The 187,587-nt window shown below is 65.2% G+C and carries 181 protein-coding genes, 1 tRNA gene and 2 pseudogenes (1 of these 184 running past the window's edge); 108 read left to right on the top strand and 76 right to left on the bottom strand.

The annotated features are described in order from the left end of the window. From KF871_RS05375 to hemA, 4 genes are all read right to left on the bottom strand, one after another. Positions 1 to 151 (bottom strand): glutaredoxin domain-containing protein (locus tag KF871_RS05375; RefSeq protein ID WP_291139253.1); only part of this gene is annotated, 151 nt, incomplete at its 3' end. Between the two features lie 44 nt (positions 152 to 195). Further along, positions 196 to 1,023: a peptide chain release factor N(5)-glutamine methyltransferase gene (gene prmC, locus KF871_RS05370; protein WP_291139216.1), complete on the bottom strand. Its 828-nt coding sequence runs from the start codon at positions 1,021 to 1,023 to the stop codon at positions 196 to 198. Beyond that, positions 1,020 to 2,105 (bottom strand): peptide chain release factor 1, encoded by a 1,086-nt coding sequence (prfA, locus tag KF871_RS05365; RefSeq protein ID WP_291139214.1) that lies wholly within the window; start codon positions 2,103 to 2,105, stop codon positions 1,020 to 1,022. The genes prmC and prfA overlap by 4 nt, the downstream gene beginning before the upstream one ends. A 58-nt stretch (positions 2,106 to 2,163) precedes the next feature. Further along, the gene (gene hemA / locus KF871_RS05360; protein ID WP_291139211.1) at positions 2,164 to 3,456 is read right to left on the bottom strand and encodes a glutamyl-tRNA reductase; all 1,293 of its coding nucleotides are present in this window, start codon (positions 3,454 to 3,456) and stop codon (positions 2,164 to 2,166) included. A 49-nt stretch (positions 3,457 to 3,505) separates the two neighbouring features. Between hemA and KF871_RS05355 the strand changes: the two genes are divergently transcribed. Beyond that, positions 3,506 to 3,766, top strand: a complete 261-nt coding sequence (locus KF871_RS05355; RefSeq protein WP_291139208.1) for a hypothetical protein — start codon at positions 3,506 to 3,508, stop codon at positions 3,764 to 3,766. A gap of 4 nt (positions 3,767 to 3,770) precedes the next feature. Here KF871_RS05355 and ugpQ read toward each other — a convergent pair whose 3' ends face one another. From ugpQ to ugpB, 5 genes are all read right to left on the bottom strand, one after another. Next, positions 3,771 to 4,517: a glycerophosphodiester phosphodiesterase gene (gene ugpQ / locus KF871_RS05350; protein WP_291139205.1), complete on the bottom strand. Its 747-nt coding sequence runs from the start codon at positions 4,515 to 4,517 to the stop codon at positions 3,771 to 3,773. A 4-nt stretch (positions 4,518 to 4,521) separates the two neighbouring features. Then, a complete protein-coding gene (locus KF871_RS05345; RefSeq protein ID WP_291139202.1) occupies positions 4,522 to 5,532 on the bottom strand; it encodes a sn-glycerol-3-phosphate import ATP-binding protein UgpC in 1,011 nt (336 codons plus the stop codon). Continuing rightward, positions 5,533 to 6,384 (bottom strand): sn-glycerol-3-phosphate ABC transporter permease UgpE, encoded by an 852-nt coding sequence (gene ugpE / locus KF871_RS05340; protein WP_291139199.1) that lies wholly within the window; start codon positions 6,382 to 6,384, stop codon positions 5,533 to 5,535. A gap of 2 nt (positions 6,385 to 6,386) precedes the next feature. Next, positions 6,387 to 7,274 (bottom strand): sn-glycerol-3-phosphate ABC transporter permease UgpA, encoded by an 888-nt coding sequence (gene ugpA / locus KF871_RS05335; protein ID WP_291139195.1) that lies wholly within the window; start codon positions 7,272 to 7,274, stop codon positions 6,387 to 6,389. A 78-nt stretch (positions 7,275 to 7,352) separates the two neighbouring features. Then, positions 7,353 to 8,669, bottom strand: coding sequence for a sn-glycerol-3-phosphate ABC transporter substrate-binding protein UgpB (ugpB, locus tag KF871_RS05330; RefSeq protein ID WP_291139192.1), 1,317 nt, complete (start codon positions 8,667 to 8,669; stop codon positions 7,353 to 7,355). Positions 8,670 to 8,850: 181 nt separating this feature from the next. Here ugpB and KF871_RS05325 point away from each other — a divergent pair, with 181 nt between their 5' ends. The 25 genes from KF871_RS05325 to KF871_RS05205 all read left to right on the top strand — a co-directional run bounded on the left by KF871_RS05325 (position 8,851) and on the right by KF871_RS05205 (position 31,467). Further along, a complete protein-coding gene (locus KF871_RS05325; protein WP_291139189.1) occupies positions 8,851 to 12,720 on the top strand; it encodes an FAD/FMN-binding oxidoreductase in 3,870 nt (1,289 codons plus the stop codon). A gap of 16 nt (positions 12,721 to 12,736) precedes the next feature. Continuing rightward, positions 12,737 to 13,150, top strand: coding sequence for a DUF971 domain-containing protein (locus KF871_RS05320; RefSeq protein ID WP_291139186.1), 414 nt, complete (start codon positions 12,737 to 12,739; stop codon positions 13,148 to 13,150). 14 nt (positions 13,151 to 13,164) lie between these two features. After that, positions 13,165 to 13,896 (top strand): bifunctional demethylmenaquinone methyltransferase/2-methoxy-6-polyprenyl-1,4-benzoquinol methylase UbiE, encoded by a 732-nt coding sequence (gene ubiE / locus KF871_RS05315; RefSeq protein ID WP_291139183.1) that lies wholly within the window; start codon positions 13,165 to 13,167, stop codon positions 13,894 to 13,896. 54 nt (positions 13,897 to 13,950) lie between these two features. Then, positions 13,951 to 14,979, top strand: a complete 1,029-nt coding sequence (locus tag KF871_RS05310; protein WP_291139180.1) for a TIM44-like domain-containing protein — start codon at positions 13,951 to 13,953, stop codon at positions 14,977 to 14,979. A gap of 69 nt (positions 14,980 to 15,048) precedes the next feature. Then, a complete protein-coding gene (locus tag KF871_RS05305) occupies positions 15,049 to 15,627 on the top strand; it encodes a hypothetical protein (protein ID WP_291139177.1) in 579 nt (192 codons plus the stop codon). Further along, positions 15,624 to 17,189: a ubiquinone biosynthesis regulatory protein kinase UbiB gene (gene ubiB, locus KF871_RS05300; protein WP_291139174.1), complete on the top strand. Its 1,566-nt coding sequence runs from the start codon at positions 15,624 to 15,626 to the stop codon at positions 17,187 to 17,189. Before KF871_RS05305 ends, ubiB begins: the two co-directional genes overlap by 4 nt. 229 nt (positions 17,190 to 17,418) lie before the next feature. Then, entirely contained in the window at positions 17,419 to 17,769 is a 351-nt protein-coding gene (locus KF871_RS05295) for an FmdB family zinc ribbon protein (protein WP_291139171.1), read from the top strand. 20 nt (positions 17,770 to 17,789) lie between these two features. After that, on the top strand, positions 17,790 to 18,467 hold the full coding sequence (locus KF871_RS05290) for a DUF502 domain-containing protein (protein ID WP_291139168.1): 678 nt from the start codon (positions 17,790 to 17,792) through the stop codon (positions 18,465 to 18,467). A gap of 15 nt (positions 18,468 to 18,482) precedes the next feature. Then, positions 18,483 to 20,285 (top strand): aspartate--tRNA ligase, encoded by a 1,803-nt coding sequence (gene aspS / locus KF871_RS05285; RefSeq protein WP_291139165.1) that lies wholly within the window; start codon positions 18,483 to 18,485, stop codon positions 20,283 to 20,285. A 135-nt stretch (positions 20,286 to 20,420) separates the two neighbouring features. After that, a complete protein-coding gene (locus KF871_RS05280) occupies positions 20,421 to 20,741 on the top strand; it encodes a YqjD family protein (RefSeq protein WP_291139161.1) in 321 nt (106 codons plus the stop codon). Positions 20,742 to 20,749: 8 nt separating this feature from the next. Further along, a complete protein-coding gene (locus KF871_RS05275; RefSeq protein WP_291139158.1) occupies positions 20,750 to 21,124 on the top strand; it encodes a phage holin family protein in 375 nt (124 codons plus the stop codon). Then, entirely contained in the window at positions 21,121 to 21,423 is a 303-nt protein-coding gene (locus tag KF871_RS05270; RefSeq protein ID WP_291139154.1) for a hypothetical protein, read from the top strand. Before KF871_RS05275 ends, KF871_RS05270 begins: the two co-directional genes overlap by 4 nt. 3 nt (positions 21,424 to 21,426) lie before the next feature. Next, positions 21,427 to 21,909, top strand: coding sequence for a dihydroneopterin triphosphate diphosphatase (gene nudB / locus KF871_RS05265; protein ID WP_291139151.1), 483 nt, complete (start codon positions 21,427 to 21,429; stop codon positions 21,907 to 21,909). A gap of 28 nt (positions 21,910 to 21,937) precedes the next feature. Continuing rightward, positions 21,938 to 22,666 (top strand): endonuclease/exonuclease/phosphatase family protein, encoded by a 729-nt coding sequence (locus KF871_RS05260; RefSeq protein ID WP_291139149.1) that lies wholly within the window; start codon positions 21,938 to 21,940, stop codon positions 22,664 to 22,666. A gap of 5 nt (positions 22,667 to 22,671) precedes the next feature. Beyond that, the gene (clsB, locus tag KF871_RS05255) at positions 22,672 to 23,937 is read left to right on the top strand and encodes a cardiolipin synthase ClsB (protein ID WP_291139146.1); all 1,266 of its coding nucleotides are present in this window, start codon (positions 22,672 to 22,674) and stop codon (positions 23,935 to 23,937) included. Positions 23,938 to 23,947: 10 nt separating this feature from the next. Then, complete coding sequence (locus KF871_RS05250; protein ID WP_291139143.1) at positions 23,948 to 24,967, top strand: ligase-associated DNA damage response exonuclease; 1,020 nt, start codon at positions 23,948 to 23,950, stop codon at positions 24,965 to 24,967. Further along, the gene (locus KF871_RS05245) at positions 24,964 to 26,649 is read left to right on the top strand and encodes an ATP-dependent DNA ligase (RefSeq protein ID WP_291139140.1); all 1,686 of its coding nucleotides are present in this window, start codon (positions 24,964 to 24,966) and stop codon (positions 26,647 to 26,649) included. Before KF871_RS05250 ends, KF871_RS05245 begins: the two co-directional genes overlap by 4 nt. Before the next feature lie 52 nt (positions 26,650 to 26,701). After that, positions 26,702 to 27,427 carry a GTP cyclohydrolase I gene (gene folE / locus KF871_RS05240; RefSeq protein WP_291139137.1) on the top strand — a complete coding sequence of 242 codons (726 nt, stop codon included), beginning with the start codon at positions 26,702 to 26,704 and terminating at the stop codon, positions 27,425 to 27,427. A 26-nt stretch (positions 27,428 to 27,453) separates the two neighbouring features. Then, positions 27,454 to 27,876: a BLUF domain-containing protein gene (locus tag KF871_RS05235; protein WP_291139134.1), complete on the top strand. Its 423-nt coding sequence runs from the start codon at positions 27,454 to 27,456 to the stop codon at positions 27,874 to 27,876. Positions 27,877 to 27,922: 46 nt separating this feature from the next. Beyond that, on the top strand, positions 27,923 to 28,804 hold the full coding sequence (locus tag KF871_RS05230; protein WP_291139131.1) for an EamA family transporter: 882 nt from the start codon (positions 27,923 to 27,925) through the stop codon (positions 28,802 to 28,804). Next, positions 28,801 to 29,646 (top strand): DUF429 domain-containing protein, encoded by an 846-nt coding sequence (locus KF871_RS05225; RefSeq protein ID WP_291139128.1) that lies wholly within the window; start codon positions 28,801 to 28,803, stop codon positions 29,644 to 29,646. Before KF871_RS05230 ends, KF871_RS05225 begins: the two co-directional genes overlap by 4 nt. An 8-nt stretch (positions 29,647 to 29,654) precedes the next feature. Beyond that, positions 29,655 to 30,158 (top strand): 6,7-dimethyl-8-ribityllumazine synthase, encoded by a 504-nt coding sequence (locus tag KF871_RS05220; protein ID WP_291139126.1) that lies wholly within the window; start codon positions 29,655 to 29,657, stop codon positions 30,156 to 30,158. A gap of 51 nt (positions 30,159 to 30,209) precedes the next feature. Then, positions 30,210 to 30,683 (top strand): DM13 domain-containing protein, encoded by a 474-nt coding sequence (locus tag KF871_RS05215; RefSeq protein ID WP_291139123.1) that lies wholly within the window; start codon positions 30,210 to 30,212, stop codon positions 30,681 to 30,683. Between the two features lie 44 nt (positions 30,684 to 30,727). Then, a complete protein-coding gene (locus tag KF871_RS05210; RefSeq protein ID WP_291139120.1) occupies positions 30,728 to 30,949 on the top strand; it encodes a hypothetical protein in 222 nt (73 codons plus the stop codon). 62 nt (positions 30,950 to 31,011) lie between these two features. Continuing rightward, positions 31,012 to 31,467, top strand: coding sequence for a thermonuclease family protein (locus KF871_RS05205; protein WP_291139113.1), 456 nt, complete (start codon positions 31,012 to 31,014; stop codon positions 31,465 to 31,467). Here KF871_RS05205 and KF871_RS05200 read toward each other — a convergent pair. The 3 genes from KF871_RS05200 to gpmA form a co-directional block, all read right to left on the bottom strand. Then, positions 31,456 to 32,208 (bottom strand): HesA/MoeB/ThiF family protein, encoded by a 753-nt coding sequence (locus KF871_RS05200; RefSeq protein ID WP_291139110.1) that lies wholly within the window; start codon positions 32,206 to 32,208, stop codon positions 31,456 to 31,458. The two genes, KF871_RS05205 and KF871_RS05200, sit on opposite strands and share 12 nt — an antisense overlap. Positions 32,209 to 32,253: 45 nt before the next feature. After that, positions 32,254 to 33,732 (bottom strand): S41 family peptidase, encoded by a 1,479-nt coding sequence (locus KF871_RS05195; protein WP_291139107.1) that lies wholly within the window; start codon positions 33,730 to 33,732, stop codon positions 32,254 to 32,256. A gap of 160 nt (positions 33,733 to 33,892) precedes the next feature. After that, a complete protein-coding gene (gpmA, locus tag KF871_RS05190) occupies positions 33,893 to 34,636 on the bottom strand; it encodes a 2,3-diphosphoglycerate-dependent phosphoglycerate mutase (protein WP_291139105.1) in 744 nt (247 codons plus the stop codon). 73 nt (positions 34,637 to 34,709) lie between these two features. Between gpmA and KF871_RS05185 the strand changes: the two genes are divergently transcribed. From KF871_RS05185 to KF871_RS05170, 4 genes are all read left to right on the top strand, one after another. Then, positions 34,710 to 35,120: a rhodanese-like domain-containing protein gene (locus KF871_RS05185; protein ID WP_291139102.1), complete on the top strand. Its 411-nt coding sequence runs from the start codon at positions 34,710 to 34,712 to the stop codon at positions 35,118 to 35,120. A gap of 36 nt (positions 35,121 to 35,156) precedes the next feature. Continuing rightward, positions 35,157 to 35,417, top strand: a complete 261-nt coding sequence (gene grxC / locus KF871_RS05180; RefSeq protein WP_291139099.1) for a glutaredoxin 3 — start codon at positions 35,157 to 35,159, stop codon at positions 35,415 to 35,417. Positions 35,418 to 35,511: 94 nt separating this feature from the next. Continuing rightward, positions 35,512 to 35,967, top strand: coding sequence for a protein-export chaperone SecB (gene secB / locus KF871_RS05175; RefSeq protein WP_291139096.1), 456 nt, complete (start codon positions 35,512 to 35,514; stop codon positions 35,965 to 35,967). Between the two features lie 20 nt (positions 35,968 to 35,987). Then, positions 35,988 to 37,016 carry an NAD(P)H-dependent glycerol-3-phosphate dehydrogenase gene (locus KF871_RS05170; protein ID WP_291139093.1) on the top strand — a complete coding sequence of 343 codons (1,029 nt, stop codon included), beginning with the start codon at positions 35,988 to 35,990 and terminating at the stop codon, positions 37,014 to 37,016. 16 nt (positions 37,017 to 37,032) lie between these two features. Here KF871_RS05170 and panC read toward each other — a convergent pair whose 3' ends face one another. After that, on the bottom strand, positions 37,033 to 37,884 hold the full coding sequence (gene panC / locus KF871_RS05165) for a pantoate--beta-alanine ligase (protein ID WP_291139090.1): 852 nt from the start codon (positions 37,882 to 37,884) through the stop codon (positions 37,033 to 37,035). 83 nt (positions 37,885 to 37,967) lie between these two features. Further along, entirely contained in the window at positions 37,968 to 38,843 is an 876-nt protein-coding gene (gene panB / locus KF871_RS05160; RefSeq protein ID WP_291139088.1) for a 3-methyl-2-oxobutanoate hydroxymethyltransferase, read from the bottom strand. A gap of 108 nt (positions 38,844 to 38,951) precedes the next feature. Here panB and nadC point away from each other — a divergent pair, with 108 nt between their 5' ends. Together nadC and nadA are read left to right on the top strand one after the other, a co-directional pair. Further along, entirely contained in the window at positions 38,952 to 39,818 is an 867-nt protein-coding gene (gene nadC, locus KF871_RS05155; protein WP_291139085.1) for a carboxylating nicotinate-nucleotide diphosphorylase, read from the top strand. Next, positions 39,815 to 40,918: a quinolinate synthase NadA gene (gene nadA, locus KF871_RS05150; protein ID WP_291139082.1), complete on the top strand. Its 1,104-nt coding sequence runs from the start codon at positions 39,815 to 39,817 to the stop codon at positions 40,916 to 40,918. The genes nadC and nadA overlap by 4 nt, the downstream gene beginning before the upstream one ends. A 15-nt stretch (positions 40,919 to 40,933) precedes the next feature. On the opposite strand, the gene nadB is transcribed toward nadA, so the two are convergent. From nadB to KF871_RS05130, 4 genes are read right to left on the bottom strand one after another with little or no spacing between them, the layout of a single operon-like run. Then, complete coding sequence (gene nadB / locus KF871_RS05145) at positions 40,934 to 42,523, bottom strand: L-aspartate oxidase (protein ID WP_291139079.1); 1,590 nt, start codon at positions 42,521 to 42,523, stop codon at positions 40,934 to 40,936. Between the two features lie 40 nt (positions 42,524 to 42,563). After that, a complete protein-coding gene (locus KF871_RS05140) occupies positions 42,564 to 43,418 on the bottom strand; it encodes a ScpA family protein (protein ID WP_291139076.1) in 855 nt (284 codons plus the stop codon). 19 nt (positions 43,419 to 43,437) lie between these two features. After that, a complete protein-coding gene (locus tag KF871_RS05135; RefSeq protein WP_291139073.1) occupies positions 43,438 to 43,650 on the bottom strand; it encodes a DUF3460 family protein in 213 nt (70 codons plus the stop codon). Between the two features lie 36 nt (positions 43,651 to 43,686). Beyond that, positions 43,687 to 45,348 carry a SulP family inorganic anion transporter gene (locus tag KF871_RS05130; RefSeq protein WP_291139070.1) on the bottom strand — a complete coding sequence of 554 codons (1,662 nt, stop codon included), beginning with the start codon at positions 45,346 to 45,348 and terminating at the stop codon, positions 43,687 to 43,689. A gap of 91 nt (positions 45,349 to 45,439) precedes the next feature. On the opposite strand from KF871_RS05130, the gene bamE reads away from it, so the two are divergent. Further along, positions 45,440 to 45,964, top strand: a complete 525-nt coding sequence (gene bamE, locus KF871_RS05125) for an outer membrane protein assembly factor BamE (RefSeq protein WP_291139067.1) — start codon at positions 45,440 to 45,442, stop codon at positions 45,962 to 45,964. Here bamE and metG read toward each other — a convergent pair whose 3' ends face one another. Next, positions 45,965 to 48,019 carry a methionine--tRNA ligase gene (metG, locus tag KF871_RS05120; RefSeq protein ID WP_291139064.1) on the bottom strand — a complete coding sequence of 685 codons (2,055 nt, stop codon included), beginning with the start codon at positions 48,017 to 48,019 and terminating at the stop codon, positions 45,965 to 45,967. A gap of 167 nt (positions 48,020 to 48,186) precedes the next feature. Between metG and apbC the strand changes: the two genes are divergently transcribed. Together apbC and KF871_RS05110 are read left to right on the top strand one after the other, a co-directional pair. Then, positions 48,187 to 49,278, top strand: a complete 1,092-nt coding sequence (apbC, locus tag KF871_RS05115; protein ID WP_291139061.1) for an iron-sulfur cluster carrier protein ApbC — start codon at positions 48,187 to 48,189, stop codon at positions 49,276 to 49,278. A gap of 106 nt (positions 49,279 to 49,384) precedes the next feature. Then, complete coding sequence (locus tag KF871_RS05110) at positions 49,385 to 50,236, top strand: GNAT family N-acetyltransferase (RefSeq protein WP_291139058.1); 852 nt, start codon at positions 49,385 to 49,387, stop codon at positions 50,234 to 50,236. 290 nt (positions 50,237 to 50,526) lie between these two features. On the opposite strand, the gene KF871_RS05105 is transcribed toward KF871_RS05110, so the two are convergent. Then, positions 50,527 to 52,083: a benzoate-CoA ligase family protein gene (locus KF871_RS05105; protein WP_291139055.1), complete on the bottom strand. Its 1,557-nt coding sequence runs from the start codon at positions 52,081 to 52,083 to the stop codon at positions 50,527 to 50,529. A gap of 22 nt (positions 52,084 to 52,105) precedes the next feature. Continuing rightward, positions 52,106 to 53,683, bottom strand: coding sequence for a 3,4-dehydroadipyl-CoA semialdehyde dehydrogenase (locus KF871_RS05100; protein WP_291139052.1), 1,578 nt, complete (start codon positions 53,681 to 53,683; stop codon positions 52,106 to 52,108). A gap of 129 nt (positions 53,684 to 53,812) precedes the next feature. Between KF871_RS05100 and KF871_RS05095 the strand changes: the two genes are divergently transcribed. The 9 genes from KF871_RS05095 (at position 53,813) to KF871_RS05055 (ending at position 63,702) form a co-directional block, all read left to right on the top strand. Further along, positions 53,813 to 54,739, top strand: coding sequence for a helix-turn-helix transcriptional regulator (locus KF871_RS05095; RefSeq protein WP_291139049.1), 927 nt, complete (start codon positions 53,813 to 53,815; stop codon positions 54,737 to 54,739). Positions 54,740 to 54,870: 131 nt separating this feature from the next. Next, positions 54,871 to 56,529 carry a 2,3-epoxybenzoyl-CoA dihydrolase gene (gene boxC / locus KF871_RS05090; RefSeq protein ID WP_291139046.1) on the top strand — a complete coding sequence of 553 codons (1,659 nt, stop codon included), beginning with the start codon at positions 54,871 to 54,873 and terminating at the stop codon, positions 56,527 to 56,529. A gap of 35 nt (positions 56,530 to 56,564) precedes the next feature. After that, complete coding sequence (boxB, locus tag KF871_RS05085; protein ID WP_291139043.1) at positions 56,565 to 57,992, top strand: benzoyl-CoA 2,3-epoxidase subunit BoxB; 1,428 nt, start codon at positions 56,565 to 56,567, stop codon at positions 57,990 to 57,992. A 134-nt stretch (positions 57,993 to 58,126) separates the two neighbouring features. Beyond that, on the top strand, positions 58,127 to 59,401 hold the full coding sequence (gene boxA, locus KF871_RS05080; RefSeq protein WP_291139040.1) for a benzoyl-CoA 2,3-epoxidase subunit BoxA: 1,275 nt from the start codon (positions 58,127 to 58,129) through the stop codon (positions 59,399 to 59,401). An 80-nt stretch (positions 59,402 to 59,481) separates the two neighbouring features. Beyond that, entirely contained in the window at positions 59,482 to 60,111 is a 630-nt protein-coding gene (locus tag KF871_RS05075; RefSeq protein ID WP_291139037.1) for a DUF3305 domain-containing protein, read from the top strand. Position 60,112: 1 nt separating this feature from the next. Next, entirely contained in the window at positions 60,113 to 60,724 is a 612-nt protein-coding gene (locus tag KF871_RS05070; protein ID WP_291139035.1) for a DUF3306 domain-containing protein, read from the top strand. After that, positions 60,651 to 62,753, top strand: a complete 2,103-nt coding sequence (locus KF871_RS05065) for a 4Fe-4S binding protein (protein WP_291139032.1) — start codon at positions 60,651 to 60,653, stop codon at positions 62,751 to 62,753. The genes KF871_RS05070 and KF871_RS05065 overlap by 74 nt, the downstream gene beginning before the upstream one ends. 11 nt (positions 62,754 to 62,764) lie before the next feature. Then, positions 62,765 to 63,382: a molecular chaperone gene (locus KF871_RS05060; protein WP_291139030.1), complete on the top strand. Its 618-nt coding sequence runs from the start codon at positions 62,765 to 62,767 to the stop codon at positions 63,380 to 63,382. A 17-nt stretch (positions 63,383 to 63,399) separates the two neighbouring features. Continuing rightward, complete coding sequence (locus KF871_RS05055) at positions 63,400 to 63,702, top strand: DUF1330 domain-containing protein (RefSeq protein WP_291139028.1); 303 nt, start codon at positions 63,400 to 63,402, stop codon at positions 63,700 to 63,702. 9 nt (positions 63,703 to 63,711) lie between these two features. Here the strand turns inward: KF871_RS05055 and KF871_RS05050 are convergent, their stop codons facing one another. Both KF871_RS05050 and KF871_RS05045 read right to left on the bottom strand, forming a co-directional pair. Then, entirely contained in the window at positions 63,712 to 65,805 is a 2,094-nt protein-coding gene (locus KF871_RS05050) for a cache domain-containing protein (protein WP_367172037.1), read from the bottom strand. Beyond that, positions 65,802 to 67,181: a sigma-54 dependent transcriptional regulator gene (locus KF871_RS05045; RefSeq protein WP_291139026.1), complete on the bottom strand. Its 1,380-nt coding sequence runs from the start codon at positions 67,179 to 67,181 to the stop codon at positions 65,802 to 65,804. Before KF871_RS05045 ends, KF871_RS05050 begins: the two co-directional genes overlap by 4 nt. Before the next feature lie 443 nt (positions 67,182 to 67,624). On the opposite strand from KF871_RS05045, the gene KF871_RS05040 reads away from it, so the two are divergent. The 10 genes from KF871_RS05040 (at position 67,625) to KF871_RS04995 (ending at position 78,122) form a co-directional block, all read left to right on the top strand. Further along, entirely contained in the window at positions 67,625 to 67,852 is a 228-nt protein-coding gene (locus tag KF871_RS05040) for a formate dehydrogenase (RefSeq protein ID WP_291139024.1), read from the top strand. A 94-nt stretch (positions 67,853 to 67,946) separates the two neighbouring features. Next, positions 67,947 to 70,913, top strand: coding sequence for a formate dehydrogenase subunit alpha (locus KF871_RS05035; protein WP_291139022.1), 2,967 nt, complete (start codon positions 67,947 to 67,949; stop codon positions 70,911 to 70,913). Between the two features lie 15 nt (positions 70,914 to 70,928). Further along, positions 70,929 to 71,531, top strand: coding sequence for a formate dehydrogenase FDH3 subunit beta (fdh3B, locus tag KF871_RS05030; protein ID WP_291139020.1), 603 nt, complete (start codon positions 70,929 to 70,931; stop codon positions 71,529 to 71,531). Further along, the gene (locus KF871_RS05025; RefSeq protein ID WP_291139018.1) at positions 71,531 to 71,779 is read left to right on the top strand and encodes a hypothetical protein; all 249 of its coding nucleotides are present in this window, start codon (positions 71,531 to 71,533) and stop codon (positions 71,777 to 71,779) included. The genes fdh3B and KF871_RS05025 overlap by 1 nt, the downstream gene beginning before the upstream one ends. 10 nt (positions 71,780 to 71,789) lie before the next feature. Beyond that, positions 71,790 to 72,989, top strand: a complete 1,200-nt coding sequence (locus tag KF871_RS05020; protein ID WP_291139016.1) for a formate dehydrogenase subunit gamma — start codon at positions 71,790 to 71,792, stop codon at positions 72,987 to 72,989. A gap of 28 nt (positions 72,990 to 73,017) precedes the next feature. Further along, a complete protein-coding gene (locus tag KF871_RS05015) occupies positions 73,018 to 73,311 on the top strand; it encodes a hypothetical protein (RefSeq protein WP_291139015.1) in 294 nt (97 codons plus the stop codon). A gap of 96 nt (positions 73,312 to 73,407) precedes the next feature. Further along, a complete protein-coding gene (locus KF871_RS05010) occupies positions 73,408 to 74,301 on the top strand; it encodes a formate dehydrogenase accessory sulfurtransferase FdhD (protein WP_291139012.1) in 894 nt (297 codons plus the stop codon). 49 nt (positions 74,302 to 74,350) lie between these two features. Further along, entirely contained in the window at positions 74,351 to 74,983 is a 633-nt protein-coding gene (gene upp, locus KF871_RS05005) for a uracil phosphoribosyltransferase (RefSeq protein WP_291139010.1), read from the top strand. A gap of 170 nt (positions 74,984 to 75,153) precedes the next feature. After that, complete coding sequence (locus KF871_RS05000; RefSeq protein ID WP_291139008.1) at positions 75,154 to 77,679, top strand: FtsX-like permease family protein; 2,526 nt, start codon at positions 75,154 to 75,156, stop codon at positions 77,677 to 77,679. Between the two features lie 38 nt (positions 77,680 to 77,717). Further along, positions 77,718 to 78,122, top strand: coding sequence for a group II truncated hemoglobin (locus KF871_RS04995; RefSeq protein WP_291139248.1), 405 nt, complete (start codon positions 77,718 to 77,720; stop codon positions 78,120 to 78,122). A 45-nt stretch (positions 78,123 to 78,167) separates the two neighbouring features. Here the strand turns inward: KF871_RS04995 and KF871_RS04990 are convergent, their stop codons facing one another. From KF871_RS04990 to radC, 3 genes are read right to left on the bottom strand one after another with little or no spacing between them, the layout of a single operon-like run. Beyond that, positions 78,168 to 79,043 (bottom strand): DUF3047 domain-containing protein, encoded by an 876-nt coding sequence (locus tag KF871_RS04990; RefSeq protein WP_291139007.1) that lies wholly within the window; start codon positions 79,041 to 79,043, stop codon positions 78,168 to 78,170. Next, positions 79,040 to 79,675 carry a Smr/MutS family protein gene (locus tag KF871_RS04985; RefSeq protein ID WP_291139005.1) on the bottom strand — a complete coding sequence of 212 codons (636 nt, stop codon included), beginning with the start codon at positions 79,673 to 79,675 and terminating at the stop codon, positions 79,040 to 79,042. Before KF871_RS04985 ends, KF871_RS04990 begins: the two co-directional genes overlap by 4 nt. A 43-nt stretch (positions 79,676 to 79,718) precedes the next feature. Next, positions 79,719 to 80,411: a DNA repair protein RadC gene (gene radC, locus KF871_RS04980; RefSeq protein WP_291139003.1), complete on the bottom strand. Its 693-nt coding sequence runs from the start codon at positions 80,409 to 80,411 to the stop codon at positions 79,719 to 79,721. Between the two features lie 86 nt (positions 80,412 to 80,497). Between radC and KF871_RS04975 the strand changes: the two genes are divergently transcribed. From KF871_RS04975 to serS, 3 genes are read left to right on the top strand one after another with little or no spacing between them, the layout of a single operon-like run. Beyond that, positions 80,498 to 80,944 carry an FKBP-type peptidyl-prolyl cis-trans isomerase gene (locus KF871_RS04975; RefSeq protein WP_291139001.1) on the top strand — a complete coding sequence of 149 codons (447 nt, stop codon included), beginning with the start codon at positions 80,498 to 80,500 and terminating at the stop codon, positions 80,942 to 80,944. Further along, the gene (gene ispH / locus KF871_RS04970; protein WP_291138999.1) at positions 80,944 to 81,882 is read left to right on the top strand and encodes a 4-hydroxy-3-methylbut-2-enyl diphosphate reductase; all 939 of its coding nucleotides are present in this window, start codon (positions 80,944 to 80,946) and stop codon (positions 81,880 to 81,882) included. Before KF871_RS04975 ends, ispH begins: the two co-directional genes overlap by 1 nt. A 32-nt stretch (positions 81,883 to 81,914) precedes the next feature. After that, a complete protein-coding gene (serS, locus tag KF871_RS04965; RefSeq protein ID WP_291138997.1) occupies positions 81,915 to 83,219 on the top strand; it encodes a serine--tRNA ligase in 1,305 nt (434 codons plus the stop codon). Here the strand turns inward: serS and KF871_RS04960 are convergent. Genes KF871_RS04960 through KF871_RS04950 form a run of 3 tightly spaced genes read right to left on the bottom strand, consistent with a single transcriptional unit; the run spans position 83,183 to position 85,928 of the window. Next, positions 83,183 to 83,983, bottom strand: coding sequence for a class II aldolase/adducin family protein (locus KF871_RS04960; protein ID WP_291138995.1), 801 nt, complete (start codon positions 83,981 to 83,983; stop codon positions 83,183 to 83,185). The two genes, serS and KF871_RS04960, sit on opposite strands and share 37 nt — an antisense overlap. After that, positions 83,980 to 84,960 (bottom strand): tripartite tricarboxylate transporter substrate binding protein, encoded by a 981-nt coding sequence (locus KF871_RS04955; RefSeq protein WP_291138993.1) that lies wholly within the window; start codon positions 84,958 to 84,960, stop codon positions 83,980 to 83,982. The genes KF871_RS04960 and KF871_RS04955 overlap by 4 nt, the downstream gene beginning before the upstream one ends. Then, positions 84,957 to 85,928, bottom strand: a complete 972-nt coding sequence (locus tag KF871_RS04950; protein ID WP_291138991.1) for a TauD/TfdA family dioxygenase — start codon at positions 85,926 to 85,928, stop codon at positions 84,957 to 84,959. Before KF871_RS04950 ends, KF871_RS04955 begins: the two co-directional genes overlap by 4 nt. Before the next feature lie 147 nt (positions 85,929 to 86,075). On the opposite strand from KF871_RS04950, the gene KF871_RS04945 reads away from it, so the two are divergent. Next, positions 86,076 to 86,585: a MarR family winged helix-turn-helix transcriptional regulator gene (locus KF871_RS04945; protein ID WP_291138989.1), complete on the top strand. Its 510-nt coding sequence runs from the start codon at positions 86,076 to 86,078 to the stop codon at positions 86,583 to 86,585. Here the strand turns inward: KF871_RS04945 and KF871_RS04940 are convergent. The 6 genes from KF871_RS04940 to KF871_RS04915 form a co-directional block, all read right to left on the bottom strand. Beyond that, positions 86,582 to 87,670 carry a TDP-N-acetylfucosamine:lipid II N-acetylfucosaminyltransferase gene (locus tag KF871_RS04940; RefSeq protein WP_291138987.1) on the bottom strand — a complete coding sequence of 363 codons (1,089 nt, stop codon included), beginning with the start codon at positions 87,668 to 87,670 and terminating at the stop codon, positions 86,582 to 86,584. The genes KF871_RS04945 and KF871_RS04940 overlap by 4 nt on opposite strands. After that, on the bottom strand, positions 87,667 to 89,064 hold the full coding sequence (locus KF871_RS04935; RefSeq protein ID WP_291138985.1) for a glycosyltransferase family A protein: 1,398 nt from the start codon (positions 89,062 to 89,064) through the stop codon (positions 87,667 to 87,669). Before KF871_RS04935 ends, KF871_RS04940 begins: the two co-directional genes overlap by 4 nt. A gap of 138 nt (positions 89,065 to 89,202) precedes the next feature. Next, a complete protein-coding gene (locus KF871_RS04930) occupies positions 89,203 to 91,620 on the bottom strand; it encodes a xanthine dehydrogenase family protein molybdopterin-binding subunit (RefSeq protein WP_291138983.1) in 2,418 nt (805 codons plus the stop codon). Then, entirely contained in the window at positions 91,617 to 92,102 is a 486-nt protein-coding gene (locus tag KF871_RS04925) for a (2Fe-2S)-binding protein (RefSeq protein ID WP_291138980.1), read from the bottom strand. The genes KF871_RS04930 and KF871_RS04925 overlap by 4 nt, the downstream gene beginning before the upstream one ends. A gap of 16 nt (positions 92,103 to 92,118) precedes the next feature. Next, a complete protein-coding gene (locus tag KF871_RS04920; RefSeq protein WP_291138978.1) occupies positions 92,119 to 92,973 on the bottom strand; it encodes a xanthine dehydrogenase family protein subunit M in 855 nt (284 codons plus the stop codon). A 10-nt stretch (positions 92,974 to 92,983) separates the two neighbouring features. After that, positions 92,984 to 93,652: a CoxG family protein gene (locus KF871_RS04915; protein WP_291138976.1), complete on the bottom strand. Its 669-nt coding sequence runs from the start codon at positions 93,650 to 93,652 to the stop codon at positions 92,984 to 92,986. Between the two features lie 87 nt (positions 93,653 to 93,739). Between KF871_RS04915 and KF871_RS04910 the strand changes: the two genes are divergently transcribed. The 5 genes from KF871_RS04910 to KF871_RS04890 all read left to right on the top strand — a co-directional run bounded on the left by KF871_RS04910 (position 93,740) and on the right by KF871_RS04890 (position 98,475). Continuing rightward, a complete protein-coding gene (locus tag KF871_RS04910) occupies positions 93,740 to 94,492 on the top strand; it encodes a TetR/AcrR family transcriptional regulator (RefSeq protein ID WP_291138974.1) in 753 nt (250 codons plus the stop codon). Between the two features lie 87 nt (positions 94,493 to 94,579). Further along, positions 94,580 to 95,650, top strand: coding sequence for a C4-dicarboxylate TRAP transporter substrate-binding protein (locus tag KF871_RS04905; RefSeq protein WP_291138972.1), 1,071 nt, complete (start codon positions 94,580 to 94,582; stop codon positions 95,648 to 95,650). Positions 95,651 to 95,715: 65 nt separating this feature from the next. Further along, positions 95,716 to 96,267, top strand: coding sequence for a TRAP transporter small permease subunit (locus KF871_RS04900; RefSeq protein ID WP_291138970.1), 552 nt, complete (start codon positions 95,716 to 95,718; stop codon positions 96,265 to 96,267). Then, positions 96,264 to 97,592, top strand: a complete 1,329-nt coding sequence (locus KF871_RS04895) for a TRAP transporter large permease (protein WP_291138968.1) — start codon at positions 96,264 to 96,266, stop codon at positions 97,590 to 97,592. Before KF871_RS04900 ends, KF871_RS04895 begins: the two co-directional genes overlap by 4 nt. Before the next feature lie 142 nt (positions 97,593 to 97,734). After that, positions 97,735 to 98,475: a YoaK family protein gene (locus tag KF871_RS04890; RefSeq protein WP_291139245.1), complete on the top strand. Its 741-nt coding sequence runs from the start codon at positions 97,735 to 97,737 to the stop codon at positions 98,473 to 98,475. A 190-nt stretch (positions 98,476 to 98,665) separates the two neighbouring features. On the opposite strand, the gene KF871_RS04885 is transcribed toward KF871_RS04890, so the two are convergent. Genes KF871_RS04885 through KF871_RS04870 form a run of 4 tightly spaced genes read right to left on the bottom strand, consistent with a single transcriptional unit; the run spans position 98,666 to position 102,803 of the window. Beyond that, positions 98,666 to 99,763, bottom strand: a complete 1,098-nt coding sequence (locus KF871_RS04885) for a nitronate monooxygenase (RefSeq protein WP_291138966.1) — start codon at positions 99,761 to 99,763, stop codon at positions 98,666 to 98,668. 8 nt (positions 99,764 to 99,771) lie between these two features. Further along, positions 99,772 to 100,752 carry a tripartite tricarboxylate transporter substrate binding protein gene (locus KF871_RS04880; protein ID WP_291138964.1) on the bottom strand — a complete coding sequence of 327 codons (981 nt, stop codon included), beginning with the start codon at positions 100,750 to 100,752 and terminating at the stop codon, positions 99,772 to 99,774. 21 nt (positions 100,753 to 100,773) lie between these two features. Beyond that, positions 100,774 to 101,934 (bottom strand): acyl-CoA dehydrogenase family protein, encoded by a 1,161-nt coding sequence (locus tag KF871_RS04875; RefSeq protein WP_291138962.1) that lies wholly within the window; start codon positions 101,932 to 101,934, stop codon positions 100,774 to 100,776. 29 nt (positions 101,935 to 101,963) lie between these two features. After that, a complete protein-coding gene (locus KF871_RS04870; RefSeq protein ID WP_291138960.1) occupies positions 101,964 to 102,803 on the bottom strand; it encodes an IclR family transcriptional regulator in 840 nt (279 codons plus the stop codon). Between the two features lie 114 nt (positions 102,804 to 102,917). Between KF871_RS04870 and KF871_RS04865 the strand changes: the two genes are divergently transcribed. The 3 genes from KF871_RS04865 to KF871_RS04855 are packed head-to-tail and all read left to right on the top strand — an operon-like array spanning position 102,918 to position 106,263. After that, on the top strand, positions 102,918 to 104,129 hold the full coding sequence (locus KF871_RS04865) for a CoA transferase (protein ID WP_291138958.1): 1,212 nt from the start codon (positions 102,918 to 102,920) through the stop codon (positions 104,127 to 104,129). 8 nt (positions 104,130 to 104,137) lie between these two features. Beyond that, complete coding sequence (locus KF871_RS04860; protein ID WP_291138956.1) at positions 104,138 to 105,148, top strand: YhdH/YhfP family quinone oxidoreductase; 1,011 nt, start codon at positions 104,138 to 104,140, stop codon at positions 105,146 to 105,148. Continuing rightward, positions 105,145 to 106,263, top strand: a complete 1,119-nt coding sequence (locus KF871_RS04855; protein WP_291138954.1) for a CaiB/BaiF CoA-transferase family protein — start codon at positions 105,145 to 105,147, stop codon at positions 106,261 to 106,263. Before KF871_RS04860 ends, KF871_RS04855 begins: the two co-directional genes overlap by 4 nt. A 524-nt stretch (positions 106,264 to 106,787) precedes the next feature. Here the strand turns inward: KF871_RS04855 and KF871_RS04850 are convergent. Continuing rightward, a complete protein-coding gene (locus KF871_RS04850) occupies positions 106,788 to 107,369 on the bottom strand; it encodes a hypothetical protein (protein WP_291138952.1) in 582 nt (193 codons plus the stop codon). 380 nt (positions 107,370 to 107,749) lie between these two features. On the opposite strand from KF871_RS04850, the gene KF871_RS04845 reads away from it, so the two are divergent. Next, positions 107,750 to 108,649: a hypothetical protein gene (locus tag KF871_RS04845; RefSeq protein WP_291138951.1), complete on the top strand. Its 900-nt coding sequence runs from the start codon at positions 107,750 to 107,752 to the stop codon at positions 108,647 to 108,649. Positions 108,650 to 108,775: 126 nt separating this feature from the next. Here the strand turns inward: KF871_RS04845 and KF871_RS04840 are convergent, their stop codons facing one another. Then, positions 108,776 to 109,681, bottom strand: coding sequence for a DUF4868 domain-containing protein (locus KF871_RS04840; RefSeq protein ID WP_291138949.1), 906 nt, complete (start codon positions 109,679 to 109,681; stop codon positions 108,776 to 108,778). Between the two features lie 44 nt (positions 109,682 to 109,725). Then, positions 109,726 to 110,325 carry a hypothetical protein gene (locus KF871_RS04835; RefSeq protein WP_291138947.1) on the bottom strand — a complete coding sequence of 200 codons (600 nt, stop codon included), beginning with the start codon at positions 110,323 to 110,325 and terminating at the stop codon, positions 109,726 to 109,728. 418 nt (positions 110,326 to 110,743) lie between these two features. Between KF871_RS04835 and KF871_RS04830 the strand changes: the two genes are divergently transcribed. The 9 genes from KF871_RS04830 (at position 110,744) to KF871_RS04790 (ending at position 120,707) form a co-directional block, all read left to right on the top strand. Continuing rightward, the gene (locus KF871_RS04830) at positions 110,744 to 111,949 is read left to right on the top strand and encodes a site-specific integrase (RefSeq protein ID WP_291138945.1); all 1,206 of its coding nucleotides are present in this window, start codon (positions 110,744 to 110,746) and stop codon (positions 111,947 to 111,949) included. A gap of 4 nt (positions 111,950 to 111,953) precedes the next feature. Continuing rightward, positions 111,954 to 112,646: a uracil-DNA glycosylase gene (locus KF871_RS04825; protein WP_291138943.1), complete on the top strand. Its 693-nt coding sequence runs from the start codon at positions 111,954 to 111,956 to the stop codon at positions 112,644 to 112,646. Positions 112,647 to 113,174: 528 nt separating this feature from the next. Then, positions 113,175 to 113,627, top strand: a complete 453-nt coding sequence (locus KF871_RS04820) for a hypothetical protein (RefSeq protein ID WP_291138941.1) — start codon at positions 113,175 to 113,177, stop codon at positions 113,625 to 113,627. Next, positions 113,624 to 113,869: an AlpA family transcriptional regulator gene (locus tag KF871_RS04815; RefSeq protein WP_291138939.1), complete on the top strand. Its 246-nt coding sequence runs from the start codon at positions 113,624 to 113,626 to the stop codon at positions 113,867 to 113,869. Before KF871_RS04820 ends, KF871_RS04815 begins: the two co-directional genes overlap by 4 nt. Next, a complete protein-coding gene (locus tag KF871_RS04810; RefSeq protein WP_291138938.1) occupies positions 113,869 to 115,071 on the top strand; it encodes an AAA family ATPase in 1,203 nt (400 codons plus the stop codon). The genes KF871_RS04815 and KF871_RS04810 overlap by 1 nt, the downstream gene beginning before the upstream one ends. Positions 115,072 to 115,615: 544 nt before the next feature. Then, positions 115,616 to 116,965 carry a hypothetical protein gene (locus tag KF871_RS04805; protein WP_291138936.1) on the top strand — a complete coding sequence of 450 codons (1,350 nt, stop codon included), beginning with the start codon at positions 115,616 to 115,618 and terminating at the stop codon, positions 116,963 to 116,965. A 4-nt stretch (positions 116,966 to 116,969) separates the two neighbouring features. Further along, positions 116,970 to 118,868, top strand: coding sequence for a DEAD/DEAH box helicase (locus KF871_RS04800; protein ID WP_291138933.1), 1,899 nt, complete (start codon positions 116,970 to 116,972; stop codon positions 118,866 to 118,868). A 109-nt stretch (positions 118,869 to 118,977) separates the two neighbouring features. Beyond that, a complete protein-coding gene (locus KF871_RS04795; RefSeq protein WP_291138931.1) occupies positions 118,978 to 119,685 on the top strand; it encodes a DUF3883 domain-containing protein in 708 nt (235 codons plus the stop codon). After that, on the top strand, positions 119,592 to 120,707 hold the full coding sequence (locus KF871_RS04790; RefSeq protein WP_291138929.1) for a site-specific DNA-methyltransferase: 1,116 nt from the start codon (positions 119,592 to 119,594) through the stop codon (positions 120,705 to 120,707). Before KF871_RS04795 ends, KF871_RS04790 begins: the two co-directional genes overlap by 94 nt. A gap of 406 nt (positions 120,708 to 121,113) precedes the next feature. Here the strand turns inward: KF871_RS04790 and KF871_RS04785 are convergent, their stop codons facing one another. Next, positions 121,114 to 121,614 (bottom strand): DUF1643 domain-containing protein, encoded by a 501-nt coding sequence (locus tag KF871_RS04785; protein WP_291138927.1) that lies wholly within the window; start codon positions 121,612 to 121,614, stop codon positions 121,114 to 121,116. Positions 121,615 to 121,628: 14 nt separating this feature from the next. After that, on the bottom strand, positions 121,629 to 122,531 hold the full coding sequence (locus KF871_RS04780; RefSeq protein ID WP_291138925.1) for a lysozyme inhibitor LprI family protein: 903 nt from the start codon (positions 122,529 to 122,531) through the stop codon (positions 121,629 to 121,631). 81 nt (positions 122,532 to 122,612) lie between these two features. Between KF871_RS04780 and KF871_RS04775 the strand changes: the two genes are divergently transcribed. Then, positions 122,613 to 122,855: a helix-turn-helix transcriptional regulator gene (locus tag KF871_RS04775; protein WP_291138923.1), complete on the top strand. Its 243-nt coding sequence runs from the start codon at positions 122,613 to 122,615 to the stop codon at positions 122,853 to 122,855. On the opposite strand, the gene KF871_RS04770 is transcribed toward KF871_RS04775, so the two are convergent. The 3 genes from KF871_RS04770 to KF871_RS04760 all read right to left on the bottom strand — a co-directional run bounded on the left by KF871_RS04770 (position 122,775) and on the right by KF871_RS04760 (position 124,690). Next, entirely contained in the window at positions 122,775 to 123,047 is a 273-nt protein-coding gene (locus KF871_RS04770) for a hypothetical protein (protein ID WP_291139256.1), read from the bottom strand. The two genes, KF871_RS04775 and KF871_RS04770, sit on opposite strands and share 81 nt — an antisense overlap. A 626-nt stretch (positions 123,048 to 123,673) precedes the next feature. Next, positions 123,674 to 124,231, bottom strand: coding sequence for an NUDIX domain-containing protein (locus KF871_RS04765; protein ID WP_291138921.1), 558 nt, complete (start codon positions 124,229 to 124,231; stop codon positions 123,674 to 123,676). Positions 124,232 to 124,342: 111 nt separating this feature from the next. Continuing rightward, the gene (locus tag KF871_RS04760; protein WP_291138919.1) at positions 124,343 to 124,690 is read right to left on the bottom strand and encodes a hypothetical protein; all 348 of its coding nucleotides are present in this window, start codon (positions 124,688 to 124,690) and stop codon (positions 124,343 to 124,345) included. Between the two features lie 387 nt (positions 124,691 to 125,077). Here KF871_RS04760 and KF871_RS04755 point away from each other — a divergent pair, with 387 nt between their 5' ends. From KF871_RS04755 to KF871_RS04740, 4 genes and pseudogenes are all read left to right on the top strand, one after another. Beyond that, positions 125,078 to 125,467 carry a DUF3489 domain-containing protein gene (locus tag KF871_RS04755; RefSeq protein ID WP_291138917.1) on the top strand — a complete coding sequence of 130 codons (390 nt, stop codon included), beginning with the start codon at positions 125,078 to 125,080 and terminating at the stop codon, positions 125,465 to 125,467. After that, on the top strand, positions 125,464 to 125,844 hold the full coding sequence (locus tag KF871_RS04750; protein ID WP_291138915.1) for a DUF2924 domain-containing protein: 381 nt from the start codon (positions 125,464 to 125,466) through the stop codon (positions 125,842 to 125,844). The genes KF871_RS04755 and KF871_RS04750 overlap by 4 nt, the downstream gene beginning before the upstream one ends. After that, on the top strand, positions 125,844 to 127,559 hold the full coding sequence (locus KF871_RS04745) for a recombinase family protein (protein WP_291138913.1): 1,716 nt from the start codon (positions 125,844 to 125,846) through the stop codon (positions 127,557 to 127,559). The genes KF871_RS04750 and KF871_RS04745 overlap by 1 nt, the downstream gene beginning before the upstream one ends. Before the next feature lie 181 nt (positions 127,560 to 127,740). Beyond that, positions 127,741 to 127,985 (top strand): annotated as a pseudogene (locus tag KF871_RS04740) (transposase); the annotation flags it as partial. Between the two features lie 73 nt (positions 127,986 to 128,058). Here the strand turns inward: KF871_RS04740 and KF871_RS04735 are convergent. The 3 genes and pseudogenes from KF871_RS04735 to KF871_RS04725 form a co-directional block, all read right to left on the bottom strand. Further along, positions 128,059 to 128,190, bottom strand: a pseudogene (locus tag KF871_RS04735) (winged helix-turn-helix transcriptional regulator); the annotation flags it as partial. Between the two features lie 378 nt (positions 128,191 to 128,568). Next, the gene (locus KF871_RS04730) at positions 128,569 to 129,375 is read right to left on the bottom strand and encodes a class I SAM-dependent methyltransferase (RefSeq protein ID WP_291138912.1); all 807 of its coding nucleotides are present in this window, start codon (positions 129,373 to 129,375) and stop codon (positions 128,569 to 128,571) included. A 20-nt stretch (positions 129,376 to 129,395) separates the two neighbouring features. Next, positions 129,396 to 129,956 carry a hypothetical protein gene (locus tag KF871_RS04725; RefSeq protein WP_291138911.1) on the bottom strand — a complete coding sequence of 187 codons (561 nt, stop codon included), beginning with the start codon at positions 129,954 to 129,956 and terminating at the stop codon, positions 129,396 to 129,398. A gap of 301 nt (positions 129,957 to 130,257) precedes the next feature. Here KF871_RS04725 and KF871_RS04720 point away from each other — a divergent pair, with 301 nt between their 5' ends. The 3 genes from KF871_RS04720 (at position 130,258) to KF871_RS04710 (ending at position 132,698) form a co-directional block, all read left to right on the top strand. Then, a complete protein-coding gene (locus KF871_RS04720; RefSeq protein ID WP_291138910.1) occupies positions 130,258 to 131,082 on the top strand; it encodes an alpha/beta hydrolase in 825 nt (274 codons plus the stop codon). A 175-nt stretch (positions 131,083 to 131,257) separates the two neighbouring features. Next, a protein-coding gene (locus KF871_RS04715) for an IS3 family transposase (RefSeq protein ID WP_291138907.1) occupies positions 131,258 to 132,393 on the top strand; the annotation gives its coding sequence in 2 pieces (ribosomal slippage) (positions 131,258 to 131,519 and positions 131,519 to 132,393; 1,137 coding nt in all). A gap of 59 nt (positions 132,394 to 132,452) precedes the next feature. Next, complete coding sequence (locus KF871_RS04710) at positions 132,453 to 132,698, top strand: hypothetical protein (protein WP_291138905.1); 246 nt, start codon at positions 132,453 to 132,455, stop codon at positions 132,696 to 132,698. On the opposite strand, the gene KF871_RS04705 is transcribed toward KF871_RS04710, so the two are convergent. After that, positions 132,699 to 134,183 (bottom strand): recombinase family protein, encoded by a 1,485-nt coding sequence (locus tag KF871_RS04705; protein ID WP_291138903.1) that lies wholly within the window; start codon positions 134,181 to 134,183, stop codon positions 132,699 to 132,701. It lies immediately after the preceding gene. A gap of 390 nt (positions 134,184 to 134,573) precedes the next feature. Here KF871_RS04705 and KF871_RS04700 point away from each other — a divergent pair, with 390 nt between their 5' ends. The 3 genes from KF871_RS04700 to KF871_RS04690 all read left to right on the top strand — a co-directional run bounded on the left by KF871_RS04700 (position 134,574) and on the right by KF871_RS04690 (position 138,377). Continuing rightward, positions 134,574 to 135,647 carry a bifunctional nicotinamide-nucleotide adenylyltransferase/Nudix hydroxylase gene (locus KF871_RS04700; protein WP_291138901.1) on the top strand — a complete coding sequence of 358 codons (1,074 nt, stop codon included), beginning with the start codon at positions 134,574 to 134,576 and terminating at the stop codon, positions 135,645 to 135,647. Positions 135,648 to 135,700: 53 nt separating this feature from the next. Beyond that, a complete protein-coding gene (locus KF871_RS04695; protein ID WP_291138899.1) occupies positions 135,701 to 137,122 on the top strand; it encodes a nicotinate phosphoribosyltransferase in 1,422 nt (473 codons plus the stop codon). Between the two features lie 292 nt (positions 137,123 to 137,414). Continuing rightward, entirely contained in the window at positions 137,415 to 138,377 is a 963-nt protein-coding gene (locus KF871_RS04690) for a hypothetical protein (RefSeq protein WP_291138897.1), read from the top strand. A 312-nt stretch (positions 138,378 to 138,689) separates the two neighbouring features. Here the strand turns inward: KF871_RS04690 and KF871_RS04685 are convergent, their stop codons facing one another. Beyond that, a complete protein-coding gene (locus tag KF871_RS04685) occupies positions 138,690 to 139,313 on the bottom strand; it encodes a tyrosine-type recombinase/integrase (RefSeq protein WP_291138894.1) in 624 nt (207 codons plus the stop codon). 199 nt (positions 139,314 to 139,512) lie between these two features. On the opposite strand from KF871_RS04685, the gene KF871_RS04680 reads away from it, so the two are divergent. Continuing rightward, complete coding sequence (locus KF871_RS04680) at positions 139,513 to 139,860, top strand: KTSC domain-containing protein (protein ID WP_291138892.1); 348 nt, start codon at positions 139,513 to 139,515, stop codon at positions 139,858 to 139,860. Between the two features lie 1,479 nt (positions 139,861 to 141,339). On the opposite strand, the gene KF871_RS04675 is transcribed toward KF871_RS04680, so the two are convergent. Continuing rightward, positions 141,340 to 142,110 (bottom strand): hypothetical protein, encoded by a 771-nt coding sequence (locus KF871_RS04675; RefSeq protein WP_291138890.1) that lies wholly within the window; start codon positions 142,108 to 142,110, stop codon positions 141,340 to 141,342. 379 nt (positions 142,111 to 142,489) lie between these two features. On the opposite strand from KF871_RS04675, the gene KF871_RS04670 reads away from it, so the two are divergent. Beyond that, a complete protein-coding gene (locus KF871_RS04670) occupies positions 142,490 to 142,672 on the top strand; it encodes a hypothetical protein (protein WP_291138888.1) in 183 nt (60 codons plus the stop codon). An 87-nt stretch (positions 142,673 to 142,759) separates the two neighbouring features. On the opposite strand, the gene KF871_RS04665 is transcribed toward KF871_RS04670, so the two are convergent. After that, positions 142,760 to 143,260, bottom strand: a complete 501-nt coding sequence (locus KF871_RS04665) for a hypothetical protein (RefSeq protein WP_291138886.1) — start codon at positions 143,258 to 143,260, stop codon at positions 142,760 to 142,762. A gap of 1,421 nt (positions 143,261 to 144,681) precedes the next feature. Here KF871_RS04665 and KF871_RS04660 point away from each other — a divergent pair. The 3 genes from KF871_RS04660 to greB all read left to right on the top strand — a co-directional run bounded on the left by KF871_RS04660 (position 144,682) and on the right by greB (position 148,323). Further along, entirely contained in the window at positions 144,682 to 146,526 is a 1,845-nt protein-coding gene (locus KF871_RS04660; RefSeq protein ID WP_291138884.1) for an AAA family ATPase, read from the top strand. A gap of 226 nt (positions 146,527 to 146,752) precedes the next feature. Then, complete coding sequence (locus KF871_RS04655) at positions 146,753 to 147,235, top strand: hypothetical protein (protein WP_291138882.1); 483 nt, start codon at positions 146,753 to 146,755, stop codon at positions 147,233 to 147,235. 533 nt (positions 147,236 to 147,768) lie between these two features. Beyond that, the gene (greB, locus tag KF871_RS04650) at positions 147,769 to 148,323 is read left to right on the top strand and encodes a transcription elongation factor GreB (protein ID WP_291138880.1); all 555 of its coding nucleotides are present in this window, start codon (positions 147,769 to 147,771) and stop codon (positions 148,321 to 148,323) included. On the opposite strand, the gene KF871_RS04645 is transcribed toward greB, so the two are convergent. The 4 genes from KF871_RS04645 to KF871_RS04630 form a co-directional block, all read right to left on the bottom strand. Further along, entirely contained in the window at positions 148,324 to 150,582 is a 2,259-nt protein-coding gene (locus KF871_RS04645) for a bifunctional (p)ppGpp synthetase/guanosine-3',5'-bis(diphosphate) 3'-pyrophosphohydrolase (RefSeq protein WP_291138878.1), read from the bottom strand. Positions 150,583 to 150,721: 139 nt separating this feature from the next. After that, complete coding sequence (gene rpoZ / locus KF871_RS04640) at positions 150,722 to 150,925, bottom strand: DNA-directed RNA polymerase subunit omega (RefSeq protein ID WP_291138876.1); 204 nt, start codon at positions 150,923 to 150,925, stop codon at positions 150,722 to 150,724. Between the two features lie 21 nt (positions 150,926 to 150,946). Continuing rightward, a complete protein-coding gene (gene gmk, locus KF871_RS04635; RefSeq protein ID WP_291138874.1) occupies positions 150,947 to 151,567 on the bottom strand; it encodes a guanylate kinase in 621 nt (206 codons plus the stop codon). A 7-nt stretch (positions 151,568 to 151,574) separates the two neighbouring features. Further along, positions 151,575 to 152,486: a YicC/YloC family endoribonuclease gene (locus KF871_RS04630; RefSeq protein WP_291138871.1), complete on the bottom strand. Its 912-nt coding sequence runs from the start codon at positions 152,484 to 152,486 to the stop codon at positions 151,575 to 151,577. 59 nt (positions 152,487 to 152,545) lie between these two features. On the opposite strand from KF871_RS04630, the gene KF871_RS04625 reads away from it, so the two are divergent. The 5 genes from KF871_RS04625 to hemW are packed head-to-tail and all read left to right on the top strand — an operon-like array spanning position 152,546 to position 157,030. Then, positions 152,546 to 153,556 carry a serine/threonine-protein kinase gene (locus KF871_RS04625; RefSeq protein WP_251710515.1) on the top strand — a complete coding sequence of 337 codons (1,011 nt, stop codon included), beginning with the start codon at positions 152,546 to 152,548 and terminating at the stop codon, positions 153,554 to 153,556. Further along, positions 153,553 to 154,455, top strand: a complete 903-nt coding sequence (locus KF871_RS04620) for a PP2C family serine/threonine-protein phosphatase (protein WP_291138868.1) — start codon at positions 153,553 to 153,555, stop codon at positions 154,453 to 154,455. The genes KF871_RS04625 and KF871_RS04620 overlap by 4 nt, the downstream gene beginning before the upstream one ends. Before the next feature lie 24 nt (positions 154,456 to 154,479). Next, on the top strand, positions 154,480 to 155,208 hold the full coding sequence (gene rph, locus KF871_RS04615) for a ribonuclease PH (protein ID WP_291138866.1): 729 nt from the start codon (positions 154,480 to 154,482) through the stop codon (positions 155,206 to 155,208). Further along, positions 155,205 to 155,816, top strand: a complete 612-nt coding sequence (gene rdgB / locus KF871_RS04610; protein ID WP_291138864.1) for an RdgB/HAM1 family non-canonical purine NTP pyrophosphatase — start codon at positions 155,205 to 155,207, stop codon at positions 155,814 to 155,816. The genes rph and rdgB overlap by 4 nt, the downstream gene beginning before the upstream one ends. Next, entirely contained in the window at positions 155,813 to 157,030 is a 1,218-nt protein-coding gene (gene hemW, locus KF871_RS04605) for a radical SAM family heme chaperone HemW (RefSeq protein WP_291138862.1), read from the top strand. Before rdgB ends, hemW begins: the two co-directional genes overlap by 4 nt. 18 nt (positions 157,031 to 157,048) lie before the next feature. Here the strand turns inward: hemW and KF871_RS04600 are convergent, their stop codons facing one another. Continuing rightward, on the bottom strand, positions 157,049 to 158,446 hold the full coding sequence (locus tag KF871_RS04600; RefSeq protein WP_291138860.1) for a heavy metal sensor histidine kinase: 1,398 nt from the start codon (positions 158,444 to 158,446) through the stop codon (positions 157,049 to 157,051). Continuing rightward, positions 158,443 to 159,123 (bottom strand): heavy metal response regulator transcription factor, encoded by a 681-nt coding sequence (locus KF871_RS04595; RefSeq protein ID WP_291138859.1) that lies wholly within the window; start codon positions 159,121 to 159,123, stop codon positions 158,443 to 158,445. Before KF871_RS04595 ends, KF871_RS04600 begins: the two co-directional genes overlap by 4 nt. Before the next feature lie 205 nt (positions 159,124 to 159,328). On the opposite strand from KF871_RS04595, the gene KF871_RS04590 reads away from it, so the two are divergent. The 3 genes from KF871_RS04590 (at position 159,329) to KF871_RS04580 (ending at position 161,845) form a co-directional block, all read left to right on the top strand. After that, positions 159,329 to 159,721 (top strand): DUF4148 domain-containing protein, encoded by a 393-nt coding sequence (locus KF871_RS04590; protein ID WP_291138857.1) that lies wholly within the window; start codon positions 159,329 to 159,331, stop codon positions 159,719 to 159,721. 151 nt (positions 159,722 to 159,872) lie between these two features. After that, positions 159,873 to 160,604, top strand: a complete 732-nt coding sequence (locus KF871_RS04585) for an aspartyl/asparaginyl beta-hydroxylase domain-containing protein (protein ID WP_291138855.1) — start codon at positions 159,873 to 159,875, stop codon at positions 160,602 to 160,604. Beyond that, entirely contained in the window at positions 160,604 to 161,845 is a 1,242-nt protein-coding gene (locus tag KF871_RS04580) for a serine hydrolase (protein ID WP_291138853.1), read from the top strand. Before KF871_RS04585 ends, KF871_RS04580 begins: the two co-directional genes overlap by 1 nt. Here KF871_RS04580 and KF871_RS04575 read toward each other — a convergent pair. The 8 genes from KF871_RS04575 to KF871_RS04540 all read right to left on the bottom strand — a co-directional run bounded on the left by KF871_RS04575 (position 161,831) and on the right by KF871_RS04540 (position 166,828). Continuing rightward, positions 161,831 to 161,918 (bottom strand) — tRNA-Ser (locus KF871_RS04575). The genes KF871_RS04580 and KF871_RS04575 overlap by 15 nt on opposite strands. A gap of 80 nt (positions 161,919 to 161,998) precedes the next feature. Further along, positions 161,999 to 162,667, bottom strand: a complete 669-nt coding sequence (gene ureG / locus KF871_RS04570; protein ID WP_291138851.1) for an urease accessory protein UreG — start codon at positions 162,665 to 162,667, stop codon at positions 161,999 to 162,001. After that, complete coding sequence (locus KF871_RS04565) at positions 162,664 to 163,353, bottom strand: urease accessory protein UreF (RefSeq protein WP_291139242.1); 690 nt, start codon at positions 163,351 to 163,353, stop codon at positions 162,664 to 162,666. The genes ureG and KF871_RS04565 overlap by 4 nt, the downstream gene beginning before the upstream one ends. After that, positions 163,343 to 163,900: an urease accessory protein UreE gene (gene ureE, locus KF871_RS04560; RefSeq protein ID WP_291138850.1), complete on the bottom strand. Its 558-nt coding sequence runs from the start codon at positions 163,898 to 163,900 to the stop codon at positions 163,343 to 163,345. The genes KF871_RS04565 and ureE overlap by 11 nt, the downstream gene beginning before the upstream one ends. Then, complete coding sequence (gene ureC, locus KF871_RS04555) at positions 163,900 to 165,618, bottom strand: urease subunit alpha (RefSeq protein ID WP_291138849.1); 1,719 nt, start codon at positions 165,616 to 165,618, stop codon at positions 163,900 to 163,902. The genes ureE and ureC overlap by 1 nt, the downstream gene beginning before the upstream one ends. Further along, complete coding sequence (locus KF871_RS04550; protein WP_291139240.1) at positions 165,618 to 165,923, bottom strand: urease subunit beta; 306 nt, start codon at positions 165,921 to 165,923, stop codon at positions 165,618 to 165,620. Before KF871_RS04550 ends, ureC begins: the two co-directional genes overlap by 1 nt. Before the next feature lie 5 nt (positions 165,924 to 165,928). Further along, a complete protein-coding gene (locus KF871_RS04545) occupies positions 165,929 to 166,501 on the bottom strand; it encodes a HupE/UreJ family protein (protein ID WP_291139237.1) in 573 nt (190 codons plus the stop codon). 24 nt (positions 166,502 to 166,525) lie between these two features. Further along, the gene (locus KF871_RS04540) at positions 166,526 to 166,828 is read right to left on the bottom strand and encodes an urease subunit gamma (RefSeq protein WP_291138847.1); all 303 of its coding nucleotides are present in this window, start codon (positions 166,826 to 166,828) and stop codon (positions 166,526 to 166,528) included. Positions 166,829 to 166,910: 82 nt separating this feature from the next. Here KF871_RS04540 and KF871_RS04535 point away from each other — a divergent pair, with 82 nt between their 5' ends. Together KF871_RS04535 and KF871_RS04530 are read left to right on the top strand one after the other, a co-directional pair. Beyond that, the gene (locus KF871_RS04535) at positions 166,911 to 170,372 is read left to right on the top strand and encodes an ATP-binding protein (RefSeq protein WP_291138845.1); all 3,462 of its coding nucleotides are present in this window, start codon (positions 166,911 to 166,913) and stop codon (positions 170,370 to 170,372) included. Beyond that, on the top strand, positions 170,365 to 171,378 hold the full coding sequence (locus KF871_RS04530) for a response regulator transcription factor (protein WP_291138843.1): 1,014 nt from the start codon (positions 170,365 to 170,367) through the stop codon (positions 171,376 to 171,378). The genes KF871_RS04535 and KF871_RS04530 overlap by 8 nt, the downstream gene beginning before the upstream one ends. Positions 171,379 to 171,383: 5 nt before the next feature. Here KF871_RS04530 and KF871_RS04525 read toward each other — a convergent pair whose 3' ends face one another. After that, entirely contained in the window at positions 171,384 to 173,693 is a 2,310-nt protein-coding gene (locus tag KF871_RS04525; protein ID WP_291138841.1) for an NEL-type E3 ubiquitin ligase domain-containing protein, read from the bottom strand. 447 nt (positions 173,694 to 174,140) lie between these two features. Between KF871_RS04525 and urtA the strand changes: the two genes are divergently transcribed. From urtA to urtE, 5 genes are read left to right on the top strand one after another with little or no spacing between them, the layout of a single operon-like run. Next, positions 174,141 to 175,436: an urea ABC transporter substrate-binding protein gene (urtA, locus tag KF871_RS04520; RefSeq protein ID WP_291138839.1), complete on the top strand. Its 1,296-nt coding sequence runs from the start codon at positions 174,141 to 174,143 to the stop codon at positions 175,434 to 175,436. A 30-nt stretch (positions 175,437 to 175,466) separates the two neighbouring features. Further along, complete coding sequence (urtB, locus tag KF871_RS04515) at positions 175,467 to 177,068, top strand: urea ABC transporter permease subunit UrtB (protein WP_291138837.1); 1,602 nt, start codon at positions 175,467 to 175,469, stop codon at positions 177,066 to 177,068. Beyond that, entirely contained in the window at positions 177,065 to 178,198 is a 1,134-nt protein-coding gene (gene urtC, locus KF871_RS04510) for an urea ABC transporter permease subunit UrtC (RefSeq protein WP_291138835.1), read from the top strand. The genes urtB and urtC overlap by 4 nt, the downstream gene beginning before the upstream one ends. After that, positions 178,195 to 179,070 (top strand): urea ABC transporter ATP-binding protein UrtD, encoded by an 876-nt coding sequence (urtD, locus tag KF871_RS04505; protein WP_291138833.1) that lies wholly within the window; start codon positions 178,195 to 178,197, stop codon positions 179,068 to 179,070. The genes urtC and urtD overlap by 4 nt, the downstream gene beginning before the upstream one ends. Positions 179,071 to 179,087: 17 nt before the next feature. After that, positions 179,088 to 179,792: an urea ABC transporter ATP-binding subunit UrtE gene (gene urtE / locus KF871_RS04500; protein ID WP_291138831.1), complete on the top strand. Its 705-nt coding sequence runs from the start codon at positions 179,088 to 179,090 to the stop codon at positions 179,790 to 179,792. Positions 179,793 to 179,818: 26 nt separating this feature from the next. Here urtE and KF871_RS04495 read toward each other — a convergent pair whose 3' ends face one another. The 5 genes from KF871_RS04495 to KF871_RS04475 all read right to left on the bottom strand — a co-directional run bounded on the left by KF871_RS04495 (position 179,819) and on the right by KF871_RS04475 (position 184,781). After that, positions 179,819 to 180,523 carry an SDR family oxidoreductase gene (locus tag KF871_RS04495; RefSeq protein WP_291138829.1) on the bottom strand — a complete coding sequence of 235 codons (705 nt, stop codon included), beginning with the start codon at positions 180,521 to 180,523 and terminating at the stop codon, positions 179,819 to 179,821. 70 nt (positions 180,524 to 180,593) lie between these two features. Next, positions 180,594 to 182,267, bottom strand: coding sequence for a response regulator (locus KF871_RS04490; protein WP_291138827.1), 1,674 nt, complete (start codon positions 182,265 to 182,267; stop codon positions 180,594 to 180,596). A 77-nt stretch (positions 182,268 to 182,344) separates the two neighbouring features. Further along, a complete protein-coding gene (locus KF871_RS04485; protein ID WP_291138825.1) occupies positions 182,345 to 183,175 on the bottom strand; it encodes an urease accessory protein UreD in 831 nt (276 codons plus the stop codon). Between the two features lie 77 nt (positions 183,176 to 183,252). After that, positions 183,253 to 183,759 (bottom strand): nucleoside deaminase, encoded by a 507-nt coding sequence (locus tag KF871_RS04480; protein ID WP_291138822.1) that lies wholly within the window; start codon positions 183,757 to 183,759, stop codon positions 183,253 to 183,255. After that, the gene (locus KF871_RS04475) at positions 183,756 to 184,781 is read right to left on the bottom strand and encodes an ABC transporter substrate-binding protein (RefSeq protein ID WP_291138820.1); all 1,026 of its coding nucleotides are present in this window, start codon (positions 184,779 to 184,781) and stop codon (positions 183,756 to 183,758) included. The genes KF871_RS04480 and KF871_RS04475 overlap by 4 nt, the downstream gene beginning before the upstream one ends. A 303-nt stretch (positions 184,782 to 185,084) precedes the next feature. On the opposite strand from KF871_RS04475, the gene KF871_RS04470 reads away from it, so the two are divergent. After that, entirely contained in the window at positions 185,085 to 186,104 is a 1,020-nt protein-coding gene (locus tag KF871_RS04470) for an aromatic ring-hydroxylating dioxygenase subunit alpha (RefSeq protein ID WP_291138818.1), read from the top strand. Positions 186,105 to 186,413: 309 nt separating this feature from the next. Here the strand turns inward: KF871_RS04470 and KF871_RS04465 are convergent, their stop codons facing one another. Both KF871_RS04465 and KF871_RS04460 read right to left on the bottom strand, forming a co-directional pair. Continuing rightward, positions 186,414 to 186,890 (bottom strand): nucleoside deaminase, encoded by a 477-nt coding sequence (locus KF871_RS04465; RefSeq protein WP_291138816.1) that lies wholly within the window; start codon positions 186,888 to 186,890, stop codon positions 186,414 to 186,416. 7 nt (positions 186,891 to 186,897) lie between these two features. Continuing rightward, on the bottom strand, positions 186,898 to 187,587 hold the 3' portion of the coding sequence (locus tag KF871_RS04460; protein WP_291138814.1) for an ABC transporter permease. The gene runs 84 nt beyond the window's last position; the window shows 690 of its 774 coding nt (coding positions 85–774); the start codon falls outside the window, past its right edge; the stop codon is at positions 186,898 to 186,900.

Below are 187,587 nucleotides of genomic sequence, written 5' to 3'. Positions count from 1 at the left end.
TCACGGCCCGGGTGTCCACGCCGCAGGCCTTGAGGATCTGGATGGCGCGGCCCGAGAAGCCGCACATGGGGAAGCTGGCGTTGCCCTTCATGAAGAGCACGATGTCGTTGGCCTTGACCAGTTGGTCGATGCGGGTCTGGGTGTCGCTCATGGGTGGGTCCTGTGGGGGCCGGGTGCAGGCCGGCGAGGGGCGGATTATCGCGCGACCGGCCATTGGCCGCCGCTGCAGCGCACGATGCCCGCAAGGTCGGTGCGGCCGCTCACCGCCCCGAATCCCCGTTCGCGCAGCAGTTGTTGCACGGCATCGCCCTGGTCGTGCCCGTGCTCCAGCAATAGCCAGCCGCCCGGATCGAGGTGGGCCGGGGCGCGGGCGATGATGGCCCGCAGGTCGTCCAGGCCGTCGGCGCCGGCGGTCAGCGCCGAGCGGGGTTCGTGGCGCAAGGCGGCGAGATGGGGGTCGCCCTCGGCGATGTAGGGCGGGTTGCTGACCAACAGGCCAAAGCGCTCGCCAGGCAGGGCGTCGAACCAGTGACCCGACGCAAAGCGCACGGTCAGCCCCAGTTCGCTGGCATTGGCGCGTGCCACCGCCAGTGCCTGCGGGCTGCGATCGGTGGCCACCACCGACAGGGCAGGCCGCTGGTGTTTGAGCGCCAGCGCAATGGCACCGCTACCTGTGCCCAGGTCGGCGACCCGCAACGGCGCGTCGCCGGCCAGGTCCAGCGCCCACTGCACCAGGGTTTCGGTGTCGGGGCGGGGCGCCAGCACATGTTGGTTGACCTGCAGCGGCAAACCAAAGAAGGCCTGCTCGCCGCGCAGGTAGGCCATGGGCTCACCGTCGCAGTGTCGTTGCAGCAGCTCGGCCAGGCGTTGGCTGGCGGCTTCATCGATGGTGTCGCCGTCGTGGCCCAGCAGCCAGGCCCGGGCGTGCGGGTCCCGTCCCAGTGCCAGAAGCAGCAACTGCTGTGCCTCCAGCCGCGGCAGACCGGCCTGCACCAGCGCGCTCAACTGCTCTGCCAGCGTCATGCCGCGCTCTGTTCCAGCTCGGCCATCAGCTCGGCCCCCCGCGCCACCTGCAGGGCGTGTACCACGTCGTCCAGCTCTCCTTCCATCACGGCACCCAGCTGGTAGATCGTGAGGTTGATGCGGTGGTCGGTGAGCCGCCCCTGCGGGAAGTTGTAGGTGCGGATGCGGTCGCTGCGGTCGCCACTGCCGATAAGCCCTTTGCGCGTGGCGGCTTCCTTGGCGGCGCGCTCGGCGCGGTCCTTCTCGCGCAGGCGGGCGGCCAACACCTGCAGGGCCTTGGCCTTGTTCGCGTGCTGGCTGCGGCCGTCCTGGCACTCGGCGGTCATGCCGGTGGGCAGGTGGGTCACGCGCACGGCCGAATCGGTCTTGTTGATGTGCTGGCCGCCCGCGCCACTGGCGCGGAAGGTGTCGATGCGCAACTCGGCGGGGTTGAGCTCGATGGCCTGGGTTTCGTCGGGCTCGGGCATCACCGCGACGGTGGCGGCGCTGGTGTGGATGCGTCCTTGCGCCTCGGTGGCGGGCACGCGCTGCACGCGGTGGCCACCGGACTCGAAGCGCAGCCGTCCGTAGGCGCCGTCGCCTTCGATGCGCAGCACCACTTCCTTGTAGCCACCCAGCTCGCTGGGCGACTCGCTCAGCGTCTCCACGCGCCAGCCCTGGCGCTCGGCATAGCGGCTGTACATGCGCGCCAGGTCGCCGGCGAACAGCGCCGATTCGTCGCCGCCGGTGCCCGCGCGGATTTCGATGAAGGCGTTGCGCACGTCGTCGGGGTCGCGCGGCAACAGCAGGGTCTGCAACTGGGTGTCGAGTTCGGCCAGGTCCTGCTCGCAGGCGGCGATTTCCTCGCGGGCCATGTCGGCCATCTCCGCGTCTCTGGTCAACTCGCGCGCCGCGTCGAGGTCGGCCTCACGCTGGCAGAAGCGATCGAACACGCCGACCACCTCGCTGGCTTCCGCGTGCTCTTTGCTGAGCGCGCGAAAGCGCCCGATGTTGTCCACCACATCGGGCGCCGACAAGAGGGCATCGAGCTCGTGCAGGCGAGCCCGTTGGCGCAGGAGGGAATCACGGACAAAAGATTTCATGAAGGTGCTTGCCAAGGACGGGGCTGCCCGATGGGCGCCCGCAAAGGCACTGGCGTCGCTAGTTGCGCGGCTCGCGCGGCGGCGCCGTCTCGCGCAGGAACAGCCGGGTGACGGTCTCGGCCGTGGCGGCTCGCGCGGCGGCGTCGCCGGCATGCAACTCGGCCAGCGTGCCGTGCAACATCTTCTGGGTCAGTCCCTTTGACAGCGCGTCCAGCACCGCGTCCACCGGCTCGCCGCGCGCCAGCAGCTTCCTGGCCCGCGCCAGTTCGTGTGCGCGCCAGGCGTCGGCCTGGGCATTGATCTGCTGGATGAGTGGCACCACGCCGTTGGCGGGGTCGCGGCGTTCCATCCAGTGCATGAAGCTCAGCACGCCCGCGTCGATGATGGCTTCGGCCTGCGCCACGGCGGCCTGGCGGTTGTCCTTGCCGGTCTGCACCACCTGGGCCAGATCGTCCACGGTGTAGAGGTAGATGTCGGACAGGTCCTTGACTTCGGCCTCGATGTCGCGCGGCACCGCCAGGTCAACCATGAACATCGGTCGGTGCTTGCGACGTTTGATGGCGCGCTCGACCGCACCCAGGCCGATGATGGGCAGGGTGCTGGCGGTGCAACTGACCACGGCGTCGAATTCGTGCAGCCGCTCGGGCACGTCCGCCAGGCGCATCACCTGGGCGCCAAAGCGCGAGGCGAGCTTTTCGCCGCGTTCCATCGTGCGGTTGGCAATGGCCATGCCTTTTGGGGTGCGGGCAGCGAAGTGGGTGGCGGCCAGTTCGATCATGTCGCCGGCGCCGACGAACAGCACGCGGATCTCGCGCAGGTCCTCGAACAGCTGAGAGGCCAGACGCACCGCAGCGGCGGTCATGCTGATCGAGTGCGCGCCGATTTCGGTGGAGCTGCGCACCTGCTTGGCCACCGCGAACGAACGCTGGAACAGCTGGTGCAGCGTGGTGCCCAGGGCGCCGGCCTCGTCGGCTGCGCGCACCGCGTCTTTCATCTGCCCGAGGATCTGGGCCTCGCCGAGCACCATGCTGTCCAGGCCGCTGGCCACGCGAAACGCATGACGGGCGCTCTGGTCGTCGCGCAGCACATAGGCGTGGTCGCGCAGCACCTGGGTGCTGACGCCGCCGGTCTGGGCCAGCCACTCCAGCGTGGGTTCCAGCACCGAGGGGTCGCCGGCGCCGTACAGCTCGGTGCGGTTGCAGGTGGACAGCAGTGTGGCCTCGGGCTGGCGCGGCAGGCGGTCGCGCAACTGGTGCAAGGTGGGCTGGATCTGGTCGAGCGCGAACGCAAAACGGCCCCGCAGATCCAGCGGGGCCGTCTGGTGGTTGATACCGAGCGTCCAGACCGACATGGCCCGGATTATAAAATTTGCCGCTTATGAACGGTGTGCCGGTTTTCCCATGAGCTTTTGGTTGTCGCTGGTGCACCTGGCCACCTTCGTGGCGCCGGCCGTGGTGGTGGCTGCCCTGCTGTGGGCCGGCTTGCGGTTCAGGCGCACCGCGCGCTTTGGCCCGGCGACCCAGTTTGCCGTGCTGATGGCGGCCGGCGTGGTGGTGCTGGTGGCCGGTCTGGTGGTGTTCGGGCGCGACGGACGTGTCGCGACCTATGCGGCCTTGGTGCTGGTGCTGGGCTCCCTGGCCTGGTGGCTGCGCGCGCGCTGAGCGTTCAGCTCACCGGCGCGAACAGGTCTACCCGGTCGGTGATGATGCCGTCCAGGCCGAGGTCGATCAGCCGCTCGGCGGCCCATTCGTCGTTGACGGTGTAGGCCAGCATGCGCCAGCCCTGGGCGCGCGCCAGACGAACCAGAGGTCGATCCCACAGCGCCTGGTTGCAAATCAGCGCTTGCACCTGCAGGTCCGCGGCCTGGGCCTCCCAGCCGCTCCATAGCGTGTCGAGCAGCAGCCCGCGCGGCAGATCGGGGGCGGCCTGTTTGGCGCCCAGCAAGGATTCGGGGCGAAACGAGGTCAGCAGCGGCAGGCGATCGGGCTGGTGCACCCACAGGCGCTGGGCTTCGGCCGCCACGACGCGGCCGGTCTCCAGTTCCGCGCCCGGCGTGGGTTTGATTTCGATGTTCAGCCAGTGCCGGTTGGCCTGGCAATGGCGCGCCACGCTGGCCAGGGTGGCCGGGGGTTCACCCGCAAATGCGCGCGAATGCCAGCCACCGGCGTCGAGCCGGCTCAGCTCTGTCCAGGTGCGCTCGCCGGCCACGCCGTGGCCGTTCGAGGTGCGCTCCAGGGTGGTGTCGTGCAGCAGAAAAACCACGCCGTCGGCGCTGAGTTTGGCGTCGCATTCGTACATGCGGTAGCCATGGGCCGCACCCAGCCGGAAGGCAGCCAGGGTGTTCTCGGGCGCCAGCTTGCCGGCGCCGCGGTGGGCAATCCACAAAGGGTAGGGCCACGGGGGCAGGGCCATGGTGTCAGTCGTCGATGCGGCGCTGGGTGGCGGCGTCGAACCAGTGCAGGCGGTCTTCGCGTGGGCGGGCGTGGACGGTGCTGCCCACGGGGGGCGCGCCGTCGCCTTCGTGGGTGCGCAGGATGACGGCTTCATCGCCCAGGCGGCAGTGCACCAGGCGCTCGGCACCCAGCAACTCCACGGTTTCCACCGTCATGGCCCAGCCGTCGTCGCTCAGGTCTAGGTGCTCCGGGCGGATGCCCAGGATGCGGCCTTCGCGCGCGCCAGGCGCGTGCTGCAGCAGGTTCATGGGTGGCGAGCCGATGAAGCTGGCCACGAAGGTGGTGGCCGGCCGGTTGTAGACCGCCTCGGGGGTGCCGAACTGCTCCATGTGACCGGCGTTCATCACCATCATGCGTTGGGCCAGCGTCATGGCCTCGACCTGGTCGTGGGTGACGAACAGGCTGGTGATGCCGAGCTCGCGGTGCAGCTTCTGGATCTCGATGCGGGTCTGGGCGCGCAATTTGGCATCCAGGTTGGACAGCGGCTCGTCAAACAGAAAGACCTGCGGCTGGCGCACGATGGCACGCCCCATGGCCACGCGCTGGCGCTGGCCGCCGGAGAGCTGACGCGGCTTGCGCTCGAGCAGGTGGCCCAGCTCCAGGATCTTCGCGGCCTTGTCCACGCGCGCCTTGATCTCGTCCTTGGGCACCTTGGCGATCTTCAAGCCGTAGGCCATGTTGTCGAACACGCTCATGTGCGGGTAGAGCGCGTAGTTCTGGAACACCATGGCGATGTCGCGCTCGGCCGGCTCCAGCGCATTGACGACGCGCGGGCCGATGCTGATCTCGCCGCCGGTGACTTCTTCCAGACCAGCCACCATGCGCAGCAAGGTGCTTTTGCCGCAACCCGAGGGACCGACGATGACGATGAACTCGCCGTCGCCGATGTCGGCATTGACGCCGTGGATGACCTGCAGCGCCTGCTTGCCCTGGCCGTAGCGCTTGATGACGTTGTTGAACTGAATGGCAGCCATTTATTTCTCTGAGTCGACCAGGCCCTTGACGAACCAGCGTTGCATGAACAGGACCACGAGGGCGGGCGGAATCATGGCCAGGATGGCCGTGGCCATGACGATGTTCCAGTCGTTGGCGGCGTCACCGCCGGAGATCATGCGTTTGATGCCCATGACCACCGGGTACATGCTCTCGTCGGTGGTGACCAGCAGCGGCCACAGGTACTGGTTCCAGCCGTAGATGAACTGGATGACAAACAGCGCCGCGACGCTGGTGGACGACAGCGGCAACAGCACGTCCCAGAAAAAGCGCATGGGCCCGGCGCCGTCCACCCGGGCCGCCTCCACCAGCTCGTCGGGCACGGTGAGGAAGAACTGGCGGAACAAAAACGTGGCGGTGGCGCTGGCGATCAGGGGCACCGTCAGACCGGCGTAGCTGTTGAGCATGCCGAGGTCAGACACCACCTGGTAAGTGGGGCCGATGCGCACCTCCACCGGCAGCATCAGCGTGACGAAGATCGCCCAGAAGAAGAACATGCGTCCCGGGAAGCGGAAGTACACGATCGCAAACGCCGACAGCAGCGAGATCGCGATCTTGCCGATGGCAATCACCAGTGCAGTGACCAGGCTGACCGTCATCATGCGGCCCACCGGTGCGGTGGACGCTGCGCTGCCGCTGGTGCCGTTGATGGCCTGGGTGTAGTTCTCGATCAGGTGCGGCCCGGGCAGCAGGGGCATGGGCACCTGCACGATCTCCTGTGCGGTGTGGGTGCTGGCCACAAAGGTGATGTAGAGCGGGAAGGCGATGATGATCACGCCCAGCACGAGCACGATGTGCGAGATGGCGGTGGCGAGGGGGCGGCGTTCAACCATGATCAGTAATTCACCTTGCGCTCGACGTAGCGGAACTGGATGACGGTAAGCACCACCACGATGGCCATCAGCACCACCGACTGCGCGGCCGAGCCACCCAGGTCCAGCGCCTTGAAGCCGTCGTAGTAGACCTTGTAGACCAGGATGGCCGTGTCCTTGCCCGGGCCGCCCTCGGTCGTGGCGTCGACGATGGCGAAGGTGTCGAAGAAGGCGTAGACGATGTTGATGACCAGCAGGAAGAAGGTGGTCGGCGACAGCAGTGGGAACACGATGTTCCAGAAGCGGCGCCAGGGGCCGGCGCCGTCGATGGCCGCCGCCTCGATCAGGCTGCGCGGAATCGATTGCAGGCCCGCGAGGAAGAACAGGAAGTTGTACGAGATGTGCTTCCACACCGCAGCGAACACGATGAGCGCCATGGCCTGGTTGCTGTTGAGCAGGTGGTTCCACTCGACGCCCATGTGGCGCAGTCCGTAGCTCACGATGCCGATCGAGGGCGCGAACATGAACAGCCACAACACGCCCGCCACAGCCGGGGCCACGGCGTAGGGCCAGATCAGCAGCGTCTTGTAGATCGACGAGCCACGCACCACGCGGTCGGCAAACACCGCCAGCGCGAGCGATATGGACAGGCCCAGCCCGGCGACGAGCACCGAGAACACCGCGGTGGTCTTGAACGATGCCAGGTAGCTGCTGTCGTCGATCAGGCGGCGGAAGTTGTCCAGGCCCACCCATTCGGTCGAGGTGCCGAAGGCGTCCTGCTGCTGCAGCGACTGCACCAGCGCCTGGCCGGCGGGCCAGAAGAAGAACACGGCGATGACGATCACCTGGGGTGCCAGCAGCACCGCAGGCAACCACCAGCTCTTGAATCGGACGCGTTTTTCGACGGCCAAGCGAAGACTCCTATCGACAAAACGGCCGGGGCATGCCCCGGCCGTGTGTGGGCCTCATAACGAGGCCGCGATTGTGGCTCAGCCCTTGTTGGCTTTCTGGAAGCGCTCAAGCTGCTCGTTGCCGCGCTTGACCGCTTCGTCCAGCGCCTCCTTGGCGGTCTTCTTGCCCGACCACACCAGCTCCATCTCCTCGTCCATGATGGCGCGGATCTGGTTGAAGTTGCCCAGGCGCACGCCACGCGACTTGTCGGTGGTCTTGCGGATCATCTGGTTCACCGCGGTGTCGGTGCCGGGGTTCTGCTTGTAGAAGCCGGACTTCTCGGTCAGCTCCATGGCGGCCAGGGTGATTGGCAGGTAGCCGGTGCGCTGGTGGCTCTTGGCCTGCACCTCGGGGTTGGTGAGGTACTTGAAGAACTCGGCCACGCCCTTGTACTCGTCGGCCTTCTTGCCCGACATCACCCACAGCGACGCGCCACCGATGATGGTGTTCTGCGGTGCACCCGGCACGTCCGGGTAGTAAGGCAGCGGGGCAATGCCGAAGTCGAACTTGGCGTTCTTCTTGATGCTGGCGTAGGTCGACGAGCTGGCCGTGGCCATGGCGCATTCGCCCGAGTAGAAAGGCGCGTCACCCTTGTTGCCGCGGCCGCGGTAGTGGAACAGGCCCTGCTTGGCCATGTTGGCCAGGTTCTCGATGTGGCGAACGTGCAGCGGGCTGTTGAACGCCAGGCGCGCCGACATGCCACCAAAGCCGTTGTTCTGGGTGGCGAACAGGGTGTTGTGCCAAGTCGAGAAGCTCTCGAGCTGGGTCCAGCTCTGCCAGCTGGTGGTGAACGGGCAGGCCACGCCAGAGGCCTTGAGCTTGGCCGCGGCCAGCACCAGTTCGGGCCAGGTCTTGGGCGGCGTGTTCGGGTCGAGCCCGGCCTTGCGGAACAGGTCCTTGTTGTAGTTGAGGACCGTGGTCGAGCTGTTGAACGGCAGGCTCAGCATCTGGCCGTTGGGCGCGGTGTAGTAACCCACCACCGCCGGGATGTAGGCCTTGGGGTCGAACTTGTAGCCGGCGTCGGACAGCACCTTGCCCACCGGCACGATGGCGCCTTTGGCGGCCATCATGGTGGCCGTGCCCACCTCGTACACCTGCAGGATGTGGGGGGCATTGCCGGCGCGGAAGGCGGCGATCGAGGCCGTCATCGACTCGTCGTAGCTGCCCTTGTAGGTGGGCACGATCTTGTAGGCCTTCTGGCTGGCGTTGAAATCGTTGGACAGGTCGGTGACCCAGTCGTTGAGGCCACCGGTCATGGAATGCCACCACTGGATTTCCACCTGTGCGTGGGCCGGCATCGAGAAAGCGGTGGCGAGCGTCAGCGCGCCCAAGGCCGGCAAAAAGCGGGACTTCATTGGTTGTTCTCCTCTGGGGGGTTGAGTACTGCGGAAGCCGCAGGCTATCGGTCTTTTGTGACGAATGGATTGCAGCCGGGTTGCCCGCGCATGACAACCGGGGTTTCCACGGGCCGCAGAGGGGATGTTGCGCTGCGATACCATCTCGGGCTCGGTGCTCCTTGTCAGCGCCGAGGGTCCCATGAACGCACCGACCCCGCATCCGCTGCTCGCCTCCGCCACCGACGACGCGCCCCGCCTGCGCGAAATCCCCTACAACTACACCTCGTTCTCGGATCGCGAAATCGTCATCCGCCTGCTCGGCGAGCGCGCCTGGTCGCTGCTGGACGAGTTGCGTGGCGAGCGCCGCACCGGTCGCTCCGCCCGCATGCTCTACGAGGTGCTGGGCGACGTCTGGGTGGTGCAACGCAATCCCTATCTGCAAGACGACCTGCTGGGCAGCCCCAAGCGCCGCGGCCAGTTGGTTGATGCGCTGCACCATCGCCTGAGCGAGGTGCAAAAGCGCCGCACCCCGCAGGACGATCCCGCCCGTGACGCCTTGGTGGGCGAATTGCTGCAGCTGGCGCGGGGCGCGGTTGAGGCCTTTGCCCGCGCGTTCGACGAAGTTGCCGCCCTGCGCCAACGCGCCAACAAGGTATTGGGGCGGCTCACCGCGCGCGACAACATCAAGTTCGACGGGCTGTCGCGCGTGTCGCACGTCACCGACGCCACCGACTGGCGCGTCGAGTACCCGTTCGTGGTCCTCACCCCGGACACCGAGGCCGAGATGGCCGGCCTGGTGCAAGGTTGCGTGGACCTGGGCCTGACCATCATCCCGCGTGGGGGTGGCACCGGTTACACCGGCGGTGCCATCCCGCTCACCTGGAAGAGTGCGGTCATCAACACCGAAAAGCTCGAGGCCATGAGCGAGGTCGAGTGGGTGACGGTGCCCGGCTACGACGAGCCGCTGCCGACAGTCTGGACCGAAGCCGGGGTGGTCACGCAGCGCGTGGCCGACGCCGCCGAGCGCGCGGCCCATGTCTTTGCGGTCGACCCGACCTCGGCCGAAGCCTCGTGCATCGGCGGCAACATCGCCATGAATGCGGGTGGCAAGAAGGCGGTGCTGTGGGGCACCGCGCTGGACAACCTGATCAGCTGGCGCATGGTCACCCCGCAGGCCGAGTGGCTGGAGGTGACCCGTGTGGACCACAACCGCGGCAAGATCCACGACGCCGAGGTGGCCACCTTCGAACTCAAGTACTTCGCGCCCGACGGCAAGGCGCTGCGCCGCACCGAGACGCTGGCGATTCCCGGGCGCACCTTCCGCAAGGAAGGCCTGGGCAAGGACGTCACCGACAAATTCCTCTCGGGCCTGCCCGGCATCCAGAAAGAGGGCTGCGATGGCCTGATCACCAGCGCGCGCTGGATCGTGCACCGCATGCCCGAGCACACGCGCACGGTCTGCCTGGAGTTCTTCGGCAATCCCAAGGACGCGGTGCCCAGCATCGTCGAGATCAAGGACTTCATGTTCGCCGAGCAAAAGCGCTCGGGCGTGGTGCTGGCCGGCCTCGAACACCTGGACGACCGCTACCTCAAGGCGGTGGGCTACGCGACCAAGAGCAAGAAGGGCAATGGCGGATTGCCCAAGATGGTGCTCATCGGCGACATCGTGGGCGATGACCCGGATGCGGTGGCGAGGGCCACCAGCGAGGTGATCCGCATCGCGAACTCGCGCAGCGGCGAAGGCTTCACCGCCATCAGCCCCGAAGCGCGCAAGAAGTTCTGGCTCGACCGCAAGCGCACCGCAGCCATCAGCCGCCACACCAACGCCTTCAAGATCAACGAAGACGTGGTGATCCCGCTGCCGCGCATGGGCGAGTACACCGAGGGCATCGAGCGCATCAACATCGAGCTGTCGCTGCGCAACAAGATCCGCCTGACCGACGAGCTGGAGGCCTTTTTCACCCGCGGCCACCTGCCGCTGGGCAAGAGCGACGACGCCAACGAAATTCCGTCGGCCGAACTGCTGGAGGACCGCGTGCAACAGGCCTTGGCCCTGGTGCGTGAGGTGCGCAGCCAGTGGGCCGGGTGGCTGGCGGGTGTCGACCATCTGTTTCCTCAGCTGCAGGACCACAGTCTGCGTGCGAGCTGGAAGACCCAGATCCGCGCACCGCTGCAGCAGTTGTTCAGCGGTGCCGCCTTTGGCCCGCTGCTGGCCGAGTGCAATGCCATTCACCAGCGCGTGCTCAAGGGGCGGGTCTGGGTGGCGCTGCACATGCACGCGGGCGACGGCAACGTGCACACCAACATCCCGGTCAACAGCGACGACTACGAGATGCTGCAAACCGCGCACGCCGCGGTCGACCGCATCATGGTGCTGGCGCGCAGCCTGGACGGGGTGATCTCCGGGGAACACGGCATCGGCATCACCAAGCTCGAGTACCTGAGCGACGACGAACTCGCGCCGTTCGCCGCGTACAAGGCCAAGGTCGACCCGGAGGGCCGATTCAACAAAGGCAAGCTGCTGCGTCAGCCCATGGACGGGGCGCGTCGCGCCGACCTGTCGCACGCCTACACGCCGAGCTTCGGCCTGATGGGGCACGAGTCGATCATCATGCAGCAAAGCGACATCGGCGCCATCGCCGATTCGGTCAAGGACTGCCTGCGTTGCGGCAAATGCAAACCGGTGTGCGCGACGCACGTGCCGCGCGCCAACCTGCTCTACAGCCCGCGCAACAAGATCCTGGCCACTTCGTTGCTGATCGAAGCCTTCCTGTACGAAGAGCAGACGCGCCGTGGGGTCAGCATCCAGCACTGGCAGGAGTTCGAGGATGTGGCCGACCACTGCACGGTCTGCCACAAGTGCGAGTCGCCTTGCCCGGTCAAGATCGACTTCGGTGACGTGACCATGAACATGCGCAACCTGTTGCGCAAGATGGGTCAGAAGAGCTTCCGCCCTGGCAACGCAGCGGCCATGTTCTTCCTCAACGCCACCAATCCCGAGACCATCAAGCTGGTGCGTTCGGCCATGGTGGGCGTGGGCTTCAAGGCGCAGCGGCTGGCCAACGACCTGCTCAAGCGCCTGGCCCGCAAGCAGACGGGCGCGCCACCGGCCACGCTGGGGCCTGCACCCATCAAGGAACAGGTCATCCACTTCATCAACAAGAAGATGCCGGGTGGCCTGCCCAAGAAGACGGCACGCGCACTGCTGGACATCGAGGACAAGGACTACGTCCCGATCATCCGCAACCCGCAGGCGACGACCGCCGAGACCGAGGCGGTGTTCTATTTCCCGGGCTGTGGCTCGGAGCGCTTGTTCAGCCAGGTGGGGCTGGCCACCCAGGCCATGCTCTGGCACGCGGGTGTGCAGACGGTGTTGCCGCCGGGCTACCTTTGTTGCGGCTACCCCCAGCGCGGCTCGGGCCAGTTCGACAAGGCCGAAAAGATCATCACCGACAACCGGGTGCTGTTCCACCGTGTGGCCAACACGCTCAACTACCTCGACATCAAGACGGTGGTGGTGAGCTGTGGCACCTGCTACGACCAGCTGCAGGGCTACGAATTCGACAAGATCTTCCCGGGTTGCCGCATCGTGGACATCCACGAATACCTGCTCGAGAAGGGCGTCAAGCTCGAAAGCCAGGGCGCGTACCTGTACCACGACCCCTGCCACAGCCCCATGAAGCTGCAGGAGCCGATGAAGACGGTGAAAGCGCTGGTGGGCGAGCAGGTGCTCAAGAGCGAACGTTGCTGCGGCGAGTCCGGTACCCTGGGCGTGACCCGTCCGGACGTATCGACCCAGGTGCGCTTCCGAAAGGAAGAGGAAATCCGCAAGGGCGAAGCCGCGTTGCGCAGCAGCGGGGCCGTCAGCGCCGATGCCAACGTCAAGATCCTCACCAGCTGCCCCAGCTGCCTGCAAGGCCTCAGCCGCTACGGCGACGATCTGAACAACGGCCTGCTGGAGGCCGACTACATCGTCGTCGAGATGGCGCGCCACATCCTGGGTGAGAACTGGCTGCCCGAGTACGTTGAGCGCGCCAACCGGGGTGGCATCGAACGCGTGCTTGTCTGATCAACGGAGACGAACCTTGGCTGGCCTCGATCGAAACACCCCCACCCCGCAAGACATCACGGTGCACGGCGCCTCGCGCGTGCTTGAGGTCAGCTTCTCCGATGGGCAGACCTACCGCATTCCCTTCGAGCTGATGCGCGTGTACTCACCGTCGGCCGAGGTGCAAGGGCACGGCCCTGGCCAGGCGGTGCTGCAGACAGGCAAGCGCGAGGTGAAACTGGTCGGCCTGGAGCCTGTGGGTAACTACGCGGTGCAGCCCACCTTCGACGACGGCCACTCTTCCGGCATCTTTTCCTGGGACTACCTGTACTTCCTGGGCTCGAAGCAGGCCGAACTCTGGGCCGACTACGAAGCCCGCTTGCAGGCGGCCGGCGTCGGTCGAGATGACCCGATGCCCGACAAAGCCGGTGCCGGCTGCGGCCACCACTGACCGAGGAGACGCCCATGGCCCAGACGCATTTCGGTTTCCAGCACGTCGACGAGGGCGACAAGGCGCGCCACGTTCGCGGGGTGTTCGACTCGGTCGCGTCGCGTTACGACGTGATGAACGACCTGATGTCGGCGGGCCTGCACCGACTCTGGAAGCGCTACACCATCACCGTGGCCAATGTGAAGCCGGGCGACCAGGTGCTCGACATTGCCGGTGGCACGGGTGATCTGGCCATGGCGTTTGCACGCGAAGTCGGGCCCACCGGGCGCGTGTTCCATACCGATATCAACGAGGCCATGCTGCGCGAGGGTCGCACGCGCTTGCTCGATGCCGGCGTTGTGCTGCCCACCCTGGTGTGCGACGCCGAACACCTGCCGTTTGCCGACAACAGCTTTGACCGTGTCTCGGTGGCCTTCGGGCTGCGCAACATGACGCACAAGGAACTTGCGCTGGCCGAAATGCATCGCACGCTCAAGCCGGGCGGGAAGCTGCTGGTGCTGGAGTTTTCCCGGGTGGCCAAACCCCTGGAGAAGGCGTACGACTGGTACTCGTTTCAGGTGCTGCCAAAACTGGGCAAGTGGGTGGCCGGCGACGAGGCCAGCTACCGCTACCTCGCCGAGTCCATCCGCATGCACCCCGACCAGGAGACGCTGCGCCAGATGATGAAGTCGGTGGGATTCGGTCACGTCGATGTACACAACCTCACGGGGGGCGTCGTGGCATTGCACGTGGGCATCAAGTGTTGAACTAGTGTGTGGCGCCAGACCCCTCGAGGGTTGGCAGATAAGGAGACAGGGCTGATGAACAAGGTGTGGTCGATGGTGTTGGCACTCGCGCTGGCAATGGGCTCGGCCGATGTGCTGGCCAAACGCCTGGGCGGTGGGCTGTCCTTTGGCAAGCAGTCGACCAACGTGACGCAGCAGCGCAACACCGCGCCATCGCAGCCGAGCGCTCCTGCCTCTCAGGCCGCGCCGGCAAAGACCGCCCCGTCGTCCACGGCAACGCGCCCCGCGTCGACCACCGCACCCGCCGCGCCGCAGCGCCCCTGGGCCGGCATGTTGACCGGCCTGGCGGCCGGCCTCGGCCTGGCCTGGCTGGCGTCCGCGCTGGGGTTTGGCGAAGCCTTTGCTCAGTTCCTCTTGATCGCGTTGGTGGCGATGGCCGTGCTGACTGTGGTGCGGCTGCTGACCCGGCGCAGGTCGCCGGTGGCCTCGCCGCAGGCCGCGGGTGGGCTGGCCTACCAGGCCACGGTACCTGTGCCGGCACGGGCACCGGTCGATTTCGAACCCACGGTGCCGCGCACCTACAGTCCGCAAAACGTTGGCAACGACGCGTCGGCGCGCCCCTGGGAGCGCACCAGTCCGGCTGGGCTCGATGCCGCCGTGGCAGGGCAGCCGGGGTCGATGATCGGATCCGCCTTGCTGGGCCGCCAGAGCTGGGGCATCCCGGCCGGCTTCGATGCCGAGGGTTTCCTCAAGGCCTCCAAAGCCAATTTCATCGGTCTTCAGGACGCCTGGGACCGCGCCGACATCCCGGCCCTGCGCGCCATGATGACCGACGACATGCTGGCGCAGATCCAGGGCCAGCTGGCCGAGCGGGAGCGCGCCAGCACGGGCGAGCCGAACAGGACCGATGTGGTCATGCTTGAAGCGCAATTGCTGGGCATCGAGGAGCTGGACGACGACTTCATGGCCAGCGTGGAGTTTTCTGGCCTGATCCGCGAAGAGGCATCGGCCGGCCCAAGCCCGTTTCGCGAAGTCTGGAACATCACCCGCCCCAAGGCCGGCCCCGGCGGGTGGCTGGTGGCCGGCGTGCAGGCGCTGCAGTAGGTCGTCGACCGTTGCCGCGCGCTGGAGCGCTCGCTCGGGCGTGCGGTTATCCGTCAGAATCGGGCGGTCATGGCTGAAGTACCTCCCGACCCCACCGCAAGCGCCAGCCGGCGCTCCCCCGAAGGTTTGATCCAGGGCTTGCTGGGTGCATTGCGCCCGCCCGCCTGGGTGGTCGACGAGACGCAGAACCGCGTGGTGCTGCTGCTCAACCACGTGCTGCAGCAAGAGCCCGTGGCCACCGAGCGTCTGCGGCGCCAGGCCGGCAAGCCGATCAAGGTCGAATGGGGCGAGATACACCTCACCCTGGCGGCGACGCGCGCGGGGTTGCTGGAGCGCTGCGACCCGCTGGCGAACCCGCCCGAGCTCACGGTGACGCTCACGCAGCAGTCGCCCTTCGACATCGCGCAACGCGTGCTGGCTGGCGACAAGCCCGGTGTGGACATCCAGGGCGACGTGCAACTGGCCGCCGAGGTCGCCTGGCTGGTCGACAACGTGCGTTGGGATGTCGAAGAGGACCTCTCGCGCGTCACCGGTGACGCGGTGGCCCACACCCTGGTTGGCGGCGCGCGGCGCTTGGCCGACGCCGTGAAGGCCTTCGTGGCGCGCATGCCGCGTCCGCCGGCCCGAGGCGCCGGGGTGGAGCGGTGAGGCGGCTGCTGCGCGGCGCCTTCATCGTCTGGGTGGCGCTGCGGCACGGGCTGGACGAGCTGGTGCTCTCCAGCTTCGACCACCCCTGGCTGCGCCGACTCACCCGCGTCGTCACGATCGGCCGCAAGCTGGACAAGCCCCGCGGGCAACGCCTGCGTGAGGCACTTGAGCGTCTGGGCCCTATCTTCGTGAAGTTCGGGCAGGTGTTGTCCACCCGCCGCGACCTGCTGCCGCCTGACATTGCCGACGAACTCGCCCGCCTGCAGGACCGCGTGCCGCCGTTCCCTGGCGATGTGGCGGTGGCCACCATCGAACGCGCATTCGGCCGCCCGCTGGACGAGGTGTTCGCGCATTTCGACCGCGTTCCGGTGGCCAGCGCCTCGATCGCGCAGGTGCATTTCGCCACGCTGCGCAGCGGTGCCGCAGCCGGGCGCGAGGTGGCGGTCAAGGTGTTGCGCCCCAACATGCTGCCCGTCATCGACAAGGACCTGGCGCTCATGCGCATGATGGCGGGCTGGCTCGAGCGGCTCTCGGCCGACGGACGCCGGCTCAAGCCGCGCGAGGTGGTGGCCGAGTTCGACAAGTACCTGCACGACGAGCTCGACCTGCTGCGCGAGGCGTCGAATGCCGCGCAGTTGCGCCGCAACATGGCCGGCCTCGATCTGGTCATCATCCCCGAGATGTACTGGGACTGGTGCCGTACCGACGTCATGGTGATGGAGCGCATGGCTGGTGTGCCCATCAACCGCACGGACGAGCTGCGCCGCCAGGGCGTGGACATCCCCAGGCTGGCGCGCGACGGGGTGACGATCTTCTTCACCCAGGTGTTTCGCGACGGTTTCTTCCACGCCGACATGCATCCGGGCAACATCCAGGTCAGCATCGATCCGGCCAGCTTCGGGCGCTACATCTCGCTCGACTTCGGCATCGTGGGCACGCTCACCGCCTTCGACAAGGAGTACCTGGCGCAGAACTTCACGGCCTTCTTCCGCCGTGACTACAAACGCGTGGCCGAGCTGCACATCGAGTCGGGCTGGGTGCCGGCGGACACCCGCGTCGACGAGCTGGAGTCGGCCATTCGAGCGGTGTGCGAGCCTTACTTCGACCGCCCGCTCAAGGAGATTTCGCTCGGTATGGTGCTGATGCGCCTGTTCCAGACCTCGCGCCGCTTTCACGTCGAGATCCAGCCGCAGCTGGTGCTTCTGCAGAAAACCCTGCTCAACATCGAGGGCCTGGGGCGAGAGCTTGACCCGGAGCTCGACCTCTGGGCCACGGCCAAGCCCTTCCTGGAGCAATGGATGCTGGAGCAGGTGGGGCCGCAGCGGCTGTTGGCCCAGCTCAAGGCCGAAGCCCCCCAGTACGCCAAGCTGCTGCCAGCCTTGCCGCGCCTGCTGCACGACTACCTCAAGCACCGCCCACACGAGCTGCGCAGCGAGATCGACGCCCTGCTGGCCGAGCAGCGCCGCACCAACCGCTTGCTGCAGGGCATCATCTACGGCGGCGTCGGATTTGTGCTCGGTCTCATCGTCACCCAGATCCTGTTGCGCATCCGGGTGTGGTGAAACCCCGCCCGGCGCCCGCAAAGGCGCCCCGGAATTTATAATCGCGGGTTTTGTCCGCCGACGCTCGGTGGACGGTTTCATCCACGAATTCATCCCCGCTGTGCTCGGCGCAACCCACTTCGCATGAAGTGATCGACCGGGAGACACCGCCGCACCGGTACCGCCGGCTCGCCGGTGGTGCCCCGACAGGGGTTGCACCCAGCGCCGCGGGGACTTTGCCTTCCTCACCATGCCCATCTATGCCTACAAGTGCGCGTCCTGTGGCCATGCCAAGGACGTGCTGCAAAAGATCTCCGACGCCCCGCTGAGCACCTGCCCGGCCTGCGGCGCCGACACCTTTCGCAAACAGGTCACCGCGGCCGGCTTCCAGCTCAAAGGCTCGGGCTGGTACGTGACCGACTTCCGCGGTGGCAGTGGTGGCGCCAGTGCCCCCGCCACGGGCGGTGACGGCAAGGCGGCTGAGGGGAGTTCCAAGGCGGCCGACGCCCCCGCTGCCTCGCCGGCACCCGCGCCTGCCAGCACGCCCGCCGCGTCGCCACCGTCGTCCGGTGGTGGCAGTGGTGGTGGCTCGTCCACCTGAACCTTTAGAGCCTTCGATACATGACCGCCCTGCGCAAGTGGCTCTTCTCGGGACTGCTCGTCCTGGTGCCGCTCATCGTCACCCTTTGGGTGCTTGACTGGGTGGTCGGCACGCTCGACCAGACGCTCAACATCCTGCCGGCGTCCTGGCGCCCGGATGCCTGGCTGGGCGTGCACATCCCCGGCCTGGGCGTGATCTTCGCGGTGGTGATCGTGCTGTCCATCGGCGCACTGGCCTCCAACATCATCGGCAACAAGATCGTGCACTGGTGGCACGCCCTGCTGCACCGCATCCCCATCGTTCGCTCCATCTATTCCGGCGTGAAACAGGTCTCGGACACGCTGTTCTCCGAAAAGGGCAACGCGTTTCGCAAGGCCTTGCTGGTGCAATGGCCGCAGCCTGGCATGTGGACGATCGCCTTCCTGACCGGCGCCCCGCAGGGCGAAGTGCTGAAGCAATTGCAGAGCGAGTCGGCCGAAGCCGACGACGGCGATCAGTTCCTCAGTGTGTACGTGCCGACCACGCCGAACCCCACGGGCGGCTATTTCGTGCTGCTGCGCGCGCGCGACTGCGTCGAACTCGATATGAGCGTGGACGAAGCGCTCACCTACATCGTGTCCATGGGCGTGATCGTGCCCGGCGGACCGAAACCCCAAAGCACCCAGGCCGCCACCGACGCGGCGCACAACCCCGACTGAGAAAGAAAGCATCCCATGGCCATGCGCACCCATTACAGCGGTCTGGTGACCGAAGCCCTGCTGGGCCAGACCGTCTCGCTTGCCGGCTGGGTCAACCGCCGCCGCGACCACGGTGGCGTGATCTTCATCGACCTGCGTGACCGCGAGGGCACGGTTCAGGTGGTGTGCGACCCCGACCGCCCCGACATGTTCAAGACCGCCGAAGAGGTGCGCAACGAGTTCTGCGTGCAGGTGGTTGGCGTGGTGCGCGCCCGTCCGGAAGGCACCACCAACGACACCATCAAGAGCGGCAAGGTCGAGGTGCTGTGCCATGAGCTGAAGGTGCTCAACCCTTCGGTCACGCCGCCGTTCCAGCTCGACGACGAGAACCTGTCGGAAACCACCCGGTTGACCCACCGGGTGCTCGACCTGCGCCGCCCTTACATGCAGCGCAACCTCATGCTGCGCTACCGCGTGGCGATGGAGGTGCGCAAGTTCCTCGACGCCAACGGCTTCGTCGACATCGAAACCCCCATGCTCACCAAGAGCACGCCCGAAGGCGCGCGCGACTACCTGGTGCCCAGCCGCGTGCACGACGGCATGTTCTTCGCGTTGCCGCAGTCGCCCCAGCTGTTCAAGCAGTTGCTCATGGTGGCCGGCTTCGATCGCTACTACCAGATCACCAAGTGCTTCCGCGACGAGGACCTGCGCGCCGATCGCCAGCCCGAGTTCACCCAGATCGATATCGAGACCTCGTTCCTGGGCGAGGAGGACATCCGCGCAATGTTCCAGGGCATGATCAAGACGGTGTTCCAGAACGTGTTGGGCATCGACCTGGGCGAGTTCCCGGTCATGCCGTACTCGGAGGCCATGCACCGCTACGGCTCGGACAAGCCGGACCTGCGTGTGACCATGGAGTTCACCGAGCTTACCGACGTGATGGCCGATGTGGACTTCAAGGTCTTCAGTGCGCCGGCACAGGCCAAGAACGGCCGCGTGGTGGCCTTGCGGGTGCCGGGCGGCGCCGAGATGAGTCGCAGCGAGATCGACGCCTACACCGAGTTCGTGAAGATCTACGGCGCCAAGGGCCTGGCCTGGATCAAGGTCAACGAAGTGGCCAAGGGTCGCGACGGCCTGCAGAGCCCCATCGTCAAGAACCTGCACGACGCGGCCATCGCCGCCATCCTGGAGCGCAGTGGCGCGCGTGACGGCGACATCCTGTTCTTCGGTGCCGACAAGGCCAAGGTCGTCAACGACGCCATCGGCAACCTGCGCATCAAGATCGGCCACAGCGAGCTGGGCAAGAAGAACGGCTTGTTCGAAGACCGCTGGGCGCCGATGTGGGTGGTCGACTTCCCGATGTTCGAGTACGACGACGAGGACGACCGCTGGACCGCGGTGCATCACCCGTTCACCGCACCCAAAGACGGCCACGAGGACTTCATGGTGAGCGACCCGGGTCGCTGCATCGCCAAGGGCTACGACATGGTGCTCAACGGCTGGGAGATCGGTGGTGGCTCGGTGCGTATCCACCGTGCCGATGTGCAGCAGAAGGTGTTTGACGCGCTCAAGATCAGCCCCGACGAAGCGCAGCTCAAGTTCGGCTTCCTGCTCGATGCGCTGCAGTACGGCGCGCCCCCGCACGGCGGCCTGGCCTTCGGCCTGGACCGCATCGTCACGCTGATGACTGGGGCCGAGTCGATCCGCGACGTGATCGCCTTCCCCAAGACCCAGCGCGCGCAGTGTCTGCTCACGCAGGCGCCCAGCCCGGTGGACGAAAAGCAGCTGCGCGAGCTGCACATCCGCCTGCGCAACCCGGACGCGGTGAAGCCCGCCTGAGTCGGCCCGGCCTTGTAGGACAACACCGCAAAGGCGCCTTCGGGCGCCTTTTTGCATGGAACCTGCGTATCCTGTGCCGATCGCACCCCGTGTTGTCCATCGCCGATGGGCCCAACCACAGGAAAGGAGCCTCCCATGACCGAAGCCGTCAACGACAGCACCGCCAGCAAGAAAAAGCTCGTGCGCGACCTGCAACGCGTGATTGCCGACGCCGAAGAGTTGCTGCATGCCACCGCAGGCGAGACCGAAGGCAAGGTGGTCGAAATGCGCGAACGCATTCGCGACAACCTCATGGCCGCCCGACACAGGCTGGCCGACATCGAAGAGACCGTGGCCGCCAAGACCAAAGAGGCGGCGCGTGCCACTGATGAGTACGTGCACCAGCACCCGTGGCAGGCGATCGGCACCGCCGCTGGCGTGGGCTTGTTGCTCGGCCTGCTGATCGGTCGCCGTTGAGCGGGCCCATGGGTCCCGCGGGCCAACGCCTGTCCGGGTCGCTGCGTGGCCTGGCGGGCACTTTGCTCGAGCTGGCGCAGGTCCGGCTCGAGCTGTTCAGCGTCGAGGCGCAGGAAGAGGTTCTGCGTGTGGCCGGTCTGGTGGCCTATGGCGCCATTGCGCTGGTCTGCCTGGCCTTGGGCCTGTGCTTTGTGGCCATGCTCGTCACCGTCGCCTTGTGGGACACGCACCGCTTGCTGGCGCTGGCCGTGTTTGCCGGCGTGTTTCTGGTGGCGGGGTTGCTGGCGGCCTGGCAGGCGCGCTCGCGGGTGTTGCGCGGATCCCGCCTGTTCTCGGCCAGCATCGACGAGTTGCGCCAGGACCGCGAGGCGCTCGAGCCATGAACCCGTCACGGGCCGACGAACTGGCGCTGCGCCGCACGCAGTTGCAGCAACGCTCGCGCCGCTTGCGCGATCGCACGCTGGCCCACGCCGAGGCGCTGTCGCCGGCGCTCACCTGGGCCGAGCGCGGCCTGGAGGCCTGGCAGTGGCTGCGTGCGCGGCCGCCGGCGCTGGTGGTGCCGCTCGCGGTGGTGACCGGCGTGTGGGTGGCGCGCCGGCCCAGCCGTTTGTTCACCACGCCGTGGCGGTTGTGGACCGTTTGGCGGCTGTGGCTGCGCGTGAGCGCGGCCCAACGCCCCTGAGCTGTGCCCACCCCCCACGTAGCGCCCCGCTTCAAGGTGCCCCAGTCGGTGCTGGTGGTGATTCACACCCCGGCGCTGGAGGTCTTGCTGATCGAGCGCGCGGACGCGCCGGGTTTCTGGCAATCGGTGACCGGGTCCAAAGACCACTTGAACGAAGCCTTCGAGGCCACGGCCGTGCGCGAAGTGGCCGAAGAGACGGGTCTCGACGCCCGGGCCGCCGACCACCGCCTGCGCGACTGGGGGCTGGAAAACGTGTACGAGATCTACCCGCAATGGCGCCACCGCTACGCCCCGGGCGTGACCCACAACACCGAGCACCTCTTCGGCCTGTGCGTGCTCCGTGCGGCGCCGGTTCGCCTGAGCCCACGCGAGCACCGGGACCAGGTCTGGCTCCCGTGGCAGGCGGCCATGGAGCGCTGCTTTTCGCCATCAAATGCCGAAGCCATTGGCTGGCTGCCGCGTCTGGGCGGTCGGGCGCCTGACTGACGCCACGCCGCGTGCGATGATTTGCGCCATGAGCCTGCTGCGCGTGGCCACCTACAACATCCACAAAGGCGTCCAGGGCCTGGGCCCGGCACGCCGACTGGAGATCCACAACCTGGTGCATGCGGTGGAGCAATTCGACGCCGACATCGTCTGTCTGCAGGAGGTGCGCAGCCACCACCGCAAGCTGGAGCGCTACTTCACCCGCTGGCCCGACCTCGATCAGGCGGGCTACCTCTCCCCCGAAGGCTACGAAGCCGTCTACCGCACCAACGCCACCACCCGCCATGGTGAGCACGGCAACGCCTTGCTCTCGCGCTGGCCGGTGCTGGGCGTGGGCCATGCGGATGTATCGGACCACCGCTTCGAGCAACGCGGGCTGTTGCATGCCCAGTTGCTGGTCGATGGCACCGACGTGCACGTGGTGGTCGTGCACCTGGGACTCATCCACGCCAGCCGCGAGCGCCAGGTGCAGCGGCTGGGGCAGTTCATCTCGCGCGAGGTGCCATCCAGTGCGCCACTGATCGTGGCAGGTGACTTCAACGACTGGAGCGCGCAACTGCTCAAGCCCATGGCCGCGCTCGACCTGCACACCTTCGAGGGCATCCGCCTGCCCACCTTTCCGGCGCGGCTGCCACTGCTGCACCTGGACCGCATCTTCGTGCGGGGCCTGCGGCCGGTGTCGGCGCACGTGCCCCACGGGCCGGCCTGGCGGCGCATGTCCGACCACCTGCCCCTGATCGCCGACCTGGAGCTGTGAAGCGCTTGAGCACCCCATTGCGAGACGGCCACCAGTTGCTGCTGCTGCAAGGCGGTGACGCCTTCTTTCCGGCGCTGGTCGACGCGGTCGATGCGGCGCAACAGGTGGTCCATGTCGAGACCTACATCTTCGAGTTCCAGGGCTCGGCGCTGATGGTGGCGCAGGCGCTCGAGCGCGCGGCGCGACGCGGCGTGGCGGTGCGGCTGGTGGTCGATGGTGTGGGTACCCCGCAGGTGCCGCCCGAGTGGCAGCAGCGTTTCGATGCGGCCGGCGTGGCCTGGCGCACCTATTCGCCGCTGGGCCGTCTCGGTCTGCTCATCCCCAGCCGCTGGCGCCGCCTGCACCGCAAGCTCTGCGTGGTCGATGGCACGGTGGGCTTCTGCGGCGGTATCAACCTCATCGACGACCTCGATGACGTGGCCCTGGGTCGACTGAGCGAGCCCCGGCTGGACTACGCCCTGCGCGTGGCCGGCCCCCTGGTGCAGGACATGGTCGAGACCATGGACCAGTTGTGGTGGCGCCTGCAGGCGGTGCGTGCGGCGCGCCAGCGCGAGTTCAGCGCCGCCTGGGAGGCCCTGCGCGGTTCGCGTCCGGTGGGCGATTTCTCGCGCCTCTTGCGCAAGATCGAAGCGCACGCCCGGGGCTTCGGCACCCCGAGCGCCGACGCCGGCGAAAGCTCGCTGATCGGGGTCGATGGGGCGCGGGCGGCGCTGGTGCTGCGCGACAACGTCTCGCACCGCCACGACATCGAGCGGGCCTACCTCAAGGCGATTGGCGAGGCGCGCCACGAGATCGTGATCGCCAACGCGTATTTCATTCCCGGGCGCAAGCTGCGCCGGGCGCTGTTCTTTGCGCGCAATCGGGGTGTGCGAATTCGTTTGTTGCTGCAAGGGCGCTACGAGAGTTTTCTGCAATACCGCGCCGCGCGCCCGGTGCTCAAGCGCCTGGTCAATGCCGGCATCGAAGTGCACGAGTACGCCCCGAGCGCGCTGCACGCCAAGGTGGCGGTGGTCGACCAGCGCTGGGCGACGGTGGGCTCCACCAACCTCGACCCCTTGTCGTTGCTGCTGGCGCGCGAAGCCAACGTGATGACCACCGACCGGCGCTTCTCGTCGCTGCTGCACGAACAGCTGGACCACCTCATGCGCACCGCGGGCACGCGGGTCGACGCGCTGGCCCTCAACGCCCGGCCCTGGCACCAGCGCCTGCTGGACCGCTTTGCGTTCGGCGTCATGCGCACGGTGCTGTTCCTGACCGGCCACCGCTATTGATGGCCGAGCCATGGATGGGGACCTGATCGTTCGGCGACCGCAGGGCCTGTATTGCCCGGCGGGCGACTTCTTCATCGACCCCTGGCGGCGCGTGGACCGTGCCGTGATCACGCATGCGCACGCCGACCACGCGCGAAGTGGGCATCGGCACTACCTGGCTGCCGACGTGGGCGCGGGATTGCTGCGCGCGCGGGTGGGGCAGGGCATCTCGCTGCAGGCGCTGGCCTACGGCGAAACGGTGAACCACAACGGTGTGCAGATATCGCTGCACCCGGCGGGCCACGTGCTGGGCTCGGCACAGGTGCGCGTGGCACACGAAGGGCGGGTGTGGGTGGCCAGTGGCGACTACCGCACCACGCCCGATGGGGCCGTGCCCGATCGCACTTGCGCGCCGTTCGAGCCGGTGCGCTGCGACGTCTTCATCACCGAATCAACCTTCGGCCTGCCGATTTACCACTGGCGCAGCGACGCCGAGCTGTTCGGCGAGATCAATGCCTGGTGGGCCACCAACGCCGCCGCCGGCCGCACCAGCGTCATGCATTGCTACAGCCTGGGCAAAGCCCAGCGGCTGCTGGCGGGCGTTGATGCGTCGATCGGCCCGCTGGTGTGTCACCACACGGTGGAGCCCATCAATGCGGCCTACCGGGCCGCAGGTGTGCCCTTGCCGGCCACCTGCCTGCCCGGTGCGCTGAGCGACGCTGCCGATTGGGGCCGAGCGCTGCTGCTGTGCCCGCCGAGCGCGCTGCAGTCGCCCGAGCTGGCAGGGGTGCGCCATGCCAGCACGGCCTTTGCCAGTGGCTGGATGCAGACCCGCGCCATGCGCCGACGTGGCAACCTCGACCGCGGCTTCGTGCTCAGCGACCACGCCGACTGGCCCGGTCTGCTCGCGGCCATCGCGGCGAGCGGCGCCGAGCGCATCATCGTCACCCACGGCAGCGAGCAAGTGCTGGTGCGCCACCTGCGCGAGCTGGGTTTGCGCGCGGATCAGTTTGACACCGCGTACGGCGACGCTGGCGAGGCACCCGAATGAACCGCTTTGCGGCCCTGGTGGACGCACTCGAGGCACAGAGCGACAACGCCGACCAACAGGCGGCGCTGCTGCGGTATCTGCAAGAAGCGCCCGAGGCCGATGCCGCCTGGGCCATGCACCTGCTGGCGGGCCACCGACCGAGACGGGTCATCGACAGCGAACGCCTGCAGCACGCCGCGCAGGTGGCATCGGGTCTGTCGCCGTGGCTGTTCCAGACCGCGCTCGACGCGGTGGGCGATGTGGCGGAGGGCTGTGCGCTGGTTTTGGCATTGGCGCCGCCAACAGCGCTCAGCCGGGACGGGCTTGCGCAGTGGATGACCCAGACATTGCCCGCCATGCAGCCACTGGACGGCGAGCCACTCGACGCGCACCTGAGCGCCGCGTGGGAGACGCTGACGCCGCAGGCGCGCTGGGTGTTCAACCGGCTGCTGATCGGCGGTTTTCGGACGGGGGTGCGTGATCGGGTGTGGCATCAGGCTGTGGCGGCATTCGCCGGCCTGACGCCCGCGCTGGTGGCGGCGCGCAGGGTGGAGGCTGGCGCACAGCCCTTGCACGAGGTGGCGGTCTGGCGTGGCCTGGTGGCGCCCTTGGACAGCCCGGGGCCGGCGCTGCGGCGGGTCAATCTGCCGCAGGTGTTTGCGCCTGAACAGGTGCTGGCCGGTGACCCCGTGCAGACCCTGGGCGAGGCGAGCGACTGGGTGGTGACCTGGCGCCCCGATGGTCTGCCGGTGCAGATCGTCAAGGGTCGCAACGCGGTCTCGGTGTGGTCGGCCGACGGCGAATGGCTGAGCGGGCACCTGCCCGAACTGGTGGCCCTGGCCCAGCACTGGCCCGCCGACACCGTGGTTGAGGGCCATGCCGTGGCCCTTCGTCCGGGCGAGCCGGAGCCGGATGGCGTCGCGCGAGCGGGGCCCTTTCTGCCGCTGCAGCAACGCCTGGCGCGCCCACCGGGTGGGCGGCGTGGGGTCGCCACCGTGGTCGCGGGCTTCCTGGCCACCGACCTGTTGCAACTGGCCGGGCAGACGCCGTTGAATCAAACGCTGTCCGAACGCTTGGACGCGCTGGCATCGTTCGCGCAGGGCGAACCGTCACTGGTGTGTCTGTTGCCCCTGCCCGCCCATGACTGGCCCGCCGTGGCCACCTGGCGAGACCGCGCGCGTGCCGAATCGGCGCTCGGCTTGTTGCTCAGGCGCTCGGCCGACAGCCGCGGCGACCTGCCCTGGCCCGTCTGGTTCTGGCCGGCGGAAGCGCGTCGCCTGAAGGCGGTGCTGATGTATGCGCCAACGGCACCGGGGCAGGCCGACTTCGGCTTCGGGGTCTGGAACCGGCCCCCGAGGGATGCCGCGGAACTGGCCGCCGTTCAGCAAGCCATTGCCGCGGGACACCCGCCGGTGGCCGGCGACCTGCAATTGCTGACGCTTACCCGCACGGGCGAGGGTCTCCAGCCCGCGGAGCGCCAGGCGCTGGCCGCGGCCGCGCGTTCAACGGTGGCGGCGCGTTTCGGGCCGGTCCACAGCCTGGTGCCCTCGCTGGTGGTGGAGATCGGCTTTGACGCCGTGACGTCCAGCGCGCGCCACAAATGCGGCTACGTGCTGAGCGGCCCGCGCATGCTGCGCCTGTGCCGCGACACGCCGCTGTTGCAGGCCGCCTGCCTGGCCGATCTGGCCGCCCTGGCGCCCTGAAAGGCCCACGGTGTCGGGAAAATGGGGCCCGGTGATAGCATCCCCTATGCTTATGAAGACCGACCCTGATCAGGCCGCCGGTGGCGCCCCTGGTGGCGACGACGAAGGCGTGCCCGTGTCCGTGAAGATCCGCGAGCGGCTCAAGGCGGCTCGCCATCGCTTCCATTCCAACGACAACATCGCCGAGTTCATCGAGCCGGGCGAGCTGGACAAGCTGCTCGACGAGGTGACCGTCAAGATGCAGGGCGTGCTGGAGTCGATGGTCATCGACACCGAGAGCGACCACAACACCGGCGACACCGCGCGCCGCGTGGCCAAGATGTACCTCAAGGAGGTCTTCGCGGGTCGCTACATCAAGGGGCCCTCGGTCACCGAATTTCCCAACGCCGAACACCTCAACGAGCTGATGATCGTCGGCCCGATCACGGTGCGCAGCGCTTGCAGTCACCACTTCTGCCCGGTCATCGGCAAGCTGTGGATCGGGGTCATGCCCAACGAGCACACCAACGTGATCGGCCTGTCCAAGTACGCGCGTCTGGCCGAATGGATCATGGGCCGTCCGCAGATCCAGGAAGAGGCGGTGATCCAGCTGGCCGACCTGATCCAGGAGAAGACCCAGCCCGATGGCCTGGCCATCGTGATGGAGGCCAGCCACTACTGCATGGCCTGGCGCGGCGTGAAGGACATGGACAGCAAGATGATCAACTCGGTCATGCGCGGCGTGTTCCTCAAGGACGCCAACCTGCGCCGCGAATTCCTCGCCCTTGTTCCCCGCTGAACCCCCGCTGAACCCCCGAGGCACCCATGCTCGTTCGTCTGCTCTATGTCAGCCGCGCTGTCGACAAGGACGCCAAGGCCATTGAAGGCATCCTCGAATCCTCGCGTCAGCACAACATGTCCAACGGCATCACCGGCGTGCTGTGCTACGGCGGCGGGATCTTCCTGCAGGCCATCGAAGGCGGTCGCGGCGCGGTCAACACGCTCTACAACCATATCGTGGCCGACCCGCGGCACCAGGACGTGGTGCTGCTGCACTACCAGGAAATCAGCGAGCGCCGCTTCGGTGGCTGGACCATGGGGCAGGTCAACCTGGCCAAGCTCAACACCTCCATCGTGCTCAAGTACTCCGAGCGGCCCGAGCTCGATCCCTACGCGGTGTCGGGCGCGGTGTCGCTGGCGCTGCTCGAAGAGCTGATGGCCACGGCCAGCATCATCGGCCGCGCTTGAGGCCCCGGCGTTCTCCGGGCGGGCGCTGCCTGGCGGTGGCCTTGCCATGACGCTCGACGCGTTTGCCCTCATCCTGCTCGCCGGCCTGATCCACGCGGGCTGGAACATTGCCGCCAAGCACGCTGGCGGTGACGCCCGTTTTGCCTGGTTCACGGCGGTGCTGATCACCGTGGTGTGGGCGCCCGTGGGCTGGTGGTACGGACGCGGCGTGGTGGTGCAATGGGGTGCCATCGAGTGGGCGATGGTGGTGGCCAGTGGCGTCATCCACGTGTTCTATTTCGTGACCTTGCTGCGCGGCTACCGGCGCGCCGATCTCACCGTGGTCTATCCCCTGGCGCGTGGCAGCGGCCCGTTGATCACGGCCCTGGTGGCCGTGTTGTTCCTCGGCGAACAGCTCAGCAGCCTGGGCGCCTTCGGCATTGCGGCGGTGGTGGGCGGCGTGTTCCTCGTGGCCGGCGGGCCGGGGCTGTGGCGCGCTGCGCACGATCCGGCCGCACGCGTGCGGGTGCTGCGAGGCGTGCGCTACGGTTTGTTGACCGGGGTCTTCATCGCGGGCTACTCGGTGGTGGATGGCTACGCCGTGAAGGTGGTGCTGATGTCGCCGATCCTCGTCGACTACATGGGCAACCTGGTGCGCCTGCTGCTGTTCACACCGGTCGTGCTGCGCAAGCCGGCCGAAGCCTGGGGGTTGTGGCGCACGCAATGGCGTCACGCCCTGCTGGTGGCGGTGTTCAGTCCGGTGGCCTATGTCCTGGTGCTGTTTGCCATGCAACGCGCGCCCCTGTCGCATGTGGCGCCGGCGCGCGAGGTGTCCATGCTGTTCGCGGCCCTCATCGGCGGGCATTTGCTGCGCGAAAGCGACCGCGGCCTGCGCCTGTTGGGCGCACTGTGCATCGCGCTGGGTGTGGTGGCGCTGGGGCTGGCGTGACGACTTCAACACCGTTCACCTTGCTGGGATGCGACTTCACCAGCGCGCCATCTCGGCGCAAACCCATCACGCTGGCGTCGGGCAGGGTCGATCGGGGGCGCGTCGTGCTGCAGGGCATCGAGCATTTCGACTCGCTGGACAGCTGGACCGATAGGCTGCGTGCGCCCGGGCCCTGGGTCGGTGGCTTTGACCTGCCGTTTGGCCTGCCCCGCGAACTGGTGCATTCGTTGGGCTGGCCCGAGGACTGGTCCGCCTGCATGGACCATTACGCGAACCAGACGCGCGAGGCGATCCGCGATCGGTTTGCCGGTTTCTGCGACGCGCGTCCTGCCGGCGGGAAATTCGCGCACCGCGTCACCGACGGTCCGGCGGGCTCCAGCCCGAGCATGAAATGGGTCAACCCGCCGGTGGCCTTCATGCTGCACGCGGGTGTGCCGCGCCTGCGCGCCGCTGGCGTCACGCTGGCAGGCCTGCAGGCGGGCGACCCGCAGCGGGTGGCGCTGGAGGCCTACCCCGGCATGCTGGCGCGCAGCGTGATCGGCAGCACCTCCTACAAGAGCGACGACAAGGCCAAACAGACACCCGACCGGTTGATCGCACGCAAGACCCTGATCAATGCCCTCGAGAACGGGCAGGCGCCGTTGTTGCAGACCTCCGGTTTGCGCCTGCGGCTGAGCCATGCCCAGCGCGACGACCTGGCCGACGACGCCAGCGGTGACCGGCTCGACGCCGTCTTGTGCCTGTTGCAGGCGGCGTGGGCCTTGCACCAGCACGAATCCGGACACCCCCTGTGGGGTCTGCCGGCCTTTGACCCCCTGGAGGGGTGGATCGTGGGCGCCTGATTCCTACAATGCCGACCATGGCCGAAGCCCCCCAACTCACCGATCTGCCCAAGTTGCCAGCGGACCTGCGGTTCGCATTCGTGGAGGCGTCCTGGCACGCCGACATCGTGCAGCGTTCCCGTGATGCCTTTTTTGCCGAGATGGGCCGTGGCGGCTTCGGGCCCGACGCCATCGACGTCTTCGACGTGGCCGGCGCCTTCGAGATTCCGCTGCACGTGCAGCGCCTGGCGCAGTCCGGTCGCTACGCCGCCGTGGTGGGCAGTGCCCTGGTGGTCGACGGTGGTGTCTACCGCCACGACTTCGTGGCCAGCACCGTGGTGCAGGCGCTCATGGACGTGCAGTTGCAGACCGGCGTGCCGGTGATCTGCGCGGTGCAGGCGCCGCACCACTTTCACGAGCACGTGGAACACCGCAAATTCCTGCAGCAGCACTTTGGCGCCAAGGGCACCGAGGCCGCGCAGGCGGTGCTGCTCACCGTAGCCGGGCTGCGTGGCCTGGGCGCCAGGGTGTAAGAGGCCGTGCCGGCGGGCGACGGACCTGTTTCATCACCCGAAGGCACCACCATGAAACGCGCCGTCCTGTTGCTCCTTTCGCACGGTCTGGTGTTGGCGATCGGCTTCGCCGCCGGCATCTACACCCTGCCACTGCTCATCGCTCCGCCCGCGCCGGACGCGCAGGCCGTGGCTCAAGCCAGTCAGGGCGCCAGCCACGTGGCGCAATTCCGTCGCGACCTCAAGGGCAGCGACGCGCTGCACTTCGGCGAGGGGCGGATCAGCGTCGGCCCGTCGGCCGTGGTGTTCGATGGCCGACTGGCGCCAGGACCGGACTACAAGCTCTATCTGTCACCGCGGTTCGTGGAGACCGAGGCGGAGTTTCAACAGCACAAGAGCGCGATGCTGCGCGTGGGCGACGTGAAGACCTTCAACAATTTCATCGTCGAGCTGCCCGCCGGTGTTGACCTGCAGGCGTTCAACACCGTGGTGGTCTGGTGCGAGACCTTCAACGAGTTCATCTCGGCCGCCCAGTACCGCGAGTAGCGCTGGTGCATCATCGGGCCCTTGTTGATTTCCGGGAAAGACACATGAACCTCGCCAGAGTGATCGGCGTCGTGCTCATTGCGGCCGGCGCCATTGGCCTCGTGATGGGCAGCTTCAGCTACACCAAGGAGTCCGAGGCCGTGAAGCTGGGCCCCCTGCAGCTGTCTGTCAAACAGCAGGAAACGGTCAACGTGCCGGTGTGGGCCGGCGTCGGGGCCATCGCCGTGGGCGTGGTGCTGCTGCTCATGGGTGGCCGCAAAGGTTGATCGCGGCGACCCGGTCGGTTGTTCTTGCGCTGTGCCTGACGGCTCCCGGGTGGTCGTGGGGCGTGCAGACGCATGTGTACCAGGCGCGCGTGATGCGCGTCTTCGATGGCGACACGGTGTGGGTGCAGCCGATGGATGGGGGACGCTGGCGCAAGCTCCGCCTGGATGGCATTGATGCTCCCGAGATCTGCCAGACGGGTGGGCTGGCGGCGCGGGATGCGTTGGCCGATCGAAGCCTGGGTGCCGAGGTGCAGGTGAGTGAGCGCGCCAAGGACGACTACGGGCGGGGCATCGCCCGCCTGACCCTGGGTGCGGAAGACATCAACCGCCAGTTGGTGGTGAGTGGCCTGGCCTGGGCCTCGCGCTGGCATGGCCAGGGCCCCTACGTGGCGGAAGAGGCGATTGCTCGATCGCGTCAACTGGGGGTCTTCTCGGCCCCCGATGCCGAACCGCCGCGTGACTTTCGCCGGCGCCACGGGCCGTGCCAGTACCCGCCGAAATCTCTGTCAGTGCGCTGAGCCGCAGACTGGGCAGTTGGCCTGGCGAGGTACGCCGATGTGGTTGAATGACAGCTCGCGGCCGTCGATCATCAGCAGGCGCCCGACCATGTGCGAACCCATGCCGCTGAGCAGCTTCAGGGCTTCGGCGGCCTGCATGGTGCCCACGATGCCAACCAAAGGAGCGAACACGCCCATCGTGGCGCACAGGGTTTCTTCGACACCGCTGTCCTCAGGGAACAGGCAGGCGTAGCAGGGCGCGTCGGGCTGGCGGCTGTCGAACACGCCCAACTGGCCGTCCAGGCGAATGGCTGCGCCCGACACCAAGGGCTTGCGGTGCTTCACGCAGGCGCGGTTGACGGCGTGGCGGGTCGCGAAGTTGTCGCAGCAATCGATCACCACGTCGGCCGTCGGCACCAGCGCGTCCAGCAGGTCTGCGTCGGCACGCTCAATGCGGGGGGTGACCTGCACGTCCGGGTTGATGGCGGCAACTGCCGCCTGCACCGACAAGGCCTTGGGTTGCCCGACGCGGGCGAGGTTGTGGGCAATCTGGCGCTGCAGGTTGGTTTCGTCGACCGTGTCGTGGTCGACCACCGTGATGTGGCCGACGCCCGCGCTGCCCAGGTACAAGGCCACCGGTGACCCCAGGCCACCAGCTCCGATGACCAGGGCATGGCTGTTCAGCAGTCGAGCCTGGCCTTCGACCCCGAGCTCGTCGAGCAGGATGTGGCGCGAGTAGCGCAGCAGCTGGGCGTCGTTCACGCGGCGGGGAGGGCACCCTGGCGGCGAACGCCAGGCGCCACAGGCTCAGTTTTCTTTCTTCTCTTCGGGTCGCACGCTGGCGGACTTGCTGACCAGCACCGGGCGACCCTTGAGTTGGTTGAGCGCCTGTTGCAGCTGGAAGTCCTTGTCGCTGCCGAATTCGGGGACCAGGCGCTGCCCCGGGTTCTTGCGCGCTTCTTCCTCAAGGCGCTTGCGGGCGGTCTCGCGGGCTTCCTCGCGCTTTTGCTCGGCGTCGCGCTGGGCGTCTGTCATCGGGCCGTGCGGCGTACTGCCCAGACTGTTGGCCAGGTCGGCCTCGCGGGTGCGCAGCGCCGTGAACAGGTTGCCCTCGGCGGTTTCGTCGACCATCACGTTGGGCACGATGCCCTTGCCCTGGATCGAGGTGCCAGAAGGTGTGTAGTAGCGCGCGGTGGTGAGCTTCAGACCGGTATCGGGGCCCAGCGGACGCACCGTCTGGACCGAGCCTTTGCCGAAGGTCTGACCGCCCATGAGGGTGGCGCGCTTGTGGTCTTGCAGGGCACCGGCCACGATCTCGCTGGCCGAGGCCGAGCCTTCGTTGACCAGCACAACCAGCGGGATGCGCTTGAACAGGCCGTTGGTGGCTTCCGTGAGATGACGCACCGGGTCGGTGCCACCCCGGCGCAGGTAATGCTGCGGTGCCGCCTTGTAGACGAACTTGCTCTCTTCGAGCTGGCCGTTGGTGGACACGACCGTCACGTTCTCGGGCAGGAACACCGCTGACAGGGCCACGGCGGCGTCCAGCAGGCCACCCGGGTCGTTGCGCAAGTCGAGCACCAGGCCCTTCAGTTTGGGATCGGCCTTGTAGATCTCTTCGAGCTTGCGGGTGAAGTCTTCGGCGGTGCGCTCCTGGAACTGCGACACGCGCACCCAGGCGTAACCCGGTTCAATCTGGCGCGCCTTCACGCTCACCGTCTTGATCTCTTCGCGGGTGATCGTGACACTGAAGCTGCGGTCCTCGTCGCGGCGCAGCACCGTGAGAAGCACCTTGGTGCGCGGCTCGCCGCGCATGAGCTTGACGGCCTCGTTGATGTTGAGGCCCTTGACCGCGGTGTCATCGATCTTGGTGATCAGGTCGCCGCTTTTCAGGCCGGCGCGGAAGGCAGGGGAGTCCTCGATCGGTGAGACCACTTTGACGAGGCCGTCTTCCATCGTGATCTCGATGCCGACGCCGACGAAGCGGCCGCTGGTGCCTTCGCGGAATTCCTTGAACGACTTCTTGTCGAAGTACTGCGAGTGCGGGTCGAGGCTGCCCACCATGCCGGAGATGGCGTCGGAGATGAGCTTCTTCTCGTCAACCGGCTCAACGTAGTCGGTCTTGACCATGCCGAAGACCGCGGCGAGTTGCTGCAACTCCTCGAGCGGCAGGGGGGCCAGGTTGTTGCGGGCGATGGCCTGCAGTTGCACGGTGGTCAGCGCGCCTGCGATCGCGCCGACGGCTACCCATCCGGCGATCTTGAGCTTGGAAGCGACCTGGTTCGTCATGGAGCTACACCTTTGCGATAACGCGCGCGCGGGCGTGTCCGCCAGGCGCCGGGCCAATATACACCTTGGAGCGGCGCCGCCCCGGGGGGTTCCCCACCCAACGGCACCGGTTTGAGCGCTGGGCGTGCGATCCTGCCGCCCTGGGTCGCATCAGGAGGCGTCAGGCCTTGCCTTGAGCGGCCACGGCGGCTGCCGCCCGGGCCGCCGCCTCGGCGTCACCGAGGTAGTAATGGCGGATCGGCTTGAGGTTGGCGTCGAGCTCGTACACCAGCGGGATACCGTTGGGGATGTTCAGACCAACGATGTCACCATCCGAAATGCCGTCGAGGTACTTGACCAGGGCCCGGATGCTGTTGCCGTGCGCGGCCACCACGACGCGTTTGCCGGACTGGATGGCCGGCGCCAGGGCCTCGCTCCAGAACGGAATGACCCGCGCCACGGTGTCCTTGAGGCATTCGGTGAGTGGGATGTCCTCGGGCTTGAGGCGGGCGTAGCGGCGGTCGGCGCGCTCGCTGCGCGGGTCGGTGGGCTCGAGCGCGGGCGGAGGGGTGTCGTAGCTGCGGCGCCAGACCAGCACCTGCTCGTCGCCGTATTGAGCGGCCATGTCGGCTTTGTTCAGACCTTGCAGCGCACCGTAGTGGCGCTCGTTCAGGCGCCAGCTCTTGACCACCGGCAGCCAGGTGCGATCCATGGCATCCAGCACGTACCACAGGGTATGAATGGCCCGCTTGAGCACGCTGGTGTACGCGACGTCGAAGTCATAGCCCTCGGCCTTGAGCAGTTGGCCCGCGGACATCGCCTGGCTGATCCCGGTGGGGGTGAGGTCGACGTCGGTCCAGCCGGTGAAGCGGTTCTCAAGGTTCCAGGTGGATTCACCGTGACGGATCAGGACGAGCTTGTACATGGCGCTGTGGTCGGGGAGGGACAAAGCCCGGCATTTTAGAATGCTGGGCTTTGCTGAACCGCCGAGGGCAACCGTGAGCTTCTTTCTTGATAACTGGGTTCTGATCGCCGTGGCGTTTTCGTCCGGCGCCATGCTGCTGTGGCCAACCGTCAAATCGGGCGGCCGGGCCGGCACGCTCAACGCCAACGACGCCGTGATGCTGATGAACCGCGAAAAGGCGGTGGTCATCGACGTCTGCGAGGCCGACGAATTTGCACAAGGCCACATCAACGGCGCGAAGAACCTGCCCGTAGGCCAGCTCGAAGAAAAGCTGCCAGGCGCGGTCAAGAACAAGGCCACGCCGCTGATCTTCGTGTGTGCCTCGGGCGCGCGCGCCAACCGGGGCATCGCGGTGGCGAAGAAGCTGGGTTACGAAAAGGTGCAATCCCTGACGGGCGGCATGGGTGCCTGGCGCTCGGCCGGCCTGCCGGTCGTGAAGTCCTGACAATCGGGCCTGTTCCAAACTTCGTTTCGCCGCCCGATGTCCAAGGTCACGATTTATTCCAGCGACTATTGCCCGTATTGCCACCGCGCCAAGGCCTTGCTGCAAGCCCGTGGCGTGACCGACGTCGAGGAGATCGTGGTGGATGGGCAGCCCGCCTTGCGGGCACGCATGACCGAGCTGACGGGCCGCACCAGCGTGCCGCAGATCTTCATTGGCAACACCCATGTCGGCGGCTGCGACGACCTGCACGCGCTGGACGCGCGGGGCGGTCTGACGCCCCTGTTGCAGTCGGCCTGACGAACCGTCACGGGCGGCTGACATAATCCCGCCCTGTGCCCGCTGAGGGAAACCTCCCCGGCGGGCCTTTTCATTCCGACAGCCGAGACACGCCATGGCCGACACCGATACCCCCGTCTTCCAGATCCAGCGCATCTACCTCAAAGAGGCCTCGCTGGAACAGCCCAATTCGCCGGCCATCCTGCTCGAGCAGGAGCAGCCCAGCGTCGACATCCAGCTCGGCGTCGACGCCCAGCCGGCTGCCGACGGCGTTTTCGAGGTGCGCGTGACCGCCACCGTGACCACCAAGATCCAGGACAAGACGGTCTTCCTGGTCGAGTGCAAACAGGCGGGCATCTTCGAGATCCGCAACCTGCCCGAAGACCAGATGGGTCCGATCCTGGGCATTGCCTGCCCGCAGATCATCTACCCCTACCTGCGTGGCAACGTGGCCGATGTGATCCAGCGTGGCGGCTTCCCGCCGGTACACCTGGCCGAAATCAACTTCCAGGCCATGTACGAGCAGCAGCAGGCGCAACAGGCGGACGACGCGCCGCGCATCATCACCTGAGCCTTGCCGAGCAGCCGGCCATGACCCAGCAGGCCTTGCATCGCACCCTGGTGCTGGGTGCCGGGGCCTGGGGCACGGCGCTGGCCATTGGCGCTGCGCGCCACGGCCAGACGCAGGTCACGCTCTGGGCGCGCGACGCGACCCAGGCGCGCGACATAGCGTCGGCGCGTGAGAACCGCCGCTATCTGCCGGGTCTGTCCCTGTCGCCGGCCGTGCAGGTGCTCGACGGTGACGCCCTGGCGTTGGCGGCCGGCGCCGACCTGGTGATCGTGGCAACGCCCATGGCGGCGCTGCGCCAGTGGCTGCAAAGCCTGAGCGACCTGCCGGTGCCGGTGCCCGTGGCCTGGCTGTGCAAGGGTTTCGAGCGCCCGGTGGCCGGTGCCGGCATTGGCCTGCTGGGCCACGAAATCGCGGCCGCCGTTGCACCGGCCTTGAAATCGGGCGTGCTCAGCGGCCCCAGCTTTGCGCAAGAGGTTGCGCGCGGGCAACCCACCGCCCTGGTGGCCGCCAGCGCGCATGCCGAGGTACGTGACGCGCTGGTGCAGGCGTTTCACGGCCCCACCTTGCGCGTCTATGCCAACGACGACGTGGCCGGCGTGGAGGTCGGCGGTGCAGTCAAGAACGTCCTCGCGATCGCCACGGGCTTGTGCGACGGTCTCGGCCTTGGCCTGAACGCGCGCGCCGCGTTGATCACGCGCGGCCTTGCCGAAATGACGCGGCTGGGCCTGGCGCTGGGCGCCAGGGCCGACACCTTCATGGGCTTGTCGGGCCTGGGCGACCTGGTGCTCACGGCGACGGGCGATCTGTCGCGCAACCGCCAGGTGGGCCTGCAACTCGCGCGAGGCCAGACGCTGGTGCAAGCGGTGTCTTCGCTGGGTCATGTGGCCGAGGGTGTGTACAGCGCACGCACGGTGGCCCTGCGCGCGCGCCAGCTGGGCGTGGACATGCCGATCACCGACGCGGTGGTGGCCTTGCTCGAAGGCCAGCTCAAGCCCAGGGAAGCGGTGGCCGCGTTGATGGGTCGCGACCCGAAGGTCGAGGGCGCCTGAGCGCTTGGGCCGGCGATCAGACTTCGAGGTTGTCGATCAGGCGCGTCTTGCCCAGGCGTGCCGCACCCAGCACCACCAGGGCATCACCCGCGTTCGGCGATTGCAGGTCGTCGCGGCGGCGCACCGTCAGGTAGTCGGGTTGCCAGCCGCGCGCGCTGAGCGCTTCCATGGCACGTTGCTCCAGTGCGGGCAGGTGGCGCGCCAGCCCATCGGCGGCGGCGAGTGCATCGCGACCGAGGGCTCGCAAAGCCAGTGACAGCTGCACCGCCTCGGCCCGCTCGGTCTCGCTCAGGTAACCGTTGCGCGAGCTCAGTGCCAAGCCGTCGTTGGCGCGCTGCGTGGGCGCCGCGACGATCTCGATCGGCAGCGCGAACTGGCGCACCATGCGCCGGATCACCATCAGCTGCTGGTAGTCCTTCTGGCCGAACACCGCGGTGCCACGGCCTTTGGCCTCGGCGAATGCGATCTGGAACAGCTTCATCACCACGGTGCACACGCCGACGAAGAAGCCCGGGCGAAAGCGGCCTTCGAGGATGTCGGCGATGGCCGGATCCGGGTGCACCTTGAAGCCTTGTGGCTCGGGGTACATGTCGCGCTCGCTGGGCGCGAAGACCACGTCACAGCCGGCGGCCGCCAGCTTCTCGCAGTCGGCGTCCAGGGTCCGCGGGTAGGTGTCGAAATCCTCGTGAGGCGCGAACTGCAGCCGGTTGACGAACACGCTGGCCACGGTCACGTCACCCAGCGGTTTCGCCGCCTTGATGAGGGTGAGGTGGCCGTCGTGCAGGTTGCCCATGGTGGGCACCAGCGCCGGTGCATCAAAGGGGTGCAGCGCAGCGCGCAGATCGGCGATCGTGTGAACAACTTTCATGGTGGGGAGCAGGCGTCGGTCGGAGCGCGCGGGTATCGATGCGGGCAGATGTCGAAGCGGGGAGCCACAGGCCCGGTGTCAGGTCACCAGGCGTGGAGCTTGTCGTCTGGGAAGCTGCCGTCCTTGACGGCCTGGACGTAGGCGGCCATGGCCTCGCGCACCGAGTGCGCGCCTTCCATGAAGTTGCGCACAAACTTCGGGTTCTTGCCCAGGTTGATGCCCAGCATGTCGTGCATGACCAGGACTTGCCCGGCCGTGCCGCGTCCGGCGCCGATGCCGATGGTGTGGCAGCGTGGCAGTTGCCCGGTGATCTCGGTGGCCAGCGCCGCAGGCACCATTTCGAGCACCAGCATGGTGGCGCCTGCGTCCTGCAGTTCGAGTGCGTGGCGTTTGAGGGTCAGGGCAGTTTGGTCGTCGCGGCCTTGCACGCGATAGCCGCCAATGGCGTGCACCGTTTGTGGTGTCAGGCCCAGATGGGCGCAGACGGGAATGCCACGCTCCACCAGGAAGCGCACAGTCTCGGCCGTCCAGCCGCCACCTTCGAGCTTGACCATGTGGGCACCGGCGTGAACCAGTTGCGCCGCACTGCGCATGGCCTGCTCTTTGGACTCGTGGTAGCTGCCGAAGGGCAGATCGCCCAGCAGCCAGGCCGTGCCCTGAACGCGGCGCAGGCCACGCGCCACGCTCTCCACGTGGTAGGCCATGGTCTCCAGCGTGACGCCGGCGGTGCTGGCCAGACCCTGGCACACCATGCCAAGCGAATCGCCGACCAGAATGGTTTCAACGCCCGCCGCGTCGGCCACCGCGGCAAACGTGGCGTCGTAGGCAGTGAGCATGGTGATCTTCTCGCCACGTTCGCGAAGTTCTGCCAGGCGCGGCAGGCTCACCGGCTTGCGCGCGGGCAGCGGCGAGGCGGCCGGCAAGGTGCCGTAGGGCGTGGCGGGGGTGGGGTTGCTCATGTCGGAGACCGGCGCGGCGGCGGGCGGTGAACGAGAATGCGGGACTATAGTGCATCGCACCATGCGGGTGCGCCGCTGCGCACTGTCCCGCATTGCCCAACGCCCACGATGAAACACCTCTCTGACTTCACGGCCGATGACCTGGCCGAACTTGCCACCAGCGACGTGGCCCGCGCGCTGGCCGAAGACGTTGCCGGCGGCGACCTGACCGCCGCGCTGGTGGATGCCGATCGCAGGGTGCGCGCGCGCATCCTGGCGCGCGAGAGCGCGGTGATCTGCGGCATTCCCTGGGTGAACGCCGCGGTGCACGCGCTGGACCCGCAGGCCGTGCTGGACTGGCAGGTGGCCGAGGGAGAACGCTGTGCACCCGACCAGGTGGTCGTCACCATCACCGGGCGCGCCCGCACGCTGTTGACGGCCGAACGCACGGCACTGAACTTCCTGCAGCTGTTGTCGGCGGTGGCCACCAAGACGGCCACCTACGTCGATGCCGTGGCCGGCACACGCGCGGCCATCGTGGACACGCGCAAGACACTGCCGGGGCTGCGTCTGGCGCAAAAGTACGCGGTGCGCACGGGTGGCGGGGTCAATCACCGCATCGGCCTGTTCGACGCGGTGCTCATCAAGGAGAACCACATCGCCGCCGCGGGTGGCGTGGCCGCCGTGCTGCAGCGTGTGCGCGAGACAGCGCCCAGCGCGCGCTTTGTCGAGATCGAGGTGGAGACCCTGGCCCAGCTGGACGAAGCCCTGGCCAGCGGCGCCACCATGGTGCTGCTGGACAACATGGACCTGCCCACGCTGCGCGAGGCGGTCGCACGCAACGCCGGTCGCGCCATCCTCGAGATCTCGGGCGGGGTCAATCTTTCCACGGTGCGCGCGCTGGCCGAGACCGGCGTGGACCGCATCTCCATCGGCGCCTTGACCAAGGACGTCAAGGCCATCGACTTCTCCATGCGAATGGAGCAACTGCCATGACCCACGAAGCCATCATCGACGTCGAATACGAACAACCCGCCTGCCCCACGCAACACGCCTGGGCGCGTGTGCCGGTGGAGCCGGGCCCCAAGCAACGGGCCGAGCTCAAGGACCGCATCAAGCGCCTGCTCAAGGAACGCAATGCGGTGATGGTGTCGCACTACTACGTGCACCCCGACCTGCAGGACCTGGCGATGGAAACCGGCGGCATCGTGAGCGATTCGCTCGAGATGGCGCGCTTCGGTCGCGACCACCCGGCCACCACGCTGGTGGTCTCGGGCGTGCGCTTCATGGGCGAGACGGCCAAGATCCTCAGCCCCGAGAAAACCGTGCTCATGCCGGACCTCGATGCCAATTGCTCGCTTGACCTGGGCTGTCCGATCGATGAGTTCAGTGCCTTCTGTGATGCGCACCCCGACCGCACCGTGGTGGTCTATGCCAACACCAGCGCCGCGGTGAAGGCGCGCTCGGACTGGCTGGTGACCAGCAGCTGCGCGCTCGACATCGTGCGCGCGCTCAAGGACAAGGGCCACAAAATCCTGTGGGCGCCCGACAAACACCTGGGTGGCTACATCCAGCGCGAGACCGGCGCCGACATGCTGATGTGGAACGGCTCGTGCATCGTGCACGACGAGTTCAAGGCCTTCGAGCTGGAAGCGCTCAAGAAGGAGCACCCCAGGGCCAAGGTGCTGGTGCACCCCGAGAGCCCGGCCGACGTGATCGCGCTGGCCGATGCCGTGGGCTCCACCTCGGGCATCCTCAAGGCCGCGAAAGACTTCGATGCCACCGAGTTCATCGTCGCCACCGACAAGGGCATGATGCACATGCTGCGCCAGCAGAACCCGGGCAAGGTGTTCATCGAAGCGCCCACCGCCGGCAACAGCGCCACCTGCAAGAGCTGCGCACACTGCCCCTGGATGGCCATGAACGGCCTGGCCGGCGTGGCTGCGGTGCTCGAATCGGGTGCCAACCAGATTCAGGTCGACCCGGCGCTCATCCCGCGCGCACGCTTGCCGATCGATCGCATGCTGGCCTTCACCGCCGCGCACAAGGCTGGCCAGGACGCAGGGGCGCTGGTGCCGGGGATTGGCGCTGCGTAAGCAGGAGCGGCCCTGTCACCGCGCCGGCGGCACCAGTACCGTCGGCCTGGCCTCGGGCAGCATGTCCGGGTAGTCCAGGCTGAAGTGCAGCCCGCGGCTTTCGTGCCGCAGCAGGGCCGACATGACGATCAGGTCGGCCACCTGTACCAGGTTGCGCAGCTCCAGCAGGTCGCGCGTGACGTGAAAGCTGGCGTAGAACTCGTGGATTTCGCGCTGCAGCAGCGTGATGCGGTGCGCCGCGCGTTCCAGGCGCTTGTTGGTGCGCACGATGCCGACGTAGTCCCACATGAAACGGCGCAGCTCGTCCCAGTTGTGTGAGATGACGACCATCTCGTCCGCATCGGTGACGCGGCTGTCGTCCCATTCGGGCAGGGCCGGCGGGGCGTCGAGCGGTGTACCTCGGATGGCGCCGACAGCGGCCTGTGCAAACACCATGCACTCGACCAGTGAATTGCTGGCCAGGCGGTTGGCGCCGTGCAGGCCGGTACAGGTGGTCTCGCCCACCGCGAACAGCCCGGCCATCTCGGTGCGGCCGTCCAGGTCGGTCACCACACCGCCACAGGTGTAGTGGGCGGCCGGCACCACGGGGATGGGCTCCTTGGTGATGTCGATGCCCAGCTCGGCGCAGCGCGCCAGGATGTTGGGGAAGTGCTCGTGCAGGAATGCGGGGCTCTGGTGCGAGATGTCCAGGTGCACACAGTCCAGACCGTGCTTCTTCATCTCGAAGTCGATCGCGCGCGCCACCACGTCGCGCGGCGCCAGTTCGGCGCGCGGGTCGTGGTCGGGCATGAAGCGGTGGCCACCCAGGTGCGGTGGCAGCTTGAGGATGCCGCCTTCGCCGCGCACGGCTTCGGTGATGAGAAAGCTCTTGGCGTGCGGGTGGTACAGACAGGTGGGGTGGAACTGGATGAACTCCATGTTCGCCACCTGGCAGCCCGCCCGCCAGGCCGCGGCGATGCCGTCGCCGGTGGCGGTGTCGGGGTTGGTGGTGTACAGGTAGACCTTGCCGGCGCCGCCAGTGGCCAGCACAGTGTGGCGCGCGGCAAAGGTAACCACTTCGTCGCGCACGGTGTCGAGCACGTAGGCACCAAAGCAGCGGCGCTCGCCCGCGGCGCCCTTGATGCGGCGTTCGGTGATCAGGTCGACCAGCATGTGGTGCTCGAACACCGCGATGTTGGGTGTGGCCTTGATGCGCTCGACCAGCGTGGCCTGCACCGCCGCCCCAGTGGCGTCGGCCACGTGGGCCACGCGCCGGTGGCTGTGGCCGCCCTCGCGCGTGAGGTGCAGCTCGCCGTGCTCGGTCGAGAACGGCACGCCGAGTTCGCGCAGCCAGGCGATGGCCTTGGGCGCGTTCTCCACCGTGAAGCGGGTGGCGTCCAGGTCGCTGAGGCCGGCACCAGCCACCAGCGTGTCCTCCACGTGCGAGTCCAGGCTGTCGCCTTCGGCCAGCACCGCAGCGATGCCGCCTTGCGCCCAGTTGCTCGAGCCATCGAGCAGGGCGCGTTTGGTTATCACCGCCACGCGGTGGGTGCTGGCCAGGTGCAGCGCGGTGCTCAGGCCGGCCAGGCCGCTGCCGATCACCAGCACGTCGAATTCTTGGGTCATGTGTCGTAGCGGAGCAGGCCGCTGACGCGGCCGGAATGGGTCATGCCGATGGCGTGTACGCCAGACGAACGTAGATGGGCGCGAAGGCCTCGGCCTGCGTGAGCTCGATCAGGGTTTCCTTGGCCAGCTCGAGCATGGCGATGAAGGTGACCACCAGCACCGGCGCGCCCTGGGTCACCTCGAACAGGTCACCGAATTCGACGAACTGGCGACCCTGCAGCTTGCGCAGCACGATGCTCATGTGCTCGCGCACCGAGAGCTCCTCGCGGCTGATCTTGTGGTGCTGAACGAGCTTGGCGCGTTTGAGGATGTCGCGCCAGGCCGATTGCAGGTCGATGGCGTGCACGTCCGGAAAGCGCGGCACCAGCGCCTGCTCGACGTACACCTGCGCGCGCAGGAAGTCGCGGCCGTACTGCGGTACCTCGGACAGCCGTTGCGCGGCCAGCTTCATCTGCTCGTATTCGAGCAGCCGGCGCACCAGCTCGGCGCGCGGGTCTTCGGCTTCCTCGCCCTCGGCCGTCTTCTTGGGCGGCAGCAGCATGCGCGACTTGATCTCGATCAGCATGGCCGCCATGAGCAGGTACTCGGCCGCCAGCTCGAGGTTGTGCGCGCGGATTTCCTCCACGTACTCCAGGTACTGGCGCGTGACCCCCGCCATGGGGATGTCCAGGATGTTGAAGTTCTGCTTGCGGATCAGGTACAGCAGCAGATCGAGCGGGCCCTCGAAGGCTTCGAGGAAGACGCGCAATGCGTCGGGCGGGATGTAGAGGTCCTGCGGCAGCTTGAACAGCGGCTCGCCATAGAGGCGGGCCAGTGCGACGCCGTCAACCACGCGGGGCAGCACCTCATCAAGGCCTTGCGGGGCCTCCTCGAGCGAGGGCGTGGGATCGGTCATGGCGCCGCGCTCGGGCGGGTCACTTCAGGCCGGGTTCGGTCTGGTAGACGTAGGGCTTTTGCGCCACGCGTGCCGCCTGGGCGTCGGCCATGAAATCGCGGTCGATCTGCTTGTCCCACAACAGGGCGCGGCCCTGGCGCTGCGACTGCTCCAGCCCGGGCTTGGCGGACTTGAGCTGATCGATGAACTCGGTGGTGTCGGAGCGGTAGTCGGGGCGGCGAAAGATCGACATGGCGGGTGGCGTCCGGAGCAGGGGAAGCCGGCGATTTTAGCTGGCGGCCCCGGGCCCCTCGGCACCCTCGGCCAATCGGGCGGCAAAGCCCGAGCGCTCGATCAGCGAGGCCGGCTGCGGCTGCAGGCCCACCAGTTCGAGCCGGCCGCCGCGACGGGTCACCACCTTGTGCAATTGCTCCAGCGCGTCCAGGCCGGTGGTGTCGAGCGAGAGCAGCCACTGGGCGTCCAGCACCAGGTTCACCGGGCCGGGCGCGGCCTCCACTTCGGCCACCAGCGGGTCGATCTTGGTGACGGCGCCAAAGAACAGCGAGCCGTACAGCCGCCACACCTGCTGGCCGCCTTCGCGCGACAGCGGTTCGGCGCGGAAGATGTCGCTTTGTCGGCGCACGAACAACACCACCGCCAGCAGCAGCCCGAGCTGCACCGCCGCCGTGAGGTCGAACACGATGGTGACCACGAAAGTGCTGACCAGCATCAGCCGGTAGTGGTTGCTGAAGTGCTTGAGGCGGGCGAACTCGCGCCATTCGCCCATGTTCCAGGCCACGAACAGCAGCACGCCGGCCAGCACCGCCAGGGGGATGTGGTACGCCATCGGCGCGGCGGCCAGCACGACCACCGCCAGGGTGGCCGAGTGCACCAGGCCGGCCACCGGCGAGCCGGCGCCCGAGCGGATGTTGGTGACGGTGCGTGCGATGGTGCCGGTGACCGGCATGCCGCCAAAGAAGGGCACCACCGCGTTGGCCACGCCTTGGGCCATGAGTTCCTGGTTGGGGTCGTGCTTGGGCGTGTCGGACAACTGGTCGGCCACCCGCGCGCACAGCAGCGACTCCACCGCGCCCAGCATGGCAATGGTGAGCGTGGGCGGCACCAGCAGGCGCACCGTCTCCCAGGAGAAGTCGGGCAGGGCAAACGGCGGCAGGCCCTGGGGGATGCCACCGAAGCGGGTGCCGATGGTCTCCACCGGCCAGTGCAGCGCCCAGGCCAGCAGCGATAGAGAGATGAGCGCCACCACCGGCCCCGGAATGCGCGAGGTCGCGCGCAGGGCGCCGGGCACCTCCAGCTGATCGAGCTGGCGGCGAAAGCGCGAATCGGCGGCCCACAGGCGCGGCCATATGAACAGGCCCAGCACGCACACGCCGCCGAGCAGGATGGCCCAGGGATTGACCGCACCGAGGTGGCTGCCGATGACCTGCATCTGGCCCACGAAGTTGGCTGGCATTTTCTCGACATGGATGCCGAGCAGGTCGCGCAGCTGCGACAGCGCGATCAACACCGCGATGCCGTTGGTGAAGCCAATCACCACGCTGACCGGTACATAACGCACCAGCGCCCCAAGCTTGAACAGCCCCAGCAGGAACAGCAGCACGCCGGCGCTGGCGGTGGCGATCAGCAGGTTGGCCACGCCGTAGCGCTCGACGATGCCGTAGACGATGACGATGAAAGCGCCCGCGGGACCGGCGATCTGCACCGAAGTGCCGCCCAGGGCCGAGACCAGCACGCCGCCGATGATGGCGGTCCACAGGCCTGCCTGCGGAGGCAGGCCGCTGGCGATGGCAAAGGCCATGGCCAGGGGCAGCGCCACGATGCCCACGGTGACGCCGGCGCCCACGTCGCGCGCCAGCCGGCCCCGGTCGTAGCCACGCAAATCGCCCACGATGCGTGGGCGGAAGCTGGCAAGCGGGGGCAGGCCGGACATGGCGCGATGTTACCGGTCGCAACAGCCACCTGGCTGACACGGCCTACACTGCCGCGCATTTACTGCCGCGCAATCCCGCTGGAGGCACGCCATGACCCGACCCGACACGCGCAGCGCCTGGTGGCGCATCGGCCGCACCCTCACCGCCGTGCTGGCGGCTGTGGGCTTTGTGGGCGCCTGCGATCTGCAAAACATTGCCGAGCTCGAGCCCGGTGTGTCCACCGAAGCCGACGTGCGCGAGAAATTCGGTCAGCCCGAAGCGGTGTGGGAAGGCGAGGACGGCGCGCAGATCTACGAATACAACCGCCAGCCCGAGGGCGTGGTGAACTACATGATCACCGTCGGCGCCAACGGCATTCTGGTGAAGGTGTCGCAGGTGCTGACCGAAGAGAACTTCGCGCGCGTGCAACCCGGCATGGCGGTGGAGCAGGTGCGCCGCATGCTGGGCAAGCCGCGCAAGGTGCAGACCTTTGCACTCAGCGGCGAGACCAGCCAGGACTGGCGCTACCAGCCCAAGGGGCAGACCGAGACGATGATCTTCACGGTGACCTACAACCGTGATCTGCGCGTCATCAAGACGGGCTCGATGCCCGACCCTGACCTTCAGCGCCGCTGATTACCTGACGCGCATGCCCGGCACCGCGCCGGCGGTGGGTTCCAGCACGAAGATGCCCGGCACGGCCTTTTCATCGGCGTGGCTGGCGGCCAGCACCATGCCTTCGCTCACACCGAACTTCATCTTGCGCGGGGCCAGATTGGCCACCAGCACGGTGAGCTTGCCTTTCAGTTGCTCGGGCTGGTAGGCGCTGGCGATGCCGCTGAAGACGTTGCGCGTCTTTCCTTCGCCCACGTCCAGCGTGAGGCGCAGCAGCTTGGTGGAACCTTCGACGCGCTCGCACTCGACGATCCTGGCGATGCGCAGGTCGACGTTGGCAAAGTCGTCGATGGTGATGGTGTCGGCCACGGCCTCGCCACCGGGCAGCGGCGCCGCTTCGACAGGCGCTGGCGGCGGCTCGAACAAGGCCTCCAGTTGCTTCGGGTCCACGCGCTGCATCAGGTGCTGGTAGGCGTTGATGGCGTGGCCAGCGCCCAGCAGCCGCTGCGCATCGGCCCATTGCAGCGCCGGTGCATTGAGGAAGGCCTCAACCTGCGCGGCCAGCGCGGGCAGTACCGGCTTCAGGTACAGCGTGAGCAGGCGGAAGGCTTCGATGCAGGTGCTGCAGACGTCGTGCAGCCGCGCGTCCTGGCCGTCCTGTTTGGCCAGCTCCCAGGGCTTGTTCTGGTCCACGTAGGCGTTGACCATGTCGGCCAGAGCCATCACCTCGCGCAGGGCCTTGCCGTACTCGCGGGTGTCGAACAGGCCGGCCACCGTGTCGGCTTTGGCCTGCAAGGCCTGCAGCAGCGCCGAACCGTCGATTGATGGCGACCCCAGTCTTCCTTCGAAGCGTTTGGCAATGAAGCCGGCCGCGCGGCTGGCGATGTTGATGAACTTGCCAACCAGGTCGCTGTTGACGCGCAGCATGAAATCGTCGCGGTTGAAGTCGACGTCTTCGTTGCGCGCGCTGAGCTTGGCCGCCAGGTAGTAGCGCAGCCACTCGGGGTTCATGCCCAGCTTGAGGTACTTGAGCGGGTCCAGGCCGGTGCCGCGGCTTTTGCTCATCTTCTCGCCGTTGTTGACGGTGAGGAAGCCGTGCACGAACACCGCGTTGGGCGTCTTGCGGCCGCTGAAATGCAGCATCGCCGGCCAGAACAGGGTGTGGAAGGTGATGATGTCCTTGCCGATGAAGTGGTACTGCTCGGTCGCCGGATCGGCCATGAAGGCGTTGTAGTCGATGCCCTGTTTGCCCAGCCAGTTCTTGAGCGAGGCCAGGTAGCCCACCGGCGCGTCCAGCCAGACGTAGAAGTACTTGCCCGGCGCGTCGGGGATCTCGATGCCGAAATACGGGGCATCGCGCGAAATGTCCCAGTCGCCCAGCTTGGTCTGGCCGTTCTCATCGGGTGCGATCCATTCGCTGATCTTGTTGAGCACTTCGGGCTGCACCGCGCCACTGTTCGTCCATTGCTTGAGGAAGGCCAGGCAACGCGGATCGGACAGCTTGAAGAAGAAGTGCTCGGAATGTTTGAGCACCGGCTGCGCCCCCGAGAGCGCCGAGTACGGGTTGATCAGGTCGGTGGGGCTATAGACCTTGCCGCAGACCTCGCAGTTGTCGCCGTACTGGTCCTTGGCGTGGCAGTTGGGGCACTCGCCCTTGATGAATCGGTCGGGCAGGAACATGTTCTTCTCGGGGTCGAAGAACTGTTCGATGGTGCGGGTCTCGATCAGGCCGGCGGCCTTGAGGTCCTTGTAGATCTGTTGTGCGAGCTCGTGGTTCTCGGGTGCGTCGGTGCTGTGCCAGTTGTCGAAGCCAATGTGAAAACCGTCCAGGTAGGGCTTGCGGCCGGCGGCGATGTCGGCCACGAACTGCTGCGGCGTCTTGCCGGCCTTGTCGGCCGCAATCATGATCGGCGCGCCGTGGGCGTCGTCGGCGCAGACGAAGTGCACCTGATGCCCCTGCATGCGCTGGAACCGCACCCAGATGTCCGCCTGGATGTATTCCATGATGTGGCCGATGTGGAAATGGCCATTGGCGTAGGGGAGGGCGGTGGTGACGAACAGGCGGCGCGGGCTCATGGCGGGCTTTCTTTGGGGAACCGGCGATTTTAGGCGGCCCGATGTCCGCACACCGCTTGTGTGAATCTGTCGCCGGAGGCCCTGGACGGTAGACTTGCCGCCGCCTCAGAGCAAGCCGGCGCCGTGCGGGTCGTCCGGCCATTCCCACACCCTGGAGTTCCTTTCCCATGTCCGTCGACCAACAGGCGCTGCTGCAGGCGCTGCAAGCCGTGCAAGACCCGAACACCGGGCGCGATTTCGTCTCCACCAAGGCCTTGAAGAACCTGCAGATCGGCGATGGCGACGTGTCCTTCGATGTCGAGCTGGGTTACCCGGCCAAGAGCCAGGTGGCGGGCCTGCGCAAGGCGCTGATCGCCGCCGCGCGCACGGTGCCGGGCGTCGAGAACGTGTCGGCCAACATCGTCACCAAGGTCATCGCGCACGCGGTGCAGCGCGGCGTGCAGCTCATGCCCAACGTGAAGAACATCATCGCCGTGGCCTCGGGCAAGGGCGGTGTGGGCAAGAGCACCACGGCGGTCAACCTGGCGCTGGCACTGGCGGCCGAAGGCGCCAAGGTCGGTGTGCTGGACGCCGACATCTACGGCCCCAGCCAGCCCATGATGCTGGGCATCGAGGGCCGTCCCGAGAGCACCGACGGCCAGACCATGGAGCCGCTGGAGAACTTTGGTGTGCAGTGCATTTCGATCGGCTTCCTGATCGACCGCGACGAGGCCATGATCTGGCGCGGCCCCATGGCCACGCAGGCGCTGGAGCAGCTGCTGCGCCAGACCAACTGGAAGGACCTGGACTATTTGATCGTCGACATGCCGCCGGGCACCGGCGACATCCAGCTCACGCTGTCGCAGCGTGTGCCGATCACCGGCGCGGTCATCGTCACCACGCCGCAGGACATCGCGCTGCTCGACGCGCGCAAGGGCATCAAGATGTTCGAGAAAGTGGGCGTGCCCATCCTGGGCATCGTCGAGAACATGGCGGTGCACGTGTGCGAGAAATGCGGCCACGTGGAGCACATCTTCGGGGCCGACGGCGGCAAGCGCATGGCCGCCGAGTACGGCATGGACTACCTGGGCGCCTTGCCTTTGAACATGAGCATCCGGGTGCAGGCCGACAGTGGCACGCCCACGGTGGTGGCCGACCCCGACGGCGAGATCGCCGGTCTGTACAAGCAGGTGGCCCGCCAGGTGGCGATCAAGATCGCCGCCAAGGCCAAGGACTTCTCGTCCAAGTTTCCGAGCATCAAGATTTCTTCGGACACCTGACGTCGGACGGGCGCCTCGGGTATGTCCGAGGCAACATCTACCGCATGTGGGGTATGGAACCCCAGGGCGTATCGTTGGACATTGGCGCATCCGACGGGAGCCCCACATGACCCACACGCCTCTGCACATCCTGCGCATGTCGCGCGCCGAGTTGCACCTCGCGCTCGACTGGGCCGCCCGCGAGGGCTGGAACCCTGGCCGGCAGGACGCGGACATCTTTCATTCCATCGACGTGCGCGGCCACTTCATGGCCTGGCAGGGCGAAGAACCGGTGGCGTGCATCAGTGGTCTGCGCTACGGGGTGAGTTACGGCTTCATCGGCCTGTACATCGTGCAACCCGAGTGGCGTGGCCGCGGTCTTGGCATGGCGGTCTGGAACGCCGCGCTCGATCACCTCAAAGGTTGCGTGGTCGGGCTCGATGGGGTGGTCGAACAGCAGCACAACTACCGCCGCAGCGGCTTCGATCTGGCCTGGCACAACCGCCGCTATCAGACCATGGGCCACGCCCCGCGTCCACGCGGTCCCCATGTGGTCAAGCTCACCTCGGTGCCGTTCGAGCTGCTCGCCAGCTACGACCGCGCTTTTCATCCCGAGGCGCGACCGGTGTTCCTGCAGGCGTGGATACAGCAGCGCCAGGGCATGGCGCTGGGTTGGCTGGAAGACGGTCGCCTGCGCGGCTATGGCGTGGTGCGCGCCTGTGCCGAAGGCCACAAGATCGGCCCGTTGTGCGCTGACACACCCGCCATTGCCGACGCCTTGCTCGACGCGCTGCTGGGCTGCGTGATGCTCAAGGAGCCGGTGTTTCTGGACATCCCGGAGCCCAACCGCGAAGCCATCGCGCTGGCCGAGCGACTGGGCATGACGCCCGGCTTTCCGACGGCGCGCATGTACCGCGGCCCGGCGCCCCGACTCGACCTGGCCCGCCAGTACGCCTTGACGGCGCTGGAGGTGGGTTAGGGATGCTCTGCACAACCCCCGCCATGCGCGTTCGGGTCCAAAACGGGATGGGTGGCGTGCCTGCTTGGTGCCGTGTGTGCCGGGTGGCACACACAAACCAACAGGTGCGGCACGCGCCCGTTTTGGGCCGAACCCGCATGGGCCGTGGCCTGGCGGGCGATCCGCTGCGTTGCGAATGCGGGCAAGCCGTCCAGGCTTGCCCTGGCATTCGCGCCTTGCGGCTCATCCCGCCAGGTCACGGCGCGCACGGCGCGGGTTGTGCAGAGCATCCCTAGGCGACGGACGCCGGGTCAGGCGTTCTCGCGCTCGCGCAACCGGAAGCGCTGGATCTTGCCGGTGGCGGTCTTGGGCAGTTCGTCCAGGAACTCGATGAAGCGCGGGTACTTGTAGGGTGCCAGGCGCTCCTTGACGAAGGCCTGCAGATCCGCGGCGCTGGCTTGCTGGCCGGGCTTGAGCACCACATAGGCCTTGGTCTTGGTCAGGCCGTCGTCGTCGGTCTTGCCGATCACCGCGGCCTCCAGCACGGCGGGGTGCTGCACCAGCGTGGCCTCGACCTCGAAGGGGCTGACGTAGATGCCGCTGACCTTGAGCATGTCGTCGTTGCGCCCGGCGTAGGTGTAGGTGCCGTCGGCGTTGCGCAGGTATTTGTCGCCGCTCTTGGTCCAGCCGCCCTGGAAGGTGTCGCGGCTCTTGCCGCGGTTGTTCCAGTACATCAGCGCAGCACTGGGGCCCTGGATGTAGAGGTCGCCGATCTCGCCGTCCGCCACCGCGTGGCCGTCTTCGCCGCGCAGCTCCACCGCGTAGCCCGGCACGGGGAAGCCCGTGGTGCCGTAGCGCACCTGGCCCGGTACGTTGGACAGAAAGATGTGCAGCATCTCGGTCGAGCCGATGCCGTCGATGATCTCGACACCGAAGTGGCGGGTCCAGCGCTCACCGATGTCCTGCGGCAGGGCCTCGCCCGCCGATGAACACAGGCGCAGGGCGACCGCGCTCCTGGCCGGCAGGTCGGGGCTGGCCAGCATGCCGCCGTAGCCGGTGGGTGCGCCACAGAAGATGCTGGGCTTGTGCTCGGTCATGCGCTTGAACACCGCCTGCGGGGTGGGCCGCTCGGCCATCAGCACTACCGTGGCCCCCACGCTCAGCGGAAAGCTCAGCGCGTTGCCCAGGCCATAGGCGAAGAACAGCTTGGCGGCGGAAAACACCACGTCGCTCTCGCGCATCTGCAGCACGCCCTGGCCATACAGCTCGGCCGTCCAGTACAGGTTGGCCTGGGTGTGCACCGTGCCCTTGGGCGCGCCGGTGGAGCCGCTCGAATACAGCCAGAAGGCTGGCTCGTCGCCGTGCGTGTCGGCGCCGTCGCCCGGGGTGGCCTGGGCCACCAGCTTGTCGAAGGCGTGGGCGCCTGCGGGCAGGTCAGTGCCACGCGAGACGATCAGGTGTTGCACCGCATGCCCGCCCAGTGCCATGGCCTCCTGCACCACCGGCAGCAGCGCACCCGAGGCAATGACGGCCTGCGCGCGGCTGTCGCCCAGCATGTAGGCGATGTCCTTGGCGGGTAGCAGGGTGTTGACCGCCACCGGCACCACACCCGCATGCAGCGCGCCCAGGAACGCCACCACCCAGTCGCTGCTGTCGTGCGCGAACAGCAGCACGCGTTCTTCGCGCCGCAGACCCAGCGACACCAGCGCTTGGCCGAAGCGCCGCGCGGCATCGGCGAGTTCGCCATAGCGCAGGCTGCCCTGGTCGTCGATCAGGGCCGTCTTGTCGCCGCGCGCGGCGTTGCGCTCGAACAGGTAACGGGCAAAGTTGAAGCGGGCCGGCGGTGCGGCCACGGTCGACGCGGTCATGCTTGTCTCCTCGGTCGTTCGGTCACAGGCCCAGCGCGGTCGCGCCAGTGGCCAGCGCGTCCAGGGCCGCAGTGTGCGCCTGCACGGCACTGCGACGGTGATAGAAGCCCAGCGCGCGCAGGCCGCCCAGTTCCTCGCCGCCGCCGGCGCGCCCCGGGCCGCCGTGCAGGGAATGCGGCATGACGTTGCCGTGGCCGGTCTGCGATTGCGCCACCTCGGGCGAGATGGCGTGCACACGGCCGTGGCTGTCGGCCAGTTCCAGTGCCGCGCGGGCGGTGAAGGCAGGGTCGGCACTGTAGACCGACGCCACCAGCGAGCCCTGGCCGCGGCGGATGAGGTCATAGGCCTGGGCTTCGTTGTCGTAGGGCATGAGCGTGGACACAGGCCCGAACACCTCTACGTCGTGCAGCACCTGCGCGGCCACCGGGTCGGTGGTGCCCAGCAGCACCGGCATGGCGCACGCGGCCACGGCCGGGTCGGCATCCACCAGCGCCTGGGCGCGTCCGTCGTAGAGGGGCGTGGCTTCGGTCAGCAGCCGCTCCAGGCCTTCGCGCACGCTGTTGAATTGCGCGCGACTGACCAGCGCGCCCATGCGCACCGCCTCGTTGCGCGGGTTGCCGACCGTGGTCTTTGCCAGGCGGGCGCCAATGGCCTCTGCCGCGGCGTCGTAGAGCGCGCGCGGCACGAACGCGCGGCGGATGGCGGTGCACTTCTGGCCACTCTTGACCGTCATCTCGCGCGCCACTTCGGCCACGAACAGCTTGAAGGCCTCGCTGTCGGCGCCGGCCGCGGGGTCCAGCAGCGCGCTGTTGAGGCTGTCGGCTTCGATGTTCACCCGCACCGAACGCTGGGCCACCGCCGGGTGGCTGCGGATCACCGCCGCCGTCTCGGCCGAACCAGTGAAGGACAGCACGTCAAAAGGCTCCAGGGCGTCCAGCAAACCGGCCGAAGAACCACAGATCACCGACAGCGCACCCGCGGGCAGCACGCCGGCCTCGACCACGTCCTGCACCATGCGCTGGGTGAGCCAGGCCGTCGGGGTACCGGGCTTGACCACCACCGGCACCCCGGAAAGCAGTGCCGGCGCGGCCTTTTCCCACAGCCCCCAGCTCGGGAAGTTGAAGGCGTTGATGAACAGCGCCAGGCCGCGCGTGGGCGTGAGGATGTGCTGGCTCTGAAAGCCTTCGTCCTTGCCCAGGCGGATGCGACCGCCGTCGAGCAGCGCGCGCGCATCGCCGAGTTTTTCGCCCCATTTGGCGTACTGGCCCAGGGTGAAGATGCCGCCATCGATGTCAACCGCCGAGTCGCGTGTGACGGTGCCCGAATTGGCCGTGGCGATGGCGTAGTAGTCGTCTCGCTTGGCCTGCAGCACCTGCACCACCGCGGCCAGCAGCGCGGCCCGCTCGCGGTAGCTGAGCGCGCGCAGGGCGGCGCCGCCTTGCTGCCGGGCGAAGGCGAAGGCGCTGGCCACGTCCAGGCCCTCGCGGCTGACGCGCACGAGTTCGGTGCCGAGCACCGGGTCGAACAAGGGGGTGCCGGCGCCTTCGCCCGTTTGGGCGCGACCGGCAACGATGTTGGGCAACAAGGGGGTGGTGGTCATCTCTGGGCTTGGCATCGGGGCCATGGAAGCGATAAAGTGCACTATCTTGCGTGCAGTGGGATGTGCATTAAAGTGCATGTCTCGAGCTTTGGCAAGTCTGGAATTCCCCAAGCAACCCTTTGCATGCCCATGGACGCCGCCGACACCAGTGCCCCCGCGCGACCGCCAGCCACCGCCGACGAAGAGGCGCGTCACCCGTTTCTGGTGGCCCTGGGTGAGCGGGTGCGCACGCTGCGATCGCGCCGGGGCATGACGCGCAAGGCTGTGGCGATCGCGGCCGACGTGTCCGAGCGCCATCTGGCCAACCTGGAGTACGGCACCGGCAACGCGTCCATCCTGGTGCTGCTGCAAGTGGCCGATGCCTTGCAGTGCTCGCTGGCGGAGCTGATCGGCGATGTGAGCACAAGCTCACCCGAATGGTTGCTGATCCGCGAGATGTTGTCGGGCCGCTCTGAAGGCGATTTGCGCCGGGTGCGCATGGCCGTGGCCGGTGCGCTGGGGCAGGGGCAGGCCGACACCGACGCGACCCGCCGCACGCGCATCGCCTTGATCGGTTTACGCGGTGCCGGCAAATCCACGCTGGGCCAGCGCCTGGCCGACGACCTCGGCTACGCCTTCATCGAGCTCAGCCGCGAAATCGAGAAGTTCGCGGGCTGCAGCATCGAAGAAATCCACGCCCTGTACGGCACGCCCGCCTACCGGCGTTACGAGCGCCGCGCCCTGGAAGAGGCGATCCAGATCTACCCTGAGGTGGTGATTGCCACCCCAGGTGGTCTGGTGTCGGACGCGGCCAACTTCAACCTGATGCTCGCGCACTGCACCACGGTGTGGCTGCAGGCCGACCCGGCCGACCACATGGGCCGCGTGGCGGCGCAGGGCGACATGCGGCCCATGGCCGCCAGCCGCGAGGCCATGGAAGACCTCAAACGCATTCTCGCGGGCCGCTCGGCCTTCTATTCCAAGGCCGAGCTGCACTTCAACACCAGCGCCTACCCCGGCGTTGACGAGGCATTCGAAGCCTTGCGCAAGCAGGTCCGCACCCTGGTGCGCGCCTGACCGATCCGACCGGCGGCGAAAACATGCAGAAAAGTGCATTGACGTCGCCCGAAGGCATGCACTATTATTCCGGTCACGTTGCCGTGTCCGGCATTCCAATGCCGACGCGCCCCATCCCAGAGGAGACCGCCATGAGCCAGCCCGCATCCGTCGACTACCGCACCGATCCCAGCCAATACCACCACTGGAAACTCACCGTCGACGGTCCCGTCGCCACCCTGGCCGTCAACATCGACGAAGACGCCGGCATCCGTCCCGGCTACAAGCTCAAGCTCAACAGCTACGACCTCGGCGTCGACATCGAGCTCCACGACGCGCTCAACCGCATCCGCTTCGAGCACCCGCAGGTGCGCAGCGTGGTGGTGACCAGCCTCAAGGACCGCGTCTTCTGCTCGGGCGCCAACATCTTCATGCTCGGCCTGTCCACCCACGCCTGGAAGGTCAACTTCTGCAAGTTCACCAACGAGACGCGCAACGGCATCGAGGATTCGTCCAGGCACAGCGGGCTCAAATTCGTGGCCGCCCTCAACGGCGCCTGCGCCGGTGGCGGCTATGAACTGGCCCTGGCCTGCGACGAGATCGTGCTGGTGGACGACCGCAGCAGCGCCGTGAGCCTGCCCGAGGTGCCGCTGCTGGGCGTGCTGCCCGGCACCGGTGGCCTCACCCGCGTGACCGACAAGCGTCATGTGCGCCACGACCTGGCCGACATCTTCTGCACCACCAGCGAAGGTGTACGCGGCAAGAAGGCGGTGGACTGGCGCCTGGTCGACTCGATCGCCAAGCCCCAGCAGTTCGCTGCCCATGTGCAAGAGCGCGCCCAGGCCCTGGCTTCGCAAAGCGATCGCCCGGCCAACGGCAAAGGCGTCACCCTGGCCCGCCTGCAGCGCACCGACAGCGCCGACGGCATCGCCTACACCTACGTCAACGTCGCCATTGACCGCGCCAAGCGCACGGCCACGCTGACGGTCAAGGCCCCCAGCGGCGCCCAGCCCACCGACATCGCCGGCATCGAAGCCGCCGGCATCGCCTGGTGGCCGATGCAGATGGCGCGCGAACTCGACGACGCCATCCTCAACCTGCGCACCAACGAGCTCGACATCGGCACCTGGCTGCTCAAGACCGAAGGCGATGCCGCTGCCGTGCTGGCCGCCGACGCGACCGTGCTGCGCCACCAGGACCACTGGTTCGTGCGCGAGGTCATCGGCCTGATGCGCCGCACCTTTGCCCGCCTGGACGTGTCCTCGCGCAGCCTGTTCGCGCTGATCGAACCCGGCTCCTGCTTCGCCGGCTCACTGGCCGAACTGGCCTTCTGCGCCGACCGCGCCTACATGCTGGCCCTGCCCGACGACGCCGACAAGGCACCCCGCATCACCCTGGGCGAGTTCAACCTGGGCCTGCTGCCCATGGTCAACGGCCAGTCGCGCCTGCAGCGCCGCTTCTACGAAGAAGAAGCGCCGATGGAAGCCGTGCGTGCCGCGGTGGGCAAGGCCCTCGACGCCGACGCCGCCCTGGCACTGGGCCTGGTGACCTCGGCCCCCGACGACATCGACTGGGCCGACGAGATCCGCATCGCCATCGAAGAGCGCGCGGCCATGTCGCCGGACGCCCTGACCGGGCTCGAAGCCAACCTGCGCTTCGCCCAGAAGGAAAACATGTTCACCCGCATCTTCGGTCGCCTCAGCGCCTGGCAGAACTGGATCTTCATCCGGCCCAATGCCGTCGGCGACAAAGGCGCACTCAAGGTGTACGGCAAGGGCGACAAAGCGCTCTTCGACTTCAACCGCGTCTGACCGACCCCCAGCCACCCAACCCGAGGAAACAAGACATGTCCACGATCGACTACAGCGAGAAGATCCCCAACAACGTCAACCTCAACGAGGACCGCACGCTGCAGCGCGCGCTCGAGAACTGGCAGCCCAACTACATCGACTGGTGGAAGGACATGGGCCCCGAAGGTTCGCAGAACTTCGACGTCTACCTGCGCACCGCCATCAGCGTCGACCCGCAAGGCTGGGCGCAGTTCGGACACGTGAAGATGCCCGACTACCGCTGGGGCATCTTCCTCAACCCGGCCGAGCAGGACCGCAAGGTGCACTTCGGTGACCACATGGGTGAAGCCGCCTGGCAGGACGTGCCCGGCGAGCACCGCGCCAACCTGCGCCGCATCATCGTCACGCAAGGCGACACCGAGCCGGCCTCGGTTGAACAGCAGCGCCACCTGGGCCTGACCTGCCCGAGCCAATACGATCTGCGCAACCTGTTCCAGGTCAACGTGGAAGAGGGCCGCCACCTCTGGGCCATGGTCTACCTGCTGCACAAGTACTTCGGCCGCGATGGCCGTGAAGAGGCCGAATCGCTGCTCGAGCGCCGCTCGGGCGACCAGGACAACCCACGCATCCTGGGCGCCTTCAACGAGCAGACGCCCGACTGGCTGAGTTTCTTCATGTTCACCTACTTCACCGACCGCGACGGCAAGTTCCAGCTCTGCGCACTGGCCGAGTCGGCTTTCGATCCGCTGGCGCGCACCACCAAGTTCATGCTGACCGAAGAAGCCCACCACATGTTCGTGGGCGAGTCGGGCGTGGGCCGCGTGATCTCGCGCACCTGCCAGGTGATGAATGAGCTCAAGACCGACGATCCGGCCAAGCTGCGCGCCGCCGGCGTGATCGATCTGCCGACCATCCAGCGTTACCTGAACTTCCACTACTCGGTCACCATCGACCTGTTCGGCGCCGACCAGTCGAGCAACGCCGCGATCTTCTACAGCTCGGGCCTCAAGGGCCGCTTCGAAGAAGGCAAGCGCAACGACGACCACAAGCTCAAGGGCCAGACCTACAAGGTGCTCGACGTGCAGAACGGACAGCTTGTGGAGAAGGAAGTGCCGATGCTCAACGCGCTCAACGAAGTGCTGCGCGACGACTACATCAAGGACTCGATGGCCGGCGTGGAGCGCTGGAACAAAATCATCGAGAAGGCCGGACTGCCGCACCGCCTGAAGGTGCCGCACAAGGCCTTCCACCGCAACATCGGCACCCTCGCGGGCGTGAAGGTCGCACCCGACGGTCGCGTCGTCAGCGAAGCGGAATGGGCCGCCAAGGTGGACGAATGGCTGCCGACGGCCGAAGATCGCGCCTTCGTGGCGTCGCTCATGGGCCGCGTGGTCGAGCCGGGCAAGTTCGCCAACTGGATCGCACCGCCGGTGATGGGCATCAACCGCCAGCCGGTGAACTTCGAGTACGTCAGGTTTGGTTGACCACCCCTGCGCCGCGCCTGCGGCGCGTCACCCCCTCAAGGGGGCGATGCCAGCGGACCGGGCAACCCGGATCCGCGGCATCCTCGATCAGGCCCGTGCATTCGACCGGGCCTGAGGTTTTTCTGGAGATGGCTATGAATGCACCTGTTGAACTCGCTGTGATCCAGCAGCACCTGATCGATCCGGAAATCTGCATCCGCTGCAACACCTGCGAGGCCACGTGCCCGGTGGGCGCGATCACGCACGACTCGAACAACTACGTGGTGGACGCCGACAAGTGCAACCTGTGCATGGCCTGCGTGCCGCCTTGCCCCACGGGCTCGATCGACAACTGGCGCACCATGCCCAAGGCGCGGGCCTACTCGATCGACGACCAGTTCGGCTGGGAGTCGCTGCCGGCTGAGCTGTCGCCCGACGAACTGGCCGACGCCGGCGTGGCCGAGCCCGCGCAGGCAGCGGCTCCCGCCGCGCCCGCCACTGCCGCCACGGACGACGAGCGCTTCGTGGCCAGTCGCTACGGCGCCACGCTGCCGCCCTGGTCGGCTGCCCACGCATTCACCAACCTGTACGGCCCCAAGGCCGCGCAGAAGACCATCACCGCCACGGTCACAGGCAACCTGCGCGTCACCGAGGTGGGCACCGAGTACGACACCCACCACATCGTGCTGGACTTCGGCGCCATGCCGTTCCCGGTGCTCGAAGGTCAGAGCATCGGCGTGATCCCGCCCGGCACCGATGCCAAGGGCAAGCCGCACCACGCACGCCAGTACAGCATTGCCAGCCCGCGCAATGGCGAACGTCCCGGCCACAACAACCTCTCGCTCACCATCAAGCGCGTGCTCGAGGATCACCAGGGTCAGCCTGTGCGCGGCGTGGCCAGCAATTACATGTGCGACCTGAAGGTGGGCGACAAGGTCGAAGTGATCGGCCCGTTCGGCGCCAGCTTCCTGATGCCCAACCATCCGAAGAGCCACATCGTGATGATCTGCACCGGCACCGGCTCGGCGCCCATGCGGGCGATGACCGAATGGCGCCGGCGCCTGCGTGCCTCGGGCAAGTTCGAGGGCGGCAAGCTGATGCTGTTCTTTGGCGCGCGCACCAAGGAAGAACTGCCGTACTTCGGGCCGCTGCAAAGCCTGCCCAAGGACTTCATCGACACCAACTTCGCCTTCAGCCGCACGCCGGGGCAGCCCAAGAAATACGTGCAGGACGCCATGCGCGAGCGAGCGGCCGATGTGGCCGCCTTGCTCAAGGACCCGAACACGCACTTCTATGTGTGTGGCCTCAAGAGCATGGAAGAGGGCGTGGTGCTGGCCCTGCGCGACATTGCCGCCGGTGCCGGCCTCGACTGGGACAGCGTCGGCAGCGCGCTGCAGCGCGAAGGCCGTTTGCACCTCGAGACCTACTGAGCACGCAGCCACCGGCGTTTGCCCTGGATCAGTGGACTATTCATACCGGGTGGGGTGATGACGTACAGTCTCCCCCTCATATGCATGCTCACCATACGTCCCTGTCCACGCGGCAGCGTCCGGCGATCGAAGTCGACGTCGTGATGCGGCGCGAACCGGTGGCCGGCGCCATGGCGCGCTGGCAACCGTGGCGTTGGGTGCTTGCCGACGTGATGCTGCACGCGGCGCCCGAAGAGACCTTGCTGCTCGAGCGCGACGAACGCCACGAGCCGCAAGCGGTCGAGCCCATCGACGGCGGCGCGTCAGCGCCCGGCAGCAGCCACTGGTTGTTTCCGCGCTTTCGGGTGGAGCTGTTTCGCGACGACGCCGAGGGCTACTACCTCAACGTGAACAGCCCGCAGCCGTGTTTCTGGGTCATGTGGCGGCTCGACGAGGAGCGGCTGCTCGACGACGAGCCGGTGGCGGTGCCGCAGATCGTCACGCTGAGCTACCACGACGCCGGCCGCTGGCTCGACGCACAGGAACGCGTGGACCAGGTGCCCGCGCCCGACGAGGTGATCGACTGGATGCGCAGCTTCGTCGACGCCACCTACGTGCCCGAACCCAAGAAGCGCAAGCGCCCGGACAGTTTCAAACCCCTGACGGACCGTTTCGGTCAGCCGGTGCGCATCTCCACCGAGAAGCGCCGCGGCGGCCCCGACGGACACTGACATGGCGCAGGACGACGAAGGCTTTCTGTCGCGCTGGTCGCGACGCAAACAGGCCCAGCGCAGCGGCCAGCCGGTGGCCGATCAACCGCTCGACCCAGTGCAGCCGATCGCACCCCCCTCGCGCGTGCAGGGTGCAAGCCCAGCGACCGTCACCACACCAGTGGCCGACGGCCCGGTTGCCGAGCCCCCACCCGAGGCGCCGCCACCGACCCTGCAAGAGGCCGAGCAACTCACACCCGAATCCGACTTCCGCCGCTTTGTTGGCAGCGACGTGCCCAGCGAGGTGCGCAACGCCGCAGTGAAGAAACTGTTTGCCGACCCGCACTTCAACGTGATGGACGGCCTGGACATCTACATCGACGACTACAGCCTGCCCAGCCCGTTGTCGAAAGTGGAGATGGCCAAGATGGTTGGCGCGCAATTCCTCAAGCTCGTCGACGACCCCGAAGAACCGAAGAAGACCGAGGCATCCGCACCTCAGGCGCCCGACACGGGTGCCGTGGCGCAGACCAGCGGCGACGCACCCACCCCTTCCCACGATGACCACGCTGATCTGCAACTGCAACCAGACCCTGCCCCTGGACGCCAAGACCCTGGGCGAGGTGCTGGATGAAGACCTGAAGCCACACACTACGCTGTGCCGGCGCGATGCGCCCGCCTTCCAGCGCGCGTGTCGCAGCAGCGACGAACTGGTGGTGGCCTGCACGCAGGAGAGCCGCCTGTTCACCGAACTGTCGGCGCAGACCGAGGGCGCGGTCGCGCTCGACGTGCGCCCGATCCGCTTCGTGAACCTGCGCGAAACCGGCGGCTGGGGTCGCGAGGGCAAGGCCGCCACACCCAAGATGGCGGCGTTGCTCGCGGCCGCGCGCCTGCCCGAGCCCGAGCCGGTGCCCACCGTCACCTACCGCAGCGCCGGGCGCACGCTGATCATCGGCGCGCTCGACCAGGCCGAGGCCTTTGCGGCGCGCGTGAGCGACGTGCTCGATGTCAGCCTGCTGGCCCAGGGTGGGCGTGGGCAGCAAGCGCGCCAGTGGCCGGTGCTGGCGGGCGAGCTCGCGTCGGTGCAGGGTTGGCTGGGTGCGTTCGATGTGAGCTGGCGCAGCCACAACCCGATCGACCTTGACCTGTGCACCCGCTGCAACGCCTGCGTGGCTGCGTGCCCTGAAGGCGCCATCGGCCTGGACTACCAGATCGACATGGGCAAGTGCCGCAGCCACCGCGACTGTGTGAAGGCCTGCGAGGCCGTGGGCGCGATCAACTTCCAGCGCGAGCCGGTGGTGCACGCGGATCGCTTCGACATCGTGATCGACCTTCGCGCCGAACCGGCCTTTGCCCAGCACGCGCATCCCCAGGGGTACTTCCACCTGCCCGGTGGCCTGCACAGCGACGCCGGCATTGAAGCCCTGGTGCGCGTGCGCGACCTGGTGGGCGAGTTCGACAAGCCCAAGTTCTTTCAATACAAGCAAAAGCTCTGCGCCCACGGCCGCAACGAGACCGTGGGTTGCGACGCCTGCGTGCAGGTCTGCTCGGCGTTGGCGATCCGCAGCGAGGTCGAGCGCCAGCAGATCGCCGTCAATCCGAATCTCTGTGTGGGTTGCGGCGCCTGCACCACCGTGTGCCCGACCGGTGCGCTGAGCTACGCCTACCCGCGCGCCAGCGAACAGGGCGTGAAGCTGCGCACCGTGCTCGGCACCTTCGCCCGCGCCGGTGGCCAGGACGCCGCCTTGCTGCTGCACGGACAGACCGCAGGCACCGCGCTGATCGACGCGCTGGGCCGCGAGGCCATGCTTCGACCCAAGGCGGTCAAGGGCGTGCCGGCGCGGGTAATTCCGTTGCCGCTGTGGCACACCGCCTCGGTGGGGCTGGACCTGTGGCTGACCGCCTTCGCCTACGGTGCTTCGCAGGTGTGGGTGCTGATGACCGACGAGGACGCGCCGCAGTACGTGGACGCGGTGCGCGAGCAGATGGCGGTGGCCCAGGCCATCGTCAATGGCCTGGGCTACAGCGGCACGCACTTCCGCGTGATCCGCGCCGATGACGTGGGCACGCTCGACGCGCAGCTGGCTTCACCGCCCGCGCAAGGCGTGCGCCGCCGGGCCAGCTTTGCGGTGCAGGCCGACAAGCGCGCCACGCTGGAGCTCGCGCTCGACCATCTGCTGCAGGACAGCGCCACGCTGACGCGCCAGAGCGAGGTGGTGGCCTTGCCGGCGGCCTCGCCCTTCGGCGCCGTCGCCGTCAACGCCGACGCCTGCACCTTGTGCCTGAGTTGCGTCAGCGCCTGCCCCGCGAGTGCGTTGCTCGACAACACCGAGCGCCCGCAACTGCGCTTTGTCGAGAAGAACTGCGTGCAGTGCGGCCTGTGCGTGAGCACCTGCCCCGAAGACGCCATCACCCTGCAGCCGCGCCTGGTGCTGAGCGAAGCGCGCAAGCAGCCTCAGGTGATCAACGAAGCCCAACCCTATTCTTGTGTGCGCTGCGGGCGACCCTTTGGCACGCTCAAGGGCATCGAGGCCATGCTGGGCCGCCTGGCCGGCCACTCGATGTTCCAGGGCGAGGCCCTGGAGCGGCTGAAGATGTGCGGCGACTGCCGTGTCGTCGACATCTATTCCAACCCGGGCGAGGCCCGCATCACCGATCTTTGAGAGACCGCGCCATGATGGAACGCATCCCCGTGTCCTCCACGCTCGACGAGGAAACCGCCCGCGCCGAGGTCTATGGCCTGTTGGCAGCGCTGTACTACGCGCCGCCGTCGCCCGACCTGTTGAGCCAGTTGCGAGTGGCCGTGACCGAAGCGCCGGCGGCGGGCGCCTTCCTCGAAGACACCTGGCGCAACGTGGTGGCCACCGCGCGCGACTTGAGCGACGCGCAGATTGCCGACGAGTACGACACCCTGTTCGGCGGCGTCGGCAAGCCCGAGGTCTTTCTCTACGGCTCGCACTACCTCAGCGGCTTTCTCAACGACAAACCGCTGGCGCGTTTGCGCAGCGACCTGGCCGAGCTGGGCCTGGCGCGCGACGACACCATGTCCGAAACCGAGGACCACGTGGCCTACGTGTGCGAGGTGATGCGCTACCTGATCGCCGGCGACGACGTCGAGGTGGCCAACCTCACGCGCCAGCGCGAGTTCTTCTCGACCCACGTGCAGACCTGGGTGCCACAGCTGTGCGACACCCTGACGGCGCAACCGCGGGCGCGGTTCTATGCGGCGCTGGCCGCGTTCACAGCCGCTTTCATCGGCGTCGAGGCACAGGGCTTCGACCTGCTGGTCTGAGCCGCAACGGAGACACCATGACCAAGGCCTACTGGATCGCCCGCGGCGAAGTGCACGACATGGAGCAGTACAAGAAGTACCTGCAGGCCAACGCCGAACCCTTCCGCCAGTTCGGGGCAAAGTTCCTCGTGCGCGGTGGCCGCTACGAATGCCTGGAAGGCAGCGCGCGCAGCCGCAACGTGTTGATCGAGTTTCCGTCGTACGAGCAGGCCATGGCCTGCTACCACTCGCCCGCCTACCAGGCCGCGATCCAGCACCGCCTGCCGGTCTCCGAGATCGATCTCATCATCATCGAAGGCTACGACGGTCCCCAGCCCTGAGCCTTCGGCTCAGTGCGCCCCGGGTCGCCCGTCGTTCGTGCGCGCGGCACCTGGCGCGCGCGGTTCGGTGAACAGCGTCACCGTGAACACCGCGCCATGCACGCCGTCGGCGCGATGTCCGGCGGCGATGTGTCCGCCATAGCGTTCCAGCAGCCCCTGGCTGATCCACAGACCCAGGCCGTTGCCATCGTTCTTGGTGGTGAAGAACGGCCGGAACAGCCGCTCCAGCGTGGCGTCCGAGAGGCCTGTGCCGCTGTCGATCACCTGCAGTTCGGCCCCGCCGTCGATGTCGCACGTCTGCAGGCGCAGCTCGCCGCCGTCGGGCATGGCCTGGATGGCGTTGATGAGCAGGTTGATGATGACCTGCTGCAGCTCCTGCCGGTTGATGCCGACCCGGTGCGTGGCGGCATCCTCGCGCTGCACGCGGATGCCCGTCTTGGCCAGCAGATGGCCCACCAGCACCAGGCAGTCGTCCAGCGCCTGGCGCAGGTCGAGCGCATCGACGTAGCCCGCGTACTCGGTGGGTCGCGCGTACTGCAGCAACTGCGTGACGATGATGCGCATGCGCTCGATCTGCTGGTCCAGCAACGACAGCTCGCCACGCACCGGCGCCACCTGCGCCCCCAGGGTGTCGCGCACCAGATCGAGGTTGCCCTGCATCACCGCAATGGGGTTGTTGATTTCGTGCGCGATGCTGGCGGTGAGCTGGCCAATGGCAGCCAGTTTCTCGCTCTTGACCAGCTGCTGCTGGGCCAGTTGCAACGAGGCATTGCTGGCCTGCAGCTCCTGTGTGCGCTCGGCCACCTTGTGGTCGAGCTCGTCGGCCCAGCGCTGCAGGGCCGCGGTCTTGTCGTCGATGACGTCGAGCAACTGGTCGAGGTGCCCCGCCAGCGCGCCGAGTTCGTCGCGCGCGCGCAGCTCGCCGACGCGGGCGTCGCCCTGGCCTTGTTCCACGCGCTGCATGGTGAGGTTCATCTGCTGCACCGGCTCGAAAATGCTGCGCGCCCAGCGCAGCGAGAACCAGGCCGAGGAGGCCATCACCGCACCGAAGATCAGCGCGATGAGCGCGAGCATGGCGTAGCGCATGAAGCGAAACGGCGCTTCGGTGAAGCCCACGTAGAGCATGCCGATGCGTTGCCCCGCCGTGTCGAGCAAGGGTTCATAGGCCGAGACGTACCAGTCGTTGACCACGAAGGCCAGGTCCAGCCAGGTCTGGCCCTGACCGAGCACGGTGTCGCGCACCGCCTGCGACACCCGCGTGCCAATGGCCCGGCGGTCCTGGAACAGGCGCACGTTGGTGGTGATGCGCACATCGTCCAGGAACAGGGTGGCCGTGCCCTGGCTGTCGAACGGCAACGAGCCCGCGGGGTACACGACGCGGTTGATGTGGTCGATGAAGTCCAGGTTCTGGTTGAGCAGCAGGCCGCCGCTGAGCAGGCCAAGGTGGCGGCCCTGGCCGTCGACCACCGGCAGCGTGGTCTGCGCCACCATGGCGCGGTCTTCGGTGCGCCGCTCGCTGGGGCTGGCATTGCGCGTGGCCACCAGGGCGATGTCCAGGCGCGACGCCAGGTGCGGCGCCACCGAGCGCAGCGACTGGTTGTCGAGCAGCAGCAGGCGCGCCTTGGCGCGGTCGCGCTGCGTCTGCAGCGAATCGGCCAGGGCGCGCGGCAAGGGGGGCAGGGGTTCGCGCTTGTCCTGCAGGCTCAGGCCCGTGGGCGCGCCGCGGGCGATGGGGCGGCCCAGCGTGTCGTAGAGCACCAGAAAGTCCAGCCCCAGACGCTCGCGCTCTTCGGCCAGGTGGGTCTGCAGGCGGTCAATGGCTCGCTCGTCGCCCTGGCGCAGCGCCTCGGCCAGCGCGCGCGAATCGGCCACGCCCAGCGTGCCCGAGCCGATTTCGATCAGCACCTGGTCGAAGTAGCCCTGGGCGACGGCCAGGTCGCTGCGCACCTTGGTGATGAGCAGCCGGTCGTAGGCCTGCGTGCTCCAGATGGCCAGCGCCAGCACCAGCAGCGGAAACGCCACCAGCAAGGGCAGCAAGGCCATGGCCAGCAGCTTGTTGCGCACCGAGGTGGCCAGCCACCCGGGGGTGCGCCACCAGCTCAAGCCTGGCCCCACTCGGCCACGCGGCGCTCCAGCGTGCGGCGTGAGACGCCCAGCAGATGGGCCGCACGCGTCTTGTCGCCCTGCACCGAATCGAGCACGGAGAGGATGTGCATCTTCTCCAGCGAGTGCAGATCGATCGGTCGGTCGTCGGGCAGGCTGCGCGGGCTGCCCGGGTAGAGCGCCGAGACGTTGAGGCTGCCCAGGATCAGCGAACGTTCGATCAGGTTGCGCAGCTCGCGCACGTTGCCGGGCCAGTTGTACTGGCGCAGAAAGTCCATCTCCTGCTCGCTGATGGCCAGGGGCTCGGCGCCCAGCGTTGGCGCCAGCTGCGCCATGAAGTGGGCCACCAGGGCGGGGATGTCGTCCTTGTGCTCGCGCAGGGGCGGCAGCGTCAGCTCCACCACCTGCAGCCGGAAGTACAGGTCCTTGCGGAACCGGTCCTCGGCCACCTCCTGGCTGAGCTGGCGGTTGGTGGCGGCCACGATGCGCAGGTTCACCGGCACCAGTTGCTCGCTGCCCACGGGGCGGATGCGCAGATCCTCGATGGCGCGCAGCAGCGTGGCCTGGATCGGCAGCGGCAACTCCGACACCTCGTCCAGGAAGAGGGTGCCACCCTGTGCGTAGTGGAACAGGCCATCGCGCGAACGCGTGGCGCCGGTGAAGGCACCCTTGGCGTGGCCGAACAATTCGCTCTCGATCAGCTCCGGCGAGACGGCGGCACAGTTCACCGGTACGAAGGGCCCACCGGCGCGTGCGCTGCGCGCGTGCAGCTCGCGCGCCACCAGCTCCTTGCCCGTCCCCGATTCGCCTTGCAGCAGCACCGTGCTGTCGACCGCGGCCACGCGCTCGAGCGAGGCACGCAGTGTTCGCAGCGGCGCCGACTCGCCCACCAGGGCGGCCCGGTGCACCGGCGTGTGGGCCACGGCCCGGCGCAGCACGAAGTTCTCGCGGCGCAACTTGGCGCGTTCGTGGCACTGCTTGATCGCGTTGAGGATCTGAGGCACCCGAAACGGCTTGAGGATGAAGTCCGATGCGCCAGCGCGCAGGGCTTCGATGGCGGTGTCGAGGTCGGCGAATGCGGTGATCAGGATCACCTCGCCGGTGTAGCCCTGCTCGCGCAGCTCCTTGAGCCACTCCACGCCGCTTTTGCCGGGCAGCGAGATGTCGAGCACCACCAGGTCGACGCGGTGGCCGCGCAACCATTCGGCGCCTTCTTCGGCACTGGTCGCGCTCATGACGAAGTGGCATCGCGGGGCCAGTGTCTTGACCAGGAAGTTGAGCATGCCCTGCTCGTCGTCGACGATCAGGATCGACCAGTCGGGCCAGCCTTCGAGCTGTCGATCGGTGTTGGGCGGTGAAGAAATCGGTGTGTCCACGGCCGCGATTCTAGGAACGAGGTCGATCAATTCACTCGGACATTGGCGCATTTCCGACGCCGCTGCACAGCGCGACGGTGGTTGTTGTCGATGCCACCACGCGACAAGTTGTCGCAAAAAGCCGCGACAGGCTGGCCGGTGACGGCGACAACGAGAACCAAAGTAATGAGGGTTCACCCGAGGTAGTGTGGCGGCATCCCGCCTGGCACCGCATGCGCGCTGACACTGGCAGCGAAGGCAATGGCTGGCACGCTTCTGGCTATCAAATGCGGAGCGCGCGTGGCCCAGGGGTTCGCCGGCCGCGCCGGCGGGTCATGCTGCTGTGCAGCGAAACGCAATACCCCACCGAGTCGAGTTGCACCGCCTCGGGGCGCGCAGTAGATTCCAGCGGTATGCAAGAAATCCACACGTGCCGTGTGGCCCTTGCGAACCTGGAGACACGCATGAAAGACACCCCACGCTCCGGTGACGGCCCGACCCGGCTGAACCGTCGCACCGTGTTCGCGGGCGCCACCACGGTGGGCGCCCTGGCCGCTGTCGCTGCGGTACTGCCCCGCGGCGAAGCCCCGGGTGCCGAGCAGGCCGCCGGTGCTGCGCCCAAGCCCGAGCGCGGCGGCGGGTACTCGCTGAGCGAGCACGTCCAGCACTACTACCGCACGGCGCGCATCTGAGCCGCTGCGGCCCCACCGAGTCCCCCACGAAACGTCCCGCCGGCCCGCAAGGCTTGCCCCAATGGGCGCGCCACGGCCTCCCAGGAGACACACCATGTTGCTGACCAAGAAATCCACCTCTGCCGCTGGCGGCGTATCGCGCGCCCACAGCGGCCTCGTGCAGAACCTGCAGCGCGGTCTGGCCGCCGCCCTGCCCACGGTCGATCGCCGTGCCTTCCTGCGCCGCTCGGGTCTCGGCCTGGGTGTCGGCCTGGCTGCCACGCAGCTCACGCTGGTGAAGAAGGCCCGTGCCGCCGAGGGCAAGTCGATCGACGGCACCGGCAAGATCGAGGTCAAGCGCACCGTGTGCTCGCACTGCTCGGTGGGTTGCGCGTCCGACGCCATCGTCGAGAACGGCGTCTGGGTGCGCCAGGAGCCGGTGTTCGATTCGCCCATCAACATGGGTGCGCACTGCGCCAAGGGCGCTGCGCTGCGTGAGCACGGCCACGGCGAGTACCGCCTGCGTTACCCCATGAAGCTGGTCAACGGCAAGTACCAGCGCATCAGCTGGGACGAGGCCTACGACGGCATCGTGGCCAAGATGAAGGCGCTGCGCGAAGCCAGCGGCCCGGACTCGGTGTACTTCGTGGGCTCGTCCAAGCACAACAACGAACAGTCGTACCTGATGCGCAAGTTCGTGAGCTTCTGGGGCACCAACAACTGCGACCACCAGGCCCGCATCTGCCACTCGACCACGGTGGCCGGTGTGGCCAACACCTGGGGCTACGGTGCGATGACCAACTCGTACAACGACATGCAGAACAGCAAGTGCGCGTTGTACATCGGCTCCAACGCCGCTGAAGCCCACCCGGTGTCGCTGCTGCACATGCTCCACTCCAAGGAGATGGGCTGCAAGATGATCGTGGTCGACCCGCGCTTCACCCGCACCGCGGCCAAGGCCGACGAGTACGTGCGCATCCGCTCCGGCACCGACATTCCCTTCCTGTTCGGCCTGCTGTACCACGTCTTCAAAAACGGCTGGGAAGACAAGAAGTACATCAACGACCGTGTCTATGGCATGGAGGCCGTCAAGGCCGAAGTGCTCGCCAAGTGGACGCCCGACAAGGTGGAAGAGGCCTGCGGCGTCAAGGAAGACCAGATGTTCAAGGTCGCCAAGATGATGGCCGAGGCCAAGCCGGCCACCATCGTCTGGTGCATGGGCCAGACGCAACACACCATCGGCAACGCCATGGTCCGTGCCTCGTGCATCCTGCAGCTCGCGCTGGGCAACATCGGCAAGAGCGGCGGCGGTACCAACATCTTCCGTGGCCACGACAACGTGCAGGGCGCCACCGACATCGGCCCCAACCCCGACTCGCTGCCCGGCTACTACGGCGTGGCCGAAGGCTCCTGGAAGCACTTTGCCAAGGTCTGGGGCGTCGAATTCGACTGGATCAAGTCGCAGTTCGCCGAGGGCATGATCTCCAAGCCCGGCATCACCGTCTCGCGCTGGATCGACGGTGTGCTCGAGAAGAACGAACTGATCGACCAGGACTCGAACATCCGCGGCATGTTCTTCTGGGGCCACGCACCCAACTCGCAATCGCGTGGCCTGGAAATGAAGCGCGCAATGGACAAGCTCGACCTGCTGGTCGTGATCGATCCGTACCCGTCGGCCACCGCTTCGATGGCGGCCATGCCTGGCAAGGCCGAAGACCTCAACCCCAACCGCGAGGTCTACCTGCTGCCGGCGGCCACGCAGTTCGAGACCTACGGCTCGGTGACGGCCTCCAACCGCTCCATCCAATGGCGTGAAGCGGTGATCGAGCCGCTGTGGGAGAGCCGCAGCGACCACATGATCATGTACGAGCTGGCGCAGAAGCTGGGCTTTGCCGAGCAGCTGTGCAAGAACTACAAGATGACCAAGGTCAAGGGTCGCGACGAGCCGGTGATCGAGGACATCCTGCGCGAAGTGAACCGCGGCGTCTGGACCATCGGCTACACCGGGCAGACGCCAGAGCGCCTGAAGGCCCACATGCGCAACATGGGTGCTTTCGACGTCAAGTCGCTCAAGTGCAAGGGCAAGGTGGTCGACAAGGAGACCGGCTACGACCTCAGCGGCGACTACTTCGGCCTGCCGTGGCCCTGCTTCGGTACCGCCGAGATCAAGCACCCGGGCTCGCCCAACCTGTACAGCACCGAGCGCCACGTCATGGACGGTGGCGGCAACTTCCGCGCCAACTTCGGCGTGGAGCGCGACGGTGTGAGCCTGCTGGCCGAAGACGGCTCGCACTCGGTGGGCGCGGAGATCACCACCGGCTACCCCGAGTTCGACCACGTGCTGCTCAAGAAGCTGGGCTGGTGGGACGACCTGACCGATGCAGAGAAGCAGGCTGCCGAAGGCAAGAACTGGAAAACCGACCTCTCCGGCGGTATCCAGCGCGTGTGCATGAAACACGGCTGCCACCCCTTCGGCAACGCCAAGGCGCGCGCGGTGGTCTGGAACTTCCCCGATGCCATTCCGCAGCACCGCGAGCCGATCTACGGCACGCGACCGGACCTGGTGGCCAAGTACCCCAGCCACGACGACCAGAAGACCCGCTGGCGCCTGCCCATCCTCTACAAGTCGCTGCAGAGCAAGAACGTCGAGGACAAGCTGTACGAGAAATTCCCGCTGATCATGACCTCGGGCCGCTTGGTCGAGTACGAAGGCGGTGGCGAGGAAACCCGCTCCAACCCCTGGTTGGCCGAGCTGCAGCAAAGCATGTTCGTCGAGCTCAACCCTGCGGCGGCCGCGCAGCGTGGCATCCACAACGGTGAGCAGGTCTGGGTGAGCACGCCGACCGGTGCGCGCATCAAGGTGCAGGCGCTGGTGACCGAGCGGGTCGCGCCCGACACCGTGTTCCTGCCGTTCCACTTCTCGGGCCACTGGCAGGGCGCCGACATGAAACCGTACTACCCCGACGGCGCCTACCCGGTGGTGCGCGGCGAGGCGGTGAACACGGCCACGACCTACGGCTACGACATCGTGACGATGATGCAGGAAACCAAGACGACGATCTGCAACGTCGAAAAAGCGTAAAGGCAGGAGACCACCATGGCACGCATGAAATTCATCTGTGACGCCGAGCGCTGCATCGAGTGCAACGGCTGCGTCACCGCCTGCAAGAACGAACACGAGGTCCCCTGGGGCGTCAACCGCCGCCGCGTGATCACGCTCAACGACGGTGTGCCGGGCGAGAAATCGATCTCGGTGGCCTGCATGCACTGCAGCGACGCGCCCTGCATGGCGGTCTGCCCGGTCAGTTGCTTCTACCGCACCGACGAAGGCGTGGTGCTGCACGACAAGGACGTCTGCATCGGCTGTGGCTACTGCTCCTACGCCTGCCCCTTCGGCGCACCGCAGTTCCCGTCGCAAGGCACCTTCGGTGTGCGCGGCAAGATGGACAAGTGCACCTTCTGCGCTGGCGGCCCCGAAGCCAACGGCAGCCAGAGCGAGTTCGAGAAGTACGGGCGCAACCGCCTGGCCGAGGGCAAGCTGCCGGCCTGTGCCGAGATGTGCTCGACCAAGGCCCTGATCGCCGGCGACGGTGATGTGGTGGCCGACATCTTCCGTCAACGGGTCCTCACGCGCGGCAAGGGTGCCGAGGTGTGGGGTTGGGGCACCGCCTACGGCACAGCACAAGGACAGAAATCGTGATGAAGCGCCTGACCCTCTCCACCTTCGCGATCGCTGCCCTGCTGGGCCTGGCCGCCTGCGGCGACAAGCCGCAGGAAATGAGCGCCACCGGCGTCAAGCAAGACAGCGCTGCCTACACCGGCGTCGGCCAGAGCCAGTACGTCCAGACCGGCTGGTCCAGCGGCGACAAGAGCACCTGGGAGCAGCAGCTCAAGGCGCGCGCCCAGTACGGCATGAACGACTACCAGCGCATCGGCGCTCAAAAGTGAGGTCCCCGACATGACCAAGCACCTGCTGAGCACGCGCTGGCGCGTCTGGCTCGCGGCTGTCCTGCTGGGTCTGGGCAGCACCTGGGCCAGCGCCCAGGCGGCCAAGCCCGCCGCCATGGACGACCCCGTGCCGACGCAAAAGGCGGCCCCCGCCGAGCAAGGCGGCATCAAGAGCCAGAACATCTTCGACATCCGCCCCGACGCGGACACCGACCCGAACTACGCCAACCAGACCAATGGCGAGCGCCGTGTGGTCCAGCCCGGCAACAACGCGCCTATGTGGCGCGACGTGCACAAGGGCGTGACGGGCACCTCCAGCCTGCCGTACCCCGAGGTCGGCAACCTGATCCAGGGCCAGGTGCAGTACCCCGGCTCACGCCTGACCACGGCCGGCGAGGCCTGGCGCCAGGTGCGCAACAACTGGATCGTGCCCTACGGCGGCTCGCTGCTGCTGATCGTGGTGGTGGCGATCGCGCTGTTCTATTTCGCCAAGGGCACCATCGAACTGCACGGCGCAGAGACCGGGCGCAAGATCGAACGCTTCACCCACTTCGAGCGCGCGGCCCACTGGGTCAACGCCATTGCCTTCGTGGTGCTGGCGCTCTCGGGCATCGTGATGGCCTTCGGCAAGTTCTTCCTGCTGCCGGTGATTGGCAGCACACTGTTTGGCTGGCTGACGTATGCCCTCAAGAACGCGCACAACTTCGTCGGCCCGCTGTTCGTGGTGTCGCTGATCGTGGTGTTCCTCACCTTCGTGCGCGACAACCTGCCCAGCAAGGACGACATCACCTGGCTGCTCAAGGGCGGTGGCCTGTTCGGTGGTCAGGAGGTGCCCTCGCACCGCTTCAATGCTGGCGAGAAAGTGCTGTTCTGGGCGGGCGTGTTCCTGCTGGGCGCCCTGGTGGCCGGCTCGGGCGTGTTCCTGGACAAGATCGTGCCGGGCGTTGAATTCACCCGCGCCAACATGCAGGTGGCGCACATGATCCACGCCAGCGCCGCGGTGCTGATGATGGCCGCCTTCATTGGCCACATCTACATGGGCACGTTGGGCATGCGCGGTGCTTACAGTGCCATGAAGACCGGCTACGTCGACGAGACCTGGGCCAAGGAGCACCACGAGCTCTGGTACGACGACATCAAGGCCGGCAAGATCCCGGCGCAGCGCAGTGGCACCAAGGCCGCCCCCGAGGGCGAGCCCGCCAAGGCCTGACACCCAGCAGACACAGGAGACGACTGTCATGAAAAAACACCTGTTGCTCGCCGCCCTCATGGGGCTGGCCATTACGGCCCAGGCCAAGCTGCCGGCGCCCGCGCCGCTGAGCCCGGAAGCTGCGGCCAAGGCCGACGAAGCCAAGGCCAAGACGGCCCACGGCGCCAAGGTGGCGGCCTACCAACTGTGCAAGGCGCAGGACAAGGCGGCGGCCAACTTCTTCAAGAACGCTTCGTCAATGGGCAAGCCGGCCCAGGCGTCAGCTGGCGCGCCCGCCTGCGCCGACCCGGGGCCGTTTGTCTACACGGCACCCAAGAGCTGAGCCCGATCGGGTTCAAACACCGAGAGGCCCTTCGCGGGCCTCTTTGTTTGTGGCGTGTTCGCTGCATGCGCGAACGCCAAGCGACATACTCCGCCCATGACCGCAGACCCCTCCACCATCGCGGCCGCGCGCAAACCCATGCGCCAACCGCTGCTCACCGTCGCCAGTGCGCCGCTGACCGAACAGGTCGAGGTGCGCAACGAGTACGGCGAGTCCACCACGGTGCACATTCCGGCCGAGCGCGACCTCACGGTGTACGTCGACAAGCGCGAGCTGGTCACGCTCATGACCCTGGGCGCGCACCCGGAGTGGCTCACCCTGGGTTACCTGCTCAATCAGCGGCTCATCGCCTCCATCGAGGAGGTCGAGTCGGTCACCGTCGACTGGGACGTGAACGCCGCCAGCGTCAAGACGCGCAAGGGCATTGATCGCATCGAAGAACGCACGGCGCGCCGCGTGGTCACCACGGGTTGCGGGCAGGGCAGTGTGTTCGGCGGCCTGATGGACGAGCTCGATCGCATCGAACTGCCCGAAGGGGTGCTGCGCCAATCGCAGCTCTACGCCATCGTCAACGCCATCCGCCTGAAGGAAAGCACTTACAAGTCGGCGGGCTCGGTGCACGCCTGCGCGCTGTTTCGCGGCACCGAGCTGGCGCTGTTCGTCGAAGACGTGGGCCGCCACAACGCGGTCGACACCATCGCCGGCTGGCTGGCCTTGCAGCAAGAGCCGGTGCGCGACAGCGGCGACATGCTCGACAAGGTTTTCTACACGACGGGGCGCCTGACCAGCGAGATGGTGATCAAGAGCGCCCAGATGGGGGTGGCCGCGGTCATCTCGCGCAGCGGCATCACGCAGATGGGGCTGCAGGTGGCGCGCCGCGTGGGCCTGTGCGCGGTGGGTCGGGCCACCAACCGGCACTTCCTGTGCTACGCCAACCCGCAGCGCCTGATGCTCGACGACATTCCGCCCCCGGCGCCAGCGCGCGCCTAGTGCCATGACACTAGACTCGGCCATCCCATTGCATTTGCGCTGACCGACCATGAGCCGAGACGTCCACCTGATTGCCCACCCCCTGGTGCAGCACAAGCTGACCCTGATGCGTCGCAAGGACACCAGCACCAAGAGCTTTCGCGAGCTGGTGCACGAACTGAGTGCCTTGCTGGCCTACGAACTGACACGCGACATGCCCATGCAGGAGATCGACATCGAGACCCCGCTGGAGCCGATGAAATCGCGCGTGATCGACGGCAAGAAGATCGTGCTCGCCTCGATCCTGCGTGCCGGCAACGGCTTTCTCGACGGCATGCTGCAGGTCATCCCGGGCGCGCGCGTGGGCCACGTCGGTCTGTACCGCGACCCGGCCACGCTCAAGGCGGTGGAGTACTACTTCAAGATGCCGCAGGACATGCACGAGCGCGACGTGATCGTGCTCGACCCCATGCTCGCCACTGGCAACTCGGCGGTGGCGGCGGTTGACCGCCTCAAGAAGACGAACCCGCGCTCGATCCGCTTCGTCTGCCTGGTGACCTGCCCCGAAGGCCTCAAGACCTTCCACGACGCGCACCCCGATGTGCCGGTCTACACGCCGGCCATCGACCGCGGGCTCAACGAGCACGGCTACATCGTGCCGGGGTTGGGCGACGCAGGCGACCGCATCTTCGGCACGAAGTAGGGCCACCCCCCGCGCCGCGCCTGCGGCGCGTCACCCCCCTGGAAGGGGGGCAGCGCCAGCGGCCCGGCAAAGCCGGTTCCGCGGCGCTCTCGAAGGGGATCGTGGCATTCGCAGGGCGCGTGGTGTCCTCGACCGGGACAGGCTTTGCGTGCTGCGCTATCGTGCGGGCCATGTCTTCCGCTCCCTCTTTCTGGACCCTGGGCTGGACCTCGCTCAAGCGCGACTGGCGCGCGGGTGAGTTGCGTTTGTTGGTGTTGGCGGTCACGCTGGCGGTGGCGGCGCTGACGGCGGTGGGTTTTTTTGCCGATCGCCTCCAAGGTGGGCTGGCTCGCGACGCGCGGGCGCTCATCGGAGGCGACGCGGTGGTGGTGGCCGACAAGGCGCCACCAGCCGAGTTCGAGGCCCGCGCCCATGCGCGCGGCCTGCAGACCGCGCAGGTGCTGGGCTTTCCGACCATGGGCCGCGCACCCGATGAGGCAGGCGGCGCGGCCCGCCTGGTGGCGCTGAAGGCGGTGGCCGCAGGCTACCCCTTGCGCGGCAGCCTGCGCGTGGCCGATGCACCCGATGCGCCTGACGCGCCCACGCGCGACATCCCGGCCCGCGGCACCGCCTGGGTGGACGCGTCGCTGCTGTCCCAGCTCGATCTGCGCATCGGCCAGACGCTGCTGCTGGGCGACACCAGCTTTACCCTGGCCAAGGTGCTCACCATTGAGCCCGATCGGGGGGCGGGTTTTCTCAGCTTTGCGCCGCGCGTGATGATCCACCGCGACGATCTGGCCGCCACCGGCCTGGTGCAGCCGGCGAGTCGCATCACCTACCGGTTGGCTGTGGCCGGGCCCGACGCCGCGGTGGCCGACTTTTCGCGCTGGGCGGCCGAGTCGATCGAGCGAATGCATTTGCGCGGCATGCGCCTGGAGACGCTGGACGCAGGCCAGCCGCAGATGGAACAGACGCTGGCGCGTGCCGAGAAGTTCTTGAACCTGGTGGCGCTGCTGGCCGCCTTGTTGTGCGCGGTGGCGGTGGCCATTGCAGCGCGCGGCTTTGCGCAAAGGCACTTGGACGACTGCGCCATGCTGCGCGTGCTGGGCCTGCCGCAGGCCACCATGGCCCGGGCCTACACCGTCGAGTTCGCGCTCACCGGCCTGCTGGCCAGCGCCCTGGGCGTGTTCCTGGGCTGGGTGGTTCACCACGGTTTCGTGCTGTTGCTCGCGGGCCTGGTGGACGCCAACCTGCCGGCGCCCTCGGCGGCGCCGGTGCTTCTGGGCCTGGGCATGGGGCTCACGCTGATGTTCGCCTTCGGCCTGCCGCCGGTGCTGCAACTCGCGCGTGTGCCGCCCTTGCGCGTGATCCGGCGCGATGTCGGCCAGCTCAAACCCGCCACGCTGGCGGTGCTGGGGCTGGGCGTCGCCGGGTTTGCCGCCTTGCTGCTCGCGGCCAGCCGCGACATCGTGCTGGGCGGTATCGCTGTGGGCGGATTCGCAGCGGCCGTGGCCGTCTTCGCGCTGGTGAGCTATGGCGCCGTGCGGCTGCTGCGCGCCAGCGTCAATGAAACCACGGCGCCGCGCGCCCTGGTCATGGCCACGCGGCAGGTGTGCGCACGACCGGCCTTTGCGGTGGTGCAGATCAGCGCGCTGGCGGTGGGCCTGCTGGCGTTGGTACTGCTGGTGCTGCTGCGCACCGATCTGATCCAGAGCTGGCGCGATGCAACGCCGCCCGATGCGCCCAACCGCTTCGTCATCAACGTGCAGCCCGAACAGGCCGAACCGTTTCAACAAGCCCTGCGCGACGCCGGCGTGCAGCGCTATGACTGGTTCCCGATGATCCGTGGCCGCCTTGTGGCCATCAACGGCCAGTCTGTGCAACCAGAGCAGTTCGCAACCGAACGCGGCAAGCGACTGGCCGAGCGCGAGTTCAACCTCTCGCACACCGCCGAGCTTCCGGCGCACAACCGGGTGGCGGCCGGTCGCTGGACGCCGGAGGAGGCCGATGGCCTGAGCGTCGAACAAGGCCTGGCCAATGAGCTGGGCCTCAAGCTCGGCGACCAGCTCGACTTCGACATTGCCGGGCAGATCTTGCCGCGAAAGGTCACCAGCGTGCGCGAGGTCGACTGGACGTCCATGCGCGTCAATTTCTTTGTGCTCTACCCGGTCTCGCAGATGCCCGACGTGCCGCTGACCTACATCAGCGCCTACCGGGCGCCCGATCGCGCGGGGTTCGACAACGACCTGGTGCGTGCCTTCCCCAACATCACCAACGTGGACATGACGCAGACCATTGCCCAGTTGCAGCGCGTGCTGGGCCAGGTGATCGGTGCGGTGGAGTTTTTGTTTGCCTTCACGTTGGCGGCCGGGCTGGTGGTGCTGCTGGCCGCGGTGACCGCCACGCGCAGCGAGCGCGAGCGCGAGTTCGCCATCCTGCGTGCGGTGGGTGCCGGCTCCGGCCTGTTGCGCCAGGTGCAACGCGTCGAGTTGCTCGGCGTCGGCATGCTGGCGGGTTTTCTGGCCTCGGTGGTGGCGGTGGCGGTGGGCTGGGCCCTGGCACGCTACGCCTTCGACTTCAGCTGGACCGCGCAGCCCTGGGTGCCCCTGGCCGGCGCATTGGCGGGTGCCTTGCTGGCGCTGGCAGCGGGCTGGTGGGGCCTGCGCAGCGTGCTGCGCACACCGGTGGTTGAAACCCTGCGCAAAGCCGCCACCTGAACTTCAGTCAGCCCGAATCTCCCATGGCCGAATCCATCCTGAACCTCGAAGAAAAGCCGCCGTTCGACACACCATTCGAATGGATCGGCGGCGAAGCCCGCGTGCGTGCCCTGGTCGATCGCTTCTACGACCTCATGGACATCGAGCCCGGCTACCGCGAGCTGCGCGCGGTGCACGGCAACACGCTCGACGGCGCGCGCGACAAGCTGTTCTGGTTTCTGTGCGGCTGGCTCGGCGGCCCTGAGCACTACACCTCGCGCTTTGGCCATCCGCGCCTGCGCATGCGCCACATGCCGTTCGCCATCGGCATCCGCCAGCGCGATCAGTGGCTGGCCTGCATGGACCAGGCCATGGGTGAGACGGGTGTGGACCCGGCCTTGCGCGAGCGCCTCAAGCGCAGCTTCTTCCAGACCGCTGACTGGATGCGCAACAGCCCGGGGTGAAGGCCCACATGGTGGCAGTGGGCGGTGCCGGGCAGATCCGGCCGATCATCCCGCGAACGACGCGCCTGTGCGCAGCGACAGCGGCCCGAACCAGGCCTGTGCATCGGCGCCGGTGTTGTTGCTGTCGGTCATGATGCCCAGCCCGGTGAGGGGGCCGGGCGGGGTGCCGAAGGCCTGTTGGAAGTCGCGCCACACATCGCGCTCGTGCTCCACCCATTGGTGCAGACGGCCAGGGCCCTGCTGCACCACCAGTTTGCGGATGCGGCGCGTGTGCGGGTTGTCGATCACTGCGCCCACGGGCTCGCGGTTGTCCCAGACGTACATCAGGCTCGAGTCGGGCAGCGGCTCGCCCGTCACCAGCTGCACCAGGTTCGACAGCATGTGGTCGCGCTGCGTCCAGCCCGAGTGGTCGCCATCGAAGGACAGGATGATCCGCACCACGGCGTCGTCGGTGGTTTTGTCGCGCAGATTGGCCTCGGGAAGCAGCGCGGGCACCCACCAGGAAAAGCGCAGGCGGGTGCCAGGCTGCAGTGGCTTCGGCTGCAAGGGCAGGCGCAAAGTGCTGTTGCCGGCGTGACTCACCGCATGAACGGCCGGGCGGCCTTCGCGTTGCGTGGGGCTGTAATCGGTGGGGCGCCGGTTGCCGTAGCGGTAGTGCGTCCACTCACCCGCAGCGTGCATGCCGTCCAGGTCGGTGGCACGGGCCCAGGCCGATCGCGCGAGGGCGTCGTCCTGCGGCTGTGGTCCGGGTGGGCTGGCGCAGCCCGCCAGCGCAGTGGCGCCGGCCGACAGCAGCCAGCGCCGGCGTGACCAGGGGGTGGGGAGGGGCGCCTCGGCGTTGAGCATGCGCACATGATGCCCGCTTGGCGTGACGCGGGTTTGACGTTCGTCCCCTGCGTGGGTGAACAGGCCGTTGTTCACGCCGGGCGCAGCAGCACCACCAGCGCGCCGGCACCGCCCTCGGCCGGCCGCGCCTGCACGAAGGCCATGACCTCCTTCTTCTGCACCAGCCAGCGCAGCACGCGGCCCTTGAGCACCGGCGTGCGGCCCGGCGAGCCCAGGCCCTTGCCATGCACCACCCGCACGCAGCGCAGCCCGTGCTGGTGACTCTCACGCACGAAGCGGCCCAGGGCTTCGCGGGCCTCGTCGATGCGAAGACCATGCAGATCGATGGCGGCCTGGATGGCCCAGCGCCCTTCGCGCAGCTTGCGCACCACATCGGGCCCGAGCCCTGGTCGGCGATAGCTCAGCAGTTCGTCGGTGTGCAGCAGGGTCTCGACGTCGAACTCATCGGACAGGGCTTCGCGCATGACCGCGGCTTCGTCGCGCTCGCGCTGCAGCGGGCGCGGCTCGGGCCGGGGCGGGAACTGCTCGACCCGGCCATGTGGGGCAAGTGGCTGCACCGGCCCCACCGCGCGCTGGAACAGGTGCCGTTCGCGCTCGCGGCGCTGCTGTGCCAGGCGTTCGGCTTCGCGGGCCGCCGCTTCTTGCGCTCGGCGTTCGGCCAGGCGCTGGGCGATCGACTTGAGTTCGCTGAGTCCGTGCGCTTTCATGAGCGCGATTGTGTCGCGCCCGCCGACCGAGCGTGATGCGGGGCTACATAAGCCCGAGTTGCGCCAGCGATGCGGTGCGCTCGCGTGTCACCACCAGGTGGTCGAGCACCTTGACCCCCACCAGCGCCAGCGCATCGCGCAGGCTGCGGGTAAGGGTGACGTCGGACGCCGACGGCTCGGCGACGCCGCTGGGGTGGTTGTGGGCCAGCACCACGGCCGCGGCGTGGTGGTGCAGGGCCCGCAGCACCACCTCGCGGGGGTAGACGCTGGCCTGGCCGAGCGTGCCGCGAAACAGTTCCTCGAAGGCGATCAGCCGGTGCTGGCTGTCCAGCAGCAGCAGGGCAAACACCTCGTGGGTGCGTTCGCCGAGCTGCAGCCGCAGGAAGTCGGCGGCCGCCGCCGGGTCGTTGAGCAGGTCGCGCTGGCGCAGGGGTTGGGCCAGCGCCCGGCGCGCGATTTCCATCACCGCCGCGATCTCGGCGCGCTTGGCCGGCCCCAGGCCCTTGACGGCCGACAGGTCGCTCACCTCGCGCGAGAGCAGGCCGGCGATGCCGCCAAAGGTGTCCAGCAGCTCCTGCGCCATCTGCAGCACATGCTTGCCGGCCATGCCGGTGCGCAGCAGCAGCGCCAGCAGTTCCGCGTCGCTGAGGGCGGCGGGACCGCGCGCGAGCAGCTTTTCGCGCGGTCGCGCGTCTTGTGGCAGGCCCATGAGCCCGGCCCGCTGATGGCTTTGCATGTGTTTCCTCCCCGATCCGGGGCGCTTTCTACAATACGCGGTTCGCGCATCCTCCCCGGGGTGCACAGCGCCCAACCGGTTTTCACATGTCCGTCGTCCAGCCCGGCTCCTTCCTCACCCTGCACTACCGCATGTCCGATGCGCAGGGCGCGGTCATCATCGACACCTTCAACGGCCAGCCCGCCACGCTCAGCCTGGGCCAGGGCGAGCTGTCGCCCGCCATCGAGCAGCGCCTGCTCGGGTTGAACGAAGGCACACGCACGGTGATCGAGCTGGCCGCCGGCGAGGCTTTTGGCGAGCGCCAGCCCGACATGGTTCAGTGGGTGGCGCGCAAGCTGCTCGACCAGCTCGGCGACCCGCTGGAGCAGTACGCGGTGGGCGACGTGGTGCAGTTCCCCACGCCCGACGGCCTGGGCAACTACGCTGGTGCGGTGCGCGAAGTGCGGGCCGACGGCGCAGTGCTGTTCGATTTCAATCACCCGCTCGCCGGTCAGCCGGTGCGGTTTGAAGTGCAATTGATCGGTGTTCTTTGATGAGCCAGCTGCACGACGTCATCCTTGCCGAGCCGCGCGGCTTTTGCGCCGGCGTGGACCGCGCCATCGACATCGTCGAGCGCGCGCTGGCCAAGTTCGGCGCGCCAATCTACGTGCGCCACGAAATCGTGCACAACACCTATGTGGTCAACGACCTCAAGGCCAAGGGCGCCATCTTCATCGAGGAACTCGACGACGTGCCACCCGGCGCCACGCTGGTGTTCTCGGCGCACGGCGTGAGCCAGGCGGTGCAGCGCGAGGCGGCGGCACGGGGTTTTCGCATCTTCGACGCCACCTGTCCGCTGGTGACCAAGGTGCACGTCGAGGTGGCCAAGCTGCACCGCGAGGGCTACGAGTTCATCATGATCGGCCACAAGGGTCACCCCGAGGTCGAAGGCACCATGGGCCAGCTCGACAGTGGCATTCACCTGGTGGAAGACGTGGCCGACGTGGCGCAAGTGCAGCCGGCGCAAAGCGACAAGCTGGCGGTGGTCACGCAGACCACGCTGTCGGTGGACGACGCGGCCGAGATCCTGACGGCGGTCAAGGCGCGCTTTCCACAGGTGCGCGAGCCCAAGCAGCAGGACATCTGCTACGCCACCCAGAACCGCCAGGACGCGGTCAAGCTGATCAGTGCGCAGGTGGACGTGGTCATCGTGGTCGGCAGCCCCACCAGCTCCAACAGCAACCGCTTGCGCGAACTGGCGGTCAAGCTCGGTACGCCGGGCCACATGGTCGACAGCGCCGATGAGTTGCGCTCCGAATGGTTCGAAGGCAAGTCCCGCGTGGGCCTGACCGCTGGCGCCTCGGCGCCCGAGGTGCTGGTGCAGCAGGTGATCGAACGCCTCAAGGCCATGGGAGCGATCTCGGTGCGCTCGATGGATGGCCTGACCGAGACCGTCAAGTTCCCGCTGCCCAAGGGCCTCAAGCTCGACTGAGCGCTCGACCGTTTTTTTACCCTCGTTTTCCCATGCTCGACATCGTCCAACTGCGCAAAGACCTCGACGCCGTCGTCGCGCGCCTGACCACCCGCAAGCAGCCCCAGCCTTACCTCGATGTGGAGGCGTACCGCGCGCTCGAGAACGAGCGCAAGTCGCTGCAGACGCGCACCGAGGAGCTGCAGTCGCAGCGCAACAGCCTGTCCAAGCAGATCGGCATGCTCAAGGGCAAGGGCCAGCACGCCGAGGCTGACTCGGCCATGGCCCAGGTGGGAGCCATCAAGTCCGAGCTGGATGCTGGCGCGGCGCGCCTGGAGGTGATTCAGGCCGAGCTGCAGGCCATGCTGATGTCGGTGCCCAATCTGCCGCACGAGAGCGTGCCGGTGGGCAGCGACGAATCGGCCAACGTCGAGGTTCGACGCTGGGGTACGCCCCGCGGGTTCGGCTTCGCGGTGCGCGATCACGTGGACCTGGGCGCCCCGCTGGGGCTGGACTTCGAGACCGGCGCCCTGTTGTCGGGCTCGCGCTTCACCTTCATGCGCGGGCCGATCGCCCGGCTGCACCGTGCGCTCGCGCAGTTCATGCTCGACGTGCAGAGCGGCGAGCACGGCTACACCGAGTGCTACACGCCCTACATCGTCAACCGCGAGGTGCTCGAGGGCACCGGGCAACTGCCCAAGTTCAAGGAAGACATGTTCTGGGTGCTGCGTGGCGGAGATGAAGAAGCCGCCGAGCAGTACCTGATCTCCACCTCGGAAATTTCGCTGACCAACACCGTGCGCGAGCGCGTGCTGGCCGAATCCGAGCTGCCCATCAAGCTCACGGCGCACAGCCCGTGCTTCCGTTCCGAAGCCGGCAGCGCTGGCCGCGACACGCGCGGCATGATCCGCCAGCACCAGTTCGACAAGGTCGAGATGGTGCAGATCACGCACCCCGACAAGAGCTACGAGGCGCTGGAGCAGATGGTGGGCCACGCCGAAGCCATCCTGCAAAAGCTCGAGTTGCCCTACCGCGTGATCACGCTGTGCACCGGCGACATGGGCTTTGGTGCCGCCAAGACCTACGACCTGGAAGTCTGGGTGCCGGCGCAGAACACCTACCGCGAGATTTCGAGCTGCTCCAACTGCGAGGCCTTCCAGGCGCGGCGCATGCAGGCGCGCTTCAAGAACGCACAGGGCAAGAACGAGCTGGTGCACACGCTCAACGGCTCGGGCCTGGCCGTGGGGCGTGCCCTGGTGGCGGTGCTGGAGAACCACCAGCGCGCCGACGGCAACATCGGTGTGCCGGCGGCCTTGAGGCCTTACCTGGGTGGGCTTGAGGTGCTCAGTCCGGTGTGAGGATGCGGGCCAGTAGTCAGGCCCGCCCGACGCAGCATCGCCTCATAGACCTTTCGGGCCCCGCTGGCGTCGGTGGTGACCCGGGAAGCCGGCACCCCCTGCAACACCTCGCGAGGAATCTCGCGGTTGGGCCCGGCACCGGCGTCAGCGGCCAGTTGCACTTCGCAGGCCCGCTGCATTACCCACAGGCGCATGAAGGTGGTCGGTAGATCGGGCCCCACCACCAACAGACCATGATGGCGCAGCACCAGGTGATTGCGCTGCCCCAACGAAGCCACCAGATGCGGTTGCTCCTCGCTGCGCGTGGTGACCCCCTGGTAGTCGTGGTAGCCGACGTCGTCGACCAACATGGCGCTGTAGAAGTTGTCGTGGCGCAGCCCTTGCTCTTTGCACGACACCGCACAGCCGGCCGTGGTGTGCACATGCATGATGCAGTGCGCGTCCGGTCGTGCTGCGTGGATGGCGCTGTGGATGACAAAGCCCGCTCGATTGACGTCGCCCGCATCCGCATCGCGGCGCTGACCGGCAAGGTCAATCGCCACCAGGTTGTTGGCCGTGACTTCGGCGTAGTGCAAACCAAACGGGTTGATCAGGTAGCTGGCTGCCTCGTCAGCTGCCTGTGGCAGGCGCAGCGTGATGTGGTTGAAGATCAACTCTGTCCAGCCCAGCCAGTCGAACAATCGGTAGCACGCGGCCAGCTCCTCCCTGAGCCGCGCCTCCTCTTGTGTCCAAGTCAGCGCCGCGGCCATCACCTCGGCGCTCATCCGGCCTTCAGACCCAGTGTGCGAACGAGCGCACCCAGGCGTTCTCCGTCGCGTGCAATCAGCTCGTTGAGCGCGGTCACACCCATCGGATTGCCTTCGACACCCATCTTCAGCAAGGTGGCGCGACCGTCGGGGGTATCCAGCACCTGATTGATGTCGGTGTTGAGGCGCTGCACGAGGTCGGTTGGTGTGTGCCTGGGTGCAGCGATGGTTTGCCAGGCCTGCACATCGATAGCGGGGTACAGCTCGACCACGGTGGGCACGTCGGGCATGGCCGCCAGACGGCGCTTGGCCGCCACGGCGATCACGTTGATCTTGCCGGCCGCGATGTGCGGCGCTGCCGCCACCGCATCGAGGAACATGAAATCGATGCGGCCGGTGATGAGGTCGGTCAATGCCGCCATGCTGCCCTGATAGGGCACGTGAGTGGCGCTTACCTTCTCTTCGCCCTTGAGCATTTCAACCAGCAGGTGGTGCATGGTGCCGGTGCTGGGCGAGCCGTAGTTGAGCTGACCTGCACGGGCGTGCATCAGGCCCACCAGGTCGGCCATCGATTTGACGGGCAGATCCTTGCGGGTCACCAGCAGCAGGCTCACCGACCCGATCATGGCCACGCCGACAAAGTCGGCCGGCACTGCAGGGGGCGAGGTGAACATGGCCGGTGAGATCGCCAGCGTGGTGCTGGTGGCCACCATCAGGTTGTAGCCATCGGCCGGGGACTTGGCGACAACGCTGGCCCCCAGCAGTGTGCCGGCGCCTGGCCGGTTCTCCACCACCAGTGGCTGACCCAGGGCGGGCCGCAACCTCTCTGCGACAAGGCGGCCGAGCGAGTCGGTGAGTGCGCCGGCGGGGAAGGGCACCAGCAGCTTGATGGGGCGATCGGGGTAGCTGCCTTGTGCCATGGCGGGCCAGGCATGGCTGGCCAGCACCATGGGTAGGGTGGCCTTGAGCATCCAGCGCCGTTGGCGGTTCATCATGCGATCTCCTTCACGTGGCGTTCGAACTCGCGCGTGGGACGCTTGGCGGTCACGCGCACGTTGTGCCCATCGGGCAGGGCGTCCACGCCTTCCTCCGGGGTGTAGGCACCGGTCACACCGATCTCCGCATCACCGGCCACTGTTACCCGGTTCATGGTGCGGCGCTGAGGAAAGTAGTCGTGGGGGGCGTAGTGCTGGGTTGAGCGGTTGTCCCACATCACCACGGTGTTGGGGGCCCATTTCACGCGCAGCTGAAACTCCGGAATCTGGGCCCGCCCGTAGAGGTAGTTCAGCAGCATCTGGCTCTCCTCGTCCTTGAGGCCCTTGATGTAGGTGGTGAACTGTGCATTGACATTGATCAGGCGCCGACCCGTCACCGGGTGAATGCGCACCACTGGGTGGGACGGGCTGGGGAACTCGCGCTCGAGTTCGCGCAGCCGACGCTGGTGGCCCTCGCTGCTGGTGAACAGTGGCCGCCAGGGTTTGAAGTCGTGCACCGCTTCCAGGCCATGGATGTATTGCTTCATGCGCTCGGACAGGCCCGTATAGGCTGCCGTCATGCTGGCGAACAACGTGTCACCGCCGTACTCGGGCACGACCAGCGAGCGCAGAATCGTGGCGGCCGGAGGCGCCATGCGGAAGGTCTCGTCCGAGTGCCACTGATCGGTGAGGGCCGGTGGGTTGTCCGCCGAATAGTCCAGCACGATCACCTCGCGCTGGTCGTCCAGGTTGGGGCTGAAGGGGTGGATGGACAGCTCGCCGAACAGGCGAGCAAACGTCTTCTGCTGGTCGAGCGTGATGTCCTGATCGCGAAACACCAGCACTTCGCGCTCAACGAACACGGCATGCAGTTGCTCGAACTGTTCGGGTGTCAGGGGCTGGCGCAGGTCGAGTCCGCGGATCTCCGCGCCGATGTTGCCGCCCAATCGAATCACCTCGAAGCCGACGCTCGGGTGGGATGAAGTCATGCTTGTCTCCGGGGTATTGCGGAGTGCGCATTCTTCGACCCGCCTCGACAATGATTGAAAGAAAACATGCCCCGGAATAACCCTTGTGACGCCGACGCACCCACGCGAACTGGGTCGCGTCTGGGCGCGCCCGAAGGACTGGGCGACATGCTGCTTTACCGCTTGAATCAGTTGCGCGCGGTGGGCGGTGGCATGGTGTTGCGCTACTGCGAGGGGCGCTTTGGCGTCACTCGCCGCGAGTGGGTGATGCTCGCGATGCTGAGTTCCCAGGCGCGGGTGAATTCGTCCGAGCTGGCCGCGCGCGCGCACCTCACCCGTTCGGCGACGTCCAAAGCCATCATGGCCATGGCCGCCAAGGGTTTGATCGAACGTCAGGCCCTGCCTGGCAACCGGCGGGTGATCGAGATCCGGCTCAGCGAGGCGGGACGACGGCTGTACGAGCAGATCCTGCCCTTGGTGGAAGGCGTCAACCGCGAGCTCATGTCATCGCTGTCGCCGCAGGAGGTGGACGCATTGGACGGCATGCTCGATCGGCTTCAGGAGCAAGCCGATGTGATGGCGGTTCACCTTGCGCAGTTGCCGCGGGCGGACCGCCGGCGAGGCGGCACGCGCCGAGTTGGCCTGCGAGAGCCAGGGGACGGTGAGTTCGGGGCCTAGTGCTGCGCGCTCTGGTCGAAAAGCGTTGCCAGCCCCTGTACCAGACGTTGCTCGCTGAACATGTCTTGCGCCAGCCGCATGTTGTGCTGGCGTGTGGCCTCGTCGAGGCGTTCGGCGCGAAAGTTGTGGAGCTCGTGCAGGACGAAGCCCATGTCGCTGAGGTGGCGGTGCAGGCTCTGGTTGGGCCGCATGTAGATCTGCTTGCCCATGCTCAGCAGGCTCACCGCGTTGCCCAGTGCCTGCTGGCGGTTGTGGTGCAGGATGGCGATGTCGATGCCGCGCAGGAAGCGCGTGTACTCGGCCAGCGGCAGGAACTCGGTCATCGCATGAAAGTGCTCGCCGAACAGGCCACGGCCGTTGCGAACAACCAGCTCGCGGTAGGCCGCGTCGCCATACGACAGCGGGCAGTGGATGTGCATGCCCTCGCGCCAGTGTGGCGCAATGCGTGCAAAGGCCTCGAGGTGGCAGTTCGACTCGGTGGCCGAATTGCCGATCAGGATGCCGAGCTGGCCGTCGTCGGCCGGCGGTGAGTCGATCACCGGCACCGCCAGGTTGGTCGGGTACAGCACACAGATGTGGCGCTCGCCGCCCAGACCGAACATCGAGCGGGCCAGGTCCATGTCGCCATGGATGCCGATGGCACCGGCGAACTGGCTGATGACGGTGCGCCGCATCAGCCGCTCGTGTTCGTCGCGCGTGCCGTTGCAGGCCTCGTCGTAGAGGTCGCCGCCCCAGATCGCCCAGCGGCATTTGCGCGCCAGCGAGGGCAGGGCGTAGAGCAGGCGCACCACGCGCTCGGACCACAGACCATGGATGACGATGCGCTCGGCCGCAAACATGGCCTCGAGCAGGCGCGGCTCGTCGCTGTCGTCACCGATCCAGTCCAGCGGTTGATCGGCGCGCAGGTTGAAGGCTTGTTGCGGCCGGCTCAGCAGACAGAAGCGGTGCTCGCGCACGTCGAAGTGCCTGCCCACGAAATCGACGAAGGGCGCGATGAATTTGTCGGGCAGCATCAGGTGCAGCACGCGCGCCGGCGCGCTGGCGCTGGTGGCCACAGGCTGGGCCTGGATGGCGGTGGCGCTCATGCGGGCACCTCCTCGGCAGCGGCACCCGGGGTGACTCCGGTGTCGGTTGCTGCGGGGGCGTTGCCCGATTCGATCACCAGCACGTCGCCGCGCTGTCCTTCGCGGCGGGTGAGCAGCTCGGGCACCAGTGCCGGTATCTCGGTGCCGGCCACGGCGATGCGCGTCGGGTTCAGGCCTGCCATCACCAGGCGGGGCTGGCTCAGGTCGAGGTGAGGCGCCAGCGCGGCCAGTGCCACCACCGGTTGTGGGGTGCTGTTCCAGGCGGCCGGGCCCAGGTGCACCGCGTCGAACACCTCACCGTCGAGCGTGCCGAGGTCCGGCAGGCGCGCGGTGTGTGCCTCGAAGCTCACCTCGCTCCAGCGGGCACCGTCGCCGGTATCGAGGGTGTGCAGCTGACCGTTGGCGGCCGCCACCAGCAGACGCAGCGCGGGCTGGTGCGCGTCGTCACCCAGCACCAGCACGCGGGCACCGGGGTGCTGGGCGAGCCACTGCCACCAGTCCCACAACAGACTGGGGTCCAGCGCGCTGAGTTGATCGGGTTCGAGCCCGGACAGCAGCGATGGCACTTGCGCACACAAGCGCGCCGCCAGCCATGGGTTGGCGGTGCGCGCATCGGTCGTCGTCGCCTCATCCGTGACGACTTGCTCGGGTTCATCCACGCGAGGCAGTGGGGGTTTGTCGAGCACGATGCGCGCGCATTCGCGCTGGCGGGGCGACGACAGGGCGTCGGCCTCGCCGGCGATCTGGTGGTGCGATTGCGGGTTGCTCTCGGTGTAGCAATAGGCGCGCACCGGCAGATAGCGGTAGCGCCGGGTCTGGTCCAGCACCGGGTAGGCAATGGCCAGGTCGCAGGCAGCGTCGAGCCAGCGGCCGTCGGGGTACTGGAAGTAGCTGGGTGGCACGCGGGCGAGCAGCTCGGCGCGGAAGCTGAACAGGTGGCTGCTTTGCCAGGGCTGCTTGCGCGGGGAGACGTAGCGGTTCAGTGGCCCGTTGCTGCCGAAGCGGCCCGCGTCGCTGAGGTAGTTGGTCCAGACCACGTCCTCGCCCTGGCGGTAGGCGGCGTCGAGCTGTTCGAGCACGGTGATGTCGATCAGCAGGTCGTCCGCGTCGACCACCGCGACCGCGCGGTAGTGCGGTGCCATGGCCCGCAGGTGCACGCTGGCGTTGTGGGCCTTGCCCATGCGTTGCGGGTTGCGTACGAACTGGTGGCGACCCGGCAGCCATTGCGCCAGCAAGGCCTGGGCGCGCGCGTCCGTGCCGTCGGTGGAGGCGTCGTCCACAAACAGCAGGTGCACGCCGTCCAGGGTCTGGCGTGCGATGGAGCGGATGTGGTCCTCCACATAGGCCGCGCAGTTGCGGCCGGTGGCGAACACGAGCATGGGGTGGCGGTCCATGGGGCAGGCAAACGGTCGGATTCGCCGGCGCAATGCGCCGACGCTTCAGGCAGTTTCGCAGGCACCGCGCGCCCAGGTGCGCGAAGAAGCGGGGCGGAAACCCGCCAGTTCCGGCGACTGGCGGCCCCCCGGGCGGCCTCAGCCGACCTTGCCCAGCGCGCGCAGGACTTTCTCGGGCGTGATGGGTTGCGAATGCACGTGCACGCCGAAGGGCGACAGCGCGTCGTTGATCGCGTTCATCACCGCCGCAGGCGCGCCGGCGGTGCCCGCCTCGCCCGCGCCCTTGGCGCCCAGCTTCGAGCTGCGCGTGGGGGTCATCACGTGTGCCACTTCGATGTCGGGCATCTCGGCCGACATGGGCACCAGGTAGTCGGCCATGTTGGCGTTGAGCATGAGGCCGGCGTCGTCGTAGAGGCACTCCTCGAACAGGGCACCGCCAATGCCTTGCACGATGGCGCCCCGCATCTGCTCGTCCACCAGCATGGGGTTGAGCACCCGGCCGCAATCTTCGACGGCCCAGTGCTTGAGGAGCTTGACGAAGCCGGTGTCGGGGTCGACCTCCAGGTAGGCGGCTTGCACACCGTTGGTGAAGATGAAGGGGTAGTCGCGCTGCGCGTAGTGGCGCGTCACCATGAGCTCGGGCGTGAAATCGCCGGGCAGTGTGTCCGAGCGGAAGTACGCCACCCGACCCAGTTCGGCCAGGGGCAGCAAGGCCTCGCCCGAATCCGCGTCCACGATCCGGTCGCGGCGCACCATGAGACCCGCGACGTCGCGTTGGAGGATCACCGCCGCCACCTTCAGGATGTTGTCGCGCAAGGCCTGACCGGCCAGCAGCACGGCCTCGCCGCCCACCCCGGCCCCGCGCGATGCCCAGGTGCCGCCGCCATAGGGCGTGACGTCGGTGTCGCCGGTGATGATCCGCACCTTGTCGATGTCCACCCCGACGGCGTCGGCCGCGATCTGGCGGTAGATGCCTTCGGTGCCCTGGCCCTGCTCACCGACGCCGATCAACACCGTGATGTCGCCTTCCGGGTCGAGCCGCACCGTCGCGCCGTCCTGCGAGGCGATGCGGGCGCCGCCCACGCCATAGAACGCCGCGCTCGGGTTGGTGAGTTCGATCACGGTGGCGAAGCCGATGCCGCGGTGAATGCCCTGCTTGCGCAGCGCGGCCTGCTCGGCCCGCAGGGCGTCGTAGTTCATCAACTGGCGCAGCTTGCGCAAGCTGGCTTCGTGCGATAGCACCTCGAGCTTGATGCCCGACGCCCCGGTGGCAGGATAGGCGTCGTCGGGGATCACGTTGCGCTCGCGAATGAGCAGGGGGTCCATGCCGATCTTCTGCGCCGCCAGATCGACCAGGGCCTCGGTCACCGCGCAGGCGATGGGGTGGCCCACGCCGCGGTACTGGCAGGTCGGCGTCTTGTTTTGGAACACCACGTTGAGCTGTGCGCGGTAGTGCTTGTGCTTGTAGGGGCCACCGACGAGGTTGACGACCTGGTTGCCTTCGATCGCGCTGGTGCGCGGGAACATGGAATACGGCCCGATGCCAGTAAGGTCGTCCATGTCGAAGCCCAGGATCTCGCCGTCGTTGTTGACCGCGATGCGGGCTTTTACGCGGTGGTGGCGCGCGTGGATGTCGCTGGTGAAGCTCTCGAGCCGATCGGCCACGAACTTGACCGGGCGAGCGAGCAGGATGGACAGCGCCACGGTGGCGAAGTCGTCGGGGTAGGCGTGCACCTTGATGCCGAAGGAGCCGCCCACGTCCTTGCAGACCACGCGGATGCGGCCGGCGGGCAGGTCGAACTGGCGGCCATACAGGTCCTGCATCATGTGCGGCGCCTGGAACGAGTGATAGACCGTGAGCCGCTGCTCGGCCGGGTTCCAGTGTGCAATCTGTGCGCGCGGCTCCAGCGTCACGCCGGTGTGGCGCCCGAACTCGAGCACGGCTTCGGCCACCGCGTCGGCCTCGGCAAACACGCGGTCCACATCGCCCACGTCGAGGCGGCGGGTGAAGCACAGGTTGTCGCCGAGCTCGGGGTGGATCAATGGCGTCGCTGCGTCCAGTGCCGTTTCCATGTCGGTGGCCAGCGGCAATTCTTCGTAGTCGACCACGATGTGCTGCAGCGCGTCTTCGGCCTCTGCCCGGGTTTCGGCCACCACGGCCACCACGGGTTCGCCCTGCCAGCAGGCGCGATCGATCGCCAGCGCGTATTGCGGCGCGGACTTCATGCCGGCCAGGTGCCCCAGCGTGGCCACCCAGGGCTTGCAGACCTTGGCGAGGTCGTGACCGTCGGCGACCAGCACCACACCCGGCATGGCGCGCGCGGCATCGGCGTGGATGCGCTTGATGCGCATGTGGGCCACCGGGCTGCGCCAGAAGGCCACATGGGCCATGCGCGGCAGCTCGATGTCGTCGACGTACTGGCCCAGGCCCTGGGTGAGGCGTTCGATGCCGCCGCGCGGCACGGATGCACCGATGTAGCGCTGGTCTTCGGTGACCGGGGCCACTGGCGCTTCGGTCTGGACGCCGGGCTCGAGGCTGACGATGTCGCGCTTCATGCCGCGTTCTCCTTGCGCTGTTGCAGCACGTCGCAGATGGCGTCCACGATGGCGTGGTAACCCGTGCAGCGGCAATAGTTGCCCGATATCCATTCGCGCACCTCGGCGCGCGTCGCCTCGGGTCGCGTTTCGACCAGCTCCCTGGCCGCCATCAACATGCCCGAGGTGCAGAAGCCGCACTGCAATGCGTTGCGGGCCACAAAGGCCTGCTGCAGGTCGCGGATCGCGCCGCTCTGGCTGAGGCCTTCGACGGTTTGCACGCTGCCGCCATCGGCCTGAACCGCGAGCGTCAGGCAGCCCCGGACGATGTGCCCGTTGAGTTCGACGGTGCAGGCGCCGCACACGCCGTGCTCGCAGCCGAGGTGACTGCCCTTGAGGCCGAGGTCCTCGCGCAGGAAGTCGACCAGGTGGGTCCGCGGCGCAATGCTGCAGCGGTGCGTCTGGCCATTCACGTTGACCTGGATGGGGTAGCTGTCTGCCATGGGGTCTCCTCTTGCGTCAGGCGTGGGCGCTGGCCAGCAGGCGCTGCAGCAACACACCCGCCAGGTGTCGCTTGGTGTCCGGGGTGTTGGTGAGGTCGGGCAGGGGGTCGATCTCCTCGCGCAGGGTGGCGACGGCCTGGTCTCGCGTGGCCGCATCGGGCACCTTGCCTTGCAGCAGTTGCTCGGTGCGTCGTGCGCGCCATGGCGTCGTGGCCACGCCCATGAACGCCAGCCGCACGTTCGACAGGGCGTTGCCCTGGCGCTGGGCCGACGCGGCCAGGCCCACGATCGCGTAGTCGCCGTGGCGGCGGGCCAGTTGTGCCATGCCGTGCCATTGGTGTGGTGACGCCAGCGGCAGGTCGCAGGCGGTGACGATCTCGTCGGGGCGCAGCGCCGTGCTGTAGAGGCCGGTGTAGAAGTCGTCGCCGGGAATGTGGCGCTCCCCCTGTGGGCCGCGTACGACCACCGTGCCACCCAGGGCCAGCAGACACGCCGGCCATTCGGCGGCCGGGTCGGCGTAGGCGATCGAGCCGCCCCAGGTGCCGCTGTTGCGGATGGCGCGGTGCGCGATGTGGGGCGCCGCATCGCTCAGCAGGGGCGCGTGGCGCCGGACCAGCTCGCTGTCTTCGATCTGTGTGTGCGTGGTCAGTGCGCCGATGCGCAGGCTCTGCTCGCGCACCTCGATGCCGCGCATTGATGAGAGGCCGGTGATGTCGATGACCACCGTCGGCTCGGACAGGCGCATGTTCAGCGTGGCCATGAGCGTCTGGCCACCCGCGAGCACGCGGGCGTCGTCGCCATGCTCGCCCAGCAGCGCGATGACCTGATCGACCGAGGTGGCCTTGATGTAGTCGAATGCGGCGGCTTTCACCTCTGTCTCCTCAAAACAGGACCGAACCGATCCACACCCCGAAGCCTGTGGACAGGGCGCCGAGGACGAACCAAAGGACGCGCACGCCTTCACCGGTGGCGGGCGAAGCGGGTGGCGTGTCGGGCCGGGTGGCGTGGGCAGCCGGGGCGATCGATGGGGCGGCCGCTGCAACGGCTGCTGCGGCGGGGCCTGCCTGTCCGACGTCGGCGTTGGCCGCCGCCGCAGCGGCGTCTGCCGCTTTGGGCATGAGCTCGGCCTGGAAGGTGCCGAAGAACTGGTCGGCCATCTGTTTGGCGGCGGCGTCGATCATGCGCCCCCCCACTTGCCCCAGCTTGCCGCCCACCGATGCTTGCGTGGTGTAGCGCAGGCGGGTGCCGTCGCTCTCGTCGATCAGCAGCACCACCGACTGGCCCCTGGCCATGCCGGCCGCGCCACCGGACCCCTCGAACTGCAGCGTGCAGCCTTCGCCTGCGCGCACATCGAGCAAGCGGATGTGACCAGTGAACCGTGCACGCACAGGCCCGACCTTGACGGCGACCCTGGCGGTGCGCTCGGTATCGCTGATCGCCTCCATCCCTTCGCAGCCGGGGATGCAGCGGGCCAGCACGGCCGGGTCGTTGAGCGCGTCCCAGACCCGCGTGCGCGGTGCGGCGATGAGGATGTCTCCGTTGAGTTCCATTCGAATTTGACCCCCGGGTTTCCACCGGTGTTTTTGTTTACCAGACGGTCAACAATGCTAAGACTCATTGACCGGCCGGTAAATAGCGTGCGCATCCAGACAAACCCTGACCAGCGCGAGGCCTCCGACAGCAAGGCCGCCGAGGCCGCGCCGGCGCGGCGCCGGCTGAGCGTTTCCGAGCGCGAACGGCAGATCGTGGACGGCGCCATCCAGTTCTTTGCGTCCAATGGATTCGGTGGGCAGTTGCGTGATCTGGCCAAGAGCATTGGCGTCACGCACGCCTTGCTGTACCACTACTTCCCAACCAAGCAGGCCTTGATCGACCGCGTCTACCTGGACGTGTTTGAAGGGCGATGGCGCGACAGCTGGGACCAGTTGCTCGACGACCCCGCAATGGCGGTCGAAGACAAGTTCACCGCCTTCTATGCCGACTACGTGAACAACGCGTTGTCGCGCGAATTCGTACGCATCCTCATGTTCTCGGGGTTGATGGACCACACCATCACCGACCGCTTCTTCGCGATGCTGCGCGAGCGCCTGTTCCCGAGGCTGATCCGGGAGACGCGCCGCTTTCGCGGCTCCACCTCGCGCGCCCGGCCGAGCGAGCGCGAGCTCGAACTGCTGATGGGGCTGCACGGCGGCATGTACTACATCTCGATCCGTCACTGGATCTACGGGCAGGACGTGCACAGCGAAGCGGTGCACGACACCTGCGATGAAGCCCTGGTGCGAGACCACGTCCGTTCCTACCTGATGGCCAGCAGTGCGCTGCTGGGCGCGCCCGCCACCACGGCGCGCCCGGGTGCGAAGCGCAAGCCGGCCGCCGGCAAAACACGATAGGGAGACCGATCACCACCGGACCACAAGGCGGGTCCATCTGCCAACCCGGCTCACAGAGCCGCCCCAAGAAAGAAGGAGACAACGCGCATGAAACCCACACAGTTCGCGATGGCTGGCCTGCTGGCCATGGGCGTCGGCCTGGCCGCCGTACCCGCCGCTGCCCAGCAGCGCATCACGGTCAACATCGGCTCCAGTCACCCCACGACCAACATCTGGGTGCACGCGATGAAGGAGGTGTTCCAGCCCGAGGTGGACCGCATCCTCAAGGCCGGCGGCGGCAAGTACGAGGTGCGCTGGCGCGAAAACTACGGCGGCACGCTCTACAAGTTCACCGACACCCGCGCAGCGGTGCGCGACGGCATCGTTGACGTGGGCATGGTGGGCACGGTCTGGGAAAACTCGGCCATGCCGCTGCAGAACGTCACCTACTTCACGCCGTTCGCGACCACCGATCACGAGCTGTTGATCCAGATCTTCGACAAGCTCAACACCACGGTGCCTGCCTTGCGCGACAGCTGGGCGGCACAGAACATGGTGCCCCTGTCCTCGCTGATCACCGACAGCTACGACATCTACGCCAACTTCCCGGTGCGCACGCTGGCCGACCTGCAGAACAAGAAGATCAATGCGCCCGGCACATCGGCCAACTGGCTGCGCGACACCGGTGCCACGCCGGTGGACGGTGCCTTGACGACCTACTACACCAACATCCAGACCGGCGTGACCCAGGGCGCGCTCTCGTTCGCCAGCGGCATCGGGCCCGCCCGTGTGTACGAGGTGGCCAAGCACCTGACCCGCGTGGACATCGGCTCGATGTACTTCGGCAGCGTGGCCACCAACAAGAAGTTCTTCGACGGCCTGCCCAAGGACGTGCAAGACGCCTTCGTGCAAGCGGGCAAGGCCACGTCCAAGGCGCATGGCGAGCACGTGAGCAAGGTGGCCAAGGCGGCAATGGACACCATGAAGGCCGCCGGCCTGCAGGTGGCCGATCTGCCGGCCGCCGAGAAGGCCAAGTGGGTCAACAGCCTGCCCAACATCGTGCAGCCCTGGTTGCAGGCCACGGGCGAGAACGGCAAGGCCGTGCTCAAGGCCTACTTTGACGAGCTGCGCGCGCGCGGTGTGAAGCCGTTGCGCGACTGGGACGCCCAGAACCGCTGAGCGAGGACGACGCCTTGCGCCCGACGCTGACGTGACGGGCGCAAGGCCATTGACAAGGGCGAACCGTGCACACCCATTCAGAACGCTCCGCCGACGCAGCGGCGAGCCCGACACATCCCCTGCAGGGCATCGCGCGCGTGCTCGCGGCCATTGGTACGGTGTGGATCTTTCTGCTGATGCTGATGGTGGTGGCCGACGTGGTCGGCCGAAACTTTCTCGACAAGCCCATCACCGGGGTGGCGGAGTTTGCCGCCCGGTCCGTGGCCTCCATCGTGTTTCTTCAACTGGCGGCCGCCATCTGTTCTGGGCGCATGACGCGCAGCGACTTCCTGCTGCGCTTCATCGCGGCCAGATCCATCCGGGCGCTGCGTGTGCTGGAGCTGGCCAGTGCGCTGCTGGGTGCACTGATGTTCGCGGCGCTGGCCTTCATTGCCTGGCCGGAGCTCAGCCAGGCCTGGCAAAGCGATGAGTTCTTCGGGGTGCAGGGCGTCTACACCGTGCCCACCTGGCCCTTTCGCGCACTGATCGTGGGCGGCTCGATCATGGCGTCACTGGCCTACCTGATGCAGTTGCCGGCGCTGTGGCGCCATGCCGGCGAGTTCGGAGAGCCGACATGAGCGATCTCGGCTTCGGCGCCGTGCTGATCGGCGCCCTCGTGGTGCTGGTCCTGCTCGGCGTGCACATCGCCGTGGCGCTGATCGGCATCGGCTTTGCCGGCATCTGGCTGATGCGCGAGGACATCGAGATGGCCATGCGGCTGCTCTACCTCTCGGCCTACAACGGCGTGGCCGACTACATCTTCGCGACCATTCCGCTGTTCGTGCTGATGGGGTTGTTGGTGTCGGTGTCCAACGTGGGCAAGGACACCTTCGACGTGGCCGAGACCTTGCTGCGGCGGGTGCGGGGCGGGCTTGGCGTGGCCACCGTGGCGGCCAACACGGTGTTCGCGGCGGTCACCGGCGTGTCGATCGCGTCGGCCGCCGTGTTCACGCGTGTGGCCGTGCCCGAGATGGCGCGCCATGGTTACCGCACGGCGTTTGCAGCAGGCACCGTGGCCGGCAGTTCGGTGCTGGGCATGATGATTCCCCCCAGCCTGTTGATGATCATCTACGGCGTGCTGGCCGAGCAGTCGATCGGCACCTTGTTCATCGCGGGCGTGATCCCGGGGTTTCTGCTGGCCGCGGCGTTCGTGATCCTGATCGTGTCGATGGCGGTGTTCGCGCCGGGCAGGGTGTTCGACCTGGAGAAACACCGCGCCCTGGCGCTTGAGCGCAGCACGGGCCCGTTGCTCAGCGGCACCCAGATGGTGGGCAAGCTGGTGCCGATCGTTGCGCTGGTCGTGCTGGTGCTGGGCGGTCTGTACAGCGGCTACTTCACGCCGACAGAAGCGGGGGGCATTGGTGCCTTTGGCGCCTTGCTCGTGGCCCTGGCACGGCGCAGCCTGGGGCAGGGCCGCTTCTGGCGCGTGCTGCACGAGACGGGCAGCGTGTCGGTCACCATCCTGATCCTGCTCATCGCCGCCAGCTTCTACAGCCGCATGCTGTCGGTGGCGGGCGTGCCCGTTGCGATCAGCGACCTGGTGCAGGACGCCGGTCTGGGGCACTACGGCTTCCTGATGATCTACGTGCTGATCGTGCTCTTTCTGGGGATGATCCTGGACTCGAGCTCGATCCTGTTGATCATGACCCCGGTGGCGGCTCCGATCGCCGCCGACCTGGGCTTCAACCTGATCCAGTTCGGCGTCTTGACCGTGCTGGCCGTCGAGATCGGTCTGCTGACACCGCCGTTCGGCATATCGGTCTTCACGGTGAAGTCCACACTCAACGACCCGAAGGTGTCGGTGGAAGCCATCTTCGGTGGCACCTTGCCCTATGTGGCGGTCATGTTGCTGGTGCTGGCGCTGGTGGCGGTGTTTCCGGCGCTCTCGCTGGCGTTGATTTGAGCGGAGGGGCAACGCGAGCGGCAGGGCGAGTGGCCACATGACCCCGTTTGAAGGGCCACCTGGTGGCCAGTAGAGGCGGTCGAAGGCGGTCGGTCAAAATGACCGCCTTCGAGGTTCATGCATGGAGCCAGCGAGTCCGTCGATGCCCACAAAATATGCCCGCTTTCTGGTTGGTCGCGAGCGAACGGTCGAGGCCAATCGCCACCTTGGCTGGTTGCTTGCGTTTGTGGCGGGAGCGATCAATGCAGGTGGCTTCCTGGCCGTGCACAAGTACACCTCGCACGTGACAGGGATGGTGTCGGCGGTGGCAGACCACCTTGTTCTGGGGCATCTGCAGCTGGTGGTCGATGCCGCCGTGGCCGTTCTGGCATTCCTGCTGGGCGCAATGTGTTGTGCAATCCTGGTCAACTTTGCGCGGCGCAAGGCAATGGCCAGCGAATACGCCTTGCCCTTGCTGCTGGAGTCGGCACTCATTCTTTGCTTTGGCCTGATGGGCGCCTGGCTTTCAACTTACGAGGGTCTTCTGGTGCCCTTCACCGTGGTTCTGCTCTGCTTCATCATGGGCCTACAGAATGCGACGGTTACCAAGCTGTCCGGCGCGGTGATTCGTACCACGCACATGACGGGCATCGTGACCGACCTGGGTATCGAGCTGGGCAAACTGATCTACTGGAACACCGACCGAACCTCGGCACACCCTGTTCGGGCGGACCGCGATCGTCTCAAGGTGCTCGCAGGTCTGTTGTTGGCCTTCCTGCTGGGCGGCTTGTCGGGCGCGTTCGGTTTCAAGCAATTTGGGTACGGCTTTACCGTTCCGGTCGCAGTGCTTCTGGCCGTCATATCGCTGGTGCCGGCATGGGATGACCTGGGCGGGCAACGCTGAAGGGTCCATTGCCCCATCTGGCTCCCCGCCAGGGTGACCATCGCGGCCGCTGCACCACAGGGGCTTCGACATCGCTGGTGGCGAGCGTGGGTCGTACCGAAAGGGTTTGATCCGGCTCGGTCGCGTGGAGGGCGACGTCACCGCGCCGCAGCGCGCAAAATCGATCGCCGTCACCATCGAGCGCGTCGGATCAGACCGGGGTCGTCGTTCTGGCGAAGGTGTTCAAGTTCTGCCAGGCGCCATCCAGCTCGTGAACCAGCGTCGCCATCTGTTGGGCGACGGTTGTCTCGCCCCGGATGCCAAACACACTCTGTCCGGCCGCTTCATAGATGAGGCGCCGGTCGTTGTGCTCGTGAATCGAGGCGAACACGTCGCCGGCCAGGGCTTGCTGCAGCGGCATGTCCAGTGCCGCTGGCGCGTTGGGCTCGCCCCAGGCATCGATCCAGTCGCTGCGCACGACACGGCAGGGTTTGCCGCTGTGGGCGCGGGTAATCACCGTGTCTTCGCTTCCGCTGGCCACCAGGCGTTGCATCAGCGCCGACGGCGTGTGGTTCTCCTTGGCGGCCATCCACAAGGTGCCCAACCAGGCGCCTTGGGCACCCATGGCCAGACTGGCCAGCACCTGGGCCCCGGTCGCGATGCCCCCGGCGGCCAGCACAGGCCGATGGCCAGCCATGGCGACGATCTGCGGTACCAGCGACATGGTGCCCACCGGGCCGGTGTGCCCGCCCGCGTCGTAGCCCTGTGCAACCAGCACGTCAACGCCCATGTCCAGCGCCTTGCGCGCGTGCCGCACTGACCCGATCAACGAGAACGTGACCTTGCCGCGCCGCCTGGCCTCATCGATCAGTTCCGAACGCAAGCCGATGGCGGTCGCCACGCCCAGGGCGTTGGAGTCGAGCACCGCGCGGATCTGGTCTTCGAACATCGCCTCGGAGCGGACCTGCGTGGTGAAGAAGCTGGGCTTGGTAGGCGGGGCAACGCCGAAGCGCTCGCGAAGCCCTTGCACGTAAGCCACGTGCGCTGCCGGCAGGCTTTGCTGCACGGTCTCGATGCTTGCTGCTTCAGGCACGCGCGAAGGCAACATGAGGTCGATTCCGTAGGGAAGCGACTGCAGCCTTGTCTCCACGTCGGCAATGATCCCGGGAATCTCGTGCGGCAGTTCGCGCGCCAGCCCCAGGATGGGAAATCCGCCGGCCTCGGCGATCGCCACCACGACGTCCGGCGAATGCGAGAAGCCGAAGATCGGGTGGCGAATGCCCAGCGTTTCGCAGATCGGGGTGCGCATCGGGCGAATCAGTTCGGCTCGATGCCGGCCTGCTTGATCACGCGGGCCCATTTGGTGGCTTCCTTCGCAACGAAGGCGTCGAATTCCGGGGCGGTTTGCGGAGCGAGCTCCATGCCCAGACCTTTGAACTTGTCCTGCACGTCGCGCATGGCCAGGATCTCCAGCACGTCGGCAGAGAGTTTGCGCAGCACGGGGTCGGGGGTGGCGGCAGGCGCCACGAAGCCGAACCAGGTGCCGACTTCATAGTCGGGAAGTTTGGCGGCTTCTGCCACCGTGGGCAGATCGGGCACGGCCGTGGCGCGCTTGCCGGTGGTCACGGCCAGCGCGCGCAGCTTGCCGGTCTTGATGTGCGGGAGTGCGAGCGCAGCGGTCAGCGGCATCATGTCGACCCGCCCTGCCAGAACATCCGTCAGCGCATCGGGCTGACCCTTGTAGGGCACCTGCGTGAGCTTGATGCCGGCTTCCTGCGCCAGCAGTTCGCCCGAGAGGTGGTTGCTCGTGCCCATGCCGGCGGTGCCATAGGTCAATGGTTGTGCGTTTGACTTGGCCAAGGCGACAAACTCGGCCATGGTCTTGGCCTGCACACCCGGATTGACGACCACGATGTTGGGCACGATGCCGACGCCAGCAATGGCCTTGAAGTCGCGCACCGGGTTCCAGGTGACGCTCTTTTGCAGGCTGGGCAGGACGGCGTGACTCGGGCTGACCGCCAGCAGGGTGTACCCATCGGGTGCTGACTTGGCGACCATGTCGGTGGCGATGGCGCCACCGGCGCCAGGCTTGTTCTCGACGATCACGGGTTGACCCAGGCGGGTGGACAGCTTGTCGCCCACGGTGCGCGCGACCGTGTCGACGATGCCGCCGGCCGAGAACGGTACGACGATGCGCACGGGGCGATTGGGAAAGTCCGATTGCGCCAGCGCACCCAATGGGGTGCTCAACGCGACGGCGGTGAGGGCAATCGTCAGGTAGGTGTTTGTGGTCTTCATGCGTTGTCTCCAGTGGTGGTTTCAGGTATTCACAGCCGCTGCCGCCAGGGTTCGCTTGGCGATGTTGGAAAGGTGAATCTGGGTCGTGCCTTCGTAGATGCGGAACACACGTACATCCCGATAGAAGCGTTCGGCCACGTTGCCGGCCATATAGCCCGCGCCGCCAAACACTTGCACGGCGCGATCGGCAACCCGACCGCACATCTCGGAGGCAAACAGCTTGCACATCGAGGCTTCCATGGTCACGTCGCCGCCGGCGTCGCGTTTGCGGGCCGTCTCCAGCAGGAGGGCGCGGGCGGCATGCACCTCGGTGTTGCTCTCGGCGATCATTTGTTGCACCAGCTGGTGTTCGCCGATGGCTTGTCCGCCTTGTTGGCGGGTGCTGGCGCGCTGGGCCATTTCCTGCACCAGTCGGATCGCGGGGCCGATGCACAGGCCGGCCAGGTTGATGCGCTGCTTGTTGAGCGCGCGCATGGCGGTGCGAAAGCCTTGCCCCTCCAGGCCGCCGACGATGGCGCTCTCATGCACGCGCACCTTGTCCAGCACCACCTCGCCGACGGGTGAACCATGCTGGCCCATCTTGCGCGGTGGTGGGGGTGTCGACAGCCCGGGCGTGCCTCGCTCCACCAGAAACGCCGTGATGCCGTTGGCCCCCCGCCGCTGGTCCCCGGTGCGTGCAAAGACGGTGAAAAGGTCTGCCAGCGGCGCGTTGGTGATGAAGCACTTGCGTCCGGTGATGACGAAGTGATCGCCGTCGCGCACCGCGACGGTGTCGAGCGCGGTGGCGTCCGAGCCCGCTTGCGGTTCCGTCAGCGCGAAGCACCCGGTGACGCGTCCGCTGGCGAGCTGTGGCAGGTACTTGTCCTTTTGCGCGGGTGTTCCGTCCACCACCAGGGACTCCGACGCAATGCCGGTGTTGCCACCGAAGCGTGCGCGAAAGGTGGTGGCCACCTGCGACACCTCCATGTTGACAAGCGAGAGCTCCTCACTCGTCAGGCCAGCGCCGCCGTAGGCCTCGGGAATGCTGTGGCCGAACAGACCCACCTCGCGCATGCGCTGCACCAAGGCTTCGGGGATCTGGTCGTCGATGTCGATCTGTTCTTCCAGTGGCAGGCATTCGTTGCGAACGAACTCGCGCACATCGGTCAGCAAACGGGCAAAGGCGTCGGGGTCTCGGATCATGTCTCTCTCGGGGTGGAAACTCGGTGTTGTCAGCGCAGGCCCTGCGCGAATTCGATCTGGCGCACGGCGTCCTTGAGCAACGGAACGACCTCGCGCACCAGCTTGTCGCGCTGAATGCGGTAGGCCGCCAGCGTGCAGTTCATGGCCAGTGGTGCTTCGCCATGGCCTTGCGGCATCGGCACCGCCACCGCATGGATGTCCTTCTGCCAGTCGCCACGCGACAGGCAAAAGCCTTCGGCGACGTAGCGTTTCTGATCGGCTTCCCAGGTCGGGCGAAATCGATCGAACAGTTCGCGGTCCTGCACCTTCAGGTAGTTCAGTAGTGCGGTGCGCTCCTGCCTCTGGCCGGCCAGGATCAGGGCGCGGCCAATCGCCGACGACAACAAGGGGCGCGAGCTGCCAATGTCCGGCAGGTGCTGGTTGCTCGTGTCGGCCCGCACCGAATCGATGTAGACCACGTTGCCGCGATCGCGCACGCCGAGGTTGACCGTGCAACCTGTCTGGCGGGCCAGCGCCTCCATGACGGGTTTGGCCAGTTGGCGAACGCGCATGCTGGCCAACAGGGGATGCCCAAGGGACAGCACGCCGGGCCCCAGCCGGAATTTCTGCATCAGCGGATCGCGGGCGAGATAGCCCAGCAACACCAGCGTGTACGTCAGGCGGGACACCGTGGGTTTTGGCAGGCCGGTGCGGTCGGCGATCTCGCGATTGCCCAGCAGCGGATGGCTCGCGGTGAATGCGCGCAACACCTCCAGTCCGCGCGCCAGGTTCATCGAGAACTGGCGATCGGCCGACAGGTCGTGCGGATTGACGAGGCCCGAGAGGGTGATGGTGGACACGGTGCGCGGCGGGGTTGGTCTGGTGGTCATGATGGGTTGGAGGTTCAGGGGTGTGAAGCCACTGTTTCGCTGTGCGAAACATTTGGTTCACATGCTGCCACCGCTCTGGCACAACCGCGTCATTCATTGACACGAGACCTGCACGTGAATCCGACCCTTGCATCGCCAGGCGCCCTCAGCGGGGTGCGCATCCTTGACATGGCCACCGTTCTGGCCGGCCCGTTCGGCGCCACCTTGTGCGGTGATCACGGCGCTGACGTGGTGAAGCTGGAACTGCCCGATGGCAGCGACGCCCTGCGCCAGATGCAGCCCGTGAAGGACGGCAAGGCCTTGTGGTGGAAGGTGGCCAACAGAGGCAAACGCGGCATCACGCTGGATGTGCGAAAGCCCAAGGGTCGTGAGCTGTTGCTGTCGATGCTGCCCAACTTTGACGTGCTGGTGGAGAACTTCCGCACAGGCACCATGGACCGCTGGGGACTGGACATTGAGACGCTGCACCGCGCCAATCCGCGCCTCATCGTGGTTCGACTTACCGGGTTTGGACAGACCGGGCCGTACAGCAGTCGTCCGGGCTTTGCGCGCATCTTTGAAGCCATGAGCGGCTTCACCAGCTTGACGGGCATGCCCGGCGGTGCACCCATGCACAGCAACTTCCCGGTCGGTGACGCGGTGGCAGGGCTGTTCTGTGCGTTCTCGATTGCGGCCGAGGTCGCCCGTTTGCGAGGTGACCCGACGGCGCCCGGGGTCGAGGTCGACCTGTCTGCCACGGAAGCCTTGTTCCGGGTCCTGGATCCCCTGGCGGTTGAGCATGAGCAACTCGCTCAGGTGCGTCCACGCACCGGCAACCGAACGAGCTACACCGCCCCGTCCAACATGTACCAGAGCGCCGATGGCGTCTGGTTTTCGCTGGTGGCTTCCTCGCAAGGCACATACGTGAGGCTGTGCGAAGCGGTCGACCGTCCCGAATGGATCACCGACGAGCGCTTCGCGACGAACCCGCTGCGGGTCAGGCACATCGATGCACTGGATGATGAGTTGGCGAGCTGGTTCCGGGCGCGCAGTTTCGATGACATCGCCGAGCGTCTGGAGCGGCACGAAATCCCGTTCAACAAGGTCTACACCATCGCCGACATCGAGGCCGATCCGCACTTTCAGGCGCGCCAGGCCATCGTCCGGCTGGCAGACCCGGACTACGGCACGCTGCCCGCACCGTGCATCGTGCCGAGGATCGTCGGACGCGAGCAGCCCTTGCCTCGCAGCGGGCCCGGCGTTGGCGAGCACAACCAGGATGTGTATGGCCAACTTGGGCTGGATGCGCAGACCCTGGACGGGCTGCGCGCAGAGGGCGTGATCTGAGGCCGCCCATGCCTGCAGCAACCACCGAATTCACTGCATTGAGAACCCATCAAGAGGGTGGGCGCGTCTGGTCTCGCCTTGAGCGTGTTCGACTGGATGACCTGAGTGAAGGCGAGATCGTTCTGCGTGCGCGGCATGCGGGGGTCAACTACAAGGATTGCCTGGCAATGCTGGGGCGGGCCAAGATCGTGACCGCCTTTCCGCGTGTGACCGGTATAGAAGTGGTGGGCGATGTGCTGACATCCAGCGACGCCCGGTTTGCGCCAGGCGACTCCGTGTTGGTGCATGGCTTTCAGACTGGCATTGCCTTTGATGGTGGCTTTTCCGAAATCGTGCGGGTGCCTGCCGGCCATGTGCAACCGGTCCCGGATGGGCTGGGCGTCTTTCACACCGCGTTGCTGGGTGTGCCGGGCTTTACGGTGGCCATGGCTTTGGAACGCTTCGAGCAACTGGGCTTGAAGCCGGACGATGGGCCGGTGGCTGTTTCTGGCGCCACGGGTGCGGTCGGTTTGATGGCCATCGCCATCCTCTCCCGCGCAGGGTGGTCAGTCGTGGCACTCACCCGGCGCATGGCGCAGTCGCAGGTCTTGCGCGAGCTTGGTGCGACCGAGGTGTTGGACATTGGCCAGTGTGCGTCTTCTACGCGACCATTGGAGAAGACCCGATTCGCCGCGGCGATCGACAACGTGGGTGGCGCCGTCCTGTCGTGGTTGCTGCGCTCCATGCGGGACGGCGGATGCGTGGCCTCTGTGGGCAACGCGTCGGGCAACGCCTTTGATGGCAGCGTGTTGCCGTTCATCGTGCGCCGGGTGCAGTTGTTCGGCGTGGTCGCCAACGCACCCTGGCCGCAGCGTTTGCGCTTGTGGCAACGGCTGGCATCGGATCTGAAGCCCGACTTCACGACCTTGATGCCACACGTGCATCAGATCGGCCTGCACGATCTGTTGATTCACGCCGAGCAGCAGCTGCGCGGCGAAGCGGGCGGGCGGACGATGGTCCGCTTCGGTGCAGAGCCATGAAGCGTGGACCGCTGGCGGGTCTTCGCGTGATCGAGATGGAAGCCATCGGCCCGGTGCCCTGGGCCGGCATGATGCTTGCCGACATGGGGGCAGACGTGGTGCGCATCGACCGCCCGCACGCGCCCAGCATGGGCATGCAGCGCGATGAGCGGTTTCAGATCACCGGTCGTGGCAAGCGCTCGGTGTTGGCCGACCTCAAGACGGAGCACGGCCGCAACCGCGTTCTTGAACTTGTCGAGCAAGCTGACGTGCTGATCGAAGGTCTGCGTCCCGGCGTCATGGAGCGTCTGGGATTGGGCCCGGACGATTGCTTTGCACACAACCAGTCACTCGTGTACGGCCGCATGACCGGATGGGGGCAAAGTGGGCCTCTGGCCCACACCGAGGGGCACGACATCAACTACATCGCGGCCGCCGGCGTGTTGGGCAGTATTGGCCAGGAGGGCTTGGCGCCTACGGTGCCCTTGAACCTGATCGGCGATTTCGGTGGCGGTGGCATGCTGCTCCTGGTGGGCGTCCTGGCGGCATTGGTCGAAACACGAAAGAGCGGCAAGGGGCAGGTGGTTGATGCGGCGATGGTCGATGGCGTGCTTGCCTTGATGGCGCCCATCCTGGGGCAATGGCAGGCCGGCGAGTGGATCGATCGCCGCTCTTCGAACTGGTTGGACGGGGGGGCGCCGTTCTATGGCACCTACACCACCGCCGACGGACACCATCTTGCGGTCGGCGCCATCGAACCTGCGTTCTACAAGGCGTTGATCAAAGGGCTGGGACTGCAAGAGGCCGAACTGCCCGGGCAGCACGACAGACTTGCCTGGCCGCAGATGCGTGAGCGGTTTGCTGGCATCTTCAGAAGTCAGACGCTTGACCATTGGCTTCGAGTTTTCAACGGCGCGGGCGCCTGCGTTACCCAGGTGAGTTCGTTGTCGGCGCTATCAACGCATCCGCATCTTGCGGCGCGTGGGAGCCTGCAGGTGGTGCATGGTGTGCTGCAACCCGCTCCAGCGCCCCGCTTCTCTCGCACGCCATCTGCCATCGGCGGACCGCCGCTTGCTCGCGCATCGACGGAAGGGGCGGCAGATCGCGTCTGGGGCTCACGCGACAGTGAGGCGTGAGAGGGCGCTGGTTGGCCCGACGAAAGTGGCCGGTATCGGAATATATCGAGCGCCTAGCAAGTCCCCATCGCACAGCCACCAAGCGTCCCGCCGTGGAATCCGCCAACAAAAAGGCCCCTGCATTGCAGGGGCCTCGGAATCGCTGGCGGAGAGAGAGACTGCTTGGTTGGGGGTGCAGGCCGTATCACGCTGTTCCGGATCGCGCGCCAGTCAGCAAGTCTTGGCTGTCACCATCTGCTCGCGCCGTCTCACCACAGTTTGCCCAATCGCGTTATCTACGATGGGTGAGGAGATGGGGAGCAAGGCTTCCTCAAGAAGTTCGACGTGGGAGCGAGGGCCGACAAGAGATGCAGGACGTATGGCGCATGGGAGCGGCTGTACCGCAAGTGGAATAGGCAGTCCTCTAGCGTACTGGTTTTGCACCTGCCGCAGCTTCGCGAGTTTCAAGACGAGAGCGAAAAGTTAGAGCGGGCAACAGCGTAGCTGGGTGTTACCCAACACCGCGATGCCCGATGCCCGGGCAATCAGTCACTCCATTCGAAGCACTTTGTGCGTTCGATGAACATTCTTAGGATGCTGTCGCAGAACCCAACTAGCTGGTGATCGCGGAAATTCTCAGCAGACTTGGCACCATGAAACAAGTTGCATCGAACTAAGTACACGGCTCGTAGTACCTGCGGCCAACTCGGCACGGTACCGCTTGTCCAACCGACGGGTTGATGCTTGACCCGAGCCAGGGTGACTTTCTTGAAAAGAGCGTCGCGGCCATATCGATAGAAAGCGTCCCTTCCAACCTTCTTGCGAACATCTCGTACGTTCAATATTGGAAACATCTTTGCGAATTCAACGACGACGCTGCGAAACTCGGGGGCCTCGGCGAGGAGCTGGTTGTATGCGGCTACCATTTTGACTTGCTCTGCTATGGCATTGATCATTGCTGAATCAGTTTCAGCCTCTGTGACGCACTCCATCCATCCGTTGAACGCCATCCAAACGTGCGCAAACGAGGAGAACGTCGATCGCTGCTCGTCGTTTGCTTCGACGAGCTTCCGTGCCAGACCCGCAGCCTCGGGATCAAGGTGCAGAAAATTGCCAAAGTTGATCATGAGGACCTCAAGACTGTTTGGAGCTAGCTTACTGTGATGTGCGTTGGCTGGCGGCTTCAAGTTGAAGTCGCATGGCTCCTTCTGCAACTAAGACCGGCCCGGCCTTGTAAGAACAATGGGTGAACTCCATCGCCGGTCTGCGGCGCTAGACTGCAAGCAGATTGCGCAATATGGTCACGCTCACATCAATACAGAGGCATAGACTGCAGCTTCACGCCGCTCGCTGGATACATTGGGGTCACAGCAAGGCGTGGACAAGATTGCGCACAGGCTACACGACGCACTATGAACCCGTCTTTGTGGCGCATCTGTGTGCAAGCCTCAGTTGCCTCGCTACACCATGGCGTGCGGAGCTTCGGCAGATCGACCCCAATGCTCAGTTGAGCATTAGCTCCGTTTTCACGCATCAGCGGCCCTACATCACTTACGCCAATGGCGGCGCTGCACAGCAGTGTGAATTGTCCGACGTGATGATCGCGCTGATAGACCGGACCAACCCTTCAAACATCCGATCAAGGTGCATTTTTGTGCAGGCAAAGAGGGACGACTCTCAGACGATTACGCTTGCTCAGAGCAATGACCTAGTTCAACTGCACTTGTATGCGCAGCGGCCGTCCTTTGATGTCAAGCGCAGGGATGCGCCGAAGTCGATCCGGTTTCCTGTAGTGGCGTCTGACACAGCCTTGAACTACGGAATCACGCCACCGACCGATATACGGAAGAGGGTGGCCCCAGCGAACTGGGGGCTTGATCGCTGGAAGCTGGCCCACAACTTGAGTGGGTACGCGGGCTCAGTGATCGCTGCGACCGTCCCCCTGCAAGAGTTGCTTGTAGATTTTCTCGTGGGAAACACTGGATTCGATTTCGTTCTATCTTCGCCTGCGGCCAGCTGGCGTGATTTGGAACGTTCAGGGGATAGCTGGTCTGCCCTCATCAACTTCATTCTTGAAGATGCAGTGAGCTCTAAATCGCCAAGGTATGCGTCCGCGATATGGCCTAAGCGCAGCGATGGCGGTAGATCATTGGCGCTCACCACGATTGACTCTCATGGGGTGCCATGTGTCACCGTCAACGAGCTTTCCACTAGCGGTGACTCGCCTACGCCGACATATGGGATGACCCTCTTCAACAATGTCGAGCAACACTCTCAGTCAGAGCAGGAGCCGCCACACAACGATCCCCCGCGTGACAATGGCGAGCGTGGTGGCGATGAATGGGGGGGCATGAGCGTTGTTGTCATGGAGATGTCGGCGCGCGACGATCAAGCTGGCGGGGACTGACGCAGAAACCTATTGATCTGTTTCTCGACGTATCGCTCCTTCATCGTCCAACGTCCTCTCGGGGTTAGTTGGACTCCAGGCCGTCATGTGGCTGATCTCAGGGGGGAGCTAGCACCTGCCACACCTTCATGCGCCGGTGCTAGCTCCAGCTACAGCAGTCTTGGCCGACGAATCGAACATCTCATCGTTGATCGGTGAGCGCAGGCGATCATTGTTCAGCAGTTTGAGGAGCAACTCCATCGTCTCCTCCTCGACAATGATCTTGCCGCCAACAATCTTGAGATCCCACTTTTCTGCCTTGACTACCGCTATGAGCTTGGTCATGTAGTCAGGCTGCTTGAAGTAGCCAGCATTCTTGATCGCTGCTAGCTTGCGTAGGTGACGAAGGTTCTCGCCCACGTACGTCCGAATCGGTTCGACGTCGCTCAAGAAGTCCATGCTTGTGAACGCATCAAGGAGCTCGTTGCCCTTTTCCTTTATGCCTTCGCGAAAATTCATCGCGGTCTCGAAAGCTGCCTTGCTGGCGATAAAGGTCGTTCCACCGAAAACGAAGAAGTCGAAGCGAGGGTCGATCATAAAAACCTGCTTGTCTTCGACGTCTACAAGTTTGTGATTGTCGAAGAAAAGTGCTTGTCGAGTGACCGCCTTCTTCGGATTGTTCAGCGTGTTGATCTTGCGCAGTGCGAACAGTCGTTCACCGCCAGATTCGAAAACCACCACGTAGGCCAGCGCACTCAAGAGGTCCGAGTACTCCTTGGCGCGAGGGTTGTCAAAACCGGCATCGATAGCAGCCACGATTCTGTGGAAATCGGTGGCATCAGCATCGAGTGTTAGCAGAACGTCGTCAGGGTCGGCGTTGTTGAAGTCGTACGCATCGAGGTGAAAAGCGCGATCTTGGACTTGCTCCTTGACGTAGCCCTTAAATCGCTTGTTGAGCCGAGCATCGATGTCGACCCGCAACACCGAGTAGTCGAAGCCCGTCCGTGCTGCCTTGCGACGCACCAGCCAGAAGCTTACGGCCCACTTGGACATATCTAGATTCTTTAGCCTCTTAAGCCGGGCTGCTTCCTTTGTACTCATGGGTTCTCCTCGCTGTTTTCTTGGACTTCGGCTGCCACATACAGGTAGTGAGACAGGCGCTCGAATGTGTACGAAGCGCCAATTCTTATGGGAACCCGCGTCACGACCATGGCCTGGGTTTCGGTGGCAGCTCGTCTAAAGGTGCAATCGATGAGCATGTAGCCGGCGACGGCCAGGACGGGGTTGACGAACACGGTCTGAGTTCGATATGCCATGGCGAACATCACAGCCAAGAAGATTACTAGGCTGACAAGCGTTTGCCACTCGCCTAAGTCGATACGGACGAAGGACAGAACATACGGAATGGTGTAGCCGAACATTTCGCCAGACTTGTTTGAAGCTTTTGTCACTTCAACAACAAGACCACTGCGAATGCTCTTCACTGCGGCAAGTACCATGAGACTGCTTGCGATTGCCAGCGCAATGAAGAGACAAAATAGCCGCGGGTGCTGCGGCGTCGGTACGTAGTCGATGATTTGAAGATCTTTGACGGCAAGGATCAGCAAAAGCGGCGAGTAGCCGCTGACAAAGATCAGCAGGGAGGCTCCGAATCGCAATCGGAGCGATGTGTCCTGCGGCTTTGTTTCACCCGTCATGCGATCACCGGATATGTGTGGTCAAAGGACTAGCTCCAACGGAGGAAGGCCATGCAGCCAGTCGTAGGCCGCGGCAAGAACAGTCGAGGACTCAAGGGTAACAAACGTGCCGGTCGAGCTCGACATTCTGGAATTGGCGATGAGGCGCTGATCAGGTTCGATCCTCATGCGACAGGACATCTTGTCTTGGTAGTTTGTAGGATTGCCATTGCCCACCGCGCTTGCTTCAATACCTCCCTCGATCACGCCGCTCGTGATCGCCCGATCGAAGCGTCGATGACGGTCTGATTCCGTCGCGCAAATCGACGCACACGCGCGAAGTCACGCGCGTGACTACCCTGAAATCCGCTCGACAGAGCTCAGGAAACCCTCGTCACACGAGTGGTTCGAATCGGGTTTTTGTTGAATGGGGAAGACGATGGGTAAGGCGAAAGAGCTGGGCGCGCTGGAGGTTTCTCGCATCACGCGCCGTGGCATGAACTTCGTGGGTGGTGTGGCCGGCCTCGGCCTCAACGTGAACGGCTGCGGCTCTCGCAGCTGGATCTTTCGTGCCCGCATTGCTGGCGTGCGCCGCGACATGGGCCTGGGCGGATATCCCGACGTGACGCTGGCACAGGCGCGTGAACTGGCCCGCACGGCGCGCGGCAAGATCCGCACAGGTGTCGATCCGATCGAAGAAGCCCGTTCGGCACGCAGCGCCCTGATCGCGGCGCGTATGTCGGCCGTGACCTTCAGCAAGGCGGTCACGCAGTACCTCGAAGCCCATGAGGCCGGCTGGCGCAATCCGAAACACCGCCAGCAGTGGGAGAACACGCTCACCACCTACGCAGGCCCGAAGATCGGCCAGATGCTGGTGCGCGACATCGAACTGCCGCACGTGCTCTCGGTGCTGGAGCCGATCTGGCGTGAGAAGACCGAAACCGCCTCGCGCCTGCGCGGACGCATGGAGTCGGTGCTGGACTGGGCAACGGCACGAGGCTACCGCTTGGGCCTGAACCCAGCGCGCTGGAAAGGTCACCTGGACAAGCTACTGCCGGCGCCCGGGCGCATCTCCAAGACCGACCACCACCGCTCGCTGCCCTACCAGAACATGCCGACCTTCTATGCCCAGTTGTGCCAGCAGGAGGGTACTGGAGCGAAGGCACTGCAGTTCGTGATCCTGACCGCGGCGCGCTCGGGCGAGGTGCGGGGCGCGACCTGGGACGAGTTCGACCTGGCCGCTGGAAAGTGGACGATTCCGGCCGACCGCATGAAGGCTAAGAAGGAGCACCGCGTGGCGCTCTCGGCCCAGGCCGTGGCGCTGCTCAAGGTGCAGCAAGAGTTTCGGGTCAATGAGTTCGTGTTTCCTTCGTCGAAGGAGGACAGCATGCTCAGCGACATGACGCTCACGGCCGTGCTGCGCCGCATGAAGGTGGACGCGGTGCCCCACGGGTTCCGCTCCACCTTTCGCAACTGGGCGGCCGAGAAGACGGAATACCCGCGCGAGATCGCCGAGCTGGCGCTGGCGCACACCGTGGGCTCCGAAGTCGAGCGGGCCTACCTGCGCACGGACATGTTCGAGAAGCGGCGCTCGCTGATGCAGGACTGGGCGGACTTTGTGGGTGGTGTAGGCGCGCAGGGGTAAGCCCATGGCGCTGGAGTGGACTGAACGTCAGATTGCGATGCTGGCAGAGATGAGCGTGCGCGTGTGGTCGTCGCCCATGAACCCGGGCCAGGATGCGGGGACGCAGATTTCCGACGCCGCCGAACCCGAAGTCGAAGCGATCGAGGCGACGGAGCTGAGCACCTGGCAGGCAATGGAGGCCGCGGTGCGCTCGTGCCGTGCTTGCGGGCTCTGCGGCAGGGAGAACACCACATGTGGGCCTCAACAGGCGCGCACGGCGACCTGGCTGGTTGTTCGGGACATGCCTGCCGACCTCACCGCAGCTCACGGTGATGAAGAACTGCTGCTCGACCGGATGCTCAGGGCCGTGGGGCGCAGCCGCACCGGCGCGGGCGAGCAGAGTGCGTACCTGACTACGGTGATGAAGTGCAGACAGACGGCTGGCAAATGTCCTGGGGAGGCTGAGGTCGAAGCCTGCTGCGAGCACCTGCGGCATGAGGTGCGGCTGCTCAGGCCGCGCGTGATTCTGGCCATGGGGCGGTTCGCTTCCCGTGCCCTGGTGGGCTCACAACATCCGCTCGGGGCGCTGCGTGGGCAGACCCATGCTTTCGAGGGCGTGCCGGTGGTGGTGACCTATCCGGTGGCCTATCTGCTTCGGCACCCGCTAGAGATAGCGAGGGCATGGGCCGATCTCTGCCTTGCCGCCGACGTGGGGTGACAGGGCTCGACGCACGCCTGCGCCATGAAATGCGCTGACCTGACTTCCCGATTCCCGCTCTCGCTGAGGGGGTGAGACCGGGACCGGCAAACGGGAAGGGGGCGGTGGAAGGCAACTGTGACTGGGGGCGTCTGCAATTTGAGATGTGGAGCTTCCCGCCTTCCGGCGCCGGTCTCCCCCATATCTTCCGAACCGGGAGTCGGAAGCGGGAGTTTGTGGTCTGGGGTGATCGAGGCTGATCTTTCGGCGCAAGGGGCGTTTACAGCTCGCCAAAGAGGCGAAGGCGTGGTGAGGAACCCTTACCCACTGGTCGTGGGTCGAGCGGCGAATTGGCTAGCTTTATTCGCGTTTTTCGGGCATCGGGTTTCATGCGCGCCTTTTGCCTTCACAGGCAAGAGGGCGGGACAAGGTGTCCAGATGAGGGGGATAGGGGTGAGGCGTGGCAGAAATCACGCCAAAGAGTGTGATTTCGACCGCCTGTCGGAATTCGGGTGATTCGAGAGGGGGCGAAGCGCGTGCCACCCGTTCATGGATGCAGGCGTCCCCCGCGTGGTGCTGGCGACAGGCTGCGAAACCCCATTGGAGTTCTCGATGATTCGAAAGTTAAAAGTGACTCCTGTCGTGATCACACTGGCAGAGTATGAAGCGACCCTTTTGCGCCTGTCGCAGCTGGAAGCGCACAAGCAACGTGCCCTTGCTCGTTCCCACCCAGTACTCAAACCCGGCTCGACCGCAGAGTTTGTGTATCGCCAAGCGATCGACCTGATCCAAGGTGGCCCGACAGCGGCCTTCCCGGAAATTGGCAACGGCGCCGCGCGGATGCCTGAGCTTGTGGTGGTTCTCATGCCTCTCATGCCGCGTCCGCAGGATCGCAACGAAACCCGGGTCGGCCATTACCTGGTCTACCTGCACATGCACGGGCTGCTCGAGATCGACGAGGGCGAACGGCTCGTGACCCTGCCTCGGGAGGAGCAGCAATGAGCGCCAAGGCCAACTTCTCCCGTCAGCGTGCACCTGTGCAGCCAGGTGTGGCACCGAGCAAGGTGGTGACGCGCTACGTGCGTCTGCGCGAATTGCAAACCATAGTGCCGTTCTCGGTGCCGACAATCTGGCGAAAGTCTCGCGATGGCACCTTTCCCCCGGCCGTCAAACTGAGCGCGCGCATCACGGCCTGGAGCCGCGAGGCAGTCGAGCAGTGGCTGAATGCGAAGGAGGGCGTGTGATGGACAAGCATGATCACACCAGGCCTTCCGCGGAGACCGCGGCGTTTGTGCAAAGGGTCATTAGTGAGCATCTCGCATCAGAGGCGGCCAAGGCATCTCCAAGGGCTGCGGAGGCGGTGCCGCCAATTGCCGCTCGGACGCCGTCGACCAACTTCTCGCGTTATCACCCGTATACCTCAGATCAGTTCGGCGCGTTCCCTGAAATTGAGTTTGCCGTGGATGACGTTTTTCCCATGCAAGGCATCGGCGTCATCTATGGGCCGTCTCAATCGGGCAAGAGTGCATTGGCGCTCTCTCTGGTCGATGCACTGGTTCGAGGCACGCCGTGGTTTGGTAGGGAGACCAAACAGCGGTGTGTCTGGTATGTGGCGCTGGAGGGACAAAGCGGGCTGCGGTCGCGCGTGAAGGCACTCGAGTTGCACGAAGGTGCGCAGCTGCCTGAAAACGCGAGATTCCTGTTCGATTCGCTGAATCTTGCGAGTGACGCAGATGTCGCAGCACTCAAATCCAAGATCAGAGCGAACGGTGGCGCGGACGTGTTGATGATCGATACGTTGGCCTGCGCGATGGCAGGCGGCGATGAGAACTCCTCGCGCGACATGGGGCAGGTAGTCGCCGCTGCCAAGGAGCTTCAGAGCCTCATGGGGGGGTTGGTGCTCCTCGTACATCACACGGGAAAGGACGCCAGCCGGGGCATGAGGGGGCACTCCTCACTGCACGCTGCGCTGGACGTTGCCATCCAAGTGCAGCGCCATGATGATCACCGCACGTGGATGTTGACCAAGGCGCGCGACAGCGAGGATGGCGTTGAGGGGGCGTTCGTCCTGGATAGGGTCGAGCTGCCGCCCGACTCAAAGGGGAAGCCCCGACATTCGATTGTCGTGACTCCAATCGAGATGCCCGAGAAGGAGGCCGATGCCCCCCGTGGTCCTCGGTACAAGAACCAGCGTGCTGCACTGGTCGCGATCAAACAGCACATCGTTGCTGAGAGCATCGCGAATGGTGATGCTCCGCTGCAGCCTCTGCCGTGGGACGAGGCGGTCGAGATCGCCAAGGAGCACATGGAGGTCGGCCCCAAGCATCAGAAGTTGCGCGCGCAGGAAGCCATTTGTGGTCTCGTCAAGCAGGGCTTCCTGGTCAGGCAGGAAGATGGCCAGCTATGCCTACCTGACGAAGGCTCGGCGCAGGCCGACGACGACTGATGGCCCGTCCCGCTCCCGGACTGCTCTATTGGGGTGGCCCGGCAGCGGGAAACGGGACGGCACAGCGATTTCCCGCCCGGCCTCGGCTACCCACATCTGGAGCGGGACCGGGAAGCGGGAAAACATGGGCCCATCTTCAGCAGGAAGACATAGGGCTGTGCTGCATCGAGCAGCAAGGCTGCTGGCCGCGAGTGGAAAGATGGTGTCGTGTTGCAGCGTTGGAGAGCCCGACCTTGCCCAGTTGTTCACCCAGGACGCGTCGTCGGGAAGCTGTCGCGGATGTGTTTTGCAGACGAGGAGTCATCATGGTGAACCTGAATATTGATACCCGCTGAATCGTTGGGCGCGGCCCTTGGAGCACGGGTTCGCGAACAGATTCGCCGTCCCAAAGCCTCTGCGATGTAACAGGGTGTTCGGTTACGCTTAGTGAGCGTGGCGCGAGTTGCTTCATGTCATCGGGTTAACCCGTGTGGCTGCTCACGTGAACCTCGCCTTCGCACCAACTACGGTCGAGGGTACCCAACCACTTCAAGGAGCGTCGGCGATGTCCGCCACCAAGTACAAGTTCAACCTGATCGACAGCACTACGCGCAAGCAACAAATCGAGCAACGTGCAGCGGAGGCGCTTAAGAGAAACCGCACCAAGCGGGAGGTGAAGTTCCGTGGCGGCCGTGAGCCGCTGGCCGTCATCCAGATGAGCATTCACCACCTGCTCTACCGACTGGAGAACTTCCGCACCATCAGCGATCAAATGAGCCAAGTCGCCGCCGGCAAGGTCGACGAGAAACTGTTCGACCCGTCGCGACGCGAGGACGTCAGCGCGCAGGCCGCGCAGCATGAGCTTCTGTTCAAGCTAGCCCAGACGGGCAGTGGCGAGTCCATCAAGCCCATTTACGACGAGCTGATCCGGGTCAAGGAGCAGACCGACGAGCTGATCATTTCCGCCGATGGGGTGGTGGTCAATGGTAACCGCCGCCTGTCGGCGATGCGCGAGCTGCTCGCTGGACCGGATAGCCAGGCCTTCGCCGGGTTCGAGAACGTCTCCTGCGCCGTGCTGCCGGAGTCCGCGACCGATGAAGAGATCGTGGCCTTGGAGATCGAGTTGCAAATGCAGCCCGACACCAAGCTGCCCTATGACTGGACGGCCGTCGCCTTGGCTGCACGGGCGTTGAAGGCGCGCCACTATTCCGACGACCGGATCGCTGGCATGATGAACCGCGATCGCGAAGACATCTTGCGGCTGGTGAAGATGATCGACGGCGCCGACCTGTATCTCACCGACCACTTGGACAGGCCGCGCGACTACAACGCGCTCGATGAGACGGAGCAGGCCTTCCGTCAGATCGCCACGCGCAACTTGGTGAAGACCGACAACCCTGCGCTGCGCGAGATCACCAGACGATTCGATTTCCTGCTGGTGGAGAACCGCAACAAGATCGAGCTGCGGGCCTATGAGCTGATCAACAACATTGAAGGCAATCCTGAGCTCTTCCTGGACCACATTGCCGGCGTCTGGGGTGTGGACCTCACCCAAGCGCCCGAGCAGTTCGAAGGCAACCTCGAGATCGACTTCGGCGACGAGACGCCGGTGGCCGGTCAGAAGAACTATGAGCCGCTGGTGCGCTACATCGAAGAATTGGGCGAGGATGATCAGGTTCGAGAGAACGCGGCCAAGCAGGTGGAAGAGGTTTCGGTCATCGTCGGCGAGCAGGGCAAGCGCAAAGACCTGGCCGCGTTGAAGTTCGCAAAGGCTGCCCAGCAGAAGCTCATCGCGATCAATCTGCGCTACGCCAACGAGTCGACCTTCTCGGAGTTGCGCACGGTCTTGGCGGGCTGCATGACGCAGTGCGAAGCGTTGATTCGGGAGATCGACACTCGTCAGGCAAGGAAGTGACGCCATGGCCAACATCCTCTTGCGCTATCAAGCGCATGGTCTGCAAGGCGTTTTCGAGCGTGGCGAAGGCATCAACTACAGCACTTGGGTTCGGCTGCGCGCCTACGCGCATGACGCTGACCCGGCCGGCCGCATCAACGACCAGAGTATCGAGATCGGCTGGCGGCATGCCCTGCACGTGCTGCGAGCCGCAGCCGGCCTGCAACGTCAGCTCGGCTTCACCTTCGAGACCGACGGCTCGTCGCGTGAGCGCGTCCAACAATTCATGCGCGAGTACCGGACCGTCCGCCAAGCGGCCGGCGCCGTGCGCATGGATATCACTGAAGAGCAGGTACGCGCCCGCCTGCAGGAACTCGGCTGGGACGGCGAGACGCATGACCTGAAGGATTACCAGTCCCGCGACCTGCGCAGCCTGCTGTCGCTGGAGAATGGCGCCAACTTTTCGGTGCCGGGCGCGGGCAAGACGACGGTTACATTCGCGCTCCACCTGCTGGCACCAGCCGTGGTGGACCGGCTGCTCGTCGTAGCGCCGCGCAATGCCTTCGTGGCCTGGGAAGAAGTCATCGACGAGTGTCTTACTGAACATGCGCCGGATCAGGTGCGGCGGCCTTTTGTCCAATTGGTTGGCGGCGAGGCGCGCATTGCGGAGTTGTTGCGCGCCAACCCGCCGCGAATGCTGATCTCTTACGACCAGCTGGTGCGCGTGGAGTCGCAGATCGAGGAATTGCTGTCCCGTCACCGGGTGCACCTCGTACTCGACGAAGCGCACCGCATGAAGGCGGGCACTGCCTCCCGGCGCGGGGCCGTGTTGCTTAAGCTCGGGTATCTGGCCGTGCGGCGCGACATCCTCACCGGCACGCCGATGCCGCAGCGGCCGGCGGACATGCAGTCGCAGCTCGACTTCCTCTGGCCGGGTGCTGGCCTGGGCGCTCGGGTGTCCACCGGCGAGGCGCCACGATCGGTCCTCGGTAACCTTTACGTGCGCACCACGAAGCAACAGCTCAAGCTAGGCGATCGGGAGCGCCACGAGGTGCCGGTGACGCTCACCGATGCCCATCTCGCGTTCTATGCGGTGCTCAAGAGCGACGTGCATGCCCAGGCCAGCATGCTGCGGCAGGGCCGCCGCGGCTTCAACCTGATCCGGGCACGGCGGTCGGTCATGCGGCTGTTGCAGGCGTCGGTCAACCCGCTGCTGTTGGCGCGGGATTTTGAGGCCACCGCCGATGCAGAGCGCAGCGCCCTGCTGCAGGCCGTCATTGATGAAGGCCCTTCTGCGCGGGTGCTTAAGGCCGTCGAGTTGGTGCGCCAGTTCGCCGCCGAGGGGCGCAAGACGCTCGTCTGGACTAGCTTCCGGTCTACGGTCGAGCAGCTGCGCACGTTGATGCCCGAGCTCGAGCCAGCCGTCATCGACGGCAGCACCGGTATCGGCGACGAGGACGACGATTCCACGCGGCAAGGGCAGATCCGGCGATTCAAAACGGACCATCGCTGCATGGTGATGGTGGCTAATCCCGCCGCCGCGTCCGAGGGCATGAGCCTGCATATGGTCTGCCACGACGCGGTATACCTCGACCGCAGCTACAACGCCACGCACTACCTGCAATCGATCGACCGCATCCACCGCCTCGGGCTGCCAGAGGGCGTGATCACGCGAGTGCACATTCTGCAGAACCGACTACCCGCGGATGTTGGCTCCATCGACCTTTCTGTCGCTCGGCGGCTGGGCGTCAAGATCCGGCAGATGGAACAGATGCTCGGCGACGTGGATCTGCACGAACTTGCCCTGGATGAAGAGACCTCGGGCAGCGATCTGGAGGACTCGATCGATATCCGAGACATCCAGGATTTGCTGGAGGAAATCGAGAGGCGCGTGCCGCCCGAGCTCGATGCGATCGTCGGGTAGCCTGACCGGCGCGAGCCGGTTGCGGCCCTCGGCGGTGGAGGGCTGGCGCGCAGTGACGCGGCAGTTGGCCGCCGTTCCGCACGAGTCGGTAGCCACGGCGGTGGCGCGCTTGAAGGTCAGCTACGCCACCGCTGGCCTCGACTATTCGGAGGCCCAGGCCATCCTCGAAACGGTGGGTCCGGCGAAGGAGTCGGCCATCGCGTCATACCAGACACTGATCGAGCACGAAGCCATGCTGCGGCCAGCATGGTTGTCGGTGTTGCCGAGCGGAAGGCGGCCGCTGCGGGACGCCCTCTCGGCTGACGCCGGCGAGTGCTTCCGGCGTGCCGGCGCCTTTGATGATCAACCGGCGGTCGATGTGGTCGCCTTCCTGGACCGTTTGGCCAACCTTGCGCGAGCTAGCGCGAACCTGCCATTGGTCGAGTCTGGCCGGAATGCCGAACGGCTATCTTTCGAGCTGGAACGGGCGCGCTGCGCCGAGATGCCTGGCGCGCCAGCGGTGGAGTGGGTGGCCTTGGACGACAACTCGGCTGGCTACGACATTCTCTCTTTCCGCCAGATCGACGGGCGCCCTGTGCCGAAATTGGTGGAAGTGAAGTCTTGCCGTGGGCGCCCTTTGCGTCTCCTCATCACACGCAACGAATGGGACACCGCTTGCCGGCACCGGGAGGCCTACGTGGTGCACTTTTGGGACGTAGATGCCGAGCGGTTACACGAATTGTCGTGGGGCGATCTGCAGCCTCACATGCCGATCGATCAGGGGGACGCTCGCTGGGACCGCGCGACGCTGAGCCTGAAGCGGTTGCATGGGTTTTGACGCAGATCTATGATCGCGGCCATGTGGAGATATTTGTGAGCGTACAAGAGGTAGGTGAGGTTGCGACGTACAAGTCGTCCAGGGGCGTCCGGGAGTGGCTCGAGAGGCCACACGCGCATGCGTCGGCAGCTGTTTTCGAGGGCGAATGCGAATCTCTGTTGAAGGGTCTAAAGGCGTCGTCTGTGGACCTAGTTGTCTCGTCGCCGCCTTACTGTATGGGCAAGGCGTATGAGAACCGCCACGACAACCTGGATGACTTCATCGCCAATCACAAGGTGATCCTGCCGGAAGTCTGCCGCGTCCTAAAGTCGGGTGGTAGCCTTTGCTGGCAGGTGGGCTTCCACGTGCTCGACGGCGTGACCACGCCGCTGGACTTCCTTGTCCATGAGGTCATGAGCAAGATCGAGGGCATGAAGCTGCGCAACCGCATCGCGTGGACCTTCGGTCATGGTCTGCATTGCCAGACGCGCTTCAGCGGTCGCTACGAAACCGTGCTTTGGTACACCAAGGGCGAAGGCTACACCTTCGATCTCGACGCCGTGCGGGTGCCCCAGAAGTATCCGGGCAAGCGACACACGGATGGTCCGAAGAGGGGCCAGCCGAGCGGCAATCCGGCGGGCAAGAACCCGAGTGACGTGTGGGACATCCCGAACGTCAACGCCAACCATCTGGAGAAGACCGACCACCCGTGTCAGTTTCCGGTGGGGCTGGTACAGCGGCTGGTGCGCGCGCTGACAAAAGAGGGCGATGTGGTGCTCGATCCTTTCTGCGGCGTGGCCTCTGCGGGGGTCGCCGCGCTGCACGAGAAGCGTCACTTCATCGGCGCGGAACTCGACGCAGAGTACGTGCAACTAGGCCTAGAACGACTGCGTGCCACGATTAAGGGCGAGGTCCGCTTTCGGCCCGCGGATCGAGCGATTCTCGAGCCCAGTCCGACTTCGATCGTCGGCCGCCGCCCCGCCGGCTTTGCGACTGGCATTGAACTGCCGGATGCGTTTCTTCTCCATCCTGGCGCAAGCTGAAGGGCGGAGCGAGCCGCTTTACAAGGCGGCCGCGAGGTCGAGAGACAGCTTGCCCCAGCTGCGGCCGGTGTGTGCGCTGAAGTCGAAGCTGTCAAATGCGGAACTATGGAAGCTCGTGCGCTTTCTTGGCGACGACCTGTACGAAGCCGCGCTCTCCAAGACTAGATACCTCACAAACTCAAAGCGACCCTTGCGGTCCCTGACGTCCGCCTGGCAGCATCAGCGCAAGCCGAAGCTGCGACATCAAAGATATCGCACCCGCCGCAAACTGGCCGCCCTCATTTGGAGCGTCAGGCTGGCTGCACTGGCTCCAAGCAGGCCTTCGGCCCAAGATAGGCGACCGACCGCCTACAGCCTTGCACGGATGTTCGACCCAAGCCATTGACGCTTGGGCTGGCGAGTGCCTTTATGCATCGGGGACGAAGCGCTCAAGTTCCCAGCTGTAGTCCAGCCGGCTAGCGTGACGCGGATGCCCGGTGGCGGTCAACGATCCGAGCCGGCGCCAGTCTGGGGCGTACTTGCCCAGCCGCTCGTACAGCGAATCCCGGGCTCTGAGGAAGTAGGCGTGATGCACCACCGGCTGCCCCCAGGTCGCCCAAATCGTCGGCCGCTCTTGCTGGTTGACGATCTCCTCGATGACTTGTAGGTTGCGCTCGAAAGCCGCGGCATTGACCTTGGCCGGAAGCGTGCGGTAGTCAGTCGCTCGCACTGGGTACAAGTTCAGCATCACGAATCCATCGAAACCGTGCAGTTCAGCGACCCGCTGCACACGGGCGACCGTCGGATCGGCCCTTTCCTGGGTCGCAGTCGAGGGGTTCAGGCCAATTGCGAGCAATGGGCGTGATCCGCTACGATCCAGGGTGTAGCGCCAGCGATCCCCGTTGTCCGAGTGGTAAATGTCGAACATGAGCGCCACCTCGGTCAGCCCTTGATGTCCGAGAGCTGCTTTGCGCGCTCGCTGGTCAGGCGGGTCTTGCACCCGACGATGGCCAGTTCCATGGCAGTGCCGCCGGCAATGTCGCCCTTCGAGTCGGCCTCGATTCGCTCGGCTGAGCAGGTCACGTCACGTGTCTTGATCCACTCGCGCTGCTGGTCACGCAAGGCAACTCGCCGAACGTCGGTCATTGTCGCCCTGGCGGCCTGATAGGCCTCGTTGAGCAGTTTGTCGGCGGCTTGGTATTCTTGCGCCGCGATAGCCCTGACGTCGGGCTCAACCGCTGCCGCAGGTGCGGTGGTGGCCTCGGACGGGGTGGCCTGGGCAGATTGACTGCGCTTGGCCGCTGCCTCGGCACCCAGAGCCTTCTCCTGCGCATCGTTGATGTAAAGGGCGCTGGCAATGCCGCCCACGACCTCAGTGAAGGTCCGAAATCCCTGGGCCTCGACGCGGGTGGTCGATCTGTCGTCTGAGAGTTGGACTCGGTACTCAACCGAGCCGGTCAGCGTCCGGTCGTCGAGGCGGACATTGCCGCCGGTTTCCTTCGCGATGGCAGTGCGCAGCAGTGAGTAGTCGGCGTTCGGTACTTCCGGCAGGGTGCTGGTCAGGGTGGCCTGGCAACTGACTTGTCGAACATTCTTGTTGGTCTCGGTCGTGGTGATCCCCGTGACTTGAATCTGCATCCGGGCGCGTGCAATGTCCATGAACGGTTGGACGTTCTGGGCGCCAGCCGTGGCGCTGAACTGCTGCTCGATGCTGTCCCACAGGGCCTTGGTCAAGATCGACTGCGTTGCCTCCGATGAACACGTCGGGCCCTCATCAGGGGCGGAGCAGGCACCGAGGGCCAAGACGGCGAGCGCCGAGGCGCAGTGTCGGAACATGAATCGCATACTTTCTCCTCTGGGTCGAGGAAAATTTTATGTCACGATTAGTGCGTCAACAATCAGTGCGTGGCCTATTAATGCTCATGAATGCAGATTCTCGGCGTGAGCAAACAGACGCTGAGAGTGAAATTTGGGCTGCGCATTCGACAGTTGCGAGAGGCGGCTGGCTATTCGCAGGAGGCCTTCGCCGATGAGTGTGGTTACGCTCGTTCCTACATGAGCAGGATTGAGCGAGGCTTGGGGAATCCTTCACTCGATGCCATTGAGGTCCTGGCGAAGGCGCTGCATGTTGCGGTCGGGGATCTGTTCACTGACCCATCGAAGAACTAGGCTGGCTCTGGCTGGCACCGTGCGGAGGACTTCATGCCAAGAGCCACTACATGCATGCTCGATCACGTCGAGGTGTCGATTTCCGATGCCCTGAACCATCGCGACGATGCCCGTTCGTCCCGTTTGGCAGTCCCTGACTTCCGTTGTGTGGAATGCAGCGAGGCTGTACGGCCGCACAAAGGGGGTGGTCATGGGGGCGCTCACTTTGAGCACCTTCGGCGGAACCCTCACTGCCCCCGTAGCGACCCTGTTCGCAAATGAGCGAGAACCATCTTTGCGAGCGGCTTGTAGTTTCAGCCCGCTACCTAGAGCGTCAGGGCATGAGCGTTCAGCAGCTGCGCTTGCTCCACCACTCGATGTCCAGACCTGAGACGTACCGATCCACGTATCGGTACTTTGGCGAAAACAAGGAGTTGAGGCAGGTGAACATCGACTACGCGAATCGCCTGATCTTCGTGGCTGAACGGCATCGCCAGGGGAAGGATGCCCTTTCAACGCTGGTCGAGCAGGCTCTGTCGCGCTGGCCTCTGCGAGTAGCCTGACCGCTCGGAGGCCATTGATGCTAGCTGTGGTCGCCCCGTATCACGCAGTCACCCCGTCGAACGATGGGTGAAGGGATGGGGAGGGTGGCCGGACTGGCCGAGAACCCTTGAAGAGCAACAAGGGGTGGCGGTGGACGTAGGCCGGACCGAACCCATCTCAGTCGTGTTTCGTGACCAGTGAGCGCTCTCACTTTCGCCGTGGGCATGCATTCAAAGGGGGCGCGCGCGTGCGCGCGCGGTTTGGTCGCTGAAGGCACTTCTCGGCCGGTCCAGCGCTCACGCACCGTTTGGGCTCAGTGCCTGGAGGATGGGTAGATCGTTCGGATTGTTGAGCAAGGCCTTCAAGCGGCTGGCCGGCGCCAGTATCACCGCCTGCGACTCCCAGCCCATATCGGCAGGGTTGCCGCCCAAACGTTCAGCTAGGTAGTAGCGCGTGTAGCTCACGCTTCGCTTTGTGTCGATGAGGTGGCGGACCAGCCTCACATGCAGGCCGCATTCCTCGAAAGTTTCGACCAGCGCGGTCGCTTGCGACGACTTGCCGTCCAGAGTTCCTTTGGGAAACGTCGCCTGGTATCCACCGAAAGCATTGCTTGGCGCCACCAGCCAGACGCGGCCGTCGGGCTCACGAGTCACGACACCGGCAGCCCTCTTGTAGTTTGCAGGCGCCTCGAAGGGGGGCTCGTTGATTGACTGGCTGGCTGCCAGCGCCTCCCATTCGACAGGGCTGTGGGGCCTGTCCGACCACGTTGAAGCCGCCAGGCCGTTGATCGTGACTGGCATTGGCCCGTTGGGTACCACGCATGCGACTTCTTCCGGATCTGCCCAGGCGGACATCTCCGACGGCTGACTCGGCCGCAAGAGCAGCACTGGCTGACCGTCGTCATTGTGTTGGGGGTGCAGCACAGCGCCGGGCAATCGACGCTGGGGGTGTTGTGAGGACATCGACTAGTGTCTTGGACCTTGTTGAAGGCGGTAGAGCACGTCCCAGACCTCGTGGTACAGATGAGATCGCTCAGCGCCCTGGCGCTTTGTCACTTCGTTCTTGAAGTTGGCATAGTCGATGTGCTCGACCAGCCGGGCCATCGCAGCCGCCACTGCCGCCTGTGGTGCGATGGCGCGAAACCGGTAGTCGTTGATCCTGCTTTCCCGGATTGAGCCCAGCTCTGGCAGGAACTGAAGCCTGAGCGTCTCCAGGTCAGAGCGCACGCGCGCCCGAACTGTCAGGGTCTTGTTCTTGATGTCCGTGGGCTTTTGGACCACGCTGAAAAATCCGACTGGTGTGACGAGCCACATCGCCTACTCTCTCTCTTGGTGTCGCCCTGCTGGGTGAGCGCTTTGTCTTGGGTTCCGTTTCATGAGGCGCGAAAGCGCCAGGTTGCCTGCGCACTCCAGGTGCTCGGTGAATACGGGACGGCATACTGGACGTGTTTGGGCGTCTCGCCAAGGATTTCAGACCAACCATGGACGGTTTGGCTGATCTGGCTGATCTGGCTGATCTGGCCGATGTGTCATGGCCCGTATCCACCTGATTGCAATCGTGAGTGCATGCATCGGTTTCTCGCGGACAGCAAGTCTTCGGGGCATTCATGACCAAACACCACAACTACCGACCTCACAACTTGAATCCTTGGTGATGCAGAGCGTTACTACCCCTGTGCCGCGGTGGCACAGGAGTGATGGATGAAACGCCCTCAACAGAAACCCTCCAAGCCCAAGTCCGAACCCAAGCCTTCGCCCGCCAAGCATCGAACGAAGACTGTCCGATCGACCTCCCCACGCGTCTCCTCCATAGCGCGTCGTCCCGCGCCTTCGAAGGCTCCCCGGAAGTCACATCGATCCCCGGCGGCAGCGCCTCAGACAAAGCAGTCCCAACTCATCACCCTGTTGGACTCTGCCGCTGGCGCCTCCATGGCCCAGATGACCAAGCTCACCGGCTGGCAGCCCCATACCGTGCGCGGCATGCTCAGCGGCTCGCTGCGCAAGCGCCTTGGTCTGAACGTTCAGCACCGAGTCGAAGATGGCGTGCGGGTCTACCGCATACTGGGAGCAGGGGAGGGCGCTGCTTCATGAGTGTGCTCGACGAGATCCTTACCGCCGAGCGGGACGTGCTCGTCTCGCGTTGGAAGACGGCCTTCGATCGCGATCCGCCACCACGAGTGCACACCAGCCTGTTGCGCCGCGTGCTGGCCTGGCAGGCACAAGTCGAGTCTAGCGGCCTGAAAGCGCTGCTGCCTCGGCCCGCCCAGCCCAAACCCTCGAGCGCAGCCTATGGCCTGTGTCCTGGTACCCGATTACTGCGCGAGTGGCAGGGCGCGACCTATGAGGTGCTCGTCCTGCCTCAGGGCTTCGAGTACGCCGGCAAGACGTTCACCAGCCTCACAGCGATCGCTCGCACCATCACCGGCACTCCCTGGTCCGGCCCAGCCTTCTTTGGAGTCAAGCGCTGATGGCTGGCAAGACTGCTGGCAAACACGGTGCGACTGCCGTCTGCGTCCCAGGTGGGTCCACGCTGGCCTGTGCGATCTATACCCGCAAGTCCTCAGAAGAAGGGCTTGAGCAAGATTTCAACTCCCTGCACGCACAGCGCGAGGCCTGCGAGGCCTTCGTGCTGAGCCAGAAGGGTCTGGGCTGGAGCGTGGTCACGACGGCCTACGACGACGGTGGATTCTCTGGCGGGAATGTGGAGCGCCCCGCGTTGAAGCGCCTGATTGCCGATATCGAGGCCGGCAGGGTTCAGGTGATCGTGGTCTACAAGGTCGACCGGCTGACCCGCTCGCTGGCCGACTTCGCCAAGCTGGTCGAACTCTTTGACGCCCGTGGCGTGTCGTTCGTCTCGGTCACACAGCAGTTCAACACGACCACCTCCATGGGACGGCTGACACTCAACGTCCTGCTGTCCTTTGCCCAGTTCGAGCGCGAGGTCACGGGTGAGCGCATCCGCGACAAGATCGCTGCCTCCAAGCGCAAAGGTCTGTGGATGGGTGGTGTAGCGCCAGTTGGCTACCGCGCCAAAGGTCGGACCTTGGAGCCTGAAGAGCCGTATGCCATGCGCGTTCGAGAGATCTACCAGTTGTACTTGCAGCTCAACTGCGTGCGCAAAGTGGCGACCGAGCTCCAGGCGCGCGGCTGGCTCACGCCTGAGCGGGAGAACAAGCGGGCGGGCTTCGGCGGCAACAAACCGTTCAGCCGCGGCCACCTTTACCGGATCCTGAGCAACCCCATCTATGTTGGCCTACTTCCACACCGTGGTGAAAACCACCCTGGGCAGCACCCGGCCATCGTCGACCAACCTCTGTGGGATCAGGTCCAGCTTCGCTTGGAGGTGAATCGCCAAGGCACCAGAACCCAGTCCAACGCTGCTGATCCCAGCCTGCTCGCGGGCAAGGTGGTCGATGAGACTGGGCGCCGCTTGATCCCGTCCCATACTCGCAAAGGCAAGAAGCGCTACCGCTACTACGTGACGCCACCCGATGATTCGGGCGAGCCAATCCGACTACCAGCGGGCGAGCTGGAGAAGCTGGTGGTCCATGCGATCGTTGACTGGAGCGCCAACGACAAGCAGGTGCTTGGTGCCGTGGGTTGGAAAGATGCCAAGCGGGCACAGGAGGCACTGAAGGCGGCCCAGCGGCTGGGCAAGGCAATCCAGCACTCAGCCCGAGCAGAAATCCTCGCAGGCGTGCGCCGCATCGAGGTGGGTCCGCAGACCGTTCGTATCTTGCTGGATCTGGTGGGGTGTGGGTTGCTAAAGGAAGGAGGGGAAGGCAGCCAAGGCGGGGCAGGGCAGGGTGCCGCAACGATCGAGGTGCCTGCCAAGCGCAAGCGCTGCGGCATGGCCGTGCGGCTGGTCATTGGGGATCGACTGCCTGGGCAGGGTTCACGGCGAGAACCTGATGCCGCGCTTGTGGCTTTGATGACCAATGGCAAGGTCTGGCTGCGGCAGTTCACCCGTGAAGGCTTGGCCATTGAAGAGATCGCCGAGCGAGAGAGATTCAGCGTGCGCTACGTGAACCGGGTGATCAACATCGCATTGCTGGCGCCGGATATCGTGCAGGGGATCGAGCGGGGCGAGCACCCCGAGGACATCAGCGCGACCAAGTTGCTGACGTCGGTGCCGTTCCCGGAGGACTGGGCGGCGCAGAGGCAAGCTCTGGGGATCCTTTGAAGTTGCAGCATCCTCGCGAGGGGCGGCTGTGCAGCGTTCTGGGACTCTGACCTCCCGGGCTTGAACGGTTCCTCCTGGCCAGGAAGCGGTCTTTCATACCAGGACACTAGCGCGCTAGCTTCTGCCAAATCGCATGTTCGACAAGCTTCGGTCGGCGTCAACGCAACCGGCGGCAGTCCAGACCGACAACTCCAGCGTCGAGAGCTTCAATGGGCGCCTGCGCCAGGCGTGCCTCAACGCCATCTGGTTCATGTCGTGGACGATGCACTGGGCAAGATCGAGGCATGGCGTCGGTACTACAACGAGAGCCGTCCCCACTCCGCGCTTGACTGGGCCACCCCCGCCGAATTCGCCCGCCGTTGCTGGCTGCAGACAGCAACGGCGACCTCAAAGGAGCCGGAAATCTCTACTTCCGAGCTGAACTGAATCGGGAACAGGGTCACTTGGCGGCAAAGAGGTCGAGCTTGCTCACGCTGCGCCGCCCGGCGTATCGGGGCTAGGCCGTCTCGGCGCGCAGGTACTTGCGAATCGTGTTGCGAGACAGGCCGCTGCGGCGGGAGATCTCGCGGATGGACAACTGCTCTCGCAGCGCCCACCGCCTAATGACACTCAGTGTTGCCACGTCTATCACTCCTCATCACCTGCTGCACACAAAAGCAGCAGGCTGGGGTTAGTACGTGGGTCAGTTCTTGATGGGAATCCTCTGACTTACTGGGCCACTTCTAGGTGGAAATCAACAATCTAATTCAACTGACTGTGCGGCTATGTCTGCCTGCATGCAGTTGCCCATAGTCAACCGTCGAAGCATGTGCGACGAATACTGGAATGGAAGCTGCCGTTCAGCGGCATAGGCTATGCCCCGCCGTATCGAAGACGACACGCCAGGTGAAGAGTTAAGCGGCCATTGTGGGCCGACTCGCTTCGGATGTGGCCGGTCCTTCTCAAATTTGTGAGCGCCTCATCGCCTCTCCCGCCACTAATCTGCGCGTCGAGGTTCACATGCTCAATATTATCGAGAAATTAGATAATGGCATTGTCGTCGCCGAACCGAAATTGACCCATCCGCACGCAGCCGTTCATTCAATCGATGAAGCAGGTCTCGCCTAATCTCTAAAAACATCTTGGCCGCCGAAACTTCCGGGTGTGATGCAAAATATTCGACAACAGGTGGGGCCTCGTCGATTCGTAGTGCTGAATCCCATACGACCTTGGTCGCCACCTCAATCGGAAATGAGATGCTCTGAACCAGAGCGTCCATCTGAACTTCGTTAAATCTCATTAGAGGCCGCTCGCTGAGATCGACGCCATACCGGCCCAACTCAAAAAAATCATGTAATTCTTGCATATTTCCAATGCCCGAGACGACAATTGAGACATGGCCGTTGGCGGACAGGGCCTTCAGAAATCCATTGATAGCTTGCAATGGGTCAGTCGAATAGTGCAAAGCTGAGTGACAAATCAGAAGATCGATAGACTCGCTCTTGAAAGGCAGATCATCCATGCTGCATCTCACAGCCAGCAGCCTGTTCGGTGCCAGCCCCGCAAGAACCTGAGTCATGGCAGGAGATACATCGCATGCGATTAACGTCTTCTTCCGCCACTCAATGCTTCGCTGCGTCAAAGCGTTTGTCCAGAACGATCCGCGCCCTGCAGCAACGTCTACAACGATCTTTGAACGCTCAATGACCCATTTCAAACACTGCAATTCCCACGCGCGAAAGTTCTGGCCGCCAGCGGAGAATGCACGATGTAGATTCTCCCTGGCAGCTAGACCATCTGTCGTTTCGTACCCATTCCGAACGGTAATCAATGACACATTCGATCTCGCTGAAGTCGTCAGCTGTCGTGCGAGCTTTTGAGTTCGTGGGGAGACTGCCTGTCTGGGCGCTCGCTAATCGCGATCAATCGTGGCTCACCGATCTGATAGTTCTGCACGGGCGATCTAAGCACCACAAACATCTGCGAGTTCTTGCGAAGCAGCCGACGAACCTTCTTCACGCTTTCATTCTCAGCAGAGCCCGCATATGAGACACAGGCCAACTCTGTGCCAGTAGCCCATACTCCGCAAACCACTACGCATCGAGTGCCAAGTCGACTCCGGCCTTGGAATAAAAACCCAAAGTCCTCCTGCAGCACCCCATCCTCAATTTGCGGAGACAATGTCAGCGAACCGAAACGCGCAACATGTTCCGGATATTGAATCATGAACCTAGGGACTCTGCAAGCCAGAATGTTGTCTGAAATCAAGTTCACGCTTGGTCCTCCGATTGATATAAAGGGAGTGGCCCCGTCATCTACAAAGTCAGCAGGTGCTACTAGTTCAATTTCAACTCCACGGATTGCGTCGCCGATGCTGGCGACAAGGATTGCGAGCCCTTTTCCTTCTGGCATTGGCATGAGCGGAATATTGTCGGGTATGATGGCGGCTGCAGAGAAGTGACCCGTCGGGAAGCTGGCTTTGAGAATTGTTGGTATTACTATTCTTACTCTATTCCCTTCCGACCTGAGATGACCCAGATGCCGAAGTCGATGCCACTTCAGCAAGCGAGAGAACGTGAAGCCAAGCGTTGCTGTTATGCCAGCCGTAACTAGGCCAATATATATTTGCTGCGCTATGTCACTTATTTGCTCTGACACATTCGTTCCCTAGTGTTCTGTGGTTTGAAGGTCAAATCAGTAATGATGGAGAGTGATGCCAATGGACATGTCGTCGCGGATTCATTTCTTTGCGGGCCGTACGCCGAGCGGCACCTACTTTGAGCGCTTTGGACAGGGCGATGGCCCGTCGATTGTTCTGGTGCATGGCCTCGGCTGCGATTTGACCATGTGGACTGGATTGAATCGACTAGCTGCCATAGGGCCTGTGTGGACCTTCGATCTGTGTGGACACGGCCGAACCGCTTCGAATACTCCGTCGTCCATTGATGGGTACGTTGAGCAATTAAATGAGCTCATGGCATTCAACCGGATTGATCGCTGCCTGCTGGTTGGTTTTTCCCTGGGAGGAGTAATCGCTACTGCTGCGTCGGCGGCGAGGTTTAGTGCGGTAAGTGGCCTTGTCCTTAGTAATGTTCCGTTCGCACGTCGGAGGGACGAACTCGAAAGGGCGTCGACTCGCATAGATGCAGTCCGCGAGAACGGTCTCTCAGAGATGGCGCCTTCAATGGTATTGCGCTGGTTCCCGTCGGGCTACTTGGATAGTCGCGAAGAGCTAAAGGAGCGCCTGATTGACATGATCCTCCGCAATGATGAAGAGCAGTTCATATCTGCCTATAAGCTGGCTCTGACCGGTGACAAGCTGATCGCCAAAGTAGCCGGAAACGTGACTTGCCCTGCTATGGTTCTCGGCGGAGGCAAAGATGTTTCTGTCCGTGAGGAGACGTTGGTCTCTCTTGCTTCCAAGTTTGGATGCAAGGAAGTCATCTTTGAACATTCGGGACACATGCTGCCCATCCAGTGCGCTAGTGCCTTTGTAGGCACAGTTGCTCAGTTCAGTAAAGAGCTTGGATTTCCTGCAGGCTAACGAGTATGCATGCAAGGTGCGCTTGACCTGCCCCCCACCAACCGTATCAGTGCATGATGCCAGTCATGGATACCAGCGGCATTGACCCTGGGCAACTGCGAAAGTGACCTGCCCCCCGCCAGCCGTACCATTCTGAAGTTCGTGAAGTCCGTCAACCACCAGGAGAATGACGGACATGAAGAAGAGCAGATTCAGCGAGGAACAGATCATCGGGTTCCTGCGGCAGGCCGAGGCCGGCATGCCGATCAAGGAGCTGTGCCGCAACGGCGGCTTCAGCGATGCCACCTTCTACAAGTGGCGCGCCAAGTTCGGCGGCATGCAGGTCTCTGAAGCGCAGCGCTTGCGCGAGCTCGAATCGGAGAACGCCAAGCTCAAGCGGCTGCTGGCCGAGGCACACCTGGACATGCACGCGCTCAAGAGCGTTCTGGGGGTAAAGCGCTAGCCCCACAGGAGCGGCGCGAGGCGGTGCGGCGCATGGTGAGCGAACACCATTTGTCCGAGCGCCGCGCGTGCCGTCTTGTGGGGCTCTCCCGCGACAGCTACCGCCATCCACCGCAGCCCGACCAGGCCACGCTGGATCTGCACGAGAAGATCGTGGAGATCGCGCACGTGCGCCGCCGCTTTGGCTATCGGCGCATCCATGACCTGTTGCGTCCGCAGTTTCCTGGCGTCAATCACAAGCGCGTGTACCGCCTGTACCGGCAAGCCAACTTGGCCGTGCGCCGACGCAAGAAGAGCAAGCGGCCCGTCAATGAGCGCGTGCCGCTGCAACTGGCACGCACGGTCAACGAGGTGTGGAGCATGGACTTTGTGAGCGACAGCCTCGCGGGCGGGCGGCGGTTGAAGTACCTCACGGTGGCGGATGACTTCAGCCACGAGAGCGTGGAGATCGCGGTGGACTTCGGCATCTCGGGTGAGTACGTCACGCGCGTGCTGGACCGCGCTGCGCTGTTTCGTGGGTATCCACAGGTGGTTCGCACCGACAACGGGCCGGAGTTCACCAGCCGAGCGTTCATGGCCTGGGCGCAGGCACACGGTATCCGCCACATCCTCATCCAGCCTGGACGTCCCATGCAGAACGGCTACATCGAGAGCTTCAATGGCAAGTTCCGCGACGAGCACTTGAACGAGTGCTGGTTCCAGACCCTGCACCAGGCCAGAGTGGCCGTGGCTGCCTGGCGCACGGACTACAACGAGGTCAGGCCGCACAGCAGCCTGGGTCGCATGCCACCAGCACGCTTCGCCGAGCTGCATCGCCAGCGCGCTGGCGATGCAGCTCAATTCCCATCAACCCCCAACACCATCGATTAACCTTCGCCGCGGACTTCCACTTCTCATTGGTACGTCTACAGGGGGCAGGTCAAAAGAGCATGCGTCTCGCGCTAGACGTTGTGATGGCGCACCGGATCGCCCGCGGCTTGTCCCTTGAACGAGAGCGCGTCACTGCTTTGCGTGACCTCATGGAGGAGCGTGTCCTGCTGGCACTGGAGGAAACAGACGAATCCTCAATGCCGCCCGACTGGTCATGGCAGCGCGCCGCGGAAGAAGTTGCTTTGCAGATCGCATTAGCAATCGTGCAAGAGCAGAAGTCTGAGCCACGCGTTGAGGGGTCGTGATTACGGGGGAAGCAGTGCCACCAGTCGACTCACTACATCTTCACCTGAATAGAGTGCGTCGAATGCCTTGGAAGGCTTTTCGGGCATCCAAGGGGGCAGCCGCCTGAACTCCTCCGCAGTCTGGAGGCAGAACGAATGGGCACAGGGGCCGTCGTCCATCTGGACAAAGAGAACCAGTTCAGCTCGTGGGTGGGTCTTTTTCAGAACGTGCCAGCGCTTGCCCTCCGGCGAAGCGTGGGGCCAGCTGAGCTGAAGTCGTAATCTTCGGCCGCCCGACAGGAGAATGATCCGGCTACGCGGATGAGGTGTGCAGTCGATGCCGTGGCGACGGAAAAGGCCGATCACGTCACGTTGTACGCGGTCGCCCACGGCTCGCCCAACTTCGACACGTCGCTTGTGATGGTCCCGCACCAGGCTGAGATCCCGCCCGGCAAGTGCTAGCGCTGCGCGAAGAGAGCCAAATTCAGTGGAGTAGGTTTTCTTGGCGGCTATGCCAATGGCTTCCAAGTCAACCTGACTAAGGGTTGGGTTGGCTTCCAGTTGATCTCGAAGAGCCTGAATCAACTGCGCTCGAGTCCGCCGCCGATACTGGCGCCTGCACAGCTTTTTCTGTACCTCCTCCCACAGGTCACGCGGGATGATGGGTTCAATGACGCCATCGGCGCGACTAGGAGGTCGCTTGCTGTTCGGATCGCTCCTGCCCCACACGAAGTTGCCCACATATGCCTCATTGCGAAGCAAGGTGCCAACCGAGACCTCCGTGAAGGGCTTCCCGTCCCCGGTAAGGGCCTCCTCATGCCGCAACTGCCTTGCGACGCCTTTGATGGAACCTCCGACATCGGCATACGTACGAAATATTCGGCGGACCAGGTCGACCTCCCACTGAGGGCCATGGACCCAGGCGATTCGCTCACTCTGTGAACCCTTGAGCTGATGGCGACCTAAATGTCTTCGATGGCCACTTCTGTCGACAGCCACTCGCGTAAACCCAATCGGCGGAAGTGGTCCCATCTGGAATCCAAGTTGAATGGCCCGATCTTGCCCATCTCGACACTTCACTCCCAGCTCGCGGGCGTACTCGGCCGCCATTGCCCGCTTCATCGTCTTGAGTAGCGCCGTCATCGGGTCGAGCGTGGTGCCAAACATCTCCTTCACATAGATCACCCGCGCCCCGTGCATTCGGCAGGTGTACTCGTAGTAGGCCGCTGCGTCGATGTCTTGAAATCTTCCCCACCTGCTCACGTCGTAGACGAGAACGACGTCAAACGGCCGTGGCGTCTCCATGACATCGCGAAGCAAGCTCTTCATGCCTGTTCGATTGGCAATCGCAAGCCCACTCTTGGCCGCATCCTCGTAGGTGTGTACGAGCGAGAAACCATGGTCATCGGCGTAGGCTTGGATGGCCACCATCTGGAGCCCTATGGAGAGGTCCTGGTGGTCGCTGGACATTCGGACATACGCTGCAGCGCGGGCATTCGTTCTCATAGACTGCTCTCCTAGGGAAGTGCTTCCATTGCGAATGGCTGGGCCTGCGGATGATGCGCAGACTCGCCAGGTTCTCAAAGGAGGAAGAAGTCCCGGTTCAAACGAGCTTCCGGAATCTTCTGCGCGGATCTAGATCTTTCGCTGTCCTTAGTGCGGACTCTGATCGGTGCACTTCTCCATGGCTTGCATCGCACGCGCCGTGTTGCGCGGTCTGATTGCCTGAAGGCAACAGACGTCAGGAAGTGCAGAGGATGAAATGATCCTCGTGTGTCCTGTAGCTATTGCAGTCATACAAGTTTTGAGTGCACGACCGTTGCGTCTTGGGACTGGCGCTGATACATTGCAGACAACGAGTCGAGTTGATCGACTTCAACTTTGGGGGATTCCCAAATGAACCGCAAGCATCAGTACGCCGTCCTCATCGGACGCTTCCAGCCTTTCCACTTCGGACATCAACGCCTCGTCGAGCAAGCGCTTCGCACTGCTGAACGCGTGATCATCGTCGTCGGAAGCGACAAGCAACACCGCAGCGTCAAAAACCCGTTCACGTTCGAAGAGCGCGAGCGCATGATTCGCGGCTCCCTGCGCAACACAGAGCAGGGTCGCACCAGCGTCATCGGTGTCGCAGACTCCCCCTACAACGACAACATCTGGATCTCCGGCATCCAGAGCGGGGTCGATCGCCTGATCTCAGCCGATGGTGCCTCACCCCAGGACGCCAGCGTCGCCATCGTCGGGCACCTCAAAGACTCGTCGAGCTACTACCTCAAGCTGTTCCCGAAGTGGCAGTTTGTGGCCATCGACAACGTCGAGAGCATGAACGCGACCGACGTGCGCCACCTCTATTTCGACCCGGAAAACCGCGGCCAGCTCTCGGTGGACGTCCTGCCCGACAGCACCGCTGCCTTCCTCTCGACCTTCGCCTCCACCCACCACTACCAGGCGATCGCTGAAGAGCACGCTTTCCTGAAGGACTACGCGTCCAAATACCGCTACGCCGGCAGCGAGTTCCCTCCGATCTACTCCACGGTCGATGCCGTGGTTGTGGAAGCGGGTCACATCCTGCTCGTTCAGCGCAAATTCAGCCCCGGCAAGGGCACCTGGGCGCTCCCCGGTGGTTTCATCGGCCATGACGAGTTCCTGGTCGACGCCGCCATCCGCGAGCTGCGCGAGGAAACCCGGCTCAAAGTCCCGGTGCCGGTGCTCAAGGGCAGCATCAAGGGGCAGCACGTGTTCGACGCCCCCGCGCGCTCACAGCGCGGCCGCACCATCACCCACGCGTTCCACTTCGAGCTCAACCACAACCAGTGGACGGGCCTGTCTGAAGTCAAGGGATCCGACGACGCCGCTCAGGCGCGCTGGTTCCCGATCGCCGAGTTCCTGCGCATGCAGGAGCTGATGTACGAGGACCACTACTTCATCGCAAACCACTTTCTCGGTGGCCTGGGCGCGCAGTACGCCTAAGCCGCTTTCGTAACGGCCCTGGTTGACGGGGCTTTCAGTGAAGGAGCTTCACTATGACAACTGCAACCACCTCCCTGGGGAGCAATCCCCTCCTGCGCACCGACTCCTACAAGGTCTCGCACTGGCTTCAATACCCGCCCGGCGCTGGGCGCGTGCACAGCTACATCGAGTCCCGCGGCGGCGCCTTCCCCGCAACCGTCTTCTTCGGCCTGCAGGCCTACCTCAAGGACTACCTGAGCCAGCCCGTTCTCAAGGAACATGTCGATGAGGCCGAAGAGATGTTCGCCGCCCACGGCGAGCCCTTTAACCGCCAGGGCTGGGACCTGCTCATCGAGCGCCATGGTGGCTACATGCCCATCGAGATCCGCTCGGTCGCCGAAGGCACGGTGGTGGCCACCGGCAACCCGCTGCTGACCATCGAAAACACCGACCCGGACTTCTTCTGGTTGCCCAGCTACCTGGAGACCGAGATCCTGCGGGCGGTCTGGTATCCCACCACGGTGGCCAGCCTCTCGGCCGCTGCCAAACTGAAGATCCTGGACTACCTGGACACGACCTGCGACGACCCGGCCGGGCAGATTGGCTTCAAGCTCCACGACTTCGGTGCGCGCGGTGTCTCAAGCCTGGAGAGCGCAGCACTGGGTGGCATGGCCCACCTGGTCAACTTCCTCGGTACCGACACGGTCATTGCCCTGCGGGCGGCTCGGAAGTACTACGGCGCGCAGATGGCTGGCTTCTCGATCCCCGCCGCTGAGCACAGCACCATTACGAGCTGGGGAAAAGAAGGTGAGGCAGAGGCCTATCGGAACATGCTTCGCCAATTCGCCAAGCCCGGCTCGATCGTGGCCGTCGTCTCGGACAGCTACGACATCTACAACGCCTGCGACAAGATCTGGGGCCAGGAGCTGCGCCTGGCGGTGATCGACTCGGGCGCCACCGTGGTGATCCGCCCCGACTCGGGCGAGCCGCGCGAGGTGGTGCTGCGCGTGGCCCAGATCCTGGGTGAGCGCTTCGGCACCACGACCAACGCCAAGGGCTACAAGGTCCTGAACCACGTGCGCATCATCCAGGGCGACGGTATCAACCTGGTCTCCCTCGAGGAGTGCCTGGCCAACCTGAAGGCGCATGGCTTCTCGGCCGAGAACATCGCCTTTGGCATGGGCGGCGGGCTGCTGCAGCAGGTCAACCGCGACACCCTGCGTTTCGCCATGAAATGCTCGGCCATGGAGGTTGGTGGCCAGTGGCGAGACGTGTACAAGCAGCCGATCGGCGACGCGACCAAGGCTTCCAAGAAGGGCCACTTCGCCCTGGTGGAAGACGACGGCCAGCTCATCACGGTGAGCCGCGGCGCCGACCAGGCGGTGCCTGGTGACCTGCTCGTGCCGGTCTACCGCAACGGCCGCATCCTGCGCGAGACCAGCTTCGAAGAGGTCCGCGCCCGGGCGGCGCAAGGCCTTGGCCGCATGCGTGGCTGAGGTCCTTCACATCCGCGAAATCCACAGAGCTGCGCATCTGCTGGCGCAGCTCTGTGGAAAGTGGACGAGAGTACGTGCCGTGCAGCCGATGTCTCCACCAAGAGTCAACGTCGGCTCTAGACTGGGTGCGGCCATCCGCGTCAGCGCCGTGAATGTCCGATCTACGCCACGTCGCAGTTTCTCGGATGCCGGTCTGTGGCATGGACGGCTTGCGAGCAACGAAGCCATGGCTAGACTGCCGAGATCTGCAAGAAGCGGGCTGTCGTGCCCCTAGACCAATGAGGGAGGAAAGATGAGAGTGCTTTCGGCGGCTGCAATGAAGGCTGCAACGCTTTTTGTAGCAGCGATCACCATGGGGTGCGCTACTGCCCCTGCCTCTAGGCCGATCTCAGCAGAAAGCAGGGAAGCTCTGCGTGGCCTCGATGTACTGGTTGTGATTCCCGGGATCGACAACGCGCTCGGCACTCCCAACACCAACCAACCCCAAGGGCCGTTTGTCCCTGGTATTTCTGCGCCTGGCCTTACGCCTTCTCAAGCCGCAAGCGGAGCGGGCGTAGTAGGCACTGTTGTTGCGATGTCGATCATCGACTTGATAGTCGGAGGCGATGTGGCCAAACAACGTCTCGAGAGCAAAGAGTTGCTGCAGAACAATGCGAAAGCGTTCGCACCAAGCTACCTGCGATCGGTCGTAGCGCAGAAGCTTGAATCGCAAAGTCGCGTACAGGCGAGTATTCCGATCGCCGGCATACGGTATGTTGCTGACAGCGCAGCTAAACCTCAAACTTTGAACCAAGCCGCCTTGGTTCTTGATTTGCGACAGAGCTTTTCTGCTGATCTGTTGAAAGTAAGGATGAAAATGCAGGCGGTTGTGACCGACGCAAAAGGCGAAGAAGTGATGAAGGAGGTCTACTACTTTCTTCCGGCGACGATTGCTGGTGTGGACAAGGAGGCAGCCATTCGGAACTGGGTCGCCGACGACGCCAAGTTGTACAAGGAGCAAGTCGCAATGGGCGTCGATGCAATGTTCGATGCCCTTGACCTGACGCTATTCTCAAAAGGTAGAACTGACGCCATGCGCGTTCCCACTTCAGCGACTAGCCTTCTGCGCCGAACGAACTGCTATGGCGGCGACTACGATGTTGGTATCCCCATGTCCTCGTACGAAGAAGGCACTTTGCTTGCGTTGCGTGAGAAGCACGCCGTTGTGCGGCTCAAGGACGGTTTGTTGCTCACATTCCCAGCCTGTTCCAGCTAGCAATCGAGTTGCGATCAGATAACGAGCGAAGGTGGATCTGATCGTCAGCGGCGCGAACGACTACAACACGCCGTAGTATGCAGGTCTGGTGTGAAGACCTTGCCTGCAGCCGTCGCTGCGAAATCGAAGTCTGCGCGGAGAAGTCGGCTCAAGACTGATCTCGGACAATCGGACATCGCGCGGTGAATGACTGCTGCACCCGATACCGGTCGCCCCGAGGGCATGGAACCTGATCGTTGGCCCAGGCAGTTCTGTAGTGCCCGCCATGCACAACATGGAGCGCTGGCGGGCATGATCGCAAATGAGCAAGGATCAGATCTCTGTCTGCTCCGAGATCTCCAGCGCATCGTCGACCTCAATGCCGAGGTATCTGACAGTCGATTCCAGCTTCGAGTGGCCAAGAAGCAACTGTACTGCGCGCAGATTCTTGGTCCGCTTGTAGATCAAGGTCGCCTTGGTCCTGCGCATCGAATGTGTCCCATAGTCGGCTCGGTCAAGTCCCAATTCATCGACCCATCGCCCCAGTATCCGGGCGTACTGGCGCGTGCCAAGGTGAGGGGAATCGTGGATGCGACTGGGGAACAGGTAGTCTTCCTGTCGTAGGGCCGCCTTCTTGATCCACATCTGCAAGGCCTCCCGAGTCGCGGAGGTGATCTCGAACTGAACTGGTCGCTGGGTCTTGTGCTGAAGGACGATCGCACGCGTTGCCACCTGATCGCCATGGCATACGTCCCGCACCCTGAGGGCAACCAGGTCGCAGCCTCGCAGTTTGCTGTCAATGCCCAGGTTGAAAAGGGCAAGTTCTCGTACCCTGCCTTCCATCTGTAGTCGCACGCGCAGCGCCCAAATGTCCTTCAGTTTGAAGGGAGCCTTCTGGCCGACGATCTTGCCCTTGTTCCACGGCTCGCCGTGAAATAGCGATGAAGCTGCTTCCATGATGGTCTCCCATCGAGTTGAGGGGCGAGCAGCATGAACCACCTTGGCGCGGGAATCCCCAAAAGGTGTTTTGTTGCAGGTCCTTGCTGAGCTAGCATGCCTGCCATCGGCAATCTGCGTAGATACGTCCACAGTGTCTGCTCAGCTCAACCAGTAAACGGTATGGTTGCTCAACGTCGTTGAAGAGATGGGAGCCCTCATGAGATTCTTAGTTGTTGCTGCGATTGCCGCGTTCTACCAGGTTGCAGCCGCGGAAACCGTCCAAGTCAAGTATCACGGGGCAGTGTCACTGGATTCTTTCGCCTGCTCGGATGTCAGAGAGAACAGCGACGTTTCCCGAATCTGCTACGACAAAGCTGAGCGCTACATGATCATCCAGCTGAAGGCAACGAACTACCACTATTGCGAAATCGACGCCGCTACCGTTCAGGCACTCCTTCACGCGAGCTCAAAACGTCAGTTCTTTCAGAGCCGCATTCGCGGAAGTGGTTCGGACGGCCCTTTCGACTGCAGGACACATCCAATACCGAAGAAGTATCGGCAGTGAGAATCAGCGGCACCGATCGGCCAGAAGCGGTCTTTACGCATCCGTGAAAGCAACCGTTCCACGTTTGAGCAGCGGGGCGCGTGCCATGCCGATGCGCGTCCACTCGAGCGAAGGGTGAGGCATCGCGCTATGCTAATTTCTTGGACCTCCCTCCAAGGAACCACCTGCGCGTTAGTGATTGAGCTTTAGATCAACCAGATTTGCCTCGAATACAGCTGTAGCGGACAAAGGATACTTTGCGTCGCCTGGGTAGCCAAACACGTATAGGCGTCCGTTCAGAGCTGCCGCTTGCACCCTGCCGCAACCTCCGAAGCTAACTAGACTCTCAGAACCATCGCCAACCTTTGCCGCAAAAGTTCTTTGGTTATCGCCGTTGAGACCAAACGTGGAAACGTGTAAGCCGCTTACTTCCCAGCTGAGGACAAGGACCTCATCCTCGAGTGGGATCAATGTCGGCACGCATCCAATCCAAGCGTCAAGGTCCCAATGGCCGACGAACTTTAAGCCTTGCAGTATCAGCGACCTGTATTGCTTGTTCGCGGTGACAGTCGCCTGTGGCTTTACTTGGTCAACTACCGATCGAAGGTTCGACTCCGATAGCGACGATCGAGTGAACCGAAGGTTGCGATCGGCTGCTGACTTGACAAGCTTCTTCAGTTTGGGCAACGGCTGATTACTCTGGCCTTGTGGAGATATGCGGAATGCCGTCGCAACGCTTTGTGGGTCGGATCGGCATCGCGCCACAAGAGCAGGCGAAACTGTATCTAGCATCGCGCCGCCGTATGTGCGTGGTGAGCGGCGGGACTGCGCAGACGTAATGGTCGACATATCGACCATGGAGGTTTGATCAACAAGGTGGTACTTTGTAACCGCGGCTCCCAGCATGGTGTCGACCTCCTTTCGAAGGATGAACCTGCCAGAGGGTTGAGGAACTCGGGAAGCCTGAAGGCATTCGCTTGGCTTTAACCCGTATACGTACAGTTCATACAAGCCTCCGAAGCGCAAGTCGCTATTGGCAGAAAGGCATGCGCTTGGAGTGCTTTGAACCGTTGCGAGCCTCACGAACCAAGTGCCCTGCGCTTCATGTGGGAGATTCCAAGTCGACGCTACTGGCCCGCTTGCTGCTTGCTCAAAGAAGCTCACCCTTCGACTGGCTAGCAGGCGCATGGAGGTATCACTTGATATGTCTTGCGAAAAGTCTGTCAGGCCTGCATCGCCATCACGCTCCAGTTCGCCAAACTGTTGGACACCTTCGGCGCAAGCAAGTCGCGTCGCAACGTACGACGGCGTTACAACACACGATGTCATCCAAAGGCAACCACCAATCACTATCAAGAAATTGCGACTTTTCAACTTCATCCCCCATAAGTTTCGAACACCTCTCGGGTACGTCTACAAGGGGCCCGTTGCAGTCGTATAGGTTTCGTGGATCTATGTCCGCGGAATGCGGATCAGGCTCAGCATGCTGTTTCTGAAGGTCTACTGCGACACAATCGCACAGTCCACTTGCGACTGGATTTCAGCGAGAACCGTTCCCCTGGAAGACAACCTGAACAGTGAATCGGAACTCATGTTCAGCCCTGAGGCTCGATCAACAACCCACCAGCCGCCGCCCCTCACGTCGAAGACTCCTTCGCTTGTTGAGCAGTAGGCGTTGGCCACTTGCTCCAGCAGCAGGCCTGGGCGCCCCTGCATCGTTACGTACCCCACGGCGGTGGTCTCCATCTGACCACCAGGCCGCAGTGTCGCTCCCAGTGGCTTGCATGGGTCGACGTTTGTGGCGATTGCCTTACCTTGAGGGAAGGTAGTCCCTAGCAGGCCCCCACCAAGTGAATCCATGAAAGTGGGAGCCATTTGTTCAAGGGCTGCCTTCAGCTCTTTGTTGTTGGAGTCGATGATTGGGGGGGCCGAAGCCAAGCCTCCGTCTGTCCCAATCGGAAACATCACTGTGGCAATCATGTTGCCCTCGGCGACATCTAGGCCCAGGACCACTTTCCCCGACTCTTTCCTCACGAAGAGATCGGACCTGGAGGTCGAAGTCTTGGGTGTTTGCCACGCGCCGCGCGCGCGAACGGAATTGGTCGTCATGCACTGCGCCTTGGCTGTGGGGATGGCTTCTATCTTCACCGGCCCCTCAAGCGGCTTCTCGACCTTCGGCGCTGGCCTAGGTTCAGCAGACGCATGCCCAATGGAAAGACAGAGGAGCAATGCGGTTGCGCAAGCGGCGGCACGTTTCTGGTAAAGACCCATGTTCTCTCCCAAGGAAGCAGCGATGCATCCTATCCGCATTGGACCTGGCGTTCTCCCGGAGAACCCCGCCAGGTCAAGAATAAGCGATGAAAAAATCTCGATTCAGCGAGGAGCAGATCGCCGACGCGCTGCAGCTGAACGTCCGCTCCGGAGCAACCCTCCGGCCCCTCATAGCCGATTGCGGAAATCTAGCGATTGCTTCCCTCTACTGCCAAGTGGCCGCACGCAGGGGATGCTTCGTGTCGGCCCGCGAGGGGTCGATTTCAGAGGTTTGGACCATCAGCTCAATCACACCCTTTTCGGAGGGCACATTCCCCTGGCGCGGCGATACGATGGGCTGATGGTCAAGCGATACCGACCCCCAACCCACGGCATCTTCATGTTCCTCATGTTGATGCTCATCCCGTTGTCCTGGCCCATCTTCGCGGTGCCGTGGTTGATGGCACGCCCAAGCGTCAGGCCATTGACGGATCAGTTGCCGGAATGGGTCGAGCTCGTTGCGGTCCTGGTCACCCTATTCCTCAACTACCAGCTGGTTGAGTGGTTGCGCCACCACTGGTGAATCCGTTACAGCGCCACCCGGCCAGCTACTAGGAAGTGACGTCTGGTCAGGCCAGGCGTGCATCGCCGACTTGCGACGCCTCTCCAACTATCTTCCAGAGGCTCTTCGCATCACTGCCTTGCTGATCGAATCAACAATCGAGTCGGACATCCCATCCACTCCCTGTCCCGCGACGTAGGCTGCACAAGGGGCTGGAAACTCGCTATCAAGAACCCGCACGCGAACGAGGCAATTGGCACCGAAGACGCCGTCGTCTCCCGATCCAGACGGATCGCTGCCTACTGCGAGTTGCGCGCCGACTAAGCCGAATCCGTCAATTTCAAAGTAGGGCACTGTATTGAGCACGTCGCGAGCCACAACGAACTTTCCGTCCTCAAACACCTGGTCGAAATCCAATGCAAAGACGCCCACCTGGCGTCTACTCACGTTAGCGCTCTCAATCGCCGTCGCCGCGCTACCCATTGTGAGACCTCTCCCTTTCAATGATTGGTAGACCCCAAGATGAAGCCCCGAGGTCACCTCTGCAAGTGCCCCCTGAAACAGCCGCTCGGTTTGACTCTTTAACTCTGCAACTTGCTGCGATTGCATGAGCATCGCCTGAGCGTCGGTAGCACTTGTTTGCCCGGCGCTACCGGAAGGACTCGCCTCCAGATGCTGCACAAGTGCCACCGCAGTCCTGAGGGCCCGAGCCCGAATCGCGTACGCAACGCGCCATTGCGAGGTTGACGGGTTGGACTTGAGAAACCTATTCACGCAGCGCACCCGCTCAACCATGTCCGAGAGCGCCGCCACGGAAGCCTCGGTTTCTTGCCCGGTCGGGTAGCACGAGAACAGTTCTCCAGACACTCTCTGAGGCGGCAAGCCGTCCAAAGTAACCGTGACTTCGGATACCACCGCCGGCGTACTGGAGCCATCCGGCATCGGCCCCTGGGGAGAAGCCGCTGCCAGTAGCGGTGGTGCAGGTGGGGCAGAGGGGGCGGCCACACCAGGCGGCGTTGCACCTGCCACCGCCGTGCCTGGAGCCCGGCCCAGGGCTTGGTCCTTGCAGCCAGAAGCCAGAACCACGACCAGCAACACTGCAGCAATCGGAACAACACCGTGAGGCAGTGTCCACCTACTCTCCCTCGATGAAAAGTGCTTCATGCTCGCCCCCTTGGTATGCGCATTGCGCGCCCAATATTAGTCACCGAGGCCATCCGGCCATCCGCGGCCGAACCTAGCCGGATCCGCGCCCGAAGCTCGGCTGCTTGAAATGGCGCAGGGTACCTATAGGATGCCTGCAAAGCAGGAAAACAAGACTCCCACCACCCCGAGCAACAGGAGATAGAGATGATCGGGTCCGAAGGAACGCTCTGCATGAGCCAGGACGAGTGGCGGCAGTTCCAGCGCACGACCCGCGCTCCCTGGCAGCCTCGCACACCTCGTGGGCTGCTGCCGGTCGCGTTGACACCATCTCGGCAGCCATAGCCTGCAGTGACAACGAGTGACTCCTACGCGCCCAAGCCGTCATTCGGGAAGCATGGACGGGCGGCTTCTACCACTGCGAAGCCGAAGTCTGGGCTTCGAGGTCGGCTCAAGACTGGGGGCGGTCAATCGGCTATTGCACGCGATTGGCAAGTTTGCAGCGTTTGCCGCCATTGAGCGCAGCGCCAAAAAACTGATGCTGACGGGCGCGGGGTGGAGGTTGACCCCTGTGATCGACACTGACGCAGAAGCCCAAGAGTACCGCGCCGTCACTTCGCGGGGTACGTATTCCAGCGTTGTCCGCTCCGCCAAGACATCCGGGATCCCAATTCGTGAAGTCCGTTGTTTTGTGCCGCCTAGCTGGTGATCCATGGCGGTAGCTCATTTCGACCCACTATCATGCAGATTTCAATGTGAGCAGTCGAGCGGACGCCAGTGCATGCTCCGGCGGGCTGTAGCTGTGAAGACAGCGATCGCAATACTTCTCGGCAGCTCGCGCAAAGAAGCTGCAGTAGCGATCGGAAATTACTAGGCGAGGATGCGGGATGGCGAAGATTGCGAAAGTGACCCTGAAGCGGTTCAAGCAGCTGAAGGAGTTTGATCTTGATCTCACTGACACCACCGTCCTTATCGGAGCCAACAACTCAGGAAAGAGTAGCGCCTTGCAGGCCCTGCACTTTGCTGTCTCTGTCGCGCAGACTGCAAAGCTAGTTGGCGAAGGAGTTAAGTGGGGTGCCGACAAGTTCGAGTTGTCGTTTAACCCGTCGCAATTGCTCTACTCACCCGTCGCAGACGTCCTTTCTCTCGCCCACGGCGGGCAGCTATATGAGAGCGCCATCGGGCAGATCGAAGTCGACGTGGTGATGTCCGACGGCAACGCATGCCGGATCGCTGTCAGACGAGGGCGAAACCGGAATATCGCGGTATCCCTTGCCGGGAAACTCGTGGGCGAGCGGCTGATGGATCTTGACCGCCCATTCACGGTGTATGCGCCGGGCCTGGCGGGAATCGCTAAGGAGGAGCGCTATATGTCGCCCGGTGTCGTAAGGCGCATTGTGGCCCGCGGCGATGCCAACCTCGTGCTGCGAAACGTCCTGTTGATGATCGCTGATGCTCATTCTCGACAACGAACTGAAATTCAGCGCAAGTTGAAGGAAAGCCACGATAGGCAGAAGGCCGAAGGGAAGGCTGTCCCCCATTGGTATGTTGAGTTCAACAAGTGGCGCGGGCCGCTCGACCATTTTCAGGCTGACATGGGTGCGCTGTTTCCAGGAATAAAGGTTGAGATTGAGTTCGACAAGGAGAGAGACGAGAACATCCAAGTCCACTTTACACGTCCTGGAATGCCGCGCCTGCCCATCGACGCGGCGGGAACTTCGATCTTGCAAGCAAGCCAGATCCTCGCCTACATCACTCTCTTCCAGCCCGAAGTCCTCATTCTCGACGAGCCTGATTCGCACCTTCATCCGAATAACCAACGTGCGTTGTGTGAACTGATTACGAGCTTGGCTGAGACGCGCGGCTTCCGTGTTCTATTCAGCACACACTCACGCCACGTCTTAGATGCACTGCGAGATCGCGCGCAGGTTGTTTGGGTCAGCGAAGGAAAGAAGGTTGACTACGACTCTGTGTCAACGCCTGCGATGCTGATGGATCTCGGCGCTCTCGACTCAGTGGACTACTTTGCGAAGGGGCACTTCACATGTCTCGTGGCGACAGAAGACAGCAAGAAAGAATCGTTGGATGCCCTGAAGGCTTTGCTGAGCAGCAATGGGTTCCCCGTTCACGAGCTAGATGTCCGACCCTACGCAGGTTGCTCCAAGCTTGATGCGGCCAAAGTGCTTCGGAACTTCCTACTCGACAAAGCGCCGAAGGTGAGGTTCCTGCTGCACAGGGACCGAGACTACCTTGACGACGACACTGTTGCGAAGCTGGAGGGCGCTTTTGCAGACATGAACGCGAACGCCTTCATAACAGCTCACAGCGACGTAGAGGGCTACTTCCTGAATGCCGCGCACATCGCGCACCTCAATCCAGCGCTGATGGTTGAGAGGGTGCAACAACTCATTGACGAGGCCACTACCAACACGCGCGACAAGTCTGTTAACGCGCTGATAAACATCAGGACGCAGATCGCCATTGCCAACCGCAACGGTGGACCTGCGCACAACGCGGGCGAATTAGCGATGAAGGCAATCGCAGACTACGACGGGGACCCTGCCAGGTGGCGCCGGGGCAAGATTGTCCTCGGAGAGCTGAAATCCCTCCTTCACAAAGAACTCAAGGAGCAGGCGATTCTTCTGGCTTCCTCGAATCACCTTGGCTGCCCGGAGCTACAAGTCATCAAGGCTGCGATATGGCCGGATCTTGCTCGCGCAGCGGCTCAGTGAGCCTTGGATACCCCCACTCCCGCCCCTCTACGTTTCGTTACACTCCGTCGCACGACTTGTTTAAGTGCGCGGGGAGGCGAAAGTGCAAGTTCAACCGGTGGGGCTTATTGGAGCAACTCTCGCGGTACAGCTATTCCTGCTCGTACTGATCGCACTGACGAATCGTGTACTCCCGCAAGGTGGCTTTGTCCTATTGCGATCGCGCTGCGACCGAGCAGTGCTTCTGATGGCGCTCATTACTGTAGGGTGCGTCGTCGCTTCAGATGAGCTCTATCGCCTGTCCGCACCCGTTTTCGGCGAACTCGCATTCTCAGGTGGACTTTCGAGGAACACGACCTACTTCGTACTCTTTGTCGCAGATCTGCTGATCACGTTTCGCCTCATTCAGGTTACGGGCGGCAGCAAGACCAGCCCCTTCACAGCCATCCTGTTTCTGCTGCCCACTGTCGCGATCTTTCTTCGCGAGCCTGCGTCCCGATTTCTCTTTTATGCGGCACTGGCGGGTGGGCTCTACCTGATCGGTCTGCTAATAGATAGGTCCCACGATCGACCTGTCGATATTCTGCGCGGTGAGATCGGGGGCGCCCCTCCCGACTATTCCATCCTGCGAACGGATACTCCAGCACACGCGATCGTGAATTTGGGGTGCTTGCTTATAGCCACTGCCACCGGCTACGTAACCCGCCCAGTTCCGCTCAGTGGCATGTGACGCCGCGCCGAAGCGATGCGCTGCTGCCGGCTACGTTTAGGTCACCCAAGATTGTTAAGCGCACGACCCAACAGAAGCTAGCTCGCTATCGTCTCGGCTTGAATGTCAGTTTCCTAGCCGTTAGGAGTCCTTCACTTTCGGCGAATCAGAGTCCGAGAACGCTGCATCGCTGCCACTCGACCTCTAAGGTTAAGCAGCAATGGCTGGCAGCCTTGGAGCCAGGGGTCTTCTCGGTCGCTGGAAGACCGTTAGTCCGAAGGTGATAGATTTTGGGCGCGGTGGAGGGCAGTGGATCTGACCCTCCGCCGCGTAGACCGCTGCGGGACTTTTGCGGGACTCAGATATGAAATGGGTCGAAAAACACCTCAAGAACCCAAAAAGTCCCGCAGATAAATCTATATGAATCAACAACTTGCGGCTAAATCGGTGGCTACGAACCAAGGGGTCGTGGGTTCGAATCCTGCCAGCCGCGCCACCACAGAAAAGCCTGCAGTCAATGACTGCAGGCTTTTTCCTTTTGGACGCGCGATGTCATGAGCAAGGCCTTCACACGCGAAAGCGATGCGGATGATGACGAAGAGCTGTCAGCGCCGTCGATCCCTTCTTCCGGGACCAAGAACTACATCACCCGTGACGGCTACCAGCTTCTTAGGCAGGAGCTGATGACGCTGATCGACGTTGAGCGCCCCAAGGTCGTGGACGTGGTTCACTGGGCGGCCAGCAATGGAGATCGCTCCGAGAATGGTGACTACCTGTACGGGAAGAAGCGTTTGCGCGAGATCGACCGACGCATCCGATTCCTGACCAAGCGGCTTGAGATCGCCGAGGTCGTGGACCCTTCGCTTCACCACGGCGGGGAGCAGGTGTTCTTCGGCGCGACGGTGACCTACATCGATGAATCGGACGCGAAGACCACTGTCACGATCGTTGGCACCGACGAGGCGGACAGTCTGGCTGGGCGGGTGAGCTGGGTGTCGCCGGTGGCGCGGGCCTTGTTGAAGGCGCGGGTCGGCGACGTGGTGCGCCTGGCGGTGCCTGGAGGCAGTCAGGATCTGGAAGTGCTTGCGGTCACCTATCCGGCGCCCTGATCAATTGCGCGGCGCAGCCTTGAAGCGCTGCGCCTTGACCACCGATGGTGTGCGCTTGAGGCTGCGCAACACATCCGCAAGGTGCTGTCGATCGCGCACTGCCACCGAGAATCGGATGTCGGTGGCGGTTTGAGCCGGCTCGTCGCCCATGTTCACATGGGTGATGTCGGCTTCGGCCGACGCTATCGACAGGGCGACCCTTGCCAACACGCCCTTGCCGTTGGTCACGGTCACGATCACATCCGTTTCGAAGGATCGAACCGGTTCATCCGCCCACTCGACCTCGATAAATCTCTCTGCGTCCCGTGCCATCAGGCGCCGGGCCGTCGGACAGTCTTCGGCATGCACGACCAGTCCTTCGCCACGACCGAGGTAGCCGACGATCTTGTCGCCCGGGATGGGCTTGCAGCAGGACGCGTACTGCACCGACACGCCCTCGCTGCCGTCGAGGGTGACGACCCCTTGGGCCATCGACTCTTCACCCGTGGCGTTGTAGCGCTCGCGACTGATCAGCACGGCGTCCGGCTTCACGCCGATTTCGCCCAGCAGCACCGCCAGCTTTTTGCCCACCATGCCGGCGATGCGCCTGCCCATGCCGATGTCCGACAACAGCTCGACCCGGTTCTTGTTGCCTGTGAAGCGCAACAGCTTGTCCCAAACCGCACTCTGTTCACCCTCTTCGTCGGGAAGTCGGGCGATGCCCTCGGACCGAATGGCCTGACGCAGCATGCGTTCACCCAGTTCAATGGCTTTGTCCTGTGCCACGGCCTTGAGGTGGTGGCGAATCTTGGACCGGGCACGCCCCGTCTTGACGAAGGACAGCCAGGCCGGATTGGGCTCGGCTTTGTCGTCGGTGATGACCTCGACCACATCCCCGTTGTTGAGCTCCGTCCGAAGCGGATGTTGCTCGCCATTGATCCGAACGCCGACAGTTCGGTGTCCGACATCGCTGTGAATGGCATAGGCGAAGTCCACCACGGTGGCGCCGCGCGGAAGGGAAAGAATCTTGCTCTTTGGGGTGAATACATAGACCGCGTCCGGAAACAGATCGATCTTGATGTGGTCCCAGAACTCGCTGGCGTCGTGCGTCTCCTGCTGGATATCGAGCAGTGATTGCAGCCACTGGGTACCCAGGCGCTGCGAGGTGTCGCTGCCTGGTTCGTTGGCCTTGTACAGCCAGTGCGCGGCGACACCTGATTCCGCCACCACGTCCATGCTGTGCGTGCGCAGCTGAAACTCGATGTTGGTGCCGAAGGGCCCGACGAGGGTGGTGTGCAGCGACTGATAGCCATTCACTTTCGGGATCGCCACGTAATCCCGGAACTTGCCCGGCAACGGCTTGTACAGCTGATGCAGCAAACCCAGTGCGGTGTAGCAGTCGGTGAGTTCGGGCACGACGATGCGAAACCCGTAGATGTCGGTCACCTGGGCAAACGACAGGTGCTTGCTGTCCATCTTCCGGTACACCGAATACAGCGTCTTCTCCCTGCCCAGAATGCGCACCGGCATTGAATGGCGGGCGAAGGCGTCTTCGACTTCATGCTGCACACGGGCGATCAGGTCACGGCGTCTGCCGCGGGCCTTCTCCAAGGCCCTGGCCAGGACTTCATAGCGCCAGGGGTGCAAAAAGCGGAAAGACAGATCCTGCAGTTCGCGGTAGGTGAAGTTCAGTCCGAGCCGATGCGCGATCGGCGCATAAATTTCCAGTGTCTCGCTGCTGATGCGGTGCCATTTGTCCCGAGGCATGTCGCCCATGGTGCGCATGTTGTGGGTGCGATCCGCCAGCTTGATGAGGATGACCCGGACGTCTTTGGCCATGGCCAGCAACATCTTGCGAAACGACTCCGCCTGGTTCTGTTCGCGCGAGGTGAACTCAAGGCGCTCGAGCTTGGTGAGTCCGTCGACCAGTTCGGCCACCGGCGCGCCAAAGCGCTCGACGATCTCTTGTTTGGTGACGCCACAGTCCTCAATCGCGTCATGCATCAGCGCCGCCATCAGGGCCTGTGCATCGAGCTTCCATTCGGCGCACTGCGCTGCTACCGCAATCGGATGGGTGATGTAGGGATCGCCGTTCTTGCGGAGTTGACCCAGGTGCGCTTCGTCGGCAAAGCGGTAGGCCTGCCGAATGTTCTCGACGTCTGTCGGACCGAGGTAGTCGATCTTGCTCAGGAGCGCTGCAAAGCTGGCCGCGGCCGCGCTGGCAGCCGCACTGCCGGACTCGGCGGTGACGGGCTCAACAGGGCCGGCTTCGGTGGACATCATCGTGTAAATGTAGCGCGATGCACCCAGGGATGTCTTGACCCCTCGCCCTAAGCCTTGGTGTGACGCTTGGCGTGCATCAGCCTCGCAAACAAAAAGGGCACCGCCTTGCGGTGCCCTTTGAGGGTGTGCGGAACGTTCAGACCGGTACTTTCTTCAGCATCTCCAAGCCGACCTTGCCTTCGGCAATCTCACGCAAGGCCGTCACGCCAGGTTTGTTCTTGCTCTCGATCTTGGGCGCATGGCCCTGGCTGAGCATGCGAGCGCGGTAGGTGGCTGCAAGCACCAGCTGGAAGCGGTTGGGGATCTGCTCCAGGCAATCTTCGACAGTGATGCGGGCCATGTGGGAATCTCCAGAGGCGGTTCAGGGAATGTTCAGGGCCCGAAAGGTGTCGCTTCGGGCAATGCGCTGGGCGGCGTATTTGAGCCGCTGGGCATGAACCACAGCCTTGAGGTCGAACAAGGCGCGTTCAAAAAGCTCGTTGATTATAACGAAGTCAAACTGGCGGGCCTGGGCCATTTCCGTGGCGGCATTCTGAAGGCGCACCTCGATGACCTCCGCGCTGTCTTCGGCCCGACGCTCGAGGCGAGAGCGCAGTTCCTCCCAGCTGGGAGGCAGGATGAATATGAGGACGGCATTGGGAAAGATGCGCTTGACCTGGATGGCGCCCTGGTAATCGATCTCCAGCACCACGTCAGCGCCTTGCTTCATGCGCTGCTCCAGCGCCACCTTCGACGTGCCATAGCGGTTGCCATGCACTTGGGCCCACTCCACGAATCCGTCCTGCAGAACCATCTGATCGAAGGTTTCCTTGCTGACGAAGAAGTACTCCCGGCCGTGGACTTCCTGTCCCCTCGGTGGACGTGTGGTGTGCGATACAGAGGGCTGCACCCGTGCATCGAGTTCCATCAGCGCCTTGACCAGGCTGGATTTGCCCGCCCCGCTCGGGGCGGCTACGACGAAGAGATTGCCTGGGTAGTCCATGACTTGCTTACTCAAGGTTCTGCACCTGCTCGCGCATTTGCTCGATCAGCACTTTCATATCGACGGAAATGCGCGTGAGTTCGAGGCTGGACGACTTGGAGCCCAGTGTGTTGGCTTCGCGATGCAGCTCCTGGATGAGGAAGTCAAGGCGCTTGCCCACCTCGCCGCCGCGCGCCAGCAGGCGATCGATCTCGCTCAGGTGTGATGTCAGGCGGGTCAGTTCTTCCGCGACGTCGATCCGGATCGCATAGGCGGTGGCTTCTGACAAGGCGCGGTCCTGCGCAGCGTCGCTCGACGCAGCCGGGCCGGTCGCGTCCATCCCGAGTGCTTCGTTCCAACGATCCAGAAAGCGCTGACGTTGCTGGGCAACCAGTTGAGGAATCAGCGGGGCGGCCATCTCGGCATGACCGCGCAGCAGTGCCACGCGTTCGCGCAGGCTCTGCGCCAGGCGTTCGCCTTCCCGGGCACGCGCTTCCAGCAGGTGGTCGATGGCGCCACGCGCCGCATCAAGCAGCAGTGGATGAAGGTCTTCTGGCGTCCGGGCACGCTGGGTGGTCAACTGCAAGACCTCCGCCACACTCAGCGGCTGAGCCTGCGGCAGCCAAGTCCGCACGGCGTCCTGCAGCCCCCCCAGTCGCTGCAAGTCACTGGACGAAGGCGCCCTTGCGGCGGCGTCACCCGGGATCTCGAACCAGCCGCGCAGCTCGACCTTGCCACGCTTGAGGGTTTGGGTCAGGGCCTCGCGCAATGCGGGTTCGGCCGCGCGCAGGTCGTCGGGCAGCTTGAAGGAGAGGTCCAGGAATCGGCTGTTGACCGATCGCAGTTCGACCCCGACGGACGGCCCCGAATCGCCTGCGGCCGGTGTTTCGGTGCGCCTGCGCTGAGCCGTGGCGTATCCGGTCATGCTGTAAACTGCCATCGCTCTGGGCCGGTCGGTGTTGTGGTCCAAAACGGGGCGTTTCGGAAGCCGGTCGAATTATGTCAAAGGTCAAACCCGCACCCCTGCCGCCCGACACGGTCATCGGCGGCTATCGCATTGTTCGCAAGCTCGCCGCCGGCGGATTCGGGGTGGTGTACCTGGCCGTCGACACCGAGGGCCAGCAGGTTGCTGTCAAGGAATACCTGCCCTCATCGCTGGCATCGCGTGCTCCCGGTGAGTTGTTGCCGCAGGTGCAGCCCGAGAAGCTGTCGCTCTACCGTCTTGGCTTGAAGAGCTTCTTCGAAGAAGGGCGTGCGCTCGCACAGATCTCTCACCAGTCGGTGGTGAGCGTGCTCAACTTCTTCCGAGAGAACGAGACCGTATACATGGTCATGAACTACCTTGAGGGCTCGTCCCTGCAGGAGTTCATCATCACGGCCCGCGAGCTCAAGAAGCAGAAGGTGTTTCGCGAGTCGACCATTCGATCGCTGTACGACGAAGTGCTTCGCGGCCTGCGCATCGTGCACCAGCACAAGATGCTGCATTTGGACATCAAGCCGGCCAACATCTTCATCACCGATGACAATCGCGCCGTCCTGATCGACTTTGGCGCAGCGCGCGAAGTGCTGAGCAAGGAAGGCAACTTCATCCGTCCGATGTACACGCCCGGTTTTGCGGCACCCGAGATGTACCGCCGCGATTCCTCGATGGGGCCGTGGACCGACATCTACGCAATCGGCGCCTGCATCTACGCCAGCATGCAGGGCTATCCACCCAACGATGCGCCGCAGCGCCTGGAAAAAGACCGCTTGTCGCTGGCGCTGTCGCGCCTGCGCGGCGTGTACTCGGACAACCTGATCGAAGTGGTGGAATGGTGCATGTCGCTTGATCCGCTGTCCCGGCCGCAGTCGGTGTTCGCTCTCCAAAAGGAGTTGAGCCGCGAGACCGAGCGCAGCTATACCAAGCTCACTGTGGCCGAAAAAATGCGCCTGCAGTTCGACAACATCGTCTCTGACAAGCAGAAGTCGTTGCTGCGCAAGTCCACGGACGTCGGTACCAAGTTCCGATGAAATTCTCGGTCTATCAGATCAGTCGCCAAGGTGGCCGCGAGCGCAACGAAGACCGCATGGGTTATGCCTACACCCGTGAGTCCGGTTTGTTTGTGCTGGCCGACGGCATGGGCGGGCACCCTGAAGGTGCCATGGCCGCCCAGCTGGCCTTGCAGACGCTGTCCGCGTATTTCCAGAAAGCGGCCAACCCCACGGTCCGCGAGGTGCCGGAGTTCCTGTCGAGTGCGCTGATGGCTGCGCACCACCAGATCATCCGGTACGCGGCCGAAAAGGGCATGCTCGATACGCCGCGCACGACGCTCGTGGCAGCCGTCATGGAGCGTGGCCACATCCATTGGGTGCACTGCGGCGACTCGCGGCTGTACATCGTGCGCGACGGCCAGTTGCTTACCCGCACGCGGGACCACTCCTACATGGAGCAGCAGGCCCACCTGGGACGTGCGACCGAGCACATCAACCGCAACATCCTGTTCACCTGCCTGGGTTCGCCGGCCAAGCCGGTCTACGACCTGTCCGGCCCGGTGCAACTCATGCAGGGCGACCGTGTCCTGCTGTGCTCCGACGGTCTCTGGGGCACCGTCGAGGACGACGAAATCGTGCATGAACTGACCAGCAATGCGCTGGAGCAGTCCATTCCCGAACTGGTCGAGACGGCGCTTCGCCGTGGCGGGCCACGTTGTGACAACGTGACGGTGCTCGCCATGGAGTGGGAAACCGCCGACGAGTACCAGACCACCCGTGTGTCCACCGAGGACATCGAGGACGGCGTGTTTGCTTCCACCATCCAGTCGGGCGTGCCCGACCCCACCGCAGAAGACCTGGACGACGCTGCCATCGAGCGCTCGATTGCCGAGATCAACGAGGCCATCCAGCGCAGCGCCGCGGCGCGCAATTCCTGAGCTTCTCGCCTTCGAGGTTTCTCCATGACAACTGCTTCCCGCCCAGGCCAGCGGGCCGCCGACGCTTTGCGTGCGGTGCGCATCACCCGCGGCTACACCATGCATGCCGAAGGATCGGTCCTCATCGAGTTTGGCAACACCAAGGTGCTGTGCACCGCGTCCGTTGAGGAGCGGGTGCCCCCGCACAAACGCGGCAGCGGCGAAGGCTGGGTGACAGCCGAATACGGCATGTTGCCCCGCGCCACGCACACGCGCAGCGACCGAGAGGCTGCCAAAGGCAAACAAAGCGGACGCACCCAGGAAATCCAGCGCCTGATCGGGCGCTCGCTGCGGGCGGTCTTTGATCTGACGCTTTTGGGCGAGCGGACCATCTCTCTTGACTGCGATGTGATCCAGGCCGACGGTGGCACCCGCACCGCCAGCATCACCGGTGCCTTTGTGGCAGCGCAGGATGCAGTCAACAAGCTGCTGGCCGAGGGCAAGCTCACGGCGTCGCCCATCAAGGACCACGTGGCCGCCATCTCGGTCGGCATTCTTGACGGCGTGGCGCTCCTCGACCTCGAGTACGTCGAGGATTCGGCCTGCGATACCGACATGAACGTGGTCATGACCGGTGCCGGGCACTTTGTCGAAGTGCAAGGCACAGCCGAGGGCGCGGCCTTTACCCGGCGCGAAATGGACGCCTTGCTGGCCCTGGCCGAAAAGGGCATCGGCGAGCTGGTCGGATTGCAGCGAACGGCGCTGGCCGCATGAAGCTCGTTCTGGCGTCCAACAACGCGGGCAAGCTGGCCGAACTGCAAAGTCTGTTCGCGCCGCTGGGCGTCACGCTGGTGCGTCAGTCCGAGCTCGGCATTCCCGAGGCGCCGGAGCCGCACCGCACGTTCATCGAGAACGCGCTGGCCAAGGCGCGCCATGCGTCGCGCGCCTGTGGGCTGCCCGCGCTCGCCGATGACGCCGGTCTGTGTGTTGAGGCCTTCGGCGGTTTGCCGGGTGTCGACACCGCCTACTACGCGACGCAGCACGGTCTTCCCAAGGGCGACGACAACAACGTGACAGCGCTGCTGGCGCAGATGCGCGACATCGAGGACCGCCGAGCGGCTCTGGTCAGCACGCTGGTCGCGCTGCGCCACGCCGACGATCCCGAACCCCTGGTGGCGACCGGTCGCGCGCCCGGGCTCATCACGCGCGAGCGGGTGGGCGCACAGGGGTTCGGCTTCGACCCGGTGATGTTCATTCCTGCGTTGGGCCTAACCTTTGCCCAACTGGATCCCGTTGAGAAAAACCGCCACAGTCACCGCGGTCAGGCGGCGCGTGCCATGCTCGCCCTGATGCGAGAGCGCTGGTTCGCTGCGACGGCATGAGCGGCACCCCAATGCCGGCGCACGATCTGCGCCACTGGATGCGTCCAGGCACGCTGCAGCTCTCGGCGCTGCCGCCCCTCTCTCTGTACGTGCACCTGCCCTGGTGCCTGAAGAAGTGCCCCTACTGCGACTTCAATTCGCACGAGTGGGGTAAGCAGGGAGGTGCCATGCCTGAGAGCCGCTACCTCGATGCCTTGCGCCGCGACCTGGAAGCGTCCTTGCCGCTGGTGTGGGGGCGCGCTGTGCACAGCGTGTTCATAGGCGGTGGAACCCCCAGCCTGTTTTCGCCCGACGCGATCGACCGCCTTCTGGGCGATGTGCGTGCGCTCTTGCCGCTGGAAGCCGACGCCGAGATCACGCTGGAAGCCAACCCGGGCACCTTCGAGCGCGACCGCTTTCGGGCGTTTCGCGAGGCCGGCGTGACGCGGTTGTCGATCGGTGTGCAGAGCTTCAACGACGAGCACTTGCGAGCGATCGGCCGGGTGCACGACGCAGCGCAGGCGCGTGCGGCCGTCGAGGAGGCGGCGCACTGTTTCGACACCTTCAACCTCGACCTCATGTATGCCCTGCCCGGGCAGACCGTGGCGCAGTGCGAAGCCGATGTGCGCAGTGCGCTGGCGTTTGAGCCACCGCACTTGTCTGTCTACCACCTCACCCTTGAGCCGAATACCGTGTTCGCCAAGTACCCGCCCCGGGTGCCCGATGACGACACGGCCTACGACATGCTGGACCGCATCACCGAGTTGACGTCGACGCAGGACCTGGCGCGCTATGAGGTGTCGGCCTACGCCCGCGCAGGCCATGCCTGCCGCCACAACCTGAACTACTGGCGCTTCGGTGACTACCTCGGCATTGGCGCGGGTGCGCACGGCAAGCTCAGTTTCGCGCACCGGGTGGCGCGCACAGTGCGCGTGCGCGAGCCCAGGCTGTACATGGAACGGGCGCTCGCGGGCGATGCCTTGTCATCCATGGAAGAAGTGCCACGTACGCAGTTGCCATTCGAGTACATGCTCAACGCTCTGCGCTTGCGTGGCGGTTTTTCGTTGATCGACTTTCAGGCCTACACCGGGTTGCCGCTCTCCAGCGTGCAGTCGGGTCTGGATGAAGGTCTGGCGCGTGGCCTGCTGACGCAGGACGGCGCCGTTGTGCGACCGAGCGAGCGGGGATTCGACTTCCTCAGCGATCTGCAATCGCTGTTCCTGGCCGCCGAGTAACCCCTCAGGCGGCGACGATCAAGCGCTGGTGCTGCGCAGGCTGAAGCCCACGCGGGTCCGCCCGTTGCCCGACTCTGCTGCGGCAAAACCGTCGTGCATGCGCGCGATCGCGGCCACGATGGACAGGCCAAGACCGTGGTGCGGCTTCTCCAGCTCGCAGCGCGAGGCATCGGCCCTGAAGAAGCGGTCGAACAGGCGGGGCAGGTGGGCCGGGTCAATGGTCGGGCCCTCGTTCTCGACCCACAGGCGCGCCGCCTGTTCGCCCTCCGGCACGATGCGCACGCACAGACGCGTGCCCTTGTCGGCATAGCGAATCGCATTGCCGAGCAGATTGGACAAGGCGCGTTTGACCAGCGGTTCGTCCAGCGACAGCATGGCGTCGCCCTCGATGTCGATGCCCAGCGCCGCATCCTCCAGCGGCGCTTCGTGGAACTCCACCACCTGGCGCACCAGCTCCGCCAGACTCACCGGCGCGCCGCGCCGGGCCTTCACGCCGCGGTCGGCCTGCGCCAGAAACAGCATGTCGTTGACGATGCCGGCCATGCGTTGCAGCTCTTCGAGGTTGGAGACCAGAACGTCCTCCAGCTCGCCCGCACTGCGTTGGCGGCTGAGTGTCACCTCGGTGTGGCCGATCAGGTTGGCCAACGGGGTGCGCAGCTCGTGCGCCACGTCGGCGTTGAACCCCTCGAGCTGCAGGTAGGTGCGCTCCACCCGCTTCATGAGCCCGTTGAACTGATCAATCAGGGGCTGAAGCTCTTCGATCGGCTCCGGCAGGGACAGTCGCTGATCCAGGCGCCGCACGTCGATGGCGCGCGTTTGCGCGGCCAGATCCAGCAACGGCGAGAGACTGCACCGCACGCGCCAGAACGTGGCCCAGGCCACGAACGCACCACCCGCCAGCGTCGAGACCACCAGCAGCAGTGCAATGCGCTGGCCGTATTGGGCATCGCGGGAGCAATCGATCACGAGTCGTCCGCGGTAGGGCGCGCCACCGTTGGCCGCCGCCACTTCGAAGCGCTGCTCGCGGGACGGCGCAGCGTTCACATCGAAGGTCGGCGCCTGATCGCGGTACAGCTCGCTGCCGTCGGCGCGCATCACCTGCACGAAGGTGCCCGGGCGGCGCTCGGCCAGCCAGGCCAGTTTGTGCCGCATCTCGGCTTCGCCGCCCTTGAGGTCGGCGTCCTTGAGCACTTCGACCAGCACGCCGGAGTAGCTGCGCAGCTCTTCCTCCTGCTTGGTCTTGAACAGCATGTAGGTCACGCCGTAGATGGCCGCCAGCAGCACGCCCAGACCGATCACGGTCTGCAGCGCCAGCAGCAGCGATAGCCGCTTGCCGATTGAGTAGGTGCACGGTTGGGGCTCGGTGCGCAGATCGTCAAGATCGGTGGCCGGTGCCGTGATGGTCTGTGTGTTCATGTGCGGTCCTCCAGCACGTAGCCCATGCCTCGCACGTTGTGCAGCAATTTGGGCCGGAACGGGTCGTCCATCTTCGCGCGCAGGCGGCGGATGGCCACCTCGACCACGTTGGTGTCGGAGTCGAAGTTCATGTCCCACACCTGTTCGGCAATGGTGGTGCGCGACAGGATCTGTCCCTTGCGACGCGCCAGCAAGGCCAGCAGCGAAAACTCCTTGGCGGTGAGTTCGAGCCGCTGTCCATCGCGCCAGGCCTTGCGCCCGATGAGATCCATCTCGAGATTACTGATGGCCAGCTTGCTGTTGGTCGATTCGACGTGCGCCGGTCCACGCCGCAACAATGCGGCCACGCGCGCCAGCAACTCAGAGAACGCGAAGGGTTTGACGAGGTAGTCGTCGGCCCCTGCCTGCAAACCTTTGACGCGGTCCTCAACGAGGTCGCGCGCTGTGAGCATCAGCACCGGCGTGTTGCGGGTCTCGCGCAACGACGCCAGCACACCGAAGCCGTCGATGCCAGGCAGCATGATGTCCAGCACGATGAGCTGGTAGTCGCCCTCGGTGGCCAGGTAGCGCCCTTCGATCCCGTCGCGCGCCACGTCGACCGTATAGCCGGCCTCCGACAGACCACGTTTGACGTAGTCGGCCAGTTTGGCTTCGTCTTCGATGACCAGGATGCGCATGGCTTGCGGGCGGCGTGGCTTCAGGAGGAGGCGCGGTGATCGCGCGATGCGAAATTGTCGCCCGAAGCGTGTCCGCGTTGGCTTACAGATCGGTAATTCTGGCGTTCGCCGAATGACAGACGTGATTTCTACAGTTCTCCCATGCCGACACAAAACGGCATGTGGTGTGTCTCCCCCCTCAACGTCTTGTCTCAAAGGAACCGTCATGAAATCCGCTCTGCTCCCCCTCGTTCTTGCCATCTCCGCTGGTGCCGCCTTCGCCGAAGGCCCGATCGAAGGCAACGAAGTCTTCAATTTCCAATCGCAACTGACCCGTGCTGAAGTGCAAGCCCAGGTGGCCCCGGCCTACAAGGCCGACGTCATTGCCCGCGGCGAAGCCAGCGAAGGCCAGGACCAGGCCACCGTCGTCGCCAGCAACCTGAGCGTCGCCCAGGTGCGTGCCGAGGCAGCCGAAGCCTACCGTCTGGGCCTGGTCGCCCAAGGCGAAATCCTGCCGGTGCCGACCGCAGCCCAAGTTGAGCAAGTGCGTCTGGCCGGTGTGCGCGCCGTGCAAGGCAACGCGGTCGCCCAAGGCGCCGCTGCCACTGTTGCCAACTGATCGATTGCTGTTTTCCGTCTCCAAGGTTTGAAGGGTGGTCGAAAGGCCACCCTTTTTTTCGATCGTGCAGGGCGGCACGGAAGGGCTGACTTCAGGGTTCTAAGAGCGCGAATGCTCACCACTGCCCCACATAATCTGCGGCAGCGTCCGAATGGATCTGGCGCATGGAGCAGACGTGTCGAGGACAAAGCAAGCCCTGGTTCGCCGAATCAATGCCTTTTTGACCAGGCCAGCCGGTGGCGACCAGCGGCCGGCATTCTTCGACATCGATGCCACGTTCCCGGCGCTGCGGGCACTGGACCGCCAGCAGGACGTCATCGCACAGGAGCTTGATGCCCTGTTGCACGAGCGCGAACGCATTCCGCGCTACCACGACGTCTCCAGCACCGAAACCTACATCTCCGCAACCGTGAACCCGGACAAGGCCTGGCGGGTTTTCATGCTGGCCACCGTGGACGGTGAAGTGCAAGCCAATGCGAGCCGGTGCCCCAACACGATGGCGGCGCTTCGCCAAGTCCCCGATCTGCTGGGCGCGTTCTTTTCCATCCTCGACCCTGGCAAGTCGATCCCGGCGCACGATGGGCCTTACACCGGCTACCTGCGATACCACCTGGCACTGAAAGTCCCGCGGGACAACCCCCCCTCGCTGCGCGTCAAGGACCAGCACCACACCTGGCAGTTGGGCCAGAGCATCCTATTTGACGACAGCTGGAACCATGAGGTCACCAACCTCAGTTCGGGCACCCGGGTGGTGTTGATCGTCGATGTGCTGAGACCACTCCCGCTACCGTACCGGTGGGTCAATCTGTTCTTGACGAAGGCGCTGGGGCGCTATTCGGAAGAGGTTCGCGAGATCCGGGCGAACCTCAGAAAGTACGCGTGATGGCGGGAATGCGGCGCTGGAAGCTGGCGCTGCTCGTGGCGGCTGCCTGTACTTCGGCGCAAGGCCGTCCCATCAGCTCGCCCGACGGGCCCGACGCGATCGCATACGGGCAGGCGCAAGGCTACCCGGTGCCCGCACCCGGCACGCCTTCGCAGGCACTGCGGCAGGCCGACTATGTGGGCCTGCATTCGCGCTATGACCAGTTCCGTGCCCTGCACGAAGTGCCCACCTCGTCTGCGCCTTCCGCACTTGAGAGCGACGATCAGGCGCTGGACGTCGAGTACGTCTTCGAGGGCGCGCGCCACAATCTCGACAGCTACCTGAAGCGACACCCGGTCACTGGTCTGCTGATCGCGCAGGACGAGACGATTGTTGTAGAGCGCTACCAATACGGCCGCAACGAGCGCGACCGGTTCCTGTCGCATTCGATGGCCAAGACCATCACAGGGCTGTTGGTGGGGGCCGCTGTGGACGATGGGGCCATTCGCTCGCTGATGGACACGGCTGCAACCTATGTACCCGAGTTGGCCGGCACGGCGTATGGCGAAACGACCATCAAGGACCTTCTCTCCATGGCCTCCGGCGTGGGATTTCGGGAAACCTACCAGCCCGATGACGACATCGCGCACCTCGTGGCTGCGCTGATGCGTCCCGACGGGGCTGGCGCCGTCGAGGCGCTGCGCCAGTTCAACCAGCGCGTGGCCGAGCCTGGAACGGTCTTCAGCTACGCCAGTGCCGACTCCGAGGTGCTGGGTCTGGTGGTCAGCCGGGCCACGAAAGAGCCATTGGCTACCTATTTCAGTCGGCGCTTGTGGGCGCCGTTGGGAGCGGAAGCGCCTGCCGCCTGGGACGAAGACGCCAAGGGTGACGCCATGGGCTTTTGTTGCGTGGTGGCCCGATTGCGCGATTGGGCTCGCCTCGGGTTGATGCTGGCCCACGATGGCCGATGGAATGGCCGCCAGGTGGTCTCCCGTCAGTGGCTCACCTCAGCCACCACGGCCAGTGCCGTGAACGCCAGCTATGGCTACCAGATCTGGCTGTCGGGCGGCGCCTCGCCCTACTACGCCCTGCGTGGCGTCTTGGGGCAGTTTGTGCTGATCGATCCGGTCGCCCGACTCGTGCTGGTGCAGACCGCCGTCAACATGCGCCCGGTGGACGGCGGTGCCGAGGCCGAACTCCTGGCCCTGTGGGATGCGCTGCGACAGCAGCAAAGCCTGACGGCCGATTGGCGGAGACGGTGAGATTCGAACTCACGGACCCTTGCGGGTCGGCGGTTTTCAAGACCGCTGGATTAAACCACTCTCCCACGTCTCCGCAGCGGGTGGGATTCTAGGGCAAGGCGCCCCGTGAAGCGGCCGCGATGGCCGAGGCCATGCGGGCGGTGGCGGCTCAGGTCAGGCGGCCTGGGTTTGCTGCAGCAGACCGCGCGACTCGATGAAGCGCACCACCGCATCCACGCCATCGAGCGTCTTGAGGTTGGTCATGACCCAGGGGCGACGTTGCGCGTCGGGGCGCATGCGCGCGGTGTCGGCCTTCATCACTTCCAGGTCGGCACCCACGTGCGGCGCGAGGTCCGTCTTGTTGATGACGAAGAGGTCGCTCTTGGTGATGCCCGGGCCGCCCTTGCGCGGGATCTTCTCGCCGGCGGCCACGTCGATGACATAGATCGTCAGGTCGCTGAGTTCGGGGCTGAAGGTGGCGGCCAGGTTGTCGCCGCCGCTCTCGACGAAGACCACGTCGGCTTCGGGAAAACGCTCCAGCATGCGGTCAATGGCTTCGAGGTTGATGGACGCGTCTTCGCGGATGGCGGTGTGCGGGCAGCCGCCGGTCTCGACACCCAGAATGCGCTCGGCCGGCAGCGCGCCACTGACGGTGAGCAGCCGCTGGTCTTCCTTGGTGTAGATGTCGTTGGTGATGGCGATCAGGTCGTAGCGAGCGCGCATGGCCTTGCACAGCATCTCGAGCAGGGTGGTTTTGCCGGAGCCGACCGGGCCGCCGATGCCGACACGAAGCGGGGGCAGTGGCTTGCTGCGGTTGGGGATGTGGTGCAGGGGTGTGGTCATGATCGGAACAGGCGTGAGTACTGGTTTTCGTGGCGCGCCGAAAGGATGGCGAGCATGGGGGTGAAGGCCTGGCGGGCATCGTCGTCCAGGGCGAGCGCGGTGTCCACCGCTTCTGGAATGACCTGCACCAGACGCGCGAGCAGGCGCTGCCCGGTGCCCTGGCCGAGTGGCACCGCCTTGATGGCCGCCTGCACCATGTTCTCGGCCCAGCCAAAAGCGAGGCCGACGAGCGCCTCGCGCAGTGGCGCTTCGCCGTGCGCGGCGGCGCAGGCGCTGGCCACCGGCCAGGTTGGCGGGTCGAGTTGTGCGTCCTGCAGCTGTGCCAGCATCGCTTCGCCGACGTCGCCCAGGGACTGCGCCCAGGCCACCAGCGAGCGTCCCATCTGCTCGGCCTGCAGGCGCAGCTCGCTGGTCTCGCGGGTGTGCAGCACCCACGCGTTGAGCGCGCGCACGCGGGGCAGATCGTTGGCGCGCCAGGCGGTGATGGCCTGCGCCGCCACCGCGAGATCGCTGCGCGCGGGGCCGAGCAGCAACTGATCGCTCAGCCAGGGGGCGGCGCTCGCCTCGTCGTGCACCAGGCCGGCATCGACCGCTGCTTCCAGCCCTTCGGAGTACGAAAAGCCACCCACCGGCAAGGCGGGCGACGCCAGCCACAAGGTGCGCAGCAGCGCCGCGTCAGTGGGCATGCGGGTGGTCGTGATCGTGGTGATGGCCGTGACCGTGGTCATGCCCATGCCCATGCCCATGGTCATGTCCATGTCCATGCCCCCCGCCGCCATAGGCGCCACCTTCGGGCTCGAAGGCTTCGCTGACCTCGACAACCGTCAGGTGCATGGCGCGCAGCATGTCGCCCAGCACATGGTCGGGCTCGATCTTGAGGTGATCGGGTCGCAACTCGATCGGCACGTGGCGGTTGCCCAGGTGATACGCAGCGCGCATCAGGTCAAAAGCCTGGTCGGCCGCCGGGTGGTCGGGGCAGGCGGTGATGCGCATGACCACCTGCGGCGCCGCGACCACGCGCACGAGTTCGCCATCGGCGGTGACCAGTACGTCGCCGCCGCGCAACTGCGTGCCGCGGGGCAGGAACACCGCCAGCGTGCGGCCGTCGCTCAGGCTGGCTTCGAAGCGGCTCTTCTGCCGCAGGTCCCAGTCGAGCTCGGTGCTGGGCGCGCGCTTGAGCAGCACGGGCGCCAGGCCTTTGCCCTGGGCGATGAGCTTGGAGGCTTGCAACATCAGAAGAGGAAATAGCGTTGGGCCATGGGCAGCACGGTGGCCGGCTCACAGGTCAGCAACTGGCCGTCCGCGCGCACGGCGTAGGTCTGCGCGTCGATTTCCATTTTGGGCAACCAGGCGTTGTGCACCATGTGCGTCTTGTTCACGCTGCGGCAGGCCTTCACGGCGGCCAGCGATTTCTGCAGGCCGTAACGTTGGCCTACGCCGGCGTCGAGCGCAGCCTGCGACACGAAGCTCAGGCTGCTGCGCGCCAACGCACCGCCATAGGAGCCGAACTGCGGGCGAAAGTGCACCGGCTGCGGCGTGGGGATGGAGGCGTTGGGGTCGCCCATGGCGGCCAGCGCAATGCTGCCGCCCTTGAGCACCACGAAGGGTTTGACGCCAAAGAACGCCGGCTTCCACAGCACGAGGTCGGCCCACTTGCCTACCTCGAGCGAGCCCACGATGTGCGAGATGCCGTGCGCAATCGCCGGGTTGATTGTGTACTTGGCCACGTAGCGTTTGACGCGCACGTTGTCGTTGCGGGCCGAGTCCTCGGCCAGCGTGCCGCGTTGCACCTTCATCTTGTGGGCGGTCTGCCAGGTGCGCAGGATCACCTCGCCCACGCGGCCCATGGCCTGGCTGTCGCTGCTCATCATGCTGATGGCGCCCAGGTCGTGCAGGATGTCTTCGGCCGCGATGGTTTCCTTGCGGATGCGGCTCTCGGCAAAGGCCAGGTCTTCGGGGATGCCAGCGTCCAGGTGGTGGCAGACCATGAGCATGTCGACGTGTTCGTCGAGCGTGTTCACGGTGTAGGGCATGGTGGGGTTGGTGGAGGAGGGCAGGAAGTTCTTCTCGCCCACCACACGCAGGATGTCGGGCGCATGCCCGCCACCGGCGCCTTCGGTGTGGAAGGCGCACAGCGTGCGGCCCTTGGTGGCTTCGATCGTGTTCTCCACGAAGCCCGACTCGTTGAGCGTGTCGCTGTGGATCGCGACCTGCGTGTCGGTCTCTTCGGCCACGGCCAGGCACTGATCGATCGCCGAGGGCGTGGTGCCCCAGTCCTCGTGCAGTTTGAGGCCGATCACGCCGGCGTCGATCTGCTCGCGCAGCGCGTCCGGCCGGCTGGCGTTGCCCTTGCCCAGAAAACCGATGTTCATGGGCAAACCGTCGGCCGCCTGCAGCATGCGCTCGATGTGCCAGGGGCCGGGCGTGCAGGTGGTGGCGAAGGTGCCGGTGGCCGGGCCGGTGCCGCCACCCAGCATGGTGGTGATGCCCGAGGCCAGGGCCTCGTCCACCTGCTGCGGACAGATGAAGTGGATGTGGCTGTCGATGCCACCGGCCGTGACGATCATGCCCTCGCAGGCGATGACCTCGGTGCCGGGGCCGATCACGATGTCGATGCCGGGTTGCGTGTCGGGGTTGCCGGCCTTGCCGATGGCGGCGATGCGGCCGTCCTTGAGGCCGATGTCGGCCTTGACGATGCCCCAGTGGTCGATGATGAGTGCGTTGGTGAGCACCGTGTCCACGGCGCCCTGCGCGCGCGAACGCTGCGACTGCGCCATGCCGTCGCGGATGGTCTTGCCGCCGCCGAACTTCACTTCTTCGCCGTAGCCGCCGGCGCCCAGGGTGAAGTCCTTCTCGACCTCGATCAGCAGCTCGGTATCGGCCAGGCGCACGCGGTCGCCCACGGTGGGGCCGAACATGTCGGCGTAGGCGCGTCGGTTGATGCTCGCCATCACAGCTTTCCTTGGGTCAGGCCGCGGAAGCCGAACACCACGCGGTCGCCCGCATAGTCCACCAGCTCCACCGTGCGTTGTTGTCCGGGCTCGAAGCGCACCGCGGTGCCGCTGGCGATGTTCAGTCGCATGCCGCGCGCGATGGCCCGATCGAAGTCGAGTGCGCCGTTGGTCTCGGCAAAGTGGTAGTGCGAGCCGACCTGGATCGGGCGGTTGGCGGTGTTCTTCACCACCACCGTCGCGGTACGCCGGCCGGGGTTGAGGGCGTGCTCGCCGTCGTCGATGAGGTACTCGCCAGGGGTCATCTGCATCACCCTGCGAGCAGGCCCCAGGCCATGTTCAAGCCCAGCAAGGTCACGGCCGCGCCGGCAGCGCGTGTCCACCAGACGCTGTGGCGCACCAGCGCACGGCCCAGGCCGAGGCCAGCGATGTGCAGCAGCGCTGTGCCGGCCACCATGCCCAGCAGCGCGGTCAGGCCGGTGAGTTCCTGGCCGTGCGCCGCACCGTGAAAGAGTGCGAAACCCCCTACCAGCAGCGCGCCCGCGGCTTCGGGCAGGCGGGCGCGTGCGCCCAGCAGCAGGCCCACCACCAGCATCGAGGCGGCAATCATCGGCTCGATGGCCGGGAAGGCGATACCACCCTGGGCCAGCAGCGCACCCGCGAACAGCGTGAGCGCGAAGGCAAGCGGTGCGATCCAGAACCGCCGCGTGGTCGCCGCGCTCCACACACCCACGGCCAGCATGGCCGCCAGGTGGTCCAGGCCGGTCATGGGGTGCATGAACCCGTCGACAAAGCCATGGTGGCTGCCGCCGTCGGCGCCCACGTGCGCCATCGCCAGGGAACTGGTGGTCGCCAGGCCAAGCAGGCCGGCGGACTTGAGCAAGGTCGTTGTCTTCACGTGTTCTCCTCAGGAAATCGGTTGGTGCACGGTGACCAGCTTGGTCCCGTCCGGGAAGGTGGCCTCTACCTGGATGTCGGGAATCATGTCGGCCACCCCGTCCATCACGTCGGCGCGCGAGAGCACGCTGCGGCTCTCGCTCATGAGCTGCGCCACGCTCTTGCCGTCGCGCGCACCCTCCATCACGGCGGCGGTGATGAGGGCGATGGCTTCGGGGTGGTTGAGCTTGAGGCCGCGGGCTTTTCTGCGTTCGGCCAGCAGGGCGGCGGTGAAGATCAGCAGCTTGTCTTTTTCGCGCGGGGTCAGGTCCATTCGGGCGGTTCTCCTCGGGTGGCTGGTCAGCAAGAGCCATACCCGCCGAGGGTAATGGCATGAAAGCTGCACCGCCAGTGCCGTGAACACGCCCTCCAGTGCCTCCGCCGCCGACGCCCCGCAGCGCATCATCAAGGTGCGTCGCGACTACAACAGCTGGGTCGGCAGCGAGACCATGGAGGACTACGCGCTGCGCTTCACGCCGCAGCGCTTTCGCAAATGGAGTGAGTGGCGGGTGGCCAACACCGCGTTCGGCGCGGCCTCGTTCCTGATCCTGGAGGCAGTGGGCGCCACGCTGCTGGTGCAGTACGGTTTCATCAACGCCGCGCTGGCGATCCTGGTCACCGGGCTGATCATTTTTCTGGCGGGCTGGCCCATCAGCGTCTATGCCGCCCGCCATGGCGTGGACATGGACCTGCTCACGCGTGGTGCGGGGTTCGGCTACATCGGCTCGACCATCACCTCGCTGATCTACGCCTCGTTCACCTTCATCTTCTTTGCGCTCGAAGCGGCGGTGATGGCCTACGCGCTCGAGCTGGCGCTGGGCATTCCGCCCGAGTGGGGTTACCTGATTTGCGCCCTGGTCGTGATTCCCCTGGTCACCCACGGCGTGTCTGCGATCAGCCGTTTTCAGGTCTGGACCCAACCCCTGTGGCTGGTGATGATGGTGGTGCCCTTTGTGGCCGTGGCCATGATGTCGCCCCAGGCCTTCACCGACGTGTTGCACTACGGTGGTGCGTCTGGCCTGGGTGTTCAGTTCGATTGGCACCTGTTTGGTGCCGCACTGACGGTGGGCATTGCGCTCATCACGCAGATGGGCGAACAGGCCGACTACCTGCGCTTCATGCCGGCGCCGCAGCCAGGCAGGGAGCGCCTGTGGTGGTTCGGTGTGCTGGGGGGTGGGCCCGGGTGGGTGGTGATCGGGGTGGTCAAGATGTTGGGCGGCGCGGTGCTGGCCTACCTGGCCATCAGCCACATGGTGCCGCCCGAGCGCGCGGTGGACCCCAACCAGATGTACCTCGCGGCCTACGAGTACGTTTTTCCCCACTACGGCTGGGCGGTGGCGGCCACGGCGCTGTTCGTGGTGGTTTCGCAGCTCAAGATCAACGTCACCAACGCCTACGCCGGTTCGCTGGCCTGGAGCAACTTTTTCTCGCGCCTGACGCACAGCCACCCGGGCCGCGTGGTGTGGGTGGTGTTCAACACCTTCATCGCCTTCATGCTGATGGAGATGAACGTGTTCCAGGCCCTGGGCCAAGTGCTGGGCGTGTACTCCAACATCGCCATCGCCTGGATCATGGCGGTGGTGGCCGACCTGGTGATCAACAAGCCGCTGGGCCTGAGCCCGCCGGGCATCGAGTTCAAGCGCGCCTACCTCTATGACATCAACCCGGTGGGCGTGGGCGCCATGGCGCTCGCCTCCGTGTTGGCGATCGCCGCGCACATGGGCCTGATGGGGCCGACCGCCGAGGCCTTCTCGGCCATCATCGCCATGGTCACGGCCTTTGTCGCGGCGCCGGTGATTGCCTGGCTCACGCGCGGGCGCTACTACATCGCGCGCAGCGACGAGGCGCAGAGCAGCGGCAACTACCGACGCCTGGGCATTCGCCGATGCGTCATCTGCGAGCGCGACTACGAAGGCCCGGACATGGCGCATTGCCCGGCCTACCAGGGTCCCATCTGCTCGCTGTGCTGCACGCTCGATGCGCGCTGCGGCGACCTGTGCAAGCCCCACGCGCGCCTGTCCGAGCAGTGGACGGCCACCCTGCGTCGGCTGATGCCGCGCCGCGTGTGGCCTTACCTCGACGCCGGGCTCGCACACTATCTGCTGATCATGGTGGTCATTGCGCCGGTGCTGGCAGCGGTGCTGGGCCTGCTGTACCGGCAGGAGGTGCAAAGCCTCGCGCAGGACCTCACCGGTGGCAATGCCTCGCTGCTCGATGCCGCGCTGCGCTCGGGCTTTCTGCGCGTGTACGCGGTGCTGCTGCTGATCGCGGCCACGGTGGCCTGGTGGCTGGTGCTGGCGCACAAGAGCCGCGTGGTGGCGCAGGAAGAGTCCAACCGCCAGACGCGGCTGCTGATGCAGGAGATCGAGTCGCACAAGCGCACCGACCGCGCGTTGCAGCAGGCGCGCCGCGCGGCCGAGCAGGCCAACCACGCCAAGACGCGCTACATCAGCACCATCAGCCACGAGCTGCGCACGCCGCTCAACAGCATCCTGGGCTATGCGCAACTGCTGCAGGAAGACAGCGGCTTGCCGCCGCACCGGGCACAGGCGCTGCGCGTGATCCAGCGAGGCGGCGAACACTTGCTCTCGCTCATCGACGGCACGCTCGACATCGCCCGCATCGAGGCCGGCAAGCTCGCACTCGATGTGCGCCCGATGGCCTTTGCCGCCACGCTGGGCGAGGTGGCCGGTCTGTTCGAACTGCAGGCGGCCGCCAAGGGGCTGCGCTTCATCTACGAACCGGTCGGCCCCTTGCCCGAGGTGGTTCGCGCCGACGACAAGCGCGTGCGCCAGATCCTCATCAACCTGCTGGGCAACGCGGTCAAGTTCACGCGCGCCGGGCAGGTGCGGCTGCGGGTGACCCACGCGCGCGAGATGGCGCAGTTCGAGGTGCACGACACCGGGCCGGGCATGTCGGCGGCCGACATCGAGCGGGTGTTCGAGCCGTTTGCGCGTGGGCAGGGCGAGGGCAGCGTGGCAAACGGTGCCTCGGGTGCCAACGGCACCGGCCTGGGTCTGACCATCGCCAAGATGCTCACCGACCTCATGGGTGGCGAGCTCACCGTGCGCAGCGCCCCGGGCGAGGGCTGTGTGTTCACCGTGCGGCTGTTTCTGCCGGAGCTCACCGGTGCGTTGCCGGTGCGGCCGATGGTGGTGCAGCCGGTGGGCTACCACGGGGTGAGACGTCGCGTGCTGGTGGTTGACAACGAAGAGGCCGATCGCGAACTGGTGCAGCGCTGGCTGGAGCCGCTGGGCTTCGACGTGGTGATGGCCACCAATGGCCTGCACGCCCTGTCCTTGCTCGAAGGACTGAGCCCCGGTGACGAAGAGGCGCCGCACGCCGTGTTCCTGGACCTGGCCATGCCCGGCATCGACGGGTGGGAGACGCGCCGACGTCTGCGTTCGCTGGGTTGGGGCGATGTGCCCCTGGCCATCGTCTCGGCCAATGCCTTCGACAAAAGCCTGCACGTTGAACTCGACGGCGAAGACAACGTGCTGCCCCAGGACTTCATCGTCAAACCGGTGCGCCGTGACGAGCTGCTGGAATGGCTGGCCCAGCGTCTCGAGCTGCAATGGATCGAGGCCACACCCGACCTGCCGAGCCCCGCACCGGTGGAGTCGATGCCGGAGCGCGAGGAGATCGAGCCCTTGCTGGAGCTGGTGCGCCTGGGCTATACGCGCGGCATCCTGCAGTGGTTGGACGAATGGGTGCGCCGTCGCCCCGAGCACACCGTGCTGGCCACCTCGCTGGCCGCACTGGCGCGCGAGTTCCGTTTTGACGCCATCGAACAACGACTGACCCATGGCCATGTCTGAACCCGTTGCCCTCAACGACAACCCACGCCTGCCGCGCGGCGAGCACCGTGTGGTGCTCATCGTCGACGACGTGCCCGACAACGTCGCGCCGCTGCACGACGCGCTCGACGACGCGGGCTACACCGTGCTGGTGGCGCTCGACGGCGAGAGCGCCATCCGCCGCGCGCGACAGGCGCTGCCCGACATGGTGTTGCTCGACGCCATGATGCCGGGCATCGACGGCTTCGAAGTGGCGCGCCGGCTCAAGGCCGACGCCGATACCGCGGGCATTCCGGTGATCTTCATGACCGGCCTGACCGAGACCGAGCACCTGGAGGCCGCGTTCGACGCCGGCGGTGTCGACTACGTCACCAAGCCCATCAAACCGCGCGAGGTAATGGCGCGCATGGGCGTGCACCTGCGCCAGGCGCGCCAGGCGCGCGAAGGCGCCATCGAGCGCAGCCAGCAGCGGCACGCGCTCGATGCCTTTGGCTACGCCACCATCACGGTGCGCGCGCTCGATGGCCGCCTGGTCTGGCAGACCCCCTTGGCACGCGAGCTGCTGCGCCAGCACTGCGCCTGCGAAGGCACGGTGGCGCCCATGGCGGTGGTGCAATGGCTGCGGCGCCACCTGGTCGAAGCCGAGGCCCTTCGTGAGCCGCCGCGCCTGACGATCGAGAACGGCCCGCGCCGCTTGACCTTCCGCTTGCACCAGCGCGTGGGCGACGAGGACGGCGATCCGCAAGGCCAGGGTGACTGGCTGATCGTCATGCAGGAGACCTCCAACGAGTCGGTGCTGGCCGCGCTGACCAACGCGTTCGGCCTCACGGCGCGCGAGGCCGAGGTGCTCTATTGGGTCGTCAAGGGCAAGATCAACCGCGACATCGCCGATATCCTGGGTGCCAGCCCCGCCACGGTGAAGAAGCACCTGGAGCGCATCCACATGAAGATGGGCGTGGAGACGCGAACGGCGGCCGCGGCCATGGCCATCAACCGGGTGCGCTTGCTGGAGTCGTCGAGCGCCTGAGGCGATTACTGCGCTTGCCAGGCCGGCCGCAGCAGGTGGGTCAGTCCCATCGTGTGCAAGGTGTCCTCGGTCAGCCGCCGTTGCCGCGCCACGCGTTCGTCGGCGCCGCGTTGCGCCAGGGCACGGGTGACCGCGCTCTCAAGGTCGCGGCCCATCAGTCCGCTCTCGGCCGCCTGCTGCGCCATGTCCCGGCGCCAACGCTCGATCTGGTCAAGATCGGCCAGCTGATCATCGATTTGTTCCATGGCATCGGGTGCGAGGCGACGCAGCACGGCCAGCCATGGGTCCCATTGGGCCAGGAAGTCGGTGAAGCGCTCGTTCTCCTCGCGACGTACCTGCTTGATGGCGCGCGACACGTCCAGCAGGCTGACGCCAGAGATGGCCTCGCCCACATACAGGCCAAAGCCCATTTCGGTGGTCATGTTCAGCGGTCCCGCCGCTTGCGAGCTGAAGGCAAGACAGATCTCCACTTCCTCGATGTCCTGCGTGCTGGTCCGATCTGCGGGCGTGCTGGTTCGCCGCTGACGAACGTGCGCCATGGCAATGCGCGTCAAGGTCTCCTGCCGAAAGGCCTGACGCGCCTGCGCCAGCACGTGCGACGGCTGGCCATCGTACAAACCGAGACGGATGCTCTGACACTGACGCAACTGATGCACCCGCTCCCAGCTCAAGGTGATCCGGTCATTGCAGCTGATGCTGGCGTCTTCAACGATTGCCAGCATGTGGTGGCGAAGATCTTCGTCTTTCATGCTGCATGTGATGAGGTCGACCAGTCCCGGCACAACGCGGTTGCGCTGCCTGGGTGCCAGACGGCTCAGGCGCTGCACCCATTGCACGAAGGCGGGGTTGCCCAGGGTCTCCTCGATGTGCTGCCTGGATGCGGTCAGCTCCTCCCCCGGCAGTGTTTCGATCAGGGCATGCAGGGCTGTCCACAAGGGCGTTTCGACGGCCACTGCCGAAGGGCCCGGTAGCGTGTCTTGCGTGTCGGCGAGGTCGCCCGAGTGGGTTCGAGGAATGCGTCTGTTCAGGTGCGGGGTCGGTGGTTGATCGTCGTCCGAGCCGGATGTGTCCTGGTGTTCAAAGCGCCCGGGCCAGAGGAAGGTCGGACCGTCGTAGTCGGCTCTGGCCTGTGTCTCTCGAAGCCGCAGCAGGTGCGCCTGGGGCATCCTGACGTCCAGCAGGTGAATTCGCGTCATCCATGAGAAGGCCAGCAAGGTGTCGGGAAAGGCCTCCAGCGACATGTGTTCGATCGACAGGATGTTCAACCTGGGCAGGCGACTGGCGTCGAGCGCCAGACTGGCGCGCGCGCGGTTGACGATCCGCAGGTGTGTCAGGGACGCGGGCAGGTGCCGAAAGTCCTCGACGTCGCAGTTCAACAGAGAGAGCTTGTGCACACGTCCCGGCGGAAATGGTGGTAGCCGCTCAATGCCCGCCAGGTCCAGCGTGACTGCGGCGGGGTTTGCTTCGCCCGGGGACGTCCAGACGATTCCCGCAAGCAAATCGTTGGCGATCTCCATCACCTGTTCCAATGACTTGCCTTGCGCCTCCTGCCGTATCCACGATTCGAGTTCCGCCTTGTAGCGTTCGTCTGCACGGTGAACCTGAACCACCCAATGCATCTTGCAGCGATCGAGCAAACCCGGCATGTCCATCAGGGAGCGTTCGCCCGTCGGACGGTGGATATCAGGCGTGATGCCCATGTGTTGTTCCACGCTGCGAGTCAGATACAGCGTGACACCATCGTCCTGGCCCTGAATCACCACCATCGGCGTATCGGCTGCGATCTTTCCCCGCAGTTGCCCGGCCAGCGTCTTTGCGTCGGGATGATCGACATCCAGTGAAGCGACCAGGAGACTGTCGGGAGGCAAGGCGGCTTGCAGAACCTTGAGCTGGTCGACTTCCGGGGGGGTGAGGGGACCGTGTTTGATCACCACCAGCCCGAGGAAGTCGGCGTCGTTTGGATGCCCGAACGCCCACTTCACCGCGTTTCGCTCTGCTGCGCTGGCGCGGCTTACCTCCTGCGCCTTGGCGCCTGGCACAGGCGGATCGTTCGTCGCGGTGGTCGACCACAGCGTCACCGGGAGGGGTTCGAGGCTGTGGCGCCTCGCCCAGTCCGGACAGCGCCGTGCCAGTCCACTCGTTACCTCACCCATAAGGTGCTGCGCATAGGCAAGGGGGGCGATGTCGGTGTGCTCGGCAAACACGATGCGCGTGCCCGAATCAATGCACTCGGCCATTTTGTCGCAGAGCAGCTCAATGGCCTCTGCCTGGTCGCCCAGCGTGAATTCTTCGATGCGTCCATCGGCGATGGACATGCGCTCACGCCAGACATGGGCTGTGTCCTGTCCGCAAGGAGACAGAACGGGCGCCAGATGAACCACCACGAGGCGTGCTGGCCGCGAATCCCCATAGGGTCGCTGAGTGTTCGTGGTCAAGGGCATGGGGCCTGGGCGAACCTGCCGATGAGGGGAGGGGGAGAGTCGTCCGCGTTGCATGGGGTGAAAAGAAATGGGGCAACGGTCGAACGTTGCCGGAACGACGCCTCAAGAACAAGGCGCGCACCTGTGTCGGCGACGGCGATCACCGGTTCCACCGCCTCAGCGATTCGTCATTTCTAGGTCGCATACGCCACCCGGCGTACATACGCCCATGGGGTATCTCCCTAGCATCCGTTTCGACCGATCTCACGGGCTTTGTGCAGCGTGAAGACGGCAACACAAGCCCTATCGGAACACCCATCCACCGGATACAGGAGAAGCGCCATGTCGTCGAACACCTCACAACCGCGTCGCCTGACGCTCAAGACCCTGGCGGCCGCCGCCACCGTCGCTTCGCTCGGCTTCACCGGCCTGAGCGCCCACGCGCAAGAGACCATCAAGGTTGGCGTGCTGCACAGCCTCTCGGGCACCATGGCCATCTCCGAGACCGTGCTCAAGGACACGGTGCTGATGGCCATCGACGAGATCAACGCCAAGGGCGGTCTGCTGGGCAAGAAGCTCGAACCTGTGGTGGTGGACCCGGCTTCCAACTGGCCGCTGTTTGCCGAGAAGACCAAGCAGCTGCTGACGCAGGACAAGGTGGCCGTGATCTTTGGCTGCTGGACCTCGGTGAGCCGCAAGTCGGTGCTGCCGGTGGTGGAAGAGAACAACGGTCTGTTGTTCTACCCGGTGCAATACGAAGGTGAAGAACTCAGTCCCAACGTGTTCTACACCGGTGCCGCGCCCAACCAGCAGGCCATCCCCGCCGTTGAATACCTGATGAGCAAGGACGGCGGTTCGGCCAAGCGCTGGGTGCTGCTGGGCACCGACTATGTGTACCCGCGCACCACCAACAAGATCCTGCGCGCCTTCTTGAAAAGCAAGGGCGTGAGCGAGGCCGACATCATGGAGGAGTACACCCCCTTCGGCCACAGCGACTACCAGACCATCATCGCCAAGATCAAGAAGTTCGCGTCCGAGGGCAAGAAGACGGCGGTGGTCTCGACCATCAACGGCGACTCCAACGTGCCGTTCTACAAGGAGCTGGGCAACGCCGGTCTGTCGGCCAAAGACGTGCCGGTGGTGGCCTTCTCGGTGGGTGAAGAAGAACTGCGCGGCGTGGACACCAAGCCGCTGGTGGGCCACCTGGCTGCCTGGAACTACTTCATGAGCATCAAGAGCCCGGCCAACACCGCCTTCGTCAAGAAGTGGAGCGACTACGCCAAGGCCAAGAACATCGCCGGCCACAAGGACAAGCCCATCACAAACGACCCGATGGAAGCCACCTACATCGGCTTCAACATGTGGGCGCAGGCGGTCACCAAAGCCAAGAGCACCGATGTCGACAAGGTGCGTGTGGCCATGGCCGGTCAGACCTTCCCGGCCCCGGGTGGTTTCATCTCCACCATGGACAAGGAAAACCACCACCTGCACAAGCCGGTGTTCATCGGTGAAGTGCGCGCCGACGGCCAGTTCAACGTGGTGTGGAAGACCCCCGGCCCGGTCGTTGCCGATCCGTGGAGCGACTACATCGCCGAGAACAAGGGCAAGAAGAACGTGCCCGCCAAGATGGCGAAGTAAGCCAATCCAGGCACTCACGAGCCGATGACGATGCGACGACTGATCGTTCTGTGCAGCCTGCTGCTGGCCACCCTCGGGTCGCTGGCGGCCATGCCCGCCAGGGCGCTGACCGTGGAGGACGCCCTGGCTGTGGCGCAAGGTGACACGGACGATCGGATCGCCGCCATCAACCGGCTCGCCGGTACCAACGACCAGCGAGCGCACGCACTGATCCGTGCGCTCGCCGACGAGGCGCTGCGCCTCACCGAAGACCACGTCTACATCGTCGAAGGCGACAACGCCATCGACGCTGTGACCGGCCAGGCCGCCACGTTGCCGGACAGCGCCGGCGACGCCATGGTCAACAACCGCTTGCGTGGGGTGCTCGACACCGCACTGGCAGGCATCGAACTGTTTACCGCTGGCCCCGAGCGCCAGCGTGAGGCCGCGCGCAGTCTGCAGCGCAACGCCTTCAACGACCCCGACCCCGCAGGCCTGCCCCTCATCGAAAAGGCCTTGGCGGGCGAGCTCGACCCCGACGCGCGCCAGTCGCTGGAGCTGGCGCAGGCCGCGATGCAGCTGGCCAGTGACGACGAGGCCATGCGCCTGGCCGCGGCCACCAAGCTGGGTGAGGCGCGCCAGCCGATCGTGCGCCCGCTGATCGAGGAGCGGATCAAGAGTGAGTCGAGCGACGCGGTCAAGGCCGCCCTGACCAAGTCGCTCGCGTCCATCGATCGCCTGGTGGCGCTGGCCAGCGGACTGGGTCAGGCCTTCACCGGCATCAGCCTGGGCAGCATCCTGCTGCTCGCCGCACTGGGGCTGGCCATTACCTATGGCCTCATGGGCGTGATCAACATGGCGCACGGCGAGCTGATCATGATCGGCGCCTACGCGACCTGGCTGGTGCAGACGCAGTTCCGCCACTACCTGCCCGAGTGGTTCGACTACTACCTCGTGGTGGCCATGCCGGCGGCCTTTGCGGCCTCGGCGCTGGTGGGTGCCGTCATGGAGCGCACGGTGATCCGCTTTCTCTACGGTCGCCCGCTTGAGACGCTGCTGGCCACCTGGGGCATTTCGCTGGTGCTCATGCAGACCGTGCGCAGCCTGTTCGGTGCGCAGAACGTGGCAGTGGAAAACCCAAGCTGGATGAGCGGCGGCATAACGCTGCTGGGCAGTCTGAACCTGCCCTACAACCGCCTGGTCATCCTGGCGTTCGCGGCGGCAGTGTTGATTGGCGTGTCCTTGCTGATTGCGCGCACACGGCTCGGTCTGTTTGTTCGCGGCGTCACGCAGAACCGGCCCATTGCCGCATGCATGGGCGTGAACACCGCGCGCATCGACACCTGGGCGTTTGCACTGGGTTCGGGCATTGCCGGGCTTGCCGGGTGCGCGCTTTCGCAGATCGGCAACGTCGGTCCCGACCTCGGCCAGGCCTACATCGTCGACTCGTTCATGGTGGTCGTGCTGGGCGGTGTGGGGCAGCTCGCCGGCACGGTGTACGCCGCACTCGGCCTGGGCCTGATCAACAAGTTCATTGAAGGCTGGGCCGGTGCGGTGCTGGCCAAGATCGCGGTGCTGGTCTTCATCATCGTGTTCATCCAGAAGCGCCCGCAAGGCATCTTTGCCCTCAAGGGCCGGAGTGTTGAGGCATGAGCCAGATGCCCCAGACGCAGACCGTGGGCACTGTTGTGCTGCCCGCACGTGCGCCGTTGCTCAGCCGCGCCGGCTGGAGTGCCTTTCTCATCGCGTTGCTGGCGGTGTGCGCATTGGCGCCGGTGCTCAACCTGCTGGTGCCCGAGGGCAGCGCCTTCCACATGAGCGACTACCTGGTGGCGCTGCTCGGCAAGATCATGTGCTACGCCATCTGCGCCCTGGCCATGGACCTGATCTGGGGTTACAGCGGCATCCTGTCGCTGGGGCACGGTCTGTTCTTCGCGCTGGGTGGCTACATGATGGGCATGTACCTCATGCGTCAGATCGGCCGCGATGGTCAGTACCAGAGCGACCTGCCGGATTTCATGGTCTTCCTCGACTGGAAGGAGCTGCCCTGGCACTGGGCGCTGTCCGACAGCTTCATCGCCACGCTGTTCCTGATCGTGCTGGTGCCCGGTGGCGTGGCGTTCGCGTTCGGCTACTTTGCTTTCCGCTCACGCATCAAGGGCGTGTACTTCTCCATCATCACGCAGGCGCTCACCTACGCCGCCCTGCTGCTGTTCTTTCGCAACGAGACCGGCTTCGGCGGCAACAACGGCTTCACCGATTTCAAACGCATCCTGGGCATCGCCATCGCCACGCCGCAGATGCGCATGTTCCTGTTCGTGCTGACCGGGCTGACCTTGCTGGGGTTCTTTTTGATGGCGCGCTGGCTGGTGCGCAGCAAGTTCGGCCGTGTGCTGCAGGCCATCCGCGATGCCGAGAACCGCACCATGTTCTGCGGCTACGACCCGCTGCCCTACAAGCTCGCCATCTGGACGATATCGGCCGTGATGTGTGGCATCGCCGGCGCCTTGTACGTGCCGCAGGTGGGCATCATCAACCCGAGCGAGATGACGCCGGCCAACAGCATCGAGATCGCCATCTGGGCGGCCGTCGGTGGTCGCGGCACGCTCATCGGCCCCATCGTCGGCGCCTTCCTGGTCAATGGCGGCAAGAGCTGGTTGACCGTCGCCTTTCCCGAGTTCTGGCTTTACGTGCTCGGTGCCCTGTTCATTGCTGTCACGCTGTTCATGCCGCAGGGGGTTGTCGGCTTGGTCAAGAAGCTGCGCAAGGGAGGCAAGGCATGACGCCCGATCTCATGCAGGCCGGCGCCGAGCGCATGCAGCGCTACGCCGGCATCCTGCCGTCCGGCAACACCGAATCGGGCGGGCGCAAGGCCGGCTTCTCGCGACCTGTGGTACCCGGCGAGGTCGATACCACGCACGGGCGCATCCTGTACTTGGAAGACGTGCATGTGGCCTTCGATGGCTTCAAGGCCATCAACGGCCTGTCGCTGGACATCGCACCGGGCGAACTGCGCTGCATCATCGGCCCCAACGGTGCGGGCAAGACCACGATGATGGACATCATCACCGGCAAGACCCGGCCCGACAAAGGCACGGTGTTCTTCGGCTCGACCATCGACTTGCTGCGCCACCGCGAGGCCGAGATCGCCACCCTGGGCATCGGGCGCAAGTTCCAGAAGCCCACCGTGTTCGAGCAACTCAGCGTCTACGAAAACCTGGAGCTGGCGCTGGCCACCAACAAGCGGGTCTGGCCCTCGATGCACTTTCGCCCCGATGGTGAGCAGCGCGACCGCCTGGCCGAGGTGCTGCAGACCATTCACCTCACCGAGCACGTGACGCGCCAGGCCGGTGAACTCAGTCACGGTCAGAAGCAATGGCTGGAGATTGGCATGCTGCTGATGCAGGACCCGAAGCTGTTGCTGCTCGATGAACCCGTGGCCGGCATGACCGACGAAGAAACCGAGCGCACCGCGCAACTCTTCCTCACGCTCAAGGGCAAGCACTCGCTGATGGTGGTGGAGCACGACATGGCTTTCATCCGCACCATTGCCGAGAAGGTGACGGTGCTCTGCGATGGTTCGGTGCTGGCCGAAGGCACGCTCGACGAGGTGCAGGCCGACGAGCGCGTGATCGAGGTGTACCTTGGACGCTGACCTGAACGGATTCCGCCATGCTTGAAGTCAAGGACGTTCACCAGTACTACGGCGGCAGCCACATCCTGCGCGGCGTCTCGTTGCAAGCCAACAAGGGCGAAGTGACGGTGGTGCTGGGGCGCAATGGGGTGGGCAAGACCACCCTGCTCAAGTCGCTCATGGGCCTGGTGCCCATCAAGAGCGGCGACATCACCTTCGACGGCCAGACGGTGCACAGCGCCGCGCCCTATGTGCGTGCCCACCTGGGCATGGGCTATGTACCGCAGGGACGCGAGATATTTGCCCGGCTGACCGTGCAGGAGAACCTGCAGATGGGACTGGCCACGCGACCAGCCGGCACCCCGGTGCCACCACAACTGTTCGAGCTGTTCCCGGTGCTCAAGCAGATGCTGGGCCGCCGCGGCGGTGACCTCTCGGGCGGGCAGCAGCAGCAGCTGGCCATTGCGCGTGCGTTGGCGAGCAAGCCCAAGGTGCTGATCCTGGACGAGCCCACTGAGGGCATTCAGCCGAACATCATCAAGGACATCGGCCGCGTGCTGCGTCAGCTGGCCGACAAGGGCCTGGACGGCGAGCCCATGGCGATCCTGCTGGTGGAGCAGTACTACGACTTCGCCGAGGCGCTGGCGGACCGCTACCTGGTGATGGAGCGTGGCGAGGTGATCGCCAGCGGACCCGGCAGCGAGATGCAGGACAAGGGCATTCGCCAGCTGGTGGCGATCTGAGCGGTCGGCCGCTCTGGCCGCCTGCCTCAGACAGAGCGCATCAAACCGCCATCCACGCGGATGTTCTGCCCGGTGATGTAACCCGCGCCCTCGGAGGCCAGGAAGGCCACCGTGGCCGCGATCTCGTCGGCGCGGCCATTGCGCTGCATCGGCACACTGTCGCGGCGCGCATCTGTCTGCGGCAAGCTGTCGATCCACCCGGGCAGCACGTTGTTCATGCGCACGTTGCTGGCGGCGTACTGGTCTGCGAACACCTTGGTGAAGGCGGCCAGCCCGGCCCGTGCCACGCCGGAGGTCGGGAACATGGCGCTGGGCTCGAAGGCCCAGGCGGTCGAGATGTTGACGATGGCGCCACCACCTTGCTGCACCATCAATGGCGTGACGATTCGCGTTGGACGGATCACGTTGAGCAGGTAGACGTCGATGCCCGCGTGCCACTGCTCGTCGGTGATGTCCAGCAGCGGCCCCTTGGGACCGTGGCCCGCACTGTTGACCAGCACGTCGACGCGGCCCCATCGAGCCATGGTCAGGTCGACCAGGCGTTGCAGGTCCGCCACCGACTGGTTCGATCCGGTAACGCCGAGGCCACCGAGTTCGGCGGCCAGCGCCTCGCCTTTGCCCGAGGAGGACAGGATGGCCACGCGATGGCCGTCGGCGGCCAGTTTGCGCGCGGCGGCGGCGCCCATGCCGCTGCCACCGGCGGTGACGACGGCGACTTTTTCTGGTGTCATGCGCGATCTCCGCAATGGATGAGCGCGCGATTGTGACCGGGCCTGCATGCCCGGGCGCCTGCGAGGGCGTTCAGGCGGCCTTGAGTTCGTCGAGCAGGCCGTCGCGTTGCGGCGTCTTGAAGCCGCCCGAGAGTGGAATGCCGCCGACGCCGTGGCCGGTCTGGTCGCCCAGGCGCAAGGGCCGCAGGCGATAGGTGTCGCGCATGGCGTCCACGCGCAGGTGCAGCGCGTCGGCGCCGGGGATGCGATCGGCGTAGCGGTTGAGCACCTGGTGGGCCGACTCGATCAGCTTGGCGTTTCGGGTGCGGTCGGCCTCTGCCAGCAACTGCTCCACGGTGCCCGCCGGGTCGCCCTTGAGGCTGCGGCGCATGGCGGCTTCCGAGAGTTTGAGGATGGTGGCGTGGCCGTTGCGCAGGACCTCTTCCCAGGTGTTGTGACCCCTGGCCGCGCAGGCCAGCAGCTCGCTCATGGCGCGGCTGGTACCAAAACGCAGGGCGATCGCATCGATGGCCGCGTCGGCGTCGGGTGGCGTCACGCCGCGATCGACCATGCGCAGCATCAGCGAGATCAGGTTGCAGGATGTCTCGACGTCGAATTCGGCGGCCAGCACCTGTCCCATCAGCTCGGCGGCCGCGTCCAGTGCCACCGCGTTGATCTTGTTGTGCAGGCCGTTGATGGCGTTGGCCACCAAGTGCAGGCGGCGCGGACGTTCGGGCTCGAAGCTGCGGTCGGCGATGCGCGCCAGGCTCTCGACACAGCGTTGCAGGCCGCGCGTGTCGTTGTTGTCGTAGCGGGCGAAAGCCAGCAGCACCAGTGCCTGCGGATCGAACAACTTGGAGTCGACACCCATGCGGGCGGCGCGGTCCAGGTGTTCCACGCCTTCGGCGCGGTCACCGCTGAAGAAGGCCAGCATGCCGTGTTTGAGCAGGCGGCTGATGGAGCCCGGCGTGAGCCGCGTGGCCATGGCGTAGGTGGACAGCGCCTGGTCGAACTGACCCAGCTCGAACTGGGCACGCCCCATCACGTCGTAGGCATCGGCAAAGGCGTCGTCGTCGATCAGCAGGCTTTCGATCGTGCTGACGGCCTTGGCGGGTTGCCCGCCTTCCAGCTGTGTGCGCGCCACGCCCAACCGTGCCCAGGGCAGGGTCTTGGCTTCGATGACGGCCTGGTAGAGCTCGCGTGCTTCTTCGATACGGCCTTCGCGCAGCAGCAGCTCGGCGCCGATGCGCGCGGCATAGAGCCAGTAGTCCTTGCGTGTTTCAAATCGCGCCAGGCACAAGGAAGTGGCGCGCTCGAAATCTTGCGTGTCGATCGCTTCGAAGATGTCCTGCAGGGCGCGCTTGCGTGCCCGCGCGGCAAAGATGCGCTCGCCCAGGCGGGCGCCGGTGTGGGGTTTGAGCAGGTAGGCGTCCAGCGCCGACTCCGCCGCTTCGGCCACCTTGCTGTAGGTGGCCTCGGCCGTCAGCATGATGAAGACGGTATAGAACGGCAGGATCTGGTTGCGCCGCAGGTCGTCGAGCAGTTCCTGGCCCGAATAGCTTTCCCGATCGAACTGCTGTTCACAGATGACGACGTCGTAGCGCTGCGCTTCGAGCTTGCGGCGCGCGTCGTGGGCCCGCGCGCACTGCGCCACCGTGCCCACACCGAGTTCGCGCAACTGCGAAACGATGATGGAGCGCGCCTGTGCGTTGCCCTCGATCACGAGGGCTTGCGATTCGTGCAGCGGGTTGTCTTCAAAAAACATGGCTCGGGCACGGTCAGTGAAAACCGTGCACCGATTCTGGGCGCCCGCGCCCGCGCCTAAGCGTCGAATAGAGGGGTTTACACCCGCCAGATGCGCGGCGGCTGCTGGCCCATGGCCCATGCCGCGGCCCGCCAGGCGGCCCAGACGCGCTGCAGCGCCTGCATCAGCGGCTCAACCTGCGGCGCCAGCGCGCGCACCAGCACCAGTCGCGCATCGGGGCTGGTGGCGCCGGCGTGGACCACGCCATCGGGCGCGCCCAGGGCGTCGCGCGCGACGTCCAGCAGCCGCTCGCGTGTGGCGTCGTCGCGCGGTGTGCCACTGGCCAGCCACAAGGTGCCCATGGCGCGTTGGCCCGCCAGGCCGACCGGGCCATCGAGCAGCCGGGTGTCACTGGCGTCGATGCGCGCGCGCTCCAGCCACACGCCGGGCCATTGCACCTGTTGCTGCAATACGCCGCGCTCGAAGGCCTGGTCGGCGGCGGGCAGACCCAGTGCGGTGACATCCCAGCCCAGGCATTCGGCATCGTCGTCCAGGGTCATGGACAGCTGATTGCGCGCATTGCATTCGGGGTAGGCGATGGTCTCCAGCGGAAGCCATTCCAAACGCGCACCGGGCGCCAGATGCAGTTGCACCTGCTGCGCGGCCTGTGGTCCGTCGCTGCGGTAGAAGCGGGTGGCGCCGGGTGTGCTGATCAGCGCGTGCGCGCCGGCATCGACCTGCACATCGATGTCGAGCACATCACCGCCCACCAGGCCGCCCGGTGGGTGCACGACCACGTTGTGGCAGACGCGAGGCCCTTCGGGGTAAAGGCTCTTGAGGATGCGCAGCGGCCCGTCGTGGCGGAACTGCAGCGTGGTCTTGTCCGCATTGGACTGGTAGTGCAGGTGCAGGTGAGCGTGCCAGGGCATGGGCGCGAGTGTAGGTGCACGCCCCTGGGCCGCAGCCACATTCGGACAGTCCGGCTCGCCCTGCTGAAGGCACGCGCTCACGTTTTCCAGAACCCCCGGTGCGCCTCGCTGGCCTCGTCGATGAGCGCGGGGCCGATGCAGTCGATTGGGTGCGGTGAGGCGGCGAACACGTCGCGGCACGACAGCTCGGCATCGCGTTGCTCGGTGCGCTCGCCCCGGAAGTCGCGCAGGCGTACCGCGTCGATGCCGTAGACCACCCGCCCGATCGCGCTCCAGAAGATGGCGCCCGCGCACATGACGCAGGGCTCGGCCGAGGAGTACAGCGTGGCGCGGGCCAGTGTGTCACGCGCAAAGCGGTTGCCCAGCTGGCGCACCGCGGTGGTTTCTGCGTGGCCGGTGCAGTCACCGGTTTCGGTGGTGTTGCACCAGGCCTCGGCGAGCACCGCACCGTCCTCGCCGATCACCACCGCACCGAACGGCCGGTTGCCGCGATCGCGGGCCACCTGCGACCAGGCGATGGCCTGGCGCAGGTAGCGCCCGTCACGCTCATCGAGCGCGACTTCGTCAAGCAGCTCCTTGCTCATGCCACCCTGCGCTCGCTGGCGGCCGGCAGGAAGGCGCGGTTGAAGACACCTTCCACACCCGGTTTGAGTTTGAGCTTGAACACCTCGCTCACCTCGTCGACCTGTTGTTCCAGCGTGCGCTTGAGCACATCGCCCAGGCCATGGCTGCGCGTGTCGGCGGCGGCGATGTACTCGCGCGTGATGCGCCAGCGTTCCAGCTCGACCGCCTCGTTGAGGATGGACTCGCGTGCCTTGGTGGCGGCAATCGCCGCGGCCGGGTCGGCGAATGCGTCCTGAATGGCGCGGTTGGTGGCGCGCAGGAAGCCGGCGACCGCATTTGGGTTCTGCGTGATCATGGCGTTGCTGGCGAGGATGGCGTTGCCATACAGGTTCACGCCCGCGTCGGTGTACTTGAGCACCGTCAGCTCCTCGGGCTTCATGCGCGCGAACAGCGACACGGCCGAGTCGTGGAAGTAGGTGGCCGCGTCCACGTCGCCACGCACCATGACGTTGTCGCGTGCGGAGAAGTCGGTGGTGGACCACTGGAAATAGCCGTCCTCGACGCGCAGCTTGCGCGCCACCATGGGCCAGGCACGACGGGTCGACTCCACGGCGGCGGCGGCCACCTTCTTGCCCTGCAGGCTCTTGAAATCGGTGATGCCGCGGTCCTTGCGGCCGATGATGGCGAAGGGCGCGCGGTTGTAGTACTGGTACACGGCCTGCACCGCCGGCGTGCCGCCATTGACCGACTGAAACTCGATGAGCGAGCTGATGTCGCCCAGGCCCATCTGGTAGGCGCCGCTGACGATGCGCGTGATCGAAGCGACCGAGCCCGAGCCGACGTCGATGCTCACGTCCAGACCTTCGGCCGCGTAGTAGCCGCGCTGCTGGGCCAGAAAGAAGGGCGAGGTCTGGCCTGTGACGCGAAAGTCGAGGGTGAACTTCAGGGGTTGCAGCCTGGGGCTGCCTTGCGCCCAGATGGCGGGCGCGCACAGGGCGGCGGACGTTGCGATGGATTGAACGAGGAAGCGGCGGCGCTGCATGGCGGGTCTCCGGTGTGTGCCTTGAACGGTCCGGCGCCGTTGGTTCGGCGTCGGTATCGACAGAGCAATTTCCGGGCGTCCCACTGCGGGGACGCTGAACGCTTCTACTCCTGCGCAACGCTGACGCAGGAGCCGTGCCAGCGGCGCTGCACGCTTGTGGTGCGGCGACGGGATGCACACCGGCGTGGCCCTGGTTTTGCTACATTCCTGCGCGAGAGTAGAAGCGTTCAACCACCGCCAGGGTGGGCAGGAAATTGCTCTTGAGCCCCACGTTCAAGCCGTTTCCATCAGGAGTGCTTCCCCATGCTCGTCTCCCAACAAGCCGTCTTTCGCCGCCACTGGCACGCCGTCATGCCACTGACGGAACTGCAGGACGGCCCCAAACCCTTCACGCTGCTCGGCGAGGCCATCGTCCTCTTCCTCGACGAGCACGGCGCGCCTGCCGCGCTCAAGGACCGCTGCTGCCACCGCACCGCCAAACTCAGCAAGGGCTGGTGCAAGAACGGCAACCTGCAGTGCGGCTACCATGGCTGGGTCTACAACCGCAGCGGTCGCGTGATCGAGATCCCGCAGTACGGCGCTGACCGTGAGATTCCCAAGGACTACTGCACGCCTGCCTACCGTTGCGAAGCGCGCTACGGCTATGCCTGGGTGGCGCTGGAGGAGCCCGAAGCCGACATCCCCACCATGCCCGAGTTCGACGCGCCGGGCTGGCGCACCATCTTCCAGTTCTACGAAACCTGGCAGACCAGCCCGGTGCGTGCATTGGAGAACTCATTCGACAACTCGCACTTCAGCTTCGTGCACCGCGCCACCTTTGGCGTGGCGGCGCAACCCAAGCCCAGCAAGTATCAGATCGTCGAGAACGAGCAGGGCTTCTACGCCGAGACGGTGATCGACGCCGCCAACCCCGAGCGATTTCAGCGCATCAGCGGCGTCAAGGATGCGATCACCCAGCGCCACATGCGCAACGCCTACATGCAACCGTTCTCGCGCCGGCTCGACATCGAGTACCCGGGCGGTGTGCGCCACGTGATCATCAACTGCTTCACACCGATCGACGATGGCCACATCCAGTTGTGCCAATGGCTGTTCCGCAACGACACCGAGCAGGATTGCCCGGCACAGATGCTGATCGACTTTGACGCCGAGATCACGCGCGAGGACAAGGACATCCTGGAAAGCACCGACCCGGACGCGGTGGTCGACCTGCGCCGCCGCGGCGTGGAGTACTCGATGGATTCCGATCGGCCCGGCATCCTGATCCGGCGGCGCTTGATGGCGATGTTGTCCTCTGCCGGGGAGGTGGAGGTGCATCGCTGATTGCGATGCTCTTCGCTCGTTGCACATCGCGGCTCGCACGCTCGCGATCGCGGGGTACTCCACTCCGCGACTGTCCCCCGGACCGGGCTGAGCCCGGTCCTCCTCCTTTATGTCGCTGCGTGGAGCACCCCACACTCGCGGGCTGAAGTGATGGTGGCGTGACACCCGACGAGTGCCACGAGGTGGGCGGTGATCGGGGTGTCCGGCGCAGCGAAGTAAAGGAGGAGCGAAGGGCGCAGCCCTTCGCGGGGGACATGAGCGGAGCCGGACATCGCGGTTGCCGCCCACCGCAGCCCCCCGGAGATCGCCTCAGCGAGAGGCCCAGAACCCTTTGTGCGGTTCCACCATCTCGTCCACCAGTTCAGCCACTGGCCCGACCACCTCGACCGCCCGCTGCCCGCGCGCAAACACCTCACGACACGGCAGCGAGAGCGTCGGGTTCTCTTCGTGCGAGCCTGTGAGCGCGAGCAGGGCTTCTTCGCTCGCGCCATAGACCACGCGCCCGATGTCGGCCCAGTAGATGGTGCCGGCGCACATGGCGCAGGGCTCGAAGGTGGTGACCAGCGTGCACTGGCGCAGGTAGGCGCCGGGGTAGGTGCTGGCCGCATGTCGCGCCAGCGTGGCCTCGGCGTGGTTGACCGTGTCGATGTTGCCTTGCTCGGCCAGCACCGTCTCGTCATCGGGCGCTACCAGCAGCGCACCAAACGGGTGGCGCCCCATGGCAGCGGCCCGGCGCGCCACATCGTTGGCGCGTCGCAGGTGGCGCGCAACCTGTTCCGGCGTCATGCAGCGATCAGCCCTGTGATCCTCTGTGCGCCCAGGCCGTGGTGTGTTTCTCGACGAAGCTGAACAGCTCGTACATGGCCATGGCCATGGCGCCGACCACCAGCAGGCCACTGAACGCCAGGCCCATCTGCATGGACGAGCCGGCCGAGATCAGCAGGTAGCCGATGCCTTCGTTCGACGCCGTCATCTCCGACACGGTAGTGCCCACGAAGGCCAGCGTGATGGCGACCTTGAGCGAGCCGAAGAAATAGGGCATGGAGCGCGGCAGGCCGACCTTGGTGAGCACGTCCCAGCGTTTGGCACCCAGCACGCGCAGCACGTCTTCCAGCTCGGGCTCGAGCGTGGCGAGGCCGGTGGCGATGTTCACCATGATCGGGAAGAAGCTGATCAGGAAAGCCGTGAGAATGGCCGGCCCGATGCCGATGCCGAACCACACCACCAGGATCGGCACGAAGGCCGCCTTGGGCAGGGCGTTGAAGGCCGTCATCAGCGGGTAGACAGCCGCGTAGGCGATGCGCGAGCTGCCAATCAGAAAGCCCAGCAGCACACCCACCACGATGGCGATGCCAAAGCCGGCCATGGTGACCCAGAAGGTGCGCCAGGCGTGGCCCAGGATGGTGGTCTGGTGCTCCATCGTCTGTTCCCAAATGCGCGACGGGCTGGGGAAGATGAATTCCGAGACGCCGAAGCCACGGGT

The sequence above is a fragment of the Hydrogenophaga sp. genome (genome assembly GCF_019635465.1).
Classification (GTDB): domain Bacteria; phylum Pseudomonadota; class Gammaproteobacteria; order Burkholderiales; family Burkholderiaceae_C; genus Hydrogenophaga.
This window is presented reverse-complemented; position numbering and strand designations above follow the sequence as displayed.

Bases quoted from the DNA above. Each gene is read 5' to 3' on its own strand.
- prmC (WP_291139216.1), bottom strand. From the start codon at position 1,023: ATGACGCTGGCAGAGCAGTTGAGCGCGCTGGTGCAGGCCGGTCTGCCG.
- prfA (WP_291139214.1), bottom strand. From the start codon at position 2,105: ATGAAATCTTTTGTCCGTGATTCCCTCCTGCGCCAACGGGCTCGCCTG.
- hemA (WP_291139211.1), bottom strand. From the start codon at position 3,456: ATGTCGGTCTGGACGCTCGGTATCAACCACCAGACGGCCCCGCTGGAT.
- KF871_RS05355 (WP_291139208.1), top strand. From the start codon at position 3,506: ATGAGCTTTTGGTTGTCGCTGGTGCACCTGGCCACCTTCGTGGCGCCG.
- ugpQ (WP_291139205.1), bottom strand. From the start codon at position 4,517: ATGGCCCTGCCCCCGTGGCCCTACCCTTTGTGGATTGCCCACCGCGGC.
- KF871_RS05345 (WP_291139202.1), bottom strand. From the start codon at position 5,532: ATGGCTGCCATTCAGTTCAACAACGTCATCAAGCGCTACGGCCAGGGC.
- ugpE (WP_291139199.1), bottom strand. From the start codon at position 6,384: ATGGTTGAACGCCGCCCCCTCGCCACCGCCATCTCGCACATCGTGCTC.
- ugpB (WP_291139192.1), bottom strand. From the start codon at position 8,669: ATGAAGTCCCGCTTTTTGCCGGCCTTGGGCGCGCTGACGCTCGCCACC.
- KF871_RS05325 (WP_291139189.1), top strand. From the start codon at position 8,851: ATGAACGCACCGACCCCGCATCCGCTGCTCGCCTCCGCCACCGACGAC.
- ubiE (WP_291139183.1), top strand. From the start codon at position 13,165: ATGGCCCAGACGCATTTCGGTTTCCAGCACGTCGACGAGGGCGACAAG.
- KF871_RS05310 (WP_291139180.1), top strand. From the start codon at position 13,951: ATGAACAAGGTGTGGTCGATGGTGTTGGCACTCGCGCTGGCAATGGGC.
- KF871_RS05305 (WP_291139177.1), top strand. From the start codon at position 15,049: ATGGCTGAAGTACCTCCCGACCCCACCGCAAGCGCCAGCCGGCGCTCC.
- KF871_RS05295 (WP_291139171.1), top strand. From the start codon at position 17,419: ATGCCCATCTATGCCTACAAGTGCGCGTCCTGTGGCCATGCCAAGGAC.
- KF871_RS05290 (WP_291139168.1), top strand. From the start codon at position 17,790: ATGACCGCCCTGCGCAAGTGGCTCTTCTCGGGACTGCTCGTCCTGGTG.
- aspS (WP_291139165.1), top strand. From the start codon at position 18,483: ATGGCCATGCGCACCCATTACAGCGGTCTGGTGACCGAAGCCCTGCTG.
- KF871_RS05280 (WP_291139161.1), top strand. From the start codon at position 20,421: ATGACCGAAGCCGTCAACGACAGCACCGCCAGCAAGAAAAAGCTCGTG.
- KF871_RS05275 (WP_291139158.1), top strand. From the start codon at position 20,750: ATGGGTCCCGCGGGCCAACGCCTGTCCGGGTCGCTGCGTGGCCTGGCG.
- KF871_RS05270 (WP_291139154.1), top strand. From the start codon at position 21,121: ATGAACCCGTCACGGGCCGACGAACTGGCGCTGCGCCGCACGCAGTTG.
- KF871_RS05260 (WP_291139149.1), top strand. From the start codon at position 21,938: ATGAGCCTGCTGCGCGTGGCCACCTACAACATCCACAAAGGCGTCCAG.
- KF871_RS05250 (WP_291139143.1), top strand. From the start codon at position 23,948: ATGGATGGGGACCTGATCGTTCGGCGACCGCAGGGCCTGTATTGCCCG.
- KF871_RS05245 (WP_291139140.1), top strand. From the start codon at position 24,964: ATGAACCGCTTTGCGGCCCTGGTGGACGCACTCGAGGCACAGAGCGAC.
- folE (WP_291139137.1), top strand. From the start codon at position 26,702: ATGAAGACCGACCCTGATCAGGCCGCCGGTGGCGCCCCTGGTGGCGAC.
- KF871_RS05235 (WP_291139134.1), top strand. From the start codon at position 27,454: ATGCTCGTTCGTCTGCTCTATGTCAGCCGCGCTGTCGACAAGGACGCC.
- KF871_RS05230 (WP_291139131.1), top strand. From the start codon at position 27,923: ATGACGCTCGACGCGTTTGCCCTCATCCTGCTCGCCGGCCTGATCCAC.
- KF871_RS05220 (WP_291139126.1), top strand. From the start codon at position 29,655: ATGCCGACCATGGCCGAAGCCCCCCAACTCACCGATCTGCCCAAGTTG.
- KF871_RS05215 (WP_291139123.1), top strand. From the start codon at position 30,210: ATGAAACGCGCCGTCCTGTTGCTCCTTTCGCACGGTCTGGTGTTGGCG.
- KF871_RS05210 (WP_291139120.1), top strand. From the start codon at position 30,728: ATGAACCTCGCCAGAGTGATCGGCGTCGTGCTCATTGCGGCCGGCGCC.
- KF871_RS05195 (WP_291139107.1), bottom strand. From the start codon at position 33,732: ATGACGAACCAGGTCGCTTCCAAGCTCAAGATCGCCGGATGGGTAGCC.
- gpmA (WP_291139105.1), bottom strand. From the start codon at position 34,636: ATGTACAAGCTCGTCCTGATCCGTCACGGTGAATCCACCTGGAACCTT.
- grxC (WP_291139099.1), top strand. From the start codon at position 35,157: ATGTCCAAGGTCACGATTTATTCCAGCGACTATTGCCCGTATTGCCAC.
- secB (WP_291139096.1), top strand. From the start codon at position 35,512: ATGGCCGACACCGATACCCCCGTCTTCCAGATCCAGCGCATCTACCTC.
- KF871_RS05170 (WP_291139093.1), top strand. From the start codon at position 35,988: ATGACCCAGCAGGCCTTGCATCGCACCCTGGTGCTGGGTGCCGGGGCC.
- panC (WP_291139090.1), bottom strand. From the start codon at position 37,884: ATGAAAGTTGTTCACACGATCGCCGATCTGCGCGCTGCGCTGCACCCC.
- panB (WP_291139088.1), bottom strand. From the start codon at position 38,843: ATGAGCAACCCCACCCCCGCCACGCCCTACGGCACCTTGCCGGCCGCC.
- nadC (WP_291139085.1), top strand. From the start codon at position 38,952: ATGAAACACCTCTCTGACTTCACGGCCGATGACCTGGCCGAACTTGCC.
- nadA (WP_291139082.1), top strand. From the start codon at position 39,815: ATGACCCACGAAGCCATCATCGACGTCGAATACGAACAACCCGCCTGC.
- nadB (WP_291139079.1), bottom strand. From the start codon at position 42,523: ATGACCCAAGAATTCGACGTGCTGGTGATCGGCAGCGGCCTGGCCGGC.
- KF871_RS05140 (WP_291139076.1), bottom strand. From the start codon at position 43,418: ATGACCGATCCCACGCCCTCGCTCGAGGAGGCCCCGCAAGGCCTTGAT.
- KF871_RS05135 (WP_291139073.1), bottom strand. From the start codon at position 43,650: ATGTCGATCTTTCGCCGCCCCGACTACCGCTCCGACACCACCGAGTTC.
- KF871_RS05130 (WP_291139070.1), bottom strand. From the start codon at position 45,348: ATGTCCGGCCTGCCCCCGCTTGCCAGCTTCCGCCCACGCATCGTGGGC.
- bamE (WP_291139067.1), top strand. From the start codon at position 45,440: ATGACCCGACCCGACACGCGCAGCGCCTGGTGGCGCATCGGCCGCACC.
- metG (WP_291139064.1), bottom strand. From the start codon at position 48,019: ATGAGCCCGCGCCGCCTGTTCGTCACCACCGCCCTCCCCTACGCCAAT.
- apbC (WP_291139061.1), top strand. From the start codon at position 48,187: ATGTCCGTCGACCAACAGGCGCTGCTGCAGGCGCTGCAAGCCGTGCAA.
- KF871_RS05110 (WP_291139058.1), top strand. From the start codon at position 49,385: ATGACCCACACGCCTCTGCACATCCTGCGCATGTCGCGCGCCGAGTTG.
- KF871_RS05105 (WP_291139055.1), bottom strand. From the start codon at position 52,083: ATGACCGCGTCGACCGTGGCCGCACCGCCGGCCCGCTTCAACTTTGCC.
- KF871_RS05100 (WP_291139052.1), bottom strand. From the start codon at position 53,683: ATGACCACCACCCCCTTGTTGCCCAACATCGTTGCCGGTCGCGCCCAA.
- KF871_RS05095 (WP_291139049.1), top strand. From the start codon at position 53,813: ATGGACGCCGCCGACACCAGTGCCCCCGCGCGACCGCCAGCCACCGCC.
- boxC (WP_291139046.1), top strand. From the start codon at position 54,871: ATGAGCCAGCCCGCATCCGTCGACTACCGCACCGATCCCAGCCAATAC.
- boxB (WP_291139043.1), top strand. From the start codon at position 56,565: ATGTCCACGATCGACTACAGCGAGAAGATCCCCAACAACGTCAACCTC.
- boxA (WP_291139040.1), top strand. From the start codon at position 58,127: ATGAATGCACCTGTTGAACTCGCTGTGATCCAGCAGCACCTGATCGAT.
- KF871_RS05075 (WP_291139037.1), top strand. From the start codon at position 59,482: ATGCATGCTCACCATACGTCCCTGTCCACGCGGCAGCGTCCGGCGATC.
- KF871_RS05070 (WP_291139035.1), top strand. From the start codon at position 60,113: ATGGCGCAGGACGACGAAGGCTTTCTGTCGCGCTGGTCGCGACGCAAA.
- KF871_RS05065 (WP_291139032.1), top strand. From the start codon at position 60,651: ATGACCACGCTGATCTGCAACTGCAACCAGACCCTGCCCCTGGACGCC.
- KF871_RS05060 (WP_291139030.1), top strand. From the start codon at position 62,765: ATGATGGAACGCATCCCCGTGTCCTCCACGCTCGACGAGGAAACCGCC.
- KF871_RS05055 (WP_291139028.1), top strand. From the start codon at position 63,400: ATGACCAAGGCCTACTGGATCGCCCGCGGCGAAGTGCACGACATGGAG.
- KF871_RS05040 (WP_291139024.1), top strand. From the start codon at position 67,625: ATGAAAGACACCCCACGCTCCGGTGACGGCCCGACCCGGCTGAACCGT.
- KF871_RS05035 (WP_291139022.1), top strand. From the start codon at position 67,947: ATGTTGCTGACCAAGAAATCCACCTCTGCCGCTGGCGGCGTATCGCGC.
- fdh3B (WP_291139020.1), top strand. From the start codon at position 70,929: ATGGCACGCATGAAATTCATCTGTGACGCCGAGCGCTGCATCGAGTGC.
- KF871_RS05025 (WP_291139018.1), top strand. From the start codon at position 71,531: ATGAAGCGCCTGACCCTCTCCACCTTCGCGATCGCTGCCCTGCTGGGC.
- KF871_RS05020 (WP_291139016.1), top strand. From the start codon at position 71,790: ATGACCAAGCACCTGCTGAGCACGCGCTGGCGCGTCTGGCTCGCGGCT.
- KF871_RS05015 (WP_291139015.1), top strand. From the start codon at position 73,018: ATGAAAAAACACCTGTTGCTCGCCGCCCTCATGGGGCTGGCCATTACG.
- KF871_RS05010 (WP_291139012.1), top strand. From the start codon at position 73,408: ATGACCGCAGACCCCTCCACCATCGCGGCCGCGCGCAAACCCATGCGC.
- upp (WP_291139010.1), top strand. From the start codon at position 74,351: ATGAGCCGAGACGTCCACCTGATTGCCCACCCCCTGGTGCAGCACAAG.
- KF871_RS05000 (WP_291139008.1), top strand. From the start codon at position 75,154: ATGTCTTCCGCTCCCTCTTTCTGGACCCTGGGCTGGACCTCGCTCAAG.
- KF871_RS04985 (WP_291139005.1), bottom strand. From the start codon at position 79,675: ATGAAAGCGCACGGACTCAGCGAACTCAAGTCGATCGCCCAGCGCCTG.
- radC (WP_291139003.1), bottom strand. From the start codon at position 80,411: ATGCAAAGCCATCAGCGGGCCGGGCTCATGGGCCTGCCACAAGACGCG.
- KF871_RS04975 (WP_291139001.1), top strand. From the start codon at position 80,498: ATGTCCGTCGTCCAGCCCGGCTCCTTCCTCACCCTGCACTACCGCATG.
- ispH (WP_291138999.1), top strand. From the start codon at position 80,944: ATGAGCCAGCTGCACGACGTCATCCTTGCCGAGCCGCGCGGCTTTTGC.
- serS (WP_291138997.1), top strand. From the start codon at position 81,915: ATGCTCGACATCGTCCAACTGCGCAAAGACCTCGACGCCGTCGTCGCG.
- KF871_RS04960 (WP_291138995.1), bottom strand. From the start codon at position 83,983: ATGAGCGCCGAGGTGATGGCCGCGGCGCTGACTTGGACACAAGAGGAG.
- KF871_RS04955 (WP_291138993.1), bottom strand. From the start codon at position 84,960: ATGATGAACCGCCAACGGCGCTGGATGCTCAAGGCCACCCTACCCATG.
- KF871_RS04950 (WP_291138991.1), bottom strand. From the start codon at position 85,928: ATGACTTCATCCCACCCGAGCGTCGGCTTCGAGGTGATTCGATTGGGC.
- KF871_RS04945 (WP_291138989.1), top strand. From the start codon at position 86,076: ATGCTGCTTTACCGCTTGAATCAGTTGCGCGCGGTGGGCGGTGGCATG.
- KF871_RS04940 (WP_291138987.1), bottom strand. From the start codon at position 87,670: ATGAGCGCCACCGCCATCCAGGCCCAGCCTGTGGCCACCAGCGCCAGC.
- KF871_RS04935 (WP_291138985.1), bottom strand. From the start codon at position 89,064: ATGGACCGCCACCCCATGCTCGTGTTCGCCACCGGCCGCAACTGCGCG.
- KF871_RS04930 (WP_291138983.1), bottom strand. From the start codon at position 91,620: ATGAAGCGCGACATCGTCAGCCTCGAGCCCGGCGTCCAGACCGAAGCG.
- KF871_RS04925 (WP_291138980.1), bottom strand. From the start codon at position 92,102: ATGGCAGACAGCTACCCCATCCAGGTCAACGTGAATGGCCAGACGCAC.
- KF871_RS04915 (WP_291138976.1), bottom strand. From the start codon at position 93,652: ATGGAACTCAACGGAGACATCCTCATCGCCGCACCGCGCACGCGGGTC.
- KF871_RS04905 (WP_291138972.1), top strand. From the start codon at position 94,580: ATGAAACCCACACAGTTCGCGATGGCTGGCCTGCTGGCCATGGGCGTC.
- KF871_RS04895 (WP_291138968.1), top strand. From the start codon at position 96,264: ATGAGCGATCTCGGCTTCGGCGCCGTGCTGATCGGCGCCCTCGTGGTG.
- KF871_RS04890 (WP_291139245.1), top strand. From the start codon at position 97,735: ATGCCCACAAAATATGCCCGCTTTCTGGTTGGTCGCGAGCGAACGGTC.
- KF871_RS04885 (WP_291138966.1), bottom strand. From the start codon at position 99,763: ATGCGCACCCCGATCTGCGAAACGCTGGGCATTCGCCACCCGATCTTC.
- KF871_RS04880 (WP_291138964.1), bottom strand. From the start codon at position 100,752: ATGAAGACCACAAACACCTACCTGACGATTGCCCTCACCGCCGTCGCG.
- KF871_RS04875 (WP_291138962.1), bottom strand. From the start codon at position 101,934: ATGATCCGAGACCCCGACGCCTTTGCCCGTTTGCTGACCGATGTGCGC.
- KF871_RS04870 (WP_291138960.1), bottom strand. From the start codon at position 102,803: ATGACCACCAGACCAACCCCGCCGCGCACCGTGTCCACCATCACCCTC.
- KF871_RS04860 (WP_291138956.1), top strand. From the start codon at position 104,138: ATGCCTGCAGCAACCACCGAATTCACTGCATTGAGAACCCATCAAGAG.
- KF871_RS04855 (WP_291138954.1), top strand. From the start codon at position 105,145: ATGAAGCGTGGACCGCTGGCGGGTCTTCGCGTGATCGAGATGGAAGCC.
- KF871_RS04850 (WP_291138952.1), bottom strand. From the start codon at position 107,369: ATGATCAACTTTGGCAATTTTCTGCACCTTGATCCCGAGGCTGCGGGT.
- KF871_RS04840 (WP_291138949.1), bottom strand. From the start codon at position 109,681: ATGTCCAAGTGGGCCGTAAGCTTCTGGCTGGTGCGTCGCAAGGCAGCA.
- KF871_RS04835 (WP_291138947.1), bottom strand. From the start codon at position 110,325: ATGACGGGTGAAACAAAGCCGCAGGACACATCGCTCCGATTGCGATTC.
- KF871_RS04830 (WP_291138945.1), top strand. From the start codon at position 110,744: ATGGGTAAGGCGAAAGAGCTGGGCGCGCTGGAGGTTTCTCGCATCACG.
- KF871_RS04825 (WP_291138943.1), top strand. From the start codon at position 111,954: ATGGCGCTGGAGTGGACTGAACGTCAGATTGCGATGCTGGCAGAGATG.
- KF871_RS04820 (WP_291138941.1), top strand. From the start codon at position 113,175: ATGGATGCAGGCGTCCCCCGCGTGGTGCTGGCGACAGGCTGCGAAACC.
- KF871_RS04815 (WP_291138939.1), top strand. From the start codon at position 113,624: ATGAGCGCCAAGGCCAACTTCTCCCGTCAGCGTGCACCTGTGCAGCCA.
- KF871_RS04810 (WP_291138938.1), top strand. From the start codon at position 113,869: ATGGACAAGCATGATCACACCAGGCCTTCCGCGGAGACCGCGGCGTTT.
- KF871_RS04805 (WP_291138936.1), top strand. From the start codon at position 115,616: ATGTCCGCCACCAAGTACAAGTTCAACCTGATCGACAGCACTACGCGC.
- KF871_RS04800 (WP_291138933.1), top strand. From the start codon at position 116,970: ATGGCCAACATCCTCTTGCGCTATCAAGCGCATGGTCTGCAAGGCGTT.
- KF871_RS04785 (WP_291138927.1), bottom strand. From the start codon at position 121,614: ATGTTCGACATTTACCACTCGGACAACGGGGATCGCTGGCGCTACACC.
- KF871_RS04780 (WP_291138925.1), bottom strand. From the start codon at position 122,531: ATGCGATTCATGTTCCGACACTGCGCCTCGGCGCTCGCCGTCTTGGCC.
- KF871_RS04775 (WP_291138923.1), top strand. From the start codon at position 122,613: ATGCAGATTCTCGGCGTGAGCAAACAGACGCTGAGAGTGAAATTTGGG.
- KF871_RS04770 (WP_291139256.1), bottom strand. From the start codon at position 123,047: ATGACCACCCCCTTTGTGCGGCCGTACAGCCTCGCTGCATTCCACACA.
- KF871_RS04765 (WP_291138921.1), bottom strand. From the start codon at position 124,231: ATGTCCGCCTGGGCAGATCCGGAAGAAGTCGCATGCGTGGTACCCAAC.
- KF871_RS04760 (WP_291138919.1), bottom strand. From the start codon at position 124,690: ATGTGGCTCGTCACACCAGTCGGATTTTTCAGCGTGGTCCAAAAGCCC.
- KF871_RS04755 (WP_291138917.1), top strand. From the start codon at position 125,078: ATGAAACGCCCTCAACAGAAACCCTCCAAGCCCAAGTCCGAACCCAAG.
- KF871_RS04750 (WP_291138915.1), top strand. From the start codon at position 125,464: ATGAGTGTGCTCGACGAGATCCTTACCGCCGAGCGGGACGTGCTCGTC.
- KF871_RS04745 (WP_291138913.1), top strand. From the start codon at position 125,844: ATGGCTGGCAAGACTGCTGGCAAACACGGTGCGACTGCCGTCTGCGTC.
- KF871_RS04725 (WP_291138911.1), bottom strand. From the start codon at position 129,956: ATGCCAATGCCAGAAGGAAAAGGGCTCGCAATCCTTGTCGCCAGCATC.
- KF871_RS04720 (WP_291138910.1), top strand. From the start codon at position 130,258: ATGGACATGTCGTCGCGGATTCATTTCTTTGCGGGCCGTACGCCGAGC.
- KF871_RS04710 (WP_291138905.1), top strand. From the start codon at position 132,453: ATGCGTCTCGCGCTAGACGTTGTGATGGCGCACCGGATCGCCCGCGGC.
- KF871_RS04705 (WP_291138903.1), bottom strand. From the start codon at position 134,183: ATGAGAACGAATGCCCGCGCTGCAGCGTATGTCCGAATGTCCAGCGAC.
- KF871_RS04700 (WP_291138901.1), top strand. From the start codon at position 134,574: ATGAACCGCAAGCATCAGTACGCCGTCCTCATCGGACGCTTCCAGCCT.
- KF871_RS04695 (WP_291138899.1), top strand. From the start codon at position 135,701: ATGACAACTGCAACCACCTCCCTGGGGAGCAATCCCCTCCTGCGCACC.
- KF871_RS04690 (WP_291138897.1), top strand. From the start codon at position 137,415: ATGAGAGTGCTTTCGGCGGCTGCAATGAAGGCTGCAACGCTTTTTGTA.
- KF871_RS04685 (WP_291138894.1), bottom strand. From the start codon at position 139,313: ATGGAAGCAGCTTCATCGCTATTTCACGGCGAGCCGTGGAACAAGGGC.
- KF871_RS04680 (WP_291138892.1), top strand. From the start codon at position 139,513: ATGAGATTCTTAGTTGTTGCTGCGATTGCCGCGTTCTACCAGGTTGCA.
- KF871_RS04675 (WP_291138890.1), bottom strand. From the start codon at position 142,110: ATGGGTCTTTACCAGAAACGTGCCGCCGCTTGCGCAACCGCATTGCTC.
- KF871_RS04670 (WP_291138888.1), top strand. From the start codon at position 142,490: ATGTTCCTCATGTTGATGCTCATCCCGTTGTCCTGGCCCATCTTCGCG.
- KF871_RS04665 (WP_291138886.1), bottom strand. From the start codon at position 143,260: ATGCAATCGCAGCAAGTTGCAGAGTTAAAGAGTCAAACCGAGCGGCTG.
- KF871_RS04660 (WP_291138884.1), top strand. From the start codon at position 144,682: ATGGCGAAGATTGCGAAAGTGACCCTGAAGCGGTTCAAGCAGCTGAAG.
- KF871_RS04655 (WP_291138882.1), top strand. From the start codon at position 146,753: ATGGCGCTCATTACTGTAGGGTGCGTCGTCGCTTCAGATGAGCTCTAT.
- greB (WP_291138880.1), top strand. From the start codon at position 147,769: ATGAGCAAGGCCTTCACACGCGAAAGCGATGCGGATGATGACGAAGAG.
- KF871_RS04645 (WP_291138878.1), bottom strand. From the start codon at position 150,582: ATGTCCACCGAAGCCGGCCCTGTTGAGCCCGTCACCGCCGAGTCCGGC.
- rpoZ (WP_291138876.1), bottom strand. From the start codon at position 150,925: ATGGCCCGCATCACTGTCGAAGATTGCCTGGAGCAGATCCCCAACCGC.
- gmk (WP_291138874.1), bottom strand. From the start codon at position 151,567: ATGGACTACCCAGGCAATCTCTTCGTCGTAGCCGCCCCGAGCGGGGCG.
- KF871_RS04630 (WP_291138871.1), bottom strand. From the start codon at position 152,486: ATGGCAGTTTACAGCATGACCGGATACGCCACGGCTCAGCGCAGGCGC.
- KF871_RS04625 (WP_251710515.1), top strand. From the start codon at position 152,546: ATGTCAAAGGTCAAACCCGCACCCCTGCCGCCCGACACGGTCATCGGC.
- KF871_RS04620 (WP_291138868.1), top strand. From the start codon at position 153,553: ATGAAATTCTCGGTCTATCAGATCAGTCGCCAAGGTGGCCGCGAGCGC.
- rph (WP_291138866.1), top strand. From the start codon at position 154,480: ATGACAACTGCTTCCCGCCCAGGCCAGCGGGCCGCCGACGCTTTGCGT.
- rdgB (WP_291138864.1), top strand. From the start codon at position 155,205: ATGAAGCTCGTTCTGGCGTCCAACAACGCGGGCAAGCTGGCCGAACTG.
- hemW (WP_291138862.1), top strand. From the start codon at position 155,813: ATGAGCGGCACCCCAATGCCGGCGCACGATCTGCGCCACTGGATGCGT.
- KF871_RS04600 (WP_291138860.1), bottom strand. From the start codon at position 158,446: ATGAACACACAGACCATCACGGCACCGGCCACCGATCTTGACGATCTG.
- KF871_RS04595 (WP_291138859.1), bottom strand. From the start codon at position 159,123: ATGCGCATCCTGGTCATCGAAGACGAAGCCAAACTGGCCGACTACGTC.
- KF871_RS04590 (WP_291138857.1), top strand. From the start codon at position 159,329: ATGAAATCCGCTCTGCTCCCCCTCGTTCTTGCCATCTCCGCTGGTGCC.
- KF871_RS04585 (WP_291138855.1), top strand. From the start codon at position 159,873: ATGGATCTGGCGCATGGAGCAGACGTGTCGAGGACAAAGCAAGCCCTG.
- KF871_RS04580 (WP_291138853.1), top strand. From the start codon at position 160,604: ATGGCGGGAATGCGGCGCTGGAAGCTGGCGCTGCTCGTGGCGGCTGCC.
- ureG (WP_291138851.1), bottom strand. From the start codon at position 162,667: ATGACCACACCCCTGCACCACATCCCCAACCGCAGCAAGCCACTGCCC.
- KF871_RS04565 (WP_291139242.1), bottom strand. From the start codon at position 163,353: ATGCCCACTGACGCGGCGCTGCTGCGCACCTTGTGGCTGGCGTCGCCC.
- ureE (WP_291138850.1), bottom strand. From the start codon at position 163,900: ATGTTGCAAGCCTCCAAGCTCATCGCCCAGGGCAAAGGCCTGGCGCCC.
- ureC (WP_291138849.1), bottom strand. From the start codon at position 165,618: ATGGCGAGCATCAACCGACGCGCCTACGCCGACATGTTCGGCCCCACC.
- KF871_RS04550 (WP_291139240.1), bottom strand. From the start codon at position 165,923: ATGACCCCTGGCGAGTACCTCATCGACGACGGCGAGCACGCCCTCAAC.
- KF871_RS04540 (WP_291138847.1), bottom strand. From the start codon at position 166,828: ATGGACCTGACCCCGCGCGAAAAAGACAAGCTGCTGATCTTCACCGCC.
- KF871_RS04530 (WP_291138843.1), top strand. From the start codon at position 170,365: ATGTCTGAACCCGTTGCCCTCAACGACAACCCACGCCTGCCGCGCGGC.
- KF871_RS04525 (WP_291138841.1), bottom strand. From the start codon at position 173,693: ATGTCCATCGCCGATGGACGCATCGAAGAATTCACGCTGGGCGACCAG.
- urtA (WP_291138839.1), top strand. From the start codon at position 174,141: ATGTCGTCGAACACCTCACAACCGCGTCGCCTGACGCTCAAGACCCTG.
- urtB (WP_291138837.1), top strand. From the start codon at position 175,467: ATGCGACGACTGATCGTTCTGTGCAGCCTGCTGCTGGCCACCCTCGGG.
- urtC (WP_291138835.1), top strand. From the start codon at position 177,065: ATGAGCCAGATGCCCCAGACGCAGACCGTGGGCACTGTTGTGCTGCCC.
- urtD (WP_291138833.1), top strand. From the start codon at position 178,195: ATGACGCCCGATCTCATGCAGGCCGGCGCCGAGCGCATGCAGCGCTAC.
- urtE (WP_291138831.1), top strand. From the start codon at position 179,088: ATGCTTGAAGTCAAGGACGTTCACCAGTACTACGGCGGCAGCCACATC.
- KF871_RS04495 (WP_291138829.1), bottom strand. From the start codon at position 180,523: ATGACACCAGAAAAAGTCGCCGTCGTCACCGCCGGTGGCAGCGGCATG.
- KF871_RS04490 (WP_291138827.1), bottom strand. From the start codon at position 182,267: ATGTTTTTTGAAGACAACCCGCTGCACGAATCGCAAGCCCTCGTGATC.
- KF871_RS04485 (WP_291138825.1), bottom strand. From the start codon at position 183,175: ATGCCCTGGCACGCTCACCTGCACCTGCACTACCAGTCCAATGCGGAC.
- KF871_RS04480 (WP_291138822.1), bottom strand. From the start codon at position 183,759: ATGAGCAAGGAGCTGCTTGACGAAGTCGCGCTCGATGAGCGTGACGGG.
- KF871_RS04475 (WP_291138820.1), bottom strand. From the start codon at position 184,781: ATGCAGCGCCGCCGCTTCCTCGTTCAATCCATCGCAACGTCCGCCGCC.
- KF871_RS04470 (WP_291138818.1), top strand. From the start codon at position 185,085: ATGCTCGTCTCCCAACAAGCCGTCTTTCGCCGCCACTGGCACGCCGTC.
- KF871_RS04465 (WP_291138816.1), bottom strand. From the start codon at position 186,890: ATGACGCCGGAACAGGTTGCGCGCCACCTGCGACGCGCCAACGATGTG.